Source organism: Arthrobacter sp. THG-b23, from assembly GCF_059091265.1.
This window is the reverse complement of record NZ_JBNHGM010000002.1, coordinates 1-226,078: the sequence shown is the minus strand read 5'-3', so window position 1 is coordinate 226,078 and position 226,078 is coordinate 1. Positions and strand designations below refer to the sequence as shown.

At 67.5% G+C, this 226,078-nt stretch carries 203 protein-coding genes and 5 tRNA genes (1 of these 208 cut by a window edge); 103 read left to right on the top strand and 105 right to left on the bottom strand.

Annotated elements, in window-relative coordinates; translation table 11 throughout:
- From AC5RVD_RS04800 to AC5RVD_RS04790, 3 genes are all read right to left on the bottom strand, one after another.
- Positions 1–212: the 5' end (the start) of an NAD(P)-dependent oxidoreductase gene (locus AC5RVD_RS04800; protein WP_494126176.1), read on the bottom strand. It extends 430 nt beyond the left edge of the window; the window shows 212 of its 642 coding nt (coding positions 1–212); its start codon is at positions 210–212; its stop codon lies beyond the left edge, outside the window.
- A gap of 136 nt (positions 213–348) precedes the next feature.
- Complete coding sequence (locus tag AC5RVD_RS04795; protein ID WP_494126175.1) at positions 349–1,494, bottom strand: N(5)-(carboxyethyl)ornithine synthase; 1,146 nt, start codon at positions 1,492–1,494, stop codon at positions 349–351.
- Positions 1,495–1,499: 5 nt separating this feature from the next.
- Positions 1,500–1,634 (bottom strand): hypothetical protein, encoded by a 135-nt coding sequence (locus AC5RVD_RS04790; protein ID WP_493988910.1) that lies wholly within the window; start codon positions 1,632–1,634, stop codon positions 1,500–1,502.
- Between the two features lie 412 nt (positions 1,635–2,046).
- On the opposite strand from AC5RVD_RS04790, the gene AC5RVD_RS04785 reads away from it, so the two are divergent.
- Complete coding sequence (locus tag AC5RVD_RS04785; RefSeq protein ID WP_494126174.1) at positions 2,047–2,718, top strand: DNA alkylation repair protein; 672 nt, start codon at positions 2,047–2,049, stop codon at positions 2,716–2,718.
- Positions 2,719–2,812: 94 nt separating this feature from the next.
- Here AC5RVD_RS04785 and AC5RVD_RS04780 read toward each other — a convergent pair whose 3' ends face one another.
- The 7 genes from AC5RVD_RS04780 to AC5RVD_RS04750 all read right to left on the bottom strand — a co-directional run bounded on the left by AC5RVD_RS04780 (position 2,813) and on the right by AC5RVD_RS04750 (position 10,918).
- Positions 2,813–3,388, bottom strand: a complete 576-nt coding sequence (locus AC5RVD_RS04780) for a CueP family metal-binding protein (RefSeq protein ID WP_494126173.1) — start codon at positions 3,386–3,388, stop codon at positions 2,813–2,815.
- A gap of 124 nt (positions 3,389–3,512) precedes the next feature.
- Complete coding sequence (locus AC5RVD_RS04775; protein ID WP_494126460.1) at positions 3,513–5,411, bottom strand: FAD-binding monooxygenase; 1,899 nt, start codon at positions 5,409–5,411, stop codon at positions 3,513–3,515.
- Between the two features lie 299 nt (positions 5,412–5,710).
- The gene (locus AC5RVD_RS04770; RefSeq protein ID WP_494126172.1) at positions 5,711–6,493 is read right to left on the bottom strand and encodes an SDR family oxidoreductase; all 783 of its coding nucleotides are present in this window, start codon (positions 6,491–6,493) and stop codon (positions 5,711–5,713) included.
- Between the two features lie 290 nt (positions 6,494–6,783).
- Positions 6,784–7,068, bottom strand: a complete 285-nt coding sequence (locus AC5RVD_RS04765) for a DUF1540 domain-containing protein (RefSeq protein WP_494126459.1) — start codon at positions 7,066–7,068, stop codon at positions 6,784–6,786.
- A 139-nt stretch (positions 7,069–7,207) separates the two neighbouring features.
- A complete protein-coding gene (locus AC5RVD_RS04760) occupies positions 7,208–8,425 on the bottom strand; it encodes an MFS transporter (protein WP_494126171.1) in 1,218 nt (405 codons plus the stop codon).
- 85 nt (positions 8,426–8,510) lie between these two features.
- Positions 8,511–9,218 (bottom strand): matrixin family metalloprotease, encoded by a 708-nt coding sequence (locus AC5RVD_RS04755; RefSeq protein WP_494126170.1) that lies wholly within the window; start codon positions 9,216–9,218, stop codon positions 8,511–8,513.
- A 479-nt stretch (positions 9,219–9,697) separates the two neighbouring features.
- Positions 9,698–10,918 carry an MFS transporter gene (locus AC5RVD_RS04750; protein WP_494126169.1) on the bottom strand — a complete coding sequence of 407 codons (1,221 nt, stop codon included), beginning with the start codon at positions 10,916–10,918 and terminating at the stop codon, positions 9,698–9,700.
- 343 nt (positions 10,919–11,261) lie between these two features.
- Between AC5RVD_RS04750 and AC5RVD_RS04745 the strand changes: the two genes are divergently transcribed.
- Positions 11,262–12,935 carry a ribonuclease J gene (locus AC5RVD_RS04745; RefSeq protein ID WP_493969597.1) on the top strand — a complete coding sequence of 558 codons (1,674 nt, stop codon included), beginning with the start codon at positions 11,262–11,264 and terminating at the stop codon, positions 12,933–12,935.
- Positions 12,936–13,075: 140 nt separating this feature from the next.
- Here the strand turns inward: AC5RVD_RS04745 and AC5RVD_RS04740 are convergent, their stop codons facing one another.
- Positions 13,076–13,825, bottom strand: coding sequence for a TMEM175 family protein (locus AC5RVD_RS04740; protein WP_494126168.1), 750 nt, complete (start codon positions 13,823–13,825; stop codon positions 13,076–13,078).
- Positions 13,826–13,988: 163 nt separating this feature from the next.
- The gene (locus AC5RVD_RS04735) at positions 13,989–15,185 is read right to left on the bottom strand and encodes a M14 family zinc carboxypeptidase (RefSeq protein ID WP_494126167.1); all 1,197 of its coding nucleotides are present in this window, start codon (positions 15,183–15,185) and stop codon (positions 13,989–13,991) included.
- A gap of 285 nt (positions 15,186–15,470) precedes the next feature.
- Here AC5RVD_RS04735 and AC5RVD_RS04730 point away from each other — a divergent pair, with 285 nt between their 5' ends.
- Both AC5RVD_RS04730 and AC5RVD_RS04725 read left to right on the top strand, forming a co-directional pair.
- A complete protein-coding gene (locus AC5RVD_RS04730) occupies positions 15,471–15,911 on the top strand; it encodes a helix-turn-helix transcriptional regulator (RefSeq protein ID WP_494112087.1) in 441 nt (146 codons plus the stop codon).
- Between the two features lie 9 nt (positions 15,912–15,920).
- Positions 15,921–16,325, top strand: a complete 405-nt coding sequence (locus tag AC5RVD_RS04725; protein WP_493977066.1) for a VOC family protein — start codon at positions 15,921–15,923, stop codon at positions 16,323–16,325.
- A gap of 83 nt (positions 16,326–16,408) precedes the next feature.
- Here the strand turns inward: AC5RVD_RS04725 and AC5RVD_RS04720 are convergent, their stop codons facing one another.
- A complete protein-coding gene (locus AC5RVD_RS04720) occupies positions 16,409–17,053 on the bottom strand; it encodes a TetR/AcrR family transcriptional regulator (protein WP_494126166.1) in 645 nt (214 codons plus the stop codon).
- Positions 17,054–17,150: 97 nt separating this feature from the next.
- Here AC5RVD_RS04720 and AC5RVD_RS04715 point away from each other — a divergent pair, with 97 nt between their 5' ends.
- Positions 17,151–18,197, top strand: a complete 1,047-nt coding sequence (locus AC5RVD_RS04715; protein WP_494126165.1) for an agmatine deiminase family protein — start codon at positions 17,151–17,153, stop codon at positions 18,195–18,197.
- Positions 18,194–19,912, top strand: a complete 1,719-nt coding sequence (locus AC5RVD_RS04710) for an amidase (protein ID WP_494126164.1) — start codon at positions 18,194–18,196, stop codon at positions 19,910–19,912. Before AC5RVD_RS04715 ends, AC5RVD_RS04710 begins: the two co-directional genes overlap by 4 nt.
- A gap of 62 nt (positions 19,913–19,974) precedes the next feature.
- Here AC5RVD_RS04710 and AC5RVD_RS04705 read toward each other — a convergent pair whose 3' ends face one another.
- The 7 genes from AC5RVD_RS04705 to AC5RVD_RS04675 form a co-directional block, all read right to left on the bottom strand.
- On the bottom strand, positions 19,975–20,751 hold the full coding sequence (locus AC5RVD_RS04705) for a VOC family protein (protein WP_494126163.1): 777 nt from the start codon (positions 20,749–20,751) through the stop codon (positions 19,975–19,977).
- Between the two features lie 106 nt (positions 20,752–20,857).
- A complete protein-coding gene (locus tag AC5RVD_RS04700) occupies positions 20,858–21,466 on the bottom strand; it encodes a TMEM175 family protein (RefSeq protein WP_494126162.1) in 609 nt (202 codons plus the stop codon).
- Positions 21,467–21,511: 45 nt separating this feature from the next.
- Complete coding sequence (locus tag AC5RVD_RS04695; RefSeq protein ID WP_494126161.1) at positions 21,512–22,786, bottom strand: ABC transporter substrate-binding protein; 1,275 nt, start codon at positions 22,784–22,786, stop codon at positions 21,512–21,514.
- A 59-nt stretch (positions 22,787–22,845) separates the two neighbouring features.
- A complete protein-coding gene (locus AC5RVD_RS04690; protein ID WP_494126160.1) occupies positions 22,846–23,877 on the bottom strand; it encodes a branched-chain amino acid ABC transporter permease in 1,032 nt (343 codons plus the stop codon).
- Positions 23,874–24,758 carry a branched-chain amino acid ABC transporter permease gene (locus AC5RVD_RS04685; RefSeq protein ID WP_493988699.1) on the bottom strand — a complete coding sequence of 295 codons (885 nt, stop codon included), beginning with the start codon at positions 24,756–24,758 and terminating at the stop codon, positions 23,874–23,876. The genes AC5RVD_RS04690 and AC5RVD_RS04685 overlap by 4 nt, the downstream gene beginning before the upstream one ends.
- Before the next feature lie 3 nt (positions 24,759–24,761).
- Entirely contained in the window at positions 24,762–25,472 is a 711-nt protein-coding gene (locus tag AC5RVD_RS04680; protein ID WP_494126159.1) for an ABC transporter ATP-binding protein, read from the bottom strand.
- Positions 25,472–26,242 (bottom strand): ABC transporter ATP-binding protein, encoded by a 771-nt coding sequence (locus tag AC5RVD_RS04675; protein WP_494126158.1) that lies wholly within the window; start codon positions 26,240–26,242, stop codon positions 25,472–25,474. Before AC5RVD_RS04675 ends, AC5RVD_RS04680 begins: the two co-directional genes overlap by 1 nt.
- Before the next feature lie 236 nt (positions 26,243–26,478).
- Between AC5RVD_RS04675 and AC5RVD_RS04670 the strand changes: the two genes are divergently transcribed.
- The gene (locus AC5RVD_RS04670; RefSeq protein WP_494126157.1) at positions 26,479–28,149 is read left to right on the top strand and encodes a CocE/NonD family hydrolase; all 1,671 of its coding nucleotides are present in this window, start codon (positions 26,479–26,481) and stop codon (positions 28,147–28,149) included.
- Between the two features lie 84 nt (positions 28,150–28,233).
- Positions 28,234–29,586 carry an aminomethyl transferase family protein gene (locus AC5RVD_RS04665; protein ID WP_494126156.1) on the top strand — a complete coding sequence of 451 codons (1,353 nt, stop codon included), beginning with the start codon at positions 28,234–28,236 and terminating at the stop codon, positions 29,584–29,586.
- A 74-nt stretch (positions 29,587–29,660) separates the two neighbouring features.
- On the opposite strand, the gene purU is transcribed toward AC5RVD_RS04665, so the two are convergent.
- Entirely contained in the window at positions 29,661–30,563 is a 903-nt protein-coding gene (gene purU, locus AC5RVD_RS04660) for a formyltetrahydrofolate deformylase (RefSeq protein ID WP_494126155.1), read from the bottom strand.
- Positions 30,564–30,757: 194 nt separating this feature from the next.
- Between purU and AC5RVD_RS04655 the strand changes: the two genes are divergently transcribed.
- The 6 genes from AC5RVD_RS04655 to ligM all read left to right on the top strand — a co-directional run bounded on the left by AC5RVD_RS04655 (position 30,758) and on the right by ligM (position 36,550).
- Positions 30,758–31,492, top strand: a complete 735-nt coding sequence (locus tag AC5RVD_RS04655; protein ID WP_494126154.1) for a PIG-L deacetylase family protein — start codon at positions 30,758–30,760, stop codon at positions 31,490–31,492.
- The gene (locus AC5RVD_RS04650; protein ID WP_493988706.1) at positions 31,489–32,184 is read left to right on the top strand and encodes a 4-carboxy-4-hydroxy-2-oxoadipate aldolase/oxaloacetate decarboxylase; all 696 of its coding nucleotides are present in this window, start codon (positions 31,489–31,491) and stop codon (positions 32,182–32,184) included. Before AC5RVD_RS04655 ends, AC5RVD_RS04650 begins: the two co-directional genes overlap by 4 nt.
- Positions 32,177–33,343, top strand: coding sequence for a 4-oxalomesaconate tautomerase (locus AC5RVD_RS04645; protein ID WP_494126153.1), 1,167 nt, complete (start codon positions 32,177–32,179; stop codon positions 33,341–33,343). Before AC5RVD_RS04650 ends, AC5RVD_RS04645 begins: the two co-directional genes overlap by 8 nt.
- A complete protein-coding gene (locus AC5RVD_RS04640) occupies positions 33,340–34,302 on the top strand; it encodes a VOC family protein (RefSeq protein ID WP_494126152.1) in 963 nt (320 codons plus the stop codon). The genes AC5RVD_RS04645 and AC5RVD_RS04640 overlap by 4 nt, the downstream gene beginning before the upstream one ends.
- A 51-nt stretch (positions 34,303–34,353) precedes the next feature.
- Positions 34,354–35,043 (top strand): GntR family transcriptional regulator, encoded by a 690-nt coding sequence (locus AC5RVD_RS04635; RefSeq protein ID WP_494126151.1) that lies wholly within the window; start codon positions 34,354–34,356, stop codon positions 35,041–35,043.
- Positions 35,044–35,143: 100 nt separating this feature from the next.
- Positions 35,144–36,550, top strand: a complete 1,407-nt coding sequence (gene ligM / locus AC5RVD_RS04630) for a vanillate/3-O-methylgallate O-demethylase (RefSeq protein WP_494126150.1) — start codon at positions 35,144–35,146, stop codon at positions 36,548–36,550.
- Positions 36,551–36,574: 24 nt separating this feature from the next.
- On the opposite strand, the gene AC5RVD_RS04625 is transcribed toward ligM, so the two are convergent.
- Both AC5RVD_RS04625 and AC5RVD_RS04620 read right to left on the bottom strand, forming a co-directional pair.
- Positions 36,575–38,080 (bottom strand): aldehyde dehydrogenase family protein, encoded by a 1,506-nt coding sequence (locus AC5RVD_RS04625; RefSeq protein ID WP_494126149.1) that lies wholly within the window; start codon positions 38,078–38,080, stop codon positions 36,575–36,577.
- 274 nt (positions 38,081–38,354) lie between these two features.
- The gene (locus tag AC5RVD_RS04620; RefSeq protein ID WP_493988712.1) at positions 38,355–38,537 is read right to left on the bottom strand and encodes a hypothetical protein; all 183 of its coding nucleotides are present in this window, start codon (positions 38,535–38,537) and stop codon (positions 38,355–38,357) included.
- Positions 38,538–38,616: 79 nt separating this feature from the next.
- Here AC5RVD_RS04620 and AC5RVD_RS04615 point away from each other — a divergent pair, with 79 nt between their 5' ends.
- The 5 genes from AC5RVD_RS04615 to treS (AC5RVD_RS04595) all read left to right on the top strand — a co-directional run bounded on the left by AC5RVD_RS04615 (position 38,617) and on the right by treS (AC5RVD_RS04595) (position 45,285).
- The gene (locus AC5RVD_RS04615; RefSeq protein WP_494126148.1) at positions 38,617–40,080 is read left to right on the top strand and encodes a protein adenylyltransferase SelO; all 1,464 of its coding nucleotides are present in this window, start codon (positions 38,617–38,619) and stop codon (positions 40,078–40,080) included.
- Positions 40,081–40,315: 235 nt separating this feature from the next.
- Positions 40,316–41,017 (top strand): endonuclease/exonuclease/phosphatase family protein, encoded by a 702-nt coding sequence (locus AC5RVD_RS04610; protein ID WP_494122072.1) that lies wholly within the window; start codon positions 40,316–40,318, stop codon positions 41,015–41,017.
- 159 nt (positions 41,018–41,176) lie between these two features.
- Positions 41,177–41,533 carry a YciI family protein gene (locus tag AC5RVD_RS04605; protein ID WP_494126147.1) on the top strand — a complete coding sequence of 119 codons (357 nt, stop codon included), beginning with the start codon at positions 41,177–41,179 and terminating at the stop codon, positions 41,531–41,533.
- 3 nt (positions 41,534–41,536) lie between these two features.
- Positions 41,537–42,781, top strand: a complete 1,245-nt coding sequence (locus tag AC5RVD_RS04600) for an RNA polymerase sigma factor (protein ID WP_494126146.1) — start codon at positions 41,537–41,539, stop codon at positions 42,779–42,781.
- A gap of 98 nt (positions 42,782–42,879) precedes the next feature.
- Positions 42,880–45,285 carry a maltose alpha-D-glucosyltransferase gene (treS, locus tag AC5RVD_RS04595; RefSeq protein ID WP_494122069.1) on the top strand — a complete coding sequence of 802 codons (2,406 nt, stop codon included), beginning with the start codon at positions 42,880–42,882 and terminating at the stop codon, positions 45,283–45,285.
- 8 nt (positions 45,286–45,293) lie between these two features.
- Here treS (AC5RVD_RS04595) and AC5RVD_RS04590 read toward each other — a convergent pair whose 3' ends face one another.
- The gene (locus tag AC5RVD_RS04590) at positions 45,294–46,175 is read right to left on the bottom strand and encodes a LysR family transcriptional regulator (protein WP_494111786.1); all 882 of its coding nucleotides are present in this window, start codon (positions 46,173–46,175) and stop codon (positions 45,294–45,296) included.
- Between the two features lie 117 nt (positions 46,176–46,292).
- On the opposite strand from AC5RVD_RS04590, the gene AC5RVD_RS04585 reads away from it, so the two are divergent.
- On the top strand, positions 46,293–47,612 hold the full coding sequence (locus tag AC5RVD_RS04585) for an MFS transporter (RefSeq protein WP_494126145.1): 1,320 nt from the start codon (positions 46,293–46,295) through the stop codon (positions 47,610–47,612).
- A 117-nt stretch (positions 47,613–47,729) separates the two neighbouring features.
- Positions 47,730–49,364 (top strand): amidohydrolase, encoded by a 1,635-nt coding sequence (locus tag AC5RVD_RS04580; RefSeq protein WP_494126144.1) that lies wholly within the window; start codon positions 47,730–47,732, stop codon positions 49,362–49,364.
- Positions 49,365–49,399: 35 nt separating this feature from the next.
- On the opposite strand, the gene AC5RVD_RS04575 is transcribed toward AC5RVD_RS04580, so the two are convergent.
- The 3 genes from AC5RVD_RS04575 to AC5RVD_RS04565 form a co-directional block, all read right to left on the bottom strand.
- Entirely contained in the window at positions 49,400–50,251 is an 852-nt protein-coding gene (locus AC5RVD_RS04575; RefSeq protein ID WP_494126458.1) for a hypothetical protein, read from the bottom strand.
- A 101-nt stretch (positions 50,252–50,352) separates the two neighbouring features.
- The gene (locus AC5RVD_RS04570) at positions 50,353–50,700 is read right to left on the bottom strand and encodes a GNAT family N-acetyltransferase (protein WP_494126143.1); all 348 of its coding nucleotides are present in this window, start codon (positions 50,698–50,700) and stop codon (positions 50,353–50,355) included.
- Positions 50,701–50,733: 33 nt separating this feature from the next.
- Complete coding sequence (locus AC5RVD_RS04565; RefSeq protein ID WP_494126142.1) at positions 50,734–51,747, bottom strand: pirin family protein; 1,014 nt, start codon at positions 51,745–51,747, stop codon at positions 50,734–50,736.
- 84 nt (positions 51,748–51,831) lie between these two features.
- On the opposite strand from AC5RVD_RS04565, the gene AC5RVD_RS04560 reads away from it, so the two are divergent.
- Positions 51,832–52,455 (top strand): DedA family protein, encoded by a 624-nt coding sequence (locus tag AC5RVD_RS04560; protein WP_494126141.1) that lies wholly within the window; start codon positions 51,832–51,834, stop codon positions 52,453–52,455.
- Positions 52,456–52,500: 45 nt separating this feature from the next.
- Here the strand turns inward: AC5RVD_RS04560 and AC5RVD_RS04555 are convergent, their stop codons facing one another.
- The 3 genes from AC5RVD_RS04555 to AC5RVD_RS04545 form a co-directional block, all read right to left on the bottom strand.
- Positions 52,501–53,775, bottom strand: a complete 1,275-nt coding sequence (locus tag AC5RVD_RS04555; protein WP_494126140.1) for an ArgE/DapE family deacylase — start codon at positions 53,773–53,775, stop codon at positions 52,501–52,503.
- A gap of 135 nt (positions 53,776–53,910) precedes the next feature.
- Positions 53,911–55,239 carry an MFS transporter gene (locus tag AC5RVD_RS04550; protein WP_494111793.1) on the bottom strand — a complete coding sequence of 443 codons (1,329 nt, stop codon included), beginning with the start codon at positions 55,237–55,239 and terminating at the stop codon, positions 53,911–53,913.
- Between the two features lie 186 nt (positions 55,240–55,425).
- A complete protein-coding gene (locus AC5RVD_RS04545) occupies positions 55,426–56,622 on the bottom strand; it encodes a helix-turn-helix domain-containing protein (protein ID WP_494122060.1) in 1,197 nt (398 codons plus the stop codon).
- 162 nt (positions 56,623–56,784) lie between these two features.
- Between AC5RVD_RS04545 and AC5RVD_RS04540 the strand changes: the two genes are divergently transcribed.
- Together AC5RVD_RS04540 and AC5RVD_RS04535 are read left to right on the top strand one after the other, a co-directional pair.
- Positions 56,785–58,479: an amidohydrolase gene (locus tag AC5RVD_RS04540; RefSeq protein WP_494122059.1), complete on the top strand. Its 1,695-nt coding sequence runs from the start codon at positions 56,785–56,787 to the stop codon at positions 58,477–58,479.
- Entirely contained in the window at positions 58,476–59,729 is a 1,254-nt protein-coding gene (locus AC5RVD_RS04535) for a M20 family metallo-hydrolase (RefSeq protein WP_494122058.1), read from the top strand. Before AC5RVD_RS04540 ends, AC5RVD_RS04535 begins: the two co-directional genes overlap by 4 nt.
- A 13-nt stretch (positions 59,730–59,742) precedes the next feature.
- On the opposite strand, the gene AC5RVD_RS04530 is transcribed toward AC5RVD_RS04535, so the two are convergent.
- The 4 genes from AC5RVD_RS04530 to AC5RVD_RS04515 are packed head-to-tail and all read right to left on the bottom strand — an operon-like array spanning position 59,743 to position 63,562.
- The gene (locus AC5RVD_RS04530; RefSeq protein ID WP_494122057.1) at positions 59,743–60,183 is read right to left on the bottom strand and encodes an ATP-binding protein; all 441 of its coding nucleotides are present in this window, start codon (positions 60,181–60,183) and stop codon (positions 59,743–59,745) included.
- Positions 60,176–60,508 carry an STAS domain-containing protein gene (locus AC5RVD_RS04525; protein WP_494111798.1) on the bottom strand — a complete coding sequence of 111 codons (333 nt, stop codon included), beginning with the start codon at positions 60,506–60,508 and terminating at the stop codon, positions 60,176–60,178. The genes AC5RVD_RS04530 and AC5RVD_RS04525 overlap by 8 nt, the downstream gene beginning before the upstream one ends.
- On the bottom strand, positions 60,492–62,444 hold the full coding sequence (locus AC5RVD_RS04520) for a glycosyltransferase family 2 protein (protein ID WP_494122056.1): 1,953 nt from the start codon (positions 62,442–62,444) through the stop codon (positions 60,492–60,494). Before AC5RVD_RS04520 ends, AC5RVD_RS04525 begins: the two co-directional genes overlap by 17 nt.
- Positions 62,444–63,562 (bottom strand): PP2C family protein-serine/threonine phosphatase, encoded by a 1,119-nt coding sequence (locus tag AC5RVD_RS04515; RefSeq protein ID WP_494122055.1) that lies wholly within the window; start codon positions 63,560–63,562, stop codon positions 62,444–62,446. Before AC5RVD_RS04515 ends, AC5RVD_RS04520 begins: the two co-directional genes overlap by 1 nt.
- Before the next feature lie 86 nt (positions 63,563–63,648).
- Between AC5RVD_RS04515 and AC5RVD_RS04510 the strand changes: the two genes are divergently transcribed.
- From AC5RVD_RS04510 to AC5RVD_RS04495, 4 genes are all read left to right on the top strand, one after another.
- A complete protein-coding gene (locus AC5RVD_RS04510; RefSeq protein WP_494122054.1) occupies positions 63,649–65,379 on the top strand; it encodes a sensor histidine kinase in 1,731 nt (576 codons plus the stop codon).
- Positions 65,380–65,490: 111 nt separating this feature from the next.
- Positions 65,491–65,925 (top strand): nuclear transport factor 2 family protein, encoded by a 435-nt coding sequence (locus AC5RVD_RS04505; RefSeq protein ID WP_494122053.1) that lies wholly within the window; start codon positions 65,491–65,493, stop codon positions 65,923–65,925.
- A gap of 22 nt (positions 65,926–65,947) precedes the next feature.
- Positions 65,948–67,357 (top strand): purine-cytosine permease family protein, encoded by a 1,410-nt coding sequence (locus AC5RVD_RS04500; protein ID WP_494126139.1) that lies wholly within the window; start codon positions 65,948–65,950, stop codon positions 67,355–67,357.
- A gap of 16 nt (positions 67,358–67,373) precedes the next feature.
- Complete coding sequence (locus AC5RVD_RS04495; protein WP_494126138.1) at positions 67,374–68,006, top strand: cyclase family protein; 633 nt, start codon at positions 67,374–67,376, stop codon at positions 68,004–68,006.
- 104 nt (positions 68,007–68,110) lie between these two features.
- Here AC5RVD_RS04495 and AC5RVD_RS04490 read toward each other — a convergent pair whose 3' ends face one another.
- Positions 68,111–69,334, bottom strand: a complete 1,224-nt coding sequence (locus AC5RVD_RS04490; protein ID WP_494126137.1) for a glycine cleavage T C-terminal barrel domain-containing protein — start codon at positions 69,332–69,334, stop codon at positions 68,111–68,113.
- A 429-nt stretch (positions 69,335–69,763) separates the two neighbouring features.
- Here AC5RVD_RS04490 and AC5RVD_RS04485 point away from each other — a divergent pair, with 429 nt between their 5' ends.
- Positions 69,764–70,279: a CarD family transcriptional regulator gene (locus tag AC5RVD_RS04485; protein WP_494126136.1), complete on the top strand. Its 516-nt coding sequence runs from the start codon at positions 69,764–69,766 to the stop codon at positions 70,277–70,279.
- A gap of 97 nt (positions 70,280–70,376) precedes the next feature.
- On the opposite strand, the gene AC5RVD_RS04480 is transcribed toward AC5RVD_RS04485, so the two are convergent.
- Both AC5RVD_RS04480 and AC5RVD_RS04475 read right to left on the bottom strand, forming a co-directional pair.
- Entirely contained in the window at positions 70,377–71,072 is a 696-nt protein-coding gene (locus AC5RVD_RS04480; RefSeq protein ID WP_494111807.1) for a pullulanase X25 domain-containing protein, read from the bottom strand.
- A 170-nt stretch (positions 71,073–71,242) separates the two neighbouring features.
- Positions 71,243–72,295 (bottom strand): NAD(P)-dependent alcohol dehydrogenase, encoded by a 1,053-nt coding sequence (locus tag AC5RVD_RS04475; RefSeq protein ID WP_494126135.1) that lies wholly within the window; start codon positions 72,293–72,295, stop codon positions 71,243–71,245.
- A gap of 103 nt (positions 72,296–72,398) precedes the next feature.
- Here AC5RVD_RS04475 and AC5RVD_RS04470 point away from each other — a divergent pair, with 103 nt between their 5' ends.
- Both AC5RVD_RS04470 and AC5RVD_RS04465 read left to right on the top strand, forming a co-directional pair.
- Positions 72,399–73,118: a TetR/AcrR family transcriptional regulator C-terminal domain-containing protein gene (locus AC5RVD_RS04470; RefSeq protein WP_494111809.1), complete on the top strand. Its 720-nt coding sequence runs from the start codon at positions 72,399–72,401 to the stop codon at positions 73,116–73,118.
- Between the two features lie 120 nt (positions 73,119–73,238).
- On the top strand, positions 73,239–74,030 hold the full coding sequence (locus AC5RVD_RS04465; RefSeq protein WP_494111810.1) for a ZIP family metal transporter: 792 nt from the start codon (positions 73,239–73,241) through the stop codon (positions 74,028–74,030).
- A 90-nt stretch (positions 74,031–74,120) separates the two neighbouring features.
- Here AC5RVD_RS04465 and AC5RVD_RS04460 read toward each other — a convergent pair whose 3' ends face one another.
- A complete protein-coding gene (locus AC5RVD_RS04460) occupies positions 74,121–76,715 on the bottom strand; it encodes an ATP-dependent Clp protease ATP-binding subunit (protein WP_494126134.1) in 2,595 nt (864 codons plus the stop codon).
- A 300-nt stretch (positions 76,716–77,015) separates the two neighbouring features.
- Here AC5RVD_RS04460 and AC5RVD_RS04455 point away from each other — a divergent pair, with 300 nt between their 5' ends.
- Both AC5RVD_RS04455 and AC5RVD_RS04450 read left to right on the top strand, forming a co-directional pair.
- Positions 77,016–77,390, top strand: coding sequence for a LexA family protein (locus tag AC5RVD_RS04455; RefSeq protein WP_494111923.1), 375 nt, complete (start codon positions 77,016–77,018; stop codon positions 77,388–77,390).
- Positions 77,383–78,753, top strand: coding sequence for a Y-family DNA polymerase (locus AC5RVD_RS04450; RefSeq protein WP_494126133.1), 1,371 nt, complete (start codon positions 77,383–77,385; stop codon positions 78,751–78,753). Before AC5RVD_RS04455 ends, AC5RVD_RS04450 begins: the two co-directional genes overlap by 8 nt.
- Positions 78,754–78,819: 66 nt before the next feature.
- Here the strand turns inward: AC5RVD_RS04450 and AC5RVD_RS04445 are convergent, their stop codons facing one another.
- The 6 genes from AC5RVD_RS04445 to AC5RVD_RS04420 all read right to left on the bottom strand — a co-directional run bounded on the left by AC5RVD_RS04445 (position 78,820) and on the right by AC5RVD_RS04420 (position 84,359).
- Positions 78,820–79,038, bottom strand: a complete 219-nt coding sequence (locus tag AC5RVD_RS04445; RefSeq protein ID WP_494111813.1) for a hypothetical protein — start codon at positions 79,036–79,038, stop codon at positions 78,820–78,822.
- A 72-nt stretch (positions 79,039–79,110) separates the two neighbouring features.
- Positions 79,111–79,545 carry a hypothetical protein gene (locus AC5RVD_RS04440; protein WP_494111814.1) on the bottom strand — a complete coding sequence of 145 codons (435 nt, stop codon included), beginning with the start codon at positions 79,543–79,545 and terminating at the stop codon, positions 79,111–79,113.
- Between the two features lie 65 nt (positions 79,546–79,610).
- Positions 79,611–79,823: a hypothetical protein gene (locus AC5RVD_RS04435; RefSeq protein ID WP_494122041.1), complete on the bottom strand. Its 213-nt coding sequence runs from the start codon at positions 79,821–79,823 to the stop codon at positions 79,611–79,613.
- Positions 79,824–79,905: 82 nt separating this feature from the next.
- Positions 79,906–80,976, bottom strand: coding sequence for an NAD-dependent epimerase/dehydratase family protein (locus AC5RVD_RS04430; protein WP_494126132.1), 1,071 nt, complete (start codon positions 80,974–80,976; stop codon positions 79,906–79,908).
- 141 nt (positions 80,977–81,117) lie between these two features.
- Positions 81,118–82,767: a catalase gene (locus AC5RVD_RS04425; RefSeq protein WP_494126131.1), complete on the bottom strand. Its 1,650-nt coding sequence runs from the start codon at positions 82,765–82,767 to the stop codon at positions 81,118–81,120.
- Positions 82,768–83,132: 365 nt separating this feature from the next.
- Entirely contained in the window at positions 83,133–84,359 is a 1,227-nt protein-coding gene (locus AC5RVD_RS04420; protein ID WP_494126130.1) for an MFS transporter, read from the bottom strand.
- 226 nt (positions 84,360–84,585) lie between these two features.
- On the opposite strand from AC5RVD_RS04420, the gene AC5RVD_RS04415 reads away from it, so the two are divergent.
- Positions 84,586–85,065, top strand: coding sequence for a TetR family transcriptional regulator (locus AC5RVD_RS04415; protein WP_494111819.1), 480 nt, complete (start codon positions 84,586–84,588; stop codon positions 85,063–85,065).
- A 133-nt stretch (positions 85,066–85,198) separates the two neighbouring features.
- Here AC5RVD_RS04415 and AC5RVD_RS04410 read toward each other — a convergent pair whose 3' ends face one another.
- Entirely contained in the window at positions 85,199–86,134 is a 936-nt protein-coding gene (locus tag AC5RVD_RS04410; protein ID WP_494111924.1) for an NADP-dependent oxidoreductase, read from the bottom strand.
- A 251-nt stretch (positions 86,135–86,385) separates the two neighbouring features.
- Between AC5RVD_RS04410 and AC5RVD_RS04405 the strand changes: the two genes are divergently transcribed.
- A complete protein-coding gene (locus AC5RVD_RS04405; protein WP_494111820.1) occupies positions 86,386–87,012 on the top strand; it encodes a malonic semialdehyde reductase in 627 nt (208 codons plus the stop codon).
- Positions 87,013–87,137: 125 nt separating this feature from the next.
- Here the strand turns inward: AC5RVD_RS04405 and thiD are convergent, their stop codons facing one another.
- Both thiD and AC5RVD_RS04395 read right to left on the bottom strand, forming a co-directional pair.
- Complete coding sequence (gene thiD / locus AC5RVD_RS04400; RefSeq protein ID WP_494111821.1) at positions 87,138–87,971, bottom strand: bifunctional hydroxymethylpyrimidine kinase/phosphomethylpyrimidine kinase; 834 nt, start codon at positions 87,969–87,971, stop codon at positions 87,138–87,140.
- Between the two features lie 119 nt (positions 87,972–88,090).
- Positions 88,091–88,543, bottom strand: coding sequence for a hypothetical protein (locus tag AC5RVD_RS04395; protein ID WP_494111822.1), 453 nt, complete (start codon positions 88,541–88,543; stop codon positions 88,091–88,093).
- A gap of 224 nt (positions 88,544–88,767) precedes the next feature.
- Here AC5RVD_RS04395 and AC5RVD_RS04390 point away from each other — a divergent pair, with 224 nt between their 5' ends.
- Entirely contained in the window at positions 88,768–89,475 is a 708-nt protein-coding gene (locus AC5RVD_RS04390) for a queuosine precursor transporter (RefSeq protein WP_494111823.1), read from the top strand.
- Here the strand turns inward: AC5RVD_RS04390 and AC5RVD_RS04385 are convergent.
- Positions 89,442–89,678 (bottom strand): hypothetical protein, encoded by a 237-nt coding sequence (locus AC5RVD_RS04385; RefSeq protein ID WP_494111824.1) that lies wholly within the window; start codon positions 89,676–89,678, stop codon positions 89,442–89,444. The genes AC5RVD_RS04390 and AC5RVD_RS04385 overlap by 34 nt on opposite strands.
- A 321-nt stretch (positions 89,679–89,999) precedes the next feature.
- On the opposite strand from AC5RVD_RS04385, the gene AC5RVD_RS04380 reads away from it, so the two are divergent.
- From AC5RVD_RS04380 to AC5RVD_RS04370, 3 genes are all read left to right on the top strand, one after another.
- A complete protein-coding gene (locus tag AC5RVD_RS04380) occupies positions 90,000–90,710 on the top strand; it encodes a TetR/AcrR family transcriptional regulator (RefSeq protein WP_494126129.1) in 711 nt (236 codons plus the stop codon).
- A gap of 234 nt (positions 90,711–90,944) precedes the next feature.
- Positions 90,945–91,340, top strand: coding sequence for a GNAT family N-acetyltransferase (locus AC5RVD_RS04375; protein ID WP_494111826.1), 396 nt, complete (start codon positions 90,945–90,947; stop codon positions 91,338–91,340).
- Positions 91,337–91,654 carry a hypothetical protein gene (locus AC5RVD_RS04370; RefSeq protein WP_494111827.1) on the top strand — a complete coding sequence of 106 codons (318 nt, stop codon included), beginning with the start codon at positions 91,337–91,339 and terminating at the stop codon, positions 91,652–91,654. The genes AC5RVD_RS04375 and AC5RVD_RS04370 overlap by 4 nt, the downstream gene beginning before the upstream one ends.
- 127 nt (positions 91,655–91,781) lie before the next feature.
- Here the strand turns inward: AC5RVD_RS04370 and tgt are convergent, their stop codons facing one another.
- Positions 91,782–93,041 (bottom strand): tRNA guanosine(34) transglycosylase Tgt, encoded by a 1,260-nt coding sequence (gene tgt, locus AC5RVD_RS04365; RefSeq protein ID WP_494111828.1) that lies wholly within the window; start codon positions 93,039–93,041, stop codon positions 91,782–91,784.
- A gap of 258 nt (positions 93,042–93,299) precedes the next feature.
- Here tgt and AC5RVD_RS04360 point away from each other — a divergent pair, with 258 nt between their 5' ends.
- On the top strand, positions 93,300–94,358 hold the full coding sequence (locus AC5RVD_RS04360) for an FUSC family protein (RefSeq protein ID WP_494126128.1): 1,059 nt from the start codon (positions 93,300–93,302) through the stop codon (positions 94,356–94,358).
- Between the two features lie 38 nt (positions 94,359–94,396).
- Here AC5RVD_RS04360 and AC5RVD_RS04355 read toward each other — a convergent pair whose 3' ends face one another.
- Complete coding sequence (locus AC5RVD_RS04355) at positions 94,397–95,173, bottom strand: SRPBCC family protein (RefSeq protein WP_494126127.1); 777 nt, start codon at positions 95,171–95,173, stop codon at positions 94,397–94,399.
- 54 nt (positions 95,174–95,227) lie between these two features.
- The gene (locus AC5RVD_RS04350) at positions 95,228–96,136 is read right to left on the bottom strand and encodes a DUF6707 family protein (RefSeq protein WP_494126126.1); all 909 of its coding nucleotides are present in this window, start codon (positions 96,134–96,136) and stop codon (positions 95,228–95,230) included.
- 363 nt (positions 96,137–96,499) lie between these two features.
- On the opposite strand from AC5RVD_RS04350, the gene AC5RVD_RS04345 reads away from it, so the two are divergent.
- Positions 96,500–96,751 carry a hypothetical protein gene (locus tag AC5RVD_RS04345; RefSeq protein ID WP_493988763.1) on the top strand — a complete coding sequence of 84 codons (252 nt, stop codon included), beginning with the start codon at positions 96,500–96,502 and terminating at the stop codon, positions 96,749–96,751.
- A 63-nt stretch (positions 96,752–96,814) separates the two neighbouring features.
- Here AC5RVD_RS04345 and AC5RVD_RS04340 read toward each other — a convergent pair whose 3' ends face one another.
- Both AC5RVD_RS04340 and AC5RVD_RS04335 read right to left on the bottom strand, forming a co-directional pair.
- Entirely contained in the window at positions 96,815–97,354 is a 540-nt protein-coding gene (locus AC5RVD_RS04340) for an NUDIX hydrolase family protein (RefSeq protein WP_494111833.1), read from the bottom strand.
- A 152-nt stretch (positions 97,355–97,506) separates the two neighbouring features.
- Positions 97,507–98,235, bottom strand: a complete 729-nt coding sequence (locus AC5RVD_RS04335; protein ID WP_494126125.1) for a VOC family protein — start codon at positions 98,233–98,235, stop codon at positions 97,507–97,509.
- A gap of 79 nt (positions 98,236–98,314) precedes the next feature.
- Between AC5RVD_RS04335 and AC5RVD_RS04330 the strand changes: the two genes are divergently transcribed.
- Positions 98,315–98,908 carry a YdeI/OmpD-associated family protein gene (locus tag AC5RVD_RS04330; RefSeq protein ID WP_494111835.1) on the top strand — a complete coding sequence of 198 codons (594 nt, stop codon included), beginning with the start codon at positions 98,315–98,317 and terminating at the stop codon, positions 98,906–98,908.
- A 43-nt stretch (positions 98,909–98,951) separates the two neighbouring features.
- On the opposite strand, the gene AC5RVD_RS04325 is transcribed toward AC5RVD_RS04330, so the two are convergent.
- Positions 98,952–100,190, bottom strand: coding sequence for a glycoside hydrolase family 76 protein (locus tag AC5RVD_RS04325; RefSeq protein ID WP_494126124.1), 1,239 nt, complete (start codon positions 100,188–100,190; stop codon positions 98,952–98,954).
- A gap of 163 nt (positions 100,191–100,353) precedes the next feature.
- Between AC5RVD_RS04325 and AC5RVD_RS04320 the strand changes: the two genes are divergently transcribed.
- The 12 genes from AC5RVD_RS04320 (at position 100,354) to AC5RVD_RS04265 (ending at position 116,244) form a co-directional block, all read left to right on the top strand.
- The gene (locus AC5RVD_RS04320) at positions 100,354–101,130 is read left to right on the top strand and encodes an SDR family NAD(P)-dependent oxidoreductase (protein ID WP_494126123.1); all 777 of its coding nucleotides are present in this window, start codon (positions 100,354–100,356) and stop codon (positions 101,128–101,130) included.
- A gap of 251 nt (positions 101,131–101,381) precedes the next feature.
- Positions 101,382–104,417, top strand: a complete 3,036-nt coding sequence (locus tag AC5RVD_RS04315; protein ID WP_494126122.1) for a phosphoenolpyruvate carboxylase — start codon at positions 101,382–101,384, stop codon at positions 104,415–104,417.
- Positions 104,418–104,834: 417 nt separating this feature from the next.
- A complete protein-coding gene (locus AC5RVD_RS04310; RefSeq protein WP_494126121.1) occupies positions 104,835–105,521 on the top strand; it encodes an HD domain-containing protein in 687 nt (228 codons plus the stop codon).
- A 160-nt stretch (positions 105,522–105,681) separates the two neighbouring features.
- Positions 105,682–106,476: an IclR family transcriptional regulator gene (locus AC5RVD_RS04305; RefSeq protein WP_494126120.1), complete on the top strand. Its 795-nt coding sequence runs from the start codon at positions 105,682–105,684 to the stop codon at positions 106,474–106,476.
- A gap of 387 nt (positions 106,477–106,863) precedes the next feature.
- The gene (locus AC5RVD_RS04300) at positions 106,864–108,138 is read left to right on the top strand and encodes a cytochrome P450 (protein WP_494126119.1); all 1,275 of its coding nucleotides are present in this window, start codon (positions 106,864–106,866) and stop codon (positions 108,136–108,138) included.
- 4 nt (positions 108,139–108,142) lie between these two features.
- Positions 108,143–109,321, top strand: coding sequence for a PEP/pyruvate-binding domain-containing protein (locus AC5RVD_RS04295; RefSeq protein ID WP_494126118.1), 1,179 nt, complete (start codon positions 108,143–108,145; stop codon positions 109,319–109,321).
- A 133-nt stretch (positions 109,322–109,454) separates the two neighbouring features.
- Positions 109,455–111,323, top strand: coding sequence for a PEP-utilizing enzyme (locus AC5RVD_RS04290; protein WP_494126117.1), 1,869 nt, complete (start codon positions 109,455–109,457; stop codon positions 111,321–111,323).
- 106 nt (positions 111,324–111,429) lie between these two features.
- Positions 111,430–112,233 carry an SDR family NAD(P)-dependent oxidoreductase gene (locus AC5RVD_RS04285; protein WP_493988917.1) on the top strand — a complete coding sequence of 268 codons (804 nt, stop codon included), beginning with the start codon at positions 111,430–111,432 and terminating at the stop codon, positions 112,231–112,233.
- Positions 112,234–112,257: 24 nt separating this feature from the next.
- Entirely contained in the window at positions 112,258–112,578 is a 321-nt protein-coding gene (locus AC5RVD_RS04280) for a 2Fe-2S iron-sulfur cluster-binding protein (RefSeq protein ID WP_493988775.1), read from the top strand.
- Between the two features lie 2 nt (positions 112,579–112,580).
- Positions 112,581–113,891 (top strand): NAD(P)/FAD-dependent oxidoreductase, encoded by a 1,311-nt coding sequence (locus AC5RVD_RS04275; protein WP_494126116.1) that lies wholly within the window; start codon positions 112,581–112,583, stop codon positions 113,889–113,891.
- 41 nt (positions 113,892–113,932) lie between these two features.
- Entirely contained in the window at positions 113,933–114,703 is a 771-nt protein-coding gene (locus tag AC5RVD_RS04270; RefSeq protein WP_494111845.1) for an HD domain-containing protein, read from the top strand.
- Positions 114,700–116,244, top strand: coding sequence for an aldehyde dehydrogenase family protein (locus AC5RVD_RS04265; RefSeq protein ID WP_494126115.1), 1,545 nt, complete (start codon positions 114,700–114,702; stop codon positions 116,242–116,244). The genes AC5RVD_RS04270 and AC5RVD_RS04265 overlap by 4 nt, the downstream gene beginning before the upstream one ends.
- Here AC5RVD_RS04265 and AC5RVD_RS04260 read toward each other — a convergent pair.
- Both AC5RVD_RS04260 and AC5RVD_RS04255 read right to left on the bottom strand, forming a co-directional pair.
- The gene (locus AC5RVD_RS04260; RefSeq protein ID WP_494126114.1) at positions 116,241–117,260 is read right to left on the bottom strand and encodes a glycosyltransferase family 4 protein; all 1,020 of its coding nucleotides are present in this window, start codon (positions 117,258–117,260) and stop codon (positions 116,241–116,243) included. The two genes, AC5RVD_RS04265 and AC5RVD_RS04260, sit on opposite strands and share 4 nt — an antisense overlap.
- 148 nt (positions 117,261–117,408) lie before the next feature.
- Positions 117,409–119,556: an amylo-alpha-1,6-glucosidase gene (locus AC5RVD_RS04255; RefSeq protein WP_494126457.1), complete on the bottom strand. Its 2,148-nt coding sequence runs from the start codon at positions 119,554–119,556 to the stop codon at positions 117,409–117,411.
- Between the two features lie 374 nt (positions 119,557–119,930).
- Between AC5RVD_RS04255 and AC5RVD_RS04250 the strand changes: the two genes are divergently transcribed.
- The 3 genes from AC5RVD_RS04250 (at position 119,931) to AC5RVD_RS04240 (ending at position 120,983) form a co-directional block, all read left to right on the top strand.
- The gene (locus AC5RVD_RS04250; RefSeq protein ID WP_493988780.1) at positions 119,931–120,284 is read left to right on the top strand and encodes a DMT family transporter; all 354 of its coding nucleotides are present in this window, start codon (positions 119,931–119,933) and stop codon (positions 120,282–120,284) included.
- On the top strand, positions 120,281–120,601 hold the full coding sequence (locus AC5RVD_RS04245) for a DMT family transporter (protein WP_494111849.1): 321 nt from the start codon (positions 120,281–120,283) through the stop codon (positions 120,599–120,601). Before AC5RVD_RS04250 ends, AC5RVD_RS04245 begins: the two co-directional genes overlap by 4 nt.
- A 73-nt stretch (positions 120,602–120,674) precedes the next feature.
- Complete coding sequence (locus AC5RVD_RS04240) at positions 120,675–120,983, top strand: hypothetical protein (protein WP_494111850.1); 309 nt, start codon at positions 120,675–120,677, stop codon at positions 120,981–120,983.
- Between the two features lie 22 nt (positions 120,984–121,005).
- Here the strand turns inward: AC5RVD_RS04240 and AC5RVD_RS04235 are convergent, their stop codons facing one another.
- Both AC5RVD_RS04235 and AC5RVD_RS04230 read right to left on the bottom strand, forming a co-directional pair.
- A complete protein-coding gene (locus tag AC5RVD_RS04235; protein WP_494111851.1) occupies positions 121,006–121,860 on the bottom strand; it encodes a TspO-related membrane protein in 855 nt (284 codons plus the stop codon).
- 26 nt (positions 121,861–121,886) lie between these two features.
- Positions 121,887–122,546: a DedA family protein gene (locus tag AC5RVD_RS04230; RefSeq protein WP_494111852.1), complete on the bottom strand. Its 660-nt coding sequence runs from the start codon at positions 122,544–122,546 to the stop codon at positions 121,887–121,889.
- Between the two features lie 46 nt (positions 122,547–122,592).
- Here AC5RVD_RS04230 and AC5RVD_RS04225 point away from each other — a divergent pair, with 46 nt between their 5' ends.
- On the top strand, positions 122,593–123,114 hold the full coding sequence (locus tag AC5RVD_RS04225; protein WP_494111853.1) for an O-acetyl-ADP-ribose deacetylase: 522 nt from the start codon (positions 122,593–122,595) through the stop codon (positions 123,112–123,114).
- On the opposite strand, the gene AC5RVD_RS04220 is transcribed toward AC5RVD_RS04225, so the two are convergent.
- The 4 genes from AC5RVD_RS04220 to AC5RVD_RS04205 form a co-directional block, all read right to left on the bottom strand.
- Positions 123,111–123,959 (bottom strand): FRG domain-containing protein, encoded by an 849-nt coding sequence (locus AC5RVD_RS04220; RefSeq protein WP_494122011.1) that lies wholly within the window; start codon positions 123,957–123,959, stop codon positions 123,111–123,113. The two genes, AC5RVD_RS04225 and AC5RVD_RS04220, sit on opposite strands and share 4 nt — an antisense overlap.
- A complete protein-coding gene (locus AC5RVD_RS04215; protein ID WP_494126113.1) occupies positions 123,959–124,756 on the bottom strand; it encodes an MBL fold metallo-hydrolase in 798 nt (265 codons plus the stop codon). The genes AC5RVD_RS04220 and AC5RVD_RS04215 overlap by 1 nt, the downstream gene beginning before the upstream one ends.
- Before the next feature lie 7 nt (positions 124,757–124,763).
- Complete coding sequence (locus tag AC5RVD_RS04210; RefSeq protein WP_493988788.1) at positions 124,764–125,645, bottom strand: manganese catalase; 882 nt, start codon at positions 125,643–125,645, stop codon at positions 124,764–124,766.
- Positions 125,646–126,196: 551 nt separating this feature from the next.
- Positions 126,197–127,222, bottom strand: a complete 1,026-nt coding sequence (locus tag AC5RVD_RS04205) for an SDR family NAD(P)-dependent oxidoreductase (protein ID WP_494126112.1) — start codon at positions 127,220–127,222, stop codon at positions 126,197–126,199.
- A gap of 219 nt (positions 127,223–127,441) precedes the next feature.
- Between AC5RVD_RS04205 and AC5RVD_RS04200 the strand changes: the two genes are divergently transcribed.
- Positions 127,442–127,921 (top strand): DUF4383 domain-containing protein, encoded by a 480-nt coding sequence (locus tag AC5RVD_RS04200; RefSeq protein WP_494111857.1) that lies wholly within the window; start codon positions 127,442–127,444, stop codon positions 127,919–127,921.
- Between the two features lie 40 nt (positions 127,922–127,961).
- Here the strand turns inward: AC5RVD_RS04200 and AC5RVD_RS04195 are convergent, their stop codons facing one another.
- The 11 genes from AC5RVD_RS04195 to AC5RVD_RS04145 all read right to left on the bottom strand — a co-directional run bounded on the left by AC5RVD_RS04195 (position 127,962) and on the right by AC5RVD_RS04145 (position 144,515).
- The gene (locus AC5RVD_RS04195; protein WP_494111927.1) at positions 127,962–128,900 is read right to left on the bottom strand and encodes a pseudouridine synthase; all 939 of its coding nucleotides are present in this window, start codon (positions 128,898–128,900) and stop codon (positions 127,962–127,964) included.
- Between the two features lie 45 nt (positions 128,901–128,945).
- The gene (locus AC5RVD_RS04190; RefSeq protein ID WP_494126111.1) at positions 128,946–130,898 is read right to left on the bottom strand and encodes a DUF6541 family protein; all 1,953 of its coding nucleotides are present in this window, start codon (positions 130,896–130,898) and stop codon (positions 128,946–128,948) included.
- A gap of 171 nt (positions 130,899–131,069) precedes the next feature.
- On the bottom strand, positions 131,070–131,858 hold the full coding sequence (locus AC5RVD_RS04185) for an Fpg/Nei family DNA glycosylase (protein ID WP_494126110.1): 789 nt from the start codon (positions 131,856–131,858) through the stop codon (positions 131,070–131,072).
- Positions 131,851–136,788 carry an Lhr family helicase gene (locus AC5RVD_RS04180; protein WP_494126109.1) on the bottom strand — a complete coding sequence of 1,646 codons (4,938 nt, stop codon included), beginning with the start codon at positions 136,786–136,788 and terminating at the stop codon, positions 131,851–131,853. Before AC5RVD_RS04180 ends, AC5RVD_RS04185 begins: the two co-directional genes overlap by 8 nt.
- Positions 136,789–136,864: 76 nt before the next feature.
- Complete coding sequence (locus AC5RVD_RS04175; protein WP_494126108.1) at positions 136,865–137,512, bottom strand: DUF4232 domain-containing protein; 648 nt, start codon at positions 137,510–137,512, stop codon at positions 136,865–136,867.
- An 85-nt stretch (positions 137,513–137,597) separates the two neighbouring features.
- Positions 137,598–138,314 carry a YcnI family copper-binding membrane protein gene (locus tag AC5RVD_RS04170; protein WP_494126107.1) on the bottom strand — a complete coding sequence of 239 codons (717 nt, stop codon included), beginning with the start codon at positions 138,312–138,314 and terminating at the stop codon, positions 137,598–137,600.
- Positions 138,315–138,411: 97 nt separating this feature from the next.
- Positions 138,412–138,879 carry a 23S rRNA (pseudouridine(1915)-N(3))-methyltransferase RlmH gene (gene rlmH, locus AC5RVD_RS04165; protein WP_494126106.1) on the bottom strand — a complete coding sequence of 156 codons (468 nt, stop codon included), beginning with the start codon at positions 138,877–138,879 and terminating at the stop codon, positions 138,412–138,414.
- Positions 138,876–139,745 (bottom strand): thioesterase family protein, encoded by an 870-nt coding sequence (locus AC5RVD_RS04160; protein ID WP_494126105.1) that lies wholly within the window; start codon positions 139,743–139,745, stop codon positions 138,876–138,878. The genes rlmH and AC5RVD_RS04160 overlap by 4 nt, the downstream gene beginning before the upstream one ends.
- An 87-nt stretch (positions 139,746–139,832) precedes the next feature.
- Positions 139,833–141,479, bottom strand: coding sequence for a flagellar export protein FliJ (locus AC5RVD_RS04155; RefSeq protein WP_494126104.1), 1,647 nt, complete (start codon positions 141,477–141,479; stop codon positions 139,833–139,835).
- 9 nt (positions 141,480–141,488) lie between these two features.
- Positions 141,489–143,729 carry a transglycosylase domain-containing protein gene (locus AC5RVD_RS04150; RefSeq protein ID WP_494126103.1) on the bottom strand — a complete coding sequence of 747 codons (2,241 nt, stop codon included), beginning with the start codon at positions 143,727–143,729 and terminating at the stop codon, positions 141,489–141,491.
- A 576-nt stretch (positions 143,730–144,305) separates the two neighbouring features.
- Positions 144,306–144,515, bottom strand: coding sequence for a hypothetical protein (locus AC5RVD_RS04145; RefSeq protein WP_494111867.1), 210 nt, complete (start codon positions 144,513–144,515; stop codon positions 144,306–144,308).
- Positions 144,516–144,806: 291 nt separating this feature from the next.
- Between AC5RVD_RS04145 and AC5RVD_RS04140 the strand changes: the two genes are divergently transcribed.
- The 14 genes from AC5RVD_RS04140 to AC5RVD_RS04075 all read left to right on the top strand — a co-directional run bounded on the left by AC5RVD_RS04140 (position 144,807) and on the right by AC5RVD_RS04075 (position 155,676).
- Positions 144,807–145,001, top strand: coding sequence for a hypothetical protein (locus AC5RVD_RS04140; RefSeq protein ID WP_494126102.1), 195 nt, complete (start codon positions 144,807–144,809; stop codon positions 144,999–145,001).
- Between the two features lie 130 nt (positions 145,002–145,131).
- Positions 145,132–145,485: an ArsR/SmtB family transcription factor gene (locus AC5RVD_RS04135; protein WP_494126101.1), complete on the top strand. Its 354-nt coding sequence runs from the start codon at positions 145,132–145,134 to the stop codon at positions 145,483–145,485.
- A gap of 309 nt (positions 145,486–145,794) precedes the next feature.
- A complete protein-coding gene (locus tag AC5RVD_RS04130) occupies positions 145,795–146,403 on the top strand; it encodes a gluconate 2-dehydrogenase subunit 3 family protein (RefSeq protein WP_494126100.1) in 609 nt (202 codons plus the stop codon).
- Complete coding sequence (locus AC5RVD_RS04125) at positions 146,396–148,114, top strand: GMC family oxidoreductase (RefSeq protein ID WP_494111871.1); 1,719 nt, start codon at positions 146,396–146,398, stop codon at positions 148,112–148,114. Before AC5RVD_RS04130 ends, AC5RVD_RS04125 begins: the two co-directional genes overlap by 8 nt.
- Before the next feature lie 12 nt (positions 148,115–148,126).
- Positions 148,127–148,327, top strand: a complete 201-nt coding sequence (thmT, locus tag AC5RVD_RS04120; RefSeq protein ID WP_493976949.1) for a 2-hydroxymuconate tautomerase — start codon at positions 148,127–148,129, stop codon at positions 148,325–148,327.
- Between the two features lie 83 nt (positions 148,328–148,410).
- Positions 148,411–149,223, top strand: coding sequence for a cyclase family protein (locus AC5RVD_RS04115; protein ID WP_494111872.1), 813 nt, complete (start codon positions 148,411–148,413; stop codon positions 149,221–149,223).
- A gap of 170 nt (positions 149,224–149,393) precedes the next feature.
- A complete protein-coding gene (locus AC5RVD_RS04110) occupies positions 149,394–150,803 on the top strand; it encodes an MFS transporter (RefSeq protein ID WP_494121993.1) in 1,410 nt (469 codons plus the stop codon).
- 68 nt (positions 150,804–150,871) lie between these two features.
- Positions 150,872–151,276: a GlcG/HbpS family heme-binding protein gene (locus AC5RVD_RS04105; RefSeq protein WP_494111874.1), complete on the top strand. Its 405-nt coding sequence runs from the start codon at positions 150,872–150,874 to the stop codon at positions 151,274–151,276.
- Between the two features lie 9 nt (positions 151,277–151,285).
- Entirely contained in the window at positions 151,286–152,041 is a 756-nt protein-coding gene (locus AC5RVD_RS04100; RefSeq protein WP_494126099.1) for an SDR family NAD(P)-dependent oxidoreductase, read from the top strand.
- A gap of 223 nt (positions 152,042–152,264) precedes the next feature.
- Positions 152,265–152,468 carry a cold-shock protein gene (locus AC5RVD_RS04095; protein ID WP_493976944.1) on the top strand — a complete coding sequence of 68 codons (204 nt, stop codon included), beginning with the start codon at positions 152,265–152,267 and terminating at the stop codon, positions 152,466–152,468.
- 413 nt (positions 152,469–152,881) lie between these two features.
- On the top strand, positions 152,882–153,112 hold the full coding sequence (locus tag AC5RVD_RS04090; RefSeq protein WP_493976943.1) for a zinc-ribbon domain-containing protein: 231 nt from the start codon (positions 152,882–152,884) through the stop codon (positions 153,110–153,112).
- 131 nt (positions 153,113–153,243) lie between these two features.
- Positions 153,244–153,447 (top strand): hypothetical protein, encoded by a 204-nt coding sequence (locus AC5RVD_RS04085; RefSeq protein ID WP_493976942.1) that lies wholly within the window; start codon positions 153,244–153,246, stop codon positions 153,445–153,447.
- A gap of 552 nt (positions 153,448–153,999) precedes the next feature.
- Positions 154,000–155,307 carry a Glu/Leu/Phe/Val family dehydrogenase gene (locus AC5RVD_RS04080; RefSeq protein ID WP_494111876.1) on the top strand — a complete coding sequence of 436 codons (1,308 nt, stop codon included), beginning with the start codon at positions 154,000–154,002 and terminating at the stop codon, positions 155,305–155,307.
- 171 nt (positions 155,308–155,478) lie between these two features.
- Positions 155,479–155,676, top strand: coding sequence for a hypothetical protein (locus tag AC5RVD_RS04075; protein WP_494126098.1), 198 nt, complete (start codon positions 155,479–155,481; stop codon positions 155,674–155,676).
- Between the two features lie 90 nt (positions 155,677–155,766).
- Here AC5RVD_RS04075 and AC5RVD_RS04070 read toward each other — a convergent pair whose 3' ends face one another.
- From AC5RVD_RS04070 to AC5RVD_RS04050, 5 genes are all read right to left on the bottom strand, one after another.
- Positions 155,767–156,351 (bottom strand): hypothetical protein, encoded by a 585-nt coding sequence (locus AC5RVD_RS04070; protein ID WP_494126097.1) that lies wholly within the window; start codon positions 156,349–156,351, stop codon positions 155,767–155,769.
- 750 nt (positions 156,352–157,101) lie between these two features.
- Positions 157,102–157,797 (bottom strand): hypothetical protein, encoded by a 696-nt coding sequence (locus tag AC5RVD_RS04065; protein WP_494126096.1) that lies wholly within the window; start codon positions 157,795–157,797, stop codon positions 157,102–157,104.
- A gap of 508 nt (positions 157,798–158,305) precedes the next feature.
- The gene (locus tag AC5RVD_RS04060; RefSeq protein WP_494126095.1) at positions 158,306–158,659 is read right to left on the bottom strand and encodes a hypothetical protein; all 354 of its coding nucleotides are present in this window, start codon (positions 158,657–158,659) and stop codon (positions 158,306–158,308) included.
- A 151-nt stretch (positions 158,660–158,810) separates the two neighbouring features.
- Complete coding sequence (locus tag AC5RVD_RS04055; protein ID WP_494111880.1) at positions 158,811–159,080, bottom strand: helix-turn-helix domain-containing protein; 270 nt, start codon at positions 159,078–159,080, stop codon at positions 158,811–158,813.
- A gap of 912 nt (positions 159,081–159,992) precedes the next feature.
- Positions 159,993–160,205, bottom strand: a complete 213-nt coding sequence (locus AC5RVD_RS04050; protein WP_494111881.1) for a hypothetical protein — start codon at positions 160,203–160,205, stop codon at positions 159,993–159,995.
- Positions 160,206–160,264: 59 nt separating this feature from the next.
- On the opposite strand from AC5RVD_RS04050, the gene AC5RVD_RS04045 reads away from it, so the two are divergent.
- A complete protein-coding gene (locus tag AC5RVD_RS04045; RefSeq protein ID WP_494126094.1) occupies positions 160,265–160,519 on the top strand; it encodes a helix-turn-helix domain-containing protein in 255 nt (84 codons plus the stop codon).
- A 318-nt stretch (positions 160,520–160,837) separates the two neighbouring features.
- Here the strand turns inward: AC5RVD_RS04045 and AC5RVD_RS04040 are convergent.
- Together AC5RVD_RS04040 and tadA are read right to left on the bottom strand one after the other, a co-directional pair.
- Positions 160,838–160,925, bottom strand: a tRNA-Ser gene (locus tag AC5RVD_RS04040).
- A 140-nt stretch (positions 160,926–161,065) separates the two neighbouring features.
- Positions 161,066–161,548: a tRNA adenosine(34) deaminase TadA gene (gene tadA, locus AC5RVD_RS04035; RefSeq protein WP_494126093.1), complete on the bottom strand. Its 483-nt coding sequence runs from the start codon at positions 161,546–161,548 to the stop codon at positions 161,066–161,068.
- A 61-nt stretch (positions 161,549–161,609) separates the two neighbouring features.
- Between tadA and upp the strand changes: the two genes are divergently transcribed.
- Entirely contained in the window at positions 161,610–162,245 is a 636-nt protein-coding gene (gene upp, locus AC5RVD_RS04030) for a uracil phosphoribosyltransferase (RefSeq protein WP_494126092.1), read from the top strand.
- Positions 162,246–162,768: 523 nt separating this feature from the next.
- Positions 162,769–163,632, top strand: a complete 864-nt coding sequence (locus AC5RVD_RS04025; protein ID WP_494126091.1) for a winged helix-turn-helix domain-containing protein — start codon at positions 162,769–162,771, stop codon at positions 163,630–163,632.
- Positions 163,633–163,657: 25 nt separating this feature from the next.
- Here the strand turns inward: AC5RVD_RS04025 and AC5RVD_RS04020 are convergent, their stop codons facing one another.
- Positions 163,658–165,106: a dihydrolipoyl dehydrogenase family protein gene (locus AC5RVD_RS04020; RefSeq protein WP_494126090.1), complete on the bottom strand. Its 1,449-nt coding sequence runs from the start codon at positions 165,104–165,106 to the stop codon at positions 163,658–163,660.
- A gap of 57 nt (positions 165,107–165,163) precedes the next feature.
- Between AC5RVD_RS04020 and AC5RVD_RS04015 the strand changes: the two genes are divergently transcribed.
- Complete coding sequence (locus tag AC5RVD_RS04015; protein WP_494126089.1) at positions 165,164–165,685, top strand: SixA phosphatase family protein; 522 nt, start codon at positions 165,164–165,166, stop codon at positions 165,683–165,685.
- A gap of 97 nt (positions 165,686–165,782) precedes the next feature.
- On the opposite strand, the gene AC5RVD_RS04010 is transcribed toward AC5RVD_RS04015, so the two are convergent.
- The 4 genes from AC5RVD_RS04010 to AC5RVD_RS03995 all read right to left on the bottom strand — a co-directional run bounded on the left by AC5RVD_RS04010 (position 165,783) and on the right by AC5RVD_RS03995 (position 168,343).
- Positions 165,783–166,871, bottom strand: coding sequence for an NAD(P)-dependent alcohol dehydrogenase (locus tag AC5RVD_RS04010; protein WP_494126088.1), 1,089 nt, complete (start codon positions 166,869–166,871; stop codon positions 165,783–165,785).
- Between the two features lie 126 nt (positions 166,872–166,997).
- Entirely contained in the window at positions 166,998–167,888 is an 891-nt protein-coding gene (sigJ, locus tag AC5RVD_RS04005) for an RNA polymerase sigma factor SigJ (protein ID WP_494126087.1), read from the bottom strand.
- Positions 167,885–168,073 carry a carboxymuconolactone decarboxylase family protein gene (locus AC5RVD_RS04000; protein ID WP_494126086.1) on the bottom strand — a complete coding sequence of 63 codons (189 nt, stop codon included), beginning with the start codon at positions 168,071–168,073 and terminating at the stop codon, positions 167,885–167,887. The genes sigJ and AC5RVD_RS04000 overlap by 4 nt, the downstream gene beginning before the upstream one ends.
- A 193-nt stretch (positions 168,074–168,266) precedes the next feature.
- Positions 168,267–168,343: transfer RNA gene (locus AC5RVD_RS03995), tRNA-Arg, on the bottom strand.
- Between the two features lie 358 nt (positions 168,344–168,701).
- Between AC5RVD_RS03995 and AC5RVD_RS03990 the strand changes: the two genes are divergently transcribed.
- Together AC5RVD_RS03990 and AC5RVD_RS03985 are read left to right on the top strand one after the other, a co-directional pair.
- A complete protein-coding gene (locus tag AC5RVD_RS03990) occupies positions 168,702–170,540 on the top strand; it encodes a phosphoenolpyruvate carboxykinase (GTP) (protein WP_494126085.1) in 1,839 nt (612 codons plus the stop codon).
- A gap of 251 nt (positions 170,541–170,791) precedes the next feature.
- A complete protein-coding gene (locus AC5RVD_RS03985) occupies positions 170,792–171,355 on the top strand; it encodes a hemerythrin domain-containing protein (protein ID WP_494111890.1) in 564 nt (187 codons plus the stop codon).
- 116 nt (positions 171,356–171,471) lie between these two features.
- Here AC5RVD_RS03985 and AC5RVD_RS03980 read toward each other — a convergent pair whose 3' ends face one another.
- From AC5RVD_RS03980 to AC5RVD_RS03970, 3 genes are all read right to left on the bottom strand, one after another.
- Positions 171,472–171,921 (bottom strand): RrF2 family transcriptional regulator, encoded by a 450-nt coding sequence (locus AC5RVD_RS03980; RefSeq protein WP_494111891.1) that lies wholly within the window; start codon positions 171,919–171,921, stop codon positions 171,472–171,474.
- Positions 171,922–171,987: 66 nt separating this feature from the next.
- Positions 171,988–172,476, bottom strand: a complete 489-nt coding sequence (locus tag AC5RVD_RS03975; RefSeq protein WP_494126084.1) for a hypothetical protein — start codon at positions 172,474–172,476, stop codon at positions 171,988–171,990.
- Positions 172,473–173,951 (bottom strand): phosphohexomutase domain-containing protein, encoded by a 1,479-nt coding sequence (locus AC5RVD_RS03970; protein ID WP_494126083.1) that lies wholly within the window; start codon positions 173,949–173,951, stop codon positions 172,473–172,475. The genes AC5RVD_RS03975 and AC5RVD_RS03970 overlap by 4 nt, the downstream gene beginning before the upstream one ends.
- Positions 173,952–174,021: 70 nt before the next feature.
- Between AC5RVD_RS03970 and AC5RVD_RS03965 the strand changes: the two genes are divergently transcribed.
- From AC5RVD_RS03965 to AC5RVD_RS03950, 4 genes are all read left to right on the top strand, one after another.
- Positions 174,022–176,211 (top strand): RecQ family ATP-dependent DNA helicase, encoded by a 2,190-nt coding sequence (locus tag AC5RVD_RS03965; RefSeq protein ID WP_494126082.1) that lies wholly within the window; start codon positions 174,022–174,024, stop codon positions 176,209–176,211.
- 84 nt (positions 176,212–176,295) lie between these two features.
- Positions 176,296–176,658, top strand: a complete 363-nt coding sequence (locus AC5RVD_RS03960; RefSeq protein WP_494126081.1) for a PadR family transcriptional regulator — start codon at positions 176,296–176,298, stop codon at positions 176,656–176,658.
- Positions 176,658–178,001, top strand: a complete 1,344-nt coding sequence (locus AC5RVD_RS03955) for a permease prefix domain 1-containing protein (RefSeq protein WP_494126080.1) — start codon at positions 176,658–176,660, stop codon at positions 177,999–178,001. The genes AC5RVD_RS03960 and AC5RVD_RS03955 overlap by 1 nt, the downstream gene beginning before the upstream one ends.
- 235 nt (positions 178,002–178,236) lie before the next feature.
- Entirely contained in the window at positions 178,237–179,694 is a 1,458-nt protein-coding gene (locus AC5RVD_RS03950; RefSeq protein WP_494126456.1) for an FAD-dependent monooxygenase, read from the top strand.
- A gap of 98 nt (positions 179,695–179,792) precedes the next feature.
- On the opposite strand, the gene AC5RVD_RS03945 is transcribed toward AC5RVD_RS03950, so the two are convergent.
- Positions 179,793–179,881, bottom strand: a tRNA-Ser gene (locus AC5RVD_RS03945).
- Positions 179,882–179,946: 65 nt separating this feature from the next.
- Positions 179,947–182,013 (bottom strand): prolyl oligopeptidase family serine peptidase, encoded by a 2,067-nt coding sequence (locus tag AC5RVD_RS03940; protein ID WP_494126079.1) that lies wholly within the window; start codon positions 182,011–182,013, stop codon positions 179,947–179,949.
- A 59-nt stretch (positions 182,014–182,072) separates the two neighbouring features.
- Here AC5RVD_RS03940 and AC5RVD_RS03935 point away from each other — a divergent pair, with 59 nt between their 5' ends.
- On the top strand, positions 182,073–184,076 hold the full coding sequence (locus tag AC5RVD_RS03935; protein WP_494126078.1) for an FAD/NAD(P)-binding protein: 2,004 nt from the start codon (positions 182,073–182,075) through the stop codon (positions 184,074–184,076).
- Between the two features lie 119 nt (positions 184,077–184,195).
- Here AC5RVD_RS03935 and AC5RVD_RS03930 read toward each other — a convergent pair whose 3' ends face one another.
- From AC5RVD_RS03930 to AC5RVD_RS03920, 3 genes are all read right to left on the bottom strand, one after another.
- Complete coding sequence (locus tag AC5RVD_RS03930; protein WP_494126077.1) at positions 184,196–188,614, bottom strand: ExeM/NucH family extracellular endonuclease; 4,419 nt, start codon at positions 188,612–188,614, stop codon at positions 184,196–184,198.
- A gap of 293 nt (positions 188,615–188,907) precedes the next feature.
- Positions 188,908–189,408 (bottom strand): septum formation family protein, encoded by a 501-nt coding sequence (locus AC5RVD_RS03925; protein WP_494091281.1) that lies wholly within the window; start codon positions 189,406–189,408, stop codon positions 188,908–188,910.
- 208 nt (positions 189,409–189,616) lie between these two features.
- Positions 189,617–189,704: transfer RNA gene (locus AC5RVD_RS03920), tRNA-Ser, on the bottom strand.
- A gap of 88 nt (positions 189,705–189,792) precedes the next feature.
- Here AC5RVD_RS03920 and AC5RVD_RS03915 point away from each other — a divergent pair.
- The 5 genes from AC5RVD_RS03915 to AC5RVD_RS03895 all read left to right on the top strand — a co-directional run bounded on the left by AC5RVD_RS03915 (position 189,793) and on the right by AC5RVD_RS03895 (position 194,512).
- A complete protein-coding gene (locus tag AC5RVD_RS03915) occupies positions 189,793–190,773 on the top strand; it encodes an NAD(P)H-quinone oxidoreductase (protein WP_494111901.1) in 981 nt (326 codons plus the stop codon).
- A gap of 82 nt (positions 190,774–190,855) precedes the next feature.
- Complete coding sequence (locus AC5RVD_RS03910) at positions 190,856–193,153, top strand: carbon starvation CstA family protein (RefSeq protein ID WP_494126076.1); 2,298 nt, start codon at positions 190,856–190,858, stop codon at positions 193,151–193,153.
- Positions 193,153–193,359 (top strand): YbdD/YjiX family protein, encoded by a 207-nt coding sequence (locus AC5RVD_RS03905; protein ID WP_493988862.1) that lies wholly within the window; start codon positions 193,153–193,155, stop codon positions 193,357–193,359. The genes AC5RVD_RS03910 and AC5RVD_RS03905 overlap by 1 nt, the downstream gene beginning before the upstream one ends.
- 53 nt (positions 193,360–193,412) lie before the next feature.
- Positions 193,413–194,051: a bacterial proteasome activator family protein gene (locus tag AC5RVD_RS03900; RefSeq protein WP_494111903.1), complete on the top strand. Its 639-nt coding sequence runs from the start codon at positions 193,413–193,415 to the stop codon at positions 194,049–194,051.
- Between the two features lie 5 nt (positions 194,052–194,056).
- A complete protein-coding gene (locus AC5RVD_RS03895; RefSeq protein WP_493988864.1) occupies positions 194,057–194,512 on the top strand; it encodes a hypothetical protein in 456 nt (151 codons plus the stop codon).
- Positions 194,513–194,593: 81 nt separating this feature from the next.
- Here the strand turns inward: AC5RVD_RS03895 and AC5RVD_RS03890 are convergent.
- The 4 genes from AC5RVD_RS03890 to tmk all read right to left on the bottom strand — a co-directional run bounded on the left by AC5RVD_RS03890 (position 194,594) and on the right by tmk (position 198,144).
- Positions 194,594–194,669: transfer RNA gene (locus tag AC5RVD_RS03890), tRNA-Thr, on the bottom strand.
- A gap of 90 nt (positions 194,670–194,759) precedes the next feature.
- On the bottom strand, positions 194,760–196,316 hold the full coding sequence (locus AC5RVD_RS03885) for an alpha/beta hydrolase (protein WP_494126075.1): 1,557 nt from the start codon (positions 196,314–196,316) through the stop codon (positions 194,760–194,762).
- Positions 196,317–196,357: 41 nt separating this feature from the next.
- Positions 196,358–197,497, bottom strand: a complete 1,140-nt coding sequence (locus tag AC5RVD_RS03880; protein WP_494126074.1) for a DNA polymerase III subunit delta' — start codon at positions 197,495–197,497, stop codon at positions 196,358–196,360.
- A complete protein-coding gene (tmk, locus tag AC5RVD_RS03875) occupies positions 197,494–198,144 on the bottom strand; it encodes a dTMP kinase (protein WP_494111906.1) in 651 nt (216 codons plus the stop codon). The genes AC5RVD_RS03880 and tmk overlap by 4 nt, the downstream gene beginning before the upstream one ends.
- 82 nt (positions 198,145–198,226) lie before the next feature.
- Between tmk and AC5RVD_RS03870 the strand changes: the two genes are divergently transcribed.
- On the top strand, positions 198,227–199,393 hold the full coding sequence (locus AC5RVD_RS03870) for a trans-sulfuration enzyme family protein (protein WP_494126073.1): 1,167 nt from the start codon (positions 198,227–198,229) through the stop codon (positions 199,391–199,393).
- A gap of 38 nt (positions 199,394–199,431) precedes the next feature.
- Entirely contained in the window at positions 199,432–199,755 is a 324-nt protein-coding gene (locus AC5RVD_RS03865; protein ID WP_493988872.1) for a DUF2516 family protein, read from the top strand.
- 12 nt (positions 199,756–199,767) lie between these two features.
- Here AC5RVD_RS03865 and AC5RVD_RS03860 read toward each other — a convergent pair whose 3' ends face one another.
- Positions 199,768–200,493 (bottom strand): class I SAM-dependent methyltransferase, encoded by a 726-nt coding sequence (locus AC5RVD_RS03860; protein ID WP_494111929.1) that lies wholly within the window; start codon positions 200,491–200,493, stop codon positions 199,768–199,770.
- 252 nt (positions 200,494–200,745) lie between these two features.
- Between AC5RVD_RS03860 and AC5RVD_RS03855 the strand changes: the two genes are divergently transcribed.
- On the top strand, positions 200,746–201,504 hold the full coding sequence (locus AC5RVD_RS03855; protein ID WP_494111908.1) for a phosphoglyceromutase: 759 nt from the start codon (positions 200,746–200,748) through the stop codon (positions 201,502–201,504).
- A gap of 66 nt (positions 201,505–201,570) precedes the next feature.
- Here the strand turns inward: AC5RVD_RS03855 and phoU are convergent, their stop codons facing one another.
- Positions 201,571–202,230 (bottom strand): phosphate signaling complex protein PhoU, encoded by a 660-nt coding sequence (gene phoU / locus AC5RVD_RS03850; protein ID WP_494111909.1) that lies wholly within the window; start codon positions 202,228–202,230, stop codon positions 201,571–201,573.
- 175 nt (positions 202,231–202,405) lie between these two features.
- Here phoU and AC5RVD_RS03845 point away from each other — a divergent pair, with 175 nt between their 5' ends.
- On the top strand, positions 202,406–203,608 hold the full coding sequence (locus tag AC5RVD_RS03845) for a sensor histidine kinase (RefSeq protein ID WP_494126072.1): 1,203 nt from the start codon (positions 202,406–202,408) through the stop codon (positions 203,606–203,608).
- Positions 203,605–204,285: a winged helix-turn-helix domain-containing protein gene (locus tag AC5RVD_RS03840; protein WP_494111910.1), complete on the top strand. Its 681-nt coding sequence runs from the start codon at positions 203,605–203,607 to the stop codon at positions 204,283–204,285. The genes AC5RVD_RS03845 and AC5RVD_RS03840 overlap by 4 nt, the downstream gene beginning before the upstream one ends.
- An 81-nt stretch (positions 204,286–204,366) precedes the next feature.
- Here AC5RVD_RS03840 and AC5RVD_RS03835 read toward each other — a convergent pair whose 3' ends face one another.
- Positions 204,367–204,927 carry a hypothetical protein gene (locus AC5RVD_RS03835; RefSeq protein ID WP_494121947.1) on the bottom strand — a complete coding sequence of 187 codons (561 nt, stop codon included), beginning with the start codon at positions 204,925–204,927 and terminating at the stop codon, positions 204,367–204,369.
- Between the two features lie 255 nt (positions 204,928–205,182).
- On the opposite strand from AC5RVD_RS03835, the gene AC5RVD_RS03830 reads away from it, so the two are divergent.
- The 6 genes from AC5RVD_RS03830 (at position 205,183) to glgX (ending at position 211,855) form a co-directional block, all read left to right on the top strand.
- Complete coding sequence (locus AC5RVD_RS03830) at positions 205,183–205,665, top strand: CarD family transcriptional regulator (RefSeq protein ID WP_493988878.1); 483 nt, start codon at positions 205,183–205,185, stop codon at positions 205,663–205,665.
- An 89-nt stretch (positions 205,666–205,754) separates the two neighbouring features.
- Positions 205,755–206,525, top strand: coding sequence for a 2-C-methyl-D-erythritol 4-phosphate cytidylyltransferase (gene ispD, locus AC5RVD_RS03825; protein ID WP_494126071.1), 771 nt, complete (start codon positions 205,755–205,757; stop codon positions 206,523–206,525).
- A gap of 2 nt (positions 206,526–206,527) precedes the next feature.
- Positions 206,528–207,028, top strand: a complete 501-nt coding sequence (gene ispF, locus AC5RVD_RS03820) for a 2-C-methyl-D-erythritol 2,4-cyclodiphosphate synthase (RefSeq protein ID WP_494111913.1) — start codon at positions 206,528–206,530, stop codon at positions 207,026–207,028.
- Between the two features lie 155 nt (positions 207,029–207,183).
- Positions 207,184–208,644 (top strand): cysteine--tRNA ligase, encoded by a 1,461-nt coding sequence (gene cysS, locus AC5RVD_RS03815; protein WP_494126070.1) that lies wholly within the window; start codon positions 207,184–207,186, stop codon positions 208,642–208,644.
- Positions 208,645–208,764: 120 nt separating this feature from the next.
- On the top strand, positions 208,765–209,745 hold the full coding sequence (gene rlmB / locus AC5RVD_RS03810) for a 23S rRNA (guanosine(2251)-2'-O)-methyltransferase RlmB (protein WP_493988882.1): 981 nt from the start codon (positions 208,765–208,767) through the stop codon (positions 209,743–209,745).
- A gap of 115 nt (positions 209,746–209,860) precedes the next feature.
- On the top strand, positions 209,861–211,855 hold the full coding sequence (glgX, locus tag AC5RVD_RS03805) for a glycogen debranching protein GlgX (protein ID WP_494126455.1): 1,995 nt from the start codon (positions 209,861–209,863) through the stop codon (positions 211,853–211,855).
- An 81-nt stretch (positions 211,856–211,936) separates the two neighbouring features.
- Here the strand turns inward: glgX and AC5RVD_RS03800 are convergent, their stop codons facing one another.
- The 5 genes from AC5RVD_RS03800 to glgP form a co-directional block, all read right to left on the bottom strand.
- Complete coding sequence (locus tag AC5RVD_RS03800; protein WP_494111916.1) at positions 211,937–212,524, bottom strand: DUF3618 domain-containing protein; 588 nt, start codon at positions 212,522–212,524, stop codon at positions 211,937–211,939.
- On the bottom strand, positions 212,521–212,973 hold the full coding sequence (locus AC5RVD_RS03795) for a phage holin family protein (protein ID WP_494126454.1): 453 nt from the start codon (positions 212,971–212,973) through the stop codon (positions 212,521–212,523). Before AC5RVD_RS03795 ends, AC5RVD_RS03800 begins: the two co-directional genes overlap by 4 nt.
- An 11-nt stretch (positions 212,974–212,984) precedes the next feature.
- Positions 212,985–213,809: a hypothetical protein gene (locus AC5RVD_RS03790; protein ID WP_494126069.1), complete on the bottom strand. Its 825-nt coding sequence runs from the start codon at positions 213,807–213,809 to the stop codon at positions 212,985–212,987.
- Positions 213,810–213,857: 48 nt separating this feature from the next.
- Positions 213,858–214,922, bottom strand: coding sequence for a YihY/virulence factor BrkB family protein (locus AC5RVD_RS03785; protein ID WP_494126068.1), 1,065 nt, complete (start codon positions 214,920–214,922; stop codon positions 213,858–213,860).
- A 253-nt stretch (positions 214,923–215,175) separates the two neighbouring features.
- Positions 215,176–217,809 carry an alpha-glucan family phosphorylase gene (glgP, locus tag AC5RVD_RS03780; protein ID WP_494111919.1) on the bottom strand — a complete coding sequence of 878 codons (2,634 nt, stop codon included), beginning with the start codon at positions 217,807–217,809 and terminating at the stop codon, positions 215,176–215,178.
- 146 nt (positions 217,810–217,955) lie between these two features.
- Between glgP and AC5RVD_RS03775 the strand changes: the two genes are divergently transcribed.
- From AC5RVD_RS03775 to glgB, 3 genes are read left to right on the top strand one after another with little or no spacing between them, the layout of a single operon-like run.
- Positions 217,956–220,004 carry an alpha-1,4-glucan--maltose-1-phosphate maltosyltransferase gene (locus tag AC5RVD_RS03775; protein WP_494126453.1) on the top strand — a complete coding sequence of 683 codons (2,049 nt, stop codon included), beginning with the start codon at positions 217,956–217,958 and terminating at the stop codon, positions 220,002–220,004.
- Positions 220,004–221,803: a maltose alpha-D-glucosyltransferase gene (gene treS / locus AC5RVD_RS03770; RefSeq protein ID WP_494126067.1), complete on the top strand. Its 1,800-nt coding sequence runs from the start codon at positions 220,004–220,006 to the stop codon at positions 221,801–221,803. Before AC5RVD_RS03775 ends, treS (AC5RVD_RS03770) begins: the two co-directional genes overlap by 1 nt.
- Complete coding sequence (gene glgB, locus AC5RVD_RS03765; protein ID WP_494126066.1) at positions 221,796–225,776, top strand: 1,4-alpha-glucan branching protein GlgB; 3,981 nt, start codon at positions 221,796–221,798, stop codon at positions 225,774–225,776. The genes treS (AC5RVD_RS03770) and glgB overlap by 8 nt, the downstream gene beginning before the upstream one ends.
- The last annotated feature ends 302 nt before the right edge of the window (positions 225,777–226,078 follow it).

Here is a 226,078-nt window from a genome sequence, read left to right as displayed (position 1 = left end):
CCGAAGGCATTGACGACGACGTCAAAGGGGGCGAGGTCCTCGGCGCCGAGGGAGAAGGCGTCGCGTTCCAGCACCGCGGCGTCCGCGCCCAGGACGTCCGCGGCCTTGGCGGCGCTCCGGACGATGGCCGTTGTCTGGTGGCCGCGTTTGGCCGCCTCGTGGAAGAGGGCGCGTCCGGCGTTGCCTGTGGCTCCGATGATTCCGATCTTCATGCTGTCCTTACGTTGGCGTGATGACTCTCAAAAGGCTTGGCCTCTGCTTGGTGCAATCGATTGAAGCATCAACTTATTCCGGCGCCGGTGCCGCCCGTGCGACGGACCGCCAATCCGCGGCCCGCCGTCGTCGTCGTTAAGCGGAAAGGTGCGGGTACTCTTCCAAGCGGTTCTGGAAGGCGAGGACCGCCGGGTTGGCGATGACGCCGTCGCGGATTTCGATGGCCCGGCTGATCGTGTCGTCCCCGAGCCAGCTGTCGGGTCCGCTCATCACGGTGCGCAGGAACGGGATCAGGGCGGTGCTGATCTCCCAGGTCGCGGAATTCCACAGGTACGACGGCGTGTGGTCCACGGCGTAGTAGCTCACGTGGTCGCCGACCTCGAAGGTGGGTTCGGCAAAGGTCGTCATCTTCGCCCAGCTGAAGCCCATGCCTTCATCGCAGGAGACATCGACGATCAGGCTGCCCGGCCGGAAGCCGTCCAGATCCGCTTCGTCGAGGTAAATCAGCGGGTTGTTGGGGTCCTGCAGCGTGCAGTTGACCACGATGTCCCGCTCCGCGAGGAACGGGGCCAGCGGCACCCGTCCGTCGTCGTCGGTGATGACGTGGCTGAGATGCGGGCCAGCAGCGTCGTGGTCGAACTGGGTGATCCGTGCGGAGTGGATCGGGGACCCGACGGCGGCCGCCGCGCGGTTGGTCAGGACCTGGACGTCGTGGATGCCGTGCGCGTTCAGCGCGGTGACCGCGCCGCGGGCGGTGGCACCAAAACCAATGACGACGGCGGTGAGCGGGCGGCCGTAGTCGCCGGTGGAACCTGCCAGTTCCAGCGCATGCAGCACCGAGCAGTAGCCGGCCATCTCGTTGTTCTTGTGGAAGACGTGGAGGGCGAATCTGCCGTCCGCGGCCCAATGGTTCATGGCTTCGAAGGCGATCAGTGTTAGCCGCTTGTCGATGGCCAACTGCGTGATGGCACGGTCCTGGACGCAATGCGGCCAGCCCCAGAGGATCTGGCCGTCACGGAGCTCGGCAAGGTCTTCCGGCTGCGGTTTGGGCAGCACCACCACGTCCGCTGCTTCGATGAGCTCCTGGCGCGGCGCGATCCGTCCCACGAGTTGTTCCAGGTGCGCGTCGGAAACGCCGAAGCGCTCGCCGTAGCCCTGTTCGAGGATGATCCGCTCGCGAAGGTCGGCGTCGAGGCGCTCGATGTGCGCAGGATGGAGGGCCAGCCTGCGCTCATCGGGCTTGCGCGTCGTTGCCAGGACTCCGAGCGACAGCAGAGTCAAAAGCCTCAGCGCTTCTTGATGGAGGTCAGGGTCTCGGAGGCTGCGGCGCCGGCGGCCTTGGCCTTCTTGTCGCTGCGCTTTTCCTTGATGGACTTGCCCGATTTCTTCGATGCGGTCTGTCGGGGAGATTTGTCGGCCATGAGTGCCTCCTCAGCGCCAGCAAGAATGCTGCGCTTTAACGGGAGCACAGATGTGCTCCGTACCCCTGACCATACGCCATTGCGCGTCAGGCAGGGGCTCCGATGACGACATAGTCTACGGTCCTGCCAAACGGCGGCGGGGAACATGTGCTGTCGTAGGGCAGCTCTGAATCCTGGTCCCATCGACAGCGGCCGGAAACGTCGAGACCGCTGTAAAACGCCGAAACCGGCCGATAAAGTCGACGTCCTGTCGGATATGTGTCGGTTTCGACGCGCGTGCCTCTGAATTAGGACATGGCGGGGCCGCGAGGCTTGGAACATTAGCCTGGGGCTTGGAGCGCCTGAGCACCTGAGCGCCCGTGATGTAAACACCAGTACGCTGGATTTCAGACACGAGCAACCGGGAGGGTGGATGTCCGAGACGACGGTGGCCAAGGTAATGGCCGAGCTGGCCACGCTTGAAGACCCGAAGGTGCGCGAGGCGAATGAGAAGCGTGGTGACGACCACGGCGTGAACCTCAGCAAGCTGCGCGCTGTCGCCAAGCGGTTGAAGACCCAGCAGGATTTGGCGCGCGGGCTGTGGGCCACGGGCAACACGGCCGCACGGCTGCTGGCCCTGCTGATCTGCCGGCCGAAGGATTTCGGACGCGACGACCTGGACGCCATGCTGCGCGAGGCGCGCGCCCCCAAGGTGCACGATTGGCTGGTGAACTACGTGGTCAAGAAGAGCACGCACGCCGAGGAGCTCCGTGTGGCCTGGACCGGCGACGCGGACCCTGTAGTCGCCAGCGCCGGGTGGGCGCTGACCACCGAGCGGGTGGCGAAGAAGCCCGAGGGACTGGACCTCGCGGGACTGCTGGACACCGTCGAGGCGGAGATGAAGGACGCACCGGACCGCCTGCAATGGGCCATGAACCACACCCTCGCCCAGATCGGGATCGAGCACGCCGAGCACCGCGCCCGCGCGATCGACATCGGCGAACGCCTCGGGGTACTGAAGGACTACCCGACGCCCCCGAACTGCACGTCCCCGTTCGCGCCCATCTGGATCAACGAAATGGTGAGCCGACAGGCGAAGGGTTAGCGGAAGCGGATCGGGTGCATCCCGGGTTTCCGGGCGGGAGGTACGTCCGAACCACCCGTCGCCGACCTGCGGCGGGGACAAGGTCCCGGCGTCCTTAAGTCAGCCGGAGATCCGTGATGCAGGTGGCGCTGTCGTCGGTCGTCGAAAAATCCGCCGAGCCGGAGTGCCCGTCGTAACTCACTCTGATGGTGCCGTGAATGTCGCCGGGAACCCAGAACCCTGCAAACCCGTTGCTGAAGGTTTCAATCCGCTCATCCACCAGCGTCTCCCCGGTGGTGTCGTCGATGATCTTGACGCTCATGTCCTCATTGCCCAGTTCGCCAAGGCAGGTCGTCAGGCTGTGGTAAAAGCAGTCGTGGGTCTGGTTGAGATACGGGGCGACCGAGATGTACGAACTGTCCTCCGGCAGCTCCAGCGTCACCTCGTTGTTGCCGCCGTCCGTGAGGACTAAATCGCCCTGCCGCACAGATGCCATCAAGTCGGTGGGCCGTTCGGCGATGTCCAGCCGGTCGAGGTGGTCGATGATGCCAACCGCGTCCATGCCCTCAAGCCCGTAGCCGGCGAGGAACCCGGCGTCTGTGGCCTCCCCTGCGGGGGTAGTTTCGGGGGCCGGCGCACAGGCGGTCAGCATCAGGGTAAGCGCCGCCGCGGCGATAACGGGCCGTTTCATATCCATCTCCTCATGCCCGCGCCAGTGAGGTGGGCAGCGCGGGGCCAACGGTGGTGATCTGTCCTTAAGCAAAGGACGACGACGGCGCATGCACGCCGTCGTCGTTCTTCCATTTTAGGGTGAATCAGTGCTGCGGCTCGCGGGCCTTTAGCAGGGGCGCGAAGAACCCGGCGAGTTCCGCAGTCGCCGATAGCGGCAGCACGTTCGCCACGTACTGGTCCGGGCGGACCACCACGATGGCGCCGTCGCGGGAGATGCCGCGGACGTCGAAGATGTCCTCGTCCTTGGCGGTGCCGAAGACCTTCTCGAGGTTGGTCAGCTGGAACGGGCCCACCTCGGGCTTGAACACGGCGGGCACGGCGTTAATGTCCACCTCCTCGTGATGCTGCTGGTAGACCACCTTCACATCGAACCAGGCGTCGAGGTCAGCGCCCTCCGGCGTGGCGGCCAGCGGGGAATCCGGCGCAGTCACCAGCCACTCGGACAGGTTCGCAACAGCCGTGGACTCCCCGGCCTTCGCCTGGTCGGCGAAGACGTAGATGCGCCAGCGCCCGTCGGCCTCGGCCAAGTGGCCCAAATGCAGCGGGTTGGTGTCGCAGACGCGGGAGACCTTGGCCGACTTGAACCGCTTGCCGACGGGGAAGCCTGTGGCCAGGTCCTGGTGGCTGCGCGCGCCGGTCAGGATCGACTGGGCGTACTCGGTCATGAAGCCGGCCGGGAATTCGGCGGTGCGGACGTAAAAGTCCTCGAGTTCCGTGGGATCGGCGAACTCCTCGGGCTTCTTGGCCATCATCGTCGACCATTCCTTGTCGAAGTCGATCAGGTCCTTGGCCACGACCTGGCGCTCTGCGGAGTAGGTGGAGAGCAGGCTCTCCGGGCTGCGGCCCTCCAGCACGTGGCCCAGCTTCCAGGCGATGTTGAAACCGTCCTGCATGGAGACGTTCATGCCCTGGCCGGCCTTGGCGCTGTGCGTGTGGCAGGCGTCGCCGGTGATGAAGACGCGCGGCGTGCGGGTGCCGACGTCCTCGGGCAGCAGGTCGTCGAACCGGTCCGTGAGGCGGTGGCCCACCTCGTACACGCTGTGCCAGGCGACGCTGCGCACGTCGACCGTGTACGGGGTCATGATCTCGTTGGCCTTGGCGATGATCTGCTCGATCGAGGTCTGGCGGATCTTGCCGTTGTCGTCGTCGGGCACTACGCCGAGGTCCACGTACATGCGGAACAGGTAGCCGCCCTCGCGCGGGATCAGCAGGATGGAGCCGCCGTCGTGCGACTGGATGGCGCACTTAGTGCGGATGTCCGGGAAGTCGGTCTGAGCCAGCACGTCCATGACGCCCCACGCGTGGTTGGCGCTGTCGCCGGCAAGGGTGCTGCCGATCGAGGCGCGGACCTTGCTGCGTGCGCCGTCGCAACCGACCACGTACTTGGCGTGGACGACGCGCTCGGTGCCTTCATCCGGGCCGGCGCTGCGGATCAGCGTCACCTTCACCGGATAGTCGCCCTCGTCGGTGACCTCGAGGGTCTTGAATGCCCAGCCGTAATCCGGCGTCAGTCGGGTGGGCGAGTTGGCCGCGACCTCGGCGAAGTAGTCCAGCACGCGGGCCTGGTTGACGATCAGGTGCGGGAACTCGCTGATGCCCATCTCGTCGTCGACGGCGCGACCGCCGCGGACGATGTGCTTGGGGTTCTCGGTGCCCGGGCGCCAGAAGTTCATCTCGGTGAGCCAGAAGGCCTCGGCGGTGATGCGCTCGGCGAAGCCGAAGGCCTGGAAGGTCTCCACGCTGCGGGCCTGGATGCCGTCGGCCTGGCCGAGGACCAGCCGCCCGTCCCGGCGCTCCACCAGCCGCGTGGTGATATTCGGGAACTGGGCCAGCTGAGCGGCCGCGAGCATGCCCGCGGGACCGGAGCCCACGATGAGCACATCGACCTCGTCGGGAAGCTCTTCGGGGCGGTCGATGCCTACGCCGGCTGCCGGCTTGACGCGCGGGTCTCCGGATACGTAACCGTGGTGGTGGAACTGCACGGGTGTCCTCACTTCTGTTGCCATCTGCGGCCGTCGCCGTTGTTCTGTATTTGAACACCGGGTTCTATAACTGAATAACCGTTCGGTTGCAGATACTGTACGGCAAACATGACGCAGCTAACAAGTAACTCGGGTAACGGAAGAGGTCGGGCGGCGTGGGATCGCGCGTCTGCCCGGATCCCGAACTGCGGTTGGAGATCCTTAAAAAAAGGACGACGGCGGTGCTCGGGCGCCGCCGTCGTCCTCCTTCCGGGGGATCGCCCTCGAATGAGGTGCCGATCAGAACCAGAAGCTATGGATCAGTACTTGTAGGACTGGCCGCCGTCGATCGGGATGACGGCGGCGTTGATGAAGCCGGCGTCGCCGGACAGCAGGAAGGCGACCAGCTGGCCGACCTCTTCGGGCTTGCCGAAGCGCTTCATCGGGTTGGGCTCGACGAAGCCCCTGCCGACCTCTTCCCAGTTCTCCGGGTCCATCTGCTTGAGCGAGCCTTCGACCATCGGGGTCATGATGGCGCCGGGCGCGATGGCGTTGACCTGTATGCCGTACTGGCCGTATTCGATGCCGGAGTTGCGGGTCAGGCCGACCACGCCGTGCTTGGAGGCTGCGTAGCCGGACTGGTTGCCGACGCCGCGGATGCCGCCGACGGATGCGGTGTTCACGACGGCGCCGGAGCCCTGTTCCTTCATGACCTTCAGGACGTGCTTGAGGCCGTAGAAGACGCCGTTGAGGTTGATGGACACGACCTTGGAGAATTCGTCGGAACCGAAGTCCTCGGTGGGATTCTGTTTGCCTTCGATGCCGGCATTGTTGAAGAAGCCGTCGATCCTGCCGAAGCGCTCGACGGTCTGGGCCACGTAATTCTCGACGGCGGACTCGTCTGCCACGTTCGCGGTGACGGTCAGGACGTCGGCGTCCGGAGCGACCTGGCGGATTTCCTCGACCGCATCCTTCAGGCCGGCCTCGTTGAGGTCGACCAGGGTCAGGTTGCCCTGTTCCTTGGCGATCTGCAGTGCTGCCGACCGGCCCAGGCCCGAACCTGCGCCAGTGATGATGATCGACTTGCCAGAGAATCTCTGCATGATACTTTCCCTCTTCCTGAATGGAGTGGGCGCTCGTACAGGTGCCCACATCTATGCAAACGCATAAAAACCGGTTGCATTCCGGAAATGGGTGTGATGTCGGCGACCGCGTCGCGCCAAAGGGTAGGCCCGGGGCATGGTCGGATCAGGGCGGCGGGCTCCGGGCGGCGGACGACGAGTGCGCGGGCACGGGCCATGGCCGTGGCATGCCGGCGCGGCAGGTGGTTCCGCAGGCGAGGGGCCGATGGGAGCGCGGCCTGGGTTATTACGAAACCCGCGCGAGGCCCTCGTTACCGGTGTTCGTACGTGAGGCAGTCCGCGTTGTCCGCGCCGGGACCCACGTGCACTTCCGGCGCCTGGCACATGAGGCGGTCGTTGTGGGTGCACTCGCTCCGCTGGCAGGCGCCGACGCTGGCCAGCACCTTGGGGAGCCCGCCGTGCACACCGGTATCGATGAACGTGGCGCATTCGGCGTGGTTCTCGCCGCCCGCCACGGTGATTGCGGCGGCATTGCATTCGCTGTGATCGTTGAAGGAACAGTTGGTTACTGCGCATTCGCTGACGTGTGAAGTCACGGTCATGGCACTTCCTTCCATCCTGGGGCCGCCCCGGGTTGAGCGGCTCCACTCACTACGGTAGGCGCGTTACGGCCGATCAAAAAGGCATAAGACTGTGAGGTAATTGCCGGCACGACGGTAGGCGCCGAGTTCCGGGTCAGGCGGCCGCCCGGCTGGCCGCCCGGCCGTGCACCAGGTAGTACAGCAGGACGCAGGCGAGCATGAGCAGGCCAAGCCAGCCGTACATGCCGTCGAAACCGGTCAGCGGCACCAGCAGGCCCAGCAGCACCGGGCCGAAGCCGGTGCCGATGTCGAGCATCAGGTAATAGGTGGCCAGGGCAGTGCCGAACCTCCGCTCCGAAACCAACCGGACGGTAATGGCCTGCGTCCCGGGCAGCAGGGTCCCGAACCCGAGGCCGCTCAGCACCGCGGAGACGACGACTATCCAGATGGCCGGTCCGAGCGCCAGCAGCGCCAGGCCGGCGGCGAACAGTGCCAGCGCGGGATACAGCACCACGTTGTCGCCGCGGCGGTCTTGAACCCTTCCGATGCTCAGCCGCGACACCAGCACTGCGGCGGCAAACACCATAAAGAACAGCGCCGCCGCATCCGGCGTACCGGCCGCGTCCGCATACGAGGTCAGGAACGAGAGCAGGCCGGAAAAGGCCAGCCCGCTCACCAGCAGGACCGTGGTGATGGGCAGGACCTCCGGCGCGAACACCTTTCCCAGCAAGGCCGCGGGCGTCCGGCGTTTCTTTTCCGGGTCGCCGCCCGGCCCGCGCTGCTTGACGACGGCGGCCGGCTCCGCCGGCGCTTCGGGCAGTTTCAGGATCAGGGTCACCAGCAAAGCCGCGACTGAACAGGCCGCACAAAAGAAGAACGCGCCCTCGTAACTGCCGTCAACAACCAGTACCACCGCCAGCAGCGGTCCCAAGGCGGTTGCCAGCGTGGTGGAAACGGCAAAGTAGCCGGTGCCTTCACTGCGGCGGACAGGCGGAATCAGCGCCTGCGCACCGGCTGTGACGGCAGTGTTGGCGAGGCCGAAAGCCACGCCGTGGGCCAACCGCAGCACCAACAACGACGTCAGGGAGTCCGCCGGAATATACAAGAGGGAAGCCACGACGAAGGCGGCCAAACTGACCAGCAGCATCCGCCGCCGGCCCGCGTTGTCGATCAGCGGCCCGGCAAAGAACCGCGAGACGAGCGCCCCCACGATGAATGCGCTGGACGCGAAACCGGCCGCGGTGTCGGATGCCAGGAACTGCTGGGCCGCGTAGAGCGCCATGGACGTCATCAGCAGGTAGAACACGATGTAGATGAACAGGTTGGCGCCGATCGCCAGCACGAAGTTCCTGCTCCACAGCTTCTCCTGCATGCGGGCGGCCTCCTTGCCTGCGTAGGCCGGTCGTCGTTGTCCCAGCTCCCCGGATTAACCGGCAGTCCTGATTATGCCGTTGGGCCTATACTTCCGGCACGCACGGACCGGTGCCCAGCAGCGCCAGGCCAGCCCGGTCGCCGTCGGCCAATGAAGTCACGCCGTTTGCTCCGGCAAACATCAATTGCTCCGGATCATCCACGTGCGCCAACCCCAGCACGTGGCCGAGCTCGTGGATGATGACCGCGCGCACATGCTCCCGCCCGTCGGGATACGTGAGGACGTTCCGGAGCGCCGGCGCATCCAAGGTGATCTGGCCCGCGACGAGCACGTGCGGCGTTCCCCGTGCGCCGACCGAGGAGCTGCCGCCAAGTCCGGCGATATCGCCGGCGAGTCGGGACACTTCGCTGGGATCCGACCAGGTGATCAGCACCGGCGCCCACCGCTTGCCATAGCGGTCCGGTTGGAAGCGTTCGCGGCCTTCCTCGGCGAATGCCTCGTCGGTAGGTCCGTCGTAAAGGAACTGCAGTCCGCTGGCCGCGGAGACCTCGGCGATGGCTTCGTGGATGATCGTGTCGGAACCCGGCGGTGCATTGTCCGGGCGGACCACGTAGTGGATGGGGCGGCAGGGGTCATAGGCGAGGAAGGGCTGCGAGGACCCCGGCGGCGGCGCGTACAACTCGTAGGCGTCCGACTCCTCGACGGCTGGCGGTTGGCCCAGGGGACTGTCGGCGGCTTCGACGCCGCGGGGTGGAATCTCCGCACCGGGAAGATAGGGGGCAACCGCCGGCATGACGTGCCGGCTGAACACACCCGGGGCGAAGCACAGAGCGATGACGAAGGCGATGGCGAGCCCGGTCGACAGGCGGCCGGCGCGGTGCGGGGAAGTGCGCCGCTGGGAGGAGGTGCGGCGCTGCGAGGAGGTGCGGCGCCATGTTGCTCGGTGCCGTGTCTTTGCTTGTGGCCGCGTCCTGCCCGCGGCGAGGCCTTCGTCAGGCCAGGGCGGGGATTGGGTCCCGAGTGCCTCGTCCAAGGCCCATTGAGGAATTCGCCCGCTAGGTGAGCGCCTGACGTCCGATTGTCTTGGCGGGGTTCTCGCGCCGGGGGACGAGTCCCTTGCCAGTCCCTCTGCCCGGTGCTGCATCTGCTTCCCCCAATTACCCCGATTCGGCCTCGCCGAACGACCACGTAATTATACGATTCATCAAAGGAGAATCGACCATAGGGTGCGGCAGCTGCCGGTGCTTCCGTCGCAAATAAATCCCGCGGCGTTTACTGCGGCTCGGACGCCCGCACGGCCAGCAGCCCGCCCGCGGCGAACGCCACCGTACACGCGAGGACGAGGAACAGGGGAGCGGTCCAGCCGCCGGTGACCGTGTTCAGCCATCCGGCCACCGGCGGGGCGCAGGTGGCGGCAAGGTATCCGCCCGTCTGGATCCGGGCGGAGGCGGAGGCGGCCTCCTGGTCGTTGCTGGCGACCCGCGGGATGACGGAGAAGATGGCCGTAAATCCCCCGCCCTGGGCGATCCCGCCCGTAATCGACCAGAAAATGTAGGCGTCGGGTGCCAGGAGCAAACCGAGGGGGAGGGTCATCCACAAGATGGCGATGCCTGCCGTCGGCACCCAGAGCCGGGTTCGTGCTGCCAGGAGCGGCACCCCAAAGGCGCCGACAATCGCGGCAATCTGGAAGAGCGAGGCTGTGGCTCCGGAGGCGGCAATGGACATGCCGCGGACTTCGGACAGCAGCAGGGGCAGCCAGGTGGTCGTTCCGTAGTAGGCGGCAGACTGGCCACAGAAAGCCAGGGTCAGCAGCCAGACGACCCGCCGGTCGCCGCGCCCACCGGTCTTCGGGCGCGGTACCGCCACCGCCCCGGAGCCATCGGCGCCAGCGGGGCTGGCTGCGGCGTTGTCGGCGGGCGGCTCATCGGACGTGCCGTTCGGCCCGGGTGCAAAAGCGGCGCGCCGCCGCCGCGCCGCCGGCAGCCAATAGGCGAGGCCGAGGACGGCCAACACACCCCAGGCCGCCAGTGCCCACCGCCATCCGACGAGCGCGGCGAGCGGTGCGGTGCCCAGCAGGGTTGCCATGGACCCGACGTTCATCGTGGCCGTGTATACGCCCGTGACAGCGGAAACCCGATTCCACGGCACATCGCGGCGGATCAGCACGGGAACCACGATGTTGCCGAGCGTGAGTGCCGCACCGATGATTGCCGTGCCTGCGAGCACCACTGACACCGGGCCCAGGGATCGGATGACGGTGCCGGCCAGGACGCCGCCCAGGCACAGCACCACGGTAGCTTCCGGGCCCCAGCGCCGGATCGTTTGCGTCGCCAGGGGAGTGGCCAGGGCGAAGAGCAGCACCGGCAGTCCCGTGAGCAGGCCCGCCCCCGCGGCCGACAGGCCGGTGTCGGCACGGATGTCCCCGACGACGGCGGTCGGCGCGATGATCGGTGCGCGCAGGCTCAAAGCCAGGACGACAATGCCCAGGATCACCCACGGCAACGCCGGCCGGGAGGCGAATGCGCGGACCGTGGCTGGCTCCTTCGGGTCGTAGGGCGGCAGCGGGAAATCTCCCCAGTCACCCTAGCCGAAGCGATCGGTGCCTCCGCCGGCTTGGAGGCTGCCGGTGCCGTCATTATTCCTGGTAGGCATGAACCGGGGCGGCATTCCTTCTGCCCGGTGGTAAAGTCGGGACAAGTATGCTTTCCGCCCGCACCCGCTGCGCGGAACGCCGTCGAAGCGCCCTGGGCGCCTCGGCCACCCAAGACTTCAGTGCCGGCAACTCCGGCTTCGGGCGTTGACGCCCGGCAACACACCGCACCACAGATCGGATTACATGAACACCAAGCCGTTGCAAACTCCTCCGAAACTCGCCAAGGACGCCTTGCGCATAGTCCCCTTGGGCGGACTGGGCGAGATTGGCCGGAACATGACGGTGTTCGAGTTCGGCGGGAAGCTGCTGATCGTGGACTGCGGCGTCTTGTTCCCCGAGGAGCAGCACCCGGGCGTGGACCTGATCCTGCCCGACTTCTCCTACATCCGCGAACGCCTCAACGACGTCGTCGGCATTGTCCTCACCCACGGGCACGAGGACCACATTGGTGGCGTGCCGTACCTGCTGAAGGAACGCGCCGACATTCCCGTGATCTCCGCGAAGCTGACGCTGGCCTTCGTGAAGACCAAGCTGCAGGAACACCGCCTGAACGCCAAGATGGTGCAGGTCAAGGAAGGCGACCGGAAGAAGTTCGGTCCGTTCGACCTGGAATTCCTGGCCGTCAACCACTCCATCCCGGACGGACTGGCCGTGGCCATCCGTACCGGCGCCGGGCTGGTGCTGGCAACCGGCGACTTCAAGATGGACCAGTTCCCGCTGGACCGCCGGATCACCGACCTGGCCGGTTTCGCGCGGCTGGGCGACGAGGGCGTGGACCTGTTCCTGCCGGATTCCACCAACGCCGAAGTTCCGGGTTTCCTCGCTGCCGAGGCCGATCTGGTGCCGGCAATCGATACGGTCATGCGCACCGCCCCGCGCCGCGTGATCGTCTCCAGTTTCGCCAGCCACGTGCACCGCATCCAGCAGGTCATCGACGTGGCACACAAGTACGGTCGCAAGGTCGCTTTCGTAGGCCGGTCCATGGTGCGCAACATGACGACGGCGCGCGAGCTCGGCTACCTGAACATCCCGCGCGGTGTGCTGGTGGACTTCAAGGAACTGGAGAAACTGCCGCCCACCAAGGCCGTGCTGATCTGCACCGGCTCGCAGGGCGAGCCGATGGCGGCACTGGCACGCATGGCCGGCGGCGATCACATGATCGACCTGACCGAGGGTGACACCGTGCTGCTGGCCTCCTCGCTGGTGCCCGGCAATGAGTCGTCGATTTACCGGTTGATCAACGACCTGACCAAGCGCGGCGCCAACGTAGTCCACAAGGGCAACGCCAAGGTCCACGTCTCCGGCCACGCCTCCGCCGGCGAGCTGGTCTACTGCTACAACCTGGTCCGCCCGAAGAACGTGCTCCCCGTGCACGGCGAGCACCGCCATCTGAAGGCTAACGCGGAACTGGCCGTCCGCACCGGCGTGGACCCGAAGCGGGCGCTGATCGGCGAAGACGGCATAGTGGTGGACCTCAAGGACGGCGTGGCACGGGTCTCCGGGCAGATCGCCGCCGACTACGTCTATGTGGAGAACATGGTGGCCGGGGCGGCCACCGAAGCCTCCTTGCAGGACCGGCTGCGGCTGGCCGAAGACGGCGCCGTCACCGCGCTGCTGATCGTCAACCCGGACACCGGGCGGCTTGAGGAAGAGCCGGAGTTCTTCCCGGTCGGCTTCGCCCCGGCGGTCGAGCAACTGGAGAAGGCCACCGGCATCGTCGAGAAGACGCTGATGCAACTGCGCGGCGACAAGACCGGCCCGGACGCCGAGAAGGCGATCGCCCAGGCCCTGATCCGCTGGTCCGACCGCGCGCTGCGGCGCAAGCCCGTGGTCACGGTCATCATCGTGGAGGCGTAGCCGGCCGGATTCGCCACAGCGAAGAAGCGGGAGGGACGGACGGGCACGGGCCCGTCCGTCCCTTCACCTTTAAAGCCCTCCCGCCTCCGGCTCACGGGGGCCGGGGGCCGGCGAGTTCCGGCAGTTGCTGGAGTTCCTGGTCACCGGCGCTCCTTCTGCCGTGCATCAGCCGTTGGCCGCCGGCTTCCCCGGGCGGCTAGCCTGCCCGAAAGCGGCCCCAGGACGATAAGCGAGGCCCAGGTGAGCTTTCCTGCTGTCCCGCCTGCGGTGAAGGCCACCGGAATCGATATCGCGAAAACCAGCGGCGGTACGAGGGAATCGAGCACGAACGCCCGATGCTGCCTGCGGTTCATCGGCTCGATCTCGAGGCGGTTCCGGCGGGCAATTTCGAAGATGGCCAGCTGGGCCAAGGCTGCCAGCGCAAGGTTGGCCGCGTACAGCACTGTCGACAGTGCCAAGGGCGATGTCTCGGGGTCGCTGATGCCCTGCGTGGTGAACGGGATCAGGATGACGAATGAGGCAGCCACCAAGTTCGCCGTCGTCGTTGCGGAATCAAGAGCCGAGAGCCGTTGTATCAGGCGGAGGTTTATCCGCCAGAACACGGCGATCACCACGAAGCTCAGGACGAAACCGGCAAGCTGATGCACGAGGCCGGAGCCCGCCAGCGACCGGAGGTCTTGCCATGCCTCCGGCGAAGGAGCATCCAAATTGGTGATCAGCAGCGTGATGGCGAATCCGTAGATTACGTCGTAAAAGCCGATGCCGCGGTCAAACTCGCTGGACTCGCGGGCCAACATGGCGGAATTGCGCTCCAGCGGTTCGGAACGTTCCGCGGAGTCTTCGGGGCCCGCGCCGTGTGCGGGCGGTTCGACGTCCCGGGATGGTGCCACGAGATCAGCGTGGCGCAAACCGTGGACACCATGCAATGGGCGGAAGGCGCGACGGCGGCGTCCGCCTCAGGTCGCGACTGCGGCCCGCTGGTGTGCGCACCGCCGTCGTTGTTGGCGCAGTGGCGCAGCGCGGAATGCACCGCGCCACTGCTGGCGAGACCGGTTACGGAACCGGGATCGTCCCCGCGTAGTCGGTGTTGTACCCGGTGACCGGCTGATGCGGGATCTCCTCCCAGCGGTCGGCGTCCTCCTGCTGGACTTCGCCGGTGGCCAGGCCCAGGAGCAGTTCCTTCATGGCGAGCAGGTTCTGCCTGACGCTCTTGCCCCTGGCCTTCTGGCCGAGGCTGCCGTCTGAGGTGTTGCCGGATGTCTCGAAGAAGACCACGGGGTTGGAGTGGCCCTCCGGGTTCAGGCCCTGATAGTCCAAACCAAGCATCATCGCCGAGGACACGCCGCCCTTGATGTCGATCTCCAGGCCGTTGCCCACCTGGTAGCGGTCCATGTTGATGGAACCGTACTTGGAGAGTTCGTCGTAGACGTGGACGTGCATCTGGCGGGTCAGTTCGTCGTAGGCCCCGCCTTCGATCCCCGGCAGGGTCGGGCCGCCCGGGGCGAGCGAGATGCCCAGCGACAGCGTGACATCGTCGCCGGTGCCCCATTCCTTCTTCAGGCCCTGGTGGTGAATGTCGATGCCGTAGGCCGGCTTCACGTCGGTCCAGTACTCGTAGAAGGCCAGCGACTCGTCTGCCACGAACCCGCCGGGCGTCCAGTCCCGGTTTAGGTCGATCCGCTGTTCCCGCCCGTTCGCGCCGAACTCCGGCAGATCGGCTGCCTGGTCCCAGAGAACCGTGTGGCGGATGTTTGCCTCTGATCCGTCCGGGTTGTACATCGGGATGAAGTGGAAGGTGAACTTCTCGCGCAGCAGCTGATAGTCAGCCGAACCGTTGGTGCCCAGGTCCTTCAGCAGCGACAGGATCGACTCGGTGCCGTAGGGTTCGTTGCCGTGGATGCGGCCCTGGATCCACACATGCTCGGCGCCGGTGCCGACGGTGGCCACCCAGAGGTCGCGGCCCTGCTCGGACTTGTTGACCTGCGTGCCCGCTTCCTCGAGCGTGAAGGCGTCCACGCCGAAGCGGCTGTTCTTTTCCAGCTTCCGCAGTTCCTTTACGAGGTCGTCGTAAGTCAGGATGCTGGCGGTATTGGTCTTGCCCTCGGTAGAAGGGAAGTTGGCATCGGCAAGGACCGGGGTGGCTGCACTGAAGGGAATAACGACGGCGAGGGCCGCCGCCGCGGCCAGGCTGCGGTAGCGCCGGGGCTTGGTCGAACCGTGGTTGGTGCTGCTCTTGGGCTGGTGCGTCACTGCATGTCCTCCAAAGGTTGAGCGATTCATGCGCCAGCGCAGCCAAGTACTGCGGCTGCGCTGGCGGGATCGACAGCTCGAGAGAACTGCCGGTAACGAGACGCTAGCCGTGGTTCCCGGGATTGCGCCAGAGTCCAGGGTCGGATTTTGGCGTATAGATCCGAAATTGCGGCAGAGACGTGCAACTGCCCGTGACCGCTGCCCTCCGGTGCGGGGAAGCACGCGCCGCTGCCTGCCGTCGCGGCACGGCTTCCCGCCGATGCGGACAGGGGCTAACCTCGACGTGTGACTCCTGAGGAGCTGGCCAATCTGGCGCATCTGCGCCGGGCACGGGACCTGATCGACCGGGACTTTGCCCGGCCGCTCGATGTGCCGACGATGGCGGCGAAGGCGCTGATGTCGCCGGCGCATTTTTCGCGTCGCTTTAAGGCCACCTACGGGGAGACGCCGTACAACTACCTGATGACCCGTCGGATCGAACGTGCGATGGCGCTGCTGCGCGCCGGCGCGAGCGTCACGGACGCCTGCATGCAGGTGGGCTGTACCTCGCTGGGATCGTTCAGCACGCGGTTCACCCAACTGGTGGGCGAAACCCCCAGCGCCTATCGCAGCCGGGAGCATCCGGCGGCCGAGGCCATGCCGCCATGCATCGCGAAGCTGCTCACCCGGCCCGTGGACCCGAGATCGAGCAGGAATGAAGAAGCGGCAACTCCGGCCCCGGCGTAGTTTTGCCGCATGACTATTTCACTCCAGTACTGCAACATCACGGTGAACGATCCGGCGGAATCCATCCCGTTCTACCGGGACGGCCTCGGGCTTGAGGTCCGCAACGACGTCGCGAACGACGGCTTCCACTGGATCACCATGGGCAGCCCCGACCAGCCCGAACTGGAGCTGGTGCTGTCCGCACCCCACGCCGGGCGCTCGCAGGCCGACGGCGACCAGCTCCAGGAGCTGCTGGTCAAGGGCGTCCTTCCCATGCTCGTGTTCCGCACGGATGACCTGGACGCTGCGTTCGAACGGCTGGTGTCGATCGGGGCAGAGGTTTTGCAGGAGCCCATGGACCAGCCGTGGGGACCGCGCGACTGCGCCGTAAGGGACCCATCGGGCAACATGATCCGCATCAACCAGGACAAGTAACTCCACACCCGGAACGACGACGGCGGCTCACCTCGCACGGCGCGCGGCCGCCGTCGTCCTGCACACCGGAAGGCGGCCGCGGGTCATTTGTCCGCGACGGGCGCCGCGTGCGGCAGCAGCGAGGACGGGGCCGCTCCGACCATTACTTCCACGGCGCGGGCGAGGTGGGTGTGCCGGTCGCTGACGCCGTTCCAGCGAACCAGCCCTTGGGCATTCAGCCCGTCGATCATGCCCAGAACCTGCCAGGCCACGGTTTCCGCGTCCGGCGTCGTGAACTCACCGGCGGCAACGCCCGCCTCGAGCAGCTCCCGGATCACCGCCTGCCAGGCATCCATCTGTGCGCGCACGCTCACTGCCAGCGCCTCGTTGCGGCGGCCCAAGGACCACGCTTCCACCCACACCGCCGTGACATCGAGCCGGCGGTCGTCCAGGAGCGTGTCGAGCAGCAGGCCCAGGCCCTGCCGCGGCGTGGGCCGCCCTGCCACCATGGCCTGCACCTCATCGATTTCCGCGGCCACGATGGAGGTGAAGGCTCCGGCCACCAGGACGTCGATGGTGGGGTGGTAGTGCGCCACCAGGCCCGGGGCTACCCCGGCCCTGCCCCCCACGTTGCGCAGGGTGATCGCAGAAAGGCCCTGCTCGAGCCCGATGGCCCGGGCTGCTTCGGCGATTTCCGCGGCACGCTCGGCGGGCGCCTTGCGCGGGGTCCGTTTAGGTGTGCTTGACATCACAGAACAGTCTAGAGTAGCTTCGCTCCATTATTGATCATGCGATCAACAAGGCGGGCGGACGTCCCTTCCTGTTCCTGACGAGACGGAGGCCTCTGTGGTTTGGAGAATGCCGGCGGAAACCGATCCCCACGAGCGCACCTGGATGGCGTTTCCCCGGGCCGGCCTGACGCTGGGCGCGGATGCGGCCTCGGCCGAGGAAGCCTACGGTGCCTGGGCCGCGGTGGCGCACGCCGTCGCGGAGTTCGAACCCGTTGTCATGGTGGTCGACCCGACGGAACGGAAGCGCGCCGGCCGCTTGCTGGACAGCGGCATCGACCGGCACGAGGAACCGCTGGACGAGTTCTGGATGCGGGACATCGGCCCGACCTTCGTGGTCGACGACGAGCGGCCGGACGTGCTCGGAGCGGTGGACTGGACCTTCAATGGCTGGGGCGCCCCGGCCTGGGCCGAGTGGGAGAAGAGCCGCGGCATCGGCAGCCTTGTCGCCGCGCAGGCCCACGCCGAACTCGTCACCTCCCTGCTGGTGAACGAAGGCGGCGCCATCCACGTTGACGGCGAGGGCACGGTGCTGGTGACCGAAACCGTGCAGCTGGATCCGGATCGGAATCCGTATGCGGACAAGGGACGGGTTGAGGCGGAACTGGCCCGCACCCTTGGCGCCACGCATACCGTGTGGGTACCGCGGGGACTGACCCGTGACTACGAGCACCTGGGCACGCGCGGGCACATAGACATGGTGGCCACGCTGCCCTCGCCCGGACGGATCCTGCTGCATAGGCAAAACAACCCGGCACACCCCGACTTCGACGTCAGCCGCTCCCTGCGGTCCTTCTTCGAGACCCAGATCGACGCGGCAGGAAAGCCGTTCGACATCGTTGAGTTGCCCGCTCCGGACACCCTGAAGGACGAGGAGGGTTTCGTCGACTGGAGCTACGTCAACCACCTCGTGGTCAACGGCGGCGTGATTGCCTGCGGTTACGGGGAGGAACGTGCGGATGCGCTGGCAGCCGAAATCCTTGCCGAGGCCTATCCGGGCCGCCGCGTGGTCACGGTGGACGCGCGGGCGATACTGGCCCGCGGCGGCGGAATCCACTGCATCACGCAGCAGCAACCCAAGCTTGGCGCGAAGGCGGCAGGATGAGCCGGTTCGACGTGGTGGAGGCTTCGATTGCGCAGCTGCGCGAGGCGCTGCAAACGGGGCAGGCGACCAGCGAGGAACTCACGCATGCGTACCTGGAACGCATCGCCGCCTACGACCACGGCGGCATCCGGCTGAACGCCGTCGTCGTCATGAATCCCGCGGCGCTCGCGGACGCCCGCGCTTCCGACCGGCGGCGTTCCCGCGGAGAAACCCTGGGACCGCTGGACGGTATTCCCTACACGGCGAAGGACAGCTACCTGGCCCAAGGCCTCACCGCCGCCGCAGGCTCGCCCGCCTTCGAGCACCTGGTGGCCCGGCGCGACGCGTTCGCCATCGAAAGGCTGCGCGCGGCAGGGGCGGTGCTCCTGGGACTCACCAACATGCCGCCGATGGCCAACGGGGGCATGCAGCGGGGTCTCTACGGACGTGCCGAAAGCCCCTACAACCCCGACTTCCTGACGGCCGCCTTCGGCTCCGGTTCATCCAACGGATCGGGAACCGCGACGGCGGCAAGTTTCGCCGCCTTCGGCCTCGCCGAGGAAACCTGGTCCAGCGGCAGGGCGCCCGCGTCGAACAACGCGTTGTGCGCCTACACCCCGTCGCGCGGCATCATCTCCGTGCGGGGCAACTGGCCGCTGGTTCCCACCATGGACGTAGTCGTGCCGCACACCCGGACCATGGCGGACCTGCTGGAAGTGCTGGACGTGATCGTGGCGGACGATCCCGAAACGCGCGGCGACTTCTGGCGCCTGCAGCCCTGGGTGCCCATCCCCGCCGCCTCGTCGGTCCGGCCCGCGTCCTACCCGGCCTTGGCGCCCCGCGGACTGCAGCAGGCACGGGACGCGCTGCAGGGAAAACGCTTCGGCGTGCCCCGCATGTACATCAACGCCGACCCCGATGCCGGCACCAGTGAACACCCCGGCATCGGCGGTCCCACCGGGCAGCGGATCGAGACCCGGGCCTCCGTCATCGAGCTGTGGGAAGCAGCCCGCCGGGACCTCGAGGCCGCGGGGGCCGAGGTGGTTCCCGTGGATTTCCCGGTCGTCTCCAACTACGAGGGCGACCGGCCCGGTGCCGCGAAAATCGGCACCCGCGGCCTGGTCAGTCCGGAGTACCTGCGGCGGGAGATCCTGGATCTCTCCGCGTGGGCGTGGGAGGACTTCCTCGCGGCCAACGGGGACCCGGCGCTCCGGACCCTGGCCGACGTGGATGGGTCGAAGATTTTTCCGCATCCGCCCGGAGCCCTGCCGGACCCCTACGACGATTTCGACGACATCGCGTCCTATCCGGCGCACGTGCAAGAACACGGCGTTGCCTCGTTCACCGACATCCCCCATCTCGAGGAGGGGCTGCGGGGACTCGAGGAAACCCGCCGGGTGGACCTGGAAGCCTGGCTGGACCACCACGCGCTGGACGCCGTCGTCTTCCCTGCGGTGGCGGACATCGGTCCCGCGGACATGGACGTTAATCCGGCTTCGGCGGAGCTCGGCTGGCGCAACGCCGTCTGGGTGGCCAACGGGAATCTCGTCCCGCGCCACCTGGGCATTCCCACCGTTACCGTTCCCATGGGCACGACGGCGGACATCGGCATGCCCGTGGGACTGACCTTCGCGGGGCGGGCCTATGACGACAACGCCCTGTTGGCCGTGGCGGCCGCCTTCGAGGCGACCGGCGCCCGCCGCACCGAGCCGCCCCGGACCCCGCGCCTGGGCTGAGGGGCAGGACCAGTCCACAAGGCGCTCAACGGCGGGTGGTGCCCCGCCACATGTCCGGGCGGCTACTGCCCGGGCAGCGCCTGGACAACGAGGAACATGGCGCCGGTCGGGTCGGTCAGGGTGGCGACGCGGCCGAAGGGCGTGTCTTCGGCGGGTTGGACCACGCTCCCGCCCAGGGCCGTGGCCTTTTCGACCGCCGAGTCCGTGTCCTCGACGGCGAAGTAGATGCGCCAGTGCGCGGGGACGCCCTCGGGCAGCCAGGCGCCGGCGTCCATGATGCCTGCCGCCGCGGTGTCGCCGGAGCCGAGCGTGGTGTAGCGGAACTCGTCGGTGTCGCTCATGACGTCCGTGTCCCAGCCGAACACGTCCTGGTAGAACTTCACGGTGGCGGGGTAGTCGCGGGTGAAGAGTTCGTGCCAGGCGGGGGAGCCCGGCTCGGCGGCCAGCTGGTAGCCGGTATGGCCGGCGAATTCCCAGAGGCCGACGGCGGCCCCTCCCGGGTCGGCGATCATGCCCATCTTGCCCTGCTCCGGGACGTCCATCGGCTCCATGTAGACCTGGCCGCCGTGGGCCGCGGCGATGCTGGTGATGGCGTCGATGTCGTCCACCCGCAGGTAGGTGCTCCACGTGTCCGGGTTGCCGGCCTCCTGGCTCTGCATGATGCCCGCAACAGTTTTGCCGTCCTTGAAGGCCATGATGTAGCCGCCGTACGTCTCCTGGTCTCCGGTCTCATAGGTCCAGCCGAAAAGCTCCGTATAGAACTGCTTGGCTCTCTCCGGATCGGAGGTCATCAGATCCACCCAGCAGGGTGCACCGGGGGCGATGGTGGGCTTGGGCATGGCTGGCTCCTGTTCCGCGGGGTGGGTGGAAACAAGCGCGAGCCTACTCGGGGCCGGCAGCGGCGGCAATGGTTGCGGCCCGCCGATGCCACGGAGGGAGCGCGCCTCAGTCCCGGTTGTCCTGCCGGGCCAGGAAGCGCTCTACCCTGCGGTCAGGAATCAGCCACAGCGCTGCCACACAGGTGTAGGCGGCGATGCTGATCAGGGGGTGCAGCAGTGCCGCGCCGATGCCGAGAATGTAGATGACAGGGGAAAGCTTTGCCTTCCAGTCCCGGCCCAGCGCCTGAGCCAACGCGCCGTCCTTACCCTGCCGGCTGATGAGGCAGCTTTCGAGGATGTAGTAGGCGACGGCGGCCAGGAGCAGGTTCGACCCGTAGACCAGGACCGGCACGGCGACGAAGCCCGATTCGTCCACCCACCGGGTGGAGAACGGGAACAGGGACAGCCAGAAGAGCAGGTGCAGGTTGGCCCAGAGGACGGCGCCGTTGATTTTTCCGGCCAGATGGAGCATGTGGTGGTGGTTGTTCCAGTAGATCCCGACGTAGACGAAGCTCAGGACGTAGCTGAAGAACCCCGGGGCCTGGTCGAAAAGGGCGGCCCAGGTTGGTTCTTCAGGCACATGGAGCTCCAACACCATGATGGTGATGATGATCGCCATCACGCCGTCGCTGAAGGCTTCCAGCCGGCCTTTGTTCATGACAAAACGACCCTGCACCGAATCATCGTCGCTCCAGGCGCCGGTAGGAAGTGCGTGATCCCGTTAGGGCGTGAAGGACTCCGCCGGCACGTACCCCTCGCCGGTGTGCTCCTGGACCTGCACCTCGGAAATCGGGGCCATGTTGGTGGTGGTGTCCACGCTCAGTCCGTCGAGCAGCAGCGGCGGCTCGAAGCCCTTGACGTTGCGGACCGCTTCCACCAGGGCCTCGTGGGTCGGCTCGGCCATGTTCTTGAACGCCTCCTCGAGGGTGGCCGCGGTGGCGTAGCCCCAGAGGCAGTGCGGGATGATCTGGTCGGCGGTATCCGGGGCGTACTCCTCGATGTCGGCCAGGAACTGCTTCACTTCCTCGTCGTCGGTCTGCGTGGGTTGCTTGGTGAAGCCGGTGCTGTACACGTTCGGGAAGGCGCTGGCATTGCCCGGTTCCAGGACGTCCCGCTCGTTGGCGGCGACGGCAGCCAGGAAAATGGACGGGGTCCAACCAAGGTCCTGGGCGCGGACCATCGACGACGCCGTCAGCGCCGGCACCGTGTTGGCCGAGAAAAAGACGTCGGCCTCGCTGTCCGCCAGCTGGGCCATCTGCGCGTCCACGGTCGGGTCGCCCGGTTCGAACGTGGCCCGCTGGACGATCTCCACCTCCGAGCCTTCGATGGCGTCCTCAAGCCCGGCGACAAACTCGTTGCCGGCGTCGTCGTTCTGTTCCAGCACGGCGACGGTCACGGCGTCGCCGGAATCCACCAGGAACTTGCCGAAGGAGTTGCCTTCGGCGTAGTAGGTGGGCATCCAGCCGATGGTCCACGGGTTGGCCTCGGGGTCTTCGCTGAACACCGAGTCTCCGGAGGCCACGAACACCTGCGGGAACTCTTCCTCGGTGGCCACCGGCATGACGGCCAGGTTGGTCCGGGTGCCCAGGCCGTTGACGTTGGCGAAGACGCCCTCGGCGATCATCTGCCGGAAGTTCGCCACGGCGCGGCCGGGATCGTAGGCGTCGTCGTACGCCTTGAGCTCCACCTTGCGGGTCTTGCCGTCACCGAATTCCACGCCGCCGTCGGCATTGGCCGCGCCGAAGTAGGCCTCCATGCCCGCGACCAGGCAGCTGCCCGGCGCTCCGGCCACACCGCTGAGCGAGGTGGTGCTGCCGAGCAGGATGCTGGTGTCGGTGATGCCCTGTTGGGCTGCGCCGCCGCCTTCGGTTGCGCCCGGGCTGCCCTCGGGCGAGTTGCCGCCGTCGCCCCGGCCGCATCCGCTGAGCGCGATGGCGAGGGCTGCCGCGGCGGCCACGGCACCCTTGGCGCCGCGTCCGATCTGCCGTGTTCGCATTGTTTTCTCCTTAGCCTTGTGGGCCTTGTGCTGGGTGGAAAAGCCGGCCCCCTGCCGGCTCACATCGCGGTGGTGGTCGGGGTATGGACTTCCGGGCCGGTGTCCGGAGCCTTGGTTCCGGCCTCCGGCTCGGTGCGTTTGCGGCGCATCCGCCGCAGCAGCGCCGGCAGGGTCACCAGCCCGCCGGGGGCCAGGAACAGGATGACCAGCAGGGCGGCGCCGTAGATGATCGGCGTGTGGGAGGGGTCGATTTGCCCGGCCAGGACCGGAATGAAAACGAAGAAAAGCCCGCCGAGCAGGGATCCGACGATGCTGGCCGACCCGCCGATGATCATGGCCGCCAGCATGTTGATGGAAACCACGAAGCTGAGGGTGGCGGGGGACATGTACTGCACGGCGGCCAGGTAGAGGAAGCCCGCGACCCCGCCGTACAGGGACGCGACGGTGAACGCGAGGACTTTGTACCGGTAGTTGGAGACGCCCATCGCGGTGGCCACGGCCTCGTTCTCGCGCACGATGGCGAAGGCCCGTCCGATCCGGCCACGGGTCAGGTTGGCCGCCAGCAGGAAGAGCACGGCGGCGATGCCGAGCACCACGTAGTACCGCCACTGGTCGTCGGCCAGGCCGCTCCAGTCCGGGGCGTTCATCCACTGCACGGTGATGCCGACGGAGCCGCCGGTAAAATCATCCAGCCGCTTGGCCAGCCGGTCCGCGATGATCGGCAGCGAGATGGTGACCATGGCCAGCGACACGCCGCGCAGCCGGACCGCGGGAAGGGCGACCAGGAAACCGACGACGGCGGGGATCAGGGCGGCGAGCACGAAGGTCAGCAGCACCGGCCAGCCCTCGGTGACGCCGTACGCGGTGACGTAGGCGCCCAGCCCCACGAACGCGCTCTGGCCCAGCGAGATCTGCCCGGCGTAACCGGTCACGAGGTTGAGCCCCAGGATCGCGACGGCAAAGGCGGCCACCACGGTCAGCTGGTAATTCACATACGGAATGAGCTGCAGCGGTGCCAGGACCGCCACCACCAGCACGACGACGGCGGCCGCGATCCGGAACCAGCGCGAGGCGAACACCTGGCGCCTCATACCCGCACCACCTCTTTCTGTCCGAAGAGGCCCTGGGGCCTGACCAGCAGCACGATGAACATGGCGACCAGCGGCACGGCGATCTTCAGGTCATCGCCGATGAAGCCGATGTAGGCGCCGGCGAGGTTCTCCACCACGCCGATCAGGCCGGCGGCAACCACCGCGCCCAGCGGGCTGTTCAGACCGCCCAGGATGGCGGCGGCCAGGGCGTAGACCAGCACCTGGTCCAGCATGTGCGGGGACAGGAAGACCTTCGGGGCGATCAGCACGCCGGCGATGGCGCCCAGCACCGCCGCCAGGGCCCAGCCCACCATCAGCAGCCGGCCCACCGGGATGCCCGAGAGGGCGCTGGACTCCGGGTTGTCCGCCACCGCCCGCAGGGCCAGGCCGAGCTTGGTCTTCTTGAACAGCAGCTGCAGCGCCAGCACCACCAGCAGCAGCACGACGATGTTGCCCAGCGACTGGTAGCTGATGAAGGCCCCGGCGACCTGGAAGGTGCCCAGCGGGAAGAGCGAGGGGAACTGCTGGGAGTTGTAGCCCCAGAACAGGCCGGCCAGCCCGGTGAACAACACCAGCAGGGCGACCGTGACGATGATGGCGGTGTCGGGCAGCCCGCGCTCGAAGCGCCGCATGATCAGGCGCTCCACCCCGGCGCCCAGCGGCGCGGAGACCAGAATGGCCAGCGGAATGGCCAACGCCGGCGGGACGCCAGCCTGCCACAGGGTCCAGGCCAGGAAGGTGGAGAACACCGCCATGGCGCCCTGCGCAAAGTTGATCAGCCCGGTGGCCCGGTTCACCAGGACGATGGCCAGCGCCAGGGCGGCGTAGATGGCCCCGTTGCCCAGGCCGTCGATGATGAGCTGCAGGAACAGCGAATCCACGGCTCACCCTCCCAGGTACGCTTTGCGGATGGCGTCCATGCCCATGAGCTCTTCGCGCGGTCCGGACAGCACGGTGTGCCCGGTTTCCAAAACCGTGGCCTCGTCCACGATGGAGAATGCCAGGGCGGCGTTCTGTTCCACCACCACCATAGACAACCCCGTTTCGGTGCGCAGTTTGGTGATCGCTGCGTAGACCTGGCTGGCGGTGCTGGGGGCCAGCCCTAGGGACGGCTCGTCCAGCAGCACGAGTTTGGGGCCGGACATGAAGGCGCGGCCGATCGCGAGCATCTGCTGCTCACCGCCGGACAGCGCGGCGGCGGGGGTCTTGCTCCGCGCCGCGAGCTGCGGGAAGAGATCGAAGTAGTGGTCCCGGTCGGCGGCGACCCCGCGTTGGTCCTTGCGCCGGTAAGCACCGACCAGCAGGTTGTCCTGCACGCTGAGGTTGGCCAGGGTGCCGCGGTCCTGCGGCACGTGGGCAATGCCCAGCCGGGCCACCTGGTCGGGCCGCATCCCGGTGATCCTGCGGCCCTCGAAGGTGATGTCCCCGCTGGTCTTGACCATCCCGCTGATGGTGCGCAACGTCGTGGTCTTGCCGGCACCGTTGGCACCCAGGATGCCGGTCGCACCGCCGTCGGCCACGCTCAGGTCGATGCCGTGCAGCGCCATGGCCCGGCCGTACCAGGCGCGCACGTTGGTCAGTTCGAGGAGACCCATTACGCCGCCCCCTGCCCGAGGTAAGCCTCGATCACCCGCGGGTCCTGCCGGACCTCGGCCGCCGTGCCCTCCGCCAGCTTCCGCCCCTGGTTGAGCACCGCCAGGCGGTCCGTCACCGCGGAAATCAGGCCCATGTGATGTTCGACGACGACGATGGTCAGCTCGAATTCCGCGCGCAGGTTCCTGATCCAGCCGATCAGGTCCTCGACTTCCGCGTGGGAAAGCCCGGCGGCCGGCTCATCCAGCAGCAGCAGTTTGGGCTGGCTCAGCAGCGCCCGGCACAACTCCACGCGCTTGCGGAAGCCGTGGGCCAGCTCGCCGGCCGGCAGGCGGGTGGCCCAGTCCAGGTCCAACCGCGCAAGAACGTCATGCGCCTGCCGCCGGAGCGTACGCTCGCCGCGGACGGCGTGCGGGAGCCGGAGCGCCCAGGACAGCGCGCCGCCGGACAACCGCGAGTGGCCGCCGAGGAGCACGTTGTCCAGCACCGTCTTGTCCAACTGCAGCGCAGGATGCTGAAACGTGCGGGCCAGCCCCAACCGCGCCAGGGCGGACGGTGCCCGGGAGAGGACGTCCGCGCCGTCGATGCCGATGGACCCCGACGACGGCTTGTAATGCCCGCTGACGCAGTTGAACAACGACGTCTTGCCGGCGCCGTTGGGGCCAATGAGCCCGAAAACCGTCGACGGTTCCACCTCGAACGAAACAGAATCCAACACCTTGATGCCGCCAAAGTGCAGAGAAACATCCTCGACGGTCAGCCTGGCCGTCATGGCCGCACACTCTCTGCCATACGCCACATGGACTCAACGCTTCCTGGAGGCGGGAGACTGCTCAATTCCGGCGCCGTTGGCCGGCTGCTGCTAACAAGAATGTTGACACTGAAGCTAACGATGTGATCTATCTCATGTCAAGGCGGTTACGGGAACGTTAGGGCCGCCGTCGCAAGGCAGGGGAAACAACAGGCGTTCGGCGGCTGCCAGGGCTGCACCGCGGAAAGGCGGACACGATGTCCGGCTCCATCCCGTATCTCTTCAGGGGACACCGCCACGCTCCCGAAGAGCGCGGCGGCCGTCCGCCACAGCCGCGGACCGAACATCTGCCGGGCATGGTCATCGAGCGCGACGTCGCCGTGACCGCGTCGTCCGGCGCCGTGATCCGCGTAGATGTGTACCGGCCGGACGGCGCTGAGCCCGCCGCTCCGCTGGTCAGCTGGTCGCCGTACGGAAAGCACATCACCGAGCAGCTGGGAGTGGTCCGCCCCACCAGCGGCGTGCAGGCCGGTTACACCAGCGACCTGACGACCTTCGAGGCGCCGGATCCCGCCTACTGGGTGCCGCACGGCTACGCCGTCGTCGTGGCCGACATCCCGGGCACCTGGTACTCGGAAGGCGCGGCAACCTACTGCTCTCCGGAAGAAGCCAGAGACTTCTACGACCTGATCGAGTGGGCCGGCGGGCAGGAATGGAGCAGCGGCAAGGTCGGGCTGTCCGGCGTCTCCTACCTGACCGTGTCCCAGTGGCGCGTGGCGGAACTGAACCCGCCGCACCTTGCCGCGATCAACCCCTGGGAAGGCTGGACCGACACCTACCGGGAAGTGGCGCGCCACGGCGGCATCCCGGAAACGTGGTTCTGGCCCTACATCTGGGAACGCTGGGGGTACGCCACCGGCCCCATCGAAGACCTGCAAGCCGAAACGGCCGCGCACCCGTTCTACGACGCCTTCTGGGAGTCCAAGAGCGCCGACCTGGAGAAGGTCACCGTCCCGGCGTTCGTCGTCGCCAGCTGGTCGGACCAGGGGCTGCACACGCGGGGGACCCTGGAGGGCTTCCGCCGGATCGCCTCCGAGCAGAAATGGCTTTACGTGCACGGCCGGAAGAAGTGGGCGGAGTACTACCGCCCCGACATGGTGGAGCAGCAGCGGATCTTCTTCGACCACTTCCTCCACGGGCGGGACGGCGGCCTGGCGGACTGGCCGCCGGTGCGGCTGGAGGTGCGGGACCGCTACTACGCGGGGAGCACCCATGCTGCCGCCCAGTGGCCGCCGCCGCAGACCCGGTACCGCACCCTCTACCTGGATGCGGCCGGCGGTGCGCTCGCGGACGAGCCGCCCGCGGAGGAAGGCACCGCCGGCTACGACTCGCTGGCCAGCGGGCTGCGGCCGCATCGGGCTGAATTCGGTTTGGCCTTCCACGAAGAAACCATGCTCGTGGGCCACGCCAAGGCCGTGCTTTTCCTGTCGGCCCCGGACGCCGAGGACATGGACGTCTTCGTCGCACTGTTCAAGAAGGACCGGGACGGCACGGTGGTCGGCTTCCCCTACTACGCCATTTTCGACGACGGCCCCGTCGCCGTGGGCTGGCAGCGCGCCTCCCATCGCGAACTCGATCCGGACCGCTCCACCGACTACCTGCCGGTGCTGGCCCACCGGCGGGCCCTGCCGCTGCCCCAGGACGGCCCGGTCCGGCTGGAGATCGAGATCCTGCCCTCCGGTACCCGCTTCGAGGCCGGGGATACCTTGGTCCTGGTGGTGCAGGGGGCCGACGTCATGCGCTACCCCAAGCCCGACCTCTACGCCCGCCACGAGGACTCAGTCAACCGCGGGGAGCACCGCATCCACACCGGCGGGCAGTCCGCCTCGCACCTGGTGATCCCGGTGTTCACCGAAACCACCGGCTAAACGAAACAGGCGGCCGCCGCCCACGCCGCGAACCGGCCGCCAGCGGCCCCGGCCGCAGAACCAGATCACGGAATGGAGAGCGACATGCCTGCCGAAAACCTCGAGAATGCCATCCGGCGCACCGGAAACCCGGTGGAGCTGCTGCGGAACCTGCCCGCGCTGCCGATCGTCTTTCCGATCCAGCCGGAATTCACCAACTGGCGGTCGGAGCAACGTGCCTGGGAACAATCGGTCGCCTTGCTGGACCAGTCCCACCACATGACCGACCTGTACCTCAACGGGCCGGACGCCCTGACGCTGCTCAGCGACCTGGGCGTGAACAAGTTCGCAAACTTCAGGCCGAACACCGCGAAGCAGTTCGTTGCGGTCAACGAGGACGGCCACGTGATCGGTGACGCCATCCTGGCCTACCTGGCCGAGGACAGCTTCAACCTGGTGGGCCACCACATGGTCTTGGACTGGGTGCAGTTCCACCTGGAGAAGGGCGGCTACGACGCCACCACCGAGCGCGATGGCAACTCCCTGGTCCGCAAGGGCAACCCGAAGATCTACCGCTATGAGCTGCAGGGGCCGCAGGCGCTTCCGTTGGTGGAGAAGCTCATCGGTGCCCCGGTTCCCGACGTGAAGTTCTTCCACATGACCGACTTCATGATCGCGGGCTGCCGGGTCCGGGCGATCCGGCACGGCATCGCCGGCCAGGCCGGGTTCGAGGTCTTCGGCCCGTGGGAGGAGGGCGAACGCGTCCGCCAAGCCATCCTCGAGGCGGGCGAAGAGCTTGAGCTGCGCCAAGTGGGGGCGAAGGCCTACTCCACGTCCCCGCTGGGCTCCGGATGGGTGCCGACGCCGGTGCCTGCCATCTTCAGCGGGGACCGTCTCGCCGACTACCGGAAGTGGCTGCCGCTCGCGTCCGCCGGTTCGCTCGGCGGGAGCTTCGCCTCCCCGGACATCGAGGACTACTACCTGACGCCATGGGACCTGAACTACGGCCGCGTGGTCTCCTTCGACCATGACTTCATCGGTCGCGAGGCCCTGGAGCGGATGCGGGAGAACCCGGCCCGCGAAAAGGTCACCCTGGTCTGGAACAGCGACGACGTGGCCAGCGTGTTCAAGTCGCTCGGCGAAGACGGGCTGCCGGCCAAGTACTTCGACATGCCCAAGGCCCGCTACGCGTTCTACCAGGTGGACCAGGTGCTGGCAGGCGGAGAGCCCGCCGGCCTGTCCTTCGACTGCGGCTATGCGGCCAACGAGCAGGCCTTCCTCTCGCTGGCCACCCTGGAGAAGCGGCACAGCGCACCGGGCACGAAAGTGACCGTGCTCTGGGGCGAGGAGCCCAACACCCGCAAGCCCCAGGTCGAGCCGCACCGCCAGGTGGAGATCCGGGCGACGGTCGCCCCGGTGCCGTACTCCGACTTCGCGCGGAAGGCCTACCGCTCCTGACCCGGATGCGAGGCCGCGGCGTCGATGGTCAACGGGCCATCGGAGGCGGCAACGGGAGCCGGGCTGCGCCGCGGCTACTGGAACACGATGGTGCTGTTGCCGTCGCGCAGCACCCTGTCCTCGCAGTGTGCCATCACCGCACGGGACAGGACGCTGCGTTCCACATCGGCGCCCAGCCGTGCGAGGTCCTCGGCGGAATCGCTGTGCGAGACCCTGATGACGTCCTGGTCGATGATCGGCCCCTCGTCCAGGTCTTCCGTGACGTAGTGGGCCGTGGCTCCGATGAGTTTGACGCCGCGTTCCTTGGCCTTCCGGTAGGGTGCCGCACCGATAAAGGCGGGGAGGAACGAGTGGTGGATGTTGATCACCGGGACGCCCACCTCCTCCAGGAAGCCCGGAGAGATGATTTGCATGTACCGGGCCAAGACCACCAGGTCGACGTTCCCCTTCAGCAGCTCGAGGTGGCGCCTCTCCGCCGCGGCCTTGTCCTCCTTGTCCACCGGTACGTGGAAGTAAGGGATTCCGAACTGGCGGACATCCGAGCTGAGGTCGGGGTGGTTGGAGACAACCATGGCAATGTTCACCGGCAGCTCGCCCCGCCGCTGCCGCCAGAGCAGGTCCAGCACACAGTGGTCGGACTTGGAAACGAAGATCGCCACCCGCTTCTGGCGGCTGACATCCACCAGTCGCCACGACAGGTCGGGGTCGCCGGACAGTTGCTGCTCCAGGCTGTGCGCCAATTGCTCCACCCTGGCCGTGAGATGGGGCAAATGGAATACGGTCCGTTGAAAAAACCGGCCGCCTTCCGGATTGGTGGAGTGCTGATCGAGCGAGACGATGTTGGCGCCTGCCTCGGTCAGCAGGGTGGAAACGCTGGCGACGATGCCCGGCCGGTCGGTGCCCTGAACGATCAATCGCCCCTGGTCCTCTGCCGACGGCGCGCCTGCCGCCGGGGGCTTCTGCGGATAGGTGCTCATTGCGTCTCGATTCGTCGGCCGGTGCAGCGACAAATTTGTTGCCAATAACTTAGCAGGCCCGCGGCCCGGAGACGGAGGTCAAAAGTGGACGATTTTGCCGATGCGGGGTGCCTTCGGCAAGTGGAACCAGAATTGTTGACGATTCTGGTTCCCGGTGGTTGACTTCCCCTAGGACAACCACACCGGGAGGACTGTTGAGCGACACCGAGCCGGCCCTGTTGGTGGTCAGCGCGCACGCCGGAGATTTCGTGTGGCGGGCGGGCGGGGCCATCGCCGCCGCGGCACAGCGCGGCGAGCGCGCCGTCGTCGTGTGCCTGTCCTACGGCGAACGCGGCGAGTCCGCCAAGGCCTGGCGCGAAGGCAAGAAGCTTGAAGAGATCAAGGCGATCCGCCGGCAGGAGGCGGAGAACGCCGCCGCCGCGCTGGGGGCCGAGGTCCGCTTCCTGGACGCCGGCGACTATCCGCTGGTGCCCACCCGGGAACTGGTGGACGAGCTGGTGAAGATCTACCGCGAGGTCAAGCCCACGGTGGTGCTGACCCATCCGCTGGCCGACCCGTACAACGGGGACCACCCGGCCGCGGCCCGGATGGCGCTGGACGCCCGGGTGCTGGCGCAGGCCATCGGCTACGACGCCCCGGGCGAACCGCTGGGCGCCCCGCCGGTGTTCTTCTTCGAACCGCACCAGCCGGAGCAAAGCGACTTCAAGCCGAACGTGCTGCTCGACATCACCGAGGCCTTCCCGGCCAAGCGCAAGGCGATGGAATGCCTGCCGGCGCAGCAGCACATGTGGGACTACTACACGGACCTGGCCACGCGCCGCGGCGTGCAGGTCAGGCGCAACGCCGGCCCCAATCTCGGCCTCACCACCGACACCAAGGGCGAGGCCTACATGCGCTACTACCCCCAAGTGACCGGCACGCTGGCATGAAAAACGTCATTGTCACCAACCCGCCCCGCGCCGACCTGGCCGACGCCAACGCGCTCGCCGGCTTCGGCGTCGCCACGGTCCACGAAGCGATGGGCCGCACCGGATTGGCCGGCCCGCAGTTCCGGCCTATCCAGTCCGGCACCAGGGTGGCCGGCACCGCCGTTACCGTGCTTTGCTGGCCCGGCGACAACCTGATGATCCACGCGGCCATTGAGCAGTGCCGCCCCGGCGACATCCTGGTGGTCACCACCACGTCCGAATGCACCGACGGCCTGTTCGGCGAACTGTTCGCCACCGCCCTGCAGTACCGCGGCGTCCGCGGCGTGGTCACCAGCACCGGGGTGCGCGACGTGGCCGAACTGCAGGCGATGGGCTTCCCCGCCTGGTCGGCGGCAGTCCACGCCCAGGGCACGGTGAAGGCGAGCGCCGGCGCGGTCAACGTCCCCATCACCCTGGGCCGCGTCACGGTCCGCCCCGGCGACGTGATCGTGGCCGACGACGACGGCGTGGTCTGCGTGCCGCGGTTGGAAGCACCGGCAGCGATCGAGGCTTCGCAGGCGCGCCTGGACAAGGAAGAGAAGACCCGGTCCAGGTTCCAGGAGGGGACGCTGGGCCTGGACTACTACGGTTTGCGGCCGCTGCTGGAAAAGCTCGGCGTTCAGTACGTGGCGGCCGAGGACTATGATGGCTGATCACGACGGCGATGCCCGGCCGACGGGCGCGGCTGCACCTTTCGGCGCCGGCGGGGACCACGAGGGCGGCGTGCGCTGCATGCTGATGCGCGGCGGCACGTCCAAGGGCGCCTACTTCCTGGCCGAGGACCTGCCGGCCGATCCTGCCGAGCGCGACGACCTGCTGCTGCGGATCATGGGCAGCCCGGATGCCCGCCAGATCGACGGGATCGGCGGGGCACACCCGCTGACCAGCAAGGTGGCGGTCATCTCGCCGTCGACCGGTGCCCGGACCGACGTGGACTACCTGTTCCTGCAGGTCGCCGTGGACGAGGCGACGGTCACGGACAGCCAGAACTGCGGCAACATCCTCGCCGGCGTCGGCCCCTTCGCCGTCGAACGAGGCCTGCTTCCGGCACAGGGAAGCACGACGGCGGTGCGCATCCGGATGGTGAATTCGGACAGCATGGCCACCGCCACCTTCCCGACGCCCGGCGGCAGGGTGGACTACGCCGGGGACGCGGCCATCGACGGCGTGCCCGGTACCGCCGCCCCGATCACCCTGGACTTTGCCGACACGGCCGGCTCCTCCACCGGGGCGCTGCTGCCCACCGGGCAGGAAGCGGACGTGGCGGACGGCGTCGACGTCACCTGCGTGGACAACGGCATGCCCTCGGTCCTGCTGCGCGCGGCCGATCTCGGGGTCACCGGCTACGAGGACCCGGCCGAGCTGGAAGCCAACACCGCCCTGGCGGACCGGCTGGCCCGGATCCGGACTGAGGCGGCGAAGCTGATGGGCATGGGGGACGTGTCCGGCAAGACCGTGCCGAAGCTGGTGCTGCTCTCCGCACCGCGGAACGGGGGCACGGTCAACACCCGCAGCTTCCTGCCGGTGCGCTGCCACACGTCCATCGGCGTGCTCGGCGGCACCACCGTGGCGGCCGGCATCCAGCTGCCGAACGCCGTCGGACACGAACTGGCCCGGCTCCCCGCGCACGGGAGGCCGCTGCGGCTGGAACACCCGACCGGCTACCTGGACGTCGGCGCGGAACTGGCCAAAGGCCCCGCCGGCCTCACCACGACTTCCTCCACGGTGCTGCGGACGGCGCGGAAGCTGTTCGACGGCACCGTCTTTCCCCGAGACCGGGTGGCCCCGCAACCACGTGAAGGAAGAACATGACACCCCACCACCGCGATATCGCCCACCTGGGCAACATCGAACTGTTCACGGATAAATTCGACGAGAGCTACTGGTTCTTCAACGACCTGCTGGCCATGCGGGAGATCGGCCGCGCCGGGGACTCGGTCTTCCTGCGCACGTGGGACGACTACGAGAACTGGAGCATCAAGCTCACCCCGCGCCAGGCCTCCGGCGTCGGGCTGGTGGCGCACCGGGCGGCCTCACCCGAGGCGCTGGACCGGCTGGTCGCTTCGATCCGGGAGTCCGGGCAGGGCGGTCAGTGGCGGGACGGGGAATTCGGTGTCGGAGCGTCGTTCCACTTCGCGGACCCGGATGGCCACCCAATGTCCGTGTACTACGAGACCGAGTGGTACCGGGCCACGGACGACAAGCCGGCGTTGAAGAACCAGGCCTCCCGCTTCCCTGGCCACGGCGTCAACGCCCGCCGGCTCGACCACATCAACTACCTGGCCGCCAACGTGGAGGAGAACGCGAAGTTTTCCGCCGAAGTGCTCGGCCTGAAGGACAGCGAACTGATCCGGCTGGACAACGGACGCATCGCGGCCCACTGGTTCCGGTTCGGCCAGAAGTCCTATGATCTGGTCTACTCGGCGGACAACCTGGGGGCTTCCGGCCGGCTGCACCACATAGCCTTCGCCCCGGATACCCGTGAAGACATCCTCAAGGCCGCCGACATCTTCCTGGAGAACGGCATCCACATCGAGTCCGGCCCGCACAAGCACACCATCAACCAGACGTTCTTCCTGTACGTCTACGAGCCGGGCGGAAACCGCATCGAGTTCGCCAATGCCGGCGCGCGGCTCCTGCTGGCGCCGGATTGGGAGCCGGTGGTCTGGACCGAGACTGAACGGAAGAAGGGCCAGGCCTGGGGCATGCAGACCATCTCGACGTTCCATACCCACGGCACACCGCCCGTCGAGGTGCCGGACACCCACTGAGAACCGATGGGCTAGGTTATTGGCAACAACTTTGTCAGCACACTATCCAGCATGGAGCAACCTCCCGTGAGCACCGCCAGCCAGACTGCCATACCCCGATCAACCGACTCGGCCGCCGTCGTCGCCGGGCTCAAGAGGGCGATCGACCGGGGCGAACTCGTGCCCAACCAGCGGTTGGTGGAGGCGGATATTTGCGCCGAGTACCATGCCAGCCGGGCCACGGTCCGGGCGGCGCTGGCGGAGCTGACGCTGGAGGGGCTCGTGGAGCGCATCCAGAACCGCGGCGCCCGAGTGCGCGCGGTCGCGGTGGAGGAAGCGGTGGAGATCACCGAGGTCCGTGCCGCCCTGGAAGCCATCTGCGCGGCCAAGGCCGCCGAACAGGTCACCGACGAGGACGTGCAGGAACTCCAGGCCCTGGGCGAGGCCATGAGCCAGGCCGTGGACGCCGGCGACCTGCTGAAGTATTCGGACCTCAACAAGACCTTGCACCGCCGGGTCGTCGAATTGAGCCGGCACGAAACGGCGGCGGCACTGATCGCGCGCCTGCGCGGCCAGAGCGTCCGCTTCCAGTTCCGGCTGGCCATGCAGCCGGGGCGGCCCGCCGTATCGCTGCCCGAACACCTGGAAATTGTGGACGCGGTCTGCGCCAAGGATCCGGAACGGGCCGCCGCAGCCATGGAGAAGCACCTCAAGAGCGTTGCCAATGCCATCATGCGGGCAGCCGAGGACCTCGGCCGCTAGGAAACGCCGGCTCCCCTGCCGCCCGCAATCGAACAGCATGCCCTCCGCCTACGGAGGCATGGAAGAGACGCCGGCCCCGGCCGGCGGGGATAGGGGAATCATGAGTGCACAGAACCTGCAGGACGTCCTGGACCAGGCCGGCAATACGGTGGAGCTGCTGCGCAATTCGCAGCTCGGCGCCTATGTCTATCCGGTGGTGGCACCCGAATTCACCAACTGGCGCAGCGAGGTCCGGGCCTGGCGGGAGACAGCCGTCCTTTACGACCAGTCACACCACATGGACAACCTGTTCATCAAGGGCCCGGATGCGCTGAAACTGATCTCCGACACCGCGATCAACTCGGTGGCCACGTTCCCGGTGAACAGGGCCAAACAGTATGTCCCGACGACGCCGTCCGGGCATGTCATCGGCGACGGCATCCTCTTCCATGAAGCCGAGGACCAGTTCGTCTACGTGGGGCGTTCCCCCGCGGCCAACTGGCTGCTCTTCCACGGGCAGACCGGCGGGTACGACGTGGAGCTGGAGGTGGACCGGCGGTCGCCGTCGCGGCCGATGGGCAAGCCGGTGCAGCGCAGGTACTGGCGGTTCCAGATCCAGGGTCCCAACGCGTGGCAGGTCATCGAGAAGCTCAACGGCGGCACCGTGGAGCAGCTGAAATTCTTCAGCATGGACCACATGCAGGTGGCCGGGGCACAGGTGCGCACGCTGCGCCACGGCATGGCCGGGGCTCCGGGGCTGGAGCTCTGGGGGCCGTACGAGTCCTACGACCGCGTCCGCGAGTTCATCCTGGACGCAGGCCGGGAGTTCGGCCTGCTGGCCGTCGGCGCCCGGGCCTACTCGTCCAATACGTTGGAATCGGGCTGGATTCCGTCCCCGCTGCCGGCCATCTACTCCGGGGAAGAGCTTCGCCCGTACCGGGAATGGCTGGGTGCGGACAGCTACGAGGCCGTGAACGCCGTGGCCGGCAGCTTCGTCTCCGGCAACATCGAGGACTACTACCTGAACCCGTGGGAGCTGGGCTACGGATCCTTCGTCAAGTTCGACCACGACTTCATCGGCCGCGAGGCGCTGGAGAAGATCGACCCCCAGGCGCAGCGGAAGAAGGTCACGCTGGCCTGGAACGCCGAGGACGTGACCAAGATCTTCGCCTCGCTGTTCGACACGGAGGGGACGTCCTACAAGTACTTCGACCTGCCCAACGCCAACTACGGCTCCTCGAACTACGACTCGATCGTCGACGCCGGCGGCACGAACGTGGGACTGTCCCTGTTCACCGGTTACAGCGCCAATGAGCGGCGGGCGCTGTCCTTGGCCACGGTCAACCCCGACGTCGAGATCGGCACCGAGGTGAACGTGGTCTGGGGCGAGCCCGACGGCGGCACCCGCAAGACAACCGTGGAACCGCACCGGCAGCTGGAAGTCCGGGCCGTGGTCAGCCCCGCGCCCTACTCCGTGACCGCCCGCAAGGAATACCGCGGCGGCTGGCGGACCGCCCAGGCGGTCTGAGCCGGCCCGCCGCCGTCGTCGTTGTCAGTGGCCTGCGGCCGCAGCCGCTTCATCCAGGTGCGCGATGGAGCGGGTGTCCTGGAACGCGCGGACGCCTTCGATGCCCTGTTCGCGGCCGAAGCCGGAGTGCTTCATGCCGCCGAACGGCGCGCGCAGGTCCAGCCGGGTGGCGCCGTGGTCGTTGACCCAGACGTAGCCGCAGACCAGTTGCGAGCCGACGGCGTTGGCCTTGTCCGTGTCCGCCGTCCACACCGAGCCGCAGAGGCCTGCCCAGGTGTCGTTGGCCAGGGCCAGCGCTTCCTCTTCGGTGTCGAAGGGGAGGATCGGGATGACCGGCCCGAACTGTTCCTGCGTGACCACGCGCAGCTGGGGGTCCGGATCGACCACCAGCGCCGGCCGCAGGAAGTTGCCGCCCTGCAGCTCCGGGTCCGCCGGTAGTTCCCCGAATTCCCGGACGTCGGCGCCGGCGGCCTTTGCCTCGGCGATGAGTTCTTCGACGAAGGCCTTCTGCGCGGGCTGGTGCAGCGGGCCCATGGTCGTGCCCTCGTCCAAGCCGTAGCCGACGACGGCCTTCTCCAGCCGCTCCGACAGCCCCGCGACCAGCTCGTCCAGCCGGGAGCGGTGCACGTAGATGCGTTTGGCGGCCATGCAGATCTGCCCGGTGGTGTCGAAGACGGCGGCATACAGCCGGTCCAGGTGCGTGTCGTCCAGGACGGCGTCTTCGAGGACCACCGCCGGGTCGTTGCCGCCGAGCTCCAGGGTGACACGGGTCAGGCTCTTGGACGCCATTTCCATCATCTTCTTGCCGCCGCCAACGCTGCCGGTGAAGCAGACCTTTGCCACGTCGTCGTTCTGGATCAGGCCGCCCATCTCGCTGTCCTGGCCGGTGACAATGTTCAGCACACCCGGCGGCAGTTTCTCTGCCACGCGCTGCACAACCCGGGTGATCGCCAGCGGGGTAGTGGGCGGCGGCTTCACGATCGCCGTGTTGCCCGCCAGCAGGGCGTGCGGCAGCGAGGCGCCGAGGATGGCGATGGGCCAGTTGAACGGAACAATCACCGTGACCACGCCCAGCGGCTGATACGCCACGGAGGTGGTCACCGGGATGCCCGGCGCCGGTTCCAGGACCTTGCCCTTGTCCACCTCGTCCGCGAGCGCCAGGGCAAGCTGAAAGCGGATCTCGAAGACGAGGGCGTCCACCCAGGCCTCCATCCGGATCTTGCCGTTTTCCTGCGACAGGATCGCGGCATCCTCGTCACGGAGATCGGCGATGCCTGCGATCGCCGCGGCGAGCTTGTCGGCGCGTTCCTTGGCGCCCATCGCCGCCCACGCGGGGAACGCGGACTTCGCGGCGGCGACCGCGTCTGCCACGTCCTGCTTGGTGGCGGCCGCCGCGTAGCCGACCACTGAATCCGGCTTGCCGGGATCCGCTACCGCGTATTTTTCGCCGGAATCCCGGACTTCGCCGTTGATATAGAGCCCGGTAGTGACCTGGCCGGTCTCGCCGGTAGTGCTTGCTACGTCAGTCATCTCGCAACACCTCTCTGTGTTTTGACCGTTCCGGTCCCATGCCGGAACTGCAGGAGCGACGTTCTTCAGCGTCGGCGCCCCGGCCGGCTCGGGGCGAACAACCGGATGAGCATGGCGGGCGCCCGTTTCCCCCTGCCTTCAGCTTTGCCTATCCGCGGAGGGAGTGCTAGGGGTTGTGCGCCTAATTTTCCGGCTGGTGTGCCGCCCCGAGGCGGGCCCACCCGTGTGCGGGATGGCCGGGGCTGCTGCTGCCGGCTGCCAGCGGTCCCGGGCTTCAGTAGCCGCGGTACGGGTTTTCGTCGGCGCCGCCGTCGCGCCCCTGGTCATAGCCTTCCTGCCAGGCTTGATGCACGGAAGCCACCAGCCCGGCCAGCAGCTCGTACGAGGGGTGGTCCGGTCCGATGTACACCATCTCTTCTCCGGCCCGGTTCAGGATGTTGTGGATGTGCGTGCTCATCGCGGTCTTTCCTTGGGGGTTCTGGGCACCCGCCGGTTGGGGGTGACGCCGACCATGGTGTCCTAGTTATTCTTGGGGGATGAGTGCTCCAGCACAATCAACCGTCGCTTTTGATGGGCGCTTCGCCCGCGAGCTCGCGGAGTTGGCCATCCCCTGGCGCGCACAGGAGGTCCGCGACCCGCGGCTGCTGGTTCTCAACGAGCCGCTGGCCCTCGAGTTGGGTATCGAACCGGCCGCCCTGGCCAGTCCCGACGGTCTGCTTCTGCTGACGGGCAACCTGGTCCCCAGTGGCGCCACCCCGGTGGCGCAGGCCTACGCCGGGCACCAGTTCGGCTGGTACTCGCCCCGGCTAGGCGACGGGCGGGCCCTCCTGCTGGGCGAGCTTACCGATGCGGGCGGCCGCCTTCGCGACGTCCACCTCAAGGGCTCGGGGCCCACGCCGTTTGCCCGCAGCGGTGACGGCCAGGCCGCGGTGGGCCCGATGCTCCGCGAATACGTGGTCAGCGAGGCCATGCACGCCCTGGGCATTCCCACGACGCGTTCCCTCGCCGTCGTCGCCACGGGGCTCCCGGTTTACCGCGACGCCGAATTGCCGGGAGCCGTTCTGGTGCGGGTCGCCGAGAGCCATGTTCGCGTGGGAAGCTTCCAGTACGCCCGGGCCACGGGCGACACGGGCCTTTTGCGCCGGCTCGCCGACCACGCCATTGCCCGTCACCATGGGGCCGCTGCCGAGGCCGAGCAACCCTATCTGGCGCTGTTCCAGGCCGTGATCGGCGCCCAGGCTTCGCTGGTGGCGCAGTGGATGCTCGTAGGATTCGTGCACGGGGTCATGAACACCGACAACATGACCATCTCGGGTGAAACCATCGACTACGGGCCCTGCGCGTTCATGGACGCCTTCGACCCGGCCTCCGTCTACAGTTCCATCGACGACGGCGGACGTTACGCGTATGCCAACCAACCGCTTGCGGCCGAGTGGAACCTCGCCCGGCTCGCCGAGGCCCTCCTGCCGCTCTTGCACGACGATCAAGAGCAGGCGGGCGCACTGGCGTCGGAAGCGCTCGGCGCCTTCAGGAGCGAGTACAGCGCCGCCTGGTTGGCCGGCGCGAAGGCCAAGATCGGACTGGACGGCGAGGTCGATCCCGCCGCGGCCTCGCCGCTCGTGAATGACCTGCTGGCACTGCTCCAGGAGGGCAAGGTAGACCACACGTCGTTCTTCCGCAGCCTCGGAGCGGCCGCCCGGGGCCAGAGCGAAGCGGCACGGCGCCTGTTTCCGAACCCCGCTGGGTTCGATGGCTGGGTGGCGCGATGGCGTCCACTCGAACCGGATGCCGGCTTAATGGACCGGGTCAACCCCGTCTACATTCCCCGCAACCACCTGGTCGAGGAGGCCCTCGACGCCGCCACGCACGGAGACCTGGACCCGCTGAACGGCCTGCTGGACGCGGTGACCCGCCCCTACGACGAGCGTCCCGGTTTGGAGCGCTACGCCGTCGCCGCGCCGGACGACTTCGGCAGCTACCGGACGTTCTGCGGAACCTGAGGACGCACGCCCTGTTAGGCCACGACGGGACAAGTGCCGTGGCCCGTGACACACCCACGGTGGTCGCGGGCGGCACCCGCCGTCGCAGGAAATCCGCTCCTGGCTTTCGGACGTCATTGCAGGGCGAATCCGCCTTTTTGGCCGCCCCGGCCTGCGGCAGCCGTCTGTAACCGCAAGGCTGGCTCTGTAGTATGGGCGCAGGCTACAGCGACCGCGACGGAAGGGTGATTCTTTGTTGAGAGCCATCAGCTACAACCTGCGGAAACACAGTGCGAGCGCGGAACTTGAGGACCTGACCGACCGCTACGACGTCGACGTCATGTGCCTGCAGGAAGCGGACACTGAGAAACTTCCGCACACGCTGGGACACCTGCGGTTGGCTAATTCGACCAAGGGAAACAGGCTGGGGCTGGCCGTCTATTACGACGAGAACAGGTTCTCCGCCCTCGATACCAACACCTTCGAACTCAAGAAGTCGCTGCACGATTACGTGCTGGCGCCGGCCCACGAGCGGCTGCTCGGAGTCAAAATGGTGGACAACGAGAGCAAACACGAAATCGTCGTGGGTGACTTTCACGCCGCGCCGCTGACGGCCACCAACTCCCTGCGCCGGCACCAGATCAAGGCCGGCCACGAAGCGCTGCTGGGCATGGGCGGCAACGGCGAGCAGATGACGCTGATGGTGGGGGACTTCAACTACCCCTTCTTCACAAAGAACCTCATCGAGCACCTCAAGGAAACGGGCTACGAACTCACCCTGAGCAACCGCCGGACCTACACGCGCTACAAACTCTTCCGCGGCCACTTCGATTTCGCCACCTCTCTGGGCCTGGACATTCAAAGCGTGGAAACCCTGCCGCGCGGCCAGTCCGACCACCTGCCGATCCTGGTGACGGCGGAATACGTCGACGAGAACCGCAACGTCCGCGCCAGCTGACAGGTTCGCAGGTGGACCCGCCGTCGTGTGCCGTCACGGGACGTGACGCGGCAGGGTTGTCGAATCCGCGGCAGGCCGCGCGTCATCATAGTGTCGAACCGATCACGTCGACACGGGCGCCGCGCTGAGGATGCGCGGCCGGCGAAGGGAAACGCTGAAATGACCGAGTACATGGTGCTGTTGCCGGATAACGAGGACAGCTGGGAGCAGAGCACGCCGGAGCAGCGCGAGGCGGCCTATGCGCGGCACGGGGAATTCGCCGCCCTGCTGAAGGAACACGGGCACACGATCACCGGCGGCGCAGAGTTGCAGCATTCACGGACGGCGAAGACCGTGCGGGCGACCCCGAACGGGGTGGTGGTCACGGACGGGCCCTATGCGGAGCCGGTGGAACAGCTGAGCGGTTTCTACACCGTGGAGACGGACGACGTGGACGACCTGGTGTCGATCTGCGGCCTGCTGGCCGGTGACGCCCCGGTGGAGGTCCGCGCGATGGTGGCCCCGGACTCGGCCTGAGCCATGGAGCGGCTGGAGCAGATCCACAGGGACGAATGGGGCCGGCTGCTGGCGCTGCTTTTCTCACGCTTCCAGCGGCTGGACCTGGTCGAGGATGCGCTCGCCGAGGCGTTCGCCCGGGCTGCTGCCCGGTGGCCGGCCGAGGGCACCCCTGAGAACCCGCCCGCCTGGCTCTACCGCAGCGCAGAGCGCACCGTGCTGGATGGGCTGCGGCATGAGCAGGTGGCCAGCCGGAAACTGCCGCTGCTCGTGGCCGACCGGCTCCGGCCACGGGCGGCCGATGACGCGGGTTCCGCCGGCGGCGCCGGTTTCGTGGAGTATCCGGACGAGCGCTTGCCGATGATCTTCCTGGCCACGCATCCGGCCCTGGTTCCCGAGGTGCAGGCCGGGCTGGCCCTGCGGTTCGTCATGGGCCTGCCGACGGCGCGGATTGCGCGGCTGTTCCTGGTCAGCGACGCCACCATGGCAGCCCGGATAACCCGCGGAAAGAAGAAGATCGCCAGCTCCGGCCTACCATTCGCCCTGCCGGACGCCGGCGACCTTCCGGGCCGGTTGGAAAACGCGGCACGAACGGTCTATCTGGCCTTCACCAGCGCCTACCTCCCGGGCGACGGCGCGGACCTGCTGCGCGTCGAAGAAGCCGGGGAGGCGGTGCGCCTGGCGGGACTGCTGGACGACTTGATGCCGCACACGCCGCTGCTGCGCTGCCTGAAGGCGCTGTTGATGCTGCAGCATGCACGGCGGGACGCACGCATCCGGGACGGGGAACTGGTGCTGCTGCCGGACCAGGACCGCAGCCGGTGGCACCACCGGGAGATTGCGGAGGCGCTCGGACTGCTGATCGACCAGCCGCCGGACAGCGGGTATGCCGAGGAACTGAGGCTGCAGGCACTGATCGCCGGCGCGCACTGTTCGGCTGCCACCGCCGAAGAAACGGATTGGACGAGCATCGCCGGCCTCTACGCCAGGCTTGACGCCCTCACCGGTTCACCCGTGGTCCGGCTCAACCGGGCGGTGGCTGCCGCCGAAGCGGACGGACCGTTGGCCGGCCTCGAATTGCTGGGCGGGCTGGACGCCCAACTGCGCGGAAACCACCGGCTGCCGGGAGTCCGCGCCGAAATGCTGCGCCGCTGCGGACGCGATGTCGAAGCCGCCGAACACTACAGGCTGGCACTGGAACTCTGCCGGAACGAGGTGGAGCGCCGCCACCTGCAGCGCCGGGTGGAAGAGCTGGAACTGCCCGGCTGACCGTGGTGCGGGGTAGTGGTGGCCCCGGCGGTCTGGCAATGTTGGGGGTAGAGCCCGTCTGGAAAATTCCAGTTGTCGAGCACAAAGGAGATGACGCCATGAACGATTCGGTTCTGGGGCACGAGCCCGTCCTTGACCGCACCAACTATGACGACGGCGGTGCTGCCGCGGGCGCGGACAGGAGTGCCGTAGCGGGCGCAGACGGTGCTGCCGCGGGCGACGACGGCGGTGCAGTCGCAGGCGCAGACGGCGGGAGCGCCGCCGTCGAGCCCCTCGCCGAACCCCCGGTGCCGGACATCAGCTTTGACGAGCAGTTCTACCCGGCTCGTCCCCGTTCGCTGCGGCCGCGGGCCCGCCGCCGCCATTTTGTGCCCGGCCACCCGCCGTTCGAGCCCGACGCCCGCAACAAGGTTTATGTGGAGTGGCTGCGCAACCAGTCCATGCTCGGCGACGCGAAGGTGCTGGGCCGCCAGCTCTCCGGGCAGGCCAGCATGTGGCAGAACCCGTTCGCGTATCCGAACCCGCGGGCGGCGGTGGAGCGGGCCTCGGTGTGGTTCACGGCCTACCCGCTGTCGCTGATCACCAGGCCGGGGCAGACGTTCCTGGCGGCGCTGGGCGATGCCGCGCTCTGGGAGGCCTTCCAGCAGATCGGCATCAAGGCCATTCACATCGGGCCGGTGAAGCTGGCCGGCGGCCTGACCGGCTGGAACCATACCCCCAGCGTGGACGGGCACTTCGACCGCATCAGCATGGCGATCGATCCGCTGTTCGGCACCGAGGACGAGTTCCGGAGCATGTGCGAGGTGGCCGCCGAACACGGCGGCACGATCGTGGACGATATTGTGCCCGGCCACACGGGCAAGGGCGCGGACTTCCGGCTGGCGGAGATGAACTTCCGCGACTACCCGGGCATCTACCACATGATCGACATCCCGGAGTCCGACTGGGACCTGTTGCCGGATGTCCCCGAGGGCGAGGACGCGGTCAACATCGACGTCGCGACCGAGCGCCGGCTCCAGCAGGCGGGCTACATCATCGGCGAACTCCAGCGGGTCATTTTCTACGAACCCGGCGTGAAGGAAACCAACTGGAGCGCCACCCCGCCGGTTCTGGACATAGACGGCAAGGCCCACCGCTGGGTGTATCTGCACTACTTCAAGGCCGGCCAGCCGTCGATCAACTGGCTGGATCCCACGTTCTCCGGCATGCGCCTGGTGATGGGGGATGCCCTGCATTCGCTGGTCGACCTGGGGACCGGGGCGCTCCGCCTGGACGCCAACGGCTTCCTGGGCGTGGAGAAGAGTGCCGAGGAAACGCCCGGCTGGTCCGAGGGGCATCCGCTCTCGGCGGCCGCCAACCAGATCATCGGCAGCATGGTCCGCAAGGTCGGCGGCTTCACCTTCCAGGAGCTGAACCTCAGCATCGACGACATCAAGGCCACCTCCGAAACCGGTCCGGACCTGTCCTACGACTTCGTGACGCGTCCGGCGTACCACCACGCCCTGGTCACCGCCGACACCGAGTTCCTCCGGCTGACGCTGCGCCTGGCCATGGAGATCGGTGTGGACCAGGCATCGCTGGTGCACGCGCTGCAGAACCACGACGAGCTGACCTATGAACTGGTGCACTTCACCACCAAGCACAAGGACGACGTCTACGAGCTCGACGGCGAGGAACTCACCGGCGCGGAGCTGGCCCACAAGGTGCAGCAGACCCTGCGGGACGGGATCACCGGGGAAGCCGCCCCGTACAACCTGGTCTTCACCGCCAACGGCATCGCCTGCACCACGGCCAGCGTGATCACCGCGGTGCTGGGCATCACCGACCTGGACACGATCACCGAGGAGCAGTCGGCGGAGATCCGCCGGGTGCACCTCCTGCTGGCCATGTACAACGCGCTGCAGCCGGGGGTCTTCGCGCTCTCCGGCTGGGATCTGTGCGGGATGTTGCCGCTGGAGCGCAGCCGGGTGGCCCGGCTGATGTCGCGCGGGGACACCCGCTGGATCAACCGCAGCGCCCACGACCTGATGGGATTCGATCCGACCGCCGAGACGTCAACCTCCGGCATGCCCATGGCCAAGGCGCTGTACGGCACGCTGCCCGAGCAGCTCGAGGACGAATCGTCGTTCGCCCGGCAGCTGGCACGGATCCTGGCCGTCCGGGAAGAGCATGGCATCGCCAAGAGCGCCCTGATCGATGTTCCCGATGTCTCCCATCGGGGCATGCTGGTGATGGTTCATCAGCTGGTCTCGGGCGGGCAGGAGGTCACGGTCCTGAACTTCTCCGGCCAGGAGATCGCCGGTACCGTCCGTTCCGAGGCACTGGAGCTGGGCTCCGAGGTGACCGACGCATTCAGCGGCGAGACCATCGGGACGGTGGATGACCTGCACAGCTTCTATCTCCACCTGGGACCCTACGCCGGCACCGCCCTGCTGGTCACCCCGCCGGTCGCAGAGGAGGACGACGCCGCTGCCTCCACCGCGGGCGCCGGCACCGAGGCGTAGGGCCGGCGTTAGCGTACGGCCGATTCCTTGAATATCCTGGGCATCCAATCGCCCAATTCGAAGGCGATCTCCTCAAGCCGGTCGGCGGCGTAATGGTCCGGCTCCCATGCGGCATGAAGGTCGATGATCATCGGCCTGCCGTTGTTGACCAGCGTGGCTGAGGCCAGGCCGTACTGCGGAGGTTCGATCACCAGGGCGCTCCCGTAGCCGGCGGCCGCCCGGGCCTGGGCCAAGGTTCCGTTGCTGGTGAGGGTGCCAAGGCTCAGTTCAATACCGTAACGGCCGGCCTCGCGTTGCACCGCCCGGGTTACGGCGCTCCCGGCACCGGGCAACAGCAGCGGGGAGCCTGCCACCTCCCGCAGCTCCACCGTACCGGCCTCAGGGAGCGGAAACAGTTCGGGAATTGACTGGCACGTTATGGGCACGGACAGGACCATCCGCGAGGCCAGCTGCGGCGGTGGCGCCGACGTATTGACCGCCATGTCTACGCCGCGCCGCAGCAGGGCGTAGACCTCGTCCGGGGCGGCCGGCACGATATCTGCGATGCCTCCGCCGGAGGCGACGAATGGCGCCAAAAAGAAATTTCCGGTGGTCTCGGGGCAGGCGACGGTGAAATCCTGGTGGCCCGAACGGACGGCGTTCATGACCTCCGTAGCCCGGTGGTGCCGGTTCAGTATGTCTTGGGCCAGCTCCAGGAAGCGCTCCCCGCCCGGCGTCAACACCATACCGGAGGCTACCCGACGGAAAATCCGGATGCCCAACTGGCGTTCCAAGGCAGCGACTTGCCGGGAGACTGCCGGCTGCGTAACAAAACACTTTTCTGCGGCGGCGCTCACTGACCCCGTCTCCGCTACAGCTAGGAAGTAAGTCAGGGCACGGGCGTCAAACATAAGCGAATTTTATACCTCCCTGCCAAAAAGTCATTAGACGCGCATAGGTTGCATCCCACATTCTGGGAGGCGAATTTGTTCCGACGTGCCGATGATCAGCTGGAAAAGGATCCCCCCATGTCACAGACAGCCACCGCTGCCCAGGCAGCCCGTCAACGGCGTTCGACAGTCGGCGCCTTCGTGGGCACCGCCATCGAATGGTATGACTTCTACATTTTTGGCACCGCCGCTGCACTGGTCTTCGGCCACGTGTTCTATCCCGGGGCGGCGCCGGGAGCAGCGCTGATGGCCTCCTTCGCCACCTTCTGGGTCGGATTCCTGGCGCGTCCCCTCGGCGGGGCGATCTTCGGCCACTTCGGTGACAAGCTGGGCCGCAAGAACATCCTGGTCATCACGCTGATGATGATGGGCGTTGCCACGACGCTCATTGGCGTGTTGCCCGGCTATGCCCAGATCGGTGTCATGGCCCCGGTCCTGCTCATCCTGCTGCGCGCGCTTCAGGGGATCGCGGTCGGCGGCGAATGGGGCGGCGCCGTCCTGATGGCCACCGAGAACGCTTCCGAGAAGAAGAAGGGCATCGCCGGAGCCTGGGTGCAGCAGGGCTCGCCCGCCGGCGCCATTCTGTCGACCCTGATGTTCATGTTGGTGGGCCAACTGCCCGACGATCAGTTCCTCGCCTGGGGCTGGCGGGTCCCGTTCCTGCTGTCGGCGGTGCTGGTCATTGTCGGACTGGTGATCCGGCTAAAGGTCGAGGAGTCCCAGGACTTCATGGAGGTCAAGAAGTCGGCCGTGGTGGTCAAGGCCCCGATCGTCCAGGTGTTCAAGACCGCTCCCGGCCTGGTGGCCGTGGGACTGGTCGCCTCGATCATGGGCATCTCGCTGGCCTACTTCACCAACACCTTCCTGCTCTCCTGGACCACCGGGTCATTGGGCATTGACCGCCAGGTGATGCTCAATGTGCTGCTGGGCATGGCCATCCTGCAGTTCCTGTGGCAGCCGCTGGCCGCGCTCGTTGCGGAGAAGATCGGCGCCACCAAGGTCATGGTCTGGGGCCTGCTGTTGGCGGTGGTCATGACCGTCCCGTTCTTCCTGGCCATCGACACCGCCAACCCAGTGCTGATCGCCATCACCCTCTACGTGACCTGCTTGGGCGGCACCGCCTACTACGCCTTGCTGGCGAACGCCCTCGCTGCTGCCTTCCCGGCAAACATCCGGTATACCGGGGTTTCCCTCGCTTATCAGCTGTGCTCCTCATTGATCGGCGGTTCCACTCCCTTGGTTGCCCAATGGATCCTGAACAACTCCAACGGCAGCCCTTGGGGCGTTGCGATCTTCTACGCGGTGATGCTGCTGGCTACGGTCGCGGGCGTGCTGGGGCTCAACCGCGTGAGCACCCGCAGGGCCGCCAAAGAGGCAGCGCTGTTACCGACCGTCTGACGCCGGCACCGGGCACCGCCGTCGCCTCTGTTCCCCATGACGACGGCGGTGCTCGTGTTCCCTGCCCGGCGATTCCGGGCACCCGCTCACATTCCACCCACTCACGAACGGATCAACATGCGTATCGATGCCATCTTCACCAATGCCCGCGTCCGAACCCTGGATCCCCAGCGCCCGACAGCCAGCCGGATCGGTGTCCTGCACGGACGCATTGTAGGGCTGGACGAAGAACTGGACGGGATTGCCGCCGATCGGACCGTGGACCTGGGGAACGCCCCGGTGCTGCCTGGTTTCCATGACGCGCACTACCACCTTTCCCTGACCGGGGCCAGGCTGGCCGCGCTGGACCTGCGGCCCGGGAAGGTATCCTCCTTGGCGGAGCTCTACGAGGCCGTAGCCGGCTACGCCGCAACCTTGCCGGAAGGCGCATGGGTGCGTGGCTCGGGATACGACCAGAACTTCCTGGAGGGCCATCCCACGGCAGACGCTCTGGACAAGGCAGCCGCCGGACGGCCGGTGCTGCTGGAGCACGTTTCCGGGCACATGATAGTGGCCAATACGAGGGCACTGGAGCTGGCCGGGTATCCGGGTCGCACCGGCGTGCCGGAGGTGGATGGCGGGGCAGTGCTGCGTGACGCCGAAGGCCGGGCCGTTGGACTGCTGCAGGAAGCGGCCATGCAGATGGTCTACCGGCTGGTCCGGCCGATGGGCCTGGACGAAGTCCAGCGAAACCTGGGCCTGGCCAGTGAACAGGCCCTCCGGTACGGCCTGACGTCGGTGACCGAGCCCGGCATCGGCGAATACACGATGCTCGGCAACACCCCGGCGGACTTTCACTCCTACCAGCAGGCCGTGGAGGCCGGTGTGCTGAAAACCCGGACCACGCTCATGCCGTACTGCTCCACCCTGCACGAGCTGGAAGGTTTCCGCGACCGCACCTGGCTGGGGCTGGACCTGGGCATCCGCACCGGCCTCGGTGATGACCGCCTGCGGGTGGGGCCGGTCAAGATCCTTTCCGACGGTTCCTTTATCGGCCGCTCAGCGGCCATGCACCACTGCTACCACGGGGAGCCGGATAACCACGGCGTGTTGGCCTTTGCACCCAAACAGCTGAAGGACATGATCATCGGCGCCCATGAAGCAGGATGGACGGTGGCGACGCATGCTATCGGCGACGCCGCGATCGACCACGTGATAGATGCAGTCGAGGAAGCCCAGCGCCGCTCGCCACGGCCGGACGTGCGGCACCGCATCGAGCATTTTGCCCTGGCCTCCGACGATCAAATCGCCCGGGCGGCGGCCCTGGGCCTGACAGCTGTGCCGCAGGGCGTGTTCATCTCCGACTTCGGCGACGGCATGATGGACGCCGTTGAGCCGGAGCTGGCGCCACTGATCTACCGGATGAAGTCGCTGCTGGACGCCGGCATGGTGCTTCCCGGTTCCACGGACTCGCCGGTCTCCGACGGCAACCCCATGACGTCCATCCACGATATGGTCAACCGCACCACGGCCAGTGGCCGAATCCTTGGCCCGGATGAGCGGCTCACAGTGGAAGAAGCGGTGCGGGCCTACACCTACGGCTCCGCCTACGCCGTGGGTCAGGAGGCGGACAAGGGGGCCATCAAGGTCGGCATGCTGGCAGACTTTATCGCCCTGAGCGACGATCTCTTCGAGTTGGCTCCCGCCCGCATCCGGGGCACCACTGTCATCACCACCGTGATCGGCGGTGAAGTGGTGTACTCCGCGTCCTAACCGGGGGCCCGCCCATCGGATAGGCGCGCGGGGTACTAAATCTCCCAGTCGCCGAGGCCTTCGGCGCCGTCACCAAAGAAGCCGCCGAAGCCTGCATCTTCCGCAAAGCCCTCACCGGCGGAGGCGACGGTATCGCCGAATCCTTCGGCGGCGCCGGCCAGTCCTTCCCCGATACCGGAGAACCCTTCCAGCAGGGGACCGGCGATGGCCGAGCCGACGAAGCCGGCAGCCACGCCGGCCAGCAGCCCGGCGCCCAGGCCTCCGGCGGCACCGGCGGCTCCGGCGGCCAGGCGACCGCCGCCCCGGCCCGTTCCGGTCCGGCCGAGGATCCGTTCCATGAAGCCCGGCTGCGCCAGCTCGGCGCGGGTGGCGGTCCTGGCCAGCGTCTCGGGCCGGTCGGAGGCGGCCCGCTCAGCGGCGGGAAGTTGGCTGTTGAGCTCGTCGCGGAGCATCGCGCGCTGCTGCGGCGTCAACCGGTTGAAGGCTTCGGCGTGGGCCCGCTCCATGTCTTGGGGCGGCGCCGTTTGCAGCATGTACTTGTATTTCGCGATGGCCGCCTGGTCGGCGTCCCGCCCGGCGGTCTGCCCGGGCCTGCCGTCACGGGGCTGCGGCCGGGACGGATACCGCTGGCTGCCGTCACGACCGCCGGAGTTGTACCCGCCGTCGTACTCACGGTCCTGGCCATAGTTGCGATCTTGTCCGTAACCACGGTCCTGGCCGTAGCCGCGGTTCTGGCCATATCCGTAGCCCGCGTCCTGGCCGTAGCCGGGCTCCCGGCCGGAGCCCTGGGGCCGCGGCTGGCGCTGTTGCCCGGTGCGTTGGGCCAACTGCTCCTTGGCGTACTGGACCGCCTTTTGCTTGCCCTTTTGGACCAGCTTGTCGAACATTCCCACGGTTCCGCTCCTTGCCTGCCCGGTGGAAGCCGGTGCACGGGTCATCTCTCCCCATTAAGAACTGTTGGCGACCGCAGAGAGTTCCGGCGGTTTCCCTAACCGGCGACGCGTTCGACCGCTTGCACGTGTTCGGGCCGCACCGGGGTGGTCCGGGCCTGGTACTCCGGGTGCTTTTCGACGTAGGCCTTGAAATACGGGCAGACGGTCACCACGGACACCCCGGCGGCGGCGGTGTCATCAAGCGAGTAGCGGGCCAGGCGTCCGGCCAGTCCCTGGCCGGCGTACGCCTCGTCGACGGTGGTGTGGAAGAAAATCCGTTCGGGTCCGGCCGGGCCCTCGGACGGCAGCCAGTGGGCCTTGCCGATGACCTTGCCGCCGTCCACCAGTTCGTAACGGCGCCGTTCGGTATTGAGGCGGACGGTGATGGGTGCGTCGGATTCCACGGATCCTCCTGGGTGTGGTCGGCCTGGCAGTGCTCAGCCGCGGGGTCGCAGCTGGACGGTGGGCAACGTTGGGGCGGGCAGCGGCGCGGGCATCCCGTCGGGGAAGGGGCCGAACCGGGGATACGGGGCACCGTCCGGATAGGTGCCGCCTGCCGGCTGCGGCGCCGGGTCGACGTCGATCTCCGCCTGCCAGGCGGCGCGGTACGCCACGATCTCTTCATGGCTCCTGCCCACGAAGTTCCACCACATGATGATCTGCTCGCCCAGTGGCTGGCCGCCGATGAGAAGCAGCCGCGCCGGCCCATCCCCGGCCTCGAGGACGAGATGCGTTCGTCCGGGCGCGAGGTAGACCAAGTGGTCCACGGGGACCTCGTTCCCGTCCAGCCGAAGATCGCCGGTATCCAGCAGGATTCCGTGTTCGAAACCGGGGTCCAGGTCGAGTTCCAGCCGGGAACCCGCACGCAGCGTCGCTTCGGCGCCGAGCAGCGGAGGGGTGTAAGTGTTGACCGGCGACGTGGAGCCGGCCAGCGAACCGAAGAAGACGCGCAACTCGGTCCCGTCGCCGACGACGGGTTCCGGTGCGTAATGTTCGAAGGTCGGCGGCATGTTGCGGGTCGAGTCCGGAAGGGCGAACCAGAGCTGCGCGCCGTGCAGGACGGTGGTGTCCGGCGTCGAAAATTCCTGATGGGAGATGCCGCGGCCGGCGATCATCAGGTTCACTTCCCCCGGCCGCACGATGGCTTCAAACCCGGCGGAATCCCGGTGCGCGATTTTTCCGGAGAACAGCCAGCTGACCGTGGCCAGGCCGGTGTGCGGGTGGCGGGGAACCTGCATGCCGCCGGTACCGGGCACCAGGTCGGGCCCGTAATGGTCCAGGAAGCACCAGGAGCCGATCAGGCTGCGCCGTTTCTGCGGCAGGGTGCGGCGGACATTCATGGCCCGGACGCCGCCCAGCGGCACGTCCCGCGGCGTCAGGACCTCCACGTCGGCGGATTCTGCTTCCAGTGAGCAGACAACTTCCCTCGGTGCAGCCTCCAAGTTGCTCATGGCCCAAGTTTAGACGGGCGTCAACGCCGTGCCGCCGGATGCACCGTTGCACCAGCACCACGGTGCATCGGGGAGGATGGAGGGATGGACGAACTCGGCGAACTGCTGCGCAGCCTGGATTACTGGTGGATCTATCCTGCCGGTGCGCTCTTCGTGACCGTTTCCGCGCTGGTTCCTCCGGTGCCGAGCACCACGCTGTTCGTCGCGCTGGGATCGCTCTCGGTGCACTCGGACCACCTCGACCCTTACGTGTTGGCGGCCGCCATGCTGGCCGGCGCGGTAGGGGGTGACGCCGGCACGTTCTTCTTGGTGCGCCGCTTCAACCTCGCGGAGCGGAAGTTGTTCTCCGGGCGACACTGGCAGTCGGGCTTCCGCAAGGCCCGCACCGGGTTGGGGCGCAAGGGGCTGCCGCTGGTGCTGACGTCCCGGTTTGTTCCCATGGGGCGGGTTACGCTCAATGTGGCCGCCGCGATGATTCCCCAGCCCGGCCGCCGGTTCCTGGCGCACTCCGCCCTGGCCGGTGTGCTGTGGTCCGCCTACTCGGTGGGCATCGGCGCCGTGTCGGGTGTTTGGCCGCAGCTGTCCACCGAGTTCGCGGTGCTGCTCGCCATCGCCGTGTCCTTGGTGCTGGGATCACTGATCAACCACACGGTGACGTGGTGGGACAACCGGCATCGGACGGTGTCCATCCAGAAGCGGGGTCAGTAGGCGGCCGCCGGCACCGGCCAAAGCGCAGGTGCCGGCGACAGGGCGTCAGGCCCGCTCTTCCACGCCGCACCAGTTGGCGATGAACAGCGCGATGCTCTTGGTGATCCGGCGGACCGACTCGATGGATACGCGCTCGTCGAATCCGTGGATCGCTTCGGAGACCGGGCCGTAAACAAGCGCGGGTGTGTCGGCGTAGAGCGCGAAGACGCGGCCGTCCAGGTAGCCGGGAGTGGTGAAACTGCCAAGCTCCTTGCCGAAGACCTGCTGGTGCGTGCTCTCCAGCAGGGACTCGGCTTCGCTGCCGGGCTCCAGCACATAACCTTCGGAGAAGAAACCGGTCTTGGTGGCGACGGCGTGGATCGACGCCGGTCCGGTCCCCAGCCGGGCGAGGCATTCCTGCAGTTCGGTCCAGGCTTGCTCCGCCGGAATCCCGGGGTAGATGGCCGCCCGCACATCGAATTCGCACCAAGCGGGCACGCTGGAGGGCCAATCGCCGCCAACGATCTGCCCGAAGTTGAAGTTGATGGGGTGTTCCAGGTCCTCGAAGTAGCGGTGCCGGCCCCGGTCCGCGTTCCACTTCTCCTCGACCTCGCGCAGGGCGGTGATGGCCGTGTAGGCGGCGTCGATGGCGTTGAAGCCGGTGCCCATCTCGCGCGGATGGGTCGGGTTGCCGGTGACCCGTACTCTGAACCAGAGGACCCCGACGTTGGCCCGGACCAGCATGTCCTCTTCGGGCTCGGGGATGATGACCGCGTCCGCCCGGTAACCGCGCATGAGTGCGGACAGGGAACCGTTGCCGGTGCATTCCTCTTCGACGACGGACTGGAAGTGGATGCGGCCGGCAGGGTCAAGACCGGCGGCCTTGACGGCGTCGAACGCGAAGAGGTTGGCGGCCAGGCCGGCCTTCATGTCGCCTGCGCCGCGGCCGTACATCCAGCCGTCGATGATGGGGGCATCCCAGGGGGAGCGCGACCATGCCTCTTCCGGCCCTTCCGGCACCACGTCGACGTGACCGTTCAGGATGAGCGAGCGGCCGGTTTCGGCGGCCGGCCGGTAGGTGCCGACGACGTTGGTGACGTCGTCGTAGGAGACGGTGACCGGACCGAAGCCCTGATGCGTGGCGAGCTCGTCGGGGTCAAGCTGCCAGCGGTCCATCTCCAGCCCGCGTGCGGCCATCGCGGTGTGCAGCAGGTCCTGGGCGCTGCCCTCCTGGGTCCGCAGCGACGGGTGCTTCACCAGTTCCTGGGTGAAGGCCAGCTGCGCGTCGAACGCGGCGTCGACGGCATCGAGAATACGTTGGGACTGTTCGTCATTGATCATCCGAATGCTCCTTGATATGGCGCGGGGGAGCCGCCCGGCTGGACGGCTCCCCCGCGAGGTGTTGGAGAGTCTTGCTTCCGACGGCGGTGCCACCGGAGGCCGGAGCCCGCCCCGGGTTGGGGCGGGCGTGGGGGTTTAGCTGTCGGCGACGATCTGCTTGTCCTGGACGCGCAGCCGCTCGCCGAGGAATCCGCCAACGGCCGTGAGCAGCGCGATGATGGCAAGGATCATGGCCGCGCCCCAGGACTGGTTGCCGGAGACACCGAGCATTGCGGTGGCGATCATCGGCATGAAGCCGCTGGTGGCGCCGGCGATGTTGTAGCCCAGGGCCACGCCGGAGTAGCGCAGTTTCGCCGGGAACAGTTCGGTCAGCAGCGCGCCGTTGACCGCGTACGCCACGGCGATCAGCATGATGCCCAGCGTGATGGCCAGGGTGATCAGCAGCGGGGACTTCGTGTCGATCATGGCGAACAGCGGGAAGGCCAGGGCGGCGGTGAGGATGCCGCCCCACATGGTGACCTTGCCCGGGCCGATCTTTTCCGCGAGCCGGCCCATCAGAATGGTGACGATGATCTGCGCGACGGCGGCGATCAGGGTGGCGTTGACCATCACGTTGCGGTCCACACCCAAGGTGTTGACGCCGTAGCTGACCACGAAGGTGGTGATCATGTAGAAGCCGCCCACGCCCAGCAGGGCGGCGAGCACGGCAACCACCAGGCGGCCGCCAGCATTGCGGAAGACATCGAAGGCCGGGACCTTGGAGGTCTCCTCCTGGGCCAGGAGATCCTTGAAGATCGGTGATTCTTCCACCTTGAGCCGGATCCACAGGGCGATCAGGAGCATCGGGAAGGCCAGCAGGAAGGGAATGCGCCAGCCCCAGGCGTCAAAGAAGTCGGAGGGGAAGAGCAGCACGAGGGTGAACGCGGTGGAGGCCAGCAAGGTCGCCACCGGCGAGCCGACCTGGACCAAGGCGGCATAACGGCCGCGCTTCTCGGCGGGGGCGTGTTCGACGGCCATCGTGACCGCGCCACCCCATTCGCCGCCCACGGCCAGTCCCTGGACGAGCCGCAGGACGGCGAGCAGGATCGGGGCCGCCAGGCCGATGCTGCCGAAGTCGGGCAGCAAACCGATCAGGCCGGTGGCCACGCCGATCATGACGATGGTGGTCAGCAGGGCGGGCCGGCGGCCGTACTTGTCGCCGATGTAGCCGAAGAGCATTGCGCCGATCGGACGGGCGGCGAAGCCGACACCGAAGGTGGCAAACGAAGCCAGCAACGCGGCCGTGGGATCCAGTTCCGTGAAGAACAGGCGGTTGAACACCAAAGCTGCGGCCGTGCCGAAGAGGTAGTAGTCGTACCACTCGAGAGCCGTCCCGACGAAGGCGGCCCGGGCGATCTTGCCTGCGTCCTTGCCGGAGACTTTGGGCGGGGCACCGGGGGTGTTGAGAGATTGCGGCGTCGTCACGTGTTGCCTTTCAAGCTGTGCGGGGCCGGCACCGTTGGAGGAGGCAGCGGCAGCCCGTAATTCCTATGGCCCTGAACGGAGGACATCCCGAGGTAGAGCTGTGAAGTACCTCTCGACTGTAAGGTAGTGCCATTCCCCTGAACAATGACAATACACACCGGCTTGACAACGCTCACTTGTGCTTTTTCACAACTTGTGGCCGTTTTGGTAGTCCGCGAGCGCGACCAGTGCCAGCGCAGCCTGCGCCGGAACCGTCATATCCAGTCCAATGACTTCCTGAAGCGAATGCAACCGGTTGACCACCGTGTTCCGATGGCAGTACAGTTCCTCCGCCGTTTCCTTGATCGACCCCGTGCGGCCGTAGCTCTGCGCCACCTGCAGCAACCGCTGGCGCTCATGCGGCGTGCAGTGGTCCAGTGCCGTGGTGACGGGCAGGGAGAACCCGGGGAGCGCGTTCTCCAGGAGGTCCCGGGCAATGGACATCCAGGTGCCGGCGATCGTGGCCAGCCCCGTCTCGGCCCCGTGCTTGGCGGCCAGCACCAGGGCCGCCGCTGCCGCCTGCGGAATCGCGGCCAGGCCTTCCACGCCGGGCATGTAACCTGCCGGAAACTCGGGCGGATCGTCCTGCCAGGTTCGTCCCGCACGGGTTACGCGGAAAAGATAAAGGGCGCCCGCGCGTTCGTAGGAAAACGTCTGACCGTCGGCAGCGGGCTGCAGCTGCAACTTCGCCACGGTCTCCTTGGTCGCTGCAATCAGTTCGAACACGTCCGAGCTCTCTACTTCCAGGCCGGCAGCGATGTCGGAGACTTCGCCGGTGTTTCGCGTGTCGGTATTGAAGAGCCGCGAAAGGAGCCGCTGCCGGTGCAGCTGCTTGTCGCGGGCCAGCAGGGCTTCCTCCTCCGAAAAAGCCTGCTGGACGCTGCTGACGTATCTCTCCACCGTGTCCAGGACGCGGTCCATGTTGGCAACGAGGACATCGGTGCCATCCCCCCGCGCAACGCGTTCAAGCCCTTTCCACAAAACCCTGAAGTCATTGCGCACGGCGCTGAGAAAGGCCTCCAGCGGAACCCCCTGGCGCGCCCGGCGGGCGGCAACGTCCCTCGGCAGCGACCGAAGATCGGGGGGCAGCTCCAGGCCGGCCATCTGGAACAGGAACATCTCCATCGTGTCGACCGCCGTCCGGCGGACGTCCTCGTCCGGAACCAGTGCTCCGTCATAGGAGATGGTGGCGAAGCGCTCCAGGAAGTCGCGGACCAGTAGATCGCGCTCCTGCCACAAGCGCCGGATAAGGCCGGTCCACTGGGGTTCGGCAGATGGGTCGGGATCGAAGTTCCGCGGCTGGCTGGCGCTGTCGGGGAAGGGTTCTACGCGCGGCTCGCTCATCTACCTATCTTATGCAATCGCCTAATTCTTCTGAAGAATATGGCGTCTTTTGTCGATTGAGCGTGACATTGCTCCAGTGTTGAAATGGAGACGGCCCCCGGCACCTTCCGGTGCGCCATCTACCGCTCCGGGCACGCCGCAGCGAAAGCACGAAGAGGACTCATGCTCGTCGATCTCCTGATCCGCAACGCCCGCATTCTCACCCAGGACCCCGGACAACCGGTGGCTGAAAGCCTGCTGATCCACGACGGGAAGGTGCTGGCCCTCGACGTCGAGCCCCAGTCCATCCCCGGCGCCCGGCGGGTCGTCGACGCCGCCGGTGCGGTCATCGTGCCCGGCTTCAATGACGTGCACGCCCACAGCGTATGGTTCGGGCTCGGCCTGATGGAAGCGAACCTGGGGACCGTCGCGAGCCTCGAAGAGGCCTACGCTGTCATCGCTGACGCCGCATCCACGCTGGCGGAGGACGAATGGGTGGTGGCCTCCGGGTACAGCCCGCTGCTGCACGGCGGCGCCCAGCCTGACCGTGACCGGCTCGATGCTGCCTCCGGCGGCCGCCCGGTATGGATCAAGCACTCCTCAGGCCACGCCTGCAACGTCAACGGCGTCGCACTCGAGGTAATCGCCGAACACGGTGCCGACCTTGCCGCGCCGATTGATGGCGGCGTCGTGGTCACGGATGCCCAGGGCCGGCCCACCGGGCTGCTGGAAGAGAACGCCATGCGGCTGGTGCAGGACATCATGCTGCCCTACCCGCTGGCGACCATCGAACGCGCGCTGGACCTTGCGACCACGCACTATCTGAGCGAGGGCATCACCAGCGTCACCGACGCAGGCATCGCCGGCGGCTGGATCGGGTACTCGCCGCGGGAGTTCGCCGCCTACCAGAGCGCGCGCGACAAGGGGCTGCTGAGCGTCCGGATGCAACCCATGCTGGTGCTGGACGCCTTGCATCAGGTGCCCGGGCACGCGGCAGACCCGGTCTCGCGCGGGCTCGACGCCGGCATCCGCACCGGTTTGGGGGACGATTGGCTCCGGCTGGGACCGGTGAAGATCTTCAGCGACGGATCGCTGCTGGGCAGCACCGCCTACGTCACCGAAGAGTATGTTGGCTGTCCCCATAACCACGGCTACCTGCAAATGGACGCCGAGGTGCTGCGCGCATCGTCGCTTGAGGCGTACCGGGCCGGCTGGTCCATTGCCATGCACGCGATCGGCGACCACGCCATCGACCACGCAATCGACATCATTACCGAAGCCCAGGAAACCTACGGCCGCAAGGCCGTGCCCAACAGGATTGAGCACGGCGGCGTGATCCGGCCGGAGCAGTTGGACCGCATTGCCGCGGCCGGTATTGTCCTGGTCCCTCAGCCGCACTTCATCACCGAGTTCGGCGACGGCATGGCCAAGCTGCTTGGCCCGGAACGGACGGCCACGTCCTACCCGGCCAAGGGCCTGCTGCAGCGCGGCGCCACGCTGCCGGGCAGCTCGGACCGACCGGTGTCCAACGGCCGGCCGCTCGACGTGATGCAGTCGTTCGTGCAGCGGCTGACCCCGTCCGGCGAGGTCTACGGCCCCGACGAGCGGATCACCGCGGCCGAGGCGCTGGCCGCCTACACCGTTGGTTCCGCGGCGGCAACGGGAACCGCGGACACCAAAGGCCGGCTGGTGCCGGGCATGCTGGCCGACCTCGTCTTCCTGGACCAGGATCCCACCGCCGTCGAGCCATCGCGCATCGGCGCCACGCAGGTGCTCGCCACCATGGTGGGCGGCGAGATCCGCTTCGGCGCGGAGAACTTCCCGCCCCAGAAAACCGCGGATGCGGCCATGGCATCGACCGGGGAGGAAACCCGATGAGCACGACCGGCCAGGAATTTCTTGACGACTTCGCCGCCATGTCCGGGTTCGGCGCGACCGACGGCGGCGGCGTGGACCGGCAGGCCGGAACGCCGGCGGACCACGCCACCCGCCGGTGGTTCGGCGAGTGGCTGGCACGGCATGGCTTCACCGAAAAGGTAGACGCCGCCGGAAACCAGTTCGGCACCCTCGAACTTGTTCCCGGTGCTCCCTATGTCTTGCTCGGATCGCACCTGGACTCCCAGCCATTGGCCGGGCGGTACGACGGTGCCTACGGTGTGCTGGCCGGTGCACACGCCGCGGCCCGCGTGGCGGCCGAAGCTGCCGCCGGCGGGATCGACCCGGTCTACAACGTGGCCGTGGTCAACTGGTTCAACGAGGAAGGCAGCCGCTTCGCGCCCAGCATGATGGGCAGCTCCGTCTACACCGGGAAGCTGCCCCTGGAACAGGCGCTCGCCACCACGGATCCGGCCGGGACGACGGTCGCCGCGGCCCTTGCCGCCGGCCACCGCACTGCCGATGACGGCGCCCCCCGGCTGGCCGAGGTGGCCCGGTACGCCGAAATCCACATCGAACAGGGCAGGAGCCTCGAGGAGACCGGCACGCAGGTCGGAATCGTGGACCGTACGTGGGCGGCCAGCAAGTACCGCGTCACGGTCGACGGGGAGCAGTCGCATACCGGCTCCACCCGGATGGAGGACCGCCGGGACGCTCTCTACGGGGCCGCGCTGGTCATCTCCGCCGCCCGTGACCTCGCCGCGGAGTTCGCCCCCGGGCAGCTGCACACCTCGGTCTCCGAGATGTATGTGTTGCCCAACTCGCCGGTGACCATTGCGCGCCAGGCCGTCATGAACCTGGACCTGCGGTCGCCGGACGAGGGCGTCCTGGCCCGCGCCATGGAGTTGCTGGACAAAAGGATCGCCGAGGCGGAGGCGGCCTCCCGCACGACGGTCGCCCTCGAGTTGACCCACCGGTGGGGACTGGTGTCCTACCAGCCCGCAGGCGTGGCGCTCGGCATCGCCAGCGCCGAGCGGCTCGGGTTCAGCCACACGGACATCATGACCGTGGCCGGGCACGACTCGACCAACATGAAGGATGTCGTGCCGACGGTCATGCTCTTCGTCCCCAGCGTCGAGGGCATCTCGCACAACGAAGCCGAATACACCCGGGACGACGACGCCCTGCGCGGCGTGGAGCTGCTGACCGAAGTCGCGCGGCGGCTGGCTAGCGGGGAGCTCACGACGCAATAGCACTCCGGCGCGATTAGGGGCTGTCCTCCGAAGCATTGCGGCGGAGAACCCAGACGTTGTCCTCGCCGTGGCGCTCGAAGGTGACAGTGCTGACCAGGGCATGGATCAGGTTGAGCCCCCGGCCGGACTCCGACTCTGCGTCGATACTTTGCCTTTGCGGGTCGGTGATGTCCGGACTGGATGGTGCTGCTCCGATTTCGGAAATGCGTGCCTCCAACCGGCGGGACCAGATGGTGATGTCGACGCCGAGCTGGAGCGGCGCATTGGAAGCAGGGACGGCGTGCTGGACCACGTTGGTGGCGGCCTCGATGACGGCTGTCGAGAAGGCCATGCGGTCCATCTCCGGAACGAAGCCGGCCTTGGCCCAGAGGGCCTCGAAATCTTCATGCAATGCATCGACGGTTTCGGCAGTGGCCAACCCCTGGCGGGAGCTTCGGGCCAGGATCTCAGTCATCGGAAAACGCCGCGTCGACGCTCTCGTACGGGGTTAAGACGCGGTGCATGCTGGTCAGCTCAAGCACCATCTTGACCTGTGGTTGCACGTTGGCGATGCGGAGGTCGCCCCCGGCTTGGCGGGCGATCTTCAGGCAGCCGATCAGGGCCCCGAGACCTGAGGAGTCCATGAACTCCGTGCCGGCCATGTTCACCACCACATGGTGGTTCCCTTCGGCCACAACAGCCGCCACGACTTCGCGGAGGCGGGGTGCTGCGACCATGTTCAGCCGGCCGCTCCCGTTGACTTCGGCATAGGCGGGCGTGGTCTCAACGGTGAACTGCATCCAAGTTCCTTTCGTCGGGCTTGAACCCTTTGTACCTGACGGCCTTGACCAGCACGCTCAGAATCAGCAAATCAAAGATAACCCAGGCCACGTTCACAAGCGTGCCCAAGGGTTCATTCAGTCCGGCGGCCAGTCTTGCCGCTCCTGCCACGAGGGCAACCGCCAGCAATGCCATGGTGACCAACTGGGGCATGATCAAGTTCCAGCTGCTTCCCTCGGACTGACGGGCCTTGGGGGTGACGGCAAATCCGAGGGGTCGTCCCAGCCAGACGTTGCGGGCCGCCGTCGTGCATGCCTTGATCCAGGTAGGGAAAAGGGCGAGGCTGTACTGCTGCCCGCGCCAGGTGCTCACGCCCTTGCCGACGACGGCGAACAACAGTTGGTTGACCACCATGAACGGGATGAACCGGATGAAGAAGTCCGTGCTCAGGCTGTTGACGGGGAGGATGCCCAGGGTGAGGTAGATGATCGGCGCGGCGAAGTAGACCACGGCGGCGAACCCGCTGAGGTAGCTCCACATCGTGGAAAAGTACATCAGCCGCTGACCAAGTTTCAGCCCCCGCTGGACCAGCGGGTTCTCGCGCAGCATGACTTGGATGGTGCCCTGGGCCCAGCGCAGCCGCTGGGTGAGCATGGTCTTGAGGTCCTCCGGGGCCAGGCCGTGCGCGAGGACCTCGTGGTGGTAGACGCTTTCCCAGCCCATCGAATGCAACCGCATCGAGGTCGCCATGTCCTCTGTCACGGAGATAGTGGCCAGCGGCATCACCGGCTGTGCTTCGTCGGGGCGTTCGACGGAGACGGCGTCCAGCACAGCCTGCACCGATCCCAGCGCCCCTAGCGGGGACCAGTCCCGCCGTGACATTCGCTCGACCGCCCCGTCCAGTTCATCCGGTTCAGAGGTACCCGACGTGCGCCCGAGGTCCATGGCGGCGATCTCGGCCAAATCCGCTTCCACCGCGGCGAAGTTTTCGGCAACAAGGGTCCGCACCGCGCTGTCGACCTTGTTCCGGAGCTCGTAAGTGATCTCACTCAGGGAGCCGCCGTTGCGGAGTCTGATGCGGGCGGTATCGGTGGCGCCTTCCACGTCGTCGAGCAGCCGGGCGACCAGCGGATCGGCCGCTTCCGGTGACTTGCGGGCCTTCCGGATGGCTCTTCGGGCCCCAGTCAAGGCGCGGTGGACGCCGCGGTCCACTTCGGTCACATAACCGGCCAGGCCCAGCTGCATGAGGGCTTCGCGCCGAAGCAGGGCATTGGAGCCGCAGAAGAATGCTGCGTTCCATCCGTCTTTGCCTTGCTGAAGGGGCCCGTAGAACAGCGGGGCCTGGCTGCCCAGCGGGTCGTCGGCCGGAACGTTGCTGAAGTACTGGGGGGTCTGGACGAGGGCGACCCGGCGCCGGTTGAAATACCCCAGCGTCCTGTCCAGGATGTCGGGCCGGGGGACCTGGTCGGCATCCAGGATGAGGAGGAATTCCCCCTGGGTCATCATCAGCGCGTTATTTAGGTTGCCGGCCTTGGCGTGCCGCGGCTTGTCCGACCAGTCGCCGGTGCGGGTCAGGTACCCCAGCCCGTGACTGGCGGCGAGTTCGCCGAGCTCCGGCCTGGCGCCGTCGTCCAGAATCCAGGTGCTGTGGGGGTAACGGATGTCCCGCGCCGCCAGCGCGGTAGCCATGACCAGGTCCAGCGGCTCGTTGTAGGTGGTGATGAAAACGTCGACGGTGGCGTCCGCAGGTGGCGGCGGCGCTTTGCGCTCTCGGACCCGCCAGACTGTCAGGCCGAAGAGGGCGACGTCGATCAAGCTGAACGTTTCGGCCAGAACCAAGGGGACGGCAATCCACCAGGCAGACCAGTTGAGCGATTCCAGCCAGCGCCACATCAGATAATTGGTGCCCAAGATGACCGTCAGGACGACCAGAACCCGCGTGGCGAAAGCTTTCACTATGGCCCAACTTCGGCGCTGATTGGCGGGCAGCGGCGCAACATCACTGCAGTGACGTCGTCGGCCACGGCGGTGCCCGCCAAGTCCAGCACTGCCTCGCACACATCGTGTGGCGAGTCGTGCACCATCGCAACGTCGGCCACAGCGTTCATGGCCGCATCCACCGAATCGAAGGCGTCCAAGAGCCCGTCGCTGAGAACCAGGAGCGAATCCCCGGGGGCCAACATTAGGGTGCCCGCGGTCCACGTGCTGCCAGGCACAGCACCCACCGGCGGACCGCCCGAGGGCAGGCGACGCAGTCCGCCGTCGTACAGGTGGAGCCCGAGGCCGTGGCCGGCGTCCACGTACTCCACGGTTCCGCTGTCGGAGTCCAGCCGGGCGTGGAAGATGGTCACGAACGAGGATGACTGCCCCAAGTCCCACTCCAGCGCTTGACTGGCCGCTTCGAAAGCCCGATTGAGGTCCGCATGCCGATTGGAGGAACGCAAGACCGCGCGCACTGTGGCCGCGATGAGGGCAGCGCCCATGCCCTTGCCCATCGCGTCGGCAACGGTGACCTGCAAACCGTTTTCCGTGGCGCACCAGTCGAAGAAATCACCGCCCACATTCCGGGTCGGCCGGCAACGGCCATCCATTTCATAGTCAGTGAGGCGGAGCGGCTCACCGGGCAGCAGGCTGCGCTGGACCTCGGCGGCGCGTTCCTGATCGGCGCTGCTTGGAGCCGCGTCGGCAGGCTGGGAGCGCGGACGGCGGAAGAGCGCTGCGATCCTCGCCTGCAGCTCACGAGGGCTGAACGGCTTGCTGATGTAGTCGTCGGCGCCGGTTTCCAACCCCTTGAGCCGGTCGATCTCGTCCACGCGGGCGGTGACCATCAGAATGTAGGCGTCCGAAAACGTGCGGATTCGCCTGCAGACGTCGATGCCGTCGAGATCCGGCAGATTCAGGTCCAAGGTGATGAGGTCGGCCCCGCCGTCTCGGATGAGGTCAAGCCCGTCCTGCCCGGTTTCCGCCTCCGCGACGGTGAAGCCCTGGTCGGCTACAATTTCGATCAACAGCCTGCGAATGTCGGGATTGTCCTCGACTATGACGGCGCGGCGGTTGCTGGGGACTGCAGACATGCTTTCATTAAGGCGTCAATCCTCCCATTTGTCACATCCATCACTGCAGAAACCCGTCCGCGACCACACATTGGAGTTTCGCCGCCGTGGATAAAGTCCTCGACCTGCTGACCCTGCATCGGGTGAAGTTCCACGCCCTCTCACTGCGCGGGCGGGTCGTGATGAGCCAGTTGCCGCTGTCGGCCACGATGCTGTTCCTGTGGATCGGCATCTGGCTTTTTTCTCCGTCGCTTTTGGCGAACCCGCTGTTGGGTCTCAGCATGGTGTGCAACGCCGTGTTGCTGGCGGCCTGTTTCCTCGTTCCGTGGGAGAAGCTGCCCCACCCGTCCTTCCTGATCATTCCGCTGCTGGATTTCATTCCCATCGGCCTGCTGCGCGAAAGCGCCGGGTCGCTCCTGACCGGGGTGGGGCTGCTGGCCGCGTTCCCCGTGATTTGGCTGGCAGCCTCCGGTCAATTCCCGCGGCTGTGCGTGATCGGCGGTGCGCTGGCCGCCCTGGCGATGGTGTGGATTCCAGTGTTCCTCAAGCAGCCTGCCGTCACTTTCGAAGCGTTAATCCACCCGCTGCTCATCCCGTTCATGATGCTGGCCATCGGAATCACGGTGCGCATGATGACGGCGAGCATGATGGAACAGCAGCGGGTGGTCGAGGCCAAGGACGCCGAGCTGCGCAGTCTGCTGGAAGCCAGTGGCAGGCGTGAACGGCTCCTCTCCGCCGTCGTGGGAGCGGTGGATGTGGGGGTCCTCGCGGTCGATGAAGACGGCAATACGATCCTGCGCAACCGCCGGCAGGAAGAGCTGCGCCGCCTGGTGCTGCCGCATGGCGACGAGGACGCGCCGGAGTCCCGGCTCGAGCTCTACACCGACGGCGGCACTACGGTCATCCCAGCCCAGGATCGGCCCATCTCCCGCGCAGTGCGGGGCGAATCGTTCTCCGAGTACCTCGTGTGGATGGGCCGGCCGCCCGGGCAGCGCGTGCTCTCATCGTCCGCCCAAGCAATGGTTGACGACAGCGGCCGGCGAGAAGGAACCGTCCTGGCTTTCAGCGACGTTACCGAGCTGGCAGCAGCGATGGACGCGAAAAACGAATTCCTGTCCAACGTTTCCCACGAGCTGAGGACGCCGCTGACCTCCATCCAGGGGTATGCCGAATTGCTGGCCATGGGGCCGGACTTGCCGCCAAAAATGGTTGCAGGGCTGGAAACCATCATCCGAAATTCGGACCAACTGCTTAAACTGGTCAACGATCTGCTGGGCACAGCGGCAGGCGTGTCGGAGCTGCAGCCGGTGCTGGCGGACCTTGGGGAAATTGCCGGTCAGGCGGTGGCGGCGGCAGAACCCCGGGCTGCGGCCGGCAGAGTCCAGCTGTCCGCCCACTTGCCGCGGAACATGGACGTGGTCTGCGATCCGGCGCGCATCCGGCAGGTGTTGGACAATCTGATCTCGAACGCCATTAAGTATTCCCCGCAGGGCGGCGACGTCACGGTCAGCTGCACCGGAGTCGACGGAGTGGTGCAGTGCAGGGTGGCGGACCGGGGCATGGGCATGGACGCTGAGGAAAGCAACAACGTCTTCACACGTTTTTTCCGCAGCGCCGCGGCGCGCCGCAGTTCCATTCCTGGACTGGGCCTGGGGCTTGCGCTGTCCAAGGACATCGTGGAACGCCATGGCGGCACGATTACGTGCAAGAGTAAGCGCGGCGTTGGGAGCGTGTTCACTGTTGCGCTGCCCGTCGCCGGACCGCCCCGGGAAAATGAACTCGAAGCCGCTGACGCCAGCGACCAAAGCACCACCGTTGGCGCCCGGCACGAGCCGTGACCCCTTCGGGAGCGTCCGCTGCCCCTTGCGTCGGAGTTCACTCTTGGCAACACTTGTTTCACCGGGGAAACTCCCCGTCGCAGTTGGCCATGCTGCAACAAGGAGGCCGCCATGGGCGCCGCCGCACCGCATACTCCCTCCGATGATCAGGTCCTTGAGGCCGCGGCGGGCATTGTCGGGGCTTTCGCAGCTACCGACACCGACCGCTACTTCGCGGCGTTCGCCCCGGATGCCAGCTTCGTTTTCCACACGGAACCCGCGCGCCTGGACAGTCGCGACAGGTACGAGGTGCTGTGGGCGGGGTGGCTCGCCGAGGGGTGGCGCGTGCTCGCCTGCGGATCCACGAACCAGCACGTGACGGCCTTCCCCGGCGGCGCGGTCTTCGTGCACGATGTGGCAACGACCGTTGCCCTGCCAGACGGCGAGGACTCGTACCTTGAGCGTGAAACGATCGTCTTCCGCTACGGCGACGGCGGTCTAATCGCGGTGCACGAGCACCTCTCACCCATGCCGCCCGCGGAGCAAGTCCAGGCCCCGCCACCTTAATTTCGTTCGTCCGAGGACCATCATGAACCTCTACCAGCGCCTCGATACCCACCTGCAGCAGAATGCGGACGGCTTCGGTCCCATCCGCGGCACGTTGTCGACACCCCGCATCGGAATGATCTGGCTGGCCGCCAACTTCGTGGTCACCACCCTGCTGACCGGCACGCTGTTCATCCCCGGCATCGACTTCGGCGCCGCCATCTGGCTGATCGTCATCGGCACCCTGGCCGGCGCCGTTGTGCTGACGCTGATCGGCAACATCGGTACCCTGACCGGCCTGCCCACCATGGCCATCACCCGCGGCGCCTTCGGCACCCGCGGCAGCCTGTTGCCGGTGGCCGCCAACGTGATCATCCTGATGGGCTGGAGCTGGGTGCAGGCCATGCTTGCCGGAGTCACCGTCAATTACGTGGTGGCGCAGCTGACCGGCTTCTCAAACCCCATCCTGTTCGCCGTGCTGTGCCAAACCCTGGTCGTCTGCCTTGCCATCCTCGGGCACGAGGGAATCGCGAAGGTAGAGCCGTGGCTCGCCGTCGTCATTCTCGCGATCATGGTGTACGTCTTCACCACCGCCTTCACCACGTTCGGCCCGGCAGAGTTCGGCGGCATCGGCGTCGACGCGTCGCTCGGCTACACCAGCTTCGTGGTGCTGGACATCGTGATCGCGACGGCCATTTCCTGGACCGTTCTGTCCGCGGACTTCAACCGCCTGGCCAAGTCCAGCCGCGCGGGCATCCTTGGCTCCGGCATCGGCTACACCGTTTCCACGGTTCTGGCCATGTCGCTGGGCGCCACCGCCATTGGTTACGTGATTCTCTCCGGCGAGCCGGCCGCCGAGTTCGATCCCACTGTCATCGTGGCTGCCTTCGGCACGCCGCTGGCCATTGTGATCTTCATGTCGGTCATGGCCACCAACACGATGGTGGTCTACGGGATGGTCACCACGATCGTGAACGCCCAGTCCCGGTGGAAGCTCCGGTTCCTGCCCACAGCCCTGGTGGTCGGCGTCACCTCGATAGCCGGTTCCACCTGGTTGGCCCTGTTGAACCAGTTCACCGACTTCCTGGTCACGATCAGCGCGTTCTTCGTGCCGGTGTTCGCGATCATGATCGTGGACTACTACATCATCAAGCGCCGGAGCTACAGCCGCGACATCCTGAGCGAAGGAGGCGGAAGGTACTGGTACACGGGCGGGGTGAACTGGGCGGCCATCGCGGTATGGGTGATCGGCGCCGCGGCCTCCTACGTGCTGACCTACCTGTGGCCCAGCCCGGTCGGTGCCACCATCCCTGCCTTCTTGCTCAGTTTCCTGCTGTACCTGGCCCTGTCCATCAAGAGCCGCGAACGCTTCGCCGGCGAACGGGCCGGCCACCTAGCGGAGCAGCCGGGAGCGGTGCCCGGCGCCGAATTGCCCAGCGCCGGGGGAGACTGAGCGGGCCGTGAGGTGCGTGGACCTGACCCATCCCGTCTCCTCGGGGATGCAGGTCTTCCCCGGGGACCCGCAGGTGAAGATCGCGCGTGCACTGACCATCACGGAGAACGGAGTGGAAGTCTCCGAGCTGCAGCTGGGCAGTCACGCCGGCACCCACTTCGATGCTCCGTGCCACAGCATCGAAGGCGGCCGGACCACCTCCGAGGTGCCGCTCGACGAACTTGTCGGTGAAGCCCTGGTTTTGCAGGTTCCGGGCCTTGCGGCGGGGGAAGAAATCCGCTGGCACCAGCTGGCCAGCCAGGTGCCGGGCAACGTGCCCGCGATCGTCGTCGTGGCTACCGGGTGGGACCGACACTTCGGCACCGAGGCCTACCTGGACCACCCGGTACTGTCCCGGGCGGCAGCGGATGAACTCAGCCACCGGGGCATGCGCGTGCTGGCCGTGGACACGCTGAATCCCGACCGCACCCTGCAGCCTGCCGAGACGTTCAGCCTCCCGGTGCATGAGCTGGTGCTGGGATCAGACGGCCTGATCGTGGAAAACATCAGGCAGGCCACCACGCTGCCCGCCCGCTGCCGGGTCGGCTTCTTCCCGCTCAAGCTCACCGGAACGGACGGCGCCCCGGTCCGCGCCGTCGCCTGGACGTAGCCCCGTACGACGGCGGGGCCCGCCGTCGCCTGGACGTAGCACCGTACGACGGCGGAGCCCGCCTTCGCGAGGTGGGCTCCGCCGTCATTGTGGTTTTGACGGTCTCAGTCCTTGGGCGTGGACTTTGCCGGGTCGACGAAGGGCTTTTGGACGACCTGTCCTTCGCGGACTCCCTCCGGCGTGTGGATGGACAGCGCGGTGCCTTCGCCGCTGAGGTCGATCGGCACCATGGCCAGGCCGATGTTGCGTTCCAGACGCGGCGAGTGGCAGGCGCTGGTGACCTCCCCGATGGGGGAGCCGTCGCCGACCGAGACCGGGAACGGCTTGATCATGGAACCGTCGTTGTAGCTGCCCAGCGGCTCGCCGCCGATCTCCACGCCGACCATCAGCCGGTCAATGCCCTTCTCCCGGATGCGGCCGAGCGCTTCCTTGCCCACGAAGTCCGCTTCCTGGTCCAGATCCACCATCCAGTTGTAGTCGTAGCCGACCTCCAGCGGGTTGGTCTTCAGGGTGATGTCGCAGCCGTAGGCCAGCATGCCCGCCTCAATCCGGCGCATGTGGCAGGGCCCAATGACCCGCAGGTCGTGCGCCTGGCCCGCTTCCCAGACGGTGTCCCAGAGGCGGCCGGCATTTTCGGTGGCGTTGTAAAGGTAGATCTCGTAGCCGACCTCGCCGGTGTAGCCGGTCCGGCTGACCACCACGTCCATGCCGTTCAGGGTGTGGTGCTGCATGTAGTAGTACGGCATGTCCAGGATCTGCGGGCCGAACAGGTCGGACATCAGCCCCTTGGCCTTCGGGCCCTGGACCTGCACGGGCGCCACATCCACCTCTTCCACGGTGACGTCCCAGCCGCCGGCGTGCGCCAGGCCCATGGCCCACAGGTGCACGTCGCTGTCCGCCAGCGAGAGCCAGAACTTGTTCTCCTCCACGCGCAGCAGGATCGGGTCGTTGATGATGCCACCGTCGGCCGCGGTGATGAAGGCGTACTTGCACTGGCCCACCTCGCACTTGGTCAGGTCCCGCGGGGTGAGCATGTTGGTGAAGTCGAAGGCCTGCGGGCCGCTGATCTGCAGCTGCCGCTCCACGCCGACGTCCCACAAGGTGACGTCGTTCAGGAGTGACCAGTACTCGCTGACCGGGTCGCCGTAGTGGCGCGGGTGGTACGTGTGGTTGTAGACGCTGTACGCCGCGACGCCGTGCTCCCGCGACTTCCAGAAGTAAGGGGACTTGCGCAGCCGGGTGTAAAGGGTGACGGCCGGGTTGGGGTTGACGCGGGACGAATCGGTGCCGTTGAACTGGGCGGAGCCAGAATCGAGAATCTCCGACATAGGGGCTTCCTCCTCCGAGGTTCTGGCGCCAGCCGGACCTGAAGAGTTGCGCATGATGCGCAACCTTGCGCCATGTGAGACTGCCATGGTGGCAGTCGCTCTGCCGGGGAGTCAAGGGGTAGCCCATACCGCCTGCCCGCGCCGCTGCGTCCCATCCGTGGCGCGGCCCAGGCCCGGCGAGGGGCTCCACCAGCCGGGATCCCCGGGTACATAGGCCGCACGCGTGAGATAATTGAGCCAGCCAAGCTCGCGGGTTCGGGGCGGGTCCATCCGCGTGGTCTCGATCCGGTCCGCGTGCTCACTGATACCGAATTCCCGGTTTACGGACCGCAGGTTCGGAGGTGGGACGACCGTCTGGCGCGAGGGCCTCTGCGGCCCTCCGTCCACTGATGTCGAGTGTGGCGCTCGTGCGAATCAGAGGACTCTTGAATGCATTTTGCTGAAGGTCAAACCCTTGTTCACCCACACCATGGTCCGGCCGTTGTCCAAGGCATCAGGACCCGGGCCTCGCGGCTGGACGCGGAATGCCGCTACGTCATGCTGGAGGTCAAAAACTCGAACCTGACGGTCGGCGTTCCGGTCGAGAAAGCCGAGCAAGTCGGCCTGCGGACAGTCTTCGGCGAGGGACAGTTGGAAGCACTGTTCGACGTGCTGCGCGCCCCCTCCCAGAAGGAGGATCCGCAGTGGTCCCGGCGCTTCAAGGACAACCAGGAACGGCTCCGCACCGGCGACATCTTTGTGATCGCCGGCTTGGTCCGCGACCTCACCCGGCGGCTGCACGCCAACGGCACCATGTCCCACGCCGAGAAGGACATGCTGCAGTACGCCAAGAAGCCGCTCGTCACGGAGATTGCCCTGTCCAAAGGCATTGAGCCGCAGGAAGCCGAAGAGATCCTCGTTGCCGTGGTGGCCTGCCCGGTGGCGGAGGAGCTGGCCAGCGCCTAAACGATCACGGCGCGCATGGCGGTGCGCATGACGGCGCACGACGACGGCGCACGACGACGGTGCGACGGGCCGCGGGTCAGGCGCGGTGACGACGGCGTCAGGCGCGGACCAGCCGGGATGCCGCGGCCAGGTCATGCGTGGCGTGGTCGTACGCGATGGTGAGCGCACCGCCGTCGTGCTCGAACTCGTGGTTGGCGCCGTCCGGGAGGCCATACGCCCCGTAGTTTTCCTCCCACGAGCCGTTCAGTGCGAACTTGAAGGCATACCGGCCGGCGGGCAGCTCGGTGTCCAGCTTCCACAGGCCGTCGGAGGCATCAAAGAGCATCTGCACCGCCTCGTCGGCCGGTTCCCAATCGCGTTCGGCGCCGAGCAGCACGCCAAAGTCGCCAACTACGGCGACTCCCACAGGCTGTCCGGCGGGAAGCGTGGGCTCCGCTGCGGGCGACGCCGGTTCCGGCGACGGCTCCGGCAGCGGCGTCCCCGCCGCGAGGGCCGTGGCCAGGTCCGCCGCATCGGGAAACGCGGTGACGGCCCGCAGCCCCTCCTCGGTGATGGCCCACCCGCCGCGGCCCTTGGCCATCCAGCCGGCTTTCACCAGCCGGGCGGTCGCCGTCGTCAGGTTTTTAAACCCGCGGGGCACGCCGCCGCTGAGCAACTCCTGTTCGTGCGCGGTCGGCGGCACGCGCCGCAGCGCCTCGCTGATGACCTCCCTGGCGTCCGGCCGGGTGCCGGTCGCGGATGCGGCCGCCAGAATCTCGAGGACAGGTTTGAGACGCAGATGGGTCTTGAGCATGGCCGTGGCTCCTTCGCGGTCTGCCGGAACTGGTGACGCTCCCAGTCTGCGACCCGTCCACGCCGAGCACCACTATTTGGCGTTGTGTGTCGGCTCCCCTAAGCGTGCAGCTCGCTGTAACCGGAGCCGGCGGCCCGGAGCATTGGCAGGTTAGCCCCCTGACGCTCCGGCTACAACGTGATGACCACCTTGCCCCGCACCTCGCCGGCCTCCAGGCGGCGCAGTGCTTCCGGCATCTGCTCCAGCGGATAGGTGTGGTCGAGCACTGGTTTCAGTTGCCCCGAGTCGATCAGCTCACTCAGCCGTTCGAGATCGGAAGAGGTCTGGCGCGCCATGAACATGACAACACGCTGCCGGTTGAAGAGGGACAGGAACATTCCGCCCAGCGGCCTGAACAGGCCCCCGGTCCAGCGGTCGCCGTGTTCGCCGCCGACAATAACCGCCGTGCCGGCAGGGGTTAGGGCCCGGCGCACGCGCGACAGGGACGGGTTCCCGGCTATGTCCACGATCACGTCGTACCGGTGTCCTCCTGCCGCAAAGTCTTCGCGGGCGTAGTCGATGACGGTCTCGGCGCCGAGGCTTCGCACCAGCTCCGCCTTGGCGGCGCTGCACACGCCGGTTACCGTCGCGCCCAGGGCCGTGGCTATCTGCACGGCGTAGGTGCCGACGCCGCCGGAGGCTCCGGTGATGAGTACCCGATGGCCAGCCTGGACACGGCCGATGTCCCGCAGCGCCTGCAGTGCTGTCACGCCGGAGACCGGAAGGGCCGCGGCCTGCTCAAAAGTGAGTTCTGCGGGCTTGGGGGCCAGCAACGACTCCGCTGCCAGCGCAAATTCCGCGAAGGAGCCCTTGCCGAAACCGAAGACCTCGTCCCCGATCGAGAATTTCGTGACGGCACTGCCTACGGCCGCTACCGTTCCCGCGACGTCAAGCCCGGGGATCGGATTCTTGGGGGACTTCCACCCGGACACAGCGCGGACCGGATACGGCAGGCCGGTGGCCATGTGCCACGTGCCGCGGTCCAGACCAGCGGCGCGAACCTTGATGAGGACTTGGCTTTCGCCGACCTCCGGTACGGCGATATCGGCCGGGTGCAAGGCGTCGGTAATTCCGTACCGGGTCTGCACTATTGCGCGCATGGTCGGTTGTGCCGGGGCGGGGGAGACGCTGTCACGCAGCGGCTCCGTGTTGGCCGCCGAAGGGGAGGATTCTGTTGGTTCCATGGGACTTCCTTCTCGAGGATGTGGATGACGTGGAGCCCAAGTGCTGCCGTACAAAGTACGAAGGTACCGTACAAAGTACGGGAATGCTATAGTCGCGGGAACAATGATCAAAAAACCAGGCAGCGCCCCCGCAGAACGCGTTCCGCTCAGCAGGGAACGGGTGCTCCGCGCCGCAATCGAGATCGCCGACGGCGGCGGGTTGGCCCGCCTCACGATCCGCTCACTGGCTCAGGCGCTGGACGCCAAGCCGATGTCGCTCTACCACCACGTCCGCAACAAGGACGAGATCCTCGACGGCATTGTCGATGCCGTCTTCGAAGAGATAGAACTGCCGGTCGCCGGGAGGGAATGGAAGGCTGAGTTGAAGCGGCGTGCAGCCTCGGCCCGCGCCGTGCTGCGACGCCACCCCTGGGCCATCGCCTTGATGGAATCGCGCACGACGCCCGGACCGGCAAACCTGCGCCACCACGATGCAACCCTGGGCACGCTTCGAGCCGCCGGATTCTCGCTGCCGCTGGCGGCCCACGCCTATGCGCTGCTGGATGCATACGTTTATGGGACTGCTCTTCAGGAGGCGTCCTTGCCTTTCGACGGCCCGGACAGCTTGGCGGAGGTCGCCGGGCCAATGGTGGAGATGTTCACTGCCCAGGACTATCCACACCTGCGCGAGCTGGCCGTGGAGCATGTGCTGCAGCCCGGATACGAATTCAGCGACGAGTTCGATTTCGGCCTCGACCTCATAATCGGCGGCCTTGCAGCGTCCCTGCACGGCTCCGGGCCCGGCGAAGAATCAACAGAGAGGGCCGAAGCGCCCTCGCCCTGAACCACGGGGTCGCGGGGAAAGCCGTAGCGACTGGCACCGGGGAATCCGGATCCGGGGTCGAAGAGCCGCCGGTGCCCCGCCAATGTTCCGCGGCTGCCGCCGTTTTCCTATACTGGCGGGATGGGAATGCCGGTGCTATTCGGCGTCGTGGCTTCCAGCGCGTTGGTGCTGGGCGCGTTCATCGGTGTGAAGTTCGAGCTGCCCAAACGTGTGCTGGCGATCCTTTTGTCGTTCGCGGCCGGTGCGCTGATTACGGCGTTGGCATTTGAACTGTTTGAAGACTCCTACGAGCGCGGCGGCATCTGGCGCGCGGTAATCGGCCTGGGCGTTGGGGCAGCGGTGTTCACGGCGCTGAGCGCGCTGCTGGACCGATGGGCGCAGCCCTCGTCCCGTTCCACGCCGGCCGCCGAGTACCAGGGCAGCGCCAAGCTGGATACCAATGCGGCTGCCGCGGAGCATGCACCTACGGCCGAGACCACCCGGGGCACTGCAGGCCTGGCGCTGCTGGCCGCGGTCACGCTCGACGGCGTGCCGGAGAACCTCGCGATGGGTGTGGCTTTGGGCGAGGGAACCGGCGGGTTGGCCCTGCTCGCTGCGATCTTCGTCTCCAACCTGCCCGAGGCGCTGGTGGGAGCCGCTTCCATGCGCAGCCAGGGCAAGTCGGCGCTCGCGGTCATCGGGCTCTGGAGCGCTTGCGGAGTCCTGCTGGTCATCGCCGTCATCATCGGTGCGGGCCCGCTGTCCGCCACCGACCCGGAATCCATCTCGTTGCCGCTGGCCTTCGCGGCCGGGGCAGTGATTGCCTCCTTGGCCGACACCCTTATGCCCGAGGCCTACGAACACGGTGGCCCGGCGGTCGCCATGAGCACGGCCGCAGGGTTCGTTTTGTCCTACGCACTGTCGCTGGCGTGAGCCGGAGGCAGCGGTGGCGGGGCACCCCCTCCGATGGAGTGCCCCGCCGTCGCCCTGTCGCGCCCGGCCCCTGTCGTGCGGTCGCCGCAGCTACGCCGCCGCGGCCATGCTGCCCGCTGCGACCCGCAGCCCATCGTCGCCGGCGGTGACCTGGATCCGCCCGCCTTCGGCAACGGCCTCGGCCACCAGCAGGTCCGCGATCCGGTCATCCAGCTCTCGCTGGATCACCCGGCGCAGCGGCCGGGCGCCGTATTCGGGCTCGTAGCCGGCCTCGGCGATCCACGCCACGGCGTCCTCGCCAACCTCCAGCTCGATGCCTTGGGCCGCCAGCCGGGCCTCGGTCTTGCGCAGCTGCAGCCGCACGATGGAACGCAGCTGCTCCTGCTCCAGCTTGCGGAACAGCACGATCTCGTCGATCCGGTTCAGGAACTCCGGCCGCATGGTTTCGCGCAGCCGGCCCATCACCCGGGCGCGCAGATCCTGCTCGCTCCCGAAGCCGTCCTCGCCGTTGTTGGCGGTGAATCCCAGCGCTCCGCCCTTGCTTGCCAGGAACTCCGACCCGAGGTTGGAGGTCATGATCACCACGGTGTTGCGGAAGTCCACGGTGCGGCCCTGCCCGTCGGTGAGGCGTCCGTCGTCGAGGACCTGCAGCAACAGGTTGAACACGTCCGGATGGGCCTTCTCCACCTCGTCCAGCAGCACCACCGAGTACGGGCGCCGGCGGACGCGCTCGGTCAGCTGGCCGGCCTCGCCGTAGCCCACGTAGCCCGGAGGCGCGCCGACCAGCCGCGAGACGGTGTGGCGCTCGCCGTATTCACTCATGTCGAAGCGGACCATGGCGTCCTGGTCGCCGAACAGCGACTCCGCCAGTGCCTTGGCCAGCTCGGTCTTGCCCACGCCGGTGGGACCCAGGAACAAGAAGCTGCCGACGGGCCTGCCCTCGTCCCCCATCCCGGTGCGGTTGCGCCGCACCGACTTGGCGATAGCGGTCACGGCGTCGTCCTGACCGATAACCCGGGTGTGCAGGTCCTCCTCCAGCCGGGCAAGCCGCTGCCGGTCGCCCTCCGTCAGCCGGGCGGCCGGAATGCCGGTGGCGCGGGAGATGATCTCGGCGATCTCGGCCTCGCCCACCACATCGGTGGGCGCGACGCCGGGGCGGGCCCCGCCGTCGTGGTTTTCGGCGGTTTCGGAGGCCGGCTGGTGGGCGGAGGCGGCTTCCAGCCTGGCCTGCAGCTCTTCGATCTCGTCGCGCAGCTTCGAGGCGTCCTCGTAGCGTTCCTCGGCGACGGCGGCGTTCTTGGCCGATTCCAGCTCTGCCAGCCGGCCGCGCAAAGCCTCCACGTCGACGCGCGGGCCGCGCCGCAGGCTCAGCCGCGCTCCGGCTTGGTCGATCAGGTCGATCGCCTTGTCCGGCAGGAACCGATCGGTGATGTAGCGGGAGGACATCTCGACGGCGGCGCGGATAGCTTCGTCGGTGTAGGCCACCTGGTGGTGTTCCTCGTAGCGGTCCTTCAGCCCGGACAGGATCTGCACGGCGTCTTCAACCGAGGGCTCGCCGACCATGACCGACTGGAAGCGGCGCTCCAGGGCGGGGTCCTTCTCCACCTTGCGGTACTCGCCCAGCGTGGTGGCGCCGACCAGGTGCAGTTCACCGCGGGCCAGCCGGGGCTTGAGGATGTTGCCGGCGTCCATGCCGCCCTCGCCGCCGCCGCCGGCACCGACCACGGTGTGCAGTTCGTCGATGAACACGATCAGCTCGCTGCCGGCGGCGCTGATCTCGTCCAGGGTCTTGGTCAGGCGTTCCTCGAAATCGCCGCGGTAGCGGGTGCCGGCCAGCATGCCCGGCAGATCCAGCGACACCACGCGCTTGCCGCGCAGCTGCTCCGGGACGTCGCCGGCCACGATGGCCTGCGCGAGGCCTTCGGCGATGGCGGTCTTGCCCACGCCGGCCTCGCCGATCAATACCGGGTTGTTCTTGGTCCGGCGGGCGAGGATCTCGATGGTCTGGGCGATCTCGTCGGCGCGGCCAATCACCGGGTCCAGCCGGTCCTCCCGGGCCTGGGCGGTCAGGTCGGTGCCGAACTGGTCCAGCATGGGCGTTTCCGCCTGGGGATTGGCGCCCGTTTGCGGCCCGGCGTTTGTGGTGGGGCCGACGGCCTGCGCCGCAGCTTCCTCCGCCGCCTGCTGCAGCGCCATCGGGGTCACGCCAGCGCCGGCCAGAAGCTGGCCGGCGGGGGTTTCCTGGTTCAGGACGAAAGCCGCGAACAGGTGCTCGGGGTCGATGTACGTGGAGCCGAACGCGCGGGCCACCTGGTGCGCGTCCAGCAGGGCACGCTGCGCGGACGGCGTCAGCGACGGCGTTTCACGGGTCGGGGCGGTCTTTTCCGGCAACCCCTGCTCGGCGGAGCGCGCGATGGCCAGCGGGTCGGCGCCGGCCAGCTTGATCTGGCTGGCGGCCGGCTCCTGGCGGGCCATGACGTGCAAAATGTGCAGGGCGTCCACCTCGATGTGGCCGAGGCCCGCGGCAAACCGGGCCGCCTGTGCCAGCACTTCGTGGGTGCGGCGGCTGAGCAGGCGGGTGAGGTCAACGGTGCGGGACTGGGCCGCCCGCTGGCCCTGCAGGTAGCGCGCCAGGAACTCGTCGAATGAACCGTTGCCGGAAGCTGGTCCGAAGAACAGTGGCATGGATACTCCTCCTGTGAACGTGAGTGCCTTCGACTCATGTTAACGCCTTCGAGTGATGATTATTCCAGAAGTTCCGCAAACTTGAGCGAAGGTGACTCACCTGCGCGGGGCTGGTGGATCCGTCCACCTCGTGCGAACTCGCCGTTCCCGGTGAGCGATGCAACGGGCGGGCGGTTCGGGCAGCGGGGATGGGTCCGGCGGAGGGGCCGGTGCTAGGGTTGTCTTCGAAGCTTTGTTCGAAGACGGGGGTCCGGGATGTTCGGTTTGGAGCAGCCGTCGAATGCGTCGGCCGGCCCGGAAATGGGCACCGGAACGCCCGAGGATGCGCGCGGTTTCCCGTCGCCGGCGCGGGACTACTTCCACGGCGGCATCGATCTGAACCGGCACTTGATCCGCGACCGGACCAGCACCTTTGTGATGCGGGTGGCCGGGAACTCGATGGCGGCCGCCGGGATCTGCGACGGCGATGAGCTGATCGTGGACCGCTCGCTGACCCCGCGCGACGGTTCGGTGGTGATCGCGGTGCTGGACGGGGAATTGGTGGTGCGGCGCCTGCATCTCACCGCGGACGGCGTGCGGTTGCAGACGGACGACGGCGGTGTCCCCACCGAGGTGGGCGAACTCGCGGAGCTGAGCATCTGGGGCGTCGCCACCCGTTGCCTGCACCATGTCTAGCGGTCCCGCATCGGGGTCCGGCGCCGCGGCCCCCGGCCAACCGCCTGCGTCCGGCGCAACCTCCGGCCAGCCGCCCGGATCCCGGCCCGGCGAACGGATCGCGCTGGTGGACGTCAACAATTTCTACGTCTCCTGCGAGCGGGTCTTCGATCCATCCCTCGAGGGGCGCCCCGTCGTCGTGCTCTCCAACAATGACGGCTGCGTGGTGGCGCGCTCCGAGGAAGCCAAGCAGTTGGGGCTGAAGACCGGGACGCCGTGGTTCCAGGTGGCGCCGCGGGCCAAGGCTTGGGGGCTGGTCGCGCGCTCCAGCAACTACGAGCTGTACGGGGACCTGAGCGCCCGGGTGATGGAAGTGCTAGGCCGGTTCGGGGCGTGGCAGGAGGTCTATTCGATCGACGAGTCTTTCCTGGGCCTGCCCGGCGTTGAGGACCAGTTGCTGGAAACTGCCGGCCGGATCCGAGCCTCCGTGATCCGGCAGGTGGGCGTGCCGGTCAGCGTTGGCGTGGCCCAGACCAAGACGTTGGCGAAGTTCGCCAACCACGTTGCCAAGCGGAATCCCCAGATGGCCGGGGTGTGCTCGCTGGGCTCGATGCCCGCTTCCGACATCGCATGGATCCAGTCGCGGGTGCCGGTCACCGGGCTGTGGGGCGTGGGCGGGCGGACCGGGAAACGACTGAACGCCCTCGGGATCGAGTCGATCGCGGACCTGAAGGCCGCGGACCCGCAGGCGATCCGCAAGAAGTTCTCCGTGGTGCTGCAGCGAACCGTGTTGGAACTGAACGGGACGCCCTGCATCCCGCACACGGAGGAGCGGGCCGACAAGCAGCAGATCATGTTCTCGCGAAGTTTCTCCACGCCGGTGACCACGCTCGAGGAGATGGACCAGGTGATGGCGGTCTACGCCCAACGCGGGGCGGCCCGGATGGCAGCCGAGGGACTGCGGGCCTCCGTGCTGACGGTGACCGCGGGGACCAGCAGGTTCGCCGGCGGCGAGGCGGCGTTTCCCGCGGCCAGCGTCCACTTGCCGACGCCTACGCAGGACCCGATCCAGCTGACCAAGGCTGCCGTGGCTGCGATGCGCGGTTGCCTGGTACCCGGCGCCCACTATGTCCGGGCCGGGGTGCTGTTGTCGGGGCTGGAGCCCGCCGCCGGGCAGCAGACCTTCGACCCCTTCGTCAGCGATTTGGAACAACGGAACATCGGCGACCTGTTGGGCGCCGTGCGTTCCAAGTTCGGCGAAGCCGCGATCGGTCTCGGTCAGGGCGGGCTGGCCGCCCCGGCGGCGTGGTCAATGAGACGTGAGTTCTCCTCGCCGCGCTACACCACCGAGTGGAGCGACCTGCCCGTGGTCAAGGCGGATTGATCCACGAACGAAACGGGGCATGGCAGCGGCCGGGATCTCGGCGGCCGCTGCCATGCCCGCGGTGGATCAGTCGCTCGGGCTGGTGTCGGTCGTGAGCCCGCGGTCGTCCGGGGTTTCCCGGTCTTTCTCTTCGGCCGGTCCGGGCGCGATGTTCATGCCCTCCTTGCCCTCGGGCTCGGGGGCGGAATCAGCCGTCTCCTCTTGAGCGTCCGGCGCCGACGGATCTGCCCCGGTGCCCGACTGGTCCCGCGGACCCTTGACCTGGCCGTTGTCGTTCTCGGTCATGCCAGTCCTTCCTTCTGCCGTTGCTGCAAGCCATGCCCGGAGAGGGGCTCGCTTGCCCAAGTCCCGGGCAGGTCACACTCCAGGCGGGCGCAGGTCGTCGTCCCTGTTACTGGTGGCGGGTCCGCCCGGCATGGCGCCTCCCTCGCCCGTCCAGCTCTGCCCCAGTTCGTCGCTGTGCGCCGGATCCGAGACGGTGTCGCCGAGGGTGGTCGTCGGGCCGGTGGTGCCAGTGGTGGCTCCGCCGTCCTTCCCTGAACCGTGGTTGCCGGGCAGCTTGGCGGATGCCGCAGACCCGGCCTTCTTGGCCGCTTCGGTGACGCGGTCAGCGACTCCCGGGGCCTTCTCCTTGACCATGCCGGTGGCTTCGTGGACTTTTTCCTGAACCGCTGGATTCTGCCAGAACTCCTGGGCCTTGGCCTTCAGCGAATCGTAGGCGGACCTTCCGGATTTCGAGCCGAGGACGAATCCGAGGGCGATGCCGGTGCCGAATGTGAGTTTCCCTTTCACAGCGTGCTCCTGTCAGTAGACGGTTGGTGGGCGGTGCTAGGTAGACCGTTGGGGGCGGTGCCAGGTCAGCCGGGGAAAGGCGCGTTGGGCGCGTCCTCTCCGTACGCTTTCTTGACCAGGTCGTCGGCGACCTTCTCGTCGCCGTGGACCGGGATGTGGGCCTCGTCGGCTTCCTTGTCGTCGCCGTCGTCGAGGCCACCTGCGCCGGCGGGCTGGCTCGGATCTTCTTCATTCAGGTCGTCCGGGTGTTCCGGGCGCGGATTCTCGTTCGGATTCATCAGGTCCTCCTTCTCGAGCGGGTCGTCCTGTGGGATCAGACCGGGCACTGCGCTCATCGCGCGGCATGCCCATGGGGCCACACTACGCGCCGGTCCTCGGCTTCGCACGGGTCCAGCGGCTGCGCGGGCGCATCGCGGGGGATTCCGTAACCCCTCCGGCCTTGGCCATTCCCGCCAGGACTTCACGGATCGCCGACAACGAATCCACCTGCGGCACCCAGCCGAGTTCGTCCCTGGCCCGGCTGGTGTCCATGACCGGAGCGTAGCGGGCCATGTCCACCCAACCGGGGTCGCTGGCCAGCAGCCGGACGGACCACGCGGCGCCGACCAGCTGTCGCACCAACGGCACGGGAACGGGCAGCCAGCGCCGGGCGCCGAACAGGGAGGCGACGAGGCCGGGCGTTACCACCGGCTCGGCCGCAACGTTGAAGGGGCCCCTCGCACCCTGGTCCAGCACCCGCCAATAGGCGTCCGCCACGTCATTGGCATGCAATGCCTGGAAGATGAACTCCTCGGGAAACGGGAACAGCGGCAGCCGCAGCCGGTTAATGAAGAACTTGGGGATCCACCGGCCCACGAAGTAGCGGCCGATCTGGCTGCCGGCCTCGGCCTGGAATATCAGGCCGGGCCGCAGCCGCGCCACCTTGATTTCCGGGTGGTCGTCGGCGAACTGGTCCAACAGCGCTTCCTGCTGGCCCTTGAACCGGCTGTAGTGCGAGCTGGCGATGCCTCTGGCCGGCCAATCCTCGCGGACCCGGGAGTGCTTCGGACCCGGGCTGTACGCGCCGAGCGACGATGCGCAGACCACTTGCCCGACGCCGGCGTTGGTGGCAGCGGCAAGCACGTTCGAGGTGCCGTCCACGTTCACCCGGCGCAACTGCCATTCATCGTGGTTCGGCTGCAGCAGCCACGCGAGATGGACGACGGCGTCGCATCCCTTGAAAGCCTGGGTAAGCCTTTCCCGGGCATCACGGGAGGCGATGTCCACTGACACCCACGTGACGCCGTCGTATGGTTCCGTCGTGGCATCGGGCACGCGCCGTGCGATGCCGACGATTTCCACGTCGTCAGCACGTTCGCCCCGCGCCTTCTGCAGCCGGCGCAGCACTGCTGTACCGACGTTTCCGCTGGCTCCGACCACCGCGACTCGCATGCACAGACGCTACCGCGGATGCCACGGCTTGGCGAGGGCCGGTGCGGCGGCAGGCCGCCGGAATTCGTGCGGGATTCGGAAGTTGCCTCAAACATCGCCGCAGGTCAACGGCCGCTTGATGCTGCAGTTGCGGGGTGAAGGCTACCGCTCCACCTTGACGCGTTCGTTGGGCACGCAGTGCGTCATGGTCAGCCCGGAGACGTCCCGCGGCCCGTTCTTGCCGAGGTTGGCCATCCACTGCTGCTCCGCTTCGGTGAGGTTCTGGCTGGCCAACGGCCCAAGGTCCTTCACCTCGTCCAGCGAGATGCCGATGCCGCCGCCCACGCCCGCGCCGAGCTCGTCCGCGATCATGTAGAGATGCCAGAGCATGCGTTCCTGAACGGGCCTGTCGCACTGGGACAAGGCGTTGGTCAGGTTGGTGATCAGGTCCTCGCGCTCCCAGCCCTCTTGCAGGTAGAACCGCTGGCCGGCCTGCAGGTAGTCGTTGGTCCGCTCGATCCGTTCCCGGGTCAGCCGGCCGCTGATCTCCGGCCCGATGGCGTGGTGGTAGCCGGAATCCTTCTCCGCCTCCTGCAGTCCGCCGGTGATGGTGGGCTCGTAGTTCACGTGCGGGTTCTGGCCCGGCGCCGTGTCCACAAAGTGCGTCAGCTGGCCGTCCCGCTGGTTGGTGGCCACCGGCACCTTCGGGCTGTTGACCGGCAGCTGCAGGTAGTTCGGGCCTACCCGGTGCCGCTGGGTGTCGCTGTAGGAGAACGTGCGGCCCACCAGCATCTTGTCGTCGGAGAAGTCCAGGCCGTCCACCAGCACGCCGGTGCCGAACGCAATCTGCTCGCTCTCGGCGAAGAAGTTCTGGGCGGTGCGGTCCAGCACCATCCGGCCGACCGGCTGGGGCGGGAACTGTTCCTCGGGCCAGACCTTGGTATCGTCCAGCGGGTCGAAGTCGAGTTCGGGATGCTCGTCGTCGGACATCATCTGCACCACCAGCTCCCACTCGGGGTAGTTGCCGGCTTCGATGGCGTCGTACAGGTCTTTGGTGTGTGAGCCGAGGGTCTGCGCCTGCAGGTTCGCGGCGTCCTCGGCGGTCAGCGACTTCACGCCCTGCTTGGGCATCCAGTGGTACTTCACCAGCACCGTCTCGCCGGCAGCGTTGACCCACTTGTAGGTGTTCACGCCGAAGCCCTGCATGTGCCGGTAGTCCGCAGGGATGCCGCGCGGGCTGAAGACCAGCATGACCATGTGCATGGATTCGGGGGACTGGCTGAAGAAGTCCATCGCCCGGTTCGGCACCGACGCCTCGAAGTTCACCGGATCCGGCTTCTGCGAGTGGATGAAGTCGGGGAACTTGAGCGCGTCGCGGATGAAGAACACGCCCAGGTTGTTTCCCACCATGTCCCAGTTGCCGTCCTCGGTATAGAACTTCACCGCAAATCCGCGCGGGTCGCGGGCCACCTCCGAGGAATCACGGCCGCCGGCCACGGTGGAAAAGCGGATGGCGAGGTCGGTTCGCTTGCCCGCTTCCTGGAACAGCTTGGCGCGGGTGAACTTGGAGATCGGCTCGTCCCCCCACTTGCCGTAGGCCTCGAAGTAGCCGAAGGCGGTGATGCCGCGCGCATGCACCACGCGTTCGGGCACGCGCTCGCGGTCGAAGTGGCTCATCTTCTCCAGGAACTGGTAGTTTTCCAGAGTCGCCGGGCCGCGGGCACCGACGGTTCGCGTGTTCTGGTTGTCGTAGACCTTGTGGCCCTGGCGGTTGGTCAGGGGCTGGTCCGGGGACTGGGCCGCATCGGTCATGACTGATCACTCCTGTGGAAAAGGGGATGGCCGCTTGCCGTGATTCCAGCTTCCTCCTCGGCCGGGGCGAGGGCAAGAGTCCGACGGCGGTGCGCCACCGCTGGACGAATTCCGCGTCGGGTGGCAAGGGTGGCAGGGGTTCGACGGCGGCCCACCGGACTTCGCTGGGAATGGCTGGCATTCGCGCCTCCGGCGTTCCTCGCTCCCAGGTTTAGGCTGCGGCTCCTGGCGTTTCGCCTAGTCAGCGCGCTTTAGCTGTCGCCAAAGATGGGCAGATAGTCCGATACTTGGGAGCGAACACGCCGGACCCGAGGTCCACGCCGGCCCCCGTAACCCGGCCCCGCAGCCCGGCCGCATGCGCGGGGTTACCGGTGGGCGAAGCTGAGCCCCAGGCGTTTCTCGCTCAAGTACAGGCTCAGGCCGATGCCCAGGGCCGCGAACGTGCAGGTCATCCACCAGGTGGACTGCCAGCCGCCGGTGACCGTGGCCAGCCAGGCGACGATGGCCGGGCCGGTGAAGTTGCCGACGTTGAAGATCTGCTGCATCAATCCCATGGCGGCCGGCGGGGAACCGTCCGCCGGCGCCAGGTCCACGGCCATGCGGGTGAGGGTGGACGGGATCACCGCGCCCACCATGGAAAACAGCGCCACACAGGCGAACTGGGTGGCCATGCCGCCCGGCGCCACGTTCCAGTCGATGCCGAAGGTGAGCACCGTCGTCGTGCCCATCAGGATGAAGGTGGGGATGATCAGCAGGCGCGGAGGGACGCCGCGCTGCAGCAGGGGAGCGGTGCCAATGGCCCCCAACGCGTTGAGGCCGCCCACCACCGCGGACAGGATGCCCGGCCAGATGCCGGTGACCCCGTTCTGCTCGTAGATGGTGGGCAGGAAGCCGACCACGGCCATCCACTGGACGGTGTAGCAGGCGAACACCACGCCGGCGATCCACGGCTTGCCGGACCGGACGGTGCGGCCGATGCGACGGGTGGCCGCAGGCAGGCCGGAACCGCCGCGCGCCGGGTCCTGCGGCACGAACTTCAGCACCAGCGGGATCGGTATGAGCGTCAGGGCGGCCATGATCCACCACCACGTGTGCCAGCTTGTGGCCTGCAGGATGAGCGCGCTGGCCACCAGGCCGGCGAAGGTCGCGAAGCCCTGGTACGCGCTCCAGAAGCCGACCGCCAGGTTGACCCGGACGCCGGGAGTGTTCGCGCGGATCAGCCCGGGCGCCACCACCGTGGTCAGCAGGAAGCCCGCGCCTTCGAGGGCCCGGCAAGCCATCAGCAGGGCGGCCGAGTCGGCGAAGCCCCCGATGACCGATCCGATGATGAGCAGCCAGAGGCCGGCGAGCAGGCAGCGGCGCGCGCCGATCATCTCCGCGAGCAGGGATACCGCCAGGCCGCCGACCATGCCGGCCACCTGCACCACTCCCAGCAGCACTCCGGCCTGCACCAGGGACATGCCGAGCTCGTCCTGGATGACGGGAATGGCGGAAGGCAGCTTCCAGATGTGCATCGCGGCTGTAACGCCGGCGAGAACGACGACGATCCATGCCGCGTCGGCCCGCGGCCGGACGGCGCTGGTGGTGGCCACGCTGCTCCTTCCCCGCGGGAGTTGATTAGTTGCCTGTACAGACTATCCGCGGCGCGTGACGGGGTGACGCGCGGCACGTAAGACGGGCTCCGGCATCGTAATAGTTGACTACGATGTGGGCGGAGCCGGGCGGGAGCGGCGCACAATACCGAGGGGCGGCAGCGCCGCGCCGCGGTGGATAGACTGGCCAAGGCGGCAAACCCGCCGGGAACTACGGGAGGGCAACATGTTCGAACCTGGGGCGCCGATCGACGAGGTCGAGCGCGACGTCGAGGCGATCATCATGGAATTGGTGCACGAGCTGGGCGAGCGTGCCGACGCCGATCCGGAGCCGCTGGGCGCCGAGGAGCGCGCCTACATCGCGGCGTTTTCCGACGCCCAGGCCAACAACGACCGCAACCAGACGGCGTTGCTGTCCACGGCGATACGGCAACCGAACCTGGCCGAATCGCTGGTCTACCTGAACCAGCGGCTGGACCGGCAGGATCTTGACCCGCGCGAGCCCGTTGGCATCATCGGGATCATCGTCAGGCTGGCGATGGACGGGCTGTGGGTCTCCGACATGCTGGACAGCACGCGGTTCCGGCCCGAGGACCGACGCCGGATCACCGACGTCCTCACCGGCATGACGTACCTGACGGACGCGCGGCTCAAGGAACTGCTGGCCGAGCTGGCGCCGCAGGGCCGGGCGTCGCAGAAGGACTGACTGCGCCGACTGCGCCGACGGGCCCGCCCGCAGCTTAACCGCTGAGGGCGGGCCCGTCGTCGTGAGGGGTCCAGGCGTCCGTGTCGTGGTCGCGCTGCCTTCTACGGCGTGACCCCTTATTCGGCGTTGCCCTTTAGCCGGCGTGTCCCGCGAACGTTGTCAGCACGATCTTGCCGGAGGCATGGCCTTCCTGGCTGTAGCGCATTGCGTCCGCGGCCTGGTCCATCGAAAACGTGCGGGCAATGTCCACGGTGAGCTTGCCGGCGTCGGCCAGTTCGCTCAGCCGTGCGAGCTCGGCGCCGTCGGGACGTACCCAGATATAGTGGCCGCCGCGTTTGGCCGCGGTCGGATCGGCGATCGACGCGTGCCGTCCGCCGTTGCGCAGCATGGCCAAGGTGTCCTCCAGGACGCCTCCCACGAAGTCCGCGACGGCGTCCGCGCCCTGCGGGGCGAGCCCGCGCACGCGGTGCACCAGCCCGTCGCCGTATTCCACTGGCTCGGCCCCCAGGTCCCGCAGCCGTTGGTGGTGTTGCTTCGAGGCGGTGGCGATGACCCGGAGGCCGCGCTCGACGGCGAGCTGGATGGCAATTCGACCGACTCCGCCCGAACCGTTGTGGATCAGGAGCGTCTCGCCCGTTGCGGGGGCCAAGGCGTCCAGGGTCCGTTGTGCCACCATGCCTGCAAGCGGCAGGCCGGCTGCCTGCTCCCAGCTCAGCGATTCCGGCTTGCGCGCCACCATGGATACCGGCAGCGCCACGAGCTCCGCGTACGTGCCGCCGCTTACGGTGTCCCGGCGGCCGTAGGCATAGACTTCGTCACCGGGCGTGAATTCGGGGGTGTCCGGTCCTACTTCCTCGACGACCCCGGCCACGTCCCAGCCGGGGATCACCGGGAAGTGGACGTCCAGCATCGAGTCCAGTCCGCCGGACATCACCTTCCAGTCCACCGGGTTTACGCTGGCTGCCTTGACCCGGATAAGCACCGAACCCGGTGCCACCTTCGGCCGCGAAACCTCTGACTGCTCCAGCACCTCCGGCCCGCCGTAACGGGAGTAGGTCATGGCCTGCATGGTCTTAACCAACGAATGCCGCCTTCCTGTTTCGCTCCACCCTAGTCGCGGGCTGCGGTCTTGCCTATGCGACAAGGGCGCACGGAACGGGGCATGAGCTCCCGCAGGCGGCCACCATTCAGGCGTGTCGGCATGCCTGCCCCGCGGCCGAGAGGGCCGGAGGCGTAACGAACCTCACAGGCCGGCAGGAAATTCCGGCGTGGAGAGGCGGTGTTCAACCCTGTAGACCCATCCCTCAACTAAGGAGTCACATGAGCGTCGAAACCGTTGACGTCAGCCTGGAGAACGAACTGTCCGTGGACCGCGAGGCCGCGAACCAGCTGTTCCTGGAAGCCCGCACCGCGAACACCTTCTCCACCGAGCCGGTCTCGGACGAGCAGCTCGCGGCCATCTATGAGCTGGCCAAGATGGGCCCGACCATGATGAACAACCAGCCGCTGCGCATCACCTGGGTCCGCTCCGCCGAGGCCCGCGAAAAGCTGGGCGCCCGCATGGCGGAAGGCAACCGCGCCAAGACGCTGACGGCTCCGATGGTCGCCGTGCTCAGCTACGACGCCGACTGGCACGAGCACTTTGAGACGTTCTTCCCGCACGCTCCCGAGCGCAAGGCAATGTTCGACGACAACGCCGAAATGCGTGCAGAGGTCGCCAAGAACAACGCGTGGCTGCAGGCCGGCTACTTCATCATGGCCGTCCGCGCCGTGGGCCTGCACGCCGGCCCGATGGGCGCGTTCGACGCCGCCGGCATCGACGAGGACTTCAACGCCGGTACCTCCCACCGCACGTTCATGGTGGTCAACGTCGGCACCCCGGGCGAGAACCCCTGGTTCCCGCGGCTGCCCCGCCTGGGCGCGGAGATCGCCGTCCAGACGGTCTGATTCCGTCAACCGCTGACGACGGCGGTGCCCACCACCGGAGGCTTGCGGGCTTCCCGGGGAGGGCGCCGCCGTCGTCGTTAATAGGCCACCTGGCCCGGAAGCGGGCGCGCGCCGGGGTGCGCAGGTCAGGACAGCGCGGCGCCGCCCTGCCAGAGTGCGTCGAACGGTGCGTTGGAGGAAACCCGGGCCTTGATGCCCTCGGTGACGAAGTCCTTCGCCGTTTTGGCGGCCTGCAGCGGGGTGGCTCCCTTGGCCAGTTCGGCCGTCACCGCGGCGGCCAGGGAGCAGCCGGCGCCGGAGACGGCCACTTCGCCGACCTTCGGCGCGGACAGCACTTCGAGCGTCTCCCCGTCGTAGAAGACGTCCACCGCGTCCGGGCCGGCCAGGCGCACGCCGCCCTTGGCCAGTACCGCGGCGCCAGAGGCCTCGTGGATGATTTTGGCGGCCCGTTTCAGGTCCTCGACGTCGTTGATCGTGATCCCGGAGAGGGACTCGGCTTCGAAGTGGTTCGGGGTGACAAAGGTGGCCAGCGGCAGCACCTGCGCCTTGAGCGCCTGGTCCGTGTCCAGCGCGTGGCCGGGTTCCTGCCCCTTGCAGATGAGTACCGGGTCCAGCACGATGTTGTCCCATTCCTGGTTCTGCAGCGCCGCCGCGACGGTGTCGATGGTCGCGGGCGAGCCGAGCATGCCCAGCTTGACCGTCTTCAGCGACCCTTCATAACAGGTTTGGATGGCCTCCAACTGATCGGCGATGACGCCGGCGTCCACCGGGACGAAGCGGTGGTTCCAGTTGTCCTTGGGATTGAAGGACACGATGCAGGTCAGGGCGGTGATGCCGTAGGTGCCTAAAGCCTGGAAGGTCTTCAGGTCCGCCTGAGCTCCCGCGCCTCCGGTGGCTTCGGAGCCGGCGATGGTCAGCGTGATGGCGGGCCGCTTGGTTTCGGTAGTGGAAACAGACATGCGCCCATTTTCCACTGACACGCCCTCAGGCTCCTAATAACGACGGCGGCGCTCACCGCCGGGGTGAACCAGCGGGGCGCTGACGGGGAGCAGGGGGACGCCCTTGGGTTCGCGCCGGCTCAGCGGATGTCCACCATCCGCCACACGCTGAACCGGCCGATCGCCGCGGCCAACCCGATCAGCGCCGCCAGTTCCAGCGTGCCGAGCGGGTCGCCGCTGGAGAGCGAGACCAGGATCAGGAACGAAGCCGCCGTCATGACCGCGAAGAACGCCAGCACGTGCAGCCATTGGTTGGCCACCGGCCGGAGCAACATTCCCAGCACGAAGGCGATGGGCGCGCCGATGACCAGGCCGACGCCGCCGGCGTACAACCCGACGACCAGCGCCAGGAGTGCCGCCGAGGCGAATTGGTGCCAACTCAGCGGACCACCGGCCAGGGTGAGCAGCAGGGCGCCCAGCGCGAACACGGAGACGGCCACGAGGAATCCGACCACGAAGGCCGCGAACCCGAACGTCACCCGGTGGCGCGGGTTGTTGTCCTCGAAGTCGTCGGGTTCGGGGTCCTCGCTCATACAGCCAGAATAGGACGGCGGCGGCCGTGGAGCAGCGGGCGGCGCAGGTGCGGGAGAATGTGCCAGTGGGACAGGCTCGTGCAGGAAAGCCCCGCGCGCATGGGAGAATGGTTGGCGGTCCGGGTGGCAGACGGACCACTAGTGCTAATACAGCGGACGTTTCACCAGGTCACCGGGAGGTGCGAAACGTTGCGCGAACCACTACTACGAGGGTGAACACCATCATGACTGAACTGCAATCCCGCGCGCCTGCCCGTTTTGCCTCGATCGGCAGCCCCTACTTCGGCATCATGCTTGCCGTCATGGCCGTGGTCCTGATCCTGTCCAACATCGGCGCTTCCAAGGGCGTTGCGCTGGGTCCCATCGTCACCGACGGCGGATTTTTCCTGTTCCCGCTGGCGTACATTCTGGGCGACGTGATCAGCGAGGTCTACGGCTTCAAGGTGGCGCGGAAAGCCATCCTCACCACCTTCGCGCTATCGGTCTTCGCCTCGCTGTGCTACTGGGTGATCATCGCGCTGCCCGGCTTTGACGACGAGTTCGGGCAGATGAAACAAGAGGCTCTCGAAGGTGCGCTCGGCCCGGTGCCGCTGATCGTGCTGGCCAGCCTTTTGGGCTTCCTCGTGGGCCAGACGCTGAACTCCTGGGTGCTGGTGCGCATGAAGGAGCGCTGGGGTGAACGCCGGCTGTGGGCGCGCCTGATGGGTTCGACCGGTGTCGGCGAATTCGCGGACACTCTGATTTTCTGTTCCATCGCCGCCTCCGTGATCGGCATCGGCGATGTTCCCACGTTCATCAACTACGTGGCCGTCGGCTTCATCTACAAGACAGCGGTGGAATTCCTCTTCGTTCCCGTCACGACCGCTGTCATCGGGCGGGTGAAGAAACGCGAACCGTCCTACACGGGTGCGCCGTCTTCTTCCGCAGGCTGATCCTCGGCGGCGAGCGCCGGGACGCGTTCACTGAGCTCCGTCGGAGACAAGTTCGCTGCCCCGCTGATCTCCTCCGGGGCGGCCCCGGCCTTGAGCGCTTCGTCGATGGCAGAGTCAAGAATCGTCTCCGCCTGATCCATTTCGCCCTGCAGCGTTTCTACCGCTGCCGAGGCGGTCCAGACCTGTTTCAAGTGCTCATCCATTGCTCTACTTCCTATCTTGCCGAGGGACGAATCCCGCCCGCAGGGCATGTCAGCATCGGTGATGCGGAGTCCGGGGCCCCGGAAGGCCCAGCTTACAATGTAAGACCTTAGGAATCGAGCCCCGCCGCCGATTTTCTGGCGTCTCCTGCCCAAAACTTTTCATACTTCGGCCAACGGCGGCAAAACCGCGGGTTACCGCGGAAAATCAGGTACTTCCGGTACCGAATTATCCGGCCCGCCCAGGGGCTCAGGCCGGCGGGCGGGAGGACACGGTGAAGCCCGGCGCGTAGGCTGGGGCGCGAATGCAGGAGGGAGCGGTCAATGGTCGAACCCGAACAATCTTCGGCGGCTGATGCGGGCCACGGCGGCCACGACAGGCAGCGACTGGATCGACAGCGGATCCTGGAGGCTGGCGCAGCGTTCATTGAGCAGCACGGGGTCCGTCAACTGAGTATGCGGCGCCTCGGTGCGGAGCTGGATGTCGAGGCCATGTCGCTTTACCGCTACGTCCCGTCGCGGGAGCACCTGCTCGACGGCATCGTGGAGAAAGTGGTCGACGAGCTGTACAGGGACCCGGAAGTGTATGTGGAACCCCGCCACGGGTGGCAGGACTACCTGCTGCGGCTTGCCCACGGGCTGCGCCGGCTTGCCGTTCAGCATCCGCAGGTGTTCCCGCTGATTGCCACCCGCCCGACCGAGGCCCCCTGGGTGCAGCCGCCCCTGCGCAGCCTGAAGTGGGTGGAATCGTTCCTCAAGGCCATGACCGGCGCGGGCTTCAGCAACGAACAGGCCGTGGAGGCCTACCGGGCCTTCAGCAGTTTCCTCATTGGCCACTTGCTGCTGGAGGTGGCTGCGCTCGGTGCCGATATAGGGCCGGTCGAGGAGGGTACGCCGCCGCCCGGCCAAACCGACCTCACCGACTATCCGCTGCTGCAGAAACTGCAGGGCCTGCTGTCCCAGGACCGCGCCAAGCAGGAATTCGAAGCTTCCCTGGATTGGCTCCTTGAGCGCCTGGACAGTCAGCTGACCTGATCGCGGACACGGTCCGCACCTTGCCGCTGCCGCGCTTCCGGCGTCGTGCTTCATTGCCTCCGCGGTGAAGCAATTTAGCTGCGCCACTTTGCAGATTGATAATAAGCATGCTTTGCTTACATCGTAAGCATGATTACCGTTCAGGCCGGCACCGCCGGGTCTGAGGTTCCCAGCCAGGGGAGCCGGTCGCGTCACGACCGCACCTTCGGTTGGAGACGCTAAGTGAGGAGAGGCATGCAGGTAATACGCAACAACTACGACGCATCACGCTTCGACGCCTATGTGGACGGGGAAGTGGCCGCGTCGCTGCAGTACAAGATCCAAGACGGCGAGATGTGGCTCCTCCAGATTGACGAAGACCGCTGGCACCGCGGACTGGGCCTCGCCGGCGACTTGGTGCGCCGGGCACTCGTTGAAGCGCACCGCCGCCGGCTCCGGGTGCTGCCGTTCTGCCAGGAAGCCAGGCAGCAAGTGTTCAACCATCCCGTATTCCTCCGGCTGGTACCGCAGGAACAGCGCAGCCGGTTCCACAAGTCATGGGCCCTGGAGGGCAAGGCCGGCCGTCGTCGGCGCCGTGCCTCCACCGGCGCACTCCGAAGTTCCACGGCGCCGAAGGCTGCGGCCCGATGAGTGGCAAACTCAAGGTCACGGTCCGGGTCGACTTGGAGTGTTCAGCCGCGCACATCGAGGTACGCGGGCGCGTCGACGAGCGGAACGTTTTGGCCGTCTACTCATTGGCCAAGCGGGCGAACTCGCTGGCCGCGGGACTCCAGATAACCATTGACCTGCAAAATGCCTCCGTGGACGGGGCAGTCCTGGCATGCCTGCAAGAGTGCGCGGAGGCCGGAGCACTGCCCGCCCATGCCGATCCCGGGCAGGCCGACTGCCGGCTGAAGATCCTGGCTCCGAGTACGGAGCTGGCCGACGTGGCGTTGGCTGCCTGACACAGGCGCGCGCCCAGACGCGGAAGGCCGCCGTCGTTCTCACGGAAACGACGGCGGCCTTCCGCGTGCCGGGACCTGTCCCAGCCTCGGGCCTGCCGGGGCCCTGTCCCGGGCACGTCCGGGCAGATCAGGCGTAGTAGCGGCCCAGCACCTCGGCCTTGAAATCAAAGAAGGAACCGCTGTCGATTGCCAGCCGGGCATCGTCGACCAGCTTCACGGTGAAGCGCTCGTTGTGGATGGAAATCAGCGTGTGGCTGACCATCTCGTTGGCCTTGTACAGGTGGTGGATGTAGGCGCGCGTGTAGTTCGCGCACGTGTAGCAGTCGCAGCCGTCCACCAAGGGAGTGAAGTCCAACTTGAACCGCCGGTTGGACAGGTTCTTGCGCCCGTCGGGCGTGTAAAACGCGGAGTTGCGCGCCACCCGGGTGGGGGAGACGCAGTCGAAGGTGTCAGCACCGTTCTCGATCGCGGTGAAGATGTCGTCGGGTTCGGAAATGCCCAGCAGATGCCGGGGCTTGTCCTCGGGTAGCTCCTCGGTGCACCAGCGCACGATCGTGCCCAGGTTCTCCTTCTCCAGCGCGCCGCCGATGCCGAAGCCGTCGAAGTTCATTGCTCCGAGGTCGCGGCAGGCCTTGCGCCGCAGGTCTTCGTACTGGGCGCCCTGAATCACCCCGAAGAGCGCCTGGTACGGCCGGTGGGAGCGTTCCTCGGTGAGCCGCTCGTGCTCGGTGACGCACCGCTCGGCCCACCGCCGCGTGCGTTCCAGCGACTCCTCCTGGTAGCCGCGCGAGTTCATCAGCGTGGTCAGCTCGTCAAAGGCGAACATGATGTCGGCCCCCAGCTGGTGCTGCACCTGCATGGAGATTTCCGGCGTGAAGCGGTGCTTGTCGCCGTTAAGATGCGACTTGAACCAGACGCCGTCGTCGTCCACATGGGCCAGGCGTTCCTTGCCCGGTGCCACCCGGTCATCGGAGCCGCTGCCTGCCGCGGCCGCGTCCATGCTGATGACCTTCTTGAACCCGGAGCCCAGGCTCATCACCTGGAAGCCGCCGGAATCGGTGAAGGTGGGTCCGTCCCAGTTCATGAACCTGCCCAGCCCGCCGGCCGCATCGAGCACCGCCGCCCCGGGCTGCAGGTACAGGTGGTACGCGTTGGCCAGCAGCGCCTGGGCGCCGAGCTCCTTCATCGACTCGGGGAGCACGGCCTTGACCGTGGCTTTGGTGCCGACGGCGATGAAGGCCGGGGTCTGGATCTCCCCGTGCGGGGTGGTGATGGTTCCGGTGCGGCCCTGGAATTCGCCCCCGTTGTCCTCCACTTGGGCGGGTGAGGGGCTGGAGGTGTCGGACAGGCGGCTGCCGACGCGGAAGGAAAAATCAGACTGGGGCACCCCACCATTTTGCCTTACCGGGCGGCGGCCGGACTCCGGGGCCAGCGTGCGGGGGCCGGGGTGCTGGGTGCGGGGGCGGCGGCATGGCTGTCCCGAGCCTCCGCCGCCGTCCGCGCCGGGATCCTCGGCCGTGTGGCCGGGCCAACACCGGCATGTCGGGTCTCCCACAGGATGACGGTTGCTTCGGCAAGCGTCCTAGGCTTGAGAAGAGGCCTTGCTGCAACGTAGATACAGTGGGCAACCGAAGGGGCGGACAGAATGCTGAAGCAGCACGTGCGCGAGTTCTTCCGGGTGGGCCCGGCACGCCAGGACCATATCGTGGCCACGCGGTGCGGTCTAAGCGTGGGCCTGCCGCTGCTTGCCCTGCTGGCGTTCGGCCGGTTTGACCTGATGGTTTTCGCCGCCTTCGGCGCCTTCACGGGGATCTACGGCCGCGGCGAAGCACACGGCTCCAGGCTGCGGCATCAAGGCCAGTTCGGCGTCCTGATCCTGTTGGTCATGTTCCTCGGCGCGCTCACTGCCCGGGCCGACCCCGGGCCGTGGGGGATCGTGTTCGGCACGACCGCGGTGGCCGGGCTGTGGTCCCTGGCTGTCAACTACTTCCGGCTGCGGCCGGCTGGGGTCATCTTCTTCACCTTCGGTTATGCCGCCATCGGCTCGATTCCGCTGACGGCGCCGTTGTGGCAGGCCATGCTGACCGGACTGGTGAGCGTGGGGCTTGCCATGCTGATCGGGATCAGCAGCCGGTTGGTGCCGTCCTGGCGGACGTCCATGGCGCCGCCGCCGAAACAGGAGCTGACGGCCGAACACTGGCGGGAATTCGGGGTGGAGGCCGCCGCGAATGCCGTGGCGGTGTTGGCGGCCGGGACCCTCGCCACCATCGTGGGGCTGGGGCACAACTACTGGGCGATGGTGGCCGCGGTGGCCCCGATCGCCGGCCCCAGCCTGGCCCAGCGGGTGAACAAGGGCGTGCACCGCATCCTGGGCACCTTTGCGGGCGTGGCGGTGGCCGGGGTGCTGCTGGCCCCGCATCCGGCGCCGTGGGTGCTGGTGCTGATGGTGGTGGTGCTGCAGTTCGCGGCCGAGATGTTCGTGCTGCGCCACTATGCCCTCGCACTGATCTTCATCACGCCGTTGGCGCTGATCATGACCGAGCTCGCTGCCCCCACGGATCCGCAGGAGCTGATGGTGGACCGGGCCTTGCAGACCGCGATCGGTGCGCTGGTCGGGCTGAGCCTGGTGTACCTGATGCACCAGCGCACCGTGCGCATGAAGAACCGGCGGCGGTTCCAGCGCAAGCACCGAGGCGAGGGATGAACGGTTCCCCGGCCGCCGCCCGGCCGGGGGCGGGTGGTCTATTCGACGACCGGCCCCGCGGTGCTGCCGGGTACCAGCGGGTCGGCGCCGGGCAGCGCGGCGCTGCGCCAGTTCTCCCAGGCATCCCGGATTTCAGCGAGCCGCCGGGCACCCAGGCCATAGCAGCTGATCAGCACCTGGCAGCCTCCCTCCGGCCGGCCCTCCGGGTGCGGCGGCGTCGTCGCAACAATCAGGAGGCCGCCGCCATGGTCGGCGTAGGAATCCACGGTCAGTCCGAGCTGGCGTTCCGACCGGAACCACACCTTGCCGGACAAAGCCTCGCCGGTGGCCAGCGTCGTGGAGTACGGCTCGTCCGGCTCCGGCAGGTTGTCGAGTCCCAGGCTGGCGAGCAGGCCGTCGGGCGGCAGTGAGTCCGCGCCGAGGTAGGTGGTCTGGCGGGAGTCGTTGGGGTGCCGCTCCAGCGCGAACCGCAGCTGCTGCAGGAAGGTCAGCCAGCCTTCGGTGACGTCCTCCCACCATTCGTCGGACTTCTCGCCGGACTCCCGGCCGCGCTCGAGGGTGAGCCGGACGCCGTCGCCCACCGGGTCCAGGATAAAGGCATCGCCGTTGCTCAGGGTGAGCCGTTTGTGGTCTTCGGATTCGGTGGCACCGGTGAAGTAGATCTCGCGGATCTCCTCGTCGAGGCCTTTCATGTCCCAGCCGTGCCATTGCGCGATGGACTTGGGCTCGCGCAGCATGACCCAGACTTGGCGGGCGTCCGCATTGATGTGGACGCTCAGGGGATCGGTTGCCGGTTCAACACCGCTATCCGTCATGCGGCCGACTTTACCCGCGGGCCGCAGGGGTGGCCAGAGTGTGGCCCTGCGTACCTAGGAGTTCCGCTGCTGGGCGTCCAGCGCGCGGATCGCCACCAGTTCGTTGCTGATCCGGCGGTCCAATTCGACCGGTTCCAGGGTCTCGGATCCGCCGTGCGCGCGCAGGTACAACAACGAGCTCAGTCGGAGTTCGCGCCACTCTCGCTCCAGGTCGCGGTCGGCGGCGGCCATGGCGCGGTGGATCTCTTTGTCATAGAGGTTCGGCTCGTTCAGCTGGCGCTGGCGGACCTCCGCGTTGACCTTCGCACGGAAGGGGTCCTCGTCGGAGTCGTCCGGGGTGCGCAGCGCCTCGGCCAACCGCAGGGCTTCCTGCTGGTCATCCTCGTCGCCGGACTCCCGCAGCATGTGGGCGGCCATGGCCAGCGTCGACTCGATCCATTTCCACCGGCCGAAGTTCCCGTCGAACGGCTGGTCGATGATCAGCCGGCAGACCGTGAGCGCGCGTTCCCGGTCGTCCAGCTCCACGAAGAGAATATGGGCCAGGTCCCGCACATCCTGCAGGTGGCTGCCGGCCTTGGTGTTGAGGCCGCGGCTCAAGCGGGCGGCCAGCCCCTGGACCCGGGCGTTGCGTGCGTGCGCGCGCGCGACCTCGACCACCACCGCCTCGGGAGTGCCGTCCTCGGCCGGAATCAGTTCCAGTTCAGCCAGTGCCAGCGCGCCGGGCAACGGGGCGGGCCTGCGGGAGGAAGCGACGCGGATGCGCGAACCGTGGGCAATGCGCACCTTGCTGCCGTCTTCCAGCGTGGCCAACACCAGCGCCGGTGTGCCGAAATCGTCGGGTACGACGGCGGTGCTTGCCACCGGCGCCGAGTGCTCGCCGGAACGGGTCAGAAACCGGGAGCCGGCGGCTACTGCCTCGGCCTTGACATGGTGGATGTATGTCTCGGCCTGCTGTTCCGTCATGGGTAAATCCTTAGTCACGCTCGCGATCGTCTGAACAGTATATGAATCCGTTATCTTTCCGGGGGGAGGCTAGGCCCGGTGTCCAGTATGCCGACGTGATGAAACGATGGATTGTGAGCGGAGTCTCACGCGCTTCCCATCGCGGGAATAGGAACGCTGCGCACTGGCGTTGGTTTCCGCATCGGATACCGCGGGCCCAAAAAAATCGGTATCCGGCTCGGGATCGAGGACCGAAGATGACCGCGATCGCCGATAGCGTCCAAGATATCGAAAAGTTCCTTCCGGAACCGTCCCTCGTCAGTTCTTCCGACGAAGTACCTCACGCACAGCAGCCCTACATTCTTGTGAAAGCTGAATACAGCCATGAGCATTATTCTTGCCCCGGAGGCCCGCCTAGGCGAAGTGCCGACGCACGCCCCCGTTCATCCCGAGCAGTTCCGCAGCAGGAGCCGTCTGACCGTTCTGCTGCGGGCCGCGGGCACGGTCCTGACGGATCTTGCCAACCGTCGCAGCCAGCGGCCGGTCCCGCTGAAGCGGCTGCGCTACCAGGACCAGCACCGGGAGCAGTCCCGGGACCTGGCCGCCCAGATGTACGCCTGGATGCTGCCGAAGTAGGCGGGGGCGGTCAACCCGTCCCCGCCGACGGCCAACCCGTCCCCGCCGAGGCAGGACCGGCGGTCAGCGGCACCAGCCCGCGTGCGCCAGCGCCTGGCGCAGCAGGTTGCCGCGGCCGCCGATGAATTCGGACTGGACCGCCTGGCTCAGCGCATCTTCCGGCGTCATCCAGCTCAGTTCCAGGGCATCCTGACGCGGGTTGCATTCTCCGGTGACCGGGATGACGTAGGCCAGGGCCACGGCATGCTGCCGGTCATCGGTCAGCCCGGTTTCGGACGGCGACGGGAAGTACTCCGCCACCGTAAACGGCACCGGGCTGGCCGGCAGCTGCGGTAAGGCCAGCGGCCCCAGGTCCTTCTCCAGGTGGCGCACCAGGGCGGCACGGACCGTCTCGCGGTACATCACCCGTCCGGAGACGAACGTGCGCACCATCTCGCCTTCGTCCGATGCCTGCAGCAGCAGGCCGATTTCCGTCACGTACCCCAGCGAGTCCAGCCGCACCGGCACTGCCTCTACATAGAGCATCGGCAGGCGTTGCCGCGCCTCGTGCAGATCCTCGTGGGACAGCCAGCCGGGATACGGGTCGGGAGTGCGTACGCTCATGTACTTGTTCTACCGCACCGCTGCGACGCCAGTCACGCAGGCCGCCTTCCACGGCGCGTCCGTTCCACTGCGGGGCAACCACGGCCGGACCCGCCCGAACCGCGGAACCGCCGGTCCCATCAGGACCGATGCGTCGGCGGCAGGGGGCGGTTTCAGGCCGAGTCGTTTCGCGGGGCGCTGAACCGCAGACAGCCTCCGCCGGCAGGATTCGCGCCGTCCGGATGCCCCACCAGAAGGATGTGCCGGCCAGCCTCGTCCGCCAAGGAGCAGCCGTAACCGGCCGCGGTGAGGCGTTCCCGCAAGGCGGGCAGGTCGTCGTCGTACTCAAAAGCCAGCCCGAGATGCTCCGCCCCGCCGTGCTGCACCGCGACCAGCCCACCGTTCTTCGCCGCGAAGTCCGCCCGGTCGCCGGCATCGCCGCCGAAGCGGGGACGCGCGCCGATCCCGCGGAGGGTGGCCGCGGTACCCCGCACGTCCGGCGTCACCCAGACGGGCATGACGGACAGCGCCGGATCCGGCGGGTTCTGCCCGGCAAAGTGCCCGGACGACGGCGCGGCGGCCTTCGCCAGGAAGCTGAGGCCCGATGGTGCGGTGACCCGCGCGGCCAGGCCGTGGGCGCCCTCCTCGATCTCCGCCCGCGTGCCGTCGGCCACGGTGCGGAGGACAAACTCGTCCAGGTCACGGACCTCGAAGCCCAGTTCCAGGCGGCCGTCGGCGGCGTCGCCGGCATCGGCCGGGCACAGGTCCAGCCGCCCCGAGCCGGCGTCGAACTCCAGCCGGGCGCCGCCGTGGTCGGCCACGCAGGCCAGCCCTGCCGCGGTCAGCAAGTCCCGCCACGGACCGATGCGGGAGGTGGTCAACACGGGGCGGACGCGCAGCATCTGGGTTCTCCTTTGGGTCGGCACGCGGCGATACCAAAAAACTACTGGACGACGCGGCGCTGCCGTGCTGCCATAGGGCATGCCTGCTGAGCTTCCGGAGTTACTGGTGCCAGACGCCGCGGCGTGGCGAGCCTGGCTGGAGGAGAACCACGCCTCGTCGGCGGGCGTGTGGCTGATCCTGAGCAAGAAGGGCGGCACGGTGACCGCCCTCGATTATGCTGCGGCGCTGGACGAGGCGCTGTGTTTTGGCTGGATCGACGGGCAGGCCCGACGGCGAGACGCGGAAAGCTCCTTCCAACGCTTCACCCCGCGGACGAAGCGCAGCATCTGGTCGCTGCGGAACGTCGGGTACATCGAGCGGCTGGAGCAGGCCGGCAAGATGCACGAGGCCGGCCGTGCGGCGGTGGCCGCGGCGCAGGCCGACGGCCGCTGGGAGAAGGCCTACGCCGGTCCGGCCACCGCGGAGGTGCCCGAGGACCTGGCCGCGGCGATCGCCGCCGTCCCGGAAGCGCAGGCGATGTTCGAGGTGCTCACGTCGCAGAACCGCTTTGCGCTGATCCACCGGTTGGCCCAGCTGAAGACCGATGCCGGCCGGCAGCGCAAGATCACCGGCTTCGTGGAGATGCTGGCCCGGCACGAAGCACCGTATCCGCAGCAGAAGAAACCGTCCTGACGGCCGGCCGAACGGCCGGCAGGACGCGCGGCCCGGCCGCCCGTCATTCGGCCAGCGTGGCGGCGGCCTCCAAGGTCATCCAGGCTTGCAGTTGGGTGGACAGTTCGACGCCGGCGCCGGGCCCGGGAGCCGCGGCGGCAGGAACCGCGGGGTCGGGGGAGAAGACCAGCACCTCCCAGTTGCGGTGGTTTTCGATGGCCCGCCCGTCCCAAAAGCCTTGCGCGGTATCGAAGACCATCCGCGCGGCCAGTTCGCGCGCCGGGTCCGGCAAGCGCTCGGACCGGGCGGCCAGGGCCAGGTACCGGGCCAGGATCCCGGTGAACAGGCCGCCGTCGCCGGCGCCGTGCGTGCGCAGGACGAGTTGGCCGCCGGAGCCGGCTGTCCCTGTGGTCGCGGCGGTTGTGCCCGCGGCGGCCGGGCCTGTGGTGGCCGTGCCCGCGTCGGGGGCTGCATCCGGTGGTGTCGAAGGCCCTTGGACCAGACTGGCCGCGATGCCGTGCACCAGTTCGGTTGCCCGCCTCAGATCGGCGTCCCGGCCCGTTTCCAGCAGTGCCCCGAGCACCGGCCCCTGGTTGTAGGTGTAGATGTCGTCCACCAAGACCGGCTGCCCGCCCGAGACCCGGACGCCGTCGAGGTACAGCCGTTGCCCGGGCGCATACATGGTGGCGTCCAGCCAGTCCAGGAGCCGGGCGGCCTGCTTCCGGTCGCCCGCGCGGGCCAGGTAGAGGGCCGCCGGTGCCGTTGCGGGGGTGTTTTTGAAGTCCCTGGCGGTGTTCCAGAACAGGCCGCCGCCCAGGTCCGCGGTATGGGCCGATTCCAGCTCGGGCAGCAGGCGGCGCGCGGCGGCCCTGTTCCGGAAGCGCGGTTTGTGCGCTGCGGCGGCCAGCGTGTTCAGCCGTTGCGCGGCCAAGGCCAGCCAGGCCATGTCGTCGTAGTAGGAGTTGGGGAAGCGGAAACCGTTGCGCCATCGGATCGTGCGCAGCAGTCGCGCCGCGAGGCGGCCGGCGCTCGGCCCGTTGCCGCCGTCGTAATGCTGGTCCCGGTGCAGTTCCCGCCACCCGGCATCCACCAGGCAGTCCAGGAAGTGGGCCTGCCACCAGTAGTGCCATGGCCCGGACTGGCCGGGGGAGGGCCGGCGGACCGCGCCAAGCACGGTGAACGGAAGGCCCAGCAAGCGCTGGTTGAAATGACGGACGACGGCGATGGCGGCCTCGTCCGCGCGTCCTGCCGCCAACGCGGAGTTGGGCGGGCGGAAGGCTCCGCCGCCGGGCAGGGTGGGCATGTGGACCAGCCTAGCGGCGAATCGGGGGAGGCGCAGGCCGGAATCTGCCCGACCGGGCCCGCCGGTGCCTGGGCTGTGCGCCGGGCCACATTAGGCTGAGGTGTGCAGTGCCGCCGGGAGGCCGGCGGTCGGGACGAGCGTTGAGGACCCTGAGGAGGATTCAGTGGAGGTTGCCGGAACCGTAGCGTTGATCACGGGCGGAGCATCGGGGCTGGGGGCCGCGACGGCCCGCCGGTTACATGCTGCCGGAGCGTCGGTGGTGCTGATGGACCTGCCCGGCTCGAAGGGGAAAGAGTTCGCCGCGGGACTCGGAGACCGGGCCGTGTTTGCCCTCGCGGACGTGACCAGTGAGGACCAGGTGCAAGCGGCGGTGGACCAGGCCGCGGCGCTGGGACCGCTGAGGATCGTGGTGAACTGCGCCGGTGTCGCCACACCGGGCAAGGTGCTGGGCTGCGACGGGGTGCTGCCGCTGGAAGCGTTCACCAAGGTGGTACAAATCAACCTGGTCGGCACCTTCAACGTGATCCGGCTGGCCGCCGCCGTCATGGCCGCCACCGAACCGGTGGAAACCGAACTGGGAGGGCCCGAGCGCGGCGTCATCATCAACACCGCCTCCGTGGCGGCCTTCGACGGCCAGATCGGCCAGCCCGCCTACGCTGCCTCCAAGGGCGGAGTGGCGGCCATGACGCTTCCGCTCGCGCGGGAACTGGCGCGCTCGCTGATCCGGGTGGTCACCATCGCGCCGGGCATCTTCGAGACGCCGATGATGGCCGGGCTGCCGCAACAGGCGCAGGACTCGCTGGGCCAGCAGGTGCCGCACCCGTCCCGGCTGGGGCGGCCGGCCGAGTACGCGGAGCTGGCCGCGCACATCGTGGCCAACTCGATGCTCAACGGCGAAACCATCCGGCTGGACGGCGCGATCCGGATGGCCCCCAAGTAACCGAACGGTCCGGTAGGCGGGCGAACACCGCCCCCCAGTAACGTGCGGTCCCGTTAGGCGGGGCGGTCCGGCAGGCGGCGAGGCAACCGACGGGTCCCGGGCGGCGCCGAGGTAACCGGCGCCTCCCGGACTCTCTCGGCGAAAGGCGAGGCGCCGCCGTCGTACGCTTGAGGTGGACCGTGCCGAAGCTTGGAGTCCCCGGGAACGGCACGCCCGCCGCAGCCGCCCGCAGGACGCGAAAGGACGCACCCATGCCGCACTCCGCCCGCGACCGGGACCTCGACGCGAGCCTGCGCGCCGACGTGCGCCGGGTGAGCACGTTGCTGGGGGCATCGCTGGCGCGCCAGCATGGGCCGGAGCTGCTGGATCTGGTGGAGCAGGTGCGACTGCTGACCAAGGAGTCCAAGGAAGCGGCCCGCGGCGAGGGCGAGGCCACCGGGCCGTGGACGGCCCGTGAGGTGATCGACCAGGTCCGCGAACTGCTCGCGGGGCTGGACGTGGGCGAGGCCACCGACCTGGTGCGGGCTTTTGCCTTCTATTTCCACCTGGCCAACGCCGCCGAACAGGTGCACCGGGTGCGCCAATTGCGTGCCCGGCCGGAGGAAGACGGGCAGTTGCTGCGCACGGTGGCGCAGATTGCCGAGGAAGCGGGGCCCGAGGCGCTGCAGCGCGCCGTCAACCAGCTGGACGTCCGCCCCGTCTTCACCGCGCATCCCACAGAGGCGTCGCGGCGGACCGTGCTGGACAAGCTGCGCGCCATCTCCGACCTGCTGTCCACCACGACGGCGGAGGGCAGCACCGCGCGGCGGCGGCAGGACCGGCGGTTGGCCGAGATCATCGACCAGATGTGGCAGACGGACGAGCTGCGGCACGTGCGGCCCAGCCCGGTGGATGAGGCGCGCAACGCCGTCTACTACCTGGGCAACATCCTCACCAACACCATGCCGGAGCTGATGGGAGACCTGGCCGAGCTGCTCTCCGAACATGGCGTGACGCTGCCCGCCGACGGGGCGCCGCTGCGTTTCGGGTCCTGGATCGGCGGCGACCGGGACGGCAATCCGCTGGTCACCGTGGACGTGACGCATGAGGTCTTCCAGCTGCAGAACCAGCACGCGGTGCGGATCAACATCGGCTTTGTGGACGGCCTGATCGCGGTGCTGTCCAACTCGACGACGATCGTGGCCGCCAGCGACGAGCTGCTGGACTCCGTGGCCAGGGACCTGGAGAACCTGCCGGGCCTGGACGCCCGGGTGCGCGAGCTGAACGCGCACGAGCCCTACCGGCTGAAACTGACCTGCATCAAGGCGAAGCTGCTCAACACCAGTGCCCGGATCCAGCGCCGGCTCCCGCACGAGCCCGGACGGGACTACAGCTCGACGGCGGAGGTGCTGGCCGACCTGGCGCCGATCGAGCAGTCCCTGCGCGCCCACACCGCGTCGCTGGTGGCGGACGGTTCGCTGGCCGCCGTGCGCCGGGCGGTCTCGACCGTCGGACTTCACCTGGCCACCCTGGACTTCCGGGACAACGCGGGAAAGCACCACAAGGCGGTCGCGGCGCTGCTGGCTGCCCGCGATGCGGCGCGGACAGCGGCGGGTGCGACGGCGGCTGTGGGGGCCGCAAGCGCTGCGGCCGTATTGGGGACCGCGCGTGGTGGCGCGGCGTCGGGCGCGGCGGCGCACTTGGGGCCGGCGGCCGGGGGTGCTGCACCCGGATTGGGGGCGGCGGGTGGTGGCGCGGCGGCGGGTGTTGCGGCCGGGGGTGCTGCGCCGGCGGGTGTGGCGACAGCCGAGGGCGGCACGGACGCCTCGGCCGACGCTGCGGCGCCGGAAGACTACCTCGACTTGGCGCGCGGTCCGCGGCAGCAACTGCTTTCCTCGCTGCTGCTCTCGCCGGGACCGCTGGCTCCGCCGTCGTCGTTGAAAAAGAAGCGCGCGCGCACGCTGGAGGTATTCGGCGCGATCGCCGAGGCCCTGCGACAGTACGGCCCGGATGCGGTGGAGACCTATATTGTGTCCCGGGCACGCGGCGCCGACGACGTGCTGGCCGCCGCCGTGTTGGCGCGCGAGGCGGGACTGCTGGCGCTGGATGGGCCCGAGCCGAAGGCGCTGATCGGGTTCGCGCCGCTGCTGGAAAGCGTGGAGGCCCTGCGCAGCGGAGGGCGGATCCTGGACGACCTGCTCTCGGACCCGCAGTACCGCCGGATTGTGCGGCTGCGCGGCGATCTGCAGGAGGTCATGTTCGGCTACTCGGACTCGAACATGGAAGCCGGCGTGGCCACCAGCCAGTGGGAAATCCACAAGGCTCAGCTGGTGCTGCGCGACGTGGCCGCCCGGCACGGGGTGCGGCTGCGTTTCTTCCATGGCCGCGGCGGGTCGGTCGGCCGCGGCGGCGGGCCCACCTACGACGCGATCCTCGCCCAACCCAACGGTGCGCTGGCCGGCGAGATCAAGTTCACCGAGCAGGGCGAAGTCATTTCCGACAAGTACACCCTGCCGGAGCTGGCCCGGGAAAACCTGGAGCTGGCGCTCGCGGCCGTGCTGCAGGCCTCCGCGCTGCACCAAGAGCCGCGGACCTCGGAGGCCGAACGCGGCCGGTACCACGCGGCTATGGAGGTGATCTCCGGCGCGGCCTATGAGCGCTACCGCCTGCTGGTGGAGCATCCGGACCTGCCGGAGTACTTCCGGACTTCGACGCCGGTGGAGCAGCTGAGCACGGTCAAATTCGGTTCGCGCCCTGCAGACCGGACCGACGCGGACACGACCGCGGGTCCGGGGCTTGGCAAGCTGCGGGCCATCACCTGGGTGTTCGGCTGGACCCAGTCGCGGCAGATCGTTCCTGGCTGGTACGGCGTGGGCAGCGGCCTGCGGGCCGCCCGGGCCGCCGGGCTGCAGCCGCAGCTGCGCGAGATGATCAGCAACTGGCACTACTTCCAGTCCTTCATCTCGAACGTGGAGATGACGCTGGCCAAGACCGATCTGGAGATCGCGGCGCATTACGTCTCCACCCTGGTGCCTGCGCAGCTGCGGCACCTGTTCGACGACATCCGCGCCGAGTTTGAGCTGACCGTGGCCGAAATCCGGAACCTGACTGGCGAAAACGAACTGCTCGACAACCAGCCGGTGCTGCAGCGCTCGCTTCACATCCGCGACCAGTACCTGGACCCGATCTCGTACATGCAGGTGGAATTGCTGCGGCGCATCCGGACGTCGGAGCCGGATGAAGCCTTGCAGCGGGCGATGCTGATCACCGTCAACGGCATCGCCGCGGGTCTGCGGAACACCGGCTAGCGCGGGCCGGCGATGGTGGCGGAGTGGGCGTGCGGCGTCGGGGGCGTCGCGGGGCTGGATGGGCTGTCTCCGGATCGTCCGCGGGGTTGGCCGTGCACCCCCCAGCGCGCAGCTGTCCAAGTTTAGCCATAACTGTCCATGTTTCACCCGACCCACCCGCGTCTGACTAGGCATGATGCTTAAGCATCCGGTTAAATATGGACAGTCTGGTGCCGTGCCGTTTCTAAACCGCACCACCGGGGACTGTGCGCCCTCCGGCTACGCCGGGCGGTGCTTCGCCGCGACGGCCTCGGCCCGCAAAGCGACCCGCCCACCCCCCGCCGACCAACCCGCCCCTGAGCAGCCGGCCCCAGCCGACCTTCCGTCCAGCGGAACCAGGCGGTTGCCCGCCCGGCGATTGCTCGTCATGCTGTGGGCATGACCAAGCTGCTGCCCGCCGCCAACCTGTTCGGCCACGACGTCGTCGCCGCCATCGAGGCCGAGCCGGACGGCGTGGTGCACCTGGATGCGCACTTGGACCGGATCTGGCAGCACGCGGCACCGTTGCTGGCCGTCCGCGACAACGACGCCCACACGCTCTACGCCTACGGCCTGGCCCAGGCCATGCTGGCCGCCCACCCGGAGGCCGACGCCGGCGTCGTCCTTCCGGCCATCATGCTGCACGACATCGGCTGGTCCCAAGTGCCTCCGGACCAGGTCCTCTCCGCGATCGCCCCGGGCGGCGGCCGGCCCGACCTCGTGTTGCTGCACGAGAAGGAAGGCGCCCGACTGGCAGCCGGGATCCTCGAAGAGGCCGGCCACGAGCCGGAGCTCATTCCGCGCATCCTGGAGATCATCGACGGGCACGACTCGCGCAAGGAGGCCCTCTCGATCGAGGACGCGATCGTCAAGGATGCAGATAAAACGTGGCGGCTCAGTCCGCACGGCGTCGACACCGTGATGGAGTGGTTCGGGCTGGACCGCGGCCAGGCCCTCCGGCTCTGCAGCCAGCGCGTCCTGGGCCATCTCTTCACGGAGGAGGCCAAGGCCATGGCGCGCGCGCTGTCCGCGCTGGAATCGGTGACATTGTGGCCCCAGCGCCGGGCGTTGCTTGCCGACGGCTAGACTCGGATTCGGCCGGTGCGCGAGGGTACTGGCTGCGAAGCACCGGGGCGCTGACGACGGCGGTGTTCGGCTTTGCCCGGACGACGACGGCGGTGCCCGGGTTTGCCCGGACGACGACGCCCGGCTTCACGAGACCGCCGGCGGAATGTGGGAGGCAGCTATGGCCGGCGGTAGCCGAGATCCGGGACGCACGGTCACGTCCCGTGTGCTGGCCATCCTTGAAGCTTTCGAACAATCCCGCAGCGCGTTGAGCCTGACCCAGATTTCCGAGGGTTCCGGCCTGCCCTTGAGCACCACGCACCGGCTGGTCTCGGAGTTGACGGAATGGGGCTTTCTCTCCCGCGGCGCCAACGGCCGCTACCAACTGGGTATCCGCCTCTGGGAGCTGGCGCAGAACGCCGGCCGGCAACTGCGTGATGCCGCGCGCCCGTTCGTGCAGGACCTGTTCTCGCTCACCGGCGAGACGTCACAGCTGGCGGTCCGGGAAGGCCACGAGGTGCTGTACATCGAGCGCATTTACGGCACTAAGCGCGTGCCCCGTGCCTCGCGGGTCGGCGGCCGGCTGCCGATGCACGCCACCGCCGTCGGGAAGGTCATTCTTGCGTACGAGGAGGATTGGGTGCGCACCGCCTACTTGAACCGGCAGCTGGAGCGTCCCACCGCCCACACCCACATTGTTCCCGGGCGCCTGGCGGAGGAACTGGGCCAGATCCGCGAGCAGGGCTACGCCACCACGCTGGAGGAAGTCCGGCTCGGCTCTTGCTCCATCGCCGTGCCGGTCTTCCACACCGGTCGGGTCGGAGCCGGGCTGGGGCTGGTGTTGCTGACGTCGCAGGCCGCGACGATGACGCGGCACCTGCCGGCACTGCGCGGCGTCTCGACGCAGATCGAGCGCGCCACCGCGCATATCCCGCTGGAGTCCTTGCTGGGCAGCCACATCGCGCGCAAGGCCTGAGCGCCCGGCCCACAGCCCGCCGCCCGGGCATATTGCCAGCCAGCCGCACCACGCGCCACGGCGGCCGGTGGGGTCTTGCTGGGCAGCCACATTGCGCGCAAAAGCCTGCGCCCCACAGCCCGCCGCCCGGGTTAATTGGCGGGCGCTCACACACAGGCGCAGCGGCGTATGCCGGGTGGCGTCTTGCCCGGGCAGCCACACCGCACGCGCAAGGCCTGAGCCAGGGCCTGAGCGCCCCGCACATGCCAAGAGATGCTAAGCACTATTCATTTCCACTCAGTGGAAGAACCCTTTAGGCTTCGGAGAGTGACGTGGGCAACACTGGAGTCTAATCAGCCCGCCGACCGACACCGGCCACCGGCGGGAGCAAACCCCAAGGAGTTCCAGATGTCATCTTCGACCGAAACGGCAGCTTGTCCGTTCGGCCACGGTGCCGAGGCCCCCGCAGGACACCATGGCTATGAGCCGTTCCAAATGAAGGACCCGTTCCCGGCGTACACCGAGCTGCGGAACGAACAGCCCGTCATGTTTGACGAGCGCGTCGGCTACTACGTGGTTTCCCGTTATGACGACATCAAGGCTGTTTTCGAAGACTGGGAGACCTTCTCCAGCGAGAACGCCCAGGCACCGGTGCGCAAGCGCGGCCCGCAGGCCACCAAGATCATGGAAGAGGGCGGCTTCACCGCCTACTCGGGGCTTTCGGCCCGCCGCCCGCCGGAGCACACCCGGATCCGGGCAGTCGCCCAGAAGGCTTTCACCCCCCGCCGCTACAAGGCGCTGGAGCCGTTCATCCGGCAGAATGTCGTGGACCAGTTGGAAGCCATGCTGGCCCGCCCGGACCGCCGCGGCGAACTGGTGAAGGACCTGGCCTACACGGTCCCGACCGTCACGATCCTGACGCTGATCGGCGCCGATGTTTCCCAGGTGGACACCTTCAAGCGCTGGTCCGATTCCCGCGCGGCGATGACCTGGGGCGACCTCAGCGACGAGGAACAGATCCCGCACGCCCACAACCTGGTGGAGTACTGGCAGGAATGCCAGCGCCTGGTCCGCGTGGCCCACGAGGAAGGCGGCGACAACCTGACCGGCGACCTGGTCAAGGCCCAGCAGGACGGGGCGGAAATCAGCGACCATGAGATCGCCTCGATCCTCTACTCCCTGCTGTTCGCCGGACACGAAACCACCACCACCCTGATCGCCAACTCCCTGCGCGTGCTGCTGGCACGTCCGGACCAATGGCAGCAACTGGTGGAGGAACCCCGGAAAATCCCGGCGGCCATCGACGAGGTGCTGCGCTTCTCCGGCTCGATCGTCGGATGGCGCCGGAAGGCGCTCAAGGACACCGAAGTCGGCGGGGTCAAAATCCCGGAGGGCGGCGAACTGCTGCTTCTGATGGGCTCCGCCAACCGCGATGCCGGCCGCTTCGAAGACGGCGAGGAGTTCGACATCTCGCGCGGAAACGCCCGCGAACACCTGTCCTTCGGCTTCGGCATCCACTACTGCCTGGGCAACATGCTGGCCAAACTGCAGGCCAAGATCGCGCTGGAAGAGGTGGCGCGGCTGGCACCGAACCTGAAGCTGGAGAACCCCGGGGGCATCGAGTTCCGCGAGAACATCTCCTTCCGTGTCCCCGAAACCGTCCCCGTCACCTGGGAGGCCTGAGCCCATGCGCAGCAACGAATTCATCCAGTTTTTCGACGGCGGCATCGAGCCCAGGCTCGAGAACCTCGGCGGCAAGGGCGCCTCGCTGGTCACCATGACCTCCGCGGGCATGCCGGTGCCCCCGGGATTCGTCGTCACCACCGCCCAGTTTGACCGCTTCATGCAGGAAGCCGGGATCACCGAGCACATCAACCAACTGCTGGCCGGCCTTGACCCGGAAGACATCGCCCAAGTGGACGCAGTGTCCGCCTCAATCCGCGAAGACATCTGCTCCCGCCCGGTTCCGGCCGACATGCGCGCCCAGACCGTCGAGGCCTACGACGCCTTGATGTCCCGCTTCGACGCGCCGGTTCCGGTGGCGGTGCGTTCATCCGCCACCGCCGAGGACCTGCCCGATGCCTCCTTCGCGGGCCAGCAGGACACCTACCTCTGGCTGGAAGGCTTCGCCGCCGTCGGCGAACACATCCGCAGCTGCTGGGGGTCGCTCTACACGTCGCGCGCCATCATCTACCGGCTGAAAAACAACATCCCGGACGAGGGCCTGTCGATGGCCGTCGTGGTGCAGAAGATGGTTAACGCCAGGGTCTCCGGCGTCGCCATGACCCTGGACCCGGCCAACGGCGACCGCTCCAAGATCACTATCGACGCGTCCTACGGCGTCGGCGAGATGGTGGTGTCGGGGCAGGTCACGCCGGACAACATCGTGCTGGACAAGGTCACCCTGGCCCCGGTCGCCGAACACCTGGGCGACAAGCACGCCGAGCTGGTGCCCGATGCCGCCGCGCGCACCCTGGTGGAGCGGGAGGTCGACGCCGAGCGGCGGGCACGGCGCAGCCTGAACGACGACGAACTGCTCGCGGTGGCGCGGATGGCCAAGCGGGCCGAGAAACACTACAAGTGCCCGCAGGACATCGAGTGGGCGTTGGACAGGGACCTGCCCGACGGCGAAAACCTGCTGCTGCTGCAGTCCCGGCCGGAAACCGTGCACTCGTCCAAGAAGCCGACGGCATCTTCGTCCGCGGTACCGGGAAGCGGCGGATACGCCGCGGCCCTCGGTGCCGCTCCCATGACGACGGCGGCACCCGCCGGATCCGGGAACACCGGAGCCGGGAATCCAAGCCCCGCCACCGGAAGCTTCAGCCTGGGCAGCATCACTGCCTCGCTCCTGAAGCCCTCCGCCTGACCGTTCCTGCCCTGAACTGTTCCACGTTCCACCGCAAGGTAGCAAGGTTCCAACAGCTCCACCGCAAGGATCCACCGTTCCACCGAACCGCCCACCGCAGGCTCAACGCAGAGCCGCCACCGAAAGGACCGCCATGTCTATGAAGTCCTTCCCGAAGCCCTCCGAACTGCCGGTGCCAGCCGGCGCCGAGGGCTGGGAGAAGATCTACCCGTACTATCTGGTGTTCCAGGACAAGCTCAAGGAACAGGAAGACGCCAAGTTCTGGTTCTGCGACAGCCAGCACTGGCCGACCGTCTACAAGCCGTTCGAGACGATCGGCGGTGAGTTCGCGGTCAAGTGCCTGGGCCAGTACAACGCCCGCCACCTGATGATTCCCAACGCCAACGGCATCGAGTTCCGCGTGCATCTGGGTTACCTGTACATGTCCCCGATCCCGGTTCCGGAGGACCAGATCGCCGCGCGCGTCCCGCATTTCGAGCAGCGGGTGGGCCACTACTTCCAGAACTGGGAGGAACTGCTCCAGCAGTGGCATGCGAAGGTCCGCGGCACCATCGACGAGATGGAGACCATCTCCTTCAAGAAGCTGCCGGACATGGTGCCGATGGATGACATCACCACGGGCAAGGCGATGGACGGCTCCGAGGTGCTGCTGGAGAACTACGACCGGCTGATCCAGCTGGCCTACCAGAACTGGCAGTACCACTTCGAGTTCCTGAACCTGGGCTACATCGCCTACCTGGACTTCTTCAACTTCTGCAAGGAAGTCTTTCCGAACATCCCGGACCAGTCGATCGCCACCATGGTGCAGGGCGTGGACATGGAGCTCTTCCGCCCGGACGACGAGCTCAAGCACCTCGCCGTGCTGGCCGTGGAGCTGGGCCTGCAGTCCGCCTTCGGCAACACGGACGACGTCGATGCCACCTTGGCCGCGGTTCGCGCCTCCGCGGGCGGCGACCGCTGGATCGCCCGCTACGAGGAAGCCAAGGACCCGTGGTTCAACTTCACCGTGGGCAACGGCTTCTATGGGCACGACAAGTACTGGAACGAATACCAGGAAATCCCGTTGGGCTACATCGCCGACTACATCCGCCGGCTGGACGAAGGCCAGCAGATCATGCGGCCGGTCGAGGAGCTGGTGGCGGAGAAGGAACGGATCGTGGAGGAATACCGCGAACTGCTGGAAGGCGATGCGCAGGCGGTCTTCGATGCCAAGCGCCAGCTGGCCGCCACCGCCTACCCGTACGTGGAAAACCACAACTTCTACATCGAGCACTGGACCATGGGCGTCTTCTGGCGCAAGATCCGCGAGCTCTCGCGGATGATGCACGCCGAGGGATTCTGGACCGAACCGGACGACCTGCTGTACCTGAACCGGAACGAAGTCCGCGACGCGCTCTTCGACCTGGTCACCGGCTGGGGCGTGGGTGCCGAGCCGATCGGCCCCACCTACTGGCCGGAGGAAATCGAGCGCCGCCGCAAGATTGTGGACGCGCTGAAGACCGCGCGTCCGGCACCGGCGCTGAACACCCCGCCGGCCTCGATCACCGAACCGTTCACCCGGATGCTCTGGGGCATCACCACCGAACAGGTCCAGCAGTGGCTGGGCGAAGGCGAAGAGGTGGAAGGCGGCGGGCTGCGCGGCATGGCCGCGTCCCCGGGCGTCGTCGAAGGGTACGCGCGGGTGGTCCACGATTCGGACCAGCTTTCCGAGGTCCAGCAGGACGAGATCCTGGTGGCCACGGTGACCGCGCCGAGCTGGGGGCCGATCTTCGGCAAGATCAAGGCCACCGTCACGGACATCGGCGGCATGATGAGCCACGCCGCGATTGTCTGCCGCGAGTACGGGCTGCCGGCGGTGACCGGCACCGGTTCGGCCTCCACCACCATCAAGACCGGCCAGCGGCTGCGGGTGGACGGCACCAAGGGCACCGTGCAGATTCTGGACGCCGAAGAATCCGCCGAACCGGCCGTCGCCGGGCCTGGAGCACACAGCCACACCTGAGCACTCGGTATCTGAGCAGCCTCAGGCGAATTCGGTGCCGGGCCGGGCGTAGCCCGTTTCCCAAGCGGGCCCCGGCCCGGCACACCCCCAACATGAAAGCGTGACGATGACACAGCCTCCCCCCGACGCCACGGCCGGCCCCGGCTTCCTGAACCCCGACCAGGGGGCCGGCACCAGGACCGTGCTGATCACCGGAGCCGCCGGCGGTCTGGGCCGAGCCTTCGCCCTGGGCTTCGCGTCCCGCGGGTACCGGGTGGCAGCGGCCGATACCAACCTGGCCGGTGCCGAAAAGACAGCCGCGCTGGTCCGCGAAACCGGCGCGGAGGCAGAGGCCTTCGAAGCCGACGTCACCGACGTGGCCTCCACCGAGGCCCTCGCCCGGCGGTGCGCGGACTTCGGGCAGGGGAGCATCGACGTCGTCCTCAACAACGCCGCCATTTACGCCACGGTGACCCGCACCCCGTTCGAGGAGATCGACCCGGCCGAATGGGACCTGGTGATGAACGTGAACCTCAAGGGCCCCTGGCTGGTGACCCGCGCGGCCAGCCCCTACCTGCCCGACGGCGCCCGCGTCATCAACCTCTCCTCCGCCACCATCTACTCCGGCTCGGAGCAGTGGCTGCACTACGTCGCCTCGAAGGGCGGGGTGGTGTCGATGACCCGGGTGCTGGCCAAGGAACTGGGCCGGCGCAACATCACCGTCAACGCAATCGCCCCCGGCTTCACGCTCACCGAGGCCAGCTACGGGCTGATGGAGAACGCCGAGAACTACGGCGTGGACCGCGGCGCGCTCAAACGCGCCAGCCAGCCCGAGGACATCGTGGGCGCGGCGCTGTTCCTGGCCGGCCCGGACAGTTCCTACATCACCGGACAAACCATGGTGGTCGACGGCGGCCGCCAGTTCATCTGAACCACTGCAACCCGAAGGAGAACCATGCCTACGGTACATTTCACCGACGCTGAAGGCGCCGTCCGCGACGTCGAAGGCAACCCCGGCGACTCGGTCATGGAAACCGCGGTGCGCAACGGCGTGCCGGGCATCGTCGCCGAATGCGGCGGCTCGCTGTCCTGCGCCACGTGCCACGTGTTCGTCCGCGAGGACACCCTGGACCAGCTTCCGGAAATGGAAGACATGGAAGACGAAATGCTCTACGGAACGGCCGTGGACCGCCAGGAAAATTCGCGCCTGTCCTGCCAGCTCAAGCTCTGCGAGGGCCAGGACGTTTACGTCACCACTCCCGAAACGCAGATTTGATCATGGAAACCACCACCACCACGACGACGGCGGTCCCTGCCGAGGCGGCGGACGGCGCCGTGCAAACCGGGCTGCTGATCATCGGTGCCAGCCAGTCGGGAGTCCAGCTGGCCGTTTCGCTGCGGGCACTCGGCTTCACCGAGCACATCACGCTGCTGGGTGAGGAAAACCACCGGCCCTACCAGCGCCCGGCCCTGTCCAAGGAGTTCCTGCAGGGCACGGTGGAGAGCGAATCGCTGATCTTCCGGTCCAACCAGTACTGGGAGGACCACAATGTGGCCCTGGTCAAGGGCGAGCGGATCGAGCGGATCGAGAAGGAAGCGGACGGCTCCGGCGTGGCACACGCGGTCTCCGGGGCACAGTTCCCGTTCCGCCGGCTGGCGCTGACCGTCGGCGCCCGCGCCCGCAAGCTCCAGGTCCCCGGCGCCGAGCTGGACGGGGTGGTCTACCTGCGCAACGCCGACGACGCGCTGGCGCTGAAGGCCCAGCTCGAGGACCTGCGGGACGCGGTGGTGATCGGCGGCGGCTTCATCGGGCTGGAGGCCGCCTCCAGCCTGCACAAGATGGGCAAAAACGTCACCGTGCTCGAGTACGGGCCGCGGCTGATCGGCCGGGCCGTGGGCGAAGAAACCAGCGACTACTTCCTGACCGCGCACCGTGCACGGGGCCTCGACATCCGGTTGAATTCCCGCATCCGGGAACTGGTGCCGGCCGACGGCGGGGGCAGGGTGGGCGGCGTCGGACTCGAAGACGGCACCGTGGTCGCCGCCCAGCTGGTGCTGGTCGGCATCGGCGTCGTGCCGAACACCGAGCTGGCCGAGCAGCTGGGCCTGGAGGTGGACAACGGCATTGTGGTCGATCGGCACGCGCTGGCCTCCGACGGGACCACGGTGGCGGTGGGCGACGTGGCCAACATGCCCAACCCGCTGCCCGGCTCACCGGAGGGCGAGCGGATCCGGCTGGAAAGCGTGAACAACGCGATCGAACACGCCAAGGTCGCCGCCTACTCCCTGATGGGCCGGCGGGAGGACTACGCCGGAATCCCGTGGTTCTGGTCCAACCAGGCGGACCTGAAGCTGCAGATCGCCGGCCTGACACTGGGCTACGACCGGACCGTCGTCCGCCGCGACGACGAGCGCGGCAAGTTCTCCGTCCTCTACTACCGCGGCGGCCGGATCATCGCCGCCGACTGCGTGAACGCCCCGCTGGACTTCATGGCGGTCAAAAATGCGCTGGCCAAGAGCCAGAACATTCCCGCGGACGCCGCGGCTGACCCCGCCGTCGTCCTCAAGACCATCGCGACGGACGCCTGACCGCCCGCCGTGCGCGGCCGCACGACAAGGAGACCCACCCCATGAGCACCCCCGAGACACAGACCCCGGAGGCCAAAGGCAAAGCCCCAGCGTGGGCGACCGGCGGCCAACCCAACCCCGCCGACGATCCGCGCGCCGCTGCCTTCGCGGCCGCCTACCCGGTGCGGCCGCTGCCGGCCACGGGCGACGTCGACACCGCGCCCATTTCCACCACCCCGGCGGCCGCCGCCGACCTGGACCCGATCTGGCAGGCCGTGGTGCAGGAGACACGCACCCGCGCCAACGACATCCACCTGCCGATTTCGCTGGCCTTCGCCGAGCGGCTGTGCCGGGCCTACCCGCAAGCCGACGCGGAACTGGTCCGGGTAGCCGTCCTGCTGCACGACACCGGCTGGGCGCACGTGGACGAGGAACGGATCCTCTCCGAGGGGTTCACCGGCGACTGGCGCAAGGCGGCCATCCGGTTCGAGCACGAGGCCGAGGGCTGCAAGGTGGCGCGCAGGGTGCTGCCCGGCCTAGGGTATCCGGAGGAGTTCATCGACCGCGTCTGCGACATCATCGACGGCCACGACACCCGCCACGTGCCGTACTCGCTGGAGGACGCACTGGTCCGCGACTCTGACCGGCTGTGGCGGTTCGACCACGCCGGCATCGCGGTGGCGTCGTCCTGGTTCGGCATGACGCCGGCCGTCTATACCGACCGGCTCGGCGCCGAGATCATTCCGGAACTGATTACCGAGGCCGCCCTTGCCATGGGAACGGCCGACCTGGAGCGTTCCAGGGCGCTGCTGAAGACAGGAGTCATCCGATGACCACCACCCCAGGCACCGCAACCCCCGCACCGGGGGGAGCACCGACGTCGTCCGCTCCGCCTGCCGTCGCCGCGCGCTCGGCGTTGCACCTGCCCTACACGCACGTCGACGACGTCTTCGTCGACGGCGCGTGGGTCCCCGCCCGCGGCACCGGCCGCAACCCGGTGACCGACCCGGCCACCGGCGAGGTCTGGGGATCGGTGCCGGACGGCACCCCCGAAGACGTGGACGCTGCCGTGGCCGCGGCGCGGCGGGCCTTCGACTCCGGTCCGTGGCCGACGCTGGCGCCGTCCGAACGCGCGGCGTATCTGCTGCGGATTGCCGACGAAGTGGAGAAGCGGGCCGAGGAGCTCTCGCTGACCAACACCCGCGAAAACGGCTCGCCGGTGTCCGAGTCCTCCCGTGCCGCCGGCAACGCTGCGGGAATCTTCCGGTACTTCGCCACCCTGGCCGACTATCTGGAACATGAAGATGTGCGCCCGTTCCCGCTCGGCGGCGGCGAATCAGTGGTGCGTCGGGATCCGGTGGGGGTGTGCGGGCTGATCGCGCCGTGGAACTTCCCGATCAACCTCATGGTCATCAAGCTGGCGCCGGCGCTGCTGGCCGGCTGCACCGTGGTGATGAAACCGGCCTCGCCCACGCCGCTGTCCTTCCGCCTCATCGTCGACGCCGTGGCCGCCGCCGGAGTGCCGGCCGGCGTGGTCAACCTGGTCACCGGATCCGGCAGGCTCGGCGACACTCTGGTCAAGCATCCCGGCGTGGACAAGGTCGCCTTCACCGGTTCCACTCCGGTGGGACGCCGGATCGCCGCTGCCTGCGGCGAGCTGCTGCGTCCCGTCACGCTGGAACTCGGCGGCAAGTCCAGCGCGGTGGTGCTCGAGGACGCCGACCTGGACGAGATGTCGAAGGTGCTGATTCGCTCCAGCATGCGCAACACGGGCCAGACCTGCTACATCTCCAGCCGCATCCTCGCCCCGGCCTCGCGCTATGACCAGGTGGTGGACATGGTGACGGCGACCATCGCCGCCGGCGTCCAGGGCGACCCGCTGGACCCGGCCACCGATTTCGGCCCCTCCGCCACCGAGTCGCAGTACCGGACAGTGCTCGAGCATCTGGAGGCGGCCAGGGCCGAGGGAGCCCGGGCCACCACCGGCGGGCGGGCCGCGCGGCTCGGTGGCGGGCTCGAGGGCGGTTACTTTGTGGAGCCCACCGTGTTCGCCGACGTGTCACCGGACATGCGCATTGCCCGCGAGGAGGTCTTCGGGCCGGCCCTGGCCGTGTTGAAGTACACGGATGTGGACGAAGCTGTGGCGCTCGCGAACAACACCGGGTTCGGCCTGGGCGGACTCGTGTTCGGCCAGGACCAGGACGCCGCGCTCGCCGTGGCCGACCGGATGGACACCGGCTCGGTGGGCATCAATTTCTTCGCCTCCAACCACTCCGCCCCGTTCGGCGGCAGGCACGACTCGGGCCTCGGCACCGAGTACGGGATTGAGGGACTCAACGCCTACGTCAGCTACAAGTCCATCCACCGCCGCTAGGACTGTCCGGCCAGCAGCCGGGCGTAGAGGTCCAGGTGGTCCGCCGTCATGCGTGCCGCGCTGAAGCGATCCTCGGCGGCGGCGCGGCAGGCGCGGCGGTCCAACGAGGCCGCCTGGGGCAGCAGCTTCGCCAGCTCCCGATGGTCCTCGGCCAGGTGCCCGGTGGCGCCCGGCTCGACGATTTCCGGGGCGGCTCCCCGCGGTGTGGCGACCACGGGGGTCCCGGCGGCCAGGGCCTCGATCATGACGAGGCCGAAAGGTTCGGCCCACTGGAGGGGATTCAAGAGGGCCACCGCCTCGCCCAGCAACCGGTATTTGTCGCCGCCGGCGACTTCGCCGACGAACTCCTCATCCGGCCCGAGCATGGGTTCGATGACGTCATGGAAATACCGCAGTTCCTCGGGTTCGCGCATCTTGGCGGCGATTTTCAGCGGCATCCCCGCCAAGCGCGAGATCCTGATGGCCTCGGCGATGCCCTTGTCCGGGCACATCCGGCCCAGGAAACAGGCATAGCCGCCCCGGCCCCCGCCCACCGGCACCGCGGCGGTATCTATGCCGTGGTGAATGACGGCGGCCACGTCGAGGCCGGTACCGGCGACCTGCTGGTGGGAGATCGCGACGAGGGAGACATGCCGTGCGGCGGCGCGGTAGATACCGGTTAGCTGCGCGGTAAGCCCGGTGTGGATCGTCATGACCCCCGGAACCCCGGCCGGCCGGTCCCTGTAGAACGGCCCCACCAGGGTGTGGTCGTGGATGAGATCCACCCCGTGAAGCCCCTCATATGCCCGGATGACGTGGTTGAGCTCCGACCAGCTCGTTCCGATGGCATCCGGATCAGACGGCTCCGTGCCGGGCACCAGGGGAACGGGGCATTTGCTGTCGGCAGCGGCGGCCAGCAGCACGTCGTGCCCCGCGTCCGCGAAGCCGCGGGCGAGGATATCAACGACCTGTTCGATACCGCCATAGCCGTATGGCGGAATGGGAAACCACGGTGGCGCGATCAGCCCGATACGCATCGTTGGCCTTTTCTCCCGGAGGAGGTCCAGCGTACGACAGGGCAGCGCGGGTTGGCGAGGCGCATCTGCGGCGCCTGCGGACCTGCCCAGCGGCGGCCGGTCAGCAGCCGCGGGCGGCGCGGCCGCCAGAGCCGTCGACGAAGGCAGCTCATCTGTCGCCTGCGGAGCTTTCCGACCCTTCGGACTCCCGGCCGCCGAGCACCAGCAGCTCCGCCAGCGGCGAGCGCGCGCCGCGACGCACCCTAACCCCTGGAGCCAGGCCCTCCACCGTGAAGGTTTTGCCTGTGGCGGCCAGGGACACCCGGGATTTACCGAGCAGCAGGTTGTCCGCCCGGAACGAGCCGAAGTCTTCCGGAATCTCAGGAGCGAGCCACAGCTCGTCCGCCGGGAGATACGGGTCCAGGCGCAGGAGCATGCGCATCAGATGGACCGGCGAGGCGGCGGCCCAGGCCTGCGGCGAACAGGACGTGGGGTAGGGCACCGGCACGTCGTATTCATCCCGGTCGAAACCGCAGAACAGTTCGGGCAGCCGTCCGCCGAAGCGAACGGCCGCATCAAAGAGCCCGCCGGCCACCTTGCGGGCCTCCTCGACAAACCCATAGCGCATCAGCCCGCTGGCGACCAGGGTGCTGTCATGGGGCCACACGGAGCCGTTGTGGTAGCTGACCGGGTTGTAGGCGCCCATGTCCGATGCCAGCGTCCGGATCCCCCAGCCCGTGAACATCTCGGGGGACATGAGCCGGGCGGCCACCTGCGGTGCCTTGTCGTCATCGACGATCCCTGACCACAGACAGTGCCCCATGTTGGAAGCGCAGGCGTCCACCGGCCGCTTCTTCCCGTCCAGTGCCACGGCGTAGTACCCCAGGTCGGGGAGCCAAAAGCGCTCGTTAAACTCCTCTTTCAGCCTTTCCGCGCGGCGCCCCCACTCGGCGGCCAGGTCCTGATCACCGGCCGCTGCGGCCAGCAGACCGCGGCCAATGTAGGCGCTGTACACATACCCCTGCACCTCGCACAGGGCGATCGGCGGCTCGGCCATCCTGCCGTCGGCGAAGTTGATGCCGTCCCAGGAATCTTTCCATCCCTGGTTGAGCAGGCCGTGGGGAACGGCACGGTCGTATTCCACAAAATCGTCACCGTCCCGGTCCCCGAAGTCCCGGATCCAGTCCAGCGCCCGGTCCGCGTGCGGCAGCAGCGACTGCAGGACGTCCTGCTCCATCCCCCAGCGGTTCAGCTCGGACATCAGGATGACGAAGAGGGGAGTCGCGTCCGCCGTCCCGTAGTACGCGGCGTGGTCGCCGAGAACCACTCCGGCCGCTACGCCCAGGCGCACCTCGTGGAGAATCCGTCCGGGCTCCTCCTCGGTGTCGGGATTGATTTTGCTACCCTGCCGTGCGGCGAGCGTCTGCAGCGTCCCGCGTGCCAGTGAGGGGTCGACGGGCAGCGCCATGTAGGCGGATAGCAGCGAGTCCCGGCCGAAGAGCGCCATGAACCATGGGGCTCCGGCGGCAACCACGGCGCGTCCCGGATGGGCGGGGTCGAAGATCCGCAGCGCACCTAGATCCTCGTGGCTTCGCCGGAGCACCGCCTCGATGTCGGTATTGGCAATGTCCAGCTGCGGCGTCGATTCTCCCCAGGCCCGGTGGCGGCGTGCCGCTTCAAGGTCGGCGACCGAGCCGCTTGCGGCGAACGGCTCCGCGGGCCGGTCCTGTTCCACCAGCGGGGTGACGATGACGCTCGTGGACCACTTCCCGCGCGCCGGGATGATTGCCTCGAAGTGGAGCACGTCCTCGTTCACAGCTGCGCCGCGCCCGTGCACGAGGATGCCGCGCCGGCGGCCGCGGCGAACGGCTTCGAGCTGCATCTCATCACCGTGGACCTGCCTGACCAGCTGCGCCGCAGGCGCCGCCCGCCCGCCTTTCACGTCAAAGAGGTCGGCAAAATCGGCCTCCACCCGCAGCTCCAAGACGCACTTCGCCGGCAGGGCCGAGTGATTGGTCACCACAAGGTCCTCGCGCAGGCCGGCCCCTACCAGCCGTTCGCGTTCCACCACCAGTTGGGAGTCGGCGAGCCCGTCCGCGCGGCGGGCCCGCCCGACGAAGAGCGCACGGTACGGCTCCAAAACGCGGGAAAGAAGGGGCTCGAGCGGAAGCGCGTTGACGGTCAGGCACCAGCCGGACAAGATCCGGGTGTCCTGGTAAAAGGCGCCTTGTGTCAGGCCGGGATACATGTCGCCGCCGGCCGAGGAGATACAGAAGGACGAACCTTCCACCACCGTTACCGCGCCGCCGGAAGCCATCGGCCCGGCCGCGGTATCGGCATTCCAGCCACTGCTGGACTGCGCCTGATCCGGCGAGGCGCTTTCTTGTTCGGGGGATGCAGGGGTGATCGATTGCTTTTTCACAGTTGACCCTCTTGAACTGCGCACAGCGGAACCCTGGTGCTGAAACCGGCTGCTGAAGAGGCTGCTCCCGGCAGCCCGCCTCCAGCGGTTTCTCTTTATTTGATGTTCTGCCGGATTAGTACGTCAAGATGGCGGCTCCAGGATTCCCGTTCGGCGTGCCTTTTGGCCACGTGGACCCGGACCGCGTGCGTCACATTTCCCCCGCCGATCCTTGCTCCGAGCGTGCAATGGACGGCGGAACCTGTTGTGCTGGTGGGGGAGGTCGATGAATGAAGAACTGGTTGCTCCTCGCGGGCGCGATTGTGTGTGAGGTGGTGGCGTCCCTGTCATTGAAGGCAGCTTTGGAAGCGCCGGCGATGTACGCGGTGGTAGTCGTCGGCTACGTCACGTCGTTCGCGCTCCTCGCCGCCGTCCTGCGCGCGGGAGTGCCCGTCGGGGTCGCCTACGGGATCTGGGGCGCGCTCGGCGTCGCCCTCACGGCTGTCCTGGCGGCAGTCCTGTACCAGGAACCGCTGACGACCATGATGGTTGCCGGCATGGCGCTCGCCGTGGCCGGAGTGGTGCTCGTGCAATGGGGAGGGCACCGGGCCGCGGTGCGCCGGGCAGAGCAGGCGCGTACGTGACGGCCTGGATCTTCCTCGCCATCGCGATCGTTGTGGAGGTAGCCGCGACCCTCTCGCTGCGGGCCAGCATCGATGGGCACAAAGCGTGGCTGGTGGCCGTGGTATCCGGCTACCTCGTCGCCTTTACATGCCTGTCCTTCGCCCTGCGGCACGGGCTGGGAATCGGAATTGCCTACGGCATCTGGACCGCCTGCGGCGTTGCCCTGACGGCGGTGGCCGGCAAGTTCCTCTTCGACGAACCGCTCACCAAGCTGATGGCGGCCGGAATCGTGTGCATCGGCGCCGGCGTGCTTTTGATCGAACTGGGTTCGCCGTGACGCCTGCCCGCCACACGGAAGACGTGCCGCTGACCGCCGGTTCGGCAGGCCCGGACGCAGCTAAAGTTGAGGGATGCCGTCCTTCCGCGCCCAGTTGAACATCACCGGACTGCGGCCGGGTCACCGTCCGGAAGCGGTGATGGAGGCCGCAACGGCAGCCGTCGGTTCCGCCCACGTGGTGGAAGCAAACCAGCTGGACGTGGTGGCAGGCGTCCCGCGGATCACCGTCCGCTTCACGGTGGACGCCAACGCTTACGCCGCGGAGAACCGCCAGGCCTTGCAGGCGGGAGCCAACATGCGCCACGCGGTTGAAGAAGTCGCCAGCACCACCGGACTGGCCGTACTGCGCCGCTCACGCGGCAAGTGGGGCCCGGTCCGCTAACGGGAACCCCCGCCGCGCCGGGTCAGTCCAGCGGTTTGCCCCGGCGGATCGCGAGGCGCTCGGCATGCCCCACCTGGAACCGGCGGGACATGCCGCACACGAGCACGAAGAACAGGCCGAAGCCGGCCGCCATGGCCACGGGCGCGGACGGCGAATCACCGAGGAAACGGTCGTAGAGCAGCCAGCCGAGGCCCCAGCAGACTGCCAGTACCACCGCCATCCGACCGCGGCCGGTCATGGCCGCCACGGCTGCCGAGAAGGACACCGCCGCCACCGCCAGCACGGCCCAGGCCTCGGCGCCCCAGCCGAACAAATCGGCGCCGCGACCGGTCAGCCAGCCCGCGGCATCGACCGCCGCTGCCAGCAGTGTCCAGCCGGTGAACAGGCCGATCGGAGCATCCGCCAGGAGGGCTTCCGCCGGTTCACGGGCGGGATGGCGGGTCAGTCCGTAGACCGCCAGGCCAAGGGATGCCAGCACCAGCAGGGTAAAAATCAGCGTCAGCCCCGTGTGTCCGGCCTGCGCGGCCACGACGCCGGCCGCGTTCAGCAGCATCGCCGCCGCGACCGGCCACCCGGTGGAGCGCTGCCGCGCGGACTCGCGCACTGCCGGCCACCACTGGAAGATCGTGTAGCCAAAGAGGCCCAGGTAGATCAGCGACCAGATCTCGGCTGCCCGGGCATCGAGCGACAGCAGGGTCACGTCGGGGTAGAGCGAGCCGCCGGCCGCATCATGGACCGGAGTGCCGCCGAGCAGGCCCACGCTGCTGAAGCCTGCCAGCAGGCAAATGACCAAAGCGGCGGTCACAGCACACTGGCGTGCCAGGTCGGTGGCCGGCACGGAACGGAGCTGCCGGGCCGGAGGCAATGCGGCATTCATCAAGGGTTCCAGGGCAGGCGCAGGTTTCACTCTGCTCCCAGATCGGCGGCGGGGGACGCGGCGGGGCGGGGGGCAACGGCGTCGGCAGCGCCCCCGGCAGGCCGGTAGGTCCGCCGGCGGAGGCCGATGACCGCCGCGGTCACCGAAGCCACCAGGACGCCCACCCCTGTCCCGATCAGGATGTTGACCCAGAACGGGAAGGCGGACACGCTGCCCGCGACATAGCCCAGCCCGATCATCCATGCGGCCCACAGCACCGAGCCGGCGGCCGACGCGAGCAGGAACGGCTTGAACGGTACGTCGGCCAGCCCGGAGGCCGCCACCGCCGCCGTGCGGCCGCCCGGGATGAAACGGGCTGCCACCACCGCGGCATAGGTGGAGGATTCGCCGGCTTTGCTCAGCGCCATCGTCACGCCCCGGTCGATCATCCGGCCCCAGCTGTGACGGTTAAGCCAGGCGTTGACGCCCCGCTGGAAGAGCAGGAAGAGCAGGAGGTCGCCCAGCCAGCTGCCCAGCACCGCGGCCAGCACTACCAGCGGCAGGATCAGCTCGCCGTTGGCCAGCAGGGTGCCGCCGCCGATTACCATCACTTCCGACGGAGAAGCGGGCATCGCGGCGTCGAGGACGACCAGCAGCAGCGTCATGGGGTAGTACACCCACTGCAGCGGCCCCTCGGGAATCTCCATTCGCCCAATCTATCGGGAATTCAGGCCCGGTGGCAGACTGGAAAAGATGGAAATACGCATCCTTGAAGGGGACATCACCCAGCGCCAGGTGGACGCCATAGTGAACGCCGCAAACTCCAGCCTGCTGGGCGGCGGGGGAGTGGACGGGGCCATCCACGCAGCCGCGGGACCGCAGCTGCTGGAAGCCTGCCGCCGGCTGCGCGCCACCGAACTGCCGGACGGGCTGCCGCCGGGCCACGCGGCGGCCACCGAGGGCTACTTCCTGCCCGCCAAGTGGGTGATCCATACCGTGGGGCCCAACCGCCGCGCCGGCCAGACCGATCCGGAGACGCTGGCCAGCTGCTTCCGGGAATCCCTCCGCGTGGCCGATGAGTTGCGGGCCGAAACGCTGGCGTTCCCGGCGATCGGTGCCGGCGTCTATGGCTGGGACGCGGAGACGGTCGCCCGGCGCGGCATCGGCGAGGTTCTGAAGTACGACGGCGGCGGGATCCGGGTGGTCGAATTTGTCCTGTTCTCTGCCGGGCTGGCCGAGACCTTCCGCAGCGTCCACGCGGAACTGGGCGCTTAGCCTTTATCGCGAAGGCCGTAGTAGCGGCGCAGCCACAGCGAAAGACCGTCCAGGCCCGGGAAGAGCACCCGTTCATTGACGTTCGCCTGGTCGAGGTGGTCCCGGATGCGCCACTTGAGCGTTGCCGGGATGATGACCTTGCGGTAGATGCCGGGGTGGCGCTCCAGCCATTCGTCCAGGCCCGCCGATGAATCCGACATGGTGGAAAAGATGGCCGCCTGGTTCACGATCCGCTCGTCCAGCGACGGCGGTTCGAAGAACAACGGCACGCTTCGCCCGTCCGCGTCCGTGAAACGGTCGAACTCATCCAGGGTGAAGGCCGCCCGGGAGAGGACATCGGTGGTGAACAGGCCGCCGCCCAATGACTCGACGGCCGCGCGCAGTTCCTCGGGCAGCGTGCGGTGGGCCGCCGCATAGTCGACGCACCAGATGGCGCCGTCCTCGTCATATCTGCTGGTGTCCCGGGTGGCGAAGTGCAACGCCACATAGGGCGAATGCGACCAGTCCAGCAGACGGGTCGGCAGGCCATGATGCTGGGCCACGCTGAGCCAGTTCCAGTCCGAGTCCCCGGGCGAGGTGTCCCGGTGGGCGTACTTGCGGAAGTTGCGCAGGATATGCCGTTCCACGGCGGTTTCGGACTCCCCGCGCAGCCGGACCAGCCCGGTGGAAAGCTTCCGGGCGGCGGAGGTGTGGCCGCGGTAGGCAACTGTCGGCCGGAACTTCCCCTGGGAGGACTGCCAGCGGCTCTCGGTCAAGGCCGCGATCAGGCCAAACAGGTCGTCGCCGTCCGCGTGGACGACGGACTCCTGTCCGCCTCCCGCAGGCGCAGGGCCGGTTGCGGCCATCAGGAGGGTCCGCGTTCGATGGCCTGCTGCACCGCGGAAGCAATGCCGCCCGCGAACGGCTCCCCGTGGCCGGGCAGGGCGATTCGTGCATCCGTCTGTGCCAGGGCCTGGAGCGACTGCAGCGCTTGCCGGGTGTCGGCGGTGGCCGCGGCAGATACTATGTGCGGGCCGCGGGTGCCGGTATAAGGATCGAGCGTGACCAGTGCGTCGCCGGTGATCAAGGCTCCGCGCTCCGGGAAGTGCAAGGCACAGTGCCCGGCGGTATGTCCGGGAGTCGGCACGATTGTTGGTGAGCCGGGCAGCGTTGCGGCAGCACCGTCGTCGAGCGTCCGCAGGTCCTTGACCCCCTTGACCATGAGCGCGCCGGCGGCGGTCATGCGGCTCAGGATCGGGATGCACCGGGGATATTTGACCGGGTAGAGCAGGCGGCTTTTCTCGTGCTTGTACCGGTACGGGTGGGCGGCGATGTAGTAGTCGCCCGGATGGCAGTACACCGGGACGTCGAGGTCGTGCTGCAGCCGGGCGGCGAACCCCACGTGGTCGAAATGGGCGTGCGTCAGCACCAGGGAACTGATGTCGCGGGGCGAACGGCCCAGCTCCCGGATGGCTGCCACGGTCATCTTCCACATCGCCGGCAGCCCGGCGTCGACCAGCATGATCCCGTCGCCGTCCTCGACGATGTAAAGGTTCACATCGGCATGGGCGACGCGGTGGATGTTTTCGGCGACGTTGCGCTGGAACATGTTTTCCTTTCGCAGAGTGAGGATCCCCGCGGCGTAGCGGCCGCGGGGATCCATGGCCTTGCTATTCCTTGCGGAGCTTGTCTTGTACTGCCCCGGCCGTCTTTTCCACCAGGTTAGGAACCTCGGTGGTCCCGTAAAAGCGGGTGTCCGGGTGGGTCGGCTTGGGCATTGGGGCGCTGGTGGTGGCCGAGTCGTGGTAGGTGAACTCGCCCTTGCCGTCGGGGGAAGGTCCGCTGGCCCAGGAACCTTCCGCCGCCGCGGCGCCGTCGGAGAAGTTTTGGTACTGGTAGGCCACGTCCCGGTTCTCTTTCGACAGCGGGAAGTTGCTCGGCACCGGCAGGGTCTCCGAGCCCTCCTCCTGGAGTTCGCGAGCCGCGGCGATCCACTGGTTCTGGTGCATGGTGTCCCGGGCGAGGAGGAAGGAAAGCAGATCGCGAACGCCGTGGTCGTCGGTCATGTGGTAGAGGCGGGCCACCTGCAGCCGGCCCTGCATCTCGGCGTTGGCGTTGGACGTGAAATCCGCGAGCAAGTTGCCGCTGGCGGTGATGTAGCTTCCGGACCAGGGGTTTCCGTTGCTGTCCACCGGCCGGGCGCCCGCGCCCGCGACGATGGCGTGCTGGACGTCCGTCCCGCCCACGACGGCGGCGATCGTCGGATCTGACTGGACCGCTTCGTCGGTGATGCCCAGCGGGGATTTTTCCAGCAGCTGCGCGATCATCTTGGCCAGCATTTCCACGTGGCCGAACTCCTCCGCGGCGATGCCGAAAAGCAGGTCCTTGTACTTGCCCGGGATGTGGATGTTCCAGGCCTGGAAGCTGTACTGCAGGGCGACCGTGATTTCACCGTACTGCCCGCCCAGGACCTCCTGCAGTTTCCTGGCGTAGACGGCGTCCGGCTGGTTTGGTTCGGCCTTGTACTGGAGCTCTTGTTTATGGAAGAACATGTGCGGTGACCTCCGCGAGAAGGGCCCGCCGTCGATACTGCCAACTCATCGGTCTGGGTTGGCCCACGTGCGGGCCGGATGCCTTCCACGCTAGGCACGCGGGATTTAATAAGCAACCTTACTGACCGGCCTTGGGGCGTCCCGGCTCCGATTGGGAACAATGCTCCGGCGGCAGGCGGGTTGCGACGCCAAGGCATGGTTTTCCAGTGTCCCGTGCGGCACAATTGCCCCAGATCCACTGCCCCCAGGATCACCCCGACGGCGAGAGGTATCCCCTATGCGCCCGGCAGGTCTGGCCATCGCCCACGGCGTGTTTAATGCGGCCTTCGGGATGTGGCCGCTGCTGCACTACCGCAGCTTCGAAGCGGTCACCGGGCCGAAAGCGGAGCCCTGGCTGGTCAAGACCGTGGGCGGCCTGATGGTGGCGGCGGGGCACGCACAGATCAGGGGCGCACGGACTGCCGGCGGCGTCGCCGCTGCCCGGCGGATCGGCATGGGCTCGGCTGCCACCTTTGCAGCCGTCGACGTGTTCACCGCGGTGCCCGGGCGCATCAGCAGGATCTATCTTTTCGACGCCGTGGTCGAAGTCGGGTGGCTCGCCGCTTGGGCGCTTGCCGGGCGCTCCGGTAACCGGCCACCGCCAGCCCGGCCAGTCCTCCGGCCATCACTCGGGCACTTCCCGAACGCCATTTCCCGCTGACCCTGTTCGACGGCGGATCCGGGGCGAAAACCGTCCCTGCCGACGGTGCTACGCCTTTGCCCCGAAGCGCCAAGGTGTCCATGAGTGGTCCCGACACGCGGTCGTGCAGGCCCGGGAACCAGCGCTGGAACGGAATGAACACATGCTGGAACCGGCCGACCACCACCTGGCGACGGGGCTTGAAGGCCATCCGTGTGATGACCCGGGCCACCCGGTAGGGGCTGACGACCGGCGGGAGGGGGTGGACGCTGCGCCCGGTGTAGTTGGCCGCATGCTGGAAGATGGGCGTGTCCACGGTCGCCGGCAGCACGGTGCACACGTGGATGTCCTTCTCGCCCAACAGCTCCTGCCGCAGCGCGTTGGCCAGCCCCAGCAGCCCCGACTTGCTGGCCACGTACGCGGACACGTAGGGGGTGCTGATTTTGGAGTAGACCGAGCCGACGAGGATCAGGACTCCCTGCCGCTGCCGGCGGAATTGCGGCAGCACGGCCCGGATGCTGGCTGCCTGGCCCAGCAGATTCGTCTCGACCATCTTCCTGAAGACGTCGGCCGGCGTTTGTTCGAACGTCCCGTAGCCATAAACGGAGGCCGCTCCGATCCACACGTCGATCCGCCCGAACCGGTCCAGCGCAGCCTGGACCAGCCTCTCGGGGCCGCCCTCATCCGTGATGTCGGTGGGCACCGCGATCGCCTGTGCCCCCACCCGTGCGCAGTCAGCTGCCACTTCGTCCAGGCTGGAAGCGCTGCGCGCAGCGAGCACCAGGGACGCTCCGCGCTTGGCCAGGCTTCGGGCCGTGGCCCGGCCGATTCCGCTGGAGGCTCCGGTGATCACGGTGACCGGGCCGGTGGCCCGGCCGCGGGGCGATTGTTCTGCCAAAGCTCCTCCTCAACTGGTCCTCCATCGGAGGTGGCATCAGCGTAGACCGCGGCACCTGGTCTGGCTAGGAGCCGAAGCATGCAACCGGTCGAAATTCAGGTGGAGCCTGACCGCAGGGGTTAACTAGTAAGCAAGCTTATTGTAAAGTGATTTGATCAGGGTCCATATCGAACGGCGCCGAGGCACGCACCTGCCGAGGCGTCAGATGGGAAGATCGCCATGGCAAGAGAAGGCAACATCCAGGCCCGAAGCACCGGAAGGACTCCGCTCCAGACCGCGGCAATGGTCTTCGGTGCCGTTTTTCTATTGATCGGGCTCCTGGGCTTCATCCCCGGAATCACCTCGAACTATGACCAGATGGCATTCGCGGGACACCAGTCCGAAGCCTTGCTCTTGGGAGTGTTCCAGGTCTCGATTCTGCACAACATCGTCCACCTCCTGTACGGCGTGGCAGCGTTCGCGCTCGCAAGGACGGTTTCCGGTGCCCGGAACTTCTTCATCTGGGGTGGCGCGGTCTATCTGGTCCTCTGGCTGTACGGCCTGTTCATCGACCAGCAGAGCGCAGCCAACTTCGTGCCGTTTAACACCGCGGACAACTGGCTGCACTTCGTCCTGGGCGTGGTCATGATTGCCCTGGGCCTGCTGCTCGACCGCCGGCGGGACACCAGCGCGCGCGGAACCGCTGCCGGCCGCGCATGATGGCGCCGGGGGATGTGGCCCACTAGGCCCGCGTGGACGCTCAGGCGCCGCTGGCGGAACTCGCGCCGGCGGCGCTTGGCGCTGCCCACTCGGACAGTTCCAGTTGGCTGCGGTATTCCACCGGGCGCCCGCTGATCGGGTCGGTGAAAGAGATGCCGCGGGCCAGCAACTGCAGGGGACGCGCGAAGTCGTCAGGAGCTTGGTCCAGCAGCACCGGGTAGAACGGGTCGTGCAGGATCCCAATACCCAACGAAGCCAGGTGCACGCGCAGCTGGTGGGTCTTCCCGGTGTGCGGTTCCAGTTTGTAGCGGCCCAACCGTCCGCGCTGTTCCAGCAGCTGTATCCGGGTCTCCGCGTTGGGTTCTCCATCGACGACCTCGGCCAGCAGGTAGGTGCGGGACTTGACCATGCGGTTCCGAACCGTATGCGGGAACTGCAGCCGCGGATCCACCGGGGCTACGGCCTCGTACTCTTTGTGCACCTGGCGCTTTTCGAACAGCACCTGGTATCGGCCCCGGCTCGCCGGGTTGGTGGAGAACAGCAGGACACCGGCAGTGAGCCGGTCCAGCCGGTGCATGGGAATCAGATCCGGAAGGTCTAGCCGGCGGCGGAGCCGGACCAGCGCTGACTCCTGGATGTAGGTGCCGCCGGGGGTGGTGGGTAGGAAATGGGGCTTGTCCACCACCAGGATGTTCTCGTCCTGGTGGAGAATGCTGATCTCGACCGGCAACCGCTTCTCACGGGGCAAGGTCCGGTAGTACCAGATGAAAGTGTGGGCATCGAGCGGCGTGGTCCGGTCAAGCACCGCTCCGCCTTCGCCGACGATCTCGCCGCGGTCGAACCGGTCCCTGATGCCGTCCGGATCCACATGGCCCCACCGATGCAGCATGTAGTCCAGCGCCGTGTCCCAGGGCCCCTCCCCGGGCAGGCGCAGGCGGGTGGCGTTGACGCCGTCGCGCACCGGTAGCGGGGATTCCATCACCCATCAAGGGTACCGGTTGACCTCCACCCGGAACCGCAACCCTCAGGGGCAGCCGGTGACCTGGTAGAGCTTTGCCTCACCCTCGGAGTCCACCAGCTCGAATCCGTTGGCCTCGGTCAGCTCCTGCAGGCCCGGCACCGAGCTTGTCTCGCCGGGATGCACCGAGTGGTTTCCGAAGTCCAGCACGAACTGCACGTTCTGCGCCTCGACGGCCGCGCAGACCGCCGGATCCGTCCGCATCTCGTCCAGCTTGTCCATGATGAGCTTGCCGTCCACCCGCGGCGAAGTGGTCCCCGACGGGACCAGCGCGGGACGTCCCGTGTAGGCGTAGGACAGCGAGGCTCCGGTCAGCGGGTCGCCGGCGATCACCGCGTCTTCCGGAACGCGGTCAGGAATCCGCTTGATCAGCGTCAGCTCGTCTGTGGTGAGCAAGTGGGAGCTGTCCGTAAAACGGTACTTGGCGGCGGCTTCGGAAATGCCCCGCTGCACAGCAAACAGCGGTACCACTGCCAGGCTGACGACCACCAGCACAGCGGTGGCGGCCGGCCGGAACCACGCCGGCTGCTTCTTCTCGCGGCGGGCCAGCGAGGCCCGGAAGAAGGACCGCGCGGTCCCGGCCAGCGCGACGCCGCCGATGGCAGCGATCAGCAGTCCGGCCACCGGAAGCATGGCGCTGATGCGGAAGAAGTCGTTGTACCAGATGCCGGTCACCCACCAGCGCAGGCCGGGCATCTGGTGCCAGTTGCCGATCACGTAGAGGGCGGCGGCAACAGCGTACATTGCCAGCGCGAAGCGGTTTTTGCGCAGGTTGAAGACGACCGCGGCTCCCACGATCGTCAGGACCGTCGCCAGGATGGCGATGGGGCGCTCGAGCGGCGAATGCAGCACCACATCGCCCAGGGCCGCGGCGGCGTTCCCCAGGTTGTCCCAGTTGGTGCTGCTGCTGCGGGCGGGCCGGAGCGAAATCCAGAGCACGACCAGCACCACCAGGTAGGCGGCGGTGCCCGCCAAGGCGCGCCGCCGCCGTCGTTGTTCTCCGGAGCGCAGCGCGGGGTGGGCGGCCGCGAAGACCGGCGGCACCGAGAGCGCGAGCAGTCCCATGATGGTGGCGGGATGGGACAACGCCATGCCCGGCAACAGCCCGATCAGCAGCAGCACGTTGCCTTCCGTTGACACACGCGTGTGAACGCCCACCCGGAGCAGTTGAAGCACTACCCCCAGGGCGGCCGGAAGCATGGCGATGGAGAGCATGAAGGGATAGACGACGCCGAACTCCAGCAGCAGGTAAGGGAAGCTGCTGTAGGCGAGCGAGAGCACGGCGGCGACCAGCAGCGGCATGGTGCGTTCACCGGTGATGCGGCTGACCAGGAACAGGCAGCCGCTGCTCCAGATGCCGGTGATCAGCACCAGGTTGGTGATGTTAATGGCGGCCGCGGGCTGCAGCCCGGCGGTGATCATCACCAGGGAGACCACATCGTGCCAGCCCGCCGGATAAAAGGTGCCCCGGTCCGTGGTGCCCAGGTAGCCCAGCGTCAGCGAGGAGGCGTTGCCCGAGTCGGAAATGTAGCGCAGCGCGTTGAGGTGGAAGATGTTGTCGTGCGACTGCGCGATGTTGTCCGGTGCGCCGAAGATCCAGATCATGGCTGCCGCCAGCGGCACCGCCGACACGGCCCAGGCCGGCACGACCGACCGCCAGGGCGCCGGAAGGTCCGGTGCTTCCGGATCGCGGTGCAGGCGGTGTCCAACGCTGCGGCGGAGCAGCCAGAGTATGACGGCCACCAACACGGTCACGGCCAGCAGTTGGGGCCAGGCCCAATCCAGCCCGAGCAGGCGGCCAAGCTCGGCGGCGACCACAATGGCGGTGACGCCGAACGGGCCGGCCAGTGCGACCAGGGATAACCGGCGCAGGCCGAGCACTGCGCCCCAGAGCAGGCCGGGTCCGAAGACGAGGACGATAGCCAGCAGCGCGGCCGGAATCGTCTGCAGCCAGCTCATGGGCCCCCTTCGTTGGTTATCGTCACCATATTACGGTTTGTGCTGCCCGACCGCCGTCGCGGCAGGCCTGCGAGGACCTGGCGGGCAGGTCGCGAGGACCTCTGACCCGGCCGCCAAGAGGTCATGTCGGGCCGAGTCCTCGGGGGCGGGGCTGCGGCGGCGAAGAGTCGGTCAGGGAGTCAGCGGCTGGCAGTGCGGGCAGAAGTAGACGTCACGGAGATCCGCGGCCGTGTTGCCCTGGAGGTCGTGGGCAATAGGCGTGCCGCAGCGCGCGCAGGGGCGGCGCGCCCGGCCGTAGACCCAGAGCGAACCGCCCCGGGCGGGGGCGCCGGTGGTGCTGCGCATGCCGCGGTCCTTGTTGGCCTCCAGCAGTTGCTTGGCCTTCTGCACCATGCCGGGCAGATCCGGCACCTGGGCCACCGGGGTCGACGGGTGTACCCGGGCGAGGAAGCAGACCTCGCAGCGGTAGATGTTGCCGATCCCGGCGAGGTTGCGCTGGTCGAGCAGCGCCAGTCCGATCGGGCGGTCGGGCTCCTGCCGCAGCCGCCGCAGCGCTTCGGCCGCATCCCAGTCGGGCCCGAGCAGGTCCGGACCGAGATGCCCCACCAGCGTGTCCTCCTCGGCCCGCGGCACCACGTCCAGCGCCGCCAGCAAGAAGCCGACGGCCGTCGTCGTCGTGGTGGTCAGGACGAGGCGGGCCTGGAAGGCGGGCTTGCGCCAGCGCTCGCCGGGTTGGTAGATCTGCCAGCTGCCGTCCATGCCCAAATGAGAGTGCACGGTCAGCGCGCCCACCCGCATCAGCAGGTGCTTGCCGCGTGACCGGACGTCGTCAATCGTCTGCCCGGACAGGTCCAGGGTGGCGTAGCGTGGCACCCGGAAATCGCTGCGGGTCAGCTGCCGCCCGGCCAGCGCGCCGTGCAGACGCCGGGCCGCCCGCCAAACGTTGTCGCCCTCAGGCACGGAACCTCAGCCCGCGCGGGGTGGAATAGAAACCGGCGTCCATCAGGGCGCGGGCCAGCGGCGTGTCCAGGATGGTGGAGCCGTTGACCTTTTCGACGGCCATCTTGTCCGCGGCACCGCGACGGATCACCTGCACCAGGGCCCGGGCGCACAACGCCAGCGCCTCCTCGTCCTCGGTGAAGGCCAGGAGCGTCTTGCCGCCGCGTTCCGCGTAAAGGGCAAGCTCTCCGTCCACCAGGACCACCAGCGCGCCCGCCTTGCGGCCGGGCCGGTGGCCGGAGTCCTGCGGCGGCCACGGCAGGGCGGCACCATACGGATTGGCCGGATCGGTCGCCGCCAGCGCCACGGCCGCCGGCGGCTGCTCACCGAGCTGCGCGTCGCGGCTGAAGGAACGCAGCCGGTCAACGGTGGGGGAGACCCCGAACTGGGCCGCCCCGAGGTGTTCGATGAAGTAGCCTCGGCGACAGCGGCCGGTTTCCTCCAGTTTGCCCAGCACCTTGTACATCAGGCCGAAGCCGCCCGGGACCGACTCGGCGGCCACCGAGCCGCGGGTGACCACGCCGTAGCGGTCCAACAGCAGTTCGGCGGTGGCATGTGCGCGCACGGTGGGATCGGCCTCCGGGGCAGGCAGCAGCGACCAGCGCCCCGCAACGGTCGGGGGCGCGCTGCGCGGCTGGCCGGGACCCTTGCCGGTACCCGCCCCGGCGCCGGGTTGCAGCCCGGTCCCGTGCAGTCCGTGCAGGCGTCCGATCCGTCCCAGCCGCGCCGACCGTGCCCGCGGCGGTGCATTGCGCTGCCGGTGCGCGGTTGTCCCGCCGGCCAGCAGCGAACGCACCGGGGCGAACGTGTCATTGGTGATCCGTCCGGCCCACAGCAGTTCCCACAGCGCGCTGCTGACGGCGTTGTCACCCGGTTGGGTGCCGTTGGCCGCGAGCAGGTCGGTGAGCTGCCGGAAAAAGTAGGCGCCGCCGTAGCCCCCGGTTCCGGAGAGCGCGTTGAGGAGTTCGTATTGCAGCACGCTGGGTTCGAAATCCGGCTGGGGATTCAGCGTCAGGTGCGCGGCGTCGGCCAGATGCAGGCTGATCCAGCCGTCGTTGCCGGGCATCGACCCGGCGCCGGCGATCAGGATTTCGCCCGTGGCGGTCAGCTCGTCCAGCATGGCGGGGGCGTAGTCGCTCACGCGCGAGGCCAGGATGAGCGGCTCCCAGGCCGACGCAGGGATGGGTACCCCGGACAGCTGGTCCACCACCGTGACCACGCCGTCCAGTCCGCGCAGCTTCGCTCCGACGTTCTGCCAGGTTGGCAGGAAGCGGCCGTAGGTGGCGGGATCAACCGGTTCGACTTCCTTGCGCAGGGCGGCCAGTGACCGACGGCGGATCTTGCGCAGCACCTCGACGTCGCACCATTCGGTCTGGTGCTGATCCGCCGGGATCGGAGAAGCCACGTCGGCCGTACCCTGGGCGCCAGCCTCTGGAGCGGCCGGTGCGCCGCCGGGGCGGAACTCGCCTTCGACCACCCGGCCGTCTTTAAGCAACCGCTGCAGCGCGGTATGCACCACGGCAGTGCCCAGGCCCAGCCGCCGGGCGCATTCGGCGGCGGTGAAGGGGCCATGGGTTCGGGCGTAGCGGCTGACCAGGTCGCCGAGCGGGTCGGCGACCGGCTCGATGAACGCCAGCGGCACGCCCACGGGCAGCGGCACCCCGAGTGCGTCGCGGAGCCGGGCTGCGTCTTCCACAGCTGCCCAGTGCTCGGCGCCGGCGACGCCCACCTTCAGGGCGCGGTTGGCCCTCGCCAGTTCGGCGATCAAGGGTTCGACGTCGGCGATCGCGACGGGCGCGCCGGCCGCGGGGACCGATCCGTTTGCCGATTCGTGCGTCGAACCGGTCACCGGTCCGGTCACCGGTCCGGTCACCGGTTTGTTCACCGGTCCATTCACCGGTTCGGCGGGCAGGACGCGGGCGGCGATCTCCGCCGTCGTCAGCGGTCCCAGCAGACGCAGCAAGTCGGCGATGCCCTCCGCGCCCCGCACCTTGCGGTCCTCGGTCAGCCGCTGCAGCTCCTGCTCGGTCCGTTCGATGATCCCTTCGTCCAGCAGTTCGCGCAGCTCGGCCCGGCCCAGCAGGTCGTTGAGCAGGCCCGGGTCCAGCGACAGCGCCGCGGCCCGGCGCTCGGCCAGCGGGGAGTCGCCTTCGTACAGGAAGCTGGCCACGTAGCCGAAGAGCAGCGAGCGGGCGAACGGCGACGGCTGCTGGGTGGTGGTCTCCACCAGGCGCAGCTCGCGGCGGTCGATCCCGGCGGCAATCTCCTTGAGCGCGGGCAGGTCGTAGACATCCTGGAGGCATTCGCGCACCGTCTCGAGGATGATCGGGAAGGTGGGGTACTTGCGTGCCACGTCCAGCAGCTGGGCGGAGCGCTGGCGCTGCTGCCAGAGCGGGCTGCGCTTGCCCGGATTCTTGCGCGGCAGGAGCAGGGCGCGGGCGGCACATTCCCGGAAGCGGGAGGCGAAGAGCGCGGAACCGCCCACCTCCGCGGTGACGATCTGGTCCAGTTCCTCGGGATCGAAGAGGAACAGTTCGGCGCCGGGAGGCTCGTCCTCCATCATCGGCACCCGCAGCACAATTCCGTCGTCGGCGGCCATGGCGGACCCGTCCAGCCCGTACCGTTGATGCAGCCGGGCACCGACGGCCAGCGCCCAGGGTGCGTGGACGGGCATGCCGAACGGGCTGTGCAGCACCACGCGCCAGTCGCCAAGCTCGTCGTGGAAACGCTCCACCACCAGAGTGCGGTCGCTGGGAACATCGTTGGTGGCCTGCTGCTGCTCGGCCAGGTATGCCAGCAGGTTCCCCGCAGCCCAGTCATCCAGCCCGGCGGCGGCCAGCCGCTCGCGGGCCGGCTCCTCGGCCGTGCCGGACAGTTCCCGGACGAAGCGGCCCAGGGCCCGTCCGAGTTCCACCGGCCTGCCCAGTGAATCGCCCTTCCAGAACGGCAGCTTGCCCGGCTGCCCGAAGGCAGGGGAGACCAGCACGCGGTCGTAGGTGATGTCTTCGATCCGCCAGCTGGTGGCGCCCAGTGCGAAGACGTCGCCCACGCGGGACTCGTAGACCATCTCTTCGTCCAGCTCGCCCACCCGGCGGCCGCCGCGGTTTTTCGCGTCCTCGGAGCCCACCAGGTAGACGCCGAACAGCCCGCGGTCCGGGATGGTCCCGCCGGAGGTCACGGCGAGCCGCTGCGCGCCGGGCCTGCCGGTGATGGTCCCGGCGATCCGGTCCCAGACGATCCGCGGGCGCAGTTCGGCGAATTCATCGCTCGGGTAGCGCCCGGCCAGCAGGTCCAGGGTGGCCTCGTAGGCGGAGCGCGGCAGCGTGGCGAAGGGCGCGGATCTGCGCACGACGTCGAACCATTCCTCCACGTCGACGGCGCCGAGGGCGGTCGCGGCCACGGTCTGCTGGGCGAGGATGTCCAAAGGATTGGCGGGGATGTACAGGGGCTCGATCCGGCCGGCGAGCATCCGCTCGACCGTCACCGTGGTGTTGACCAGGTCCTGCCGGTGTTTGGGAAACAGCACGCCCTGCGAGACCTCGCCGACCTGGTGCCCGGCACGGCCCACCCGCTGCAGTCCGCTGGCCACGGACTGCGGGGATTCCACCTGCACCACCAGGTCCACGGCACCCATGTCGATGCCCAGCTCCAGGCTCGACGTCGCGACGACGCAGCGCAAACGCCCGGACTTCAGGTCGTCTTCAATCTGGGCGCGGGCCTCCTTGCTGACCGAGCCGTGGTGGGCACGGGCGAGGACGGCGTCCGCGCCGGAGACGGAACCGGCCTGGGCCATGATCTGGGCCGGCGGCTTGGTTTGGGTGCGGGAGCCGGAACCCGAAGCGGGACCGTTTTCCGCAGGGCCGTCATTGGCGGCGGTGCCCCAGACGTCTTCGCCGGGCAGCGGGAGGGACTCGCGTTCCGTCCAGATTTCGTTAAACCGGGCGGTGAGCCGTTCGGCCAGGCGGCGGGAGTTGGCGAAGACGATGGTTGACCGGTTCTCGGCGATCAGGTCCACAATCTTCTCTTCGACGTGCGGCCAGATGGAGGCGGGCTGGGCGCCGGGCCCCAGTTCCTCCTGGCTCGGGGAGACCAGCGCGGTCATGTCCTCCACCGGCACCGTGACCGTCAGGTCCCACGACTTCCGGGCGGGCGGGGCGACGACCTCCACCGGGGAGTTGCCGCCCAGGAACCGGGCCACGGTATCCAGCGGCTCGACGGTCGCGGAGAGGCCGATCCGCTGGGCGGGCCGCTGCAGCAGGGCGTCCAGCCGTTCCAGGGTGACCGCCAGGTGTGCGCCACGTTTGGTCCCGGCCACGGCGTGCACTTCATCAATGATCACGGTGTCCACCGACGCCAGGGTCTCCCGCGCCCTGGAGGTCAGCATCAGGAACAGCGATTCCGGCGTCGTGATCAGGATGTCCGGCGGGTGGGTGAGCAGCCGGCGCCGTTCATTGGCCGGGGTGTCTCCGGAACGGACGCCGACGGTGATGGACGGGGCTGGCAGGTCGAGCCGTTTGGCGGTCTGCGTGATGCCGATCAGCGGCGCGCGCAGGTTCCGCTCCACGTCCACACCCAGCGCCTTCAGCGGCGAGATGTACAGTACCCGGGTGCCGCGGGACTCCTCGCGGGGGGCTCGTCCCCGCTTGGGGGCCGCTTCCGGAACAGCGACGGGAAGTTCAGGCTGCGTCTGGGCCCTGGAGATGAACGTGTCCAGCGCCCAGAGGAAGGCGGCCAAGGTCTTGCCGGAACCGGTGGGCGCCACCACCAGGGCGTGCGAGCCGGCGGAAATGGCGTTCCACGCCCCGGCCTGCGCGTTGGTGGGCGCGGCGAAGGCACCGGCGAACCACTCGCGGGTGGCCGGACTGAAGCGTTCGAGCACAGACGTCGTCATACCGATGTCTTGAGCCTAGCGGCCGGCACCGACGGTGTGCAGTTCCCCGCGTGCAGTTCGCGGAGCGGAGAGGCGGCTACGGGGCCTGGAAGGTGCCCACGGTCATCAGCACCACGGAGTCGTCCGAGCAGCCGACCGTCTCCTGCTTCGCGACGACCGATTCCTTCTGGTTCGGCGGGTAGACCCTGACTCCCGCCACGTCCGTCAGTCCACATTCCTCGCCGTAGTTCTGCGCGTTGGTTTGCTGGAGCTGCGCCTCGGCGGTTCCGCCCGGTTGCAGCGTGACCGCCACCGCCTCTGCCTCCGGGTCCCGTTCGGCCGGTGCCCCCACCTGCCCACCGTCGGCGTCGAGATAGGAGACGCCCGGGTACCCCTGGAGCGTGCAGGACTCGCCGCCGGTGTTCGTCAGTACCAGCGTGCGGTAGACACTGCCGGCGGCCCCGGCGCCAACCTTGGTTTCGATGGCCGCCTCCAGCTGGCCCGCCCGGCAGGAACCGTCGGCGGCGCTGCCGCCGGCCTCCGGGGACGGAGTGACGCTTCCGGTTTCGGTGGCGCTTCCGGTTTCCGGGGCGGGTGCAGCGGACGACGACGGCGCGCTGGGCGCGGGGGCGGAAGACGCAGGTTGGGTGCCGGGTTCCTGAGCCGCTTGGCCGCATCCGGCCAGCAGCAGGGCGGATCCAACGAACAGGGCCGCGCTGGCGGGGCGGATTCGGAAACGATTCATCATGGTCATATTAAACACCGCCGGCCGGCCGGTTCCCGCGTGGGACTCCTGCCGGCCGGCTGACCGTCGATACCGGGCTGTAAGGTCAGGCCTTCTTGCGGGTTCGGGCCAGCGCGGTCACGCCGGCAGCCAGACCCAGCACCCCGGCGCCGAGTCCGGCCCAACCGGCCACCGCTGCCGCGCCGTTGCCCGATGCCGAGGTCGCGCCGGCGTCGGGAGCCGCACCACCGTCGTCGTGCCCTCCGTGGCTGTTGACGGATGCTTCGCCGATCACGAACGACGGAGCCGGGGAGTCCAGCTCATGGGGATCCTGGCCCTCCGCGGGCAGCTCGGCCCAGTCGGTCTCCCCCTTCTCGCAGGTCTGCAGGGTGGGGAAGGCCAAGCTCTCGCCGGGAGCATTGGGCAGCAGCACCTGGAGCTGCAGCGCGTCGCGCAGCCCGTCCGCCACCGGTTCCTTGGCCGTGTAAACAATCTGGCTGACCCGCTCGGTGACGGTGGCTCCGCTGTCCAAGGTCTTGGGGGCATCCAAGGTTTCGGTCACCTTTTCGACCTCCCAGTTGGGGTGCGCGGTCGGCGTGGCGTCCACCAACTGCTCGGGCAGCGAGATCGCAACCTTCGTGGTCGGAGAACCCTCACACCCATGCGCGAAGGAGAACGTCAGCACCGAGCTGCTGCCGGCGGCGTTGTCCTCGGGCGTGACGCCGACGTGCGCGGAGGCCGCGCCGGCGCCAACAAGCAGCAGGCCAGCCATGGCGCCGATGGCCAGTACGGAGCGAAGGGCAGTGCGGGGAATGGTAGTCACTGGAGTGCCTTTCAGGAGGCGGCGGGCCGCGGCCGGATTCGCAGGGGAGGGTCGCGGCGACTGCCGTCCACCGGCCAAAGGGCACTGCGCTCGCCGGTCATTCATGGTGGTAGGGCCTCCCGCCGGCGATCTCCTGGGCGCGGTAGAGCTGCTCCATGAGGATCAGCCGGACCAGCTGGTGCGGGAAGACCAGCTTGGAAAGGGACCAGACGAAGTCGGCCCGCTGGTGGATCGAGTCGTCCACCCCGTACGCTCCGCCGATGATCAGTGTGACGTTGCGGGAGCTGTCCAGCGGCTGCTGGAGCGTGCGCGCCAGCGTGGGCGAATCGATGTTCTTGCCGCGTTCATCCAGCAGCACAACGAAGTCGTTGGCGTGCTTGCCGCTGAGCTTGGCCAGCAGGGTTTCGGATTCTTCCTTGCGCGCCGCGTCATGCTCGCGGGATGAATGGGGGATCGGCTGCCAGATGACGTCGAAGGGCTTCTTCATCCGCTTCTCGTAGCGGTCGATTCCCTCCGCCACCCATGACTCGTGCTTGCGGCCGATGGTCAGGATGCGCAGGCTCATCCGGTTGTTCCGGGGAACTTGCGGACGGTCAGGATCTGGGAGGCGCGGCCCACCGCACCCTGTTCGTCGAACAGTTCGGTGTCGGTCAGGCCGACGCCGTCGGCGCCAAAGGTCACGCGGGTGTCCAGGCCGGTCCACTCGCCCTGCGGCTGGCGGAACAGGTGGATGGTCAGATCCAGGTTGGGGAACATGTACTCGCGCGGATCCTGCCGCACCGCAATGCCGTTGGCGGTGTCCACGATGCTGACGAAGCGGGCCAGCGGGTCGCTGTCCTCGCCCTGCACCAGCGGGTGCAGGGTCCGTCCCCAGACTGTCCGGTTGCCGGGACCGAGGTCGGCCGCGGTGCGGAACTCCGTGGCCCGGATAAAGCCGCCGTCCCAGACGCTGGTCATGGGCGCCGGGGGACAGCCATCGGGTCCGGGAAGAGGCCGGCTGAAGGTGCCGGCGACATCGGCCGTATTGCCGGTGACCAGCCGCCAGGCCTGGGCGCGGATGGCCGTGCGGCCCTGCGCGGTGAAGGTGGCCTCCAAGAGTTCGATCGTCTTGCCGGGTCGAAGGACCCGGGTCTGGATCTCGAACGCGCCGCCGTGGATGATGCCCAGGATCTCGAAACTGATCCGGCTCATCACCATCTCGGGGCGGGGATGGTTGCGCAGCAGTTCATGCACGATCAGGCCGGAGGCCGGTGCCATGTGCTGTTCGTGGTCGTTCCACGCACCTTGGGAATGCAGCGTGGAATGGAAGCGCCCGCCGTCCAGGCGGACGTAGTAGGCGTCCGGAACTGCACGTCCATCGGCGCCGAGGTGCTCCGTGGCGGCAGCGCCCGCAGTGGTGGCAGTGGCGGCGGTGGCGGTGGAATCAACCATGCCACCACTCTAGCCAAAGCCAGCGGGAGCCCTGGCTTCCGGCACAGCGGGCTCCACGCGGCCACGCCGGGACCGCTGCCCCTTGGATCAGCGTTGGCCCGCAGGGCGGGGATCGGCCGGGGGTGTCGGGGCGACGGGCTTGGCCGGCGGCGCCCAATCCAGGATGGCGGGCGCGCCTATCGCGTCACAATCCGCGGGCTCGGGCCGCGAGGGCTCCTGGGGCGGCGTGGGCTTTTCCGGCTGCTGCTCCTCCTTGTCTTCGTTGCCCCTGTTCTCTTCAGCTTCTTCCAACGCCTTCCGGTACTCCTCCAGCGCCTTCTCGTACTCCTGTTGCGCCGTTTTGTACTCCTGCTGCGCGTTCTTGTACTCCTCCTCCGCGTTCCGGTTGTCCGCTTCGCACTGCGCCAGCGCGTTCCGGTAATCGGCCCGTGCATTGTCCTGCTGGGTAAAGAATGCCGAGCGCTCCGCCAGCGCCTGCTGGTAGACGGCGTATTCGGCCCAGTAGTCGTTCCACCGTGCCGCGATCTTGTCCCACTCCTTGTTCACTTTCGCGACCGCGGCGGCGTAGTCCTTGTACTCCTTCACATCGGTCCGGTATCGGTCGTAGGCGGCCCAATAGTCCAGCACGCTCTGTTGCCATTTCCTGGCGCCGGCGGCGAGTTTCGACTCCGTGGCGTGGACACGCTCCCGGTTGGCGGCGGCTGCTTCCCTGGCGTCAAAAGGCACCGGGGACATGCCGGTGAACTCCCAGCCGCAGCCCGGCCCGGTGGCGTCCTCGGTCAGCAGGTGGACCTTCGCCGACCTGGCAGGCTCTTCCGCAGGGCTCTTCGGCGGCCGGGGGAGCTCCCGCGCCTCCGGCATCAGCGGCCAGACCGGATAGACCGGCACTGCCGCCGGCTTGGCCGGCTTGACCTTCAGATCGGGCGCCGGGAAGGAGACGGCTTTGTAGTCGGCGTCGGCCGGTGCCTCCGGCAGCGGGACGGCGCGGATGGACACAGTGCGGGTGGCCGTGAGCGGCTGGTAGCCGGCCGTCGACCAGGGGGACCGGGCAGCGTCGCCGGCTGTGGATTCCTGGTCGGCACAGACATCCGCGAGCGCTCCCGCCAGCTTCTTGTCCAGTTGCTTGGCCAGTTTCTCCAGCGGCGCGGCTGCCTCTCCCACCACGAAGGCCAGCACGTCCCCGCGCCGGAAGGTGAGCACCTGCATGGCGCCGCGGCCGTTCTTAGCTGTGTAGGCCAGGTGGGCCTGGACCCCTGGGCCTTCCAATTCCTCGCCGCGGACACCGATCGCCGGCCCGGCGCAGTCGGCCGCGTTCTCCACCAGCTTGTCCATCGCTTCGGCGCCAAGGCCGGCGGTGTAGGCAGCGGCGAGCACCTGCACGCTCTCGTTGCCCACCCTGAATGAACGCGACAACGCCACCGAGGGAGCCGTACCGACATCACACGCATAGGGCACCGGCAGCGCAACTCCGCGCTCCAGCGGACCCTCCGGTTTCCACTTCTTGGGAGGTTCGGCCAGCAGCCCGGTCAATGAGGTGGAGGCAGGGCTATCGGTGAGCACCGCGCTGATCGCCGCCGGCGAGGCAGGTTCGGCAACCGCCGGAGCCTGCTCCTCGGTAAAGAACATCGGCATGCCGGATGCCTGCAGCGCCGCCAGCCCGGACCCGGTGAGCGAAGCCAGGCAGATTGCACCGGTGGCCAGGGCAAGAGCCGGATGTTTTTCAAAAGTAGACATCGTGGCTCCTTACAACCCGTCGGGAACGGTGATGGCGGTGTTGCTGCCGGCACTGAGCGTGACGGTCACTTCCTGCCGGAACGTCAACCTGCTGCCCGGCGGTGCCGACTGTGCGGTGACCACGTCCTTGCCCACCCGGGGGTCCGGCTTGGCCGTTTCCTTCCCGATCACCGGCACCAGATTGTTGCGCAGCAGCACCGTGATCGCCTCGTTGACGCCCAGTCCGCGCAGGTCGGGCATGGACCGGGACGCGGCAGTGCTGGTAGTCAGCGGGTCGGCCTCGGGCATCGGTTCGGCGGGCAGGCCCTTGTGCAGGCCTTCCATCGTGTCCTTCCACACCGGGCCGGCCAGTTCGGAACCGGTGAGGTCGTAGAAGGTTTTGCCGTAGGCATGCACCTTCTTCAGCGGGTACTGGGCCCCGCCGCGGGGGTCGCCGAGCCACACCGCCGTCGCATACTGCGGGGTGACGCCCACAATCCAGTTCGCGGCGAAGTCATTGGTGGTACCTGTCTTCGCCCCGGCAGGGCGGCCCCTCGGCATGCCCAAGGCGCCCAGCGTGCCGGCAGCGTGGAACGGTTCCTTGAGCGCGTCGGCCACCGTCGCCGCCACCGAGGGATCGATGGCCTGGTGGCAGTTCGAGGCGGGGACCGGGAGCTTCTCCCCGGTATCGCTGCGGATGGCGGCGGTGATGGTGACCGGCCGGCACAGCACCCCGCCGCTGACGAAGGTGGAGTAGGCGTTGGCCATCTCCAGCGGGGAAATCTCGTAGGAGCCGAGCGCCAGCGATGCCTCCCGCCCATGCAGCTTGTTGACGGGAATCGAGGTGATGCCCAGGGTTTCCGCGAACTCGGCGACTTCCTTCACACCGGTGCGCTCGATTAACCGCACAAAGTAGATATTCACCGAAGCGCGCACGGCCTGATAGGCGTTGATGTAGCCGTAGTTCTGGTAGCCGTAGTTGTGAAAACCGCCCGGCGGGTTATCCAGCGACGAGTAATAGGGGCCGTTGGCCAGCAATTTCTGGCTCGGGGAAATCCCCTGGGACAGGGCCGTGGCGAGCACGATCGGCTTCATCGCCGACCCCACCTGGAAGGCGCTGTCGGCGAAGACCACCTCGGTCTTGCCCTTGCCCTCGCCCCATGAACGGTTCTGCGCAACTGCCGTAACATGCCCGGTGCCGGGTTCGACGACGGCGGTGCCCAGCGCCGCGCGGTTCTTGTTGCCCATCGCTTTGCGCACCGCTTTTTCCGCCGCGTCGATGGCCTTGCGGTCCAAGGCCGTGGTCAGGGTCATGCCGCCGCGGGAAAGCCGGTCCCCGCGTTCTTCCGGGGTCTTGCCGAAGGCCGGATCGGTGAGGATTTCATCCCGGACCAGATCGCAGTAGAACGGGTACTCGGAGCCGCCGCAGCCCGAGGGCACCGATCCCAGATCAAGGCCGAGCCCGCTTTCGCGGGCCGCCGCGGCTTCTTCCGCCGTGATCGCGCCGTGCCGCTCGAGCACATTCAGCACCGTGTTACGGCGGTCGAGCGCCCGATCCGGGTACTTCACCGGATCGTAGTGGACCGGTCCCTTGAGCAGTCCCACGAGCAGGGCCGACTGGGGCAGGGTGAGCTTTGCCGCCGTCGTATTGAAATAGATGCGCGCCGCCGCCTGGATTCCGTATGCGCGGTTGCCGAAGTAAACGGCGTTGACGTACATGTTGAGGATCTGGTCCTTGTCCAGGCGTTTCTCCATCTGGACGGCGTACTTGGCCTCGCGGATCTTGGCATTATAGGTTTCGCCCACCGCCACCGACTGCTCGGTTTCATCCCGGGCATTGTTGACCAGGATGTTCTGTACCAGCTGCTGGGTAATAGTGGAGCCGCCCTGGCGCTCGCCGCCCACCGAGTTGCTCACCATCGCGCGGGTGACGCCCAGGGGGTCCACGCCGTGATGTTCGTAAAACCGGGAGTCCTCGGTGGAGAGCAGCGTGTCCAAAAACGTCGGCGAGACCTGATCCAGGCCCACGTCGATCCGGTTCTCGCTGTAGAAGCGGGCGAACTCCTTGCCGTCCCTGTCCAGCAGGACCGTATGCTGCGGCAAGGCGGTGTCCAACGGAAGCTCGGCGGGCAAGCCTTCCCACAGGTCCAGCACGGAATCCGTGGCTGCCGAGAAGGCGATGGCTCCCGGGGCCATCAAGGATCCGGCGCTGAGCGCAACGACCGCGACCGCACCGATCCACCCGGCGATACGGACAACGGCGCCGGGCATGCGCTCCGGTTGGCCCGTCTGCTGCAGCAGGTCATCCAGCCCGACCGTATCCTTCCGACGGCGCCACCACGGTTTCGCCCTGCTCCGCATGTGAGCGGCGGCCCGGCCCGGAGGAGCCGGCGTTTGCCCGGCAGTTGGTATCCGCACGTCGAGGATCTCGCCGCCCCCTGGATCACGACCCACTTGCTCCACCCGTAGCCCCCGTCCCCCTCAGCAGGCCCGGACGTCCCCCGACGCCACCCCTGGAAAACCTGCAGCCGAATTACCTCAAGGAGGCAGCTTCCCTACGCCGCCGCGACCAGTGAGGTGGTCTTAGCGTACGGCTAATCGGGCACGACTCAACCCCTTTTTCCGACGCTTTACGATCGCTGTCAAAATGTGACACGGGCATCATTTTGTGATGGATGTGAAAGGCCGGAATGCGCCCAAAAGCATTGACAGGACCGCTGTTCGGCACTAATAAAAGCTGTCCCGTCGGGGCGCTTGGGCGGGAGTTACGGGCGTGCCGCCGCGCGCAAGGAGCGCACCCCACGCTAGGCCTTGGTCGCGGCGCCGCTTGTGCGCAGGGCGGTGCTGCTAGAGCACCCGCTGGTGAACCGAGACCGACCCTTCGGCGTGTACTAACACCGGTTGCGGAACTCCCCGCAGGAAAACCAGGAAATGCTCGCCGTCCTGCTTCCGGTGGAATGCGGTCAGGATGCCGACATGCTCGTCCCCGTCCGCCGTGGTCACTGAAACGACCCGGCCAATGGCGGCGGGCTTCAACGTCTTGGCAGGAATGGCCATTGTCTTACCTTCTGAAGCCAGGGAAGTGTATGGACCAAGGCTACGCCCGCTGTCCCGCCGCAGCGCGTTCAGCGCGACAACGGCCTAGCGGAGTCCGGGTTGGTGTGGGGTCGCGGCAAAGGGGTTGTGGACGTGTGCCAGATAGGCGACAGTGATAGGAATCCGTACGCGCCGGATGAGGGCGCCTGGGAAGTGCTGGCCGTCGACGCCGACGACGCGGACAATGTTAAGGACCCCCCTGACGATTCCCTGGTAATCCGTATCCAAAGAATCTCCGGATCAGGAGCAGTAATGACTGAAAACGTTCAGCCTGCCGACGAAGGCGCCGTCAGCGAAAACATCGAAGAGTATCAGCAGGATGACAGTCTTACCCCGGCCGACCGCATGGACCTCATTGCCAACGCCGTCGCCGCGGACGGGGACGACGAGCGGGCGGATGAATCCCGCGACCGGGTGCAGGACGAAGGACCCGGCGACTCTCCGTAAAGAACCTGCGGCACGCTGAGGGACGGTCGAGCAAGCCCTAGTAGCTGCAGCGCGGAGCCACGGCGACCAATCTCTCGCCGACAACCCGCGGGCCTGCCCCCTCCGGTAGGTGTTGAGGAAAGCAAGCACCATGATCGACTCCGTGCGGGCACCGAGTCACGAGCACCCGGTCGCACTAAACCGGCACCAGCTTGAGGGTGCCGCTGAGACACTGCGGATGCTTGGAGAACCCACGCGGTTGCACCTGCTATTGGTCCTGACCGCCGGACCAGCGTGTGTTGCGGAGCTGGTTGCGGCGACGGGATCTGCCCGCACCATCGTGAGCCAACACTTGGCAAAGCTGCGCCTCAGCGGTCTTGTTAATGCCCGCAAGGAAGGGCGCAAAGTCATTTATTCGATCAGCGACAACCACCTGAAACGGTTGATTCAGGAAGCCGTTAACCACGCTGGCCACACCACGCCCGGGCAGCCCGAGCGCGACTAATGACAGGCGCCGACCCGGACAAGCCACTCGGCGTTCCATCTCCTTAGCCCTCTTCCGGCCGCTGCAAAAGCCGAGCGTAGACTCCGCTGCCGCGCCGCTACGCGGGCACCTTGAGGAGCCGACGCACTCCCGTTGACACTGGGTAATTAGGGGGTGGAAAATTCTGGACATACCGATAGGTGCGCAGTTGCGGGGATGTTGTTTGCAGCGGCGCAAACCTTCGTCCGGGTCTTCCCTGGTAGCGCTGAGGCAACCATCGCGTCGGCGCATCTCGCGATCTGACGCGGGCGACGCCGAAGGAGGCGTTCTATGGACGCGAAGGATGGATCTCGGGGCGCGGTTACCTTCCTCAACACGCATGAGGCGGAGACCATCAATGCGCTGGCCGGACTGATAATACCGGGGTCGGAGGACGATCCAGGGGCTCAGGATGCCGGAGCGGTTATCTATATTGACCGCGCTCTGGCGGGCCCTTACCGGAACCTGCAGAAGTTGTACCGTGCGGGCCTGGCTGCCCTTGATGACAGTTGCGTTCAGCGACACGGGCGTACGTTTGTCGAGCTTGACGACGGAGAGCAGAATGCCGTCCTGGAACAGCTTGCAGGGAGCGGGCTGGATAGCGCGGTGGGTGCCGAACGCGCGGAATCCGACGGGGCGGAGACGACCGACCTCGGATTGCTGCCGTATTTTTTCGCGGTGGTGAGGCAGCATGTGGTCGAGGGGACATTCGGAGACCCCGTCTACGGGGGCAACAGGAACGCCGTCGGGTGGCGTTTACTGGGATTTCCTGGCGCCCATTGGGGGTACGGCGAAGGCGAGATGGAGTACGGGTTTGATGCCTCGGCCCTGCCTGTCGTAACCCTTCAGGACCTGCGGCATGAGCGAGAGCAGCGTAAAGGAGAGCCGGACCATGGCTGAGCATGCGGACATTGTGATCGTCGGCCTTGGTGCAGCCGGCGGGGTTATGGCGAAAGAGATGGCGCAAGCCGGCATGAGGGTTGTGGCCCTTGATAAGGGTCCGCGCTACGTGCAGGAAGATGTCGAGGTCAAGCACGACGAGCTGCGGTACTTCGTCCGGCAGGAAATTTCCCCCAATATGGTCAGCGACCCCGTGACGTGGCGGCCCACCAAGGACGGTACCGCAAGCGTTTTACCATGGTCGGCCGGACCACTCGCGATCGGCCCTTTGTTCGTGCCTCCCTCCATCGGAGTGGGCGGGGGGACGATCCACTGGGCCGCGTGGGCGTGGCGGTTCCGCGACGCGGAGCTGCGCCTGCGGACTACGCTGACCGAGCGTTTAGGCGCGGAAGCTGTGGCGGACACCGCCATCGTTGACTGGCCGATGGGCTATGACGAACTTGAACCGTATTACGAGCGCGCCGAGTACGAGATCGGAGTCGCGGGCAAGGCAGGTAATCTCAACGGGGAAATTCAGGAGGGTGGCAACCCGTTCGAACCGCCGCGGAAGCGGGAGTATCCCATGCCGCCGCTGCGCATGACGGCGGGCGACAAACCATTTTCGGAGGCAGCGAAGCGGCTGGGCCTGCACCCCTTCCCTGCTCCTGCAGCAGTCAACTCCGTGGAGTACCAGGGAAGAAGCGCTTGCGTGTACTGCGGATTCTGCCGGGACTACCCCTGCCACGTTGGCGCAAAGTCCAGCAGTGCGGTCGCCCTCATTCCGCAGGCTCTCGAAACGGGTAACCTCGAGATCCGCCCGTATTCGCGGGTTTTTGAGGTAAAGCGGGATGCGACCGGGCGGGCCTCCGGTGTGCGATACATCGATCTCGTGCGGGAACAGGAACGCGAAATCGACGCCGACTACGTCGTGCTCTCGGCATACGCCTTGGAGAACACCCGGCTGCTATTGGCTTCGGGCATCGACGGAAACGGCGTCGTCGGCAAGTACTTCATGACGCATAACTACGGCTGGTTTACCGGCACGCTTCCGGACTGGACTAACCCGTTCGCCGGTCCGGCGGTTGCGACCAGCGTGGTTGATGACTACACCTCCGAGCTCGTCTCCGGTCACGGTGCGGTCTGGGGCAGCCCGATTATCGGCTTTGGCGGGGATGTTCAGCCGGTGGAAGCCACCCGGAATATGCCGGACTCGGCACCGAAATTCGGGCAGGGGTTCAAGGACTGGATGCGGGATAATTACCGGCGTACTTTCAGCATGTACCACCAGACCGCGACGTTCCCCCGTGAGGAGTTCTTTTGCGACCTGGATCCGAAGGTTAAGGACGAGTTCGGTCAGCCGGCGCTGCGGATCACCCACGACTGGACGTCGCGCGACGAACAGGACGTGGAGTTCATTATCGGCAAGAAGCGCGAAATCGCACGTGAGATGGGAATGCTTGAATGGTGGGAGGCACCGACCGCGCCGCCTTACCATGTGTCCACCCACGAGGTAGGTACCCACCGGATGGGTGACGATCCGGGCACCTCGGTTGTGGACCGTTACGGCCAATGCCACTCCGTGCCCAACCTCTTCGTTCTCGGTGGAGGACAGTTCCCCACGTACGGCGCCTATAACCCCACGTTGACGATCTATGCGCTGGCCTACATGGCTGCTGATCATCTTCGGGCGGAGACCGGGGTGAAGGCGGGCGCCGAAGTTCCTCATCGCTGAAAGGTGGGAAAGATGCCGGTCGTACAGGTCCACATGCGGGCGGGCCGGTCCGCGGAGGACAAGCGCAGGCTCATCGAGTCCATAACCGACGCCGTGGTAGATGTTTTGGGCTCAAAGAGGGAAAGAGTAGTGGTCCTCTTGGATGAGATCGATCCGGGGAGCTGGGGTCAGGGGGGCCGGCTTCTCGCGGACGAGTTATCGGAGAAGACGTGATGGGTGGCTCCCATGTCCTGTCTGGTGAACGATTTTCCGGCACGGTTGCGTAGCTCGAAACCTGGCACAGGGCGGGCGATGACATGACTGCTTCCCCGGTGGCTTCGCTTCTGGCGACGCTTGATCAGGCCACGTTCTACGACCTTGAACAGCCCCGTTATGCCGGTGCGCCAATTTTTGCCGCGCACCGTCCCGGATTCATTTACACACTCCACCGACGCCATGAAACCGGGCTGGGTGAGGCCAGGACCAGTGCCTCCGGATTGATCATCACCGCAGAGCACGCCGGCACACATATCGATGCACTCTGCCACCAGGCGGTCGACATGCGAATGTTCGGAGGCCAGCGGGCTGACGCCACGACGCAGACCTCGACCGGTTTCACGGAACTTGGGGTGGAGACAATTGCCCCCATGATCGCCCGCGGCGTGCTGGTCGACATCCCGCGGCATCGCGGAGTGGATCGGCTTCCGGCCGGCACAGTCGTTGCGGCGGATGAGCTGGAGGCGGCCGCCTCAGAGCAGCATGTTTGGGTGAGTGCGGGCGACGTCGTCCTCGTCCGCACGGGCGGCGGGTCTCTATGGAACGAACCGGAGGAATATCTCCAAAGCGCCGGCCTTTCCGCTGAAGCCTCAGAGTGGCTCGCGGATCATCGGGTGCAGGCTGTAGGAGCTGACAACGTTGCGTGGGACACCGTGCAACCGGACCCTCAGCGCGGGAGCCTGCCGGGACACGTGGTCCTTATTGTCCACAACGGGATTTACATCATCGAGAACCTGCAGCTCGAGGAGCTCGCTGCCTCCGGCCATCAGGAATTCATCTTCCTGTGCCTCCCGCTCAAGATGATCGGCGTGACAGGATCACCGGTCCGCCCGTTGGCTCTGGTGCCGGCATGAACAGCAATCCCAGACGGAGCAGCCTTGCGGCCCGCTACCTGCCGCAAACCGAGGCTACCCCCTGCACGTCCGCTGCCTTGGCGGCCTCCCAGGACCAAGGCCAAGACCAAGGCCATTGGAAAGCGCCTAAATCACTACGGTGACAGCCTGATTGGAGAGGAGAAGGCGAAATGGCAGACAAGGACCAGTCGGCCACCCGGCCGGCGCAGGAAGGTCCCAGGAATCGGGGCCGCGTTCCCGCAACCGCAGTTGGAGCGCTGATTTTCCTGTGGCTCGTATATGCGATGAACGCGAATACGCGCCAAATCTTCTACTACGTCCTGCCCCCGATGGTCGAAGAGTTCGACCTAACGCCGGAGGAGGCCGGCGTCGTCAGTACGATCGTGACGGTAGCTGTGGCATTGGTCGCGATTCCCGCGGGCGCCTGGTTCGATCGGGGCGGGCATGGCTGGGCACGCAAGTACCGCAACGCGATCGTCGCGGCTGGCTACTTCGTGTTCTCCATTCTCACGGGCATAGTCGCCCTCACGAAGACGATCTGGCACGTTGTCGTCATCCAGTCAATCAAGAACGCCTTCGGCGGTGCTGGCGAAGCGGTCGAGGTCACGTCTATGGTCGAGTGGTACCCCGTGGAAAAACGGGGCCTGGCGCTCGGGATACAGCATGCCGCGTATCCTTGGGGCACCGGCTTGGGTGCCATCGCCACCGGCGCGATTCTGGCCACCTTCGGTCCGGAGAACTGGCGGTATGTATTCCTCATCATTCCGCTGGCAATGATCCCCATTTGGATCGGCTGGTGGTGGTATAGCTCTCCGAAGCGCTACCAAAAGTTCGAAAACGACACCCAGGCCGCCGGGCTGACGAAGCCTCTGGCCGGTGGGGCCGGCGCCGAGCAGCGTCACGCCGAACCCGGTGCGCTGCGCCGAAGCCTGGCCAATCCGAACATCTTGGTTCCCGCGCTGGCATCGATGTTCGGGATCATGATCTATACCGGGATCAGCTTCTGGCTGCCGCAGTACATCGCCTTCGTAGGGGGCTTCAGTTTCGCGGAAGCCGCCGCGTACAGTGCGGTGTTCACGATCACCGGCGGTATTGGGCAGATTTTTTGGGGTGTTGTCTCCGATTACATCGGCCGCAAGCTGAGCCTCATCATCGCATTTGTGTGGCTGGCGATCGGCCTTTATCTTCTGCGGTTTTCGGCGGTGAGCCTGACCGTATTGATCGTGGTGCAGCTCATCGCAGGGCTTGCGACGAATGCCATCTTCCCCGTCCTTTACGCCTTCGGCTCGGACTCGGCAGAGCCGGGTGCCATGGGGACGGCGAATTCGATTCTTCTGTTCTTCCTTTACATTGGAGGCGTCTCCCCGCTCGTCCTCGGATGGCTGATTGGACTCGGCGGCGGGTTTGAAAGTGAAACCGGGTACTTCTACGGCCTCTACTTCCTGGTGGCGGTCGCTATCATTTCGGCAATCATCATTGCGCTGTTCACGCGCGAGACGGTGGGTCGGTTTAAGGACCGTGACCGGGCACTGGTCTCCCGTGAGCGCACCCATGTGCGTCCTGGACTGCCCCAGGAGTAAGACGTCATCCGTTCGCCCTCGGGCTGCGGCCCATGGCAGTGATCTCAATCGATGACAAGGAGAAACCGATGGGAATGAGTTACGAGCAAGCACGGCAGGCGCTGGAAGCGGCGCTTGACAAGGCCACGGAGATCGGGTCCCCCTCCAGCGTGGCCATCGTCGACTCCGGGCGTGAACTGGTTGCGTTCGCGCGGCAGGACGGAGCCCTCCTGGCTAGCACCGAGATTTCGGTGGGGAAGGCCTACACAGCGTGTTCGATGAAGATGGCAACGAAGGACATCGGACCTTTGACCCAGCCAGGTCAACCCCTCTACGGGCTCGAGTACACACATCAGCGCCCACTCGTTACCTTCGGCGGGGGGCGGCCCCTGGAGATCGCGGGGGACGTCGTAGGTGGCGTCGGAGTCGCCGGGGGAACCGTTGACCAGGACGACGAGATTGCCGCCGCCGCGCTCGCGGCCCTCACCTCGTAGGAGGAATGCATGCAGCTCCAGGGGAAAAAGGCGATCATCACAGGGGCAGCAACGGGCATTGGGGCGGTCACCGCCAAAACGTTTGCTCAAGAAGGTGCGGCCGTCGTTGTGGCCGACGTCAACGAGGACAACGGCTGGCGTGTGGTCGAGGAAATCCGTAGTCAGGGCGGCACAGCAGAGTTCGTCCGCACTGACGTCACCAGAGAGAGCGACGTAGAGGCGCTCGTAAAACAAGGCGCAGAGACGATGGGTGGTCTCGACGTCTTGTTCAACAATGCCGGTGCCCAACGCTCGGGGGCCATCACCGGCTTCGAGCAGGATCAGTGGGACCTGCTCATGGCGGTCAACCCCCGTTCATGCTTCTTCGGAGTCAAGCATGCCGTACCTGTCCTTCGCGAACAGGGAGGCGGGTCGATCATCAACATGGCGTCGCTGGCTGCAGTGAAGGGAGGTGCTGGCTTGACTGCCTACTCCGCCTCCAAAGGCGCCATAGTGGCTTTCACGAAGGCATTAGCCCCGGAGCTCGCGCCTTACCGCATCAGAGTTAACAGTGTTTGCCCTGGATGGATCGACACTCCGTTCAACCGGCCCGCAATCGAGTTTATGGGTGGTGCGGAGGAGCAGGAACGCATCGTCAAACAGGTCGTACCCATGGGCCGTCAGGGAACACCGGAGGAAATCGCGCCCATCGTGGTGTACCTCGCCTCGGACGGTTCCACCTATATGACCGGCCAAGCACTAGTAGTGGACGGAGGCGTGTACTGACGGGGCTTTATCGGCTCAGGTGATCGTCTTCGGGGCGGTCCATTGTCCCGGGGGTCAGTGGCTCCGGTTCACCTTCCGGGATCTCGAAAGATACGGATGGCAGTTGCCGGCCCGTAGTTTGCTCTTGCTGCGAGTCCAGCGCTCACTTAGGTTAAAGGTGGGCGGTCGCGGGCAGCTCCCGTTGGGGGAGTCGGCGCTGCCGTTCCAGAAGGAAAAGATCAGCATGGCAACAGGCACCGTCAAATGGTTTAACGCCGAAAAGGGGTTTGGCTTCATCAGCCAGGACGACGGCGGGCCGGACGTGTTCGCACACTTCTCGGCCATCGCCGCGAGCGGCTACCGCTCCCTGGAAGAAAACCAGAAAGTTGAGTTCGACGTCGTCCAGGGACAAAAGGGACTGCAGGCCGAGAACATTCACCCGCTCTAACACTTGCTCAAACCGACGCCCCGCACTCCGAAGGTGCGGGGCGTTGCCATATAGCCGACCGCGAACCGCCCTGGGCTGGGCGTGTCAACACTTCGCTGTCATCATGGTGCTGCGGCCGAATGCGAACGGCTCGGCAGCAGCTGTGCTGCAGGGACACGGCCACGAGTCTGTCGGCCACGGGGGTCGGGTCCCGGCGACGGTCGACGGCGACGATTTCGATGGTTGCACGCAGCGGCTAACGACCAGACCTGAGTGCCCTCGAATTTTTTTCGCTCTGCGCTAAGCAGGCAATCAGCAAGTATGCTTACTATCTTGGGAAGGGCGGCTTGATCTCGCCAGGAGAAAAGGAGAACCACCTCGCGGTGCCCACACCACCCGGGACAGACCGGGAACAACCTTGAAAGGCACACACCATGTTTCTTCTCTTCGGTCTTAAGACCGCCCTTCGCGATCTGCCCGGACGGATGGCGACGTGCCAGTACTGCGGCCGGTTCGTCCACCATCACCTGCAGGAACGCGCCACCAAACTCACCGTGTTCTTCATTCCCGTCTTCACAACATCCAAGAACTTGGTCATCACCTGCACAAACTGCGGACAGAGCTCCAAAACGAAGTCCCGACAGAAGAACGCCCTCCTCCGCTAGCAGTGAGACCTCACTGACGAACGAGCACGCCGTCACCGCCATCATCCTCCGTGCCACCGGCAGGGGGCGGGCCGTTCCGCCACCCGTAGTATTAATGCAGCCCAGATCTCACACCCCGGCACGGAGGCACCATGACTGACAAGCTGCACCTAACCCCAGAGGAACACTTTCCCGAGGACTTGGCCGTGGTCATGGATCGGCAGCTACAGGTCCTGGACAGCCAGATCCAGCGTCAGCTCGACTACGAGGTCATCGCTGACGGCGAACCCAACCCAGAGACGGAGTTCCGGCACTTTGAGCTCGATGAGGAATTCCAAACCCGCGACAATCGGTGACTGCACCGACCGCCGGAGCTCCCGCAGAAGATTTAAACGGTCAAGTTCCCCCTGGCAGGGTGTAGCTCCCAGCGTTTCGCACGCCAATCCGAGCCCGGATCAGTGACACGGTCCGAGGATGCACCCGGTAAATGGACTCCCAGATTTGCCGGGCCTTCGCTGTGCCCTTTCCTGTTGCACCAACACGTCCATGACCGCTTCCGGTGAGTGACCCCGGATTTGAGTGGGGTTAGACGAGCGGACCTCCAACCCCTCTCACTCTCCGGCGGCGACCGCCATGGAGCTGCCCGCTAGCAAGGTCACGATTGCATTGGCGGTGCTGAGCTCAAGGCGATGTGGGTTGTCCCGGCCGCGCCGTTCATAGGTTCAGGCAGGCGGTGAAGCGGTGTGGGCATCGTTTCACCGTTCAGTCCAGCCGTATGGCCGCGGGCGCTGTCGAAGCTGCTAGTTGCCTCACGCTGCATTGTGCAGTCGCACACTGACGGCCCCCGCGTGCCCTTGTAGCGTCACATACGCACTCTTCGAACACCTACGCCAAGAAGGAATCTGTCAATGACGACGCCTGTCTTATCTCCCTCAGCCGCACAGTCCGGGCAAGGCGCGCCGGCTCCCAGCCAGGACGCGGGACCACTGGAGAACGCCCATAGGCAGCTTGCTTCAGCAATCCGAACGCTGGGATACAGCGAAGGGCTGCACCAACTGCTTGCCCAGCCGCGCAGGGAGCTCTCCGTGAGCATTCCCTTGCGCCGGGACAACGGCACCGTTGAGGTTCTCACCGGTTACCGCGTGCAACATAACTTCTCCCGCGGACCCGCCAAAGGGGGACTGCGGTACAGCCCGCACGTGTCGTTGGACGAAGTGCGTGCACTGGCGATGTGGATGACGTGGAAGTGCGCGCTGCTGGACGTCCCTTACGGCGGTGCCAAGGGTGGGATCACTATTGATCCACGGAATTACTCACAGCAGGAACTGGAGCGGGTAACGCGCCGCTACACTAGTGAAATTCTGCCCATCATCGGCCCTGAGAAGGACGTGCCGGCGCCCGACATCGGAACCGACGAGCAGACCATGGCATGGATGATGGACACCTATTCGGTTAACGTCGGCTACACGGTTCCAGGCGTAGTGACGGGCAAGCCTGTCAGCGTTGGCGGCTCCCTCGGCCGTTCGAGCGCCACATCCAAGGGCGTCGTGCACGTCGCTCTGGCATCGCTTGCCCACGCCGGGCTTGATCCCAGGCAGAGCACCGCGGCTGTTCAGGGCTTTGGCAAGGTGGGAGCCGGAACTGCAGAGTTCCTTGCCGATGCCGGAGTCAGGGTAGTGGCTGTGGGCGACCAGTATGGGGCCATCCACAATGCTGACGGTCTGAACATCCGTGCCCTGCAAGACCACGTTAAGGAGACGGGCAGCGTCGTCGGCTTCGCCGGCGCAGGTGCCATCGCTTCGGATGAGCTGCTGGAGCTTGCGGTAGACCTGCTGGTCCCCGCAGCAGTAGAAGGCGTGCTGCACGGCGGAAACGCTGACAAGGTGCGCGCCAAGGTCATCGTGGAAGGCGCCAACGGCCCCACCACGGCGGCAGCGGACGTCATTCTGCAGGACAAGGGCGTGCTCGTTGTCCCGGACATTCTCGCCAACGCCGGCGGCGTCATTGTCTCCTACTTCGAGTGGGTGCAGGGCAATCAAGCCTACTGGTGGACTGCTGCCGAAGTTGAAGAAAAGCTGGAACACCGAATGTTGGCGGCGTGGGAGAACGTCCTGTCCATTGCGTCAAAGCGCGGCCTGAACCTACGCGAAGCCGCTACAGTGACGGCCGTCGAGCGTGTGGCACAGGCGCACCTGACCCGCGGGCTCTACCCCTGATCCTTACTGCGCGCAGTTGTCGGCGGGTCCTGCATACCGCCGCATCAGGGACGCCAGGGGATGTTGCCGAACGAGGGCGACATCCCCTAAGTGACGGAAATTCCATGGTCTGCCGCTCTTATAACCAGGTATGAGTCAAGAAAACCGCACAAGATTGAGGAAAGGTCTCCCATGACGGTAGACAACTGGAAAGAGCTGACGGGCCAGCACGTTCAGATCCGCAAGGATGGGAAGCCCGTCAGGGAAGGCCGTGTGGAAGAGGTGACGCGGGCAGCGGACGCTTTGTGGCTGGAATGGCATGGCGGACACCTGAGGCAGCTTTATGAAAAAGCGGAAGGCTACTCGGTGGAGCTCGTTACAAGCCCCTAAAGCGAGGTGCTCAAGGCGCTCGGCCCGTTCAGGTGGTCGTCAAGACGGGCGGTCGAAGCAACAGTGCGGCGCCCGCTGGCGGAAGTCGACCTAATAGCCATGGTCTGTTCCGTAGACGAGCTTGTCCAAGGATTTGAGGCTCATCTCATCCGCTGCCAGTTCCACGTCACCGTCTTTGGTCCGGATACTCACCACCCGCTGGTTCCTGCGGAGCTCCTTCCGCCTCTGCGGAGGCAGCGCCCGTTGCTCGGGGGATGACTGCACTTCGAGGATTCGGGGCGCTCCGATGACTTGGTCCAGTCCAAAGGGGTCAATGATGTTGCCCTCCCGGAAAACGATCGTGCTTGGTTTGAGCTGAGCCGACCCGGGTGCCCACCGGTCGCGCAGTGACCCGGGCACAGCATTTGGATAGCGGAGGAGGCAGTCAATGATCCCGTGTTCTTCGATATCCGCGGTCAGGCGCTTGCGTTTGTCGCGTCTCACGCCGACGAGCAGCAGGGCCTCTACGAGGACGATTACTACGAGGCTGGATAAGATTCGGGCGCCCAAGTCCGCATTCGGCAGCAGAATATTGGCAGGCAGCAAAGCCACCATGGGTACCCACCAAATGGCGTGGTCAGAGATGCGCTCCAACTTGCTCTTCGGAGCGCGTGTCGGTGCTTCGGGCGCGACCATGCTTCATTCTCGTCCCTTAGCCTTCAGATTTACTGAAGAATGTGTTGTGCGGGAGTCAGAGCCGTGCTTCTCGCAGCATCACTAGTCAACGACTGGCCAACGGATCGGGGAGCCCTCGTCCACCGGACGCGCGAGTTCGGAATGCGTATGAAGTTCGCACCGGGTCCGGGCAACGATCACGCAGAGGTCCGCGTCGCGGTCGATGACTGGTTGACCATCCGAAACCAGTTGACAGCATTACGGTCTCCAGTCGAAGAGGGAAGGTGAGTCCGTGGGAAGCGTGGTCGGCTGAGCGTACGGTCAGATAGTCTCGCGCCCCGGCGCTGAGGAACAGGACGCCTAGAAGGACCAACCACACCAGGCCGGCTGCTACCTAGCGAGCACCACGGATGACGCCAAGATTTTGCGGGCCCAAATCGCGCACACCCGCCGCACCATCGGGGCAATCAGCAGGGATAGTGCCGTGACCGCTACCGGTCCACCAGCAGGAAGAGGACGAAGGAAATCCACGGTTCCGCCATGTCGAACACTACGAGCAGGAGTGATACCCCTCCGCGTCCTTGAAGCTGAAGGTGGACAGTAATGGCGCCACTAAGAGGCATCCGGTCCCAAGCGCCGCGGTGACCAAACCCCAGACCATTCTTCTGATGGAGGGGGCGACCTTCTCTACTGTCGCTGTCATCGGGCTAAGACGAGCACGATGAGCTTCTGTCCATGGGTAGGCACACGGCGTTTCGGCGGCGGCCGCTGCTAACCATTGGCCGTGCCGATCGTCTTAAAGTGCTTCGAATCCAAATAGCTTCCTTCCAGGAGACCGTTGCTGTCTCCGTGCCGCAGGATTGTTAGGCCGGTACGTCCCCCAGCTTCCCAGTCGGCCTCGGTGGGAGCTAAGTCTTGGTATGAGAATCCTTCGGTGAACCAGCCGGCATCCCTTAGGCTGTCCGCCGTGTCGCTGAACGCCTGCCGTGCCCTGCCCCAGAGAGCTACTTGGCCCGGATAATCGGACTCGTGGTGTCGGAAAATCCCGAGGACTTCGCCTTCGTGGGGCAGGGAGCAATCGACGGTGAACAACGCCGTCGTTGTAGCGGTGTAGTCATAATCGAAGAAAAGGCAGTCTCCGATGTAAACGTCCGCCAGCGATTTCGGTTCAGTGGTGTCCCACGCTCGGCTCAGGAACTCGTTTGTGGACGCCTTATCCGCATCAACATCCCGCGGCCCGGGCGCAACCATCCGCCTCGAACCGGGAGCAGGCGTCGCCACGGTCATTGCGGCTACCGGATCAGCGCTGACGCTGGGTGAGTTAGAGGATGGGGCAGGGCTAGTCGTCACGTGAGTGGCATTCGGCGATGTTTGAGGAACAGAGCAGCCAACGAGAATCACCGCGATGGACATGGCCAGAGCCATAATAAGGCCGTGACGGTTTCTATTGCTGTGGTTCTGGTTCATATTCCCCCTGCGCTGAGGCTCGACATACAATTGCAGCTTTTAGCCAACAAACGGTCTCCTTCGGGCCTTCACATAACTATGCATGACAATCGTCCATGAGATCGCGGTCAGAGGGGAAAACGTAGCTGACCATAGAAAGGCTGTTGAAGCCGGAGACCCAGATTCCCCCAAACCGAACACCAAAACACCGGCACTCGTCCCCAACGTAACGATGAAGACCAAGCCAAGTATCAAGCTTGATGACGGAACTAGGCGCATAATTGCCAGTACCATAACGCCGTGCGCTAGCGAGACTGGGAGCCAGAGGACAAACCCCAAAACCAAGTAAAAGATGGCGAGGGCGATTGAACCGAAATCATTGCTTGTAGGGCTCGGCGACAGGGAGACAAGCGTCGCGGTTGGTCGCCGCGAAGGTTGCAGATTTCAAACCTGCGGCAAGAGATAGGGCAGTAATCTTCGTCAGATGTCTCTCTGATCCAGGGCGTCGATGGTCACTGAGGGTTCATGACTACTTTTCGACGACTGCGTTCTGTTGCGCTGCACGGCACAACTGTTCTTCGCGTTCTTCCGGTGAAAGCTCGTTCCATTTCGCTGTCTGGGCCTGGACCTGCGCTTCGGGGAAACCCAGCGCCTTCATTTCTTCGGGGGAGATGAGCACGCTGTTCTCCGCGCTGATCATGTTCTTCCGGTCCAGTTCCGCACCGGGCCCGTCAGCGTAGCCGGCTGAGCATTTGATGAATGGCTCATGGACACCAGGTGCGTCATCTGCCGTGGTCCGGCTGGGTAAGGTACTGATGCCCAGGATTAGACCGGCTGTCATTAATAGGCCTGTAGTCAGCAGGATGAACGGTTTCTTAGCCATTTTGGTCCCCCAAGCATCAGCCCCACTTGGGCAAGCGGGACAATTATTCTGCCCTCAGCCTACCCAACGCGACTGTGGTGCCGGACACTCCGCCTAGAGGCAGGTATGTCCAGCAGGGAAAGCTCCCCAGGCCGACAGCCTGTGCCGCAAACTATTGAACGGTCGCCTTTTCTGCCTTTGCGGGGAAGGTTTGACTCTTGGAGAAGCTGAAAAGCTCCGCCGGTTCCGTGTCGAGCGCTTCGCACACCGCCGTGAGGGACGAGAAGCGAATGGCCCTTGCCTTGTTGTTCTTGAGGATGGACAGGTTCGCCATGGTGATACCGGTACGGCGGGAAAGCTCAGTCAAGGTCACCCCGCGGTCGAGCGGTACCTCGTCGAGATGGCAGGCGATGCGGTGCGGTTCTTCTTTGCGATCAGACAATTCCGACGACCTCCCTCAGATTCGCACCGTCGCGGAACGCCTAAGATCAGCCAGAAGAGGCCCAGAAAAAGGCCCATAATCAGTAGAAGCCAAGCCATGTTGAAGGCTGTTCCTATCAAGGGAGCGCCATCATCAGGGACCCCAAAAACATGCCGAAACCCAATAGGGACATACCGAAGGAAAAAACGCTGCCGACAATCGCTCGTCGATTCTTGGCTGTATTGGATGCGCGCATGGCTGATGCTACCAACGTCCTGGGCAGGCATTCTGCCGCAGCTAGGGCAGCCCCGGTATCCAACGCACGGCCCGCACGTAGCTCCCGAGCGTGTACGGGTACTGCCTCCGGTGGGGACCCACCTCTGGGGGATGGGAACGTGGGCCGGCGCCCGCCTGACCGGTCGTGATGGACAACGCTCCAATAACGAATTCCTCAATCTGAGGCTGTTGCTCCGCCAGCCTGCTAGCTTCAGCGCATGAGGCAACGACTATTGCCGGCTCTAGCATCTGCGGGATTGCTCTCGGCTGCCTTGCTGACCGGATGCGGGGAGAATGATGTGGAGGCTGGAAGCCAGCCACCGCCCAGCTACCCAGGTAGTACTGCTACAGCAGTCGCAGATCCGGTCTTCGGCACATTCACGGGCACGCAGACTATCGAGCTTGGTGCTCCGCCCGCGGAAGCTACCCACATTTATATGGAGCTGACTTGTCTCAGTGCTGGAACTCTCCTGTTGCATGACACTGACGAAGTAACCTGCACTGATCCGAATGAGGGTACAACCCGCGCATTCTCGTCATATCCGCTGTCACCGGACCAAGTCTCTTTCGAGGTGACGAGCGATCCCGATGTCAGCTACATGGTGAGGGCCGTTTACGAAAACGGCGCATCTGTCCAATAGCTTCTTCCGTCGCGCTCTAAATTGGCGTCTTCAAATCCGTTAAAGCCGTCATGAAGATGATGGCAAACGCCGCAATGCACAGACCTCCGGTAAGGCACAGGGCGAGCATCATCTTTCGTTGCGGCCCGAACGGCTCCCCTTCTCGTCGGGGATGTGCAATGGCGAAGACGGAGGAGATCCCAACCAGTATCAGGCCGACGATGAGCAGGATCAGCGCTTCCGGTTGCATGGCCCCATACTCCCATCGTTTGTGAGAAGGAGCAGGGTCAGCGCGGCTAACGGTAGCGCATGGGGGCGGCCCTCTTGAAGCAGATCAAGGTTGAGTTGGCCGAGTGCGGCATGGAGCAGAAAGACCTGGCAGCTGCGATGGGCCTGCACACCGCGTCGCTGAGCCGCTACCTCACGGGCAAGACACAGATCTCGATGTCGGTCTTCTACCGCATCACGCAGGGCCTGGGTCTGGGCCCCGGTGAACTGCTGGCCCGCGCCGAGAACCGCATGTCAGGTCACAGCCGGCCGGCTGAAAGCGCGGAGCCCCGCTAAAGGTTTGGGCGAATACGGGGTGAGGGCATCGGCAGGAGGAAATTAGGAAGCGCTCTCTGAACGGACCACTAGTCGGATTGAAGGCGCGTCCAGGAGTCGTTGCCGGGTTCTCGCTGCCATGCCTGCAGCGGGCCCTCCCATTCGCGTGCGACGTCTGTGAGCCAGATGTGCTGTCGGGGTCCCAACTGGCGATGACCGAAGCGGAACCAGGAGCACCGGCGGAATTCTGTTACTGCTGCGTTAGTGCAGGGCAGCTTTGAGGGCAAAGCGAAGGCCCCGGTTCCCTTTTGTTTGCAAGGGAATCGGGGCCTTCTCAGTTGGCGGTGACGGTGGGATTTGAACCCACGTTGGCTTTCACCAAACAACATTTCGAGTGTTGCACCTTCGGCCGCTCGGACACGTCACCAACGCGTCAACTTTACCCGCTGTTGGCCCTGAGCCCCAAAACGGTCCGGCGGGGCGGCCTCACTGGTCGAGCGGGTGAGCCCGGAGCCGCAACGAACCGGGCGGGAGCGGCCGTGCACGTGCAGCTCCGGACAGGAGGAATTAGTCAGCCGGCAGTTCGCCGCGGTGCCGCGCAAAGAACGCGCGCAGCATGGCTGCCGACTCGTCGGTGCGAACCTCGGGGTAAACCTCGACCCAGTGGTTCAGCCGCCGTTCGCGCAGGACGTCGAAAACGCTGCCGGCGGCGCCTGCCTTCTCATCCCACGCCCCGAAGACCACTTTGGGGATGCGGGCCAGCACAATGGCACCGGCGCACATGGCGCAGGGCTCCAGCGTGACCACCAGGGTGCAGCCGTCCAGGCGCCAGGAGCCAAGCTTGCGGGCCGCCTCCCGAATGGCCACCATTTCGGCATGGCCGGTCGGGTCGTGCAGCGCCTCCCGTTCGTTGCGCCCGGAACCCAGCACCGCGCCGTCGGGCCCCATCACCACGGCGCCGATGGGCACATCGGCGGTCTCCAGGGCCAAGCGGGCCTGGTTTAGGGCAAGGCCCATCCACTGGTGGTGCTGCGGATCAATCGGGCCCATGCCATCATTCTGGCAGGCCCGGTGTTTGTCCCTGCTATCCGGCTGCCGGTAGTTTTGTGGAATGCGCGTACTCGAAGTGGATCATCCCCTTGTTGCCCACAAACTCACCGTTCTCCGCGACAAGACCACTCCGTCGCCCGTCTTCCGCCAACTCACCGAAGAACTGGTGACCCTACTGGCCTACGAGGCCACCCGCGACGTCCACACGGAGCCAGTGGAGATCGAGACACCGGTGACCCGGACCATCGGGACCGCTTTCACCAAGCCCACCCCGCTGGTGGTGCCGATCCTGCGCGCCGGCCTGGGCATGCTCGAGGGCATGACCAAGCTGGTGCCGACCGCCGAAGTGGGCTTCCTGGGCATGGCGCGCAACGAGGAAACCCTGGACATCATTACTTATGCCGAGCGGCTGCCGGCCGACCTCACCGGCCGGCAGGTGTTCGTGCTCGACCCCATGCTCGCCACCGGCGGCACGCTGCGCGAATCCATCAAGTTCCTCTTCGCCCGCGGCGCCGCCGACGTCACCTGCATCTGCCTGCTTGCGGCACCGGAAGGGCTGCAGGCCCTGCGCAACGAGCTTGAGGACCGGAACGTCTCCATCGTGGTGGCCTCCATCGACGAGCGGCTGAACGAAAAGGCCTACATTGTGCCCGGCCTGGGCGACGCCGGCGACCGGCTCTACGGCGTTGCCGGCTGACGCTGCCGACCACGGGCACCTCTGACGGGTTTTGTGGGCTGCCACACGGTAAACCACAAGAACCAGGGGTGTCCACACTTTGGACGGCTTGCAAATCCCCGCGGTTTGCACCTGACGCCTCCGAGGCCGAGCCAAACGCCTCGATGAATAATTATTCAGCAGCGGCCCGCAAGGCCGGTCGTTGGTTGATATTTATGCACATCGATGGTGTGATGTGTGGCACAAAACCACTGCTTCTTCTCACTATGTGAGACAAGCAGGCTTATATTACTTGCACGTAAGCTTTGTTACGAGCAAACTCATGGTTGTGAACAACAACGCAACAGCATCTGCAGCCGCAGCCTTCAGTTACGGGACGTATCCCGGCGGACTGGCGGACTGTTGCCGAATGCAGGCCTAACTCACCACCCCTCGAGTTATTCAGGCAATTCATCTGTCCAATGGCGGGCACCAGAAACATCCCGTGCGGGCACACCCATGCATTCGCGCCGCGATGACGGCCATTTTCACACATGAGGTTCTAATGTCAGTTTCATCCGGATACGTCCACATCTCCGTCCGCAACGCCCAGAACCGGGCGGCCGCCGCCCAGCGGCAGGCAGCCGGACAGCACCCGCAGTTCGCCGGGCAGCCGGCTTACCCGGGGGACCAGCAGGCCTACCGCGTGTTGCGCGCTGTTCCCGGCCAGTTCGACGCCGCTGCCTCCAACCCGACCACTGCCCCGACCCCCGTGGTCACCCCCAATGGAATTCCAGGCCCGCAGGCGGTGTCGAATGACACTGTTGCCCGCGGGTTTGTTCTCTATGTGGGCTTGGACGAGGAGGCCGCCGCCGCCCAGGGAACCACGCTGAGCAAACTGGCTTCCCAGGTGCGCGCCTACGTGCAGTCGCTGGCTCCGGACGCCCAGACCCACGGGGCCGTGGCCCTGGCTCCGGCCGAGGCCCCGGGCGAAAACATTGACGTGGTGCGCCAGGCCTTGGGCGATCCGACCGTCAGCCGCCGTCCGCGGACCCCGGCCGTGGAGATCCAGCGGCAGCCGCAGCCGGCCTCGCACGCCAACCGCCCCAGCGGCGTCCTGATCGATCTTTCCCGCCGCGAGGTGCACCTGGACGGGGACACCCTGAACCTGACGTTCAAGGAATTCGAGCTGCTCAACTACCTCGTGGAGAACGCCACCCGCACCGTCGGCCGTGAAGAGCTGCTCTCCGGGCTGTGGAAGAACGCCGAGGAAGTTCCGAACGAACGCACCATCGACGTGCACATCCGCCGGCTCCGCTCCAAGCTGGGCCGCCTGGCCAACACGGTGCGCACCGTACGCGGCCAGGGCTACCGGTTCTACGAGCACCCGGAAGTAGTGGTGTGGGCCGCGCCGGAGTACTCCATCTAGGTTCTGCCTGCCTGCGCTGCCTCCGCTAGAGCCCGTATTCTTCGAGCAGGCGGAGCCAGACTTCGCTGATGGTGGGGTAGGAGGGCACTGCGTGCCAGAGGCGGTCCAGCGGGACCTGGCCTACGACGGCGATGGTCGCCGAGTGCAGCAATTCGCTGACGCCGGGCCCGGTGAACGTCGTGCCGACGACGACCTTGCGGTCCTCGTCCACCACCATCTGGGCCCAGCCCTGGTAGCCGTCGGCATACAGGGACGATCCGGCGACGGCGATCGGCAGCTCGGTGGCGGACACATTGAGCCCGCGATCCTTGGCCTGGCCTTCGGATAGGCCGACGACGGCGACCTCCGGATCGGTGAATATCACCGAGGGAACCGCCGCCTCGTCGGCAGTGCTGGCAAAGCGGCTCCACGGTTCCGGGTCGCCGTCCAGCTCGCCGGCTGCCCGGGCGGCTATGGCATCCCCGGTGGCCCGCGCCTGGTATTTACCTTGGTGCGTCAGCAAGGCCTTGCCGGCCGCGTCGCCCACCGCGTACAACCAGCCCCCGTCAACTCCGACGACGCGCCCGCTGGCGTCCACCTCCAGCCGCTTCGGATCCTGTCCCAGCTCCTCCAGGCCAAGTCCAGACAGGGCCGGCCGTCGTCCGGTGGAGACCAGCAGCTTGGCACCCGTGACGGTGTCAGCCGCACCCGTCTCCCCGTCGGCACCCGCAGCGGACAGGGTGAGGGTGACGCCGCCGTCGTGCGCATCCACCCGTGCCGCCGGCGTGTTAAGCCGGATCCGCACGCCATCGCGGCGCAGCCCGGCCTCCACCAGCCGCCGTGCGGGTTCGGGGACGTTCGTCAGCAGGTCCCCGCGTGCCACCAAGGTTACCTCGGTGCCCAACCGGGCGTACGCCTGCGCGAGCTCGCAGCCGGAGACACCGCCGCCCAGCACCAGCAGGCTCTCCGGGACCTCCCGGGCCGAGGTGGCTTCGCGGGTTCCCCAGTAGTCGACGCCGTCCAGCCCGTCGAGCGGCGGAACGTTCGGCGCGGAACCGGTGGCCAGCACGACGGCGTGCCGTGCGGTAATGCGGGTCTCGGTCCCGCCGTCGTCCGTGGTCACTTCGCGCGGACCGCTGAGCCGGGCGGTGCCGCGGACCAATTCGATGCCGGCGCCCTTGACCCACTCCACCTGCGAGGCGTCGTCCCAGCCGGAGGTGAACGAATCCCGGCGGGCCAGCACCGCCTCCGCCGCCAGGCCGCCGGTCACCGCCTGGGCCGCGCCCTTGACGCTGCGTGCGGCCTGCAGGGCCGTGCCGGGACGCAGCAGCGCCTTGGAGGGCATGCACGCCCAGTAGGAACACTCGCCGCCGACCAGCGCCGATTCCACCAGGATGGTCTTGAGCCCGCCGCGGGTGGTCCGCTCCGCCACGTTCTCACCGACCGCCCCTGCCCCGAGTACCACGACATCCGCTTCCAGCGTCCGCTCTGCCATGTCCCGAGCCTTGCACCGCGAGGAGGCGGAGGCAAGGGCCCGCACTACACTCGTGGTGTGAACGACCACCACCTGAAGAAGCTGATGATCATGCGCCACGCCAAGGCCGCGTGGCCGCTGGGCGTCGAGGACCACGAGCGCCCGTTGGCCCAGCGCGGCCACGACGAGGCGCCGCAGATCGGACGGTGGATGGTGGAGCACGATTGCATCCCGGACTTCATCCTGTGCTCGTCGGCACTGCGCACCCGCCAGACCTGCACCTGGGTGTGCAGCGAGCTGGGGGAGAAGGCGCCGACGCCCATGCTGTCCGACGAACTCTACGACGCGCCGGCCGTGCGGGTCCTGTCCGAAATCAACCAGCTGCCCGACACCATCACGTCCCTGCTGGTGGTGGCCCACATGCCGGCGGTGCAGGACCTGGCGATGCGGTTGGCGTCGGTGGATTCCGACGAGGAGGCCGTGGTGGACATGGCCACGCACTATCCGACGTCAGGCCTGACCGTGCTCCAGCACGGCAAGAGCTGGGCGGAGCTGGACGGGCGCGACGCCGCGGTCACCGATTTCGTGGTGCTGCGCTGACGCACATCCAGCGCGTGCCCGGGCGGTGGGCCCTGGCCCAAAGTTCAGCGGCCCGGACCGGCCACGGCCACGCCTGCCCGGGCGCGGACTCCGCCGGTCAGAAGAGAAGGATCGGTTTGATCGTGGAACCGTTGGCCGAGTCCTCGAATCCCTGGTTGATGTCGGCAAAGGAGTAGGTCTTGACCAGCTTGTCGTAGGGGAACCGTCCCTGCTTCCACAACTCGATCAGGCGCGGAATGAAGACCTGGTACACCGAGCTGCCCTGGACGTTCATTTTGAACGTCCATCCCTTGACCTGGGACTCGCCGATCTCGAACGGCGCCTCGGTGCCGAAGGTCGTGTTGCCCACGGCCACCAGCGTGCCGCGGAACGCCAGCGCCCGGGCAGCCTGGTTGAGCACCGCGGGCACGGAGGTGGTGTCGACGATGTAATCCACGCCCTCCCCGCCGGTGATGCGGTTCAGTTCCTCGCCCATGTCCGTCTTGGCGGAGTTGATGGTGTGGGTCGCGCCGAGTTCAAGCGCCGTCTCCAGGCGGTTGTCGTGCAAATCCACCGCGACCACCGTAGTGCAGCCGGCGATCTTGGCGGCCATGATCGCGGCCGAGCCGACCGCGCCCGCACCGATCACCGCCAGCGATGTCGCCGCCTCCGGCCGCAGATCGTTGAGCACGGCCCCGGCCCCGGTCTGCAGCCCGCAGCCCAGCGGGGCGAGCATCTCCAGCGGAACCTCGGGATCCACCTTGACCACGCAGCGCTCCAGCACGTTCGCATAGGACGCGAAGGACGACTGGCCGAAAAAGTGCGAGGCCACGGATTCCCCCTCGGCCGAGAGCGCGGTGCGGCGGCCACTGAGATTGATGGCGATGTAGTGCTCGCAGTACGCCATCTCCCCGCGGCGGCACTGCTTGCACGTACCGCACGATGCCGGCGCCATCACCACGTGGTCACCGACCGCGACGCTCGTCACCGCGGTTCCCACACCGTCCACGACACCGGCGCCCTCGTGACCGAGCACCGCCGGCCACTGGAGGGGATAAGCCCCATCGCGGGCGGTCGAATCCGTGTGACAGATACCGGTGGCGACCATGCGGACCCTCACCTCATCGGGCCGAAGCTCGGCGAGCTCCAGCTCTTCAACTGAAAGCGGTGCGCCCGTCTCGCGCACGACGGCGGCGGTGACCTTCATGGGTACTCCTCCTAAATCCGGGACCAACTCATAACAGGCACACACACGACCGCGCGGATGCCTGTTTCAACCGTCTCATGCCCGCTGGTTCGGCCGGCAGTGATGACCGCCACGAGGTCAGTACAGCTAGATGCTGATGCGGCCAAGCTTGTCCGGGTTCCGGATGAGGAAGATTTCCCGGACCAAGCCCTCATCGATCCGGAAGCCCGCGACCGTGTCCACCGCGCCGTCCGCGTCCACGGCCACCAACCCGGGCAGGCCGTTGACGTCGGCGACGTGCAGCTGGAAGGGGGCGTCCGGCTTGCTGGTGATGCCGAGCAGGAAGCGCAGCACCTTCTCGACCCCGAAGATGGGCCGCAGCGCCGCGGACTTCTGGCCGCCGCCGTCGCTGGTCAGTACGACGTCGGGAGCCAGCAGGCCCAGCAGCGGCTCGATGGCCCCGGTCTTGGCCGCGTGCAGGAACTGTTCGGTGATCCGCCGGTGCAGAGCCGGATCCACCTGGTTCCGGGCCTGCCGGCTGGCGACGTGGTCACGGGCGCGCGACATCAGTTGCCGTACCGCCGCGGGCGAGCGGCCCAGCGTCCGGGCGATCTCCGGTGCCGGGTAGCCGAAGACCTCGCCCAGGATGTAGGCCGCACGTTCCAAGGGGGAGAGCTGCTCCAGGACCACCAGCATGGCCAGCGAGACATCGTCGGCCAGCACGGCGGCGTCGTCCGGCGCCGGAGGAGTCGGGGCACCCGGCAGGGAGCTGACCGGCTCGGGCAACCACGGCCCGACGTAATTCTCGCGGCGGCGTTGCTGGGCGCGGATCTGGTTCAGCGCCAGATTGGTCACCGTCCGCAGGAGAAAGGCGCGCGGCTCCCGGACGTGGTCCGGCGGCACGTCGGAGAACCGCAGCCACGCCTCCTGCAGGACGTCCTCGGCGTCGGCGGCACTGCCCAGGAGGCGGTACGCAGCCCCGAAGAGGAGCCCGCGGTGCTGCTGGAACACGGCCAGGTTTGCCTGGGTCGTCGTCATCTCAAACCTCCTACGCTGCAGGTTCCCGTGAAGCCCTGGCTGGCCGGGCCCAACGCGGCGTTAACCCTTGACCGCAGGTTTTCCACCGCAACCAGATAGGTCAGCTCCGCCAGCTGGGCCGGGTCCAGATGCTGCTTCAGCCTATCCCCAAGGTCATCCGCGACGGCGGGCGGGGTTGCGGTCATGGCCTCCGCGTAACCGAGCACATCGCGTTCCAGCTGAGTGTAGACGGTAACCGGGTGCCCGCTCGGCGACACTGCGGAAGCAGCGGGTGTGACAGGAGGCGCAAAGAGACGTCCGGGCCGGGAAACCGGCGGGCCTCGGCACATTGGCGGCAAAGAAAAATGCAGCCCGGTCGGTGACCGGACTGCATTTCGTTGGTGCGCCCAGAGGGATTCGAACCCCCGGCCTTCTGTTCCGTAGACAGACGCTCTATCCAGCTGAGCTATGGGCGCTTGGCCTCGCGGCCGGATACAACTGTAGCGTGTTTGCCGGACAGTCGCCAAATCGAGGGAGCCCCGCCCGCTTCGGCCCCGGAATCCCGCGCATCCCGGCTCATGGAGGTCGGGCCTCATCCTTGAGGACGGCCTGCCGGGCTTGCGAAGTCGGTGTGACGGACCCATCAAAGGACACATGAACTAGACCGGTCTATATGACCTTAATCACACCTGTGGGCCTTGACACGTAGAAAAAGCCCGGAATTCCGGGCCGATCCTATCCGGCCCGGGTAAATCCGCTTTTTCGGCAGCCAGCTGGTCTAGCCATCGACCCATAGCATCTAGAAACACCACTGGCCCAGGAAAGGGATGAGTCATGGGCGATATCACGCGTCAGCCGGTTCTTGAGGAAACACTTATGGATGCCCCAACTACACACGCAAAGCTTCTGGCCTGGGTTGCCGAAGTTTCAGAGCTGACGCAGCCCGACTCCGTGTATTGGGTGGACGGCTCCGAAGAGGAGTACGCGCGCCTGACCGACCAGCTGGTCGAGGCCGGCACGCTTAAGCGGCTGAACCCGGAGCTGTTCCCGAACTCTTTCGTCGGCTTCTCCGACCCGAAGGACGTCGCCCGGGTCGAAGAGCGGACGTTCATCTGCTCCGAGAAGGAGGCAGACGCAGGGTTCACCAACAACTGGATGGACCCCGCCGAGATGAAGTCGATCCTCACGGAGCGCTTCGCCGGCAGCATGCGCGGACGCACCATGTACGTGATCCCCTTTGTCATGGGGCCCCTGGACGCGGAGCAGCCGCAGTACGGCGTGGAAATCACCGACTCGGCCTACGTGGTCGCCTCCATGCGCATCATGGCCCGGATCGGCACCGACGTGCTGCGCAAGATGGAGGCCGAGGACGCCTTCTTCGTCCCGGCGCTGCATTCCCTTGGCGCCCCGCTGGAGCCCGGTGAGGCCGACGTGGTCTGGCCGTGCAACGAGGAGAAGTGGATCGTGCACTTCCCCGAAGAGCGGTCCATTTGGTCCTACGGCTCGGGCTACGGCGGCAACGCGCTGCTGGGCAAGAAGTGCTACGCCCTGCGCATCGCCTCGGTCATCGCCCGCGACGAAGGCTGGCTGGCCGAGCACATGCTGATCCTCAAGCTCACCAGCCCGCAGGGCAAGGCGTACAACATTGCGGCCGCCTTCCCCTCGGCCTGCGGCAAGACCAACCTGGCGCTGCTGGATCCGACCATCGACGGTTGGAAGGCCGAAACCCTCGGCGACGACATCAACTGGATGCGCATCGGCAAGGAGGGTGAACTGCGCGGCGTGAACCCGGAGTACGGCCTGTTCGGCGTCGCACCGGGCACCGGCTGGAGCACCAACCCCAACGCCATGCGCGCCATCGCCAAGGGCAACTCCATCTTCACCAACGTGGCCCTGACCGACGACGGCGGCGTCTGGTGGGAGGGCATGACCGACGAAGTGCCGGATCACCTGATCGATTGGGAGGGCAACGACTGGACGCCGGGGTCCGGCCGGCCGGCGGCCCACCCGAACTCCCGCTTCTGCACGCCGATCTCGCAGATCGACATGCTGGCCCAGGAGTACTACAGCCCGGACGGTGTGGAGATCCACGCGATCCTCTTCGGCGGCCGCCGCAAGACCACCATCCCGCTGGCTACCCAGGCCCGCTCCTGGACCAACGGCATCTTCATGGGCTCCACCCTGTCGTCCGAGACCACCGCGGCAGCCTCCGGCGCCGTCGGTGTGGTCCGCCGCGACCCGATGGCCATGCTTCCGTTCATCGGCTACAACGCCGGCGACTACCTCAAGCACTGGGGCACCATCGAGGGCAAGGCCAACCCGAACCGCCTGCCCAAGGTTTTCCTGGTCAACTGGTTCCGCCGCACTGCCGACGGCGGCTTCGCTTGGCCCGGCTTCGGGGAGAACTCCCGCGTGCTCAAGTGGGCCATCGAACGCATCGAGGGCACCGCGGACGCCACGGAAACCCCGATCGGTTACATCCCGACCGGCGATTCGATCGACCTGACCGGGTTGGACATGACCCGAGAGCAGGTGGAAGAAGCCGTCAAGGTGGATCCGGAGGAGTGGAAGGAAGAGCTCAAGGGCATCGAGGACTGGTACGCACAGTTCGGCGATTCCCTGCCCGAGGAACTGGATGCCGAACTCAAGCAGCTCCAGGTTCGCTTCGCCTGATTGACTGAAGGAGGGACGCCACCACAGGCTCCCGACATGAGGCCCCCGCGCAGCTGCGCGGGGGCCCCATCCGCTTAACGGCCAATCTTCGGCCCCGCATGGCCCGGTCGGCATCCGGTCTAGACCGGCGGCCTCGATTTCGCGCTCCCGAACCCCGAAAGCGCTTCGGATCGTGGATTCGGGTGCCGCTCATTGGTATGTTGAGGCCTCCCACGCACGCTCAGGAGCAACGACCCAAAGGAGGGCGTTCCATGGCCGATACTCAGGGCGGGGATGTCATCGATATCCTCACGACCGATCACCGCGAAATGATCGAACTGCTCAGCCAGATCGAGCAGACCGCCGACCCCGGCCAGCGCCGGGACCTGGCCGATACCGTCATTGCCGAGGTTATGCGCCACGCCGTCGCCGAAGAGATGCTTGTCTACCCCGTGATTGAAGAACACGTGCCGAACGGCAAGGAAGAGGTTGAGCACGACAAGAAGGAGCACGACGAGATCGTCCGGCTCATGAAGCGGATGGAGGACGTCGACTCTTCCGATCCGACCTTCATGGAGCTGGTCAGGGAACTGGCAGGACAGCTGCGCCACCACGCGAACGACGAAGAAACGGATCAGTTCCCGAAGCTGCGCGCACACATTCCCCAGGACAAGCTCGTCGATCTGGGTCAAAAGGTCCAGAGCGCCAAGAAGGTCGCGCCGACCAGGCCCCATCCCAGCGCCCCGCACTCCGAGCTGTTCCACAAGACCGTGGGACCCGGCGTCGGCATGGTGGACCGGTTGCGCGACAAGCTCTCCGGACGCCAAACCGGCTGAGGCGACCCGGGACAAGGGCGGGCCGGCGGGCGGGCCACTCCACCTGAACACCGGCCGGCGGTTCCCGGAGATCACCGGCCGCCGCGGTAGTCAAAGGTGGCGTGGCCCGGCGTGCATCACGCCGGGCGGCGCGTGAGCAACGCCAGAAAGACGGGCTCCATCTGCGACTGGTGCGGCATCGCAGACACGACGAGGGGATCCAGTTCGCGGTAAAAGGCCTCGCGGGCCCGGCGCAGCGCTCCACGCAACGCACAGTTGTTGTTCATCGGGCAATCCCCGCTGGGCGACTCGCAATCCACCAGGTCCTCCCGCCCGTCGAGGGTCCGCAGCAGTCCGCCCACCGTCGCCAGCCGTCCGGCAGGGCTGATCCGGATGCCGCCGGAGCGACCGCGCACCGCCTCGACCAGTCCGAGCGAGCGCAGCTTCAGCACCGCCTTGCTGACGTGGTTGTAGGGGGTGCCCACGCCATCGGCGATGGCTTGTGTGGTCATCAATTCGCCTTCCGGCGCCGCCGAAAGCAGCATCAGTGCACGCAGGCACACGTCGGAGAAGGCATTGATACGCATGCTGCCTATTTTAGTGGCCTGCCCGGACCGGAATTGGCCACGGTGCGCCGGGAACGGTCCGGCCGGTCAGTCCCGGGGCGGCTCGGCTCCGTCGTCGGGTTCCTGATCGGGCCACACGAGGCGTTCCTGCGGGTCCACGAAGGGGTCCGGGTAGCTCCAGGTGCCGTCGTCGTCGTGATGGTAGGGCTGGATGGCCGAGACTGCGATGCCGGCCGAGTGCTCCACGGCAATCTGGATCGCGTCGGCGTCCTCTTCGGGCAAGAAGATGTCGCTGATGACGGCGATGGCCCGGAAATCGGCGCGATCCTTGCGCAGGGTGGCGTACAGGTCCTCAATCATGCCGTCCACGTTGACCTCGGCGGCCTCGGCGTCCAGGTCATCGGGGGAGACGACCACGAGCCGCAGACCGCCGTCGTGCGTGGTGACCAGGGCCGCGGGCAGGAACGCCCCATGCTCGGTCAACTGTTCCTGCGCCACCCCGAGCCCCGTTCCGAACAGGGTGTCGATATCGGACAGTATCTCCGCGGGGATCCCGTCCCGCCAGGAGGCACTCATGCTGCTTCCCGGACGCGGGCCAGGACGTGGCCGCGGAGGGTGTCGAGGAGGCCGGGGTTGGTGGCTTCGGCGTTCAGCCGCAGGAAGGGTTCGGTGTTGGAGGGGCGCAGGTTGAACCACCAGGAGCCGTCGTCGGCGATCACGGTGGTGCCGTCGAGCCGGTCCACGCCTACCACGGTGCCCGCGTAGGCGGCCGGGCAGCTGTCGGCGGTGGTGTCGGTTCCGGCCGCGGCGGGGTTGGACGCGAGGGCGGGGGCGAAGTCGGCCAGCACGCGGGCGATGGCGGCGTCCTTGTCTTCGACCTGGGAGTTCAGTTCGCCGGTTGCATGGTACGGGTCGTATTCGGCGGCCAGAGCGGACAGCGGCGACTCCTGCTCGCCGAGGGCGGCGAGCACGTGCATGGCGGCGAGCATGCCGGTGTCGGCGTTGTAGAAGTCGCGGAAGTAGTAGTGCGCGGAGTGTTCGCCGCCGAACACGGCCTTCTCCTCGGCCATGTGCGCCTTGATGAACGAGTGCCCCACCCTGGTGCGCACCGAGCGTCCGCCGGCGGCGGTGATGGTTTCAGGCACCGCGCGGGAGGTGATCAGGTTGTGGATCACCGCCGGGCTTTCTTCGCCGGCGGCGCGGGCGCGGGCGATTTCCCGCCGGGCGACCAGCGCCGTGATCGCCGAGGGGGAGACCGCCGCCCCGGTGTCATCGATCACGAAGCACCGGTCGGCGTCGCCGTCGAAGGCCAGGCCGATGTCCGCCCCGTGCTCGATGACCGCGGCCTGCAGGTCCACCAGGTTTTCCGGTTCCAAGGGGTTGGCCGGATGGTTGGGGAAGGTTCCGTCCAGCTCGAAATACAGCGGCACGATCTTCAGCGGCAGCGCCGGCAGCAGGGTGTCGCCCAGCACGGCGGGGGTGGTCATGCCGGCCATGCCGTTCCCGGCGTCCACCACTACCTTCAGCGGACGGATGCCGGCCAGGTCCACCAGGGAGCGCAGGTAGGAGGCGTAACCGGCCAGCACGTTGGTTTCGCTGATGGTCCCGGGTTCGGTGCCGTCGGGGATGCCGGTCTCGAGGTACTTCTGCGCCAGGTCGCGGATGTCGAACATGCCGGTATCGGAGGAGACCGGAACCGCCCCGGGCTTGGCCATCTTCAGGCCGTTGTACTGCGCGGGGTTGTGGCTGGCGGTGAACACCACCCCTGCGGCGTCCAGGGATCCGCAGGCGTAGTAGAGCTCGTCGGTGGAGATCAGCCCCAGCATGCGGATATTGGCCCCGCGGCCGGCCGCACCGTGGGCGAACGCGGCGGCGAACTCCGGCGAGGACGGACGCATGTCTCCGCCCACCAGCACGGTCTGCCCGGCCAGGGACAACACGTCCACGAACGCGGCACCGGTCGCCTCGACGGTCGCCGCCGTAATGGTTTCGCCCACGATCCCGCGGACGTCGTAGGCCTTGAAGGACAGGCCGAGATCTATGCTGCTCACTTCACCAGCTTATAAGGGGCCGCTGTGGAAAAGGGCCAGGTTGTCGGCAGCGGCTGCAATACTGGGCAGCATGGCTGAGCTGATCGACGGGACAATGGACGCGGCGACGACGGGAACGGCGGGGCCGGGGCAGGACGACGGCGGGCTGCGCGGGGAGGCCACCGCGTTGCTTCGTGCCCTGGTGGGCAATGACACAGCCGAGTTCCACGAGGGCCAGTTCGAGGCGGTCGAGGCGCTGGTCTCCGGCGGCCGCCGGGCGCTGGTGGTGCAGCGTACCGGTTGGGGAAAGTCGGCGGTGTACTTCGTGGCGAGCCTGCTGCTGCGCCGCCGCGGCGCCGGCCCCACCCTGATCGTCTCGCCGCTGCTCGCGCTCATGCGGGACCAGGTGGCGGCGGCCGAACGCGCGGGTGTGCGGGCCGCGGCGATCAACTCGGCGAACCAGCTGGAATGGGGCCAGGTCCAGGAGCAGCTGGCCGCCAACACGGTGGACGTGCTGTTGGTCTCGCCCGAGCGGCTGAACAATCCGCGCTTCCGCGACGAACAGCTTCCGCAGCTGGTGCAAAGCTCGGGCCTGCTGGTGGTCGACGAGGCGCACTGCATTTCCGACTGGGGCCACGATTTCCGCCCGGACTACCGGCGGATCCGGGACCTGATCGCCCAGCTGCCCGACCGGGTCCCGGTGCTGGCCACCACGGCCACCGCCAATTCCCGCGTGGTCCACGACATCGAGGAGCAACTCGGCGTGCAGTCTGCCAGCGGGCACGACGGCGGAGTGCTCACCATCAGGGGGCCGCTCGCCCGTGCCTCCCTGCGGTTGGGAGTGCTCCGCCTGGCCAGCCCGCGCGCCCGGCTCGGATGGCTGCTCACGCACCTGGACGACCTGCCCGGCAGCGGAATCATCTACGCCCTCACGGTTTCCGCCGCCGAGGACACTGCCCGGCTGCTTCGGGAGGCCGGCCACGAAGTGGTCGCCTACACCGGTCGCACCGACCCGGCCGAGCGGGAACAGGCGGAGGCGGCGCTGAAGGAGAACCGGGTCAAGGCGCTGGTGGCCACCAGCGCCCTCGGCATGGGCTTCGACAAGCCGGACCTGGGCTTTGTGGTGCACCTGGGTGCGCCGAGTTCCCCGGTCGCCTACTACCAGCAGGTGGGGCGCGCGGGCCGCGGAACTCCGAACGCTGACGTACTGCTCCTGCCGGGTACCGAAGACCGGGACATCTGGGAGTACTTTGCCACGGCGTCGATGCCCAACGAGGGGACGGCCACGGCCGTGCTGCGGGAGCTCGCCGCCCCGGGGACGGTGCTGTCCACGGCGGCGCTGGAGACACTGGTGAACCTGAAACGGTCCCCGCTGGAACTCTTGCTGAAGGTCCTGTCCGTGGACGGCGCGGTGCGCAAGGTCAGCGGCGGCTGGGAGGGAACGGGCCAGCCCTGGAGCTACGACGCCGAGCGCTACGGGCGCATTTCGCATGCCCGGGTGGCCGAGCAGAACGCCATGCTGGACTACGAGAACACCTCCGGCTGCCGGATGGAATTCCTGGCCAAGGCCCTGGATGATCCCGCCGCGGCGCCCTGCGGGCGCTGCGACAACTGCGCCGGACCGTGGTACTCGGACATCATCGCGGCCGAGGCCACCGAAAGCGCGGGCGCGGCCCTGCAGCGTGCCGGCGTCGAACTGGAGCCACGGGCCATGTGGCCCAGCGGCATGAACAAACTGGGCGTGCCGGTCAAGGGAAAGATTTCGCCGGCTGAGATCAATGGCAGCGGCCGGGCCCTGGCGCGCCTGACGGACCTGGGCTGGGGCGGAAAGCTGCGCGAAGTCTTCTCGGACGGGGCGCCGGACCGCGAAGTGGATCCTGCCATGTTGCAGGCCTGCGTCCAGGTCCTGGCGCAATGGGGTTGGGCGCAGCGCCCGGTCGGCATCGTCAGCGTTCCCTCGCGCAGCAGGCCGCTGCTGGTACAGTCGCTGGCCCGCGGGCTGTCCGAGATCGGCAGGCTGCCGTACCTGGGCGAGCTCGCTGTCCCGCACGGCGGACCCCGCAGTGGTCCCGGCGGCAACAGCGCCTTCCGGCTGGCCGACGTGTGGGACCAGTTCCAGGTCCCGGAGGGCGGGGAAGCCTGGTTGGCGGAGAACCGCGGCCCCGTGCTGCTGGTCGACGACGTCGCCGACAGCCGCTGGACCCTCACCGTGGCCGGACGCGCTCTCCGCCTGGCCGGGGCAGAAGCGGTCCTGCCCTTCGTCCTGGCCCTCAAGGCCTGAGCTTCCCGCCGGCTCCGCGGACAAGCACCTGATACCTAGAACTGCTAGGGTTATACCTTGCAGATCTAGGTATGAGGAGGCCCGGTGCGCATTGATAAGGACCTGGTCGCCGCTTCGGCCACCCCGCTGGTGCTGGGGATATTGTCGGAGGGCGAACTGTACGGCTACGCCATCAGCAAACGCGTGAGCGAACTGTCCGACGGGGGGCTGGAGTGGACGGACGGCATGCTCTATCCGCTGCTGCACCGACTCGAGCGGTTCGGGTATGTGTCGTCCTCGTGGGGTCTCTCGGAGGCCGGGCGGCGGCGCAAACACTACGCGATCACGGACCAAGGCCGCGAGGTGCTCGCCGAGCGGCAGCAACAGTGGACGGTTGTCGCCGAGACGCTGCGGCGGGTGTGGCAGGCGGTGCCGCCGCCCGCCGCCCCGGTCGAAGGGTGGGCCTGATGGAACCCCATGCCGAGTTGGAAGCACAGATAGACCGGTGGCGCGGGTACGTCCGGCGGCGCCAGGCGATCTCACCCGCGGACCTCGATGAACTGGAGGACCACCTGCGCGGACAAATCGCCGACCGGCAGGCCTCAGGGCTGGACGACGAGGAGGCTTTCCTCGTCGCGATCAAGCGCCTGGGCAACCTGGATGCGGTCTCGCGCGAGTTTGCCCGCGAGCACTCCGACCGGTTGTGGAAGCAACTGGTGCTCGTCCCGCAGGACTCCGACACCGCAGCGCCGCCGTGGCGGGAGCTTGCTGTGGTCCTCGCGCTCGCCGTTGGGGCAGGGGTGGCCGTCAAGGCAGGCACCGTGTGGCTCGACGACGCGGTCCTGGCGCGAAACCTGGGCCTCCTCGTCTTCCCGTTCCTTGCCGCGTATTTTGCCTGGAAACGCAGATTGGCGGTGTCCATGGTGGCGGCGCTGCTCGTCCCATTTGCCGCGCTGGCGGTGCTCCTCAATGCCTATCCGTTCGCGGTCGCCGGTTCCACCGAGGTGCTCGCCGTGCTGCACGCCCCGGTCGTACTGTGGCTGCTGGCGGGCGTGGCGTACGTTGGCGGCAGGTGGCGGGACCACAACCGTCGCATGGACTTTGTCCGGTTCACCGGGGAACTCGCGATCTACTTCACGCTGCTGGCCCTCGGCGGGGCTGTGCTGATTGGGCTCACTTTCGGGGCGCTGCAGGCTGTGGGTGTCGACTTCGAGCCGGCGATGGAGGCCTGGATACTGCCGTTCGCCGTTCCGGGTGCGCTGGTCGTAGCAGCCTGGCTGGTCGAGGCCAAGCAGAACGTGGTCGAGAACATCGCCCCGGTGCTCACCCGCGTCTTCACGCCCCTGACCATCGTGATGCTGCTGGCGCTGCTGGCGGTGCTCACGGCGGCCGGCGGCCTCGTGGACGTCGACCGGGGGCTGCTCATCCTCATGAACGCGATCCTCGTGCTCGTCCTGGCCCTGCTGCTGTACGCGATCTCCGCCCGCGAGGCGCTGGCGCCGCCGGGCCTGTTCGACGGCCTGCAATTGGTCCTCGTCGCTGCCGCGGTCGCGGTCGACGCGGTCATGCTGACGGCGATGCTGACCCGGATCGCCGAATTCGGTACCAGCCCCAACAAGGTCGCCGCGCTCGGCCTGAACCTGCTGCTGTTGGTGCACCTCGTGTGGGCAGCGTGGCTTACCATCGGGTTCCTGCGCGGGCGGCGCCCCTTCGCAGCGCTTGAGCGCTGGCAGACGGGGTACCTGCCGGTCTATGGGGCCTGGGCCGTCGTCGTCGTCGTGGTCTTCCCGCCGGTCTTCGGCTTCGCCTGACGTGCGGGGCCGGCGGCGGGCGGCGCGGCGGGCCCGGAAACACGGGGGTTGCCTCATCGGCTGAGCCGGCCGGACGACAGCCGTGCCTCCTGTGCCTGCTGACACTTCACGGCCCTCGCCACTTCCAATGTAGCGCGTCCCGGGGGGCTTGCCGCAAGGCCCCCGTCATGCCCCAAAATGGCTCGGACGTGCCCGAAGGAGGCGCACGGAACGGCCCGGAGAGGCGGGGGTTGTGATGGTCGAGGTGATCGTCGCCGGCGGCGGCCCGACGGGGATGATGCTGGCCGGTGAGCTGGCGCTGGCGGGCGTGGATGCGGCCATCGTGGAGCGCCGCCCGACGCCCGAGCTGGTGGGCTCGCGTGCGGGCGGCTTCCACTCGCGGACCATCGAGATCCTCGATCAGCGCGGGATCGCCGACCGGTTCCTCGCCGAGGGCCAGCCCGTCCAGGCCGCGTTCTTCGGCAGCACAAGGCTGGACTTGGGCGACTTTCCCACCCGGCACCCCTACACGCTCGGCCTGTGGCAAAACCATATCGAGCGGATCCTGGCCGGCTGGATCGAGGAGCTGGGGGTGCCGGTCCATCGCGGGGTCGGAGTGGCCGGCTTCGCCCAGCACGACGGCGGCCTCGACGTGCAGCTCGCCGGCGGCGGAAAGATGCGCGCGCTGTACCTGGTCGGCGCCGACGGCGGACGAAGCGCTGTCCGGAAGGCGGCCGGCATCGGGTTCCCCGGCTGGGACGCGACGAAAAGCAGCCTGATCGCCGAAGTGGAGGTAACCGAGGAGACGCCGGCTGGCATGCGCATCGACGAGGTGGGGGTCCACGGGCTGCACGTGATGGAGGACGGGCGGACGGTGCGGGTGGTCGTGACCGAGAAGCAACTGGGGCCGCCGACCGAGCCCACGCTGGCGGACCTCGGCAAGGCGCTGTCCGAGGTCTACGGCACCGATTTCGGGGTCCACGCTCCGACCTGGATCTCGCGGTTCACCGACGCCACCCGGCAGGCCGCGGCCTACCGCAGCGGCCGGGTGCTGCTGGCCGGGGACGCCGCGCACATCCATGCCCCCTCGGGCGGGCAGGGAATCGGGCTCGGCATCCAAGACGCCGTGAACCTCGGCTGGAAGCTCGCCCTGGTGGTCAGGGGCATCGCGCCGGACGGCCTGCTGGACACCTATCACGCCGAGCGGCACCCCGCCGGGGCCCGCGCCCTCAAGCACACCATGGCGCAGTCGCTCATGCAGCGGGCCGACCCGCGCATCGGCGCGTTGGCCGACACGGTGGCCGGCCTGCTGACGATCGACGAGGCCCGGAAGCGGCTGGGCGGACTCATCTCCGGCCTGGACGTCCGCTACGACCTCGGCGAGGGGCATCCCCTGCTTGGGCGCCGCATGCCCGATCTCGACATCGTCACCGCCCACGGCCCGCTGCGGGTGTTCACGCTCCTGCACGAAGCCCGCGGGGTGCTGCTCAACCTCGGCGTTCCGGGCAGCATCGGGCCGGGGATGTGGGCGGACCGGGTGCAGCTGGTGGACGCCACGTACGACGGCGGGTGGGAGCTTCCGGTGATCGGTTCGGTCAACGCCCCTGCGGCGGTGTTGATCCGGCCCGACGGGCATGTGGCGTGGACGGGAGACGGGACTCAGCGTGGGCTGGAGGAAGCGCTGGCCCGCTGGTTCGGGCCTGCGCGGCATTAAACACGCCCCGCGATGTGGACGCGGACAGGCCCACGGACGCGGTGACGCCGAGGAAGGGGAGACGCAAAAACTCCCCCGGTTTCCCGGGGGAGTTGACGCGGAGACGGGGGGATTTGAACCCCCGGTCGAGTTTAACCCCGACCCTTCATTAGCAGTGAAGTCCATTCGGCCGCTCTGGCACGTCTCCATACGCTATTGCTAGCCACACAAGACTACCCAGAATCCGGGGCCAAGAGCAAAACCGCGAACGGGCTAGCCGGCCAGCGCGCGCCACAGGAACGCGTGCGAGAGTGCCTGCAACCGGGCCGTCTGCTTGTTGTCGCTGGCGCCGGCGTGGCCGCCCTCGAGGGCTTCGTGGAACCAGACGTTCCGGACCCCGAGTTCCTGCATCCGCGCGGCCATTTTCCGGCCCTGCACCGGGCCCACCCGGTCGTCCGAGGTGGCGGTCCAGATGAGCGCGTCGGGGTACTCGGTGCCCGGCTGGAGCAGGTGGTAGGGCGAGAACGTGCGGATGAACTCCCACTGCGCCGGGTCCTCGGGGTCCCCGTACTCCGCAATCCAGGAGTAGCCGGCGGAGAGTTTGGTGTAGCGGGCCATGTCCAGCAGCGGCACCCCGCATGACACCGCGCCGAAGAGGTGCGGGTAGCTCGTCAGCATGTTTCCCACCAGCAGGCCGCCGTTCGACCCACCGGCGCAGCCCAACCGCTCCCGGCGGGTGACCCCGCGGTCCGTCAGGTCCTGCGCCACCGCGGCGAAGTCCTCATAGGCGCGGTGCCGGTTGGCCTGCAGCGCCGCCCGGTGCCAGCCCGGGCCGTACTCACCGCCGCCGCGGATGTTGGCCACCACGTACACGCCGCCGCGGCCGTCCGGGGTGCGCTGTTCCAGCCACGCCCGTCCCACCGTGCCGCTGTAGCCGGGGGTCCTGGCCACTTCGAACCCGCCGTAACCCGAGAGCAGCACCGGGTTGCCGCCGTCGTGCTCAAGATCCTTGGGGCCCACCTGGAAGTAGGGGACCTGCGTGCCGTCCTTGGACGTGGCGAAGTGCTGCTGGACCTCGTAGGCGGAGGCGTCAAAGTACGACGGCGATGCCTTGACTTCCAGCGCCGGCCCGCCGATGGTGCCGCGCGAGAGGGTTGACGGCGTGAGGTAGCCGGTGGCCACCAGCCAGTAGTCGTCGGATTCGTCGTCGTCGACTCCGGAAGCATCCACTGCGTGCAGCGGCGGGCAGTCCCGGAGTTCGGCGGCGGCCCACTGCGCGGCGGGATCCAGCACCAGGATCCGGGACGAGACGTCCTGCAGCAGGTTGAGCAGCAGGTAGTTCCTGGTCCAGCTCCAGGACTGCAGTGAGGTCGCCGCATCGGGGGCGAAGAGGACCTGCAGGGAACGGTCGCCGGCCAGGAACGCCTCCAGATCGGCGGCGAGCAGGGAGCCGGCCGGGTGGACGGTGCCGTCCAGCTCCCAGTCGCCACGCGGCCGCAGCAGCAGCCACTGGCGGTGGAGATCCACGTTCACGTCGGTGGGAACGTCGATGGGCAGCCACTCGCCGTCGCGCCGCAGGTAGGTGCGGTAGTTGAAGAAATCGATCACGTCCACCGCCACGTCACGTTCGAAGCCGGGGGTGGAGTCGTGTCCCACCTGGGCCAGCATGTGGTCCCGGGGGACGTCGAAGTATTCGGTGGCAGCCTCCGGAGCCTGGCCGCGGCGCAGGATGCGGCTGGTCCGCGGGTAGGAGGAAGTAGTCAGGGAGCCGGGGCCGAAGTCGGTGCCCAGCAGGATGCGGTCCTCGTCCAGCCAGGAGACGTAGCTCTTGGCCACCGGAATGTCGAAGCCGCCGGGCACGAAGGCGCGGTCCTCGACGTCGAACTCGCGCAGCCGAACCGCGTCGCCGCCGTCGGGGGAGAGCCGCAGCATGGCGCGCCGGTAGCTGGTGCCGTCGGCCGGACGCAGGAAGGAAGAGCCGGCATAGACCCAGTCGACGCCCTCCGCAGCGGCCAGCGCATCAACGTCCAGCAGCACCTCCCAGTCCGGGGAATCGGTCAGGTAGCTCTCCCAGCTGGTGCGGCGCAGCAGGCCGCGGGGGTTGGCCTTGTCGCGCCAGAAGTTGTAGTAGTGGGGCCCGCGCTTGGTGACGGCCGGGATCCGGTCCTCCGCGTCCAGGACCTCCAGGATGCCCGCTTCCAGCGCCGTGAACGAGTCGTCCACGAGCTTGGCCTCGGTGCGTTGGTTCTGTGCCTTCACCCACTCCAGTGGCTTGGCGCCGTAGATGTCCTCGAGCCAGATGAACTCGTCCTGGGGCAGATGCTGGGTGTCCTGGGCCATGGACCCATCCTAGGCATGCCGCCACGGGGAGGCGGTTGCCAGCCCGTAGGCTAGACGGCATGGACAATCCGGGCAGTTACCGTGTGGCGATCGTGGGCGCCGGCCCTCGGGGCACCTCCGTGCTGGAGCGGCTGCTGTCCAACCACCGGGCACACGGCGGGGCGCCGCTGCGGATCCACCTGATCGATCCCTACCCGCCCGGCGCCGGGCATGTCTGGCAGCCGGGCCAGTCCCGGTTGTTCCTGATGAACACGCCCTGCCTGTTCCCCACGGTGGTGCCCGCTCCGGAAACGGGGCAGGTTGGCCCCGATCCGGTGGCGGGAATGACCTTCGAGGCCTGGCGCTCCGCCGTGGCGGCCGGCGGCCTTCCCGAGGTGCCGCAGGCGGACCGCGACGAAGCGGCGGCGCTGGGGCCGGCCGATTTTCCCAGCCGGGCGCTCTACGGCCGCTACCTGACCTGGACCTTCGCGCAGCTGGCCGCCCGGACCGGGGCGGACGTCTCCCTCACCGTTCATCCGGCGGAAGCAACCGGTCTCACCGAGCACGACGGCGAATGGCAGCTGGAGCTGACCGACGGTGCCACCGTGGCGGCGGACGCCGTGGTGCTGGCCCTGGGCCACGTCCCCGCTGCGCTGAATCCGGAGCAGCAACAGCTTCAGGATGCCGCGGCCCGGCACGGCCTGAACTACCTGCCGCCCAATGTGCCGGCCGACGTGGACTGGGACCGGCTCCCGCCCGGCCGCACGGTGCTGGTGCGCGGCATGGGTCTGAACTTTTTCGACCTGATGGTGCAGGTCACCGAGGGCCGCGGCGGGCGGTTCCTCCCGGCGACGGACACCGAGCCGTTGCGCTACGTCCCTTCGGGTCAGGAACCGCGGCTGGTGGCCGGCTCCCGGCGCGGCACGCCGTACCGGGCGAAGGCCAGGATCGCCACGTATATTCCGGCCGGTGTGGAGCTGCGGCATTTCACCACGCAGGCGGCCCGTCTGTACGCCGAAGCCGGCGTGCAGCCCGGCTTCGACCACGACCTGTGGCCGATGCTGCACCGCGACGTCTACTGGGCCTACTACTCCACGCTCGCCCGGGTGGAACCGGAGTGCCTGAGCGTGCCACCGGAGGAGCTGCTGGCCGGACTGGGGCAGCTGCTGGCGGAGAAAGCCGAACCGGGCAGCCGCACCCTGCAGATGCGGGCGGGGGCCTACCTCTCCGAACGGGTCGCCGGGCACAGGCTGCTGGATGTGGAGGCCCTGGCGAAGCCGTTCAACGGGCGCAAGTTCGCCTCCGCCGCGGACTACCAGCAGGCGGTGCTGGACTATCTGGACGCCGATGCGGAGGGCTCTGCCCGCGGTACCGACGATCCGCTCAAGATGGCCATCGGGGCGCTCAACGCCGGGCGGTCGCTGCTGAAGAAGATCGTGGCCGACGGCGGCATTACGGAGGAATCCTGGCTGGCCGAACTGCGCGGCTGGTTCGAACCGCTGGTCGAAGGGCTGGCCAGCGGGCCGCCGGCCCAGCGCATCGAGCAGCTGGCCGCCCTGGCACGGGCCGGCATCGTCCGGTTCGCCGGGCCGGAACCGGTTTACGAGGTGGACCCGGACAGCGGCCGGTTCCGGGTGACGTCTCCGTGGGTCGACGGCGCCGAGTACACCGGCGCCTACCTGGTGGAGGCGATGATGCCGGCCAACCGGGTGGCCCACAACCGGTCTCCGCTGCTGCGACGGATGCTCGAGGACGGCTTGGTCCGGCCGAAGCTGATGATCGGGCCCAACGGACAGCCGGTGACAGCGTCGGGCCTGGACGTGACCCTGCCGCCCTACCGTCCGCTGAACCGGAACGGCCAGCCGGCCCGGAGCCTGTATGTGATCGGACTGCAGCTGTCCTCGGTCCAGTGGGGCACGTCGATCGCCGCCGAGGCCGGGGCGCCGGGCAACACCGGCGGCCGCACGCTGCAGGATGCGGACCGAATAGCGCGCGCCATCCTGGCCGCAGCAGACAACAGGAGCATGGCCGGCCCCGCGCAGGCGGGCACCGACGTCGTCGCCAGCGGGGTTCCGGGGTACTGACCCGGCCCTGGACGCGCGCAGGCCCTCCCCGGTTGGGGGAGGGCCTACGCCGTGGCTTCTAACGGGCGTTGCCGGCGCGTCGGCCGCTCTCCGGCAGGGGAGGGCCCACGCCGTGGTTCCTAACGGGCGTTGCCGCCTTCCTTGTCCTTGCCGATGTCCAGGCCCACGATGATCGGGTCGTGGTCGCTGGCCCGGTAGGGATCCGGCGCATAGAAGTCGGTGGCGTTGTAGTTGTACCGGCTGTACTCCAGCGCGATCGACTCCACAGAGTTGATGTTCCAGATGTCGGCACCCTTGACCTTCGCGTCCGCGGCGGGCGAGGCGAAGATGTAGTCCAGCGAGCCGACCATGCCGCCGCCGAAGCTGTAGCTGTGCTTGCCGGTCTTGGCGCCCTGGTCGACGTACCCGGCGTCGGTCAGGACCTTGATCGGGTCCTCCTTCGCGTAGGCGTTGAAGTCGCCGGTCAGCAGCACCTTGTTGGTCCGGAACTGCTCCTGCAGCCGATCCGCGAACTCCACCAGGGAGTGCGCCTGCGCGGTGCGGGCTGCGTTCCAGGCGCCTTGGCCGTGGTCGGCGTTCTCGCCCGAGCTGGGCCCCGAACCCTTGGACTTGAAGTGGTTGGCGATCACGATGAAGGTATCCGAGGGGCCGTTCTTGGCCTTGAACGCCTGGGCCAGCGGCTTGCGGGCGTTGGCGAAGGCCTCGGTGTCGTTGTGGATCACCGACTCTTGGACCGTCTTCACCTCGTCCTTCTTGTAGATGAAGGCCGTGCGGATGAAGTCCTCATCCGCCAGCGCCGGCAGCTCCTCCGGGGACCGGACGTAGTCCCAGCCGCCGTGCTGCGGCCCCTTGCCCGAATGCTTGCCGTCGTGGCGAGTATCGCCCAGCCCTTCGTTCAGTGCGTCGGTCAGCGTGGCGAGGGCGGCGTCGCGGTCCTTGCCGAACTGGGCGGAGTTCTCGATCTCTTCCAGCGCCACGATGTCCGCGTCCAGCGCATTAATGGCCGCCACGATCTTGGCCTGCTGGCGTTCCAGGTTCTCCGCGTCCCAGGCACCGCGGGCATCGCAGTTGCGGGCCGTGATCGGGTTGCCGTCGCGGTCCAGGTAGGCCCTGCAGTCCGCCAGTTGGTCACCCGTGGTGGTGAAGTAGTTCAGCACGTTGAACGACGCGACCTTCACGTCCCCGCGCACCTTCTCCGGGGAGGCGGTGCGGGTGTTCTGGAACGACGCCGGCTGGACGGTCCCGGCGTTCTCCACCGTCAGGTGGCCCAGCGGCTGGAACCGCCACAGGTTGAAGCGGTAGTCCAGCACCACGTTGGTGGTGAACTCGGCGGGGGACCCCACCCGGACCGGATCGTCGGCGGAGAGGTAGGGCAGCGGGATGTCCTTGTTGGCGTCGGCGCCAAGGTAGTTGACGCTTGAGCCGTCGTCCAGGGTGACGGCCAGGGCGGCGTTCTTCTCGGTTTCGGCCCAGAACGCGTCCGAACCGTAGGTCCCGACGGCGGTGGGCTGCACCAGCGGGGAGTTCCCGGCGGCCAGGCCGATTTCGCCGTACTGGTTCAGGGCGTAGTTGTCGGTGACGGTGAAGCCGCCCTGGGGGGCCAGCAGCATGCCCTCGAACTTCTCGCGCTCCTCGTCGGTGGCGGGCCAACCGATGGCGGCCGCCTTCGGGGCCGCGGCCGCCTCGGTGAGCAGTTTCAGTCCGTCGGCGGCCACCGTGAGCTCGGTCAGCCCGTGGAACTCGCTGACCTTGCCCGTGACCTCCACGAAGTCGCCGGCCTCCACCTGGCCGACGGTGGCCGGGGAGTAGACGAAGACGGCATCGGACGCCGTCCGGGCTGCCACGTCGGTGTCGCCGCCGGTGCCTTCCGTCTGGATGTAGTAGCCGTCAAAGCCGCCCGTGGCGTAGGCGGCGGTGACCACGCCCCGGGTGGCCACGGTCTGGCCGGCCAGCGGGGACTGCATGCCGGTGCCTTGGATCTCGGCGATGGCCACGGACCGCGGCTGCGGATCGGGATCGCCGCCGCCGTCACCCCCGCCGGTGCCCTGCGGGGTGAGGTCTTCGCTGAGGCTGAAGTCCGCGGAATTGTTGTCGGTGTCCGTTCCGTCGGCGCGGTTCAGCGACCGGACGTCCTGGTTGTTGTCCGGCGCCCGGGCCGCCTCGGTTTCAAAGGTGTTCGAGGTGCCGTAGCCCAACAGGTCCACCACGTTGGCGCGGTCGACGACCGAGCCGGTGCCCAGGTCCGCCACCGCACCGGCCTGGTTCGACAGCACGAGGGTTCCTCTCGTGCCGGACGGGGCCATGCCGGTCACGAGGTCCGGTTCCGGCAGTTCTTCGCCGTTGCTGCCGTTGGAGTTGGCCTGCACCAGGTAGTGTCCGCCGGCCTTGATGCTGCCGGACAGCTCTGCCACGGCACTGGGGTTTCCGCTGCCGGTGGCCGAGCGGTACTGCAGCGACCAGCCGTCGAGGCTGATGTCGGCGTCCGTGGGGTTGTACAGCTCAACGAACTTGTTCCGGTAGGCCGCGCCGGCGCTGCCGCCGGACAGGTAGGCCTCGTTGATGACCACATGATCGCCGCCGGTGCCCCCGCTGATCGGGGCAGTGGGTAGCCGGAAGGTGGTTCCGGACGCGTCTGCGGTCAGTTGGAAGTAGCCGCCGTCCAGCGCGGACGGTGCGGTGAACTCAATGGAGGCAGCGCCGTCGGCCGCCGGGAAGGTGCCCAGCGCGGTGCTGGTGCCCGCGGCATCGACGTAGGCGAGCGACACCGAAGTAGTCGCCGGGGCGCCCAGCGACGTGAGGTCCAGCTTGGCTGCCTGCACGCTGACCTTTTGGCCGGGACTGACGGATTCCGGCGCGCCCGTGAGCTGCACGCTGCGGCGTGCGAAGTCCGGGGAGAGCGGGCTGTTGCCCCGGAGGTAGGCGATCCACGCGTCGCGGTCCACCAGGCCCGAGTCGCGGGCGTCCGTCCCGTCGTTGAAAATGTGGAAGTTGTCGCCGCCCTGGGCCAGGAAGCTGAAGGTGCCCACGCGGTAGCCGCGTTCCCGGTCTAGCGGTTCGCCGTTGACCCAGACGCCGGTGATGCGCTCGCCCTCGGGCAGGGCCGGGTCGTAGGTGTAGTTGACGTTCTTGCTCAGGCCAAGCTGCAGGTAGGCGCGGCTCGGCACGTCGCCGGCGGCGGTGCGCTGCCACTGCTGCTCCAGCATGGCTTCGACCTGCGCGCCGGTCAGGGTGGTGGTCCACAGGTTGTTCAGGAAGGGCAGCACCGCGTTGGCCTCGGCGTAGGTGACCGTGCCGTCGGGTGCGTAATAGAGCTCGTTGCGCAGGCCGCCGGGGTTCACCACGCCGATTTCCGCGCCGCCGCGTTCGGCGGAAGACAGCGATGCCAGCAGCGAGTCGGCGACCAGGTTGCCCAGCGTCGATTCGGAGGCGCGGTCGTCCCGGTCCGGCTCCGTGCCGGCATCCGGCCCGTCGGGCAGGAACGCGGTGGTGATGTCGGCGGTGACGGAGCCGACGGGCTGGGCGCCGATCTCCGCGGCGTGCTCGAGTGCGGCCTGGACGATCGTTGACACCTCGGCCACCCGCGGGTACGCCGCCACCAGGTCACCGTCCGCGGTCTTGGTGCGCGGCACCACGGCCCCGGTGTGCGCCACGACCTCGTCCGTCCCGGCGTCATAGCTCAGCTGCACCTGGCCGATGTTCTCGCCGTAAGAGCCGGCCTGCACCACGGGCCGGGTCTTGCCCTCCGCGCCCGGGACCGGGGCGTCGAAGCTGTAGGCCTGGTGGGTGTGGCCGTTGAAGATGACGTCCACGTCCGGGCTGGTCTCGTTAACGATCCGGTTGAACACGGCGCTGGCGCCTGCCGCGCCGCCCAGATCGGTGTTGCTGTTCGCTCCCTCGTGGAAGGACGCGATGATGACGTCGGCTTCGTCGCCTTCGCCGTCGGTCAGCTGGGCCGCGACCCGGTTGACGGCGTCCACCGGATCGCCGAACTCCAGCTCCGCGATTCCGCCCGGGGACACCAGCGAGGAGGTCTCCTCGGTGACCACTCCGACCACGCCGATGCTCACGCCGTTGACCGTGGCCAGCTCATACTCGGGCAGGGCCGGCTCCGTGGTGCCGGCCCGGTACACGTTGGCCCCCAGTTGCGGGTAGTCGGACGCGGCGGCCACGCGGTCGGCCAGGTCGGCGAAGCCGCCGTCGAACTCGTGGTTGCCCACCGCCGTCGTCGCCAATTCCAGGGCGTTGAGCACATCGATGGTCGGCCGGTCCTGCTGCGTGGAGGACGCGAAGACGGAGGCGCCGATGTTGTCGCCGGCGGAGGTGAACAGCGTCCCCTCGGGGTTCTGCGCGCGGAGCTGCTCCACCGTGCCGGCGAACTTGACCGTGTTCGCGTCGATCCGCCCGTGGAAATCGTTGATGCTCAGCAGGTTCAGCTCGACCGGATCGGCCGCGTGCGCAGGCAACGCGGCGAAAGGCGCCGCCACCAAGCCTGCCGTCAGGACCGCAGCCAGCGCGGTCCTCGGTGATGAAGTAGCCATGTGGCCCTATCTCTCAGGTGGAAGTAATGCTCCTCGCACCGCAGGAAAGGGCTGCGGCACAGCTGGTTGCACGGTGCACAGGGCGCACCGCCCCCCCAGTCCAGCGGGCACGGATGAACGGGAGGTTACCCGAGGGCCAGAAGCAGGGGAAGACTTCTGTGAAAGAACGTTTAAATCGACCGGAGAACGGCTTCCGCTCTTGACAGGAGGGCCGGGGCGACGTTCTGGAAGCCAGCTTCGGGAAGCCAGCCGGAGCTATCACCGGGAAGCCAGCTCCGGGCGACGGCCGGAAGCTACCGCCGGGCGTCCTTGAGCGTGCCGGTGACGGGCTTCGAGCCTTCCTCGCCCAGCAGGCACAGCAGCTCCCGGTCTTCCTCGCCGGTCCAGCTGGCCTCGGTCGGGTTCAGGTAGGTCAGCTCCAGGGCCGAATCGTCGTAGGGGATGCCGGCGAAGGCCTCGAACTCGGCCACGCAGAACTCCTCGGCCTTGGCCGCCACTTCCTCGTCGCCGGGAAAGTCGCCCTCGGGCAGGTTGCTGGCGGCGAACGCCTCCAGCTCGTGGGCCTGGTCGCACGGCACGAACTCCACCTCGGTCAGGCGGTCGGTGTCTGGATTGTTCAGGCAGTCGCCCACCTTGATCGCGTAGGCGCCGGCAGAGGCGGCCTCCGTCACGGCACCGGATTCATCCCGCGGCGGTTCCTCTGTTTCACCCCCGCATCCGCTGAGCATCGCCAGAAGAACGACGGCGGCGGCCGCCTTGAGCGGGCGGCGGACAGGTGCTGGCAGGCAGGGCACGGGGGACTCCTCAAGCTTTGGTGCGAACGACTCCTAGCCGAGGGTATACCGGGGGAGCACCGGGCCAGAATACTTGACGCCGGATGGCCGGCGTTCGGATGGCCGGCGTCCGGCCCATCCGGCGCGGCGGGCCCGGGACCGCGGCATGGTCTGGGAGCACAAATGCAGCAGGTGCCCGGGCCGAACGGCCAAGACACCTGCTGCGAAGCGGAAGGTATGGGATTTGAACCCATGAGACGGGGTTACCGCCTACTGGTTTTCAAGACCAGCTCCTTCGGCCGCTCGGACAACCTTCCTCACCTTGTAGTCTGACACGGAGGGGTCTACCCGGGCAAAGCGCGCAAGCACCGGGGTTTTGATGTCCGGACAAGGCGAAAGGCTGGTATGAAGGCGGTTTTCTACGACGGAGCAGGCGGACCCGAGGTCATGAGCGTGCGGGACACCGAAGCCCCGCAACCGGCCGAGGGCGAGGTGGTCATCGACGTAGCTGCCGCAGGCGTGAACCGCGCCGACGTCCAGCAGCGGCTCGGCGTCTATCCTCCGCCGCCAGGCGCATCCGAGATCCCGGGCTTGGAGGTATCGGGCCGGGTAGCGGCGGTCGGCCCAGGCGTCGGCGGGCTCCGGGTGGGCGACGAAGTGTGCGCCCTGCTGGCCGGCGGCGGCTACGCCGAGCAGGTGGTGGTTCCGGCAGGCCAGGTGCTGCCGGTCCCGCGGGGGACCGATGTGGTGACGGCCGCGGCCCTGCCGGAAGTGGCGGCCACCGTCTTTTCCAATCTCTTCATGGCCGCGGGCGTGCAGGCCGGGGAAACGGTGCTGATCCACGGCGGCGCCGGCGGCATCGGCACCATGGCCGTACAGCTGGTTGCCGCTTTCGGCGCGATTCCCGCGGTGACCGCCGGCAGCCAGGAGAAGCTCGACGTCGCGCGTGCACTGGGTGCCGAGGTGCTGATCAACTACCGCGAGGAAGACTTCGTGGAGCGGATTAAGGCCGCCACCGGAGGCCGGGGCGCCGACGTCATCCTGGACGTAGTGGGTGCCAAGTACCTGCAGCGGAATGTGGACGCGCTCGCCACCTCCGGGCGCCTGGTGGTGATCGGGCTGCTGGGCGGGGCCAAGGCCGAGCTGAACCTTGGCCAGTTGATGGCCAAACGCGGTGCGGTCATCGGCACGACCCTGCGGGCGAGGCCGGCGGAGGAGAAAGCTGCCATCGTGCGGGCGGTCGCGGAGCATGTCTGGCCGCTGGTCGTCTCCGGGGACGTCAAACCCCAGGTGCACCGCACGTTCGCCCTGTCGGAGGCAGCGGCGGCCCACGAGTACTTCGATTCAGGCGAACACACGGGCAAAATCCTGCTCACTACCTCCTGAAACCGGCTTTCCCGTTCCCTCCGACGGGCGTCGCTGCTACGGTGCTCCGTAAAAGCGAACGGCGTTCCACGAGGGGAGCATCATGAGCGGGAAATTCAGCGGACCCAGGCCCGGGCAACCCGGGAGCAATGGTCCCACATCGGACGTGCTGGTGCAGGATCCCACCCTGCCGCCGGTAGCGCTGGATCCGGCTGCGGAGGCCGATGCCCACAGGTGGACCCCGACCAAGATCGTAATCTGGGTGGCCATCGCCCTGCTGGGTGCCGTCAGTTGGTCCATCCTCGCGTTTTCGCGGGGAGAAACGATTAACGCCATCTGGTTCGTCTTCGCGGCCGTTTGCACGTATTTCATCGCCTACCGCTTCTACGCCAAGTTCATCGAGAACAAACTCACCCGCCCCAACGACCTGAGGGCGACGCCGGCGGAGTACAACGCGGACGGCAAAGACTATGTCGCGACGGACCGCCGCGTGCTCTACGGGCACCACTTCGCCGCCATTGCGGGGGCCGGCCCGCTCGTCGGACCCATCCTTGCGGCGCAGATGGGCTACCTCCCCGGCACCCTGTGGATCATCGTTGGCGTGATCCTGGCCGGTGCGGTCCAGGACTACCTGGTGCTGTTCTTCTCCATGCGCCGGGGCGGCCGTTCGCTGGGCCAGATGGCCCGCGAGGAACTCGGCGTCATCGGCGGCACGGCGGCCCTGATCGCCACGCTGACCATCATGATTATCATCGTGGCGATCCTGGCCCTGGTTGTGGTGAACGCCTTGGGCGAATCGCCATGGGGCGTCTTCTCGGTGGCGATGACCATCCCCATCGCCATCTTCATGGGCATCTACCTGCGTTTCCTGCGGCCGGGCAAGGTCAGCGAGGTCTCCCTCATCGGCTTCGTGCTGCTGATCGCCGCCATCATCGGCGGCGGCATGATCGCGGACACCGAGTGGGGCGCGGCGGTCTTCACGCTGGACAGGACCACCATCGCCTGGGGCATCATCATCTACGGCTTCATTGCGGCGGTCCTGCCGGTGTGGCTGCTGCTGGCCCCGCGCGACTACCTCTCCACGTTCATGAAGATCGGTACCATCCTGATGCTGGCGCTGGCCATCGTGCTGGTGCGCCCGGAAATCAACGTGCCGGCGTTCAGCGAGTTCGCCGGCCGTGAAGACGCACCCGTGGTGGCAGGTTCGCTGTTTCCCTTCCTGTTCGTGACCATCGCCTGCGGCGCACTCTCGGGATTCCACGCGCTGATCTCCTCGGGAACCACGCCGAAGATGGTGCAGAAGGAGAGGCAGACCCGCTTCATCGGCTACGGCGGAATGCTGATGGAGTCCTTCGTGGCCATCATGGCGCTGGTCGCGGCCATCTCGATCGACCGCGGTATCTACTTCGCGATGAACGCTTCGGCGGCGGCCACCGGCGGCACTGTCGAAGGAGCGGTGGCCTTCGTCAACGGCCTGGGCCTGGCCGGCGTCAACCTGACACCGGACATGCTCACCGACCTGGCCAGCAACGTCGGCGAGGAATCGGTGGTTTCGCGCACCGGCGGCGCGCCCACCCTCGCCGTCGGCCTGGCACACATCATGCAGGGGCTGATCGGCGGCATCGGGATGATGGGCTTTTGGTACCACTTCGCCATCATGTTCGAGGCGCTGTTCATCCTCACCGCGGTCGACGCCGGAACCCGCGTGGCCCGCTTCATGCTGCAGGACACCGTCGGCAACGTCCTGCCGAAGTTCAAGAACATGTCCTGGCGTCCCGGCGTCTGGATCTGCACGGCCATTATGGTGGCGGGCTGGGGATACATCCTGATCCTGGGCGTCACCGATCCGCTGGGCGGCATCAACACGTTCTTCCCGCTCTTCGGCATCGCCAACCAGCTGCTGGCGGCCATCGCGCTCGCGGTCTGCCTGGCCATCGCGGCCAAGCGCGGGGCGTTCAAGTATCTGTGGATCATCGGGCTGCCGCTGGCCTTCGCCGCCGTCATCACCATCTGGGCCTCGATCCTGAAGATCTTCAGCTCGGATGTGAAGGTGGGCTACTGGGCCAACCACATCGCCCACCGCGAGGCCCTGGCGGCCGGCGAAACGAGCCTGGGGAACGCCGCCTCGGTGGCGGAAATGGAGGCGGTGGTCCGCAACACCGCGGTGCAGGGCACGCTGTCCATCGTGTTCGTGGTGCTGACCATCATCGTCATCGCCACCGCCCTCATCGCCACCTACAAGTCCTGGCGGCTGGGCGGGGAACCCTCGCACGAGGACCCGGCGGTGGTCTCCTCCATCTACGCGCCGTCCGGTCTCCTGGCCACCCGGCCGGAGAAGGAACTGGAAAGGCAATGGAACGAACTGCCGGCCGACACCGGGCGCGCCAAGGCGGGCCACTGATGTCCGGCGTCATCTGGCCCCGGGCCCGGAGCGGCTGGCAGAGGTTCGCCTGGTACTTCCAAGGCGTCATGGGCGAGCACGCCTACCAGGACTATCTTCGGCACCACCGGCGGGCACATCCCGGCACGGAGCCGATGAGCGAGCGCGAGTTCTGGAGGGACAAGACGGACCGGCAGGAGAACAACCCGCAGGGACGCTGCTGCTGACCGGGGGCTGGATATGATCTGCGCCCGCTGGTCGTCTCTGGCAAGATGAAAACATGAGCGAAGAGCAGACGCCGCAGCCGGCGGAACCGGTCATCCTCCCCGCGCTGCCCAGCGGCCACAGCCCGGCCGCCGGAGAGCCCCTGAATCCGGAGCCCGGTCCCGCTGCGCGGCGGTCCGGCCGCGGCAATTCCGCGCTGGCCGATCTGGTCGACGAACCGGCGAAGGTCATGCGGATCGGCACCATGGTCCGCCAACTGCTCGAGGAAGTGCGCAGCGCCCCGCTCGACGACGCCGCCCGAACACGTCTGGCCGAAATCCACGAGCGGTCCGTCAAGGAGCTTGAGGACGGGCTGGCACCTGAGCTGATTGAGGAACTGCACCGGATCAACCTGCCGTTCACCGACAACTCCACGCCGTCGGACGCCGAGCTGCGCATCGCCCAGGCGCAGCTGGTCGGCTGGTTGGAAGGCCTCTTCCACGGCATCCAGACCGCTATCGCGGCGCAGCAGGCCCTCAACCAGCAGATGGCGGCCCGCATGCAGATGCGCCAGCTGCCGCCCGGCACCATGATCGCGCCCGGCGTCGTGATTGGCGACGACGGTGAACCGCGCCGGGCCACCGGAGCCGAGGGGGAGAATGCCGGCTCGGTGCAGGGCGGCGAACGGCACACCGGGCCCGGACAGTACCTGTAGGGCCGGTGGCGCTCTTCGGTGCTGCCCGGCAGGCCCGCCGGGAGGATAAGGAACTCGGCAAGGGTATTTGGCGCCGCGCGCACGACCGCTTCCGGCGTGCCTTGGAGCGTTACCACCAGGTCCTCGAGGGCGTGGAGGACGACGGCCTCTACGGCGAGCTGCTGCCGATAGCCGACCAGCTCGCCGGCCTCCTGCCCCGGGTGCGCACCTGCTGCACGACGGCCCAGTCGCTGCATCCCACCGACGGGTTGGACATTCCCGGCGGCGCGCTGTCGGATGTCCACCGCAGCCTCTCCAGGGCCGGCAACTCGCTGGCGGCGGCCGCCCAGGCCGCGGCGATGGTCAGGCTCGGCGGCAGCCAGGGCTACGAAGCCGGCGTCGAGAACGTGCGCCGCCGCGCCGCCGTCGTTCTCTCGGACCTGGCCGATGCCGAGCGCGTGCTGGCCGGACTGAAGCACTGACCCGCACCCTGCCGTCGCTGCGGCGGGAGTCGGGAAACAAGAAAGCCCTCCGCCGGCTGTGCGCCGCGCGGAGAGCTTCGATGGAGCCCCCTGCCAGAATCGAACTGGCGACCTTTTCATTACGAGTGAAACGCTCTACCGACTGAGCTAAGGAGGCCGGGATCTTCACCGTTTCCGGGCCGAATCCACGAAGAACAACTATATGGGAGCCGTGGCAGGCCGGTCAAAACGACCGGCCCGCGCCGGCTCAGGAGCAGACGGTGCCCTCGGCGGGCATCGTGCCGTCGGCGAAGTAGCTGTCCACCGCATCGCGGATGCACGTGTTGCCGCGCCCGTACGCCGTGTGGCCTTCGCCCTCGTAGGTCAGCAGCGTGGCCGACGCCAGGTCTTCGGCCATCGATTCCGCCCACTCGTAGGGCGTGGCTGGGTCGCCGGTGGTGCCGATCACCAGCATCGGCGCGGCCCCCTCGGCATGGATCGGGGTGCGTTCACCGGTCGGCTCATACGGCCAGTTCTTGCAGTTCGCCCCGCCATAGGCCAGGTAGCGGCCGAGGGTGGGGGAGGCCTGCTCCAGTTCCTTGGCGTCCTCGCGCATGGCGGCCAGGTCGGTCTCCATCGGGTAATCCAGGCAGTTGACCGCCATGAAGGCGAACGTGCCGTTGCTGACGTAGTGGCCGTCGGGAGCGCGTCCGGCGCTGCTGTCCGCAAACAGCAGCACGGTGCTGGGATCGCCCTGGAAGGCACGGGTCAGCGCCTGCGTGAGGCGCGGCCAGCTGGCGTCGTCGTACAGCGGCACCAGCAGGCCGGAGACAAAGGTTCCCACCGGGACCAGGCGGCCGTCCGATGCGGTGAGGGGGCTCTCCTCGACCGACCGGATCAGGTCGCGCAGCTGGGCCACGGCGTCGTCCACGCTGCCGCTCATCGGGCAACCGGCATTCTCCAGGCAGAACTCCGCGTAGGCGTGGATGGCGTCCTCGAAGGCGGCCGCCTGGCCCAGCGTGATCTGTTCGTTGCTCAGCGAGGGATCCAGCGCACCGTCCAGCACCATCCGGCCGGTGCGCTCCGGGAACAGCCCGGCGTAGGTGGCGCCCAGAAACGTGCCGTAGGAGAAGCCCAGGTAGTTCAGCTTTTCGTCGCCGACGACGGCCCGGATGATGTCCATGTCCTTGGCTGCGCTGACCGTGTCCACATGGCCCAGGACCTCGCCGGTCTTCTCCGCGCACTGGGCGGCGAGTTCGGCCGCATCGTCGATCGCCCGCTGGAGGTCCTCGGCCGAGTCGCGGTCGTACTCCGCCTGCCGGGCCTCGTCGCGTTCGGCGTCGGTCTGGCAGGTCACCGGCGCCGAGCGCTGGACGCCGCGCGGATCGAAGCCGACCAGGTCGTACTCGCTCCGCAGCCGCTCGGAAAACATTACCTGGAGGCCGTCGCGCAGCAGGTCGTAGCCGGAACCGCCGGGCCCGCCCGGATTGACCAGGATCGACCCCTGCGCCGAACCGCCGGCGTCGCTGCGGATGGTGGCAATCTGGATTCGTTCGCCGCCGGCATCCGAGTAGTCCAGCGGCACGTCGACGTCCGCGCACTCCAAACCGTTCTCGCACGGCTGCCAGTCAACGTCCTGCGTGTAGAACGGCATCAGTTCTTCGGCCACGCCGTTGGTGACCTGCGCCGGGTCCGCGGGCTCGCGCTCCTGTTCCGGGGCGATCACCGAACAACCGGAGCCCAGCAGGAGGACGACGGCGGCCAGCACCGCTGCTGCGGAACGGCGCGCTGTGGTAGCGGGGTGCCTGGGGCGGGTGCGGGGCATGCGGGCGGCTCCTGGATAGTGCTGCGTGCGGGTCCGGGGACTCAGAGCAGGCTGACGGCCATGGCTTCCATGGCGAGGACGGGGGCAACGTTGGTGCCCAGGCGCTGCCTGGCCTGGGCAATGGCGTCCATCCTGCCCAACGTCTGTTCGGGGGTGGATCGTTCCGCATAGGCGGTCAGGTCCGGGCGCAGGTATTCGTTGACCAGCTCGGTGCCGGTACCCAGCTGGAGGGTGAGGACGTCGCGGAAGAACGTGCTCAGGTCGATCATCACCCGGTCCAGCGAGTCGCTGACACTGCGCTTGGCGCGGCGTTTCTGGTCTTCCTCCAGCCGCTTGAGCTGGCTGCGGATGGCCGGCGGCATGGCGCCCTTCTCGGGTGCCCCGAGCGCGATCAGCAGCGCTTCGCGCTCGGCCTCGTTGCGCTGTTCGGAGGCGGCCGCGGCGTCGGCGTTGGAGATTTCCACCAGCTCGCCGGCGGCGGTGACGGCATCGGCCACACCGCGCAGCCGCAGCGGCAACCGCACAATCGTGTCGCGGCGGTGGCGGGCATCGGCGTCGGTGGCCAGACGGCGGGCCACGCCGATGTGGCTCTGTGAGACCCGGGCGGCGAAGCCTGCCAGCTCGGGATCCGCGCCGTCCCGTCGGACCAGGAGGGCGGCGACGTCGTCGGGCGGTGGAATGCGCAGGCTCACCGGGCGGCAGCGCGAGCGGATGGTCACCAGGACGTCCGCAGGGCTGGGGGTGCACAGGATCCAGATGGTCCGCGGCGGCGGTTCCTCAATGGCCTTGAGCAATACGTTGGTGGTGCGCTCGGTCATCCGGTCCGCGTCCTCGATGATGATCACGCGCCAGCGGCCCGATGACGGCTTGTCCTGTGCCTTGCCGACCAGGTCGCGCATCTCCTGGATGGAGAACGTCACGTTTTCGGTAGCCACGAGGGTGGCGTCCGCATTGGAACCGGCCAGCACGGTGCGGCACGCATGGCAGGCTCCGCAGCCGCGTTCAGCCGGATCCGCGTGGTCGCACAGCAGCGCCGCGGCGAAGGACTTGGCGGCGTTGCTGCGGCCGGAGCCGGGCGGACCGGTGAACAGCCAGGCGTGCGCGGGGCGTTCGGCGGCGGCCGCCCGACTGAGCTGTTCGATCACCGCGGTCTGGCCGGGCAGGTCGGACCAGACGCTCATGCCAACAGCTCCCGCACCCGGGCCATGATGGCACCGGTCAGGTCTTCGCGGTCAGCGGCGGCGTCCAGCACGAGGTACTTCTCCGGGGCAGCGCCGGCCAGTTCCAAAAAAGCGTCCCGGATCCGTGAGTGGAAGTCGTCGGACTCGGACTCCAGCCGGTCCTCGGCGGCATCTCCGGCCGTCCGCCGCTCGCGGCCCTGCTGCGGGGCAACGTCCAGCAGCACGGTCAGGTCGGGCAGCAGCCGGTCCGTGGCCCACAGGTTGAGCTCCCGAACCGCCGCCAGGCCGAGGCCGCGGCCGGCACCCTGGTACGCCACCGAAGAGTCGATGAACCGGTCGCAAACCACCACCTCGCCGCGCTCCAGGGCCGGCCGGATGACCTGTTCGACGTGGGCGGCCCGGGAGGCGGAGAAGATCAGGGCCTCGGTGCGGGCATCGATCTCGCCGTTGCCGTGTTCGAGCACCAGCGCGCGCAGCTTTTCGCCCACGGGCGTGCCGCCGGGTTCGCGGGTGCGGAGCACCGTCCGGCCCATCTGAAGCAAGCGTTGCTCGACGGCGGCTGCCTGCGTTGATTTTCCGGCCCCGTCCCCGCCTTCAAATGCGATAAAGAGACCGCGGGCGGCGGCGGGCTGGCGGTCGGAACTCACCTGATTAGCCTAGCTGGAATCGCCCGTGCACGCGGGACGGTCACAGTTAGCGTGTGGATGGCGGCGGTACTAGTGTGCTGTCATGACCGACGCCTTCTCCCACGGCCGCCAGCATGCCGGGCATCTTGCCCCGGACACCGTTGTGGTCTCTTCCGGACGGCCGACACGCGACCACGACGCACCGGTCAATCCGCCGCTGGTGTTGTCCTCCACGTTCTTTGGCCGGGGCGAAGTCGTGCAGGGGGACCGGGCCTACGGGCGCTATTCCAACCCGACCTGGGATCCGTTCGAACAGACCCTGGCCGAGTTGGAAGGCGCGTCCCTGCCCGGACTGGTCTTCGCGTCCGGGCTCGCGGCCGTTTCCGCGGCGCTGTCGCTGATCCCGCCGGGCGGCGTGTTGGTGATGCCACGGCACAGCTACCAGGGCAGCCTGGCCATCGCCGAGCAGCTGGCCGGGCGCGGCGAACTGCAGCTGCGCACCGTGGACATCGCGGACACCGCTGCCGTGACGGCGCAGTTGGCCGGCGCCGACATGCTTTGGTTGGAAAGCCCGACCAACCCGATGCTCGAGATCGCCGAAGTGGAGGTGCTGGCACGCGCCGCACACGCGGCCGGCGCCCTGGTGGTCGCGGACAACACCTTCTCCACGCCCCTGGGCCAGCGCCCGCTGGCGGCGGGGGTCGACGTCGTCGTGCATTCGGTGACCAAATACCTGGCCGGCCACTCCGACGTGGTGCTTGGCGCCCTCGTGACGTCCGACGAGGACCTGCGCGCGAAGCTGCTCGTGCACCGGTCGCTGCGCGGGGCCATCGCCGGACCGTTCGAGACCTGGCTGGCGCTGCGCGGCGTGCGGACCATGGCGCTGCGGGTCGAGCGCTCCCAAGCCACCGCCGGCGAGCTGGCCCGGAAGCTGCAGCGGCACCCGGCCGTGGAGGCCGTCCGCTACCCGGGCCTGCCGGAAGATCCGGGGCACGTCCGTGCCGCCGCCCAGATGGACGGCTTCGGCTCCATCATCGCGATTCAGGTCAAGGGCGGGGCGGCAGCAGCGGACAAGGTCATTGACGCGCTCCGGCTGTGGCTGCCGGCGACCTCGCTGGGCGGCGTGGAATCGCTGATCGAGCGGCGCCGCCGCCATGTCAACGAACCCGAGAGCGTCCCGGAGAACCTGCTGCGGCTGTCCGTCGGAATCGAGAACCCCGCGGACCTCTGGGCGGACTTGGACCAGGCACTCGCCGTGGCGGACGTATGAGACTGCCGAAACGCACCCCCACCGGTTAGGCTTAACCCGTGCTACTCGCCTACGACATCCAATACTGGCTCTACACGGTCCTGGGACTGATCGCCCTGGTTATCGAAATATGGGCGCTGGCGGATTGCGTGGGCCGCAAGGCCGACTATTTCCAGGCCGCCTTCAAGAAGACCAAGGGCTTCTGGGTCGGCGTGCTGGCAGCCTCCACCGCGGTCGGCGCCCTGGCCGCGTTGGGCGCGGGCGGCCTGGGCACGTGGATGATCTTCCAGCTGGCCGCCGTTGCCGCTGCCGGCGTGTACCTGGCGGACGTCAAGCCCGCCCTGATCGAGGTCAAGGGCGGCGGGTCGGCCTACCCCTGGTAGATTCGGCGTCGCTCAGTGCGCGGGCGCGACGGCGTGCCACGCCACGGTGACTTCCCCCAGCCGCCATCGCGACGGCCCGTCGAGAAGCGGCCATCCGGCGTCGTGCATTGAATGGCACATGGCCAGCCAGCGCTGCCGGGTTCCGAACGAAGCCAGCGGAGCCGCGTCCGCCCACGCCCGGTCCAGCGCCTGCAGGTAGCGGTGCACCCGCTCGCCGGGAACGTTGTGGTGGATCAGCGCCTTGGGCAGCCGCTCGGCCACATCCGAGGGCCGGGAGAACGCGCCGAAGCGCAGCGAGATGCTCAGCGAGAGCGGCCCTTCCGGCGCCACCGCGATCCACGTGGCGCGGCGGCCGATCTCATCGCAGGTGCCGTCGATGAACAACCCGCCCGCCGCCAGCCGTCCCCGCACCGTGTCCCACGCCGCGCCATACTCGGATTCCGGGTACTGCCGCAGCACGTTGAACGCGCGGACCACCGCGGGCCGCCGGCCCGCCACCGGGATTTCGAAGCCGCCCTGCCGGAAGGTCAGGCCCGGCCGCTCCAACGGTTTGGCCGAGGCGACGCGTGCCGGCTCTATTTCGATCCCGATCACCTCGATATCGAGGCGCACCCGGGACAGTCGGTGATGGAGTTCGACGGCGGTGGTTGGCGCCGCCCCATAGCCCAGGTCGATGACCAGCGGGTCCGCGGACCGGCGGAGGCAGCTGACCGCGGGACCGGCCAGCCAGCGGTCCATGCGGCGCAGCCGATTGGGATTCGTGGTGCCGCGGGTGACCGTGCCGATGGGTCGACGGACTGGCCGGGTTGCGGTCGCGGTGAGCTCGGGCACGAGAAAAAAGAATAAGGGCACGGCGGCCCCGCCCCGGCCGCTAAGGGGCCGAGTGTGCCCAAGCTCACGCAGAGGGATTTCCGGTCTGTCCCCTGGTTGGCTGCGTAATGTCCTGCCGGCGCCGCCGGTGCCACGCGGTGCTCCGCTAGGATGGCAGCCATGACTTCCACCTCGAAATACACGCTGGTCCTGTTGCGCCACGGGCAGAGCGACTGGAACGAAAAGAACCTGTTCACCGGCTGGGTCGACGTCCCGCTGACCGACCTGGGACGCAAGGAAGCGCACCGCGGCGGCGAACTGCTGGTCGAGCACAATCTGCTTCCCGACGTCCTGTACACCTCCCGGCTGAAGCGGGCCATTGTCACGGCCAACCTCGCGCTGGAGGCCGCCGACCGCAGCTGGATCGACGTCAAGCGCAGCTGGCGGCTGAACGAGCGCCACTACGGCGCCCTGCAGGGCAAGGACAAGGCACAGATCCGCAACGAGTTCGGCGAGGACCAGTTCATGGTCTGGCGCCGGTCCTACGACACGCCGCCGCCCGCCCTGGACGACGCCAGCGAGTGGTCGCAGGCAAACGACCCGCGCTACGCCGACCTGGGCGACGCCGTGCCGCGGACCGAATGCCTCAAGGACGTGCTGGAGCGCTTCCTGCCCTACTGGGAATCGGACATCTCCGTGGACCTCAAGGCGGGCAAGACCGTGCTGGTGGCCGCGCACGGCAACTCGCTGCGGGCGCTGGTCAAGCACCTGGACGGCATCAGCGACGAAGACATCGCCGGGCTGAACATCCCCACCGGCATCCCGCTGGTGTACGAGCTGGATGAGAACCTGAAGCCCGTCACCGCCGGCGGCACGTACCTGGACGCCGCTGCCGCGGCGAAAGCCATTCAGGCCGTGGCGAACCAGGGCAAGAAGTAGGCACACGCTTGAATACAGGAAGGCCGGCCCCCGCGGGGAGCCGGCCTTCCTGCTTAAGTTCTTGCGTCACACGGACTGGCCGTTGGGGCGCCACTCACCGGTGACCAGGTACGTCACCTTCCGCGACACGGAGACGCCGTGGTCGGCGAAACGCTCGAAGTAACGGCTCGCCAGCGAGACGTCCACGGTGGTCGGCCCGGAGGAGTTCCACGCCGGATCGGCAATCGCCTTGAAGACGCCGGCATGGAGCTCATTGATGCGGGAATTATACGTGTCGATCTGGGCCGCGAGGTCCAGGTCGCGGGTCTCGAGCAGCTCGGTCAGCTTCTCCGAGATCGCAATGTCCTTCTCGGCGAACTCCCGGAACGTGTCGCGCAGCGAGGCGGGGATCACGAGGTCGGGATACCGCAGCCGGACCAGCTGCGCGATGTGCCGGGCGAGGTCGCCCATCCGCTCCAGCGAGGCGCTCATCCGCAGAGCACCGACAATCATCCGCAGGTCCGAAGCGACCGGCCCCTGCAGCGCCAGGATGTCGATGGAACGCTCGTCCAGGTCCGTCTGGAGGAAATCGATCCGGGCATCGGCGGCAATGACTTCCTGGGCCAAATCGATGTCGGCGGTCTCGAGCGCCGTGGTTGCCTTCTGCATCGCCTCGGTGACCAGCCGGGAAATCTCTACCAGCTGCTCTCCGACTTGATGGAGCTCGGCCTGGAAAACCTTGCGCACTGGCGTCCTTTCGCTTGTGTACGTGGAGCATAGGGGTCCTAGCATCCCACTGGCTTCATACCCTCTCAGCCCGCGGTTAACTATTACGCCACCTCAAGTGAACGTTAGTTGAACGGAGGGGCGATTGCTACTGGAACGGCCGTCGGCCGTGCCCGGCTGCGCCTAAGCTAGAGGCGTGGATCCACTGATATTCGGCTTGCTGGCAGGGCTCGTGGGCCTGGTGCTGGGCAGCTTTGGTGTGCTCGCCTTCGGCCTGAGCGATCGCCAGCGGCGGCGCCTGCAGGACGTGGACGAACCGACGCTGCCGGACGGTGCCGCCGAGGTGCTGTCCGTCGTCGGCCGCGCCTACGTGGTGGTGGACGCGATCGACGGCGTGGTCCGGGCCAGCCCGGCGGCCTACGCCTTCGGCTTGGTCCGCGGACACACGATGGTGCATTCCGAATTGCTCGACCTGACCGCCCGGGTGCGCCGCGATGGCGTGATCGAGGAGCGGCAGCTGGAGCTGCCGCGCGGTCCGCTGGGCCAGGGCACCATTGTGGTCCAGGTGCGCGTGGCGCCGATTGGCGAGGAGTACATCCTGCTGCTGGCCGATGACCGGACGGAAATAACCCGCACCGAAGCGATGCGCAACGACTTCGTGGCGAACGTGTCCCACGAGTTGAAGACGCCGGTGGGAGCCATCTCGCTGCTGGCCGAGGCCATCGACGACGCCGCCGACGACGAGGAAGCAGTGCGCCGCTTCGCCGGCCGCATGCACAAGGAATCGCGCCGGCTGGGCGCCCTGGTGCAGGACATCATCGAGTTGAGCCGGCTGCAGGGCGCGGACGTGGTGCAGGGCGGCACCGAAGTGGACCTGAACGCCGTGGTGGCCGAGGCCGTAGACCGCAACAAGCTGATGGCCGAAAGCCGCCACGTAGAACTGTCGGTGGGCGGGAAGGTCGACGCGCCGGTCTTCGGCGATTACGAACTGCTGACCACCGCCTTTCGGAACCTGATCGACAACGCGATCCGCTACGCGCCCGAACGGAGCAAGGTGGGGGTCGGGCTGCGGGTGCGCGAAGGGCTGGCCACCGTGTCGGTGACAGACCAGGGCCCGGGCATCACCCCCGACCAACAAGACCGCATCTTCGAACGGTTCTACCGGATCGACGATGCCCGCTCGCGGCAAACCGGAGGAACAGGCCTGGGCCTGAGCATTGTTAAACACGTCATCTCCCAGCACGGCGGGGAAGTATCGGTGTGGTCGCAGCCCGGACAGGGCTCCACCTTCACCGTGCGGCTGCCGGAAATGGAGCAGGAAGACGGCGGCACCACAGAATCCGTGGAGCCGCGCACGCAGGGCGCCGGTGTGGCGCATGAACAAGGAGTCGGTGCTTGACCCGCATTCTGGTCGTCGAAGATGAAGAATCGCTGAGCGATCCGTTGAGCTATCTGTTGGGCAAAGAGGGCTTCGAAGTTGAGGTGGTGGACAACGGGCTGGACGCCATTGTGGCGTTCGATCGCGCCGGCGCGGACCTGGTCCTGTTGGACCTGATGCTGCCGGGACAGTCCGGAACGGAGGTGTGCCGGCAGCTGCGGCAGCGCTCGGCGGTTCCGGTCATCATGCTCACCGCCAAGGACTCGGAGATCGACAAGGTGGTGGGGCTCGAGCTCGGTGCCGACGACTACGTTACCAAGCCCTACTCCTCGCGCGAGCTGGTGGCCCGGGTCCGTGCGGTACTGCGCCGCCAGGGCGAACCGGAAGAACTGGTGCCGAATGCCGTCTCCGCCGGACCGGTGCGGATGGATGTGGAACGGCACGTGGTCAGCGTGGACGGCCAACCGGTGTCGCTGCCGCTGAAGGAGTTCGAACTGCTGGAGATGTTGCTGCGCAACTCCGGCCGGGTACTGACGCGCGGGCAGCTGATCGACCGGGTGTGGGGGTCCGACTACGTGGGCGACACGAAAACCCTGGACGTGCACGTGAAGCGGCTGCGCAGCAAGATCGAACCCGATCCCTCGGCGCCGCGCTACCTGGTCACCGTGCGGGGGCTGGGCTACAAGTTCGAACCGTAGACCGAGGGCGCCGCCACAGCAAAAGGCCGGGCCGCTTCCTGAAAGGGGAAGCGGCCCGGCCTCTTGTGAAGCGACGGTCGGTTAGGCGCCGGCCTCTTCGGTCGGTTCTTCGGTGGCGCCGTCTGTCGGAGCGGCGGTCTCGGTCGGCGCCGCGGTCTCGACGGGCTCAGCGGACGGAACGAAGTCCCGGTACTCCGGGAGCGTACCGTCGAGGACCGGCACCAGCACGTCGGCGGACTCGTTGTTCACGCGGACGGTGAGGTCCACCAGGGCGCCGGGAGCGGCACCCGGGCTGCCGACGATGGTCTCGTTCTCGTCCTCTTCGAAAATTACCTTCCCGTCTGCCGGGACGGTGACGGTGGCGGTGCTGCCGGGGCCGGTCAGGGCCAACTGCACGGGAGAATCCGAGGTGTTGAAGGCGGTGCCGAGGATACGGGCGGGGGCGTCGGCAGACTCTGCGACGACCAACAGGTTGCGCAGTCCGATCGAGCCGACGTTGGCCACGATGCCGTCGCTGGCGGAGTAGGACTTGGTGGTGGCCTGTTCGTTGATTGCGCCGCATCCGGTCGATGCGAGCAGGGTGAGCGCGGCGGCGCCTGCTACAAGGGTGCGCTGCACACGGTTCTTCGGCGCAATCTTCACGGCGGAAACTCCTCAGTCAAAATCAGGTGCGGTGCTGCAGATCTCGGCAGCTTGCCTCGCCTAGCCTATCCGCAAACCGGTCAAAAGTAGGATTCGACGCCCGTAAGAACCCGCGGACGAAGCACCAAATCCGGGATCCGTCAAGGGGTCAAAACGCGGCATTCTAGCGTGCCGACGGGCCTCCAGGCCTGCAAACTCGCGGAAGTGGCCAAACCATCCGTGATAAACTAGAGGTCGGGAAAGGGGATACTACAGATGGTATTTGAGGTCGGCGAGACGGTTGTTTACCCTCACCACGGTGCAGCAAAGATCGAAGAGATCAAAATGCGCACCATCAAAGGTGAAGAGAAGATGTATCTCAAGCTCCGGGTTGCCCAGGGCGATCTGACTATTGAAGTTCCGGCAGAGAACGTGGATTTGGTCGGCGTCCGCGATGTGGTGGGCAAGGAAGGCCTCGAGCATGTGTTCGATGTGCTCCGTGCCGAGTTCACCGAAGAACCGACCAACTGGTCCCGCCGCTACAAGGCGAACCTGGAAAAGCTGGCCTCCGGCGATGTCATCAAGGTAGCGGAAGTTGTCCGCGACCTGTGGCGCCGGGACCACGACCGCGGCCTTTCCGCGGGCGAGAAGCGGATGCTGGCCAAGGCGCGCCAGATCCTGATTTCCGAACTCGCCCTGGCCGAGAAGACCGACGAAGACAGGGCAGCCGAGGTCCTCGACGAGGTTCTCGCCTCCTGATTGCGCTTCAAGCGGCCGGCATCCAGCACTGGATGCCGGCCGCTTTTTCGTTACCCAACCGCCCGGCCGTGGCCCAGTAGGCTAAAGGAGTGAGCACAGCAAGCACGTCCCTGGGCGTGATCGTCGTGGCGGCCGGCTCGGGCACCCGCCTCGGCTACGGCCTGCCCAAGGCCCGGGTCCCGCTGGCCGGCGAACCGATCCTCGTCCACGCCCTCCGGGGCGTGCTGGCGGCCGGCATCGCGTCACGGATCTGTGTAGCCGTCCCCGCCGGCGACACCGCCCTGCGGCGGCTCTGCGCTGGCTTCGCCGCGCAGTACCCCGACGTTCCTGTTTCCACGGTCGACGGCGGTGCCACCCGCGCCGCCTCGGTCGCCGCCGCGCTCCGCGGGCTGGGCGACGGCATGTCCGGCGTCCTGGTGCACGACGCGGCCCGGGCACTCACCCCGCCCGAGGTTTTCAAGCGGGTAGCCGCCGGGCTGGCGGCTGGCGCGCGCGCCGTCGTTCCTGCGGTGCCGGTGGTGGACACCATCAAGACGGCCGCGCCGAGCACCGGTGCCGAGGCCGCGATCTCGCCGGAAAAAGTAGCCGCCACCGTGGACCGCGCCCAGCTGCGCGCCGTCCAGACGCCGCAAGGGTTCGACGCGGCAACCCTGGCCCGGGCGCACCGGAGCCTGGCCGGCATGGCCCCCGAGGAGGCCGCGGCCATCACCGACGAAGCCCTGTTAATGGAGCGCCACGGCATCGATGTGATGCTCGTGCCGGGCTCCGCGCGGGCCCTGAAGATCACCACGCCGCTGGATCTGGCCGTGGCGGAGGCCCTGCTGGCCGCCGGCCGGCCCCGTCCCGTCCTGGAAGGCTGACCGTGCCCGAATTCCCGTATCCCCTCCCGCGCACCGGAATCGGTGTGGACGTCCACGCTTTCGCCCCGGAATCCGACCCGCAGCCGCTGTGGCTGGGCGGCCTGCTGTGGGAGGGGGAAAGGGGCCTGGCCGGCCATTCCGACGGCGATGCTGCCGCGCACGCCGCCGCGGACTCGCTGTTCTCCGCGGCCGGCATCGGGGACCTGGGCACGCACTTCGGCACCGACCGTCCGGAGTATGCGGGCGCGTCCGGTGTCCGGCTGCTGTCCGAAGCCGCCCGGATCGTCCGCGAGGCCGGGTTCGAGATCGGCAATATCGCGGTCCAGCTGGTCTGCAACCGCCCCAAGTTCGGGCCGCGCCGGCCCGAATCCGAGGCGGTGCTCAGCGAGGCGGCCGGGGCGCCGGTCAGCGTTTCGGCGACCACCAGCGACGGGCTGGGATTCACCGGCCGCGGCGAGGGGATCGCGGCGGTGGCCACCGCCGTCGTCGTTAGGCTGCATTAAGGAGAGCGGTTCCCGCTGCGGGTGCCCCACTTGGGGCGGGCGCCTCACATGGGGCGTCTGCTCCGCAAAATAACCGGAGCAGGTGCCCCAAACGGAGCCCGCTGCGCACGTGCAGCGGTTCGCACCGGCACGGCGGCCGCCGCTAGGCTAGAGCGGTGAGCCTGAGATTCTATGACACCGCCACCGCGCAAGTACGCGACTTCGTCCCGCTGGCCCCGGGCAAGGTAGGGCTCTACTACTGCGGAGCCACGGTGCAGGGCGACCCGCACGTCGGCCATATCCGCTCCGCCATCGCGTTCGACCAGCTCACCCGCTGGCTGCGCTACAGCGGCTATGACGTCACGGTGGTGCGCAACGTGACGGACATCGACGACAAGATCCTGGTCAAGTCCGCCGAATCCTTCCGCCCCAATGCGGCCGAAGACCCGATGGTGCCGGTGCCGAACGAGCCGTGGTGGGCGCTGGCCTACCGCTACGAGCAGGAATTCGCCAAGGCCTACGACATCCTGGGCGTGGAACGGCCCACCTACGAACCGCGCGCCACCGGCCACATCCCGGAGATGCACCGCCTGATCCAGCAGCTGATCGACCGCGGCCACGCCTACCCGGCGCTGGACGACTCCGGCGATGTCTACTTCGATGTGCGCTCGTGGCCGGAATACGGCTCCCTGACGCATCAGCGGATCGAGGACATGCAGGCGGCGCCCGACGCCGGTCCGCGCGGCAAGAAGGACCCGCGCGACTTCGCGCTCTGGAAGGGGCACAAGGACGGCGAGCCGGAAACCGCCAGCTGGTCCAGCCCGTGGGGAGCCGGCCGGCCGGGCTGGCATCTGGAATGCTCGGCCATGGTCACCAAGTACCTGGGCACCGAATTCGACATCCACGGCGGCGGGCTGGACCTGCGGTTCCCGCACCACGAGAACGAGGTGGCGCAGTCCCGGGCCGCCGGCCACGGATTCGCCAACTTCTGGATGCACAACGGCATGGTCACCTTCGAAGGCGAGAAGATGTCCAAGTCGATCGGCAACATCATCACGCCTGCGCAGATGCTCCAGGACGCGAAGCCGCTGGTGGTCCGCTACTATCTGGGCCAGGCCCAGTACCGGTCGGCGCTGGACTACAACCCCGGCTCGCTGGCGGAGGCCGGTTCCGCGGTGGAGCGGATCGAGGGATTCATGCAGCGGGCGCTGAAGTTCCTCTACGGCGAGCAGTTCGGGTTCGTGGTGACGGAAAGCGTCCCGGAGGCCTTTGCCGCGGCCATGGACGACGACCTGAACGTGCCGCAGGCGCTGGCCGTGGTCCACGAAACGGTCCGTGCCGGCAACACCGCCCTGGACACCAGGGACAAGGAGGCGGCCACCCGTGCGCTGCACCAGGTCATGGCGATGACCGACGTGCTGTACATCAATCCGCTGGATCCGCACTGGAGCAGCGGCGGCGCGGACCCCGCGGCCCACCAGGCGTTGGACGTGCTGGTGAGCGCCCAGCTGGAGGAACGCCGGCTGGCCCGCGAGGCCAAGGACTGGGCCCGCGCCGATGCCATCCGCGACACCCTGGCGGCCGCCGGGATCGTGGTGGAGGATTCGCCCGAGGGCGCCAGCTGGAGTCTCGGCTGACGGCGGCCCGCACCGTGGGGCGGTACCCTTTAAAGCAGACGATTCCCGTCGGGCTTGCCGCGCACAGCCGGTGTGCCGCACGTGGGAACGCATCTTCCCCAACACAAAGGTAGTTTTTCGATGGCCAACAAACCTCGCCCCGGAGCGGTGCGCAAGTCCAAAAAGGGACCCACCGCCGGAACCGGCGGACACGGGCGCAAAGCGCTCGAAGGCAAGGGGCCGACCCCGAAGGCCGAAGACCGCCCGTACCACAAGGCGTACCGCACCAAGCAGCTGTCCGAACGCTCGGCCGCCAAGCGCCCGGGCGGCCAGCGCGGCACGGCCCCCCGCCGCGGCAAGTCCGCGGGCGAGATGGTGACCGGACGCAACTCCGTGGTGGAAGCCCTGCGCGCCGGCGTCCCCGCCAAGGCGCTGCACGTCGGCGTCCGGATCGAGATGGACGACCGCGTCAGGGAATCCCTGAAGATCGCCGCCGAACGCGGCATTCCGGTGCTCGAATCGCACAAGCCGGAACTGGACCGGATGACCGATGACGCCGTCCACCAGGGCCTGGTGCTGCAGATCCCGCCGTACGACTACCAGGACGCCCTGGAGCTGGCCGAGGACACGATGGCCAAGTTCAAGAAGGGCTACATCAACAACGCCCCGCTGTTCGTGGCCTTGGACGGCATTACCGACCCGCGCAACCTAGGTGCCATCATCCGATCCGCCTCGGCATTCAGCGGCCACGGCGTGATCGTGCCCGAGCGCCGCTCGGTCGGGATGACGGCCTCCGCGTGGAAAACCAGCGCCGGCGCGGCGGTGCGCGTGCCGGTGGCCAAGGCGGGCAACCTGACCAATACGCTCAAGGCCTTCCAGCAGCTGGGCATCTTCGTGCTCGGTCTGGACGGCGGCGGCGACGTTTCGCTGCCGGACCTGTCGCTGGCCACCGAGCCGGTGTGCCTGGTGGTGGGCTCCGAGGGCAAGGGCCTGTCCCGGCTGGTCCGCGAACACTGCGACCAGATCGTCTCCATCCCGATCGACTCGGCCATGGAGTCGCTCAACGCCTCCATGGCCGTGGGCATCAGCCTGTACGAAATCTCGCGGCAGCGCGCGCGCTAGGAGCAGGTGGACCGTTTTGGCCCGTCACGCCAAGAGCCTTTCCCCTGAGCCGCCCGCGCGGCAGGCGCAGCTTTCGCGTGCCTTCCCGCTGGGCGTCAGCGACACCGCCCCGGGCATGCCGCCGATTCCCGGAGCGGTGAATGTGGCGGTCTTCGCCCCGGGGTTCGGGACCATGGACGTGCACTTCGAGGATGCTTCAGGCGCCTGGCAGCGCGCTGAGCTGACGGCACTCACCGACGGCGTCCACCACGGGACGGTCAAGGGTCTGGAGGCCGGCAGCCGGTACGCCTTCTGGCCGCACGGCGAAGAACTGCCGTCGTCCGGGCAGCTGCTGCTGGACCCCTACGGCCGTGCCATCGACGACGACGGCGGCGTGCTGCGCTCGGTGTACGTCACCGGCGGTTTCGACTGGGGGAACGACGCCCGCCCGCACGTGCCGTGGCGGGACACGGTGGTCTACGAGTGCCACGTCAAGGGCCAAACGATGCTGCACCCCGACATCCCGGAGGAACTGCGCGGTACCTACGCCGGCCTTGCCCACCCGGTGATGATCCAGTACCTGCTGGAGCTGGGGATCACCACGGTGGAGCTGCTGCCGGTGCACTACCACCTGGACGAACCGCACCTGCAAAACCTTGGGCTGGCCAACTACTGGGGCTACAACACGCTCGGCTTCTTCGCGCTCTGGCCGGGGTACGCCACCGCGGCCGCCCAGGCCGACGGGCCGCGGGCGGTGCAGGACGAGTTCCGCACCATGGTCAAGCAGCTGCACGCCGCCGGCCTCGAGGTGATCCTGGACGTGGTCTACAACCACACGGCCGAGGGCGGCAAAGACCAGGACACCTACTCCTTCCGCGGGCTGGCGGACCACGTGTACTACCGGCACGACGGCCACGGGAATTACCTGGACACCACCGGCTGCGGCAACACGATGAACTTCAACGAGCCTCGCGTGATCCAGCTGGCCCTCGATTCGCTCCGCTACTGGGTGGAGGAGTTCCACATCGACGGGTTCCGCTTCGACCTGGCGGTGTCGCTGGCCCGCGACGGAAACAACCACTTCAACCCCCGCCACCCGTTCCTGGTGGCCGTCGGCGCCGATTCGGTGCTGTCCGGAGCCAAGCTGATCTCGGAGCCGTGGGACGTGGGCGACGGCGGCTGGCAGACGGGGCACTTCCCGCCGGGGTGGACTGACTGGAACGACCGCTTCCGCGATACCGTCCGCGATTTCTGGCTGGCGGACCAAGCCGCGCTGGCGGCTGGCGGGCAGGCCGGGACGGTGGCGAGGCTGGCCGGCTGCCTGGCCGGATCCACCGAACTGTTCGCCGGCTCCGGGCGCACCGCGCTGGCCTCGTTGAACTTCGTGACCGCCCATGACGGCTTCACACTGGCCGACCTGACGTCGTACGACCGCAAGCACAACGAGGGCAACGGCGAAGAAAACCGCGACGGCCACGACCATAACCGCAGCTATAACCACGGCATCGAAGGGCACACGGGGGACAGCCAGGTCCTCGACGCCCGGGACCGGAGCGCCCGGAACCTGATGGCTACCCTGTTGCTGTCGCTCGGGGTGCCCATGCTCTGCGCCGGCGACGAGATCGGCCGCAGCCAGCAGGGAAACAACAACGCATACTGCCAGGACAACGAGCTGGCCTGGACCAACTGGCAGCTGGACGAGCGCGAACACCGGATGTTCGATGCCACCCGCCGGCTCATCCAACTCCGCCGGTCCTTTCTGGCGCACCAGCCGTACAACTACCCGGCACGGGCGGAAAGTTCCTACCTGCTCTGGTTCAACGCCGACGGCGAACCGATGACTCCGGATGATTGGAACAACCCGGACTGCCGCCTGGTCCAGCTGCTGATGGGGTCGCCCCAGGGCGTGATCGACGGTCTGGTGGTGATTAACGGCGGAGGCCAGCCGCAGAAAATCGTGCTGCCCACCCCGCAGTCGCTGCAGGACTTCGGCAAGCACCGCGGCGGGAAGCATCTCTTCGAGCTGCTCTACACCACGTCCCACGACGGGGAACACCGGCGTGGCGCCACGGTCCGCAGCGGCGACATGGATGTGGTGGGCGCGAGCACCATCTCCATCTACCGCTCCTAAGCAAACGCACCGGCGCCGGGAGTGCCTCAAGGGCTCTCCCGGCGCCGGCATGCTGCCCGTCAGGCAGCGTGGACGAAGGACCTAGATCTGCCGGGGCGGATCCTGCACGTTGCCGCGGGCCTCCTGTGCCCGTTGCTTCACGTCCTCGGCGGCGGACGTGCCTTCGGACTTGACCCTGCCCGCCGAGTCCTGGGCCGAGGACTTCAGGTCTTCGGCTGCCTCGCGGGCCGGCTCCTTCATGTCCTGGGCCACCTGCCGGGCGGAGTCCTTGACTTCCTGCACCACCGGTTCGGCCTGTTCCTTGACCTTGTCGGCTGCCTGCTGCTCCACCCGGCTGGCCGGGAACAGCGAGGACAGCAACCAGCCGGCGCCGAAGGCGATCAGGCCGGCCGCTACCGGGTTGCCCTGTGCCTTGCGGGCGAGCTGGTGCGGGGCGTCGCTGGCCATTTCGCCGGCGTCGTGCATCATGGAGCGGGTGCCGCCGGTGGCGTCGTCGGCGGCGCCCATGATCTTATCCTTGACGCGGCCCACGGAGTCCTTCACTTTGTCCGTCTGCCGGTGGACGATGTTCGACGGCGACGCTTTCTCCGCCACGGCGTCGACGTCCGTGCCCAGCCGGGCGCGGGTGCGTTCGATGTCGGCTCGGATTTCTTCGGGTGACTGGCTCATAGCGCTTCCTCACTTGGCTTCAATGTTTCCGGAATCTGCTTTACTGACTCGGTGGTCTGGGGCATCCCTTCGACCGTCTTCAGCTGCTTGCGGCCTACCGAATACAGAATGGCCGCGATGATGGCCCAGATGACTGCCACAATCAGGCCGGACCAGGCCCATCCGATCCCGCCGGCGATGAGCGCCCACAGGGCCAGGGACAGGAACAGGAGGACGAAATGGCCGGCCACGCCGGCTCCGCCCAACAAGCCTGCCCCCTTGCCGGCCTTGGCGCCGGTCTCCTTGAGTTCGGCCTTCGCCAGTTCCAGTTCCTGGCGCATCAGGACGGAGATGTCCGTGCTCACCTGGCTGAGCAGGTCGCCCAAGGATTCGTTTTCGGCCTTGATTTCCGCCCGTGTTGGTTCGGCTCCATCCTGTCCGGGCACCCGTTGATTGCTCGGACCCGGCATTTGCTGGTGACTCATCGAGTCCCTCCGTCCTCATAAGGGTTCCGCTCCGGGATCGCGGTGCCACGGCCACCGACGGGCGGTTCGCCCACAGGGTAGGTGGTTTCAGGCTGTGCCGGTGCGCCGCCGAGGGCGGAACCTGTCTGCGCCCCGGGCGCCGCAAAACCTTGGGCGCTTTGGGCTTCATAGCTGCCGGCCCCGGCCGTGCCATAGACCGAACCGGTGGTGGCACGGTGCGTGCCCACTTGCCTGCCCGTCATGGAGCCGCTGGCTGATCCGCTGTCGGCGGTGAGCCCCTTGGTCAGCCGCCCGGCCAGGACGCCGGCTCCTGCCGCGATCGCAAGGAAGGCACCGGGACGTCGCCGGGCAAAACGCTTGACCTCGTCGAGCAGCGATCCCGGATCGCGGTTCTCCAGCCACCCCGCGACGGAGTCGGCTCGGCCTGCCACCTGGCCGACCAACCGGGTCGCCGGCCCGGACTGCTCGGAGTTTTGGGCCATGGAGTTGAGCTCCTCTCCGATCGACCGCAGCCCCGAAGCCACGCGCTGCTGCTGCGTGTTGGCCTGGCTGTGGATGCCATCGCCCATTTCTGACATCAGGTTGCGGGCCTTTTCCTTGGCTTCGTGCGCTACGTGCTTAACCTCGTCCTTGGCAGTCTCGGCAACCTGCTGGCCCGCTTCGGCTCCTTCGCGCCCCACTTCCCTGGCCTCGGTCTTGGCTGTCTCGCTCTTGGACTGGCCGGTGGACGGGGGATTCGAGGGTGGCGGGACGGCCGTGCCCCCTGTCGGGTAAACGGGAGCGCCCTCGTCGTAACTGCCGGAATGTGGATTCGTGGTCATGGGAATTCCTTTTCCTTGTCGGGTTCTTCCTGTCAGGCCTGATCTTGATCAGCTACGGTCACGGGATTCCTCCTCGGAATGCGCGAACTTGCGGCGCAGGTCGCGCCCCCGTGTAATGTCCTCCTCTTCCTTCTCAGCCTTCTTGTCGATCTTGCGGCTGTCGCGGACCGGAAGCTGGATATTTTCTTCGGCAGCCATGCCGGCCTGCAGTTCGCGGCCGCGCTCCGTCTCGGCATCGAACTCCGCACCGAACAACAGGGCGAGGTTGGCCAGCCAGAACCACAGCAGCAGGACGATCACGCCGCCGATGGCTCCGTAGGTCGCGTTGTAGTTGCCGAAGTTCGCCACGTAGAAGGCGAAGCCAAGCGTCGCCAGGGCCAGCACTATCAGCGCGAGGAGGGCGCCCAGGCTCATCCAGCGGAACTTCGGCTGCTTTACGTTGGGCGTCGCGTAGTACAACAGGGCCACGATCACCACGGCGAAGATGACGACGACCGGCCATTTGGCAATGTTCCAAACCGTCACCGCCGCCTCGCCGAGTCCGATCACCGATCCGATCGCCTCCGCAATCGGGCCGGACACCACCAGCATCAGCAGCGTCAGCACGGCCAGCAGCAGCACCACGACGGTGATCAGCAGCATCACCGGGCGAAGTACCCAGAACGGCCGGCCTTCCTCGACCTCGTAGATCCTGTTCATGGCCCGGCCGAAGGCGTTGACGTAGCCGGAGGCCGACCAGATGGCGCCGACCAGGCCGACGACGAACGCGAGCCCGGCTCCCGGGGCGCTGGCCAACTGTTGGATTGGCTGTTGGATGACCTCCACTGCCTGGGCAGGTGCTACCTGCCCGAGCATGCTCATCATGGCGTTGGTGGTCTGTTCCGCCTGTCCAACCAGCCCCAGGATGGAAACCAACGCCAGCAGGCCGGGGAACAGGGACAGCACTGCGTAGTACGTCAGTCCCGCCGCAAGATCCGTGCAATTGTCGTCGGAAAATTCCCGGATGGTCTTGCGGAGGATGTACTTCCACGAAGCCTTCTTTACTTGCTGCGGCTGCTGCGGCTTGTCCTCGTGGTCCGGCGGTGGTGCCTCCCGGTCGGTGCTCGTGCCCATGTTCGCCTCCTTCGTAGTCCGTTCGGACGGAACACCCTCATGCTATTAGTCAGCATGCTGATAATAAAGGGGTGAGTCACACAGAAGGACGTACGAAGGGGCATATTTTCGCTCGAAACCGGCATGAAACAGGCGGTCTCAAAGGAATTAAAGAAACTGCCGGATAGTGACGTTTCAGCCGTTCCGCTGCCCTCCGGGTGCGCCGCTCGCGCCGGCGGCGGACGCGAGCGGCGTCGGGGCGACGTGGCGTGGCTCAGCCGGTGGCGTTGGAAACCAAGCCGAGTTCGGCCTGGTTTGCCAGCGCCGGGTGCTTGGGCAGCACCCGCACGCTGTACCCGAACGACCCGGATCGGTCGATGGTGACCGGGCCGGTGAAGAGATAACGGCCATCGCCCAACTGGTCGCTGACGGCCAGTTCGTCGCTGGAGGTCTGCGCGAGGTCGTCGTTTTCGGTGACCTGGCCGTGCACCACCTGGACGGTGACGCTGTCCGGCGGCAGTGATCCGAGCCGGACGTAGGCATTGACCGTCAGCGACTCGCCGATCTGCGGCTCGTCCGTGATGCCCATCGAGTCCACGTGCTCCACCGACACGTCGTCCCAGGCGGCGTGGACCCGGCTGGTCCACGCCGCCAGTTCCTTCGCCGCCGCAAAATCGTCCGCCCGGGCCGTCCTGCCGGAGGCCCAGGCCGGACGGTAGAGCTGCTCCACATAGTCATGCAGCATCCGTTCGGCGGAAACCGCCGGTCCCAGATTGGCCAGCGTGTGTTTGATCATCGCGATCCACTGGTGCGGGACGGTATCGTTCGGCACCGGCTCGGACGGTCCGGCCGCGCCCGCGCCTTCGGAGACCTCGGCGGCATAGAAACGGGGTGCCACGTGGTGCTCGATGAGGTCGTAGAGTGCGGCGGCCTCGATATCGTCGCGCTCGTCCGGGTCGAACATGTCGGCGGTCCGGGCGCCGGTGGAAGGGTTCGCCGTCGGAATCGCCCAGCCGTTGTCGCCGTCGTACATCTCGTCCCACCAGCCGTCCAGCACGGAGAGATTCAGTCCGCCGTTGATGGCGGCCTTCATGCCGGATGTCCCGCAGGCCTCCAGCGGGCGCAGGGGGTTGTTCAGCCAAACGTCGCAGCCCGGGAAGAGCGTCCGCGCCATGGCGATGTCGTAGTTGGGCAGGAACACGATCCGGTGCCGGACCTCGGGGTCGTCGGTGAAACGGACCAGGTCCTGGATCATCCGCTTGCCCTGTTCATCCGCCGGGTGGGACTTGCCCGCGATGACCAGCTGGACAGGCCGTTCCGGGTGCAGCAGCAACGCCTTGAGCCGCGCCGGATCGCGCAGCATCAGGGTCAGCCGCTTGTAGGTCGGCACCCGGCGGGCGAAACCGATGGTCAGTACGTCCGGGTCCAGCACGGCGTCGGTCCACGCCAGCTCCGCATCCGCGGCCCCCCGCTTCTTCCAGGAGGCACGCAGCCGGCGGCGGACATCCTCGATCAGGGCCGTCCGCAGGCTCCGGCGCAACGCCCAGATGTCCTCGTCGGACACGTCGTAGACGCGGTCCCACTGGCGGGCGATCACCGTCTCGTCGCCAAACGCGGACCGCGCGAACTCCGCAATCCGGGGATCCACCCAGGTGGGCACATGCACGCCGTTGGTCACCGAGCTGATCGGCACTTCCTCCTGGTCGAAGCCCGGCCAGAGCCCCGAGAACATGCCGCGGGAGACCACACCGTGCAGCTTGGCCACGCCGTTGGCCCGCTGCGCCAGCCGCAGGCCCATCACGGCCATGTTGAACTTGGACGGATCTCCGCCGTCGTAATTCTCGTCCCCGAGTTCCAGGATCTTGGCGGTGGGTACATCCGGGGCCAGGCCCGCGCTGAAGAAGTGCTGGATCTGTGCCTTGTCGAACCGGTCGATGCCCGCGGGCACCGGCGTATGCGTGGTGAACACGGTGTTGGCGCGGCCTACGGCCAGCGCCTCGTCCCACGTCAACCCGGCCGCCGCCAGCTCCTGGATGCGTTCGATCCCGAGGAAGCCGGCGTGCCCTTCGTTCGTGTGGTAGACCTCCGGGGCCGGGGCGCCGGTGAGCCGCTGGTGGATGCGCAGCGCCTTCACGCCGCCCATGCCCAGCAGCAGCTCCTGCTGCAGGCGGTGGTCGCCGCCTCCGCCGTAGAGCCGGTCGGTGATGCCGCGGGCGGCCTCGTCGTTGCCCGGGATGTTGGAATCGAGCAGCAGCAGCGGCACCCGGCCCACGTCGGCGCGCCAGATGTAGGCGCCGAGCCTGCGCCCGTTCGGCAGCGGCAGCGTGACCTGGGCCGGCTGCCCGTCCGCCTCGCGCAGCAGCGTCAACGGCAAACCGTCCGGGTCTAGCACGGGGTAGGTCTCCTGCTGCCAGGCATCGCGGCTCAGCGACTGCATGAAGTAGCCGGCGGCGTAGAGCAGGCCCACGCCCACCAGCGGCACGCCCAGATCGGAGGCGGCCTTCAGATGGTCGCCCGCCAGGATGCCCAGGCCGCCGGAGTACTGCGGAAGCACATGCGAGACGCCGTACTCGGGGGAGAAGTAAGCGATCGACGCCGGCGCGTCGGCTCCCAGCGTCTGGTACCAGCGGTCCTCGGCCAAATACTGCTCAAGGTCGGCGTCCAGCTCGCGCACCCGAGCCACCACGTCCCGGTCGTCGGCCAGCGCCCGCAGCCGTTCGCGGGTGAAGGAGCCAAGCAGGGCGACGGGATCCTCGCGCACCTCGGCCCAGGCCTGGGGATCCAGCTGTTCGAACAGCTGCTGGGTGGGCCGGTGCCAGGACCAGCGGAGGTTGCCGGCCAAGCGGGCCAACGGAGCAATGCTCTCGGGGAGGACAGTTCGGACAGTAAATCTGCGGATTGCCTTCACCCGGCCTAGGCTAGCGCACATCCCCTGCGCCGCTGATGGCCGGCGGGTGAATGCCCCCTGAACTGGCCGTCAACACGGGCGCGAGGGGTAAGGGTGCTTCGCAATCGGGAAGGAATCTCGCTAACGTCTGTCTTGTGACGACTTCGATGCAGGAGCACAGTACGACCCAGCCAGCCGCGCGCCTGAAGTTTGGCCGGATCCCGGTTGTCGACGTCTGGCCCGTCGTCGGCGGCGGCGAGTTTCCGGCCAAGGCGATCCCGGGCGAGGACATAGAGGTAGCCGCCACCGTCTTCCGCGAGGGGCACGACAAGATCGGCGCCACCGCGGTGTTGTTCGACCCGGACGGCCAGCCCGTCCAGCGGGCCAGACTCACGCCGGGCGCGCCCGGCACCGACCGCTGGCACGGCACGCTGCGGCCCACCGGGACGGGCCTCTGGACCTTCCACGTTGAAGGCTGGGGAGACAATTACGCCACCTGGCGGCACAACGCCGAGGTGAAGATTGCCGCCGGCGTGGACGTGGAACTCATGCTCGCCGAGGGCCGGCTGCTGTTGGACCAGGCCGCGGGGCAGGGCGGGCGGCCGGAAGGCAACGCGCAGGTGCTGCGCGATGCTGCCGCCGCGCTCGCCGACGAATCGCTCTCCGTGCAGGAACGTTTGGCCGCCGGAACCTCGAACGCCGTGCTGGACGCCGTGAACAGCCACCCGATCCGCAGCCTGGTCAGCCCCTCGAAGCAGTACCCCATCCTGGTGGAGCGCGAACGGGCCGGCCGCGGCGCCTGGTACGAATTCTTCCCGCGCTCCGAGGGCGCACACTACGACCCGGCGGACGGGACCTGGACATCCGGCGACTTTACGACGGCGGCCGAGCGGCTTCCGGCCGTTGCCGCCATGGGCTTCGACGTGGTGTACCTGCCGCCGATCCACCCGATCGGCGAGGTCAACCGCAAGGGGCCGAACAACACGCTGACCGCCGGTCCCGGCGACCCCGGGTCGCCCTGGGCCATCGGCTCCAAGGACGGCGGGCACGACGCCATCCACCCCGACCTGGGCGGATTCGAAAAGTTCGACGCCTTTGTGGCCGCTGCCGAGGCGCTCGGCATGGAGGTGGCCCTGGACCTGGCGCTGCAGGCCGCCCCTGACCACCCGTGGGCCACCGAGCATCCCGAGTGGTTCACCACCCGGGCCGACGGCACGATTGCCTACGCGGAGAATCCGCCGAAGAAATACCAGGACATCTATCCGCTGAATTTCGATAACGACCCGCGTGGCCTCTCCGAAGAGGTCCTGCGGATCGTGAAGCTGTGGATCTCGCACGGAGTGAAGATCTTCCGGGTGGACAACCCGCACACCAAGCCCTTGTGGTTCTGGGAATGGCTGATCGGAACGGTGAACCGGGACCACCCGGAGGTCGTGTTCCTGGCCGAGGCCTTCACCCGCCCGGCCATGATGCACGCGCTGGGCCGCGCCGGCTTCCAGCAGTCCTACAGCTACTTCACCTGGCGCAACACCAAGGAAGAGATCGAAGAGTATTTCGCCGAAGTCAGCCACGAGACGGCGCCGTTCTTCCGGCCGAACTTCTTCGTCAACACCCCTGACATCCTCACCGAGTACCTGCAGTACGGCGGCCCCGCCGCGTTCAAGGTCCGGGCGGTGCTGGCGGCCACGGCCAGCCCGCTCTGGGGCGTGTACGCCGGTTTCGAACTGTACGAGCACGTGGCCCGGCCGGGCGCCGAGGAGTACATCGACAACGAAAAGTACGAGTACAAGGCCCGCGACTTCGCCGCCGCGGAGGCCGAGGGACGCTCGCTCGCGCCGTACCTGACCCGGCTGAACACCATCCGGCGGGCCCACCCGGCTCTGGGCGACCTGGGCAACCTCACCGTGCACCGCAGCACCGACCCGGCCACGGTGGTGTACTCCAAGCACAAGGCGCACCTGCCCCAAGGCCACGGCGGCGGGCGGGACACGATCATCGTCGTCGTCAACGTGGACCCGCACAGCGCGCGCGAGTCAACGGTCTCGCTGGATTTGGCGGCGCTGGGGCTGCGGGACGAGGACTTCAACGACGACGGCACGTTCTGGGTGGATGACCTGCTCAGCGGGCAGAGCTGGCGCTGGGGCGAACACAACTATGTGCGGCTGGACGCACACGTGGAACCCGCCCACATCCTGCACATCCGAAGGAACCGCTGATGGCCGGCCCCTTCCAGCTGCACGCTCCGGGGCTGCCGCATGACCCGCACTGGTACCGCAAGGCAGTGTTTTACGAGGTGCTGTTGCGGGGCTTCGCTGACTCCAACGGGGACGGATCGGGCGACTTCTCCGGGCTGATCGACAAGCTCGACTACCTGCAGTGGCTGGGCGTCGACTGCCTGTGGATCCCGCCGTTCTTCAAGTCCCCGTTGCGGGACGGCGGGTACGACGTCGCGGACTACTTCGACGTGCTGGACGAGTTCGGCACCATCGGCGACTTCAAGCGCCTGGTGGCCGGGGCACACGCCCGCGGCGTGCGCGTCATCATCGACTTGCCCATAAACCACACATCGGACAAGCACGACTGGTTCGAGCAGTCCCGGCGGGACCCGGAGGGGCCGTACGGGGACTTCTATGTGTGGTCCGACACCGACGAGAAATACCAGGACGCGCGGATCATCTTCGTGGACAGCGAGGATTCCAACTGGGCGTTCGACCCGATCCGCCGTCAGTTCTACTGGCACCGCTTCTTCAGCCACCAGCCGGACCTGAACTTCGAAAACCCCAAGGTGATCGAGGCGCTGTTCGACGTCGTACGGTTCTGGCTGGACCAGGGGATCGACGGTTTCCGCGCCGACGCCATCCCGTACCTGTTCGAGGAGGACGGAACCAACTGCGAAAACCTGCCCGCCACGCACGCCTTCCTGCGGGACCTGCGCACACTGGTGGACACGGAATACCCGGGCCGCGTGATCATCGCCGAGGCCAACCAGCTGCCGCACGAGGTGGTGGAATACTTCGGCCAGCCGGACGGCGACGGCGAGCTGCGCCCTGAATGCCATATGGCCTTCCACTTCCCGATCATGCCGCGCCTGTATTACGCGCTCCGGGACCAAAAGGCCGCCCCGATCATTGCCACCATGGAGCAAACACCGGCCATCCCGGCCGGGGCGCAGTGGGGAACCTTCCTGCGCAACCACGACGAACTGACGCTGGAAATGGTCACCCGCGAAGAGCGCGAGGCGATGTTCGGCTGGTACGCGCCGGACTCCCGGATGCGCTCCAACATCGGAATCCGCCGCCGGCTGGCCCCGCTGCTGGACAACTCGCGCGCCGAGATCGAACTGATTCACGCGCTGCTGCTGTCGCTGCCGGGCAGCCCGTTCCTTTACTACGGGGACGAGATCGGCATGGGCGACAATATCTGGCTCGAAGACCGCGATGCCTCCCGCACGCCGATGCAGTGGAACCCCGACCGCAACGCCGGTTTCTCCACCGCGGACCCCGGCAAGCTGTACCTGCCGGTGGTGCAGTCGCTGGTCTACCACTACAACTACGTCAACGTTGAGGCGCAGTTGGCGCACAACAGCTCGCTGCTGCACTGGGTGCGCCAGATGCTCGCGGTGCGCAAGGCCCATCCCGCCTTCGGCCTGGGTACTTACCGGAACGTGCCGGTGGACTCGGAATCGGTGCTGGCCTTTTTGCGGGAAGTGCCGGAGGGCAACGCGGAAGGCCTGGAGAAAGAGGTGCTGCTGTGCGTGTTCAACCTGTCCCAGCACCCCGTGGCGGCACCGCTGCGGCTGCCCGAATTCGCCGGCCGCGGGCTGCGCGACACGTTCGGGGGCGTCCCGTTCCCCGCCTTTGACGACGCCGGCCAGCTCACGCTGACGCTGGGCAGCCACGACTTCTTCTGGTTGCGGCTGCGTTCGGCCGCGTCCAACCCGGCATCTCCACAGACCGAGACACTCCCAGTCATCAAATCCGCGACTGAAGGAACAGAGGTGGCAACACATGCCTGAATTCACGCCGAGCCTTCCCGAACTGCTGCGCCAGTGGCTGCCCGTCCAGCGCTGGTTCCCCGCCAAGGGCCAGGAGTCGGTCCTGCACCGGCTGGGCGGCATCCGGTTGCAGGACCCGGCCGGAGCGGTAGGACTGGAGGTGCACATCGTGGCCGTGCACACCGCCGACGCAGTCCACGTGGTCAACGTGCCGCTGAGCTACCGCCGGGAGCCGATGGCCGGCGGAGAGGCGGCCATGCTTGGGCGCGCGCAGCAGGGCACCGAGGACACCTGGGCGGCAACCAGCCACGAGGGCGAGACTGCCGGGGCGGACGACGAGGGCGCTGGCGGCGCCGCGGGGGCGGCCGGCGGTGCTGCGGGCGATTCCGGGGAGCGCTGGATTTACGACGGCGCCCACGACCCGGTGTTCGTGGCCGCCTGGCTGGAGTTGATGCGGCGGCAGCTGGTGACCGGCGACGGGCATACCCGCGGCCATGCCGGGGCCGGGTTCGAATCCTGGCCGGAGTTCACCACCGGGCTGCAGGCCTCCGTGCTGCTGGGGGAGCAGTCGAACACATCCGTAGTGGTCGAGTCCGACCAAGGCCCGCTGATCGTGAAGTTCTTCCGGGTGTTGGAAGCCGGCACCAATCCGGACGTCGAAGTCGGCGTGCTGCTCACGGAGGCCGGCTGCCGTGAAGTCCCGGTCACCTACGGGTGGGTCACCGGCGGGTGGCACACTCCCGGACAGGACAACGACGGCAGCGACCGCCTGTGGGATACCGGCCACCTGAGCGTGCTGCGGGAATTCATTCCGGACAGCCAGGATGCCTGGCGCACCGCGTCGGGCTCGGCCCTGGACGGCACGGACTTCAGCTCGCAGGCCCGCGAGCTCGGAGCCGTCACCGGACGGATCCACCGCAGCCTGCGCGACGCGGCCGGCGCCTACCCGGCGGATGCCAAGGCCGTCGACGCTTTCAAGTCCGCGCTGGCGGAACGGATCCGCTGGGGCTGGGCCCAGGCGGGTGCGTCCGTGGGGCCCCTGGACGACGCGGTGCAGGAACTGCTGGACCGGCTCGACCAGGTGACTGAGCTTCCGGAGCTGCAGCGGATCCACGGCGACTACCACCTTGGCCAGGTGCTGTTCTCGGCCCAGCGGGGCTGGATAGTGCTTGACTTCGAGGGCGAACCGCTGCGGCCCATGGGGGAGCGGGGCACCGACGACGTGCCGCTGCGCGACGTGGTGGGGATGCTGCGCTCGTTCGACTACGCCGCCGGCGTTGCCCGGCTCGCGGAGCCCGACGATGCAGCCGGCGCCGCCGCCGACAACTGGGCGGCGCAGGCCAGCGCCGCGTTCCTGGACGGCTACCGGGAAGGGACTGGCGAACCGGTGGACACGTCGTCCACGCTCTTCCGGGCGCTGCTCCTGGACAAGGCCCTCTACGAAGTCGTGTACGAACAGCGCAACCGCCCGCGCTGGGTGCAGGTGCCGGTCCGCGGGGTCCGCGAAGCGCTGGCGCCCCTGGCGGGCGCCGGCACCCCGGTCGGGACCGGCAACAAGGACAAGGCCGCCGCGGGCGCCGGCACCCCGCCCGGATCCGGCAACCGGGACAAGGTCGCCGCGGGCAACGGCGGGACTTTCGCCGCCGGCGCAGCCGCGGCCGGAACCACCGCCGCCAACACCTCCGGGGCGGCCACAGGTTCCGGTCGTCGGGCCCGTCCCGTTCCCTCCACCGCCGCGGAGTCGTCCGTGCGCGGGCCGGCGTCGCCGTCGGGCAGCCGCTCCGGCACGCCGGTGCATGTCGAGCAGGAGGTGCTCTCCGCCGTCGCGCACGGGTCCTACCACCAGCCGCACGCCGTCCTCGGCGCGCACCTGGATGACCACGGACACGTCACGGTCCGCGCCCGGCGCCCGCTGGCCGATTCCGTCACCGTGATCACGCCGTCCCTGCGCGTGCCGATGGAACACGAGCACGAGGGCATCTGGGTGGCGGTCTTTCCGGCCGACGATCCGGGACGCGTCCCGGATTACCGACTCGAGGTAGCGTACGACGGCGGTGCTCCCGCCATCAGCGACGACCCCTACCACTATCTGCCCAGCCTGGGCGAAATCGACCTGCACCTGATCGGCGAGGGCCGGCACGAGACCCTCTGGAGCGCGCTCGGCTCCCACGTGCGGCGCTACAACTCCGCGCTGGGCGACACGTCCGGGGCGAGCTTCGCCGTCTGGGCGCCGAATGCCCGGGCCGTCCGGGTCAAGGGCGACTTTAACCACTGGGACGGCACCCGGCACGCGATGCGCTCGATGGGCGGATCCGGCGTGTGGGAACTGTTCATCCCCGGCGTCGAGGCGGGTGCCGTCTACAAGTACGAGTTGCTGGGCCAGGACGGCCAGTGGCGGGAGAAGGCCGACCCGATGGCCCGCTGGACCGAGGTCCCACCGTTGACAGGTTCCCGCGTGGTCGAATCGCACTACCGCTTCGGCGACCAGGAATGGATGGAGCGGCGTGCCGCCCGCGACCCGCACAACGGGCCGATGAGCGTGTACGAGGTGCACCTGGGGTCGTGGCGGCTGGGGCTGGACTACCGGCAGCTGGCCGACCAGCTGGCCGAATACGTCAGCTGGCAGGGCTTCACGCACGTGGAGTTCATGCCCGTGGCCGAGCATCCGTTCGGAGGATCCTGGGGCTACCAGGTCACCTCCTATTACGCGCCGACCTCGCGCTTCGGGCACCCGGACGACTTCAAGTACCTGGTGGACAGGCTGCACCAGGCCGGCATCGGCGTCATCCTGGACTGGGTTCCGGCGCACTTCCCCAAGGACGAGTGGGCGCTGGCCCGGTTTGACGGCCAGCCGCTGTATGAACACGGCGACCCCCGGCTGGGCGAACACCCGGACTGGGGCACGCTGATCTTCGACTTCGGCCGCCGCGAGGTGCGCAACTTCCTGGTCGCCAACGCGCTGTACTGGATGGAAGAATTCCACATCGACGGCCTCCGGGTGGATGCGGTGGCCTCAATGCTGTACCGCGACTACTCGCGCAAGGACGGGGAGTGGTTCCCCAACATCCATGGCGGCCGCGAAAACCTGGAGGCCATCTCCTTCCTGCAGGAAGTCAACGCCACCGCGTACAAACGGGTGCCGGGCATCGTCATGATCGCGGAAGAGTCCACCGCGTTCGACGGCGTGACCCGCCCGACCAGCGCGGGCGGCCTCGGCTTCGGGCTGAAGTGGAACATGGGCTGGATGCACGACACCCTGGAATACATCGCCGAGGACCCGGTCAACCGGATGTACCACCACGGCAAGGCCACCTTCTCGATGGTCTATGCCTACACGGAGAACTTCCTGCTGCCGATCAGCCATGACGAAGTGGTCCACGGCAAGGGGTCGATGCTGCGCAAGATGCCGGGCGATCGCTGGCAGCAGCTGGCCAACCTGCGCGCCTACCTGGCATTCCAATGGGCGCATCCGGGCAAGCAGCTGATTTTCATGGGAACCGAATTCGGCCAGGAGTCCGAATGGTCCGAACAGCATGGGCTGGACTGGTGGCTCTCCGAAAACGTTCCGCACAAGGGGCTGCAGAACCTGGTCCGCAACCTCAACGGGATTTACCGTTCCACGCCGGCTTTGTACGAGCGCGACAATGAGCCGGCCGGCTTCCAGTGGATCGACGAGAACGACGGTGCGCACAACACGCTGTCCTTCATCCGCTGGGACCAGCAGGGCAACCCGCTGGTTTGCGTGGCCAACTTCTCCGGCGCCCCGCACGAAGGATTCCGGCTCGGGATGCCGTGGGCGGGTGAATGGGACGAGGCCTTGAATACCGACTCGGCCGAATACGGCGGCTCCGGAGTCGTCAACGATGGTGCCGTCACAGCCGTGGAAGGCGGCTGGAAGGACAGCCCCGCTTCGGCGACCCTGCGAGTGCCCCCGCTCGGGGTGGTGTACCTGAAGCCGTCGGCCGGCGGCCGGCCCCGGGTGGCGGAAAGATGAACGGCAGCGGAATTTACATCCGCGCCGACCGGTGCTAGAGTTTAAAGCCGCGCAGGGCGGTAAAGCCGCCCCGCCGGGACCGACCGGAGGCACTCGCCAACGGGAGGAACGGACAGGGCAGTTTGACAAGGACTGCCGGCGCGGGTAAGTTAGAAAAGTTGCTCCGGAGCGATGGAGGGCCTGAGAGGGTCGTCCTGGTGCCGGGTGCTCCTGTTGTTTGAGAACTCAATAGTGTGCCAAGTTTGTTGATACCAATTATTTATTGGTTGAAAGTGCCGTGGCGTGCCGCCCCTGTGGTGTGT

Bases quoted from the DNA above. Each gene is read 5' to 3' on its own strand.
- AC5RVD_RS04305 (WP_494126120.1), top strand. From the start codon at position 105,682: ATGGCCGGCGGTAGCCGAGATCCGGGACGCACGGTCACGTCCCGTGTG.
- AC5RVD_RS03910 (WP_494126076.1), top strand. From the start codon at position 190,856: ATGAGCGGGAAATTCAGCGGACCCAGGCCCGGGCAACCCGGGAGCAAT.
- AC5RVD_RS04450 (WP_494126133.1), top strand. From the start codon at position 77,383: ATGTCTAGCGGTCCCGCATCGGGGTCCGGCGCCGCGGCCCCCGGCCAA.
- AC5RVD_RS04140 (WP_494126102.1), top strand. From the start codon at position 144,807: ATGACTGAAAACGTTCAGCCTGCCGACGAAGGCGCCGTCAGCGAAAAC.
- AC5RVD_RS04640 (WP_494126152.1), top strand. From the start codon at position 33,340: ATGACACCCCACCACCGCGATATCGCCCACCTGGGCAACATCGAACTG.
- AC5RVD_RS04425 (WP_494126131.1), bottom strand. From the start codon at position 82,767: ATGACCGATGCGGCCCAGTCCCCGGACCAGCCCCTGACCAACCGCCAG.
- AC5RVD_RS04405 (WP_494111820.1), top strand. From the start codon at position 86,386: ATGAGCGTCGAAACCGTTGACGTCAGCCTGGAGAACGAACTGTCCGTG.
- sigJ (WP_494126087.1), bottom strand. From the start codon at position 167,888: ATGACGACGACCCAGGCAAACCTGGCCGTGTTCCAGCAGCACCGCGGG.
- rlmH (WP_494126106.1), bottom strand. From the start codon at position 138,879: ATGAGCCTGCGCATCCTGACCATCGGCCGCAAGCACGAGTCATGGGTG.
- AC5RVD_RS04070 (WP_494126097.1), bottom strand. From the start codon at position 156,351: ATGGTCGCGCCCGAAGCACCGACACGCGCTCCGAAGAGCAAGTTGGAG.
- AC5RVD_RS04555 (WP_494126140.1), bottom strand. From the start codon at position 53,775: ATGATCAATGACGAACAGTCCCAACGTATTCTCGATGCCGTCGACGCC.
- AC5RVD_RS03855 (WP_494111908.1), top strand. From the start codon at position 200,746: ATGACTTCCACCTCGAAATACACGCTGGTCCTGTTGCGCCACGGGCAG.
- AC5RVD_RS04605 (WP_494126147.1), top strand. From the start codon at position 41,177: ATGACCGAGTACATGGTGCTGTTGCCGGATAACGAGGACAGCTGGGAG.
- AC5RVD_RS04115 (WP_494111872.1), top strand. From the start codon at position 148,411: ATGACTGCTTCCCCGGTGGCTTCGCTTCTGGCGACGCTTGATCAGGCC.
- thiD (WP_494111821.1), bottom strand. From the start codon at position 87,971: ATGTCTGTTTCCACTACCGAAACCAAGCGGCCCGCCATCACGCTGACC.
- AC5RVD_RS04000 (WP_494126086.1), bottom strand. From the start codon at position 168,073: ATGACCGCAACCCCGCCCGCCGTCGCGGATGACCTTGGGGATAGGCTG.
- AC5RVD_RS04230 (WP_494111852.1), bottom strand. From the start codon at position 122,546: ATGGAGATTCCCGAGGGGCCGCTGCAGTGGGTGTACTACCCCATGACG.
- AC5RVD_RS04665 (WP_494126156.1), top strand. From the start codon at position 28,234: ATGCCTGCCGAAAACCTCGAGAATGCCATCCGGCGCACCGGAAACCCG.
- AC5RVD_RS04175 (WP_494126108.1), bottom strand. From the start codon at position 137,512: ATGAATCGTTTCCGAATCCGCCCCGCCAGCGCGGCCCTGTTCGTTGGA.
- AC5RVD_RS03935 (WP_494126078.1), top strand. From the start codon at position 182,073: ATGGACAATCCGGGCAGTTACCGTGTGGCGATCGTGGGCGCCGGCCCT.
- AC5RVD_RS04105 (WP_494111874.1), top strand. From the start codon at position 150,872: ATGGGAATGAGTTACGAGCAAGCACGGCAGGCGCTGGAAGCGGCGCTT.
- AC5RVD_RS04410 (WP_494111924.1), bottom strand. From the start codon at position 86,134: ATGCAGGCCATGACCTACTCCCGTTACGGCGGGCCGGAGGTGCTGGAG.
- AC5RVD_RS03880 (WP_494126074.1), bottom strand. From the start codon at position 197,497: ATGAGCGTCTGGTCCGACCTGCCCGGCCAGACCGCGGTGATCGAACAG.
- AC5RVD_RS04150 (WP_494126103.1), bottom strand. From the start codon at position 143,729: ATGCCCGGCGCCGTTGTCCGTATCGCCGGGTGGATCGGTGCGGTCGCG.
- AC5RVD_RS04060 (WP_494126095.1), bottom strand. From the start codon at position 158,659: ATGGCTAAGAAACCGTTCATCCTGCTGACTACAGGCCTATTAATGACA.
- AC5RVD_RS04515 (WP_494122055.1), bottom strand. From the start codon at position 63,562: ATGTCTGCAGTCCCCAGCAACCGCCGCGCCGTCATAGTCGAGGACAAT.
- AC5RVD_RS03900 (WP_494111903.1), top strand. From the start codon at position 193,413: ATGAGCGAAGAGCAGACGCCGCAGCCGGCGGAACCGGTCATCCTCCCC.
- AC5RVD_RS04390 (WP_494111823.1), top strand. From the start codon at position 88,768: ATGACTGAACTGCAATCCCGCGCGCCTGCCCGTTTTGCCTCGATCGGC.
- AC5RVD_RS04160 (WP_494126105.1), bottom strand. From the start codon at position 139,745: ATGGTTGATTCCACCGCCACCGCCGCCACTGCCACCACTGCGGGCGCT.
- AC5RVD_RS04435 (WP_494122041.1), bottom strand. From the start codon at position 79,823: ATGAATCCGAACGAGAATCCGCGCCCGGAACACCCGGACGACCTGAAT.
- AC5RVD_RS04505 (WP_494122053.1), top strand. From the start codon at position 65,491: ATGGGCGCCGCCGCACCGCATACTCCCTCCGATGATCAGGTCCTTGAG.
- AC5RVD_RS04330 (WP_494111835.1), top strand. From the start codon at position 98,315: ATGCCTGCTGAGCTTCCGGAGTTACTGGTGCCAGACGCCGCGGCGTGG.
- AC5RVD_RS04625 (WP_494126149.1), bottom strand. From the start codon at position 38,080: ATGACTGACGTAGCAAGCACTACCGGCGAGACCGGCCAGGTCACTACC.
- glgB (WP_494126066.1), top strand. From the start codon at position 221,796: ATGCCTGAATTCACGCCGAGCCTTCCCGAACTGCTGCGCCAGTGGCTG.
- AC5RVD_RS04325 (WP_494126124.1), bottom strand. From the start codon at position 100,190: ATGCCCACCCTGCCCGGCGGCGGAGCCTTCCGCCCGCCCAACTCCGCG.
- AC5RVD_RS04340 (WP_494111833.1), bottom strand. From the start codon at position 97,354: ATGAGCGTACGCACTCCCGACCCGTATCCCGGCTGGCTGTCCCACGAG.
- AC5RVD_RS04580 (WP_494126144.1), top strand. From the start codon at position 47,730: ATGCGTATCGATGCCATCTTCACCAATGCCCGCGTCCGAACCCTGGAT.
- AC5RVD_RS03885 (WP_494126075.1), bottom strand. From the start codon at position 196,316: ATGCCCCGCACCCGCCCCAGGCACCCCGCTACCACAGCGCGCCGTTCC.
- AC5RVD_RS04460 (WP_494126134.1), bottom strand. From the start codon at position 76,715: ATGCCACTGTTCTTCGGACCAGCTTCCGGCAACGGTTCATTCGACGAG.
- thmT (WP_493976949.1), top strand. From the start codon at position 148,127: ATGCCGGTCGTACAGGTCCACATGCGGGCGGGCCGGTCCGCGGAGGAC.
- AC5RVD_RS04455 (WP_494111923.1), top strand. From the start codon at position 77,016: ATGGGCACCGGAACGCCCGAGGATGCGCGCGGTTTCCCGTCGCCGGCG.
- AC5RVD_RS04130 (WP_494126100.1), top strand. From the start codon at position 145,795: ATGGACGCGAAGGATGGATCTCGGGGCGCGGTTACCTTCCTCAACACG.
- AC5RVD_RS04200 (WP_494111857.1), top strand. From the start codon at position 127,442: ATGGCAAGAGAAGGCAACATCCAGGCCCGAAGCACCGGAAGGACTCCG.
- AC5RVD_RS04565 (WP_494126142.1), bottom strand. From the start codon at position 51,747: ATGAGCAACTTGGAGGCTGCACCGAGGGAAGTTGTCTGCTCACTGGAA.
- AC5RVD_RS04755 (WP_494126170.1), bottom strand. From the start codon at position 9,218: ATGCCGGCGGTTGCCCCCTATCTTCCCGGTGCGGAGATTCCACCCCGC.
- AC5RVD_RS03950 (WP_494126456.1), top strand. From the start codon at position 178,237: ATGGTCGAGGTGATCGTCGCCGGCGGCGGCCCGACGGGGATGATGCTG.
- AC5RVD_RS04540 (WP_494122059.1), top strand. From the start codon at position 56,785: ATGCTCGTCGATCTCCTGATCCGCAACGCCCGCATTCTCACCCAGGAC.
- AC5RVD_RS04025 (WP_494126091.1), top strand. From the start codon at position 162,769: ATGTCAGTTTCATCCGGATACGTCCACATCTCCGTCCGCAACGCCCAG.
- AC5RVD_RS04535 (WP_494122058.1), top strand. From the start codon at position 58,476: ATGAGCACGACCGGCCAGGAATTTCTTGACGACTTCGCCGCCATGTCC.
- AC5RVD_RS04760 (WP_494126171.1), bottom strand. From the start codon at position 8,425: ATGCAGGAGAAGCTGTGGAGCAGGAACTTCGTGCTGGCGATCGGCGCC.
- AC5RVD_RS04085 (WP_493976942.1), top strand. From the start codon at position 153,244: ATGACTGACAAGCTGCACCTAACCCCAGAGGAACACTTTCCCGAGGAC.
- AC5RVD_RS04045 (WP_494126094.1), top strand. From the start codon at position 160,265: ATGGGGGCGGCCCTCTTGAAGCAGATCAAGGTTGAGTTGGCCGAGTGC.
- AC5RVD_RS03985 (WP_494111890.1), top strand. From the start codon at position 170,792: ATGGCCGATACTCAGGGCGGGGATGTCATCGATATCCTCACGACCGAT.
- treS (WP_494126067.1), top strand. From the start codon at position 220,004: ATGGCCGGCCCCTTCCAGCTGCACGCTCCGGGGCTGCCGCATGACCCG.
- AC5RVD_RS04225 (WP_494111853.1), top strand. From the start codon at position 122,593: ATGGAAATACGCATCCTTGAAGGGGACATCACCCAGCGCCAGGTGGAC.
- AC5RVD_RS04785 (WP_494126174.1), top strand. From the start codon at position 2,047: ATGTCCGAGACGACGGTGGCCAAGGTAATGGCCGAGCTGGCCACGCTT.
- AC5RVD_RS04235 (WP_494111851.1), bottom strand. From the start codon at position 121,860: ATGAATGCCGCATTGCCTCCGGCCCGGCAGCTCCGTTCCGTGCCGGCC.
- AC5RVD_RS04725 (WP_493977066.1), top strand. From the start codon at position 15,921: ATGACTATTTCACTCCAGTACTGCAACATCACGGTGAACGATCCGGCG.
- AC5RVD_RS04090 (WP_493976943.1), top strand. From the start codon at position 152,882: ATGTTTCTTCTCTTCGGTCTTAAGACCGCCCTTCGCGATCTGCCCGGA.
- AC5RVD_RS04380 (WP_494126129.1), top strand. From the start codon at position 90,000: ATGGTCGAACCCGAACAATCTTCGGCGGCTGATGCGGGCCACGGCGGC.
- upp (WP_494126092.1), top strand. From the start codon at position 161,610: ATGCGCGTACTCGAAGTGGATCATCCCCTTGTTGCCCACAAACTCACC.
- AC5RVD_RS04010 (WP_494126088.1), bottom strand. From the start codon at position 166,871: ATGAAGGTCACCGCCGCCGTCGTGCGCGAGACGGGCGCACCGCTTTCA.
- AC5RVD_RS04155 (WP_494126104.1), bottom strand. From the start codon at position 141,479: ATGTCTACTTTTGAAAAACATCCGGCTCTTGCCCTGGCCACCGGTGCA.
- AC5RVD_RS04100 (WP_494126099.1), top strand. From the start codon at position 151,286: ATGCAGCTCCAGGGGAAAAAGGCGATCATCACAGGGGCAGCAACGGGC.
- AC5RVD_RS04355 (WP_494126127.1), bottom strand. From the start codon at position 95,173: ATGACGGATAGCGGTGTTGAACCGGCAACCGATCCCCTGAGCGTCCAC.
- AC5RVD_RS04465 (WP_494111810.1), top strand. From the start codon at position 73,239: ATGGGAATGCCGGTGCTATTCGGCGTCGTGGCTTCCAGCGCGTTGGTG.
- AC5RVD_RS04345 (WP_493988763.1), top strand. From the start codon at position 96,500: ATGAGCATTATTCTTGCCCCGGAGGCCCGCCTAGGCGAAGTGCCGACG.
- AC5RVD_RS03975 (WP_494126084.1), bottom strand. From the start codon at position 172,476: ATGAGTGCCTCCTGGCGGGACGGGATCCCCGCGGAGATACTGTCCGAT.
- AC5RVD_RS03990 (WP_494126085.1), top strand. From the start codon at position 168,702: ATGGGCGATATCACGCGTCAGCCGGTTCTTGAGGAAACACTTATGGAT.
- AC5RVD_RS04720 (WP_494126166.1), bottom strand. From the start codon at position 17,053: ATGTCAAGCACACCTAAACGGACCCCGCGCAAGGCGCCCGCCGAGCGT.
- AC5RVD_RS04350 (WP_494126126.1), bottom strand. From the start codon at position 96,136: ATGACGGAACAGCAGGCCGAGACATACATCCACCATGTCAAGGCCGAG.
- AC5RVD_RS04615 (WP_494126148.1), top strand. From the start codon at position 38,617: ATGAGTGCTCCAGCACAATCAACCGTCGCTTTTGATGGGCGCTTCGCC.
- treS (WP_494122069.1), top strand. From the start codon at position 42,880: ATGAACGATTCGGTTCTGGGGCACGAGCCCGTCCTTGACCGCACCAAC.
- AC5RVD_RS03955 (WP_494126080.1), top strand. From the start codon at position 176,658: ATGGAACCCCATGCCGAGTTGGAAGCACAGATAGACCGGTGGCGCGGG.
- AC5RVD_RS04255 (WP_494126457.1), bottom strand. From the start codon at position 119,556: ATGGCTTCCGGCGGCGCGGTAACGGTGGTGGAAGGTTCGTCCTTCTGT.
- AC5RVD_RS04645 (WP_494126153.1), top strand. From the start codon at position 32,177: ATGGCTGATCACGACGGCGATGCCCGGCCGACGGGCGCGGCTGCACCT.
- AC5RVD_RS04195 (WP_494111927.1), bottom strand. From the start codon at position 128,900: ATGGAATCCCCGCTACCGGTGCGCGACGGCGTCAACGCCACCCGCCTG.
- AC5RVD_RS04240 (WP_494111850.1), top strand. From the start codon at position 120,675: ATGCCGTCCTTCCGCGCCCAGTTGAACATCACCGGACTGCGGCCGGGT.
- AC5RVD_RS04710 (WP_494126164.1), top strand. From the start codon at position 18,194: ATGAGCCGGTTCGACGTGGTGGAGGCTTCGATTGCGCAGCTGCGCGAG.
- tadA (WP_494126093.1), bottom strand. From the start codon at position 161,548: ATGGGCCCGATTGATCCGCAGCACCACCAGTGGATGGGCCTTGCCCTA.
- AC5RVD_RS04300 (WP_494126119.1), top strand. From the start codon at position 106,864: ATGTCATCTTCGACCGAAACGGCAGCTTGTCCGTTCGGCCACGGTGCC.
- AC5RVD_RS04470 (WP_494111809.1), top strand. From the start codon at position 72,399: ATGATCAAAAAACCAGGCAGCGCCCCCGCAGAACGCGTTCCGCTCAGC.
- AC5RVD_RS04215 (WP_494126113.1), bottom strand. From the start codon at position 124,756: ATGGATCCCCGCGGCCGCTACGCCGCGGGGATCCTCACTCTGCGAAAG.
- AC5RVD_RS03965 (WP_494126082.1), top strand. From the start codon at position 174,022: ATGGCTGAGCTGATCGACGGGACAATGGACGCGGCGACGACGGGAACG.
- AC5RVD_RS04295 (WP_494126118.1), top strand. From the start codon at position 108,143: ATGCGCAGCAACGAATTCATCCAGTTTTTCGACGGCGGCATCGAGCCC.
- AC5RVD_RS04110 (WP_494121993.1), top strand. From the start codon at position 149,394: ATGGCAGACAAGGACCAGTCGGCCACCCGGCCGGCGCAGGAAGGTCCC.
- AC5RVD_RS03980 (WP_494111891.1), bottom strand. From the start codon at position 171,921: ATGCGTATCAATGCCTTCTCCGACGTGTGCCTGCGTGCACTGATGCTG.
- AC5RVD_RS04310 (WP_494126121.1), top strand. From the start codon at position 104,835: ATGACCAAGCTGCTGCCCGCCGCCAACCTGTTCGGCCACGACGTCGTC.
- AC5RVD_RS04745 (WP_493969597.1), top strand. From the start codon at position 11,262: ATGAACACCAAGCCGTTGCAAACTCCTCCGAAACTCGCCAAGGACGCC.
- AC5RVD_RS04250 (WP_493988780.1), top strand. From the start codon at position 119,931: ATGAAGAACTGGTTGCTCCTCGCGGGCGCGATTGTGTGTGAGGTGGTG.
- AC5RVD_RS04600 (WP_494126146.1), top strand. From the start codon at position 41,537: ATGGAGCGGCTGGAGCAGATCCACAGGGACGAATGGGGCCGGCTGCTG.
- AC5RVD_RS04525 (WP_494111798.1), bottom strand. From the start codon at position 60,508: ATGCAGTTCACCGTTGAGACCACGCCCGCCTATGCCGAAGTCAACGGG.
- AC5RVD_RS04500 (WP_494126139.1), top strand. From the start codon at position 65,948: ATGAACCTCTACCAGCGCCTCGATACCCACCTGCAGCAGAATGCGGAC.
- AC5RVD_RS04385 (WP_494111824.1), bottom strand. From the start codon at position 89,678: ATGGATGAGCACTTGAAACAGGTCTGGACCGCCTCGGCAGCGGTAGAA.
- AC5RVD_RS04020 (WP_494126090.1), bottom strand. From the start codon at position 165,106: ATGGCAGAGCGGACGCTGGAAGCGGATGTCGTGGTACTCGGGGCAGGG.
- AC5RVD_RS04430 (WP_494126132.1), bottom strand. From the start codon at position 80,976: ATGCGAGTCGCGGTGGTCGGAGCCAGCGGAAACGTCGGTACAGCAGTG.
- AC5RVD_RS04680 (WP_494126159.1), bottom strand. From the start codon at position 25,472: ATGGGTCTCCTCGAACTGACCAACGTGCGCGCCTGGTACGGCCGGGCC.
- AC5RVD_RS03785 (WP_494126068.1), bottom strand. From the start codon at position 214,922: ATGGGCACGAGCACCGACCGGGAGGCACCACCGCCGGACCACGAGGAC.
- glgX (WP_494126455.1), top strand. From the start codon at position 209,861: ATGCCGCCGATTCCCGGAGCGGTGAATGTGGCGGTCTTCGCCCCGGGG.
- AC5RVD_RS04095 (WP_493976944.1), top strand. From the start codon at position 152,265: ATGGCAACAGGCACCGTCAAATGGTTTAACGCCGAAAAGGGGTTTGGC.
- AC5RVD_RS04075 (WP_494126098.1), top strand. From the start codon at position 155,479: ATGACGGTAGACAACTGGAAAGAGCTGACGGGCCAGCACGTTCAGATC.
- AC5RVD_RS04265 (WP_494126115.1), top strand. From the start codon at position 114,700: ATGACCACCACCCCAGGCACCGCAACCCCCGCACCGGGGGGAGCACCG.
- AC5RVD_RS04275 (WP_494126116.1), top strand. From the start codon at position 112,581: ATGGAAACCACCACCACCACGACGACGGCGGTCCCTGCCGAGGCGGCG.
- AC5RVD_RS04620 (WP_493988712.1), bottom strand. From the start codon at position 38,537: ATGAGCACGCACATCCACAACATCCTGAACCGGGCCGGAGAAGAGATG.
- AC5RVD_RS03915 (WP_494111901.1), top strand. From the start codon at position 189,793: ATGAAGGCGGTTTTCTACGACGGAGCAGGCGGACCCGAGGTCATGAGC.
- AC5RVD_RS04335 (WP_494126125.1), bottom strand. From the start codon at position 98,235: ATGCTGCGCGTCCGCCCCGTGTTGACCACCTCCCGCATCGGTCCGTGG.
- AC5RVD_RS04705 (WP_494126163.1), bottom strand. From the start codon at position 20,751: ATGCCCAAGCCCACCATCGCCCCCGGTGCACCCTGCTGGGTGGATCTG.
- AC5RVD_RS04590 (WP_494111786.1), bottom strand. From the start codon at position 46,175: ATGTTTGACGCCCGTGCCCTGACTTACTTCCTAGCTGTAGCGGAGACG.
- AC5RVD_RS04635 (WP_494126151.1), top strand. From the start codon at position 34,354: ATGGAGCAACCTCCCGTGAGCACCGCCAGCCAGACTGCCATACCCCGA.
- AC5RVD_RS04180 (WP_494126109.1), bottom strand. From the start codon at position 136,788: ATGACGACGTCTGTGCTCGAACGCTTCAGTCCGGCCACCCGCGAGTGG.
- AC5RVD_RS03940 (WP_494126079.1), bottom strand. From the start codon at position 182,013: ATGGCCCAGGACACCCAGCATCTGCCCCAGGACGAGTTCATCTGGCTC.
- AC5RVD_RS03775 (WP_494126453.1), top strand. From the start codon at position 217,956: ATGCAGGAGCACAGTACGACCCAGCCAGCCGCGCGCCTGAAGTTTGGC.
- AC5RVD_RS04585 (WP_494126145.1), top strand. From the start codon at position 46,293: ATGTCACAGACAGCCACCGCTGCCCAGGCAGCCCGTCAACGGCGTTCG.
- AC5RVD_RS04770 (WP_494126172.1), bottom strand. From the start codon at position 6,493: ATGCAGAGATTCTCTGGCAAGTCGATCATCATCACTGGCGCAGGTTCG.
- purU (WP_494126155.1), bottom strand. From the start codon at position 30,563: ATGAGCACCTATCCGCAGAAGCCCCCGGCGGCAGGCGCGCCGTCGGCA.
- AC5RVD_RS04360 (WP_494126128.1), top strand. From the start codon at position 93,300: ATGCTGAAGCAGCACGTGCGCGAGTTCTTCCGGGTGGGCCCGGCACGC.
- AC5RVD_RS04675 (WP_494126158.1), bottom strand. From the start codon at position 26,242: ATGACGGCCAGGCTGACCGTCGAGGATGTTTCTCTGCACTTTGGCGGC.
- AC5RVD_RS04260 (WP_494126114.1), bottom strand. From the start codon at position 117,260: ATGCGTATCGGGCTGATCGCGCCACCGTGGTTTCCCATTCCGCCATAC.
- AC5RVD_RS04210 (WP_493988788.1), bottom strand. From the start codon at position 125,645: ATGTTCTTCCATAAACAAGAGCTCCAGTACAAGGCCGAACCAAACCAG.
- AC5RVD_RS04415 (WP_494111819.1), top strand. From the start codon at position 84,586: ATGTTCGAACCTGGGGCGCCGATCGACGAGGTCGAGCGCGACGTCGAG.
- AC5RVD_RS04290 (WP_494126117.1), top strand. From the start codon at position 109,455: ATGTCTATGAAGTCCTTCCCGAAGCCCTCCGAACTGCCGGTGCCAGCC.
- AC5RVD_RS03860 (WP_494111929.1), bottom strand. From the start codon at position 200,493: ATGGACCGCTGGCTGGCCGGTCCCGCGGTCAGCTGCCTCCGCCGGTCC.
- AC5RVD_RS03905 (WP_493988862.1), top strand. From the start codon at position 193,153: ATGTCCGGCGTCATCTGGCCCCGGGCCCGGAGCGGCTGGCAGAGGTTC.
- AC5RVD_RS04270 (WP_494111845.1), top strand. From the start codon at position 113,933: ATGAGCACCCCCGAGACACAGACCCCGGAGGCCAAAGGCAAAGCCCCA.
- AC5RVD_RS04375 (WP_494111826.1), top strand. From the start codon at position 90,945: ATGCAGGTAATACGCAACAACTACGACGCATCACGCTTCGACGCCTAT.
- AC5RVD_RS04530 (WP_494122057.1), bottom strand. From the start codon at position 60,183: ATGACTGAGATCCTGGCCCGAAGCTCCCGCCAGGGGTTGGCCACTGCC.
- AC5RVD_RS04190 (WP_494126111.1), bottom strand. From the start codon at position 130,898: ATGAGCTGGCTGCAGACGATTCCGGCCGCGCTGCTGGCTATCGTCCTC.
- AC5RVD_RS04780 (WP_494126173.1), bottom strand. From the start codon at position 3,388: ATGAAACGGCCCGTTATCGCCGCGGCGGCGCTTACCCTGATGCTGACC.
- AC5RVD_RS04050 (WP_494111881.1), bottom strand. From the start codon at position 160,205: ATGCAACCGGAAGCGCTGATCCTGCTCATCGTCGGCCTGATACTGGTT.
- AC5RVD_RS04575 (WP_494126458.1), bottom strand. From the start codon at position 50,251: ATGTTCGACAAGCTGGTCCAAAAGGGCAAGCAAAAGGCGGTCCAGTAC.
- AC5RVD_RS04125 (WP_494111871.1), top strand. From the start codon at position 146,396: ATGGCTGAGCATGCGGACATTGTGATCGTCGGCCTTGGTGCAGCCGGC.
- AC5RVD_RS04135 (WP_494126101.1), top strand. From the start codon at position 145,132: ATGATCGACTCCGTGCGGGCACCGAGTCACGAGCACCCGGTCGCACTA.
- AC5RVD_RS04220 (WP_494122011.1), bottom strand. From the start codon at position 123,959: ATGGCCGCAACCGGCCCTGCGCCTGCGGGAGGCGGACAGGAGTCCGTC.
- AC5RVD_RS03795 (WP_494126454.1), bottom strand. From the start codon at position 212,973: ATGCCGGGTCCGAGCAATCAACGGGTGCCCGGACAGGATGGAGCCGAA.
- AC5RVD_RS03930 (WP_494126077.1), bottom strand. From the start codon at position 188,614: ATGGCTACTTCATCACCGAGGACCGCGCTGGCTGCGGTCCTGACGGCA.
- AC5RVD_RS04445 (WP_494111813.1), bottom strand. From the start codon at position 79,038: ATGACCGAGAACGACAACGGCCAGGTCAAGGGTCCGCGGGACCAGTCG.
- AC5RVD_RS04670 (WP_494126157.1), top strand. From the start codon at position 26,479: ATGTCCGGCTCCATCCCGTATCTCTTCAGGGGACACCGCCACGCTCCC.
- AC5RVD_RS04145 (WP_494111867.1), bottom strand. From the start codon at position 144,515: ATGGCCATTCCTGCCAAGACGTTGAAGCCCGCCGCCATTGGCCGGGTC.
- AC5RVD_RS04545 (WP_494122060.1), bottom strand. From the start codon at position 56,622: ATGAGCGAGCCGCGCGTAGAACCCTTCCCCGACAGCGCCAGCCAGCCG.
- AC5RVD_RS04285 (WP_493988917.1), top strand. From the start codon at position 111,430: ATGACACAGCCTCCCCCCGACGCCACGGCCGGCCCCGGCTTCCTGAAC.
- AC5RVD_RS03800 (WP_494111916.1), bottom strand. From the start codon at position 212,524: ATGAGCCAGTCACCCGAAGAAATCCGAGCCGACATCGAACGCACCCGC.
- AC5RVD_RS04650 (WP_493988706.1), top strand. From the start codon at position 31,489: ATGAAAAACGTCATTGTCACCAACCCGCCCCGCGCCGACCTGGCCGAC.
- AC5RVD_RS03790 (WP_494126069.1), bottom strand. From the start codon at position 213,809: ATGACCACGAATCCACATTCCGGCAGTTACGACGAGGGCGCTCCCGTT.
- AC5RVD_RS04080 (WP_494111876.1), top strand. From the start codon at position 154,000: ATGACGACGCCTGTCTTATCTCCCTCAGCCGCACAGTCCGGGCAAGGC.
- AC5RVD_RS04790 (WP_493988910.1), bottom strand. From the start codon at position 1,634: ATGGCCGACAAATCTCCCCGACAGACCGCATCGAAGAAATCGGGCAAG.
- AC5RVD_RS04695 (WP_494126161.1), bottom strand. From the start codon at position 22,786: ATGCGAACACGGCAGATCGGACGCGGCGCCAAGGGTGCCGTGGCCGCC.
- AC5RVD_RS04280 (WP_493988775.1), top strand. From the start codon at position 112,258: ATGCCTACGGTACATTTCACCGACGCTGAAGGCGCCGTCCGCGACGTC.
- AC5RVD_RS04485 (WP_494126136.1), top strand. From the start codon at position 69,764: ATGCATTTTGCTGAAGGTCAAACCCTTGTTCACCCACACCATGGTCCG.
- AC5RVD_RS04475 (WP_494126135.1), bottom strand. From the start codon at position 72,295: ATGGAACCAACAGAATCCTCCCCTTCGGCGGCCAACACGGAGCCGCTG.
- AC5RVD_RS04480 (WP_494111807.1), bottom strand. From the start codon at position 71,072: ATGCTCAAGACCCATCTGCGTCTCAAACCTGTCCTCGAGATTCTGGCG.
- AC5RVD_RS04560 (WP_494126141.1), top strand. From the start codon at position 51,832: ATGGACGAACTCGGCGAACTGCTGCGCAGCCTGGATTACTGGTGGATC.
- ligM (WP_494126150.1), top strand. From the start codon at position 35,144: ATGAGTGCACAGAACCTGCAGGACGTCCTGGACCAGGCCGGCAATACG.
- AC5RVD_RS03830 (WP_493988878.1), top strand. From the start codon at position 205,183: ATGGTATTTGAGGTCGGCGAGACGGTTGTTTACCCTCACCACGGTGCA.
- AC5RVD_RS04370 (WP_494111827.1), top strand. From the start codon at position 91,337: ATGAGTGGCAAACTCAAGGTCACGGTCCGGGTCGACTTGGAGTGTTCA.
- AC5RVD_RS04315 (WP_494126122.1), top strand. From the start codon at position 101,382: ATGCCGCACTCCGCCCGCGACCGGGACCTCGACGCGAGCCTGCGCGCC.
- AC5RVD_RS03870 (WP_494126073.1), top strand. From the start codon at position 198,227: ATGACCGACGCCTTCTCCCACGGCCGCCAGCATGCCGGGCATCTTGCC.
- AC5RVD_RS04065 (WP_494126096.1), bottom strand. From the start codon at position 157,797: ATGAACCAGAACCACAGCAATAGAAACCGTCACGGCCTTATTATGGCT.
- AC5RVD_RS04395 (WP_494111822.1), bottom strand. From the start codon at position 88,543: ATGAGCGAGGACCCCGAACCCGACGACTTCGAGGACAACAACCCGCGC.
- rlmB (WP_493988882.1), top strand. From the start codon at position 208,765: ATGGCCAACAAACCTCGCCCCGGAGCGGTGCGCAAGTCCAAAAAGGGA.
- AC5RVD_RS04690 (WP_494126160.1), bottom strand. From the start codon at position 23,877: ATGAGGCGCCAGGTGTTCGCCTCGCGCTGGTTCCGGATCGCGGCCGCC.
- AC5RVD_RS04490 (WP_494126137.1), bottom strand. From the start codon at position 69,334: ATGTCGGAGATTCTCGATTCTGGCTCCGCCCAGTTCAACGGCACCGAT.